Origin of the sequence: Rhodanobacter sp. Root480 (genome assembly GCF_001426645.1) — a bacterium.
In the GTDB taxonomy this organism is placed as follows: Bacteria; Pseudomonadota; Gammaproteobacteria; order Xanthomonadales; family Rhodanobacteraceae; genus Rhodanobacter; species Rhodanobacter ginsenosidimutans.
Genome location: NZ_LMEX01000001.1, coordinates 745,929 through 970,566, shown reverse-complemented (window position 1 = coordinate 970,566; position 224,638 = coordinate 745,929). Strand labels below are relative to the sequence as shown.

Sequence of the window (224,638 nt, the reverse complement as noted above, 5' to 3'; positions counted from 1 at the left end):
ATAGGCGTGGATGGTGCCCAGGATCTTGCCCAGGCCCAGGCCGTGGGCCATCGCCAGGGTGAACTCGGCCAGCAGTTCGCCGGCCTGCGCGCCGACGATGGTGGCGCCCAGGATGCGATCCTTGCCCGGCACGGTGAGCACCTTGACGAAGCCCCGCGTGCCGTCCTCGGCGATGGCGCGGTCGAGGTCGGCCAGGTCGTAGCGGGTGACCTCGTAATGGATGTCCTGCTCCGTGGCCTCGCGTTCGTTGAGCCCCACCCGCGCCACTTCCGGGTCCACGAAGGTGGTGGCGGGGATCGCCGAGTAATCCGCCTTGAACCGCCACAGTCCGCCCAGCAGCGCGTTGAGGGTGGCGTACCAGGCTTGATGCGCGCCCACGTGGGTGAGCTGGTAGGGACCGGCCACGTCACCGCAGGCGTAGATGTTGGGATACAGCGTTTGCAGGTATTGATCGGTGTCGATGGTGCGCGGCGTTGGAATGCCCAGCGCCTGCAATCCGTAACCTTCGACGCGCGGGCGACGGCCCACGGCCACCAGCAAGGCGTCGAAGGGCAGGGCGACGGTTTCGCCGTTGTGCTCGCAGCGCAGGGATTTTCTCTGCGCATCCGATTCCACCGCCACCGCCTTGTGCCCGGTGCGCACGTCGACGCCATCCTCGCGCAGGCGCGCTTCCACAAACGCCGAGACGTCGGTGTCCTCGCGGCTCAGCAGCCGTTCGCCCAGTTCGACTTGGGTCACGCGGGAACCCAATCGCGCAAACGCCTGCGCCAGCTCGCAACCCACCGGGCCGCCGCCCATCACCACCAGCCGTTGCGGCAGCTCGCGCAACGCCCACAAGGTGTTCGAGGTGAGAAAACCGGAGTCGGCCAGGCCCGGCAGGTCCGGCACCAGCGGCTCCGCCCCGGCGGCGATGACGATGGCGCGGGTGGTGAGGGTTTCGCCGTCGATGCGTACTTCCCACGGCGACACGATGGTGGCGTGGCCCTTGCGCACGTCCACGCCCAGCTCGCGGTAGCGCTCCACCGAATCGTGCGGCGCCACGTCGCCGATCACCCGCTGCACGCGCGCCATCACCGCGGCGAAATCGACGGTGATCTCGCCAGTTTGCACACCGGCTGCGACGGCATCGCGCGCCCGCGCGGCCAGCCGTGCGCTGTGGATCAGCGCCTTCGACGGCACACAGCCTTCATTGAGGCAGTCGCCGCCCATCGCGCCTTTTTCCACCAGCGTCACGCGGGATTTCACCGCGGCCGCGATGTATGCGCTGACCAGCCCCGCCGCCCCGGCACCGATCACCATCAGGTTGCGATCGAAGCGCCGTGGCTTCTTCCAGCGCGCATAAAGCTTGCGCCGCCGCACCAGCGCCACCAGCGCGCGCGCAATCCAGGGAAAGATACCCAGCAGCACGAACGAGCCGATCAGCAGCGGCGAAAAAATGCCCGATGCCGAATCCAGTTGCGCCAGCTGCGTGCCTGCATTCACGTACACGACGGTGCCGGCCAGCATGCCGACCTGGCTGACCCAGTAGAACGTGCGCGCCGGCAGCGCGGTCACGCCCATCAGCAGGTTGATCACGAAAAACGGCAGCGCCGGCACCAGCCGCAAGGTGAACAGGTAGAACGCGCCATCACGCTTCAGGCCTTCATCGATGGTGGCCAGGCGCTTGCCGAAACGGCGCTTCACCGCATCGCGAAACAGGAACCGGCTGGCCAGAAACGCCAGCGTCGCGCCGATCGACGAGGCGAATGAGGCCAGCAGCGTGCCCTCCACCAGCCCGAACACCGCGCCGGCGGCAATCGTGGCCAGCGCCGCGCCGGGCAGCGACGCGGCCGCCATCACGATGTAGCCCACCAGAAAACCCGCCGCCAGCAACACGGGGTGCTGGGCGCGCCATGCCTGCAGTGACTGCTGCTGCTCCTTGAGCGCGTGCAGGCTGAGGTAGTGCGACAGGTCGAACGCGAAAAAGCCGACGATCGCGGCGACGATCAGCAACGCGATCAAAAGCCGGGGGAGAAGACGACGCCAGTTCATGGCATCTCCGCCGTCATCGGTTGTGCGTGATCGCGTGGAAAAGTCACCGGGTGTCTCGACATCGGGCTCGTCCTTTGTGAGTTGAGCGTCGGGCAGGCCGGCATTGCCGGCCGGTGCGGGTCACGGGGTCTTTCGTTCCGGCAAAGGGGAAAGTTACCTGAACCACCGTGTCGCCGCCGCGACGATCCGTACCCATCGACTGACTCGCTTGTTTGCGCCGCTTCACCGGCTGCCACGATAATTGCCGGTCTGATCACCCAAAGGAACGACCATGCTGGACCCGACGCTGCTGCGAGCGCATCTCGCCGATACCGCCAAGCGGCTCGCGACGCGCGGCTTTGTGCTGGACACGGCGGCCGTGGAGCAGCTCGAAAGCCAGCGCAAGCAGCTTTCGATGGAGACGCAGGAACTGCAGAGCGTGCGCAACGCGCGTTCCAAGGCGATCGGCCAGGCCAAGGGCAAGGGCGAAGACGTTACCGACTTGATGGCCGAAGTCGCCGGCCTGGGCGACAAGCTCAAGAACAACGAGCAGGCGCTGGCCGACGTGCAGGCCAGGCTGTCCGAGATCGCGCTGGGCATCCCCAACCTGCCGCACGATTCCGTGCCGGAAGGGCGCGACGAAAAAGACAACGTCGAAGTCAGCCGCTGGGGCACGCCACGCAGCTTCGGTTTCGAGGTGAAGGATCACGTCGAGCTGGGTGAGCGCCACGGCTGGCTCGATGGCGACGCTGGCGCCAAACTGTCTGGCGCGCGCTTCACCGTCATGCGTGGCCAACTGGCGCACCTGCACCGCGCGCTGGGCCAGTTCATGCTCGACCTGCACACTGCCGAGCACGGCTACCTGGAATGCAACGTGCCGGTGATCGTCAACGCCGAAAGCATGCAGGGCACCGGCCAACTCCCGAAATTCGCGGACGATCTGTTCGCCACCGAGGTCAACGAAACCAGGCGTTACCTGATCCCCACCGCCGAAGTCCCGCTCACCAACCTGCTGCGCGACACCATCCAGGACGCCGACGCACTGCCGCTGCGCATGACCGCGCACACCCTGTGCTTCCGCGCCGAAGCGGGCAGCTACGGTCGCGATACCCGCGGCATGATCCGCCAGCACCAGTTCGAGAAAGTCGAGATGGTGCAGATCAGCCGCGCCAGCGACTCCTATGCCCAACTCGAAGAACTGGTCGGCCACGCCGAAACCGTGCTGCAGAAACTCGGCCTGCCGTATCGCAAGCTGCTGCTGTGCACCGGCGACATGGGCTTCGGCGCCACCAAGACCTACGACCTCGAAGTGTGGCTGCCCAGCCAGCAGACCTATCGCGAAATCTCCAGCTGCTCCAACTGCGAAGACTTCCAGGCCCGCCGCCTGCAGGCCCGCGTACGCAATCCCGAAACCGGCAAGCCCGAACTCGTGCACACCCTGAACGGCTCCGGCCTCGCCATCGGCCGCACCCTCATCGCCGTAATGGAAAACAACCAGAACGCCGACGGCTCGATCACCATCCCCGAAGCCCTGCGCCCGTACATGGCTGGGCTGGATCGCATCGCATGACCACGGCGCCGGCACGCGGAAGCTGGGGCAGGGTGGAGTTCTACACCAGCTTCTTCCTGCTGGCGGTATTGGCCACAGTGATCGGCATGCGCCTCAGCTTCGAGAGCGTGTGGCGCCTGCCCACCGTCGACCTCGACCTGTCCGTCATCGCGCTGCCGCTGGTACTGGCCAGCTTCTGGCTGGCCCGCCACAGCCGCCGCTGGCGCCTCGCCATCATCACCTTCGCCGCCGCCACCCAACTCGTCCCGATGGTCGTCCGCGAACCGATCCTGCTGCTGCCGCTGCTGGGTGCGCTGATTCCGGTGGCGATCCTGGCGGTCTGCCTGGTGGCGCTGTCGAGGAAGGATTCCAGCCGTCCCCCGCAAAGCCGTTCCTGATAGGATTGCACCCCGCGCAAGCACCCCTAACCGTTCTCCCTGAGCGTAGCGCAGCGAAGTCGAAGGGCAATCCGCCGGTCTGTTTGATGCGGCGGATAAAGAACCAGGTTTGGAGAGATGGCCGGGTGGTTTAAGGCAGCAGCCACTTAACGCGTAGGCAGGAAGCCGAAGCGGACAGCGGTGCAGCCGCTGGCCCCGAAGGGGGGAAGGGCAGGATGCCTGGAACAAAACTGCCGAGTGGCGCGCAACGCGCGCCTTGCGCAGGACAACGAGTTTATGGAGAGATGGCCGAGTGGTTTAAGGCAGCAGCCACTTAACGCGTAGGCAGGAAGCCGAAGCGGACAGCGGCGCAGCCGCTGGCCCCGAAGGGGTGAAGGGCAGGATGCCCGGAACAAAACTGCCGTAGTGGCGTGCAACGCGCGCCTTGCGCAGGACAACGAGTTTATGGAGAGATGGCCGAGTGGTTTAAGGCAGCAGTCTTGACGCGTAGGCAGGAAGCCGAAGCGGACAGCGGCACAGCCGCTGGCCCCGAAGGGGTGAAGGGCAGGATGCCCGGAACAAAACTGCCGTAGTGGCGCGCAACGCGCGCCTTGCGCGGGACAACGAGTTTATGGAGAGATGGCCGAGTGGTTTAAGGCAGCAGTCTTGAAAACTGCCGTAGTGGTAACACTACCGTGGGTTCGAATCCCACTCTCTCCGCCAGAAACACAAAGCGCCCCGTACGGGGCGCTTTGTGTTTCTGGCGGTGACGGCTGGGATGAGAACCCGCCCGAATTACTCAGTACATCCTGCGTCTGGCACTCTGGGCCGTCGGCGGCCACGCCCGAACCATCAACATCATCCGCTCTGCCACAAACCCCACCTCAATACACCGCATCATGATCCCCCACATTGATCGGCACGATCTGCTGGTCGCGGATGATCAATTCCAAGGTGATGCGGTAGGACAGGTTGATCGACACCGAATGCAGCCCCTCCAGCTTTCCACCCAGGGCATGCAACCGCAGGGACGGATGGTGGGGATTGGCCATCAGCAACAGCAGCGTCTTGCGGTACTGCTCGCGCACTTGCGGGTGGCGCTTGAGAAAGCGCGCCGCGCGACGGTTGTACTGGTCGGTGAAGACCAGCGTGAAGCTCATGGCAGTTTGGCCAGGCGCTTCATGTGCGCGTCGACCGACTCCGTGACAAAGCGGCCCGCAACCATATCCGCCTGACTCTCGGCCAGCGCCGCGGACAACTCACACTCGCGCAGGTAGTGGTAATGCTCGATGTTCATCACCACGAAACGGTCCTTGCCGCGCACCGACACCATCGCCTCGGGCGCGTCGGCCAGCGCTTCCGCAATCGCGGACACGCCCTGGGTTTTCAGATGGTTCGCACTGATCGAACTCATGGCAATTCCTCTTGGTACAACTCGATCTATCGTATCATCAATCGTACGATAAAAAGTGTGTATGGACGTACGCTTCCCGTCTGCAAGCAAGGCCTTGTGTCGGATTACCTCATCGGCCAGCAATCTCGCCCCGTGCGACACTTCCGCGTCATCGTCGGCGTAGTGAAGCCAACAGGGAATCCACCGTGACCACACTCTCCGACCGCGTCAGCCAGGCCGTCGACTACGCCCGTATCGCCCACGCCACGCAGGTCCGCAAGGGTTCGAACATTCCGTATCTCTATCACCTGCTCGGCGTGGCCAGCCTGGTGATCGAGTTCGGTGGCAACGAAGACCAGGTCATCGCCGGCCTGCTGCATGACACGGTCGAGGATTGCGGCGCGGGGCAGGAGGCCATGATCCGCGCGCAGTTCGGCGACACCGTTGCCAACATCGTCATGGATTGCACCGACGGCACCGCCGAAGGCAAGGCCCGCCATACCGATCCGGAAGCCAAACACCGCGACTGGGTTGAGCGCAAACTCGCCTACCTCGCGCACTTGAAACAAGCCCCAGACGCCACGCTGCTGGTCTCCGCCTGCGACAAACTCCACAACGCCCGCGCCATCGTGCAGGACCTGGAAGACCCTGAAATAGCCACCCTCGTATTCGACCGCTTCACCGGCGGCCGCGACGGCACGCTCGGCTATTACCAGGCGCTGACGGAGATCTTCTCCACCCGCAGCGTCAAGGTCGCCAAGGTGCTCGACAGCACGGTGGACTGGATGCACGAACTGGCCGGGGCAAGCGAGCGCAAGGCGCTTGAGAGCGTTGTGGGGTAGTCGCCAGCACGTTGCCGTAGCACTGGCCTGAAGGCTCTGCATGGCAGGGTCTTTTTTGCTTGCCCAAGCGTGTTGGCACGGTACAGACTAAGCGGTCATATGCACCGCTCACCTGCGGGTGGGCCGTTGCTGCCAGCTGCTGCCTGGATGTGACCCGACTTTGCTTTCACTGGATCAAGATGGCAATCAAGAAATCCGAGCTCTATTCCTCCCTTTGGGCCAGTTGCGACGCCTTGCGCGGCGGCATGGATGCCAGCCAGTACAAGGATTACGTGCTGGTGCTGCTGTTCATCAAGTACATCAGCGACAAGTACGCGGGCGTGCCGTTTGCGCCGATTACCGTGCCGCCGGGCGCCAGCTTCAAGGACATGGTGGCGCTCAAGGGCAAGAGCGACATCGGCGACCAGATCAACAAGAAGATCATCGCGCCGCTGAAGGAAGCCAACCGGCTGTCCGAGATGCCGGACTTCAACGACGCCAGCAAGCTCGGCAGCGGCAAGGAGATGGTCGACAAGCTCACCGACCTGATCGGCATCTTCCAGAACAAGGCACTGGATTTCTCCAAGAACCGTGCCGAAGGCGACGACATCCTCGGCGACGCCTACGAATACCTGATGCGCCACTTCGCCACCGAGAGCGGCAAGAGCAAGGGCCAGTTCTACACGCCGGCCGAAGTCAGCCGCATCATGGCGCAGGTGCTGGGCATCCGCGCGGCGAAAACCAGCAACGCCACCACCGTGTATGACCCGACATGTGGGTCGGGATCGCTGCTTTTGAAGGTGGCCGACGAGGCGCGCACCAAGCTGACCATCTACGGTCAGGAAAAGGACGCCACCACCGCCGGCCTGGCGCGCATGAACATGATCCTGCACGACAACGCCGAGGCGCATGTCGTGCAGGGCAATACGCTCACCGACCCGAAGTTCATGGACAAGGGCGTGCTGCGCACGTTCGATTACGTGGTCGCCAATCCGCCGTTCTCCGACAAACGCTGGAGCACCGGCCTCGATCCGGAGCACGACTCGCACGAGCGCTTCGCCGGCTTCGGCGTGCCGCCGGCCAAGCAGGGCGACTATGCCTACCTGCTGCACATCGTGCGTTCGCTCAAGAGTACCGGGCAGGGCGCGTGTATCCTGCCGCACGGCGTACTGTTCCGCGGCAATGCCGAGGCGGTGATCCGCCGCAACCTGGTGCGCAAGGGCTACATCAAGGGCATCATCGGCTTGCCGGCCAACCTGTTCTACGGCACCGGCATCCCGGCCTGCATCGTGTTGATCGACAAGCGCGACGCACATGCCCGCAAGGGCATCTTCATGATCGACGCCAGCGCCGGCTTCATGAAGGACGGCCCGAAGAACCGCCTGCGCTCGCGCGACGTGCACCACATCGTCGACGCGTTCAACCGCCGGCTGGAGATTCCCAAATACTCGCGCATGGTGCCGTTCGACGAGATCGAGAAGAACGACTACAACCTCAACCTGCCGCGCTACATCGACAGCCAGCAGGCCGAAGACCGGCAGGACATCGAGGGTCACCTCAAGGGCGGCATCCCGGTCGCCGACGTCGACGCCCTGCAGCGTTACTGGCAGGTCTGCCCGGATCTGCGCAAGGCGCTGTTCCAGCCAAACCGCGCCGGCTATGTCGACCTGGCGGTGGACAAGGCCGCGATCAAGTCCACCATCTACGAACACCCGCAGTTTGCCGCCTTCATCGAGGGCATGAACGCGTACTTCGCCAGCTGGCGCCAGCGCAGCGCCGCCACGCTCAAGGCGCTCGCTGCCGGGTGCCATCCCAAGGACGTAATCGCCGGCTTGTCCGAAAGCCTGCTGGCGCACTACACCGGCCAGCCGCTGGTCAACGCCTACGACGTCTACCAGCACCTGATGAACTACTGGGCCGAGACGATGCAGGACGACCTGTACCTGATCGCCGCCGATGGCTGGAAGGCCAACACCTATCGCGTGATCGAGCAGAAAAAGAACAAGGACGGCAAGGTCATCAAGGAGGTCATCAAGGGCTGGGCCTGCGACCTGCTGCCGAAGTCGCTGATTGTGGCGCGCTACTTCGCCGCCGAGCAGGCCGCCATCGAGCAGCTGGCTGCGGATGCCGAAGCCACCGAGGCGCAGCTGACCGAGCTGGAAGAGGAGCAGGGCGGCGAGGACGCGGCGTTCTCCGGCTTCGACAAGATCAACAAGGCGGCGGTGAAAGAGCGGCTGGACGAGATCGGTGACGACCGCGAGGCGAAAGACGAAATCGCCGTACTCAATCGCTGGCAGAAACTGGATCGCGAGAAGTCGGCGTTGAAGAAGCAGCTCAAGGAGGCCGAAGCGGCGCTGGATGCGGCGGCCTATGCAAAGTATCCAGAGCTTTCCGAGGCAGAGATCAAGACGCTGGCGGTGGACGACAAGTGGCTGGATGCGCTGGATGCGGCCGTACACGGTGAGATGGAGCGGATCAGCCAGGGGCTGACGCGGCGCGTGCGGGAGTTGGCTGAGCGGTACGAAACGGATTTGTCGCAGCTGGCGGATCGAGTTGCCGAACTGCAGTCCAGGGTGGATCGCCATCTGGAACGGATGGGCTTTGCATGGACGTGAGGGAAGCCAGTGCGAGTTATTCGGGATTGACTGAGCTGCCGGGCGGTGCGGTGTCGCTTGGATACAAACAGACGGAAGTGGGGCTGATTCCTGAGGATTGGCAGTTTGCTACTTTGCTTTCACTAGCTGGTTCTAGCAAAGATCGTTTCGATGACGGTGACTGGATTGAGGCAGAATTTCTCGCTCCCGCGGGTATTCGGTTGATCCAAACGGGAAACCTCGGAATCGGCCGGTTCGTCGATAAGGAGACGAAGAAGTACATTTCCGAAGCGTCGTTTGAGAAACTCCGGTGTAAGGATGTGCTCCAAGGCGATTTGCTTGTTTGCAGACTTGCTGAACCAGCAGGCAGGGCTTGTATCGTCCCGTCGCTAGATGACGCGCGTGCGATCACTGCCGTTGATGTGACAATTTTTCGGCCTGTTCCGGCTATTGCAGATAAGTACTTCCTGCTGCAGTACTTTTGTACAAGTCAATGGTTTTCGGCGGTCAGTGATCGATGTGGTGGTTCCACACGCTCACGTATTGCGCGCGGCACGTTAGGACAGATCGAGGTACCAATTCCGCCGACACTAGCCGAGCAACAAGCCATCGCCGAGGCCTTGAGCGATGCGGATGCGCTGATCGAATCGCTGGAACAGCTCATCGCCAAGAAGCGCCAGATCAAGCAAGGCACCATGCAGGCCTTGCTCACCGGCAAGCAGCGCCTGCCGGGATTTGCCAGTGACTGGGTGGCGAATTCGCTAGGTGACCTTTCGAGCATTCGTGGTGGCGGCACGCCCAGCACGACTCAATCCCAATTTTGGGATGGCGATATTCTGTGGTGCACGCCGACGGATATCACTGGCCTAAAGGGTAAAAAGTACCTGAGTGACACGAACCGAAAGATCACGGCGCAGGGCCTGCAATCCAGTTCAGCCGAGCTGATACCGGCGAACTCAATCGTGATGACGTCGCGCGCAACAATCGGCGAATGTGCGATCAACGTAACTACCGTCGCGACTAATCAAGGCTTCAAGAATTTCATTCCGTTCGATGAGGTTGATGTGGAGTTCTTGTACTACCTGTTGCTGATGCAGACAGAGGGCTTCATACGCCTATGTGCCGGCAGCACGTTTCTGGAGATTGGCAAGACACAGCTCGCTTCGTTCGAGGTGCTGGCTCCGCCAACGAAGGCAGAACAAACCGCCATCGCCACTGTGCTGTCAGACATGGACACCGAGCTCGCCGAACTCGAAACCCGCCTCGCCAAGACCCACCAGCTCAAGCAAGGCATGATGCAGGAGCTGCTGACCGGAAGGATTCGCCTGGTTCGGCCGGCATCGTCGGTCGTCCCACTGCCGAAGAAAAATGAATCCCAAGCTGCCACGACCAAAAAGCACAATCCGCAGATCAATGAAGCGGTAGTGATCGCTGCGCTGACCAGACATTTCGGCTCTGAAGACTGGCCGCTTGCTCGTGTGCGCCGCACGAAGCTGGCCTATCTGCTGCATCGCCATGCCGAAGGGCAGGCTGTCGGCTTTCTCAAGAAGGCTGCCGGTCCGTATGATCCCAGCATTCGCTACAAGGGGCCGGAGGGCATCGCGCTGAAGAAGGGCTATGTCCGGACACGCCACAACGGCAAATACGAAGGATTCGTGGTTTCGGAAAATATCGCCGAGGCCGAGGCCTATTTCGAGAAGTGGTATGGCGCCGATGTGATGGCCTGGCTTGAGCAGTTCCACATGCGGAAGACGGAAGAGCTGGAGTTGTTGACGACCGTGGACATGGCCGTGGAAGACCTGCGGCGCGAAGGCAAGTCGATCAGTGCGGGGGCGGTGAAGCAGTTGATCCACGACCATCCGGAGTGGAAACCGAAGCTTGATCGAGTGGCTTTTTCCGACGCCGGCATCGCCGGCGCCTTGGCGGAATGCCAAGCCCTGTTCGCGTCATAGGTGAGGGTGCCTCATCATGTTGACGATGGCTGGGCACTTCGCCAAGTGTTGGTCGGTGTGCCCTGAGTCCGTCTTTTGCACTTGGCGTCGCTGAGGATTCCACTTGACGAAATGTGCCGGTAAAGATAGTTCTTGGATTAAAGTTTCATAAACCCATGTTTTTATTGGCTACTGTGCGGTAAATTAAAGATCCTCTGAGCTGCACTTACGGATATCTCCGCGCATGGCTCGCTTTGTTCACCACGATCTCCGTTTGCTGAATCCCTCGTTCAGCTCGCCCTTGCTGGATGTGCTGACGGAGCTGGAGCATCTGCGCCGGCTGGAGTTGCGGGGCACCACGCCGGTGCCCGTGTTCATGCAACTGAAGGCGGTGTTCCACCTGCTGGAGAGCCTGGCGTCAGCGCGGATCGAGGGCAACCACACCACGCTGGCCGACTATGTCGAGCGCAAGGTGACGGGTGCCGGGAATGGCGATGACGAGGCCCACGAGATCGGCAACATCGAAGAGGCGATGCGCGAGGTGGAGCAGGCCATCGCGCCGGACGCCGTCATCAGCGAGCATTTCATTCGCCAGTTGCACAGCATGACCGTGGAAGGTCTGCTGCGCGAAGGTGACCGCACACCGGGTGCCTGGCGCACCGGCGGAGTGAAGATTGCTCAGGCGGATCATCATCCTCCCGAGGCCATCAACGTACCTGCCTACATGCAGGAGCTGGTGGACTTCATCAACCGCGATGATCCGCCGAAGTACGGTCTGATGAAGGTGGCACTGGCCCATCACCGATTTACCTGGGTCCATCCCTTCAGCAACGGCAACGGCCGGGTAGTGCGGCTGCTCACTTATGCGTTGCTGATCAAGTATGGTTTCCGGGTGCAGACCGGTGGCCGCGTGCTGAATCCAGCCGCAGTGTTCTGCACTGATCGCGAGCGCTATTACACAATGCTGGCGCGTGCCGACGAAGGCTCCGACGAGGGGCTGGAGGACTGGTGCACCTATGTGCTGTCCGGTGTGCTGGAGGAGTTGCGCAAGGTGGACAACCTTGCCGACTACGCCTATCTGACCCGCGAGATCCTGTTGCCTGCGCTGAACCTTGCACGCGAACGGCAGTGGATCACCGCCCAGGAAGAGGCGGTGCTCGCACTGACTGCCCGCAAGGGGGTGGTGAAAGCGGCCGATCTTTCCGAGGCGATGCCACGGCTCAACGCTGCCCAGCGCACCTACCAGATCCGAAAGATGGTCCAGGGCGGCATGCTGCAGCCGGTGCAGCCGGGTGCGCGGCAGTACGTATTGGGCTTCATGAACAACTACCTGTTGCGCGGAGTGATTCAGGCGCTGACAGCATCAGGTTTCGTTCCGGCCAGCGTCAGTGCGCCACCGGTGCCTGCGAAAAACGTTTGACAGGGGGCAGCATGGACGACATCAGCAAGCCGGAGCGGGCGACGCAGCGTCGCGTGATCGCGCTGTTCCGCGACGAGCTGGGTTACGACTATCTCGGTGACTGGGGCGACCGCGAGAACAACCGCCAAGTCGAGGATGGTTTGCTGACGGACTGGCTGACCCTCCGGGGCCACAACCCGGCGCAGATCAGCATTGCCCTGCACAAACTGCACACCGAAGCCGACAACCCTACGCGCACGCTGTACGAGAACAACCACGCGGTGTACCAGTTGCTGCGCTACGGCGTGCCGGTGCAGACCCAGGCTGGGCGCCCGCACGAGACTGTCCAGTTCATCGACTGGGGCGACGCCGCGGCCAACGACTTTGCCATCGCCGAGGAAGTCACGTTGCGCGGCGGTTTCGAACGGCGGCCCGATCTGGTGCTCTACGTCAACGGCATCGCCGTGGCGGTGATCGAGCTGAAGAACAGCCGGGTCAGCATCGGCGATGGCATCCGCCAGCTGCTGTCCAATCAGCAGCCGGCGTTCAACGCGTGGTTCTTCAGCACGGTGCAGTTGGTGTTTGCCGGCAGCGATTCAGAAGGCCTGCAATACGGCACCATCGCCACGCCGGAGAAGTTCTTCCTGAAATGGAAGGAAGACGATGCTGACGACAGCCGATACAAGCTGGACAAGTACCTGCTGAAGATGTGCATCAAGGGTCGGCTGATCGAGCTGATGCGTGATTTCGTGCTGTTCGATGGCGGCATCAAGAAGGTGCCGCGGGTGCACCAGTACTTCGGCATCAAGGCAGCGCAGCAGCATGCCCATGAGCTTAAGGGCGGCATCATCTGGCACACCCAGGGCAGCGGCAAGAGCATCGTGATGGTGCTGCTGGCCCGCTGGCTGCTGCAGGACAACCCGTACGCCCGGGTGGTGGTGATCACCGACCGCGACGAGCTGGACAAGCAGATCGAGCGGGTGTTCGGCGATGCCGGCGAGAAAATTTACCGCACCCACAGTGGCCGCGACCTGATGCGCCAGCTGGGTCAGACGTCGCCCCGGCTGCTGTGTTCGCTGGTGCACAAGTTCGGGCTGGGGGCGCGCGGCAAGAAGGACAAGGAGTTCGAGGCCTTTCTGCAAGAACTGCAGTCGCAGCCCAGCCCGACGGTGGGCGAGCTGTTCGTGTTTGTCGACGAGTGCCATCGCACGCAGAGCGGTCGGTTGCACAAGGTAATGAAGGCCCTGATGCCCAGCGCGGTGTTCATCGGCTTTACCGGCACGCCCTTGCTGAAGGAGGACAAGGCGACCAGCCTGGAAGTGTTCGGTGGCTACATCCACACCTACAAGTTCAGCGAGGCGGTGGCGGACGAGGTGGTGCTGGACCTGGTCTACGAGGCTCGCGACATCGACCAGCAGCTTGGTTCGCCCGAGCGCATCGACCAGTGGTTCGAGGCCAAGACGAAAGGCCTCAATGACTGGCAGAAGGACGAGCTGAAGAAGACCTGGGGCACGCTGCAACGCGTGCTGAGTTCGCGTTCGCGAATGGAGCGGGTGGTCGAGGACGTGGTGTTCGACTTCAGCGTGAAGCCGCGACTGTCCAGCGAGCGCGGCAACGCGATCCTGGTGGCGCGCAGCATTCTCGATGCCTGCCGTTACTTCAGTTTGTTCCAGAAGACTCCGCTCAAGGGCCGCTGCGCAGTGGTGACCTCCTACAACCCGCAAGCGCGGGACGTGACGCTGGAGGAGACCGGCGCCAATACGGATACCGACAAGCAGTTCATCTACAACACCTACATCGACTTGCTGGAACCTGTGCAGCCCCTGCCGGGCAAGAGCAAGACCGAAGCCTACGAGGACTGGGCCAAGAAGCTATTCGTCGAGGAGCCGGCGCACATGCGCTTGCTGATCGTGGTGGACAAGCTGCTGACCGGCTTCGATGCGCCGCCGTGCACCTATCTGTACATCGACAAGGCGATGCAGGATCACGGCCTGTTCCAGGCGATCTGCCGCACCAATCGGCTGGACGGCGACGACAAGGATTTTGGCTACATCGTCGACTACAAGGATCTGTTCAAGAAACTGGTGAACGAAAAGGGTACCGGCGCCCTGCAGGTGTATTCCTCCGAGCTGGATCACAGCGACGACGACGTCGATCCCGCGGTGATGATGCAGGACCGGCTGGAGAAGGGCCGCGAACGGCTGGACGATGCACTGGAGGCGCTGGTGCTGCTGTGCGAACCGGTCGAGCCGCCCAAGGCCGAGCGGGACTACATCCGCTATTTCTGCGGCAACACCGAGATTGCCAGCCACCTCAAGGAGCGTGAGCCGCGCCGCGTGGCACTGTACAAGGCCGCCGTGGCCTTGCTGCGCGCCTACGGCAACCTCGCCGATGACCTGGCGGGCGCAGGCTACAGCGGCATCGACGTTGCGCGAATCAAGGGTGATGTCAGGCGTTACACGGACCTGCGCGAAGTGATTCGCCGGGCCAGCGGCGAAACGCTGGACCTGAAACCGTACGAGGCGGACATGCGCCACCTTATCGACACCTACATCGAGGCGAAGGCACCGCGAAAAATTTCCCCGTTCGACGATATCGGCCTGCTGGAACTGATCGCCCGCAGCGGCATGGCTGATGCCATCAGTCAACTGCCCGACGGCATCAAGGGCAGCAAGGATGCGATTGCCGAGACGATCGAGAACAACGTGCGCAGCAAGATCATCCAGGAGCATCTGAACAACCCCGCCTACTACGCTCGTATGTCGGCGCTGCTGGACGAGGTGATCAAGTTCCGCAAGGAACAGGCGGACAAGTACGAGGAGTATCTGAAGAAGATCGCCGACCTCGTGGGCAGGGTGCAGGCTGGCCATGAAGACACCACACCCGAGCCGTTGAAGCGCAGCGCCGGGCTGCGGGCGATCTACGACAATCTGGTGGTGCCGCCGCCGCGGACCACGGTGAACCTGCAGGACGAGGCCGGCCCGTTGCCACTGCCGGATCCGAAGTTGAAGCTGGCGCTGGATATCGATGACGCCGTCAAGCGTGAGCGACACGCCAGCTGGCGCGGCAACGCCGCCCGCGAGAACCACATCAAGCGCGAGGCGTTGATGCCCTTGCTCAAGGACGTGGCCGAGGTGGAGCGCATCTTCGAGATCATCAAGCAACAGCCGGAATACTGATGGTCACGCGGCTTGATCTGGGCAGCATCAGCGTGGATGTGGTGCGCAAGGACATCAAGAACATCCATCTTGGTGTCTATCCGCCCACCGGCAAGGTACGCATTGCCGCGCCCGCATGGATGGAGCTGGACGCCATCCGCCTGTTCGCCATCAACAAACTGGCCTGGATCAGGCAGCAGCAGAAGAAGCTGCGTGAACAGATGCGTGAAACGCCGCGCGAATACCTGGAACGCGAAAGCCATTACGTATGGGGTCGGCGCTACCTGCTACGCATCGTCGAGCGTGACGCCGCGCCTTCGATCGAGCTGACCCATCGACACCTCAAACTGCAGGTTCGCCGCGGGGCCGATGTGGCGAAACGCGAAGCCGTGCTGGCCGACTGGTATCGCGCCCAGCTGAAGCAGGCCGTACCGGCACTGCTTGCCAAGTGGGAACCGATTATCGGCGTGCGTGTCGAGCGCCTCTACGTGCAACACATGAAAACGAAGTGGGGCAGCTGCAACACCACCGCACGCAATATCCGGCTGAATACCGAGCTGGCGAAGAAGCCTCCGGAATGCCTCGAATACATCGTGGTGCACGAACTGGTCCATCTGCGCGAACCGACCCACAACGCGCATTTCGTGGCGCTGATGGATCGTTGGATGCCGCACTGGCGTGATTGCCGCGACATGCTGAACCGGTTGCCGGTGCGTAACGAGCACTGGGATTACTGAAGCCGGTTCTCGAAAATTGGGGTAAGGGCACTTTCTCAAGATGAGGTTTAGAAGTCGTCGCTGACCTGATTTCTGAATTGTCGCTATGCCCTCATGACGGCCACCATCCATCAATCCAATCCCGCCCCCATGAATCGTCTTGCCGCTGTCTTGCCCTGGCTGCTGGTTTTCATCCTGCTCGATCTCTACGTCAACCTGGTGCCGCGGGTGGTGGGTTTCGCGTTGCCGGTCTGGCTGGTGTACGTGGCGGGCTTCTTCCTGTTGGCGTACGTGCTTTGTCGTTTCGGGCTGGGCATCGTCAGGATGCAGACGGTGGGGCTGGGTCGTTCACCCGGCTGGCTGTCCTCGCTGGGCTTGGGCTTCGCCATCGGCTTTGGCGTCTGGGCGCTGAAGAACCTGCTGTACTTCGGCATGGGCAAGTTCGAGGTGGTGGGTTGGCGCGACTGGAGTTTTGTCCTGCCGATGCTGGGGCAGGCGCTGGTCGGGATGTTGCTTGCCTCGGCGATCAACGACCTGATGATTCGCGGCTACGGGCTGGCCTTTTGCCGCCGCTTCAACCTGATGGCGTGGTACCTGCTGATCACCACCGCGGTGTATGCGCTGGACGACAGCTGGAACGAGGGGATCGACCCGTTCAACCTGCTGTTCTCCGCCGTTCTCGGCGTGTCCCTGGCTTACACCGTGCTCAAGACGGGCGCGATCTGGATGAGCATCGGCATCCATTGGGGCGGCAACATGTGCTTTCGCGTCATGGCCGGCTTCGACGGGCAGGGCGTGGTTCGCCTTGAGCATGTGGTCGAAGGCGCGCGTTTTGAATATGCGGGCCTGGCTGTTACCGCACTGATGTTTCCGCTGGTGGTGTTGGTGCTTCGACGGTTCGAGGTGCGAAGGGTTGGAGTTCCCGATTCTTCAACCTGTTGAAGCGGATTTCTTCATTCCGCCTCCGCAACCACCCGCTCCGAATGCCCGACCCAAAAGCGGATGCCCGCACCCCCGTGCCACCATCCGCCGTAAGCCCGGCCATCACTGCCATCCCGAACGGTGGCAGCCGCGCCCCGCCTTCCGGAGAAAAGCTGTCGAGGACAGTATCGCGAGCCACGCGAATCAGGCGTATCGTTCGTGGACGGCACCGACTCAGGGGTGAGGCGCCGCCCATGCACTGGAACGCTGCGCCGATGCGCGTGCCACGATGCAGCGCGATGGAATCATCGAAGCATCCCCGGCGAATTCCAAACCATGCGAGGGTTCCACACATGTCACGTTTCGATTTTCTCCGCGGCGCGTTCGGCGCGGGTCTGGGAGTGGCGGTTGCCTGCGTATCGCTGCCTGTATCCGCCGACACGCCGGTTGCCGTGACCTTTGCGCCAAACAGTGTGTGGGCTCAGGAAATCGGCAGTCTTGACCGTTCCAACAAGTCGGTCGATTACACGGTCGCCGGTGTGGCGGGCAAGACGTTCAAACTCAATCTCCTCACCCGCAGCCCGAACGTGCAGCTCAAGGTGAAGGACCAGAACCGCAGAAAACCGGTCCTGGATTCGCAGAAGACTGGCGAAACCACCTGGACAACGGTCAACCCGACGGACACGACGTATACGATCCAGGTTTATATCGACCCTGCCGCGGTGCCCACCGGTGAGACCGTGAAATACGCGCTGCAAATCGGGCAATACGGTGTCGAAGACTTTCAGGCGCCGACGACTGCCGTGACGTTCGAGCCCAACAAACCATGGGCGGTGCAAAGCTGGGTCCTGGGGGCCGACGCTACGTCGCACAACTTCAGCGTGGCCATCGCGGCTGACATGACCGTCAAGGTCAATCTCATCTCCAGCAACGCCCAGGTGCACTTCAAGGTGGATGACCAGACGCATGGCAAGCCGCTGGTCGACACGGCGACGTCCGGGGCCAAGACGTGGTCGCAGTCCGTTGGGGCTGCGACGACTTACAGGATTCAGGTGTACGTTGATCCTGCGGCGGTGGCATCAGGCCAAAAAGCACAGTTCACCCTGCAGGTCGGGCAGTACGCTTCCGGGGACACCCGCTCCGAGAAGCTCGCCAGCGCGAGCAGTGCCGCGTCGCCAGCGGGCTCGGTGGTTCCTGAAAGCGATCACTGAGAAGCGGGCGCGGCTCGCGTTTGGTAACGCATCAGGCATCGGGTTCGCGACCAGATTCATGTCAGCGGTGTAGCCGGCTTGGGTAGAACTACTCGCACAAGCAAACCATGCGGCTCGACCGGCAACAGGTGGATGTTGCCGCCATGGCCATGGATGACGTCGCGCGCGATCGCCAGGCCGAGGCCGGTGCCGCCGGTCGTACGGTTGCGCGATCCCTCCAGGCGCTGGAACGGGGCAAAGGCGCGCTCGATCTGTTCGGGCGCGATGCCCGGTCCATCGTCGATGACGGCGATGACGATGGAATCGGCTTTGTCATCCAGTTCGACCGTGACATGCCCGGCGTACTTGCAGCCGTTCTCGATGAGATTGGCCAGCGCCCGGCGCATGGCTACCGGTTGGCAGGGAAGCTGTGCGTGGTCAGGCCCAAGATAGTCGACCCATCCCCCGGCGTCGCATGCGTTGTCGCACAGGCTGATCAGCAATGCCGCCATATCCACCCGGCTGTGTGCCTCGGACTTGGCTTCGCCACCGGCGAATGCCAGGGTGCTGTTGATCATCGCGTCCATCTCGGCGATGTCGGAAAGAAGTTGCCGCTGCTGCGTCTGGTCGTCAACGTATTCGGCAAACAGGCGCAGCCGCGTGAGCGGCGTGCGCAGGTCGTGCGCGATGGCCGCCAGCATGTGGGTACGCTCGTCGACAAACTGCTTCAGGCGCAGCTGCATTTCGTTGAAAGTCCGTGCAATCGCGGCGTATTCGGGGATGGCTATCTCGGCGATAAAGGTGGGCTTGCGCTCCCTCCCCAGGCGTTCGGCGGCCTCGGTCAACCGCTTCAATGGCTGAACCAGCCGGCGTGCCAGCCAGAACGACAGACCGCCGATAAACAACAGCGTGACGATGATGATCGCGATGTTCCTGAAGCGGCGTGTGGCCTCTTTCTCATCCAGATGCTGCGAAACCACCAGCCAGCGCGAGTTGCCCATATCGATCGCGATGCGGAAGCTGCGCAACACCGCAATGTCCGATTGCATGCGATTGCGCGCAACGTCGACCAGGCGCGTCGGCAGGCTGGCAGCCAGCACGACCAGGGTGCCGGTCTCAAGGTCGATATCGGTGGATGTGGTTTCCGCGCTGGCCTGGATCCTGGCCGGATCGACATCGATTTTCTGCGCGATATCCCGGACAACCGACGTCAGCAGACTGGATGACTTTCCAGGCATCGGCGCGGGGACATGGTGGCGGGTCGGCGGGAGCACTCCGCCGGCAGGCCTGGGCGCGCTGGTGTCTGCTTTCGAATCGCCCGGCTCGATATGAAAACTCAACCACCCTGCAGAGGCGAGCGCATCGAGCTTTTCCTGCTGTTTTTCAGCCGGTGTGTCGCGCGCCACACGAATGGCCTCTGCCGTGCGCTCGGATAACCACTGCTGGTCGATGAGAATGAAGCTCGGTGGCGGCACCAGTCGCTTCAGCATGTTCTGGAACAATTCGATCGACACCTGCGACAGCAGGATCACGATCACGATGCGCGACGTCAGCCCGAATCGGTGATGCCAGCGAAATCTCATGCTGTCTGACGGCTATCTTCGGTGCAGACGTCGGCAGCGAAGAAATAGCCGCCGTTGCGCACTGTCTTGATCAGTGCCGGGTCAAGCGGGTGGGTTTCGACCTTGCGCCGCAGCCGGCTGATTTGCACATCGATGCTGCGGTCGAACGGATTGCTGTTGCGTCCTCGCGCCAGGTCCATCAGCCGATCGCGACTCAGTACTTGTTGCGGATGTTCCACGAAGGCCAGCAGGAGATCGAATTCACCGCTGGTCAGATCGGTAAGCATGCCGGTGGGCGAAGTCAGGCTGCGATGACTGACATTGAGTGTCCAGTCGGCGAATCGATAGACCGGCCGCTTGCTCTGTGCCTGATCCGGCTTGACGTAGGTCCGACGCAACACCGCGCGGATGCGGGCCATCAGTTCACTAGGATTGAAGGGCTTGACGATGTAGTCGTCGGCGCCCAGTTCCAGGCCGACCACGCGATCGGCCTCACCGTCCATGGCCGTCAGCAGGATGACCGGAACGGGCCGCTCCGCATCCTGCAATTGCCGGCAAAGGGACAAGCCGCTCTCGCCAGGCAGCATCACGTCCAGCACGATGAGGTCGGCAGGCTCGCGGCGCATGGCATCGAGCATCTGAACCCCGTCGCCTGCCGCTGTGACGTACATGCCGTGGTCAGTGAGGAAGCGGGCCAGCATGGCACGTATCCGCTGGTCGTCGTCGACGATCAGCACGTGTGGTTGATGAGGGGAGGAGGCACTGGATTTCATGGCCGGACGATAACGCAGTCCAGCGGCCTGCGGTTCGGCTGAAACAAATTGAAACGATCTGCAAGACCGGTGCAATCGCCCATGGCCGGCAGCCTCTTAGAGTTCACGGCTCCCCACCCCCAGGATGCCTGCCCGTGATGAAGCTGATGACCTTGTTCCTGCGCGCGACCCCCAAGACATGTGCAACGGGGGTGGCGATGCTGATGATGACCACCCCGGCCTTCGCCCAGTCCGCCTCACAGGCTACGCAGGAAAGCGACTGGAAAGTGGTGGCCGGCATCGGTGTCCTGCGCACGCCGATCTTCCCCGGCGCAGCCAAAAGCGAGCTTCGACCCGCGCCCTATCTTTCGATCAACTATCGCGACCGTTTTTTCGTGCGTGGCCCCGCCATCGGCGTGAACCTGTTTCATTTCGGCGAGGACGATCGCTTTCGGCTGGGCGTGGTGACACGCTTTACGCCGGAAGCCCAGTGGGATGAGTCGGACGATCGCGCATTGCACGGCCTGGGCAAGACCAGTGGCGGCATCGATGCGGGCGTGTTCGGCAGCTATCGGGGGAAGTCATGGTTCGCCGAACTTGCTGCCACCCGCGGTGCTGTCCTCAGAAAGGAGCAGGGTGAAAAGAACACGCGCAGCAGCGGTACCGCGGTCCAGTTCGGATTTGGCTATACCACGAGCTTTACGCCGAATCTTCGCTGGACGGCACAGGCAAGCACCCAGTGGGCGGACGCGACCCGTACGCGTACCTATTTCGGTGTCTCGGACGCGCAGTCGCTGGCCACGGGGTTGCAGGCCTATCAGCCCAAAGCCGGCATCACCAGCTATGGCGTAACGACGACGTTGAACTACGCTTTCGGCAAGCGCTGGACGATTATTGGCCTGGCCAAGTACGAGCGACTGGCCGGCGACGCCAAGAACAGTCCCATCGTCACCGGCTACGGCAGGACGAACCAGTTCTACACTGGTGTGTTTCTGGGGTATCGATTCTGATGCCGGGCCATAAGCGCGGAGATATCGGACGCCCCGGCTGGGTGCGGCGCCTGAAAGGGTTGTACGGAAGCCTCGGCAAACCATCTCGCACGCCGCTATCGCAAAGTCCCGTTGCTGGATGGAACGACCTGGCGTCTTTCATGCTGTTGGCAAGACTGACACTCGACAGTGGGGCTACGGAACCGGCCCGCAGGGTGTGCGAGGAACGCATCCTGCGCGATGCGCGACGGCTTGCGTCTGTAGGATTCTTCGATCTCTTTGCCGTACGTTCCGCGCCTCTGCGCGCCATGCTCGAAGGCGAGGGCGTGATCGAACGACGGTGAAGAGGCTGCTGGCGCACCCCGTATCCAGGGAGAACGACGACAGCCCACGCGTCAGTGACCTCGACGAGGAAACGCACCAAGCCGAGATAAAGATGTCGGGAAAAATTTCTACCGACAGGTCGCTTCGCTAGCGTGATTGATCGCTATGGACGGCCAAGCTGAAAAGCAGCGGAGCGCATGTCCGACCCGGCGTCGGCCGTCAGCCCCGCCATCACCGCCATCTGGAACGGCCGCAACCGCGCACCCACCCGCAATGCCAGCTTGCGCGCCACCCGCGCCGGCCGTCGGTCGTCGGTGTACAAACCGGCCAGCATCTGCGTGGCCAGATACAACGGGTGGGTGGCCAGGCGGTGTTTGCGTTCGTAGCGGCGCAGGAGTTCGCGGCTGTGGATCGGTTGCCCGGCGGCAACGGCGGCGCGCAGTTCGCGTGCCAGGGTGGCCTGGCCGAGCAGGCCGAAGTTGAAGCCGTGGGCGGTGACGGGGTGCATGCCGACGGCGGCGTCGCCGATCAGGGCGAAGCGTCCGGCCACGAAGCGTTTGGCGTACACGCCGACGAGTGGGTAGCTGCAACGCGGGCCGGCTATACGCATGGCGCCCAGGCGTTGCTGGAAGCGGGAGGCCATCGCCGTTTCCAGCGCTGTGTCGTCCAGTGCCAGCAGGGCCTGCATTTCCTGCGGCGGCAGGGTCAGCACCACCGAGGAGGTGTGGGGATCGTGCAGCGGCAGCAGGGCCAGGGTCTGGCCGACACCGAACCATTCCCACGCCACCTGGTCGTGCGCCACGTCGTGTTGCATGCGCAGCACCAGCATGGTTTTGCCGAAGTCGTGCATGCTTGCCGGGATACCCATGGCGCGGCGGGTTTCGGAGAAGCGGCTGTCCGCGGCGACCACGAGTTGGGTGTGCAGGATGTCGCCGGTATTCAACTCGACCTGGGCGCCGTCGCTGGCGGTGCGCACGGCGGTTACCTGCACGCCGGTGATGCGCTCGGACTCGGGCTGCTCCATCACTTCGGCATACGCCGCGCGGCGGATCGCGTGATTGGACAGCAGCCAACCCAACTGTGATTTGCCGGTCTCGTCGTGGCGGAACATCAAACCGTCGTGGTCGTCGCCATCGATCACCATGGCGTCGCGCAAGGTGCCGATCTCGTTGTCGTGCAGCCGTGCCCACAGGCCCAACTCGCGCATCAGGCGCTGCGAGTGATGGGTGATCGCGATTTCACGGCCGTCGTCGGCCGGTGCGACCAGTGCCGCCTCCGGCTGCCGCTCGACCAGCGCGATGCGCAAGCCACTGCCCGCCAGCGAGCGGGCGAAACACAGTCCGGCAGGGCCGGCGCCGATGATCACGATATCGAACGACATGGGCAGGGTGCTCCGATTGAGTCGCTGCAAGCTACCGTTTGCCACGCCCGCATGTGTTGACCCTGGTCAGGGGAGCGGCGAGGTGGCTTGTTTCAATTGCCGCAGTCTGCGCGGCTTGCCTCCATCGGCTCGGAGTACGTGTGGCTTCGCGATCATGCAACCTGTTCGCGGTGGTTGTTGGTGCGTGCGTCTGGCACGAACAAGCGCAACCGGCAGCAGGCATCACGCGCTTGGCTCATTGCGCATGCCTCGAATGGTCACATAAGAAATGCAAATTAGCTTGCATCTAATGTGGGTGAAATATAATTTAATTGGCATGTCAAAGCGTACGCCGCCAACTCATCCGCAAGCACGCCGGCAGGTTGTGGCGTTGGGTAAGCGCCTGCGCGCGGCGCGGCTGCGCCGCAGGATGACTCAGCCGATGCTTGCCGAACGGGTGGGTATCAGCGTGCCGACCCTGGGCAAGCTGGAGGCGGGCGACCCGAGCACCAGCCTGGCCACGATGTTGCGGGTACTCACGGTGCTGGGCATGGCGGCGGATATCGATTTGCTCGCCGCGCAGGACACCCTGGGCCGCGACCTGCAGGACAACGCATTGAAGCGCCCGTCGCCCAAGTCGCCACGCGTGGCGGCGCGCAGCGGGAAGCCGGAATGAACGAGGTCGAGGTGTGGCTCGACGATGACAGCCTGGGCCTGCCTGTCCGGGTGGGGCAGCTCACTCGTAGCGCCAGCAAAACCGGCGACACCGTACGTTTCGATTACGCGGACGCGTGGTTGAGCCAGACCACGCCGTACGCCAGCTTTGCGCTGGACCACGAACTGCCGCTTGCCGGTGGCGCGTTGTATGCGCATGCCGGCGCCGACCAGCTCTCCGGCTGTTTCCAGGATGCCTCGCCGGATCGCTGGGGCAAGCTGTTGGTGGAGCGGCGCGAAGCGATCGAGTCGCGCGAGCAAGGGCGCCCGTTGCGGCTGCTGCGCGGTTGGGATTTCCTGCTTGGGGTCAACGATGAATCGCGTATGGGAGCGTTGCGCCTGCGCGACCCGATCAGTGGCGAGCATGTCGACGCACGCGACCCGAGCGCGCCGCCGATCACGGCGCTGCGCAAGTTGGAAGCCGCCGCCGGGCGGGTCGAAAGCGGCGATGACGAGCAGGTCGACAAGTGGATCAGGCAACTCATCGCACCGGGCGCATCGCTGGGTGGCGCGCGGCCCAAGGCCAGCTTCCGCGATACCGATGGCAGCCTGTGGCTGGCCAAATTTCCGGCGATGGACGACCGCCGCGACGTGGGTCACTGGGAGTACCTCACCTGGCAGCTGGCGTGCGACGCCGGCATCGAGATGCCACCCGCACGCGCGCTGAAGTTGTCCGGCCGGGGTCACACCTTCGCCGTCCAGCGCTTTGACCGCACGCCCGGTTCGCGTCGCCTCTACAGCTCGGCGATGACGCGCCTGGCGCGCGGCGACAGCGATGGTGCGAGCTATCTGGACATCGTCGAGGTGATCGAACGCGAGGGCTCCAGCACTCGGATCGCCGACCAGCTTGCGCAGTTGTTTCGCCGGGTACTGTTCAACATCCTCATCGGCAACCGCGACGACCATCTGCGCAATCACGGCTTCTTGCGCGACGGAAACGGCTGGGTGCTTTCGCCCGCCTTCGACGTCAACCCCAACGCCGACCGGGGCGTGCACGTGCTGAGCATCGACGGTAGCGATGCGTCACCTGATGCGAGCTTGCTGCTGGCCAGTGCCGAGTTCTACCGTCTGCGACCCGGCGCGGCGGAAGCGATTGCGCGGCAAGTGCGTGACGTGGTGCGCGGTTGGGAAACGCGGGCCAAGGCCCTGGGTTTGCGCAAGGGCGAGATCGCGTTGATGCGTCAGGTTATCGATGCGGAGCGGTGAGGTGATAGCCGGTTGACGGCGGCTATCAGCGTTCTCTGTCCCCCAGTCCTGCGCAAACAGAAATCCAGTTCCTTGCGATCAGTGGCGTGGGGGATCCCGGCGTGACCGGCCCTTCGGCCGTTGAGAGCCGCCGGGATGAGGGGCACAGGCTGGCGTTCGTCAGCGACGTGGAGCAGCGCGGCGAGGCTTGCCTTTTCGGGTGGCGGCGCTCGCTGCGACGTGTTGCCAGTAATCGTCGAGCAGGCCTGCGCAGCGCGCTTGCAGGAAGGTTTTCAGTTGCGTGATCGCCGGCGTCAATCGCGAGCGGTCGGCGCAGATGAGGTTGAGCGGTGACGGTTCGCAGTGGGCTGGCGGGAAAATTTCGACCAGGCGGCCGGCGCGCAGATCCGGAATGAGGTCGATGCGGGATTTGTAGACCAGGCCCTCGCCGGCCACCGCCCAGCGGCGCACGGTGTCGGCGTCGTCGCTGATGCGATTGCCCGAGACGCTCACGGTCTTGTTGCCGCCGGGCAGGGTGAACAGCCAGCGTTCGTGGAGTTGCTCGCTCCACACGAAGCGCAGGCAGTTGTGGTGCCTGAGGTCGTCCACGTTAGCGGGCTTGCCTGCGCGCTCCAGGTAGGAAGGCGCGGCGCACAGCGCGCGCCGGTTGTTTTCGACGAGCGGAATGGCGACCAGCGACGAATCCGACAACGCGCCGTAGCGCACGGCTGCATCCAGCGGTTCGCGCGTCAGGGTGGCGGCGCGATCGCTCATCCGCAGGTGCAGGGACAGGGCCGGATGCTGGTGCTGGAATTCGTCGAGCCAGCCCAGCAGGAGGTTCCTTCCGAAATCCGAAGGCACCGAAAGGCGAAGGCTTCCGGACAAGCTGTCTTGCGCGCTGGCCAGTGCACGCTGGCCTTGCGACCGTGCATCGAGCATGGCGCGCGCATGCGGCAGATAGCGTTCGCCCTCCGCCGACAACTGCATGCTGCGGGTGGAGCGCACGAACAGCCGGGTATTCAGCGCCTTCTCCAGCCGTTGCACTGCGGCGCTGGCAAAGCCGGGAGCGATATTGAGCCGGCGGGCGGCCTCGGAAAAGCTCTCCGCCTCGACCGTCTGCACAAAGATCTGGATGTCGTCGAGTCGGATCATTTTCTTTAAAATGCGGTAAGTGTTACTGACATTAACCTATTTCTCGTAAAAACGAAGAACGACACAATGGCGCCTCCAGATCACCTAGAGCACGCCCATGAAAGCTGTCGGCTTTTTCCGGAACCTCCCGATCGACCACCCCGACGTCCTGCAGGACGTTGAACTGGCCATACCCGAGTTGCGCGATCACGACCTTCTGGTCGAAGTGAAGGCCGTCTCGGTGAATCCGGTGGACACCAAGATCCGCGCGCATGGCGACGTACCGCAAGGCGCGCCGCGCATTCCCGGCTGGGATGCGGCGGGCATCGTTCGGGCGACGGGGCCGCTGGCCACGCGCTTCAAGCCCGGCGATCGCGTCTGGTATGCGGGCGACATCACGCGGCTGGGCAGCAACAGCGAACTGCAGGCCGTCGACGAGCGCATCGTGGGGCCGATGCCCCGGTCGCTGGATTTCGCCGAAGCGGCTTCGCTGCCGCTGACGGCCATCACCGCGTGGGAGCTGCTGTTCGATCGCCTGCGCGTCCACGAAGCCGATCCCACCGAGAACAGCGTGTTGCTGGTGACGGGTGCGGCCGGCGGCGTGGGCTCCACCCTGACCCAGCTGGCGCGTCGGTTGACTGGCGTCACCGTCATCGGCACCGCCTCGCGGGACCAGACGCGCGAGTGGGTACTGGCGCACGGTGCCCACCACGTCATCAACCATCGCGAGCCGTGGGCGCCGCAGTTGCAGGCGCTGGGCATCAAGGAGGTCGATTTCGTGGTGGGCCTCAATGAAAGCGCGAGCTACGTGCCGCAGATTGCCGCGGTGATGCGTGCGGAGGGCAAGTTCGCGCTGATCGACGATCCGGTCGCGCTCGACATCGGCCCGTTCAAGACCAAGTCCATCTCGATCCATTGGGAGCTGATGTACACGCGCCCGATCTTCACCACGCGCACCATCGCCCGACAGCACGCCTTGCTGCGCCGCATGGCCGAACTGGTCGATCGCGGCGATGTAGTGCACACGCTCACCCGACGTATCGATGGCCTCGATGCCGCTGGCCTGATCCAGGCGCATGCGCTGGTCGAGGCCGGCAACATGATCGGCAAAGTTGTCGTTGCCGCCCGCTGACTCTTCATCCCCAGGAATCGCCATGAACGCAACTACCAATCCCATCCTCAGCCTGGAAGCCGCGCATGAATTGCTCGGCCATGCCCGTTCGGCATGTGCCCAGCGCGGCTTCGCGGCCACCATTGCCATCACCGATGCCGGCGGTCACCTGCGCGCCTTCGAACGTGCGGATGCGGCGCCGTTCCTGACCGCCGAGGTGGCCATGGACAAGGCATGGACCGCCGCATCGTTCGGCATGTCCACGCATCAATGGAACCACTACATGAGCGAGCCGATGGTGGCTCCGTTGGGCCAGCACCCGCGGCTGATGGCGGTGGGCGGCGGCGTGCCGATCTTGCTCGATGGCAAGCTCGCGGGTGGCATCGGCATCTCCGGCGGCACGTCGGTGCAAGACCATGAAGCGGCCGAGGATGCGCTGCGTGCGCTTGGACTGCTCGCCTGAGTCGTTCGCGGTTTCGGCGGGAGTTGCCGCGCCACCGGGACAGGCGGTGACGCGGAGGAATTCAGGCTGGAGTGGCGTCTGCGATCTTCCCCAACGCGATGCTAAAGCGTTGCAAATACGCATGCAGCGCATCGATCCCGTCACCCGCGATGAAAGCCCCGATGTACCCGTCCGGCCGCACCAGCACCCAGCTGTTCGACGCCACGCCATACGCGTCGCGGAAATGCCCCTGCGTGTCGACCACGTCGCCGCGATCACCGAACACGTGGATGCGCAGTTGCGGGTGCGGCGTCATGCAGTCGCGGTCGACGTCCTGGCCCAGCAGCGTCCAGTGTGGTCCCCGCAGCAGATCGAAGATGCGGGTGGGCAGGCCGGTGGCGTGATGGATGGGTGCGTCGGGTGCGCGCTCGCCCGGCTGCAGGCCATGCGATCTTTGCGGTGCCTCCAGGCTCAGTGACGAAGTGGGATAGCCGAGGTCGAGTTGGCGGACTTCGCGGCCGCGTCGGCTGTCGCCGCGCTTGGCGGCATCGAGCAGTCGCGTCGAGAGGCCGAGCACGCTTTCGGCGATGGGGCGGCGTTCTTCCTCGTAGCTGTCCAGCAGGGCGTCCGGCGCCCCGGCCAGTACGGCGTCCAGTTTCCAGCCGAGGTTGTACGCATCCTGCACACTGGTGTTCAGGCCCTGGCCGCCGGTGGGCGGATGCGTGTGGGCGGCGTCGCCGACCAGGAAAACACGGCCGACGCGATAGCGGTCGGCCAGCCGGGCGTTCATGTGGAAGGCGGAGGCCCACGACACCTCGCTGACGTGGATGTCGCTGCGCCCGGTGCGTTGCGCCAGCATGGTGTTGAGGCCGGCGACGGAAAGGTCGACGTCGCCTTCGAGTGGGATCGGTGCCTGGATCTGGAACATCCCGGTTCCGGCAAGCGGACATATCGCGATCTGTTGCGGCATGTTTGTGTCGTTGAAGCGATGCCAGGCATCCCGTTCCAGGCCGTGCAGGGTGACGTCGGCCACCATGGCGCGCACGCCCAGGGTCTTGCCGGGGAAACCGATACCCAGCGCCTGGCGCACGAAACTGCGGCCGCCATCGGCGCCGACGAGATAGCGGGCGCGCACGCTTTCCGTACCGTGCGGGCCGTCGAGCGTGACGATCACCCCCTGCGCATCCTGCTGCACCGCCACCAGTTCGCAGCCGAATGCCACCTGATGCCCGAGCTCCGCCAGGCGCTCGCGCATGATCCGTTCGGTCAGGAATTGCGGCAGCATCCACGGCAGGGCGTGCGGTTCGGCCGGGGCGGCCGCGATCTCCTGACCCAGCGCGATATCGTCATGGCTTCCGTCCGCGCGGTAGGTGCGCATCAGCGGATAGGGGCCGCCGCTGGCGTGGATGCGGTCGACGATGCCAAGATCCTCGAAGACTTCCAGTGTCCTTGGCTGGATGCCCTTGCCGCGTGAGCCGTGGAAAGGCGCATTATTTTTCTCGATCAGGCGAAAGCTGACACCACGCCGCGCAAGATCGATCGCCAGGGTCAGGCCGGAGGCACCGGCGCCGCAGATCAGTACATCGGTGTTCGACACGTTCATCGTGGTTCCATATATGTGCAAAATGCACATGAATAGAGGATCGTATGGCTTCCAGAAAAAATGTGCAAGATGCACATATATCCTCCCGCGTGCGTGCGTTGCACATGGCGTTGATCAGCGTGGTCAGCGTGCTGAACCGGCCGGAGGTCGATGAGCGACTGGTGCGTGATGCCGGCATCGCGCTGGACCGCGCACTGTTCCCCTTGCTGGTGGTGATCGAGCGGCTCGGCCCGATTGGCGTCGTCGATCTGGCCGGCCGGGCCGGGCGCGACTACACCACCGTGAGCCGACAAGTCACCAAATTGGAGACACTGTGTCTGGTGCAACGCCAGGCGAGCGAAACCGATGCACGCGTGCGTGCGGCCGCCGTTACCCCGAAGGGAAAGGCGATGACCGATGCGCTGGATGCGGCGCGCGAACGCATGGCGCGCAAGCTCTTCGCCGAATGGAGCGAAGCGGATGTCGACACGCTGGTGAATCTGCTGCAGCGGTTTGCCACCGATATCGAGGCACAGACGATGGGCAAGGGGCGGGCGTAGTCATATCGCGAGCCGGCGCGTGGGTTTTTACCGGGGTGACAAAGCGATGCTCCGGGTTTGACTCCCCCATCATATGTAACTACATTTGGTAGTTACATATGATGGGGCCCAAGGAATGGACTTCGAGTGGGATGATGCCAAAGCGGCTTTGAATCTGCGCAAGCACGGCATCGCGTTTGAAGAGGCTGCACGCGTGTTTCTCGATCCGGGCCGCATCGACATGCTCGATGATCGCGAGGAGTACGGAGAGGAGCGTTGGCTGAGCATCGGCTCGGTGGATCCCGTGCTGCTGGTGGTAGTGCACGCCGTGCGTGGTGTCCACGGCGAGGTCACACGCATCATTTCGGCCCGCAAGGCCAACGCTTACGAGCGAGCGATTTATCATGAAGTACAAAATTGATCCCAAACACCCTAAGCCGCTCGCCACCGCGCAACGCAAACGCATGCAAGCCGTCGCGGACATGCCGGATGAGGCCATCGACTACAGCGACATTCCGGCGCTGTCGCCTGCGTTCTGGGCGGCGCATCGTCCCGCGCGCGCCGAGCCAAAGGCGCAGGTGACCCTGCGCATCGACCGGGACGTGCTTGATTACTTCAAGGACGGGGGGGCGGGTTACCAGACGCGGATCAACGACGTGCTGCGCAGCTTCGTCGCCGCGCACACGTCGGACCGGCGTTGAACACCCGATGGCATTTCGTTGTTGCCGCTTGTGTCGAGACCGGCGTCAGCTTGTGCCTGGTCCCGCGTTTCAGGCCTTCAACCGATACCCCGTGCGGAATATCCACCACACCCCGGCCAGGCAGGCCGTCAGGAACAGCAGCGTCATGCCCATGCTGATTTCCACGCTGACGTCCGATACGCCGTAAAACGCCCAGCGGAAGCCGCTGATCAGGTAGACCACCGGATTGAACAGACTGATCTTCTGCCATAGCGGCGGCAGGATGTGGATCGAGTAGAAGCTGCCGCCCAGGAAGGTCAGCGGGGTGACGATCAGCAGCGGCACGAGCTGCAGTTTCTCGAAGCCGTCGGCCCAGATGCCGATGATGAAACCGAACAGGCTGAAGGTCACCGAGGTGAGGATCAGGAACGCCACCATCCAGACCGGATGGGCGACGTCGAAGTCCACGAACAGCCGTGCGGTGGCCAGGATGATCAAGCCCAGCAGCACCGACTTGCTGGCAGCCGCGCCCACGTAGCCGCCCAGGATCTCCAGGTACGACACCGGCGCGGAAAGGATCTCGTAGATGGTGCCGGTGAACTTGGGGAAGTAGATGCCGAACGAGGCGTTGGAGATGCTCTGCGTCAGCAGCGACAGCATGATCAGCCCGGGCACGATGTAGGCGCCGTAGCTGACGCCATCGATGCCGCCCATGTGCGAACCCATTGCCGCGCCGAACACCACGAAATACAGCGTGGTGGAGATCACCGGCGAGACGATGCTCTGCAGCAGCGTGCGGCGGGTGCGGGCCATCTCGAAGCGGTAGATCGCGCCCATGCCATGCCAGTTGAACTTCATGCGCGGTCCTCCACCAGGCTCACGAAAATATCCTCCAGCGAACTCTGGCGGGTCTGCAGGTCCTTGAAGTCGATGCCCGCTTCGCCGAGGCGGCGCAGCAGCGTGTCGATGCCGGTGTTCTCGCCTTGGGCATCGAAGGTGTAGACCAGTTGCTGGCCATCCTCGGACAGCGTCAGCGGGTAGTCGGACAGGGCGGCGGGAATCGCCGTCATCGGCGCCTGCAGTTGCAGGATTAGCTGCTTGCGGCCCAGCTTCTCCATCAGCTCGGCCTTGCCCTCGACCAGGATCAGCTCACCCTTGTTGATCACGCCGATGCGGTCGGCCATTTCCTCGGCCTCGTCGATGTAGTGCGTGGTGAGGATGATGGTGACGCCGGTGTCGCGCAGCGCGCGCACCATCGCCCACATGTCGCGGCGCAACTCCACGTCGACGCCGGCGGTGGGCTCGTCCAGAAACAGGATCGGCGGCTCGTGCGACAGCGCCTTGGCGATCATCACGCGCCGCTTCATGCCGCCGGACAGCGTCATCAGCTTGCTGTCTTTCTTGTTCCACAGCGAGAGGTCACGCAGCACTTTCTCGATGTGCGCCGGATTGGGCCGCTTGCCGAACAGCGCACGGCTGAAGCTGACCGTGTCCCACACGGTTTCGAAGGCGTCGGTGGTGAGCTCCTGCGGCACCAGGCCGATACGTTCGCGCGCGGCGCGGAAATCACGCACCACGTCGTGCCCGTCGGCCAGCACGTTGCCGCTGCTGGGGTTCACGATGCCGCAGATGATGCTGATGAGCGTGGTCTTGCCGGCGCCGTTGGGGCCGAGCAGGGCGAAGATCTCGCCGCGGCGGATCTGCAGGTCGATGCCCTTGAGCGCGCTGAAGCCCGAGGCGTAGGTTTTTGTCACCTGGCGCACGTCGATGATCGATTGCACGGTGCGTGTGTTCCTGTCGCATGCGAAGCGGCCGAGTATAAACACTGCGGCCGTTGGGGCTGTTCGCTTTTCGTTGTGCGGCGCTACGCGGCCGCAACGACCGCTCAATCCAGCGGACGCACCCAGATATTGCGGAAGCTGATGGGCAGCGAGGGATCGCCGTGCGCCTGCAGCTTGATCGGCGCGTCGGTATACGGCGTGTAGGCCGGCTTGCCGATGTAGACGGTTTCGCCGGTCAGCGCGGTGTGGTTTTGCACCAGCACGCCGTTGTGAAGCACGGTGACGTAGGCCGGCGCGGTGAGCGTGCCGTCGGCGGCGAACACCGGTGCTGTCCAGATGACGTCGTAGGTTTGCCATGCGCCCGGCGGACGCATGGCGTTCACCAGCGGCGGCGTCTGTTTGTAGACGCTGGCGGCCTGGCCATTGACGTAGGTGGGGTTTTTCCACGAATCCATGATTTGCAGTTCGTAGCCCGCGTCGCCCGGCCCGGTCGAGGCCAGGAACAGGCCGCTGTTGCCGCGCGCCTGGCCTTCGCCGGCGATATCCGCCGGCACCTGCCATTCCAGGTGCAGCTGATAGTTCTTGAACCGCTGCCGGGTCTGGATGTTGCCGGCGTTCTTGTTGACCGTCAGCACGCCATCGTGGACTTTCCAGCGGGCCGGCGAATGGTCGTCGACCGATTCCCATCGATCGAGGTTGCGGCCGTCGAACAGCACGATCGCATCCGAGGGCGGTGCGGCGTCGTGCTCGCCCGGTGTCACCAGCTTCGGCACCGGCTGCCATTGTTCGGTGGCCTTGGGATCGGTCGGCGGGTGATCCGCGGTAGTGGCGAAAGAGGGTGCGGCGGTAGCCAGCGCGGTGAAGATCAACACGGTTCGCCAAGTCATGGGCAGCTCCGAAACTGGGGAAGTCAGACCGTACACACCCTGACCGCCTCGGCGAAGGCGGCGAACGGGTCGGGCCCTGCCGGCACGAATTCGTGCGCGAGATAGCCGTCGAAGCCCAGATCCGCGATCGCCTTGGCGATGGCGTGGTAGTTGAGCTCCTGGGTGTCGTCGATCTCGTGGCGGCCCGGCACGCCGGCGGTGTGGAAATGGCCGATCCACGCGATGTTGTCGCGGATCGTGCGGATCACGTCGCCCTCCATGATCTGCATGTGGTAGATGTCGTAGAGCAGCTTCACGTGGGGTGAGTCGACGCCCTTCATCACGGCCACGCCGAAGCGCGTGCTGTCGCCCTGGTAGCCGGGGTGGTCGACCTTGCTGTTCAGTAGCTCCACGCAGATCGTGATGCCGTGCTCGGCCGCATACGGCGCGATCTTCGAAAGCCCGGCGACGCAGTTGTCGATGGCGTGGCCTTCATCGATGCCCGGCTGGCGGTTGCCGAACATCGTGATCAGGTTGGTCACGCCCGCGCGCTTGGCCAGCGGGATGGCGGCTTCCAGTTCCTTCAGCAGCACGGCGTGATGGGCCGGGTTGTTGAAACCCATGGTGAGGAAATTGTCGCGCTTGGCGGGGTAGCCCATGGTGACGGCCAGGCCGCTGTCGTTGACCACCGCCCATTCGTCCGCGTAGACCAGATCGACGCCGGCAAAACCGATTCCCTTGAGCCGCCGGCACAATTCCGGCAGCGGCGCCTGCGAGGTCCAGCGGCTCAGCGACTGCTTCAGGCGCCCTGGCGTCATCTTTTGCGACCGGGGCGGGCGCGACCCGCTGTCGGCCGATGCGGCCAGCCATGGCGCGGCGCCCAGCGCCGTGATGGTAGTGCCGAGCCAGGCCAGCGCATCGCGACGGGTGATGCCGCTGGCGGTCATGACGCGTCCATCCCCAGCACGCGGCGATTGAACGCCGCGTCGGCGCCGGTTGCGGCGAAGTCATCGAATGCGCGCCCGGTGACCTTGATGATGTGTTCGCGGATGAACGTCGCGCCTTCGGCCGCGCCTTGCTCGGCGTCCTTGATGCAGCACTCCCATTCCAGTACGGCCCAGCCCGGGTAGCCGTATTGCGCGAACTTGCTGAAGATCGAGCGGAAGTCGATCTGCCCGTCGCCCAACGAGCGGAAACGGCCGGGGCGGTCGATCCAGCTCTGGTAGCCGCCATAGACGCCCGAGCGGCCGTTGGGGCGGAACTCGGCGTCCTTCACGTGGAAGGCGCGGATGCGCTCGTGATAGAGGTCGATGAAGGCGAGATAGTCCAGCTGCTGCAGCACCATGTGGCTGGGGTCGTAGAGGATGTTGGCGCGCGGATGCTGGTCCACCGCATCGAGGAAGCGCTCGAACGTGGCGCCGTCGTGCAGGTCCTCGCCCGGATGCAGTTCGAAACAGACGTCCACACCAGCGTCGTCGAACGCGTCGAGGATTGGACGCCAGCGCTTGCCCAGTTCCGCAAACGCCTGCTCGATCAAGCCGGCCGGACGTTGCGGCCACGGATAGAACAGATGCCAGGCCAGCGCGCCGGAGAAGGTGGCGTGCGCGGTGAGGCCGAGGTGCTTGCTGGCTTTCGCCGCCAGCTTGAGCTGCTCAACCGCCCACGCCTGGCGCCCGACCACGTTGCCACGCAGCGCGGGCGGGGCGAAGCCGTCGAACAATGCGTCGTAGGCCGGGTGCGATGCCACGAGCTGCCCCTGCAGATGCGTGGACAGCTCGGTCACTGCCAGCCCGTGTTCGGCCAGCATGCCGGCGATATCGTCGCAATACGTCTTGCTGGCGGCGGCCTGCTCCAGGTCGAACAGGCGGGTGTCGTTGGAGGGGATCTGCACACCGACAAAACCCAGCGACGACGCCCAGCGGGCGATGTTGGGCAAGGTGTCGAACGGTGCGGAGTTGCCCGCGTATTGCGCCAGGAAGATGCCCGGGCCTTTGAGTGTTTTCATGGGTCAGAGCCTCAAGACGGTTTCGACAGCCCAGGCGCGGCCATTGCCCGCCTTGGACAAGGGCACATCGGCCTGGTAGCCGCCGGGGACGGCCACGTACTGCAGCACCTGCGTGCAGCCGGGTTCGGACATGAAGTAACCCAGCATCGCCAGCTTCTTGCTCATCAGCACGAAGGCCGCGGCGGAGTTGTGGTCGATGTGGCGGCCGCTGGCGAGCGCCTCGCCATGCAGCCGGGTGACCAGCGCCTTGCGCTGCGCGGCGTCGAGTTGCAGGAACGGCGTGCCGCCCGCGCGCTCAAATGCGGCCAGTGCGCCCAGGTAGCGCGCTTGTTCCGCCTTGGAATACACGTCCCGGAACATCTGCGCGATGAAACGCGGCACGCCCGCGTCCAGCGCGCCGGGGGTATCGGTGCGCGGGATGATGATGTCGACCACGGCGGCCACCACGTCCGCTTGCGGCGGGCTGAAAAAACGGGGGCCGATGGCGGGTTTTTGCGCGGCGGCATGCGCATCGAATACGGCCAGCAACGGCGCGCCTGCCGCGCTGAGCGCCAGCGCGGACATGCACTTCAACCATTCGCGACGATTCATGGCGTTTCTCCTCAGACGTTGCCGCGCTTCAGTTCTTCCACGGCATGGTTGGCCGCGCGTGCCGTCAGCGCCATGTAGGTCAGCGACGGGTTCTGGCAGGCGGACGAGGCCATGCAGGAGCCGTCGGTGACGAAGACGTTCTTGCAGGCGTGCATCTGGTTCCAGCCATTGAGCACCGAGGTCTTCGGGTCGCGGCCCATGCGCGCGGTGCCCATTTCGTGGATGCCGGCACCCACGTTCGCCTTGGTCTTGTAGGGCGTCACGTTGCGGTAGCCGGCGGCACTGAGCATCTCGGCGGCGTCGTTCATGATGTCCTTCTCCATGCGGACTTCGTTCTCGCCGTGGGCGGCGTCGAAGTTGAGCAGGGGAAGGCCGTATTTGTCCTTGCGGTTGCGATCCAGGGTGACGTGGTTGCTGTGCGACGGCAGCATCTCGCCGAAGCCGGTCATCCCGATGCGCCAGGGGCCCGGCGCCTCGGCCGCGCGTTTCAGCTCGTCGCCAAGCAACGGTTGGTCGACCAGTCGCGTCCAGTCCTGGCGGCTGGCGCCACCCTGGTAACCGAAGCCGCGCAGGTAGTCGCGCTTGTCGCTGCCGATGTTGCGGTAGCGGGGGATGTAGAAACCATTGGGGCGACGGCCGGTGTAGTAGCGGTCCTCGTGGCCATCCACCAGGGCGCCGGCACCGCTGCCGAACACATGGTCCATGATGTTGTGGCCCACCTCGCCGCTGTCGTTGCCGAAGCCGTTGGGGAAGCGGCTGGAGGTGGAGTTGAGCAGCAGGTGCGCGGTGCCGAAGGTGGAGGCGCAGACGAAGATGATGCGCGCGAAGTAGTCGGTCTGCTGGCCGGTTTCGGCATTCAATACGCGCACGCCGGTGGCCTTGCCCTTGGCGTTGTCGTAGATCAGCTCGTGCACGATGGCGTTGGCCACCATGGTCATGTTGCCGGTGCGCTGGGCCGAGGGCAGGGTGGACGAGTTGCTGCTGAAATAGGCGCCGTACGGGCAGCCGCGCATGCACAGGTTGCGGTATTGGCAGGGCGCGCGTTGCGGGCTCTTGTCGTGCTTCAGCGGCGCGGACAGGTTGGCGGTGCGGCCGATGATCAGCCTGCGCCCCAGCTTGCTGGCCAGCTTCTCGCGGAAGTCCTTCTCGACGGCGTTGAGCTCCATCGGCGGCAGGTACTGGCCATCGGGCAGTTGCGCCAGATGATCGGTGTCGCCGCTGACGCCGATGAACTCCTCGACGTAGTCGTACCAGGGCGCCAGGTCGTCATAGCGGATGGGCCAGTCCACGCCCACGCCATCCTTGCCGTTGGCCTCGAAATCCATCGGGCTGAAGCGGTAGCTCTGCCGGCCCCACATCAGCGAGCGGCCGCCGACCTGGTAGCCGCGGAACCAGTCGAACGGCCTGGTTTCCTCGTACGGGTTGTCGAGGTCGTCGACGAACCAGTGCTTGGTGGATTGCTTGATGCCGTAGAAGGAGGGGCGCGTGTGGACCGGATGTCGGCGGATATCTTCCTGCGTGGGCTCGTCGGCGTAGGGCAGCTCCCACGGTGCCTTCATCGCCGTGGGGTAGTCGCCGTGCTCGACCATGCGGCCGCGGTCCAGTACCAGGGTCTTGAGTCCTTTCTCGGTCAGTTCCTTGGCGGCCCAGCCGCCGCTGATGCCGGTGCCGATGACGATGGCGTCGTAGATGTGGTTGTTCATGGAGCCCCCGGGGAAAAGGCGATCAGACGGAAAGGTGGGCGCTCAGCGCCACGGACGCAGGTAGTCGTAGTCGATGCGCGCGGCGTCGAGCTGGCTGATGCGCGAGAACGGGCCTTCCTGCTCGACGAAGCAATGCTTCAACCCGGCGCTGTCCGCCGCGGCCATGATCGGCTGGTAGTCGAGCGTGCCGCGGCCCAGTTCGGAACCCGGGTAGTTCCCGTTGCCGGCGCCGGGCAGGAAATCCTTGGCGTGCATCAGCGGCATGCGGCCGGGGTTGGCCTTGAAGTAATCCGCGGGGTTCTTGCCGCCGACGTGGACCCAGCCGCAGTCCAGTTCGAACTTCACCAGGTCGTGCCGGGTTTCCTTCAGCAGCACGTCGTAGAACGTCTGGCCGCCGCCCACATCGGAAAATTCCAGGTGGTGGTTGTGATACGCATACTGCAGGCCCGCCTGCTTCGCTTTTTCGCCCAGGCGATTGGCGTATTCCGCGGTGCGTTTGGCGCCGTCGAGTGAATAGTCCTGCTCGCCATGCTTGCCCTTGGCGGCCAGCTCTTTCTGCATGATCGCCGGCAGCATGCTGCTGACGATGTACTGCGCGCCCAGCGTGTGCGCCGCCTCGATGCCCGGCTCGAAACCGATGCCGTCGAAGTGCAGGCTGGGGCAGCGCAGGCCGGTGGCGTCCAGCTGGCCGCGCAGGGTGGCGGCGGTGCTGGTGATGATGGCCTCGATCTCGGTGTAGCCGATTTCCTTGAGTGTTTTCAGCGCGCCGACCGGATCGTCCTGATAGGCCTTGAGGATCATGTAGAGCTGGATGCCCATCGGCTTGCCCTGCGCGGCGGCGGCGAATGCCCTGCCGGCGGTGCTGGTGGCCAGAAATGCAGCGGTGCCGCAAAGCGCCGAGCGGGACAGGAACTGCCTGCGGGTCATCGTCATGGGGTTTTCTCCCGGGTGGCCAGGTCGAGGTGGGAAAGGTCGGGGTCCGCGGCGCGTTCGCGGTCCTTGAACAGCAGCACGAACAGCACCAGCACGGCGGCGGCGAAGCCGGCGGCGGTCAGCCAGATCGGACGCCATTGATGCGCGACGGTGCCCTGGGCGTCCGTCGCGGCATAGGCATCGACGGCCAGCCCGGACAACCACGAACCCACGAACATGCCCAGGCCATAGGTGATGAAGGTGATCAGGCCCTGGGTGGCCGCGCGCAGGGCGGGCGGCGCCTCGCGGTCGATGTAGATCTGGCCGACCACGAAGAAAAAGTCGAAGCAGATGCCGTGCAGAATGATGCCCAGCCACAACATCCACATCAGCTCGTCCGGTGTGCCGAAGGCGAACATCACGTAGCGCACTACCCAGGCCAGCATGCCTACTGCCAGCATGTACTTCACGCCCAGGCGGCGGAAGAACCAGGGGATCAGCAGCATGCAGAGGATTTCCGACATCTGCCCGCCGGTCATCTTGCCGGCCGCGTTGACCACGCCCACTTCGTTGAGAAACAGGTTGGTGAACGCGTAATAGAACTGCAGCGGGATGCAGATCAGGAACGAGGCGAGGGCGAACACCGCCATCGAGCGCCCACGCAGCAGATGCAGGGCTTCCAGCGGCAGCGCCTGGCGCAGCTCGAAACGCTTGTTGCCGGCCAGCGGCGGGGTGGCGGGAAGGGTGAGGCAATAGCCCGCCATCGCCAGCGACAGCCCGGCCGCCAAATACAGCGGCGATGCGGTGGCCTCGATGCCGGCGGCGCCGACGACCAGGCCGACCACGATCCAGCCGATCGAGCCGAACACACGGATGGCGCCGAACTCCTCGCGCGGATCATCGATGTGCCGCATCGCCAGCGAGGTCGTCAGCGCCAGGGTCGGCATGTAGCAGAGGCTGTAGAGCAGCAGCGTGACGTAGAGCACGCCGAATGCCTGCTGTTGCGCCGCGAACACCAGCAGCGCGGCACCCAGCACCTGCAGGGCGACCAGCACGCGGCGGGTGTCGAACCAGCGGTCCGCCAACAGGCCGGCGAACAGCGGCGAGATCATCGCGCCGATCGCCGTGGTGCCGGCGATGGCGCCGATCTCCGTGCCGCTGAAATGCAGCGTCTGGCCCAGCCAGGTGCCCACGGTGACGTACCACGCACCCCAGATCGCGTATTGGAAAAGCATCATCAAGCGAAGGCGCCACTTCATTTCCGTACTCCCCTTTTGCGTGGTGGTTCGCGGTCGTCTTCCACGTTTTGCCATGCGCCGCCCGCGGCATGGCTCTTGAGCATGGCATCGATCACCAGCGCGTTGCGGTAGCCGTCGGCGAAGGTCGGCAACGCGGCCGGTTTCGTCTGCGGCGTGCCGCCCTTGCGGATCCAGGCGTAGGCATCGGCGATCAGGTTGCGGAAGGCGTCGCTCCACGCTTCCGGATGGCCGGCGGGCAGGTGTGCGTAGCCGCGTGCGGCCGAGTCGAGCAACGCCGGATCACGCGACAGCACGGCGTTGGCGCGGTCGTGGTGGCCGATCCACAGCTCGTTGGGGTTCTCCTGGCGCCATGCCAGCGAGGCGAGGCGGCCATTCACTTCCAGTCGGAGATCGTTCTTGTGGCCGGGCAGCACCTGGCCCACGGTGACGCAGCCGCGGGCGCCGTTGTCGAAACGCAGCAACACGCTGGCGGTGTCCTCGCTGGTGATCTTCACGTCGCGCCGCGGTGCCGCTTTTGCCTTGGCGAAAGCGCGCGTCGGTGCCGCCGCCACATGGCGCACCGGCACCGCCGTGTAAAGGTCGGCCAGCACCGCGGTGATGCGCGCGCCGGTGACGTGTTCGGCCAGGTCGCACCAGTGCGAGCCGATGTCGCCCAGCGCGGAACTGGCGCCGCCGCGCTTGGGATCGAGGCGCCACGAATAGGTCGTGTCGTCGGTCAGCCAGTCCTGCAGGTAGCAGCCATGCACGAATACAGGTGCCCCCAATTTGCCCTTGGCGATCATGGCGCGCGCCTGTTGCACCAGCGCATGGCTGCGGTAGTTGAACGTGACCACGTGCGCCACACCGGCGTCGCGCGCGGCCTCGTGCAGTTCGCGGCTTTCCTGCAGGTTGCTGGCCAGCGGCTTGTCGGAGATCACATGCTTGCCGGCGCGCAAGGCCGCCAGCGAGATCTCCCGGTGCAGGTGATTGGGCGTGGTGTTGTGGACGACCTGCACGGCCGGGTCGGCCAGCAACTCGTGGTAGTCCGTGTAGGCATGTCCAACGCCAAGCTCGCGTGCCCGCTTCTGCGCCGAGGCCAGACTGGAACCGGCAAGGCCCACGACCTCGACATTGCCCAGCCGGCGCACGGCATCGATGTGATGCGCGGCGATGAAGCCTGGCCCGACCAGGGCCATGCCGAGGGCCTTCATGCGGATGCCTCGCGGTCCGGCGCGTCGTTTGCGCCTGCCATTGCGTGGGTGCCGCTCGATACGGGCTGGCTTGCCATCTCCCCTCCGGCGGCATGGCTGCCGCATGCGATGTATTCGATTACATGATGGCGGGAAACGACGGATTTACCCGGCTTCCCTCAGTCGGCGTTGCAAGGCGAATATGCAAAAAACGTCGGAATACGTGGCAAGCTGTGTAACAGATGCGCAAATGCCCGCGCAACTGTTGGATGTAATCCATTACATTGCGTTGCACAAAAATTGCTGGGGACGGGTTGGGAAGCGCCCCGCATGGCGCGTTGGTTGGCCAGGCGGGTGCTATCGTGCGGCGCAGCGTCGACGAGGAGGTGGCAGACCGTGAGTTCGGAAGGATCCAGAGGCAAGCGATCCACCGCCAGCGCAACTCGCGCGGCCGCGACGCCCGCGCGGGTGAGGACGATCAAGGAGATCGCCGCCATCGCCAACGTTTCAGTGGCGACGGTGTCGCGGGCATTGCAGCGGCCCGAGGTGGTCAACGAGACCACGCGCCTGCGCATCCAGGAGGTGGTCAAACGCGTGGGCTACACGCCCAATGCGCTGGCACGCAACCTGCGCACGGCACGGACGCGACTGATCGTGGCGTTGCTGCCGGACATCGCCAATCCCTTTTTCTCCGAGGTGATCCGCGGCATCGAGCAGGTAGCGCACGAGAGCGGCTACTCGGTATTGCTGGGCGAAACCCAGAGCAGCCTGGTGCGCGAGCAGGCGTATGCCGACATGGTCGCCGCGCGCCAGGCCGACGGCATCATCACCATGTCGCACCGCGTGCCGAAGATTCCCATGCCGGGCCGGCTGCCGGTGGTCAACGCCTGCGAGTACGTGAAGGACAAGCAGATTTCCAGCGTCTACGTGGACAACGTCGCCGCCGCGGGCGCCGCCGTCGATTACCTGGTGATGCTGGGGCATCGCCAGATCGCCTTCGTCGCCGGCCCGCCGTCGAGCCCGATCTGCGTGGACCGCGAGAAGGGCTACCGGCTGGCGTTGCAGCGGGCGAAGCTCGCCGTCGATCCCGCGTTGATGGTCAGCGGCGATTTTTCGATCGAGGCCGGCGAGCGCGCCGTCGAGTTGCTGCTGTCGCAAGGGCAGTCGTTCAGCGCGGTGTTCTGCTCCAACGACGAAATGGCGATCGGCGCCATGCGCGCGTTGAGTTCGCACGGGTTGCGCGTGCCGGAGGACGTTTCGGTGGTGGGTTTCGACGACATCCGTTTCGCGCGTTACACCTCGCCCGCGCTGACCACCGTCGCGCAACCCAAGAATGCGTTGGGGCGCGAGGCCATGGCGATGCTGATCGAGTTGCTTGCCGATCCCGAGGTGCCGCCGCGCAAGCGGGTGCTGTCGGCGGATCTGGTGGTGCGCGGTTCGACGGCGCCACCGTCGCCGCGAAAGCGGAAGTGACGATCGGAGAGGGCTGGATTTTTAAGGCCCTTGGAGCAGCGAACTCCTCCTCCGATCACACTGAGCGTAGCCGCCCGCAGGGCGGCGAAGTCGAAGTGATGCGGGAAAGTTCACGAGGCGTGCCCTTCGACTCTGGCCGCTGCGCGGCCGACGCTCAGGGAGAACGGTGAGAGGGTGAGTTTCCACCGCGTTTTGAATGGCGTCTCAAGGCTGTGCGATGACGCAGCGCTCAAGCCTCGTCGCCGCGCACCTGCGCGTGGCTGATCAAGGCAAAGATGCAGCTGCCGCCCACGATGTTGCCCAGCAGGGTCGGCAGGCCGAAGTGGAAGACATAGTCGCCGAACCCGGCGCCGCCGCTGAACACCAGGTACAGCACCTCCACCGAGCCCACGATGATGTGGGTGAACCCGCCCAGCGCGATCAGGTAGGTGGTGAGCACGATGACGGTGATCCGCGCCTGCTCGGCAGCGGGCACCAGCCATACCATGGTGGCGATGAGCCAGCCGGCGAGGATGCCCTTGGAGAACATCTGCCCCGGCGAGTTGGCCATCACCTCGGCGCCGATGCCGACCAGGGCCTCGTGCGTGGCATGGTCGAACACGGGCATGTGCAGGATGCCGTAGGCAAACAGGGCGGTGCCGATGATGTTGCCCACGAAAACCACCGACCACAGCCGCAGCAGCGAAGCGAGCTTGGCCAGGTCCGGATGGGTCATCAGCGGCAGCACGGCCGTCATCGTGTTCTCGGTGAACAGTTGCTGCCGCGCCAGGATCACCACCAGAAAGCCGAGCGGATAGCCCAGGCTTTCGATCAGGAAGGCGCCGGGTGCGTCGCCGAGATGGCGATGCAGCAGGCCGCGCGCCAGCATGGAAAAGCCCATCGACAAACCCGCCGCCAACGCCGACCAGCCCAGCGCCGGGATGCTGCGGCCCAATTCCTCCTCGCCCTGCAGCCGGATCGTTTCGTGCAGCACGGCGGCGCGGGGCGGCTGCTTCTCCTCCACGTCATGCTTTTCTTCGGTGGAAAGGGAGAAGCCGTCCTTCTCGTCGGCAGTCTGGTGATCGTCCGGGGTGGCGTCGGTGGCGAGTCGATGCTTGTTGTCGTTCATGGCGCGCTCCGCGGCGGGACGGGCGCTCAATCGGCGCCGGTTCGAGCCGGTGTTACGCGCCACACCGTGTTGCCGACGTCATCGGCCACCAGCAGGGCGCCTTTCGCATCCTCCGCCACACCGACCGGCCGGCCGCGCGCGCGGCCTTCGCTGTCGAGAAATCCCGTCAACACGTCCTGCGCCGGGCCGGCGGGCTCACCGTTGGCGAACGGCACGAAAATGACCTTGTAACCGCTGCGCGGCCGGCGGTTCCACGAGCCGTGCTGGCCCACGAATGCGCCGTTGCGATAGTGCGCACCCAGCAACTGGCCGCGGTAGAACATCAGGCCCAGCGAGGCGGTGTGCGGACCCAGCGCGTAGTCGGGCACGAGCGCCGAAGCCACCACCGCGGGGTTCTGCGGCTTCACCCGCGTATCGACGTGCTGGCCGTAGTAGCTGAAGGGCCAGCCGTAGAAACCGCCGTCCTTCACCGAGGTCATGTAATCGGGTACCAGGTCGCTGCCCAGTTCATCGCGTTCGTTGACCGCCGTCCACAGCGCGCCGCTTTGCGGCTGCCAGCCCATGCCGTTGGGGTTGCGCAGGCCGGTGGCGAATGCGCGCGCCTTGCCGCTGGCGATGTCCACTTCGAGGATGCGCGCGCGATCCTTTTCCACGGCCAGGCCGTTCTCGCCCACGTTGCTGTTGGAGCCCACGGTGACGTAGAGCTTGCGGCCGTCCTGGCTGGCGATGACGTTCTTGGTCCAGTGGTGGTTGATGGTGCCGGCGGGGAGATCGATCACCCTGCGGCGCGGCGCGGCGATGCTTGTTTCACCGGCGCGGTACGGAAAGGCCAGCAACGCGTCGGTGTCGGCGACGTAGAAGGTATCGCCCACCAATGCCATGCCGAACGGGGAGTTGAGATGCTGCAGGAAGACGCTGCGCGTCTCGGCGACGCCATCGCCATCGGCGTCGCGCAGCAGGGTGATGCGGTTGGCGCTGGGGACGCCGGCGCCGGCGCCGGCCATGATCAGCCTGGCGACCCAGCCCTTGATGCCCTTGCTGTCGTCGGGTCTGGGGGGCGCGTTGGTTTCCGCCACCAGCACGTCGCCGTTGGGCAGTGTGTAGAGCCAGCGGGGATGATCCAGATCGCGGGCAAAGGCGTGGACCGTCAGGCCCGGCGCAGCGATGGGGTGTTCATGGGTGGACCAGCCAATCGCCTTGGCGGTGTTGGTGGTGGGAATCAGGGTTTTGTGCGGCGGCGGCAGTTGCGGGTTCGGGCCCATGCCTTGATGCACGGTCAACCGGGCTGACTCGCCGCAGCTGGCGAGGGCGAGTGGGGCGAGGGCGATGAAGGCTATGGCGAATGCGTGGCGCATGGCATCGCTCCGGGGCACGTAAAGCGCAGTGCATACCGTGGGTAGGCAAGCGGGTGTGAATAGCGGGTCGCCAAGAGCGCCCTCATCCGCCCTTCGGGCACCTTCTCCCGCAAGCGGGAGAAGGGAGTGTTTCGACTTTACCAATCGGTGGGGCGGTAGTCCTTCAGGAACTGGCCCCACACGTGCTCGCCGGTGTTGATGCCGTGGATGATCGGGTCGACGATGCGGGCGGCGCCGTCGACGATGTCCAGCGGCGGGTGGAAGCGTTCTTCCAGCACCTTCTTTGCGGCCAGCTCGGCCGGGTCCTCATCGGTCACCCAGCCGGTGTCGACGCTGTTCATGTGGATGCCGTCGTTGTGGTAATCGGTGGCTGAGGTGCGCGTCATCATGTTCAGCGCGGCCTTGGCCATGTTGGTGTGCGGGTGACGGGTGGTCTTGAAGCTGCGGTAGAACTGGCCTTCCATCGCGGACACGTTGACGATGTGCTTGTCGCGCTCGCCCGTGCGCAGCATCAGCGGTTTCAGGCGCGCGTTGATGATGAAGGGTGCGATGGCGTTCACCAGTTGCACTTCCAGCAATTCCACCGATGGCACCTCGGCCATCAGCAGCCGCCAGGAGTTGCGCTGGCGCAGGTCGATCTGCTGCAAATCCTGATCGAGCCGGCCTTCGGGAAACAGGTGGCTTTGTGCCAGCAGTTCCTCGGGCAGCAGCGGCAGTTGGGACAATTCGGCGGCGCGGGTCAGGCCGGGGACGGCGGTGTCGCGGCCCGTGCCTTGAGGCAGGATGTTCGAGCCACGCAGGCCTTCGTAATGGCCGACCAGCTTGCGCAGGTGCTCGGGCATGTCGTGCAGCGCGGCGGTTTCGCCTTCCATCATGTGCGCGTAGAAATCCGGCGGGCGGCGCACGGTCTGGCAGGCGTTGTTGATGATGAAATCCAGCCGCGGCCGGGTCGCCACCAGCTCCTGGCAGAACGCCTCCACGCTGGGCGTGTGGCGCAGGTCCAGGCCGTAGACCTGCAGGCGGTGGCCCCACTCGGCAAAGTCGGGCTCCGCCGCGTAGCGCGCCGCCGAATCGCGCGGGAAACGCGTGGTGACGATCAGTTCGGCACCGGCGCGCAGCAGCTTCAGGCCGGCCTGGTAGCCGATCTTGACGCGGCCGCCGGTGAGCAATGCCACGCGTCCATGCAGGTCGGCCAGCTCGGTGCGCTTGGCGTAGTTGAACGCGGCACAGGTCGGGCACAGCTGGTCGTAGAAGAAGTGCAGCGTCGTGTATTTCTGCTTGCACACGTAGCAATGCTTCGGTTCGACCGATTCGCGCGGCTGCGCCGCGTCGGCATCGGGGCCCACGTCGTGCGCGATGAATCCCTCGGGGGCGAACACGTTGGGCGTGGTGAACACCGGCTTGCGACGCAGGGTGCGGATGCCGGTCCGGTTCAGCACGCCGTCCTCGGCCTGCACCTTCGCCGCGTGGCGTGCCTTCTCGGCCGCCTTCAACTTCACGCGCCGCGCCACCGGGTCGGGATGGTAGACGCTGGCCACGGCCTGGTGCAGCCGCGCGCGCTCGTCCGCGGGCAAGCGGTCCAGCAACTGGCGGTCGGCGGCCAGCGCTTCCAGCAGCGCGGTGGTCTCGCGCAATTGCGCCAGCAATGCGGACTCGTCGTCATCCTGCGCAGGCAGGGTCGGGTGGGCATTCATCGAAAGGTCTACCGCTGTGAGGATGGATCGGCGCGACCTTGTAGGAGCGACTTCAGTCGCGACCCGCACCAGGCAGAAGCAACATCGCAAGCGCCGAAACCGCGTATTTTGCCTGCTTTCCCCCATCCCCGCCCGCCGTGCGCGTTTTCCCGCGCCGCGCCGACCACCGTGGACAGTAGAATGACGGGCTGATCCCGCTCAATTCCCACCACGCGCCCCGCACCCGCCATTCAACAAGAAGCTTTCGCATGACCCGCAACCTCGCCGAATGGCTGGCCTATCAGGAACACGTCAACGTACACAGCATCGAGCTGGGGCTCGATCGGGTGCGGCAGGTGTGGCAGCGGATGGGCGCGCCGGCGGTGGCGCGGCGTGTCATCACGGTGGGCGGCACCAATGGCAAGGGTTCCACCGTGGCCTTGCTGGAGGCGATGGCGCGGGCAGCCGGCCTGCGCACGGGCAGTTTCACGTCGCCGCACCTGCTGCGCTACAACGAGCGGGTGCGGATCGATGGCGCCGAGGTGGACGACGTCGTGCTGGTGGCCTCGTTCGAACGCATCGAGGCGGCGCGCACGGCCGGTTCCGATCCCGCCATTCCGCTGACCTATTTCGAATTCGGCACGCTGGCCGCGCTGGATCTGTTTGCGCGTGCGGGGCTGGATCTGGCCGTGCTGGAAGTCGGCCTGGGCGGGCGACTGGACGCGGTGAACATCATCGACGCCGACGTGGCGGTGATCACCACGGTGGATCTGGACCACATGGATTGGCTGGGCCCCGATCGCGACAGCATCGGCCGCGAGAAGGCCGGCATCGCGCGCCGCGGGCGGCCGGCGATCGTGGGTGAGCTGGATCCGCCGGCCGGATTGCTGCAGACGCTGGCGGCCTGCGGCGCCAGGGTCGAGCGGGCCGGTGTGGATTTCCACGCGCAGCGTCATGCCCACGGTGGCTGGCGTTGGCGGCACCGCGACGGCGCCGACATGGAGCTGCCCGATCCGTGGCTGTCGGCGCCGGTGCAATACGCCAATGCGGCGGCCGCGATTGCGGCCCTGCATGCGCTGTGGTCGGCGGAGCCGGCGCTGTCGACGCACGACTGGCCTACGGCGATCGGCACAGGATTGCGCGCCGCCTCGCCATCGGCACGCCTGCAACCGCTGGGCGGCGACCCGCCCGTGCTGGTGGACGTGGGCCACAACCCGCAGGCCGCGCGTGCGCTGGCGGACTGGCTGGACGCACAACCGCCCGCACGCGTGCACGCGGTGTACGGCGCGCTGGGCGACAAGGATGTGGCCGGCGTCATCGGTGCCTTGGGTACGCGCATCGATCACTGGCATCTGGCCGGGCTGGAGCAGGTGAGCCCGCGTGGCCTGGCCGTGGATGCGCTCGCTGGAATCCTGCGGCAGACCCAGCCCGGCGCAACGTTCGACACCCACGCCGACGTGCCGGCCGCGCTCGCTGCGGCGCGTCGGACGGCGCAGGCCGGGGATCGCATCCTGGCTTTCGGTTCCTTCTTCGTGGCCAGTGCCGTGCTGGCGCAGATGGCGCTGGAGCCCACACCATCTGCCGCCGCGTGCACCGTGCCGGTTGGGACGGTTCCATGAGCAGGGACGCTGGCGGTTATAATCGCGTTCTGCCTGCCGCGAGCCGCCTTGGAGCGAAACCTTGAATACACGCCTGCTGGGTGCTGCCGTCCTGATCGCCTTGGCGGTTCTGTTCATTCCCATGTGGTTTTCCGGCAAGCCGCCGGCGGAAAGTGGCGACGCGGCGGTGAGCCTGGCGATTCCGCCGGCGCCGGATCGCGACCTGCAGACGCGCACCATGGATCTGTCCACCAGCGGCACGGCACCGACCCAAGCGCAGGCGCCGGTCTCCGGCGATCAGCTGGCCACGGTGAACATCGGCTCCAACCGTCCGCTGGATGTAGAGACCGACCCCCGCGCCGGCAAGGCGCACGAGCCCACCACGGTTACCACGGGAACGGGCACGTCCACCGCCGAGCCGGTGATCCCGATGCAGGCCGCGACCCGCAATGAAACGCCGGCACCCGCTGCCGCCGAGCCCGTCGCGACCAAGCCGGCGGCTCCCGCCAAGCCCGAAGCCAAGCCCGAATCCGCCCCGGCGCCGGCCCCCAAGCCTGCGCCCAAACCCGCCGAGCCTGCTCCCCATGTGGCCGACGCCGGCGGGCAGGGCAGCTACATGATCAACCTCAGTGCCTACGCCAGCGCCTCGGGCGCGGCCGCCTTGCAGCAGAAGGTGCGCGCCCTGGGTTACCCGGTCAGCAGCCATGCGATCACCCAGGCGGGGCAGCGCCGGACCAAGGTCGTCGCCGGCCCGTTTGCCACGCGCACGGCCGCTGAGGCGGCGCGGCTGAAAATCACCCACAGCATCTCCGGCGTGCCGGCGACGCTGGAGCACAGCGACGCGCAAGCCAGCTCCGCCAGCCCGACCACATCCGCACATACCGCCAGCGCCAGCAGGGCCGGCGGCTGGGCGGTGCAACTGGCGGCGGTGAGCGGCCAGGCCGACGCCAACGCGCTGCGCGACAAGTTGCGGGCGGCAGGCTTCGACGGCTTTGTCGATTCGGTCAACGTGGGTGGCAAGCAATTGTGGCGGGTGCGCGCCGGCCCGCAGACGCAGCGCGCGGACGCGCAGCGCGTGCACGACCAGATCAAGGCCAAGCTGGGCATCGACGGCAACATCGTGTCGGTGCCTTGAGCTTGCATCGCCCACTGCGAGCCGGACGGATTCATCCATGAACTGGATCGACTACGCGATCATCGGCGTGCTCGGCTTGTCGGTATTGATCGGGCTGTGGCGTGGCCTGATTGCCGAAGTGCTGGCGCTGGTGGTGTGGGCGGCGGCGTTCTGGGTGGCCTGGGTTTTCGGGCCGGCGGTGGCGTCGCACTTCGGCTCCATCATCACGCTGCCCTCGGCGCGGATCATCGCCGGCTACGGCCTGTGTTTCGTGGCGGTGTTGATCCTGGGCGCGTTGCTGCGCTTCGTGGTGGCGCGGCTGGTGGCGAGTACCGGTTTGTCCGGCACCGACCGGCTGCTGGGCATGATCTTCGGGTTCGTGCGTGGTGTATTGCTGGTGACCCTGCTGGTGTTCCTGATCGGATTCACCGCGTTCACCCGCGATCCGTGGTGGCAGCAGTCGGTGTTGCTGCCGCATTTTCAGCATGTGGCCACCTGGCTGGAACAGCGCGTGCCGGCGGAGGTGCGCAACCTGCACGCGCCCGCCCAGCTGAGCCAGTTGCCACGCTTGCCGGCTTCGCTGCTGACCCCCATATCGGGCCGGACGCCCGCTCCGGCCAGTACCGCGCACCAGGCCTATCCCGCGGCTGCAGGCAGCGCTCCCGCCCCTCATTTTTGAACGACTTTCGAAGCAGGCAACAACATGTGCGGAATCATCGGCATTGTCGGTACCACCCAGGTGGCATCGGCGCTTTATGACGGCTTGACGGTGTTGCAACACCGCGGCCAGGACGCCGCCGGCATCGCCACCGTGGACGGTTCGCGGCTGCGCCTGCACAAGGGCAACGGGCTGGTGCGCGACGTGTTCACCGAGGCATCGATGAAGACGCTGCCCGGCCGCATCGGCATCGGCCATTGCCGCTATCCCACGGCCGGTTCCGAGGGCTCCTCGGAGGCGCAACCGTTCTACGTCAACTCCCCCTACGGCATCGCGTTCGCCCACAACGGCAACCTGGTCAACACCGACGAGTTGCGCCGCGAGATGTTCGAGGGCGACCGGCGCCACATCAACACCGACTCCGACTCCGAGGTGCTGCTGAACGTGCTGGCGCATGAGCTGCAGATCCAGGACCGCATGGCGTTGACGCCGGATCACATCTTCAAGGCCGTGGCTGGCATGCATGTGCGCGCCCGCGGCGGCTATGCTTGCGTGGCGTTGCTGCTGGGCTACGGCCTGTTGGCGTTTCGCGACCCGCACGGCATCCGCCCGCTGGTGCTGGGCGAACGCGTCACCGCCGAAGGCCGCGAATACGCGGTGGCGTCGGAATCGGTGGCGCTGGACGTGCTCGGCTTCAAGCGCATCCGCGACGTGGAGCCGGGCGAGGCGGTGATCATCACCGACGCAGGCGAGCTGTTCAGCCGCCGCTGCGCCGAGGGCGCGCTGCACACGCCATGCATCTTCGAGTACGTCTACCTTGCCCGGCCCGACTCGATGATCGAGGACGTATCGGTCTACAAGGCGCGCCTGCGCATGGGCGAAAAGCTGGGCGCGAAGATCCTGCGCCTGCGCCCCGATCACGGCATCGATGCGGTCATCCCCATTCCCGACACCGCGCGTACCGCCGCCAGCGCGCTGGCCGGTGTGCTGGGCGTGCCGTTCCGCGAGGGCTTCGTCAAGAACCGCTACATCGGTCGCACCTTCATCATGCCGGGGCAGGGTGAGCGGGTGAAATCGGTGCGGCGCAAGCTCAACGCGATCGACCTGGAATTCCGCAACAAGAACGTGCTGCTGGTCGACGACTCGATCGTGCGCGGCACCACCTCGAAGCAGATCATCCAGATGGCCCGCGACGCCGGCGCCAAGAATGTCTATTTCGCTTCCGCCGCGCCGCCGGTGCGCTATCCCAACGTCTACGGCATCGACATGCCCTCGGTGACCGAGCTGGTGGCCGCCGGCAAGACCGAGGCCGAGGTGGAGAAGATCCTGGGCGCCGACTGGCTGGTCTACCAGGACCTGAAGGATCTGATCTGGGCCGTGCAGGACGGCAACGAGGAGCTGCAGCAGTTCGACGCCTCGTGTTTCTCCGGCGAGTACGTCACCGGCCTGGACCAGCGTTACCTGGAGCAGATCCAGATGTTGCGTTCGGACGATGCCAAGGCCGCCAGGCGCAGCGTCTAACGCTGGGCGACCACCTCATGTAGGAGCGCACCTTGTGCGCGATAGCTCTTCGTCACGTAACGAAAAGCATCGCGCACAAGGTGCGCTCCTACAGGAAAAGCCATGACCGATCTTCACGCCGCGGCCAAACGCTGTCTGGATGCCACCGAACCGGCCGAGAAACTGCGGCTTACCCACGCCACGTGGGAAGCGTTTCTCGCCGGCGACCTGCAACCCGATACGTCGTCGCCTGCGCCTGATCCGATCACCGCGCCTGGCCGACCTGCGAAACCCGTGCTGGTGAACGCACGCCAGCTGCCGCAACGCGGCCTCGGCAGCGAGGAAGGTCGGGCGGCGCTGGTGCATGCCGTGGCGCACATTGAGTTCAACGCGATCAACCTGGCGTGGGACGCGGTCTACCGCTTCCGCGGCAAGCCCGCCGCGTACTACCGCGACTGGGCCAGTTGCGCCCATGACGAGGCGCGCCATTTCGCGATGCTGGCCGAGCGGTTGCAGGAGCTTGGCCATGCCTACGGCGATTTCGACGCCCACGACGGCCTGTGGCAGATGGCCGAGAAAACCGCTCACGACGACACCGCCCGCATGGCGCTGGTGCCGCGCGTGCTCGAAGCACGCGGGCTGGATGTCACCCCGGCCATGATCGAACGCCTGCGCCGGTTGGGCGACACCCGAACCGTTGCCATCCTCGAAGTGATCCTGCGCGAGGAAGTTGCCCACGTCGCCGCCGGCACCCGCTGGTACCAGCACTGCTGCCAGCGCGACGGCATCGAACCCATCGCTCATTTCTTCGCCCTGATACGCGACTACATGGGCGTCAACCTGCGCGGCCCGTTCAACCGACCCGCGCGACTGGAGGCAGGCTTTGTGGAAGCGGAACTCGATCGCCTGGCGGCGCTTGCTGCGCAAGGACAGGCGTGATGCGGCCTCTTTGATTCGAGCCTCGATGCCGGGCTTGAACCGTGCGCAATAAAAAACCGGCCAGAAGGCCGGTTTTTTATTTGTCTTGGTGGGCGGTAGTGGGATCGAACCACTGACCACTGCCGTGTGAAGGCAGTGCTCTACCGCTGAGCTAACCGCCCAATGTGAGCGCTGCATTTTAGGGGCAGTTGCGGCGTGGGTCAACGTTATTTGATGACGCGCGAGGAGAAACGTCTCGGGAGCACGGGGTGAATTGGTAGACTTGCGGACCTCACAAATCGAAGTGCGTCGCCATGGATTTTTTCATTGCCAATTTCCCGTCGATCGTCCATGCGCTGCAGCACTTTCAGCTGACCCCATGGAAGCTGGTGGGTTACACCGGCACGCTGATGTTCACCAGCCGATGGTTCGTGCAGCTCTATTACACGCGCAAGTACAAGCGCGTGGTGATGCCGCTGGCGTTCTGGTGGCTGTCGGTGCTGGGCAGCGTGCTGCTGCTGGCGTATTTCATCGTGGGCAAGAACGATTCGGTGGGCATCCTCTCGAATTTCTTCCCGGTATTCGTTTCCACGTACAACCTGTACGTGCATCTGCGCAATCGCAAGAACAGCATTACCGGAGACGCGACCGCGTAAAGACAATGCAGGAGCGCACCTTGGGTGCGCTCCTGCAGAACCACGCTTATTCGGGCTCGTAGTCGAGGTTGGAGGCCAGCCAGCGCTCGGCTTCGGCCAGAGTCCAGCCTTTGCGGTATGCGTAGTCCTCGATCTGCTCCTTGCTCAGGCGGCCGACCACGAAATACTGGCTGTCGGGGTGCGAGTAGTACCAGCCCGAGACCGCGGCGGCGGGGTACATCGAGAAACCTTCGGTGAGTTCGATGCCGGCGTTTTTGGTGGCGTCCAGCAGCGCGAACAGGGTTTTCTTCTCGGTGTGCTCGGGGCAGGCGGGATAGCCGGGGGCCGGGCGGATGCCACGGTATTTCTCGGCGATCAGCGCGTCGTTGTCGAGCGCCTCGTCCGGCACGAAGCCCCAGAATTCCTTGCGCATGCGTTCGTGCATGTGCTCGGCGAATGCTTCGGCCAGGCGGTCGGCCAGCGCCTTCAGGATGATCGAGGAATAGTCGTCGTAGTCGGCCAGGAAGCGGTTGAGGTGTTCCTCGATACCCAGGCCCGCGGTGACCGCGAAGCCGCCGATCCAGTCGGGCTTGTTGAACTCCTTCGGTGCGATGTAATCGGCGAGGCACAGGTTGGGGCGTTCGGGTGGCTTGTCGGCTTGCTGGCGCAGGCTGTGCAGGGTGGCGAGCACCGTGGTGCGGCTGGCGTCGGTGTAGATCTCCACGTCATCCATGATGTTGGCGGCCGGCCACAGGCCGACCACGGCGCGGGCGGTGAGCCATTTTTCGCCGATGATCTTGTCCATCATCGCCTGGGCGTCGCGGAACAGCTCGGTGGCCTGGGCACCGACGACCTCGTCGGTGAGGATGGCGGGGTAGTGGCCGGCCAGCTCCCATGCCTGGAAGAACGGTGTCCAGTCGATGTAGCGGCGGATGACTGACAGGTCGTAGTCGTCGAATACGGTGATGCCGGGTTTTTTGGGCTGCGGCGGCTCGTAGGCGGCCCAGTCGCAGCTGAAGCGCTGCGCGCGTGCCTTCTCCAGCGACACCAGTTTCTTGCCGGGGCCGCGGTTGCGATGGCGTTCGCGCACGTCGGCGTATTCCACGCGCACCTTGGCCAGGAAATCACCGACCAGGTCCTTGCTCACCAGCGACTGTGCCACGCCGACCGCGCGCGAGGCGTCCTTCACCCACACCGTGCCGGCCTTGTAGTGCGGCTCGATCTTCAGCGCCGTATGTGCGCGCGAGGTGGTGGCGCCGCCGATCAGCAGCGGCACGTGGAAGTTCTGCCGCTGCATTTCCTTGGCCACGTTGGCCATCTCTTCCAGTGACGGCGTGATCAGGCCGGACAGGCCGATCATGTCGGCCTTCTCGGCGATCGCGGTCTCCAGGATCTTCTGCGCGGGCACCATCACGCCCAGGTCGATCACCTCGAAGTTGTTGCAGCGGAGCACCACGGCCACGATGTTCTTGCCGATGTCGTGCACGTCGCCCTTGACCGTCGCCATCACGATCTTGCCGTTGTTCTTGCCGGTGTCGCCGGTGCGCAGCTTTTCCGCCTCGATGTAGGGCAGCAGATAGGCCACGGCCTTTTTCATCACGCGGGCGGATTTCACCACCTGCGGCAGGAACATCTTGCCCGCGCCGAACAGGTCGCCGACCACGTTCATGCCGTCCATCAGCGGGCCTTCGATCACGTCCAGCGGGCGCGTCGACATCTGCCGCGCTTCCTCGGTGTCCTCGGTGACGTACTGGTCGATGCCGTGCACCAGCGCGTGGCTGAGCCGGGCGCGCACGTCCTTCTCGCGCCACTCCAGCGTCTCGACCTCGGCGGCGCCGCGCTTGCCCTTGTAGTTGTCGGCGATCTCCAGCAGGCGCTCGGTGGCGTCCTCGCGGCGGTTCAGCACCACGTCCTCGACGCGCTCGCGCAGCGGCGGGTCGATGTCGTCCATGATCGTCAGCGCGCCGGCGTTGACGATGCCCATGTCCATGCCGGCGCGGATCGCGTGGTACAGGAACACCGAGTGGATCGCCTCGCGCACGATGTTGTTGCCGCGGAACGAGAACGACACGTTGGAGACGCCGCCGGAGATGTGGCAATCCGGGAAGCGCTTTTTCAGCTCGCGGGTGGCTTCGATGAAGTCCACCGCGTAGTTGTTGTGCTCCTCGATGCCGGTGGCTATGGCGAAAATGTTGGGGTCAAAGATGATGTCTTCGGGCAGGAAGTCGAGTTCCTTCGTCAGCAGTTCGTAGGCGCGCGAGCAGATCTCCACCTTGCGTTGGATGGTGTCGGCCTGGCCTTGTTCGTCGAACGCCATCACCACCGCAGCGGCGCCGTATTGCTGCACCTTGCGCGCCTGCTCCAGGAACGGGGCTTCGCCTTCCTTCATCGAGATGGAATTGACGATGCCCTTGCCCTGCAGGCAGCGCAGGCCGGCCTCGATCACCGTCCACTTGGACGAGTCGATCATGAACGGCACGCGGGCGATGTCGGGCTCGGACGAGATCAGGTTGACGAAGCGGGTCATCGCCGCCTCGGAGTCGATCAGGCCCTCGTCCATGTTGATGTCGATCACCTGCGCGCCGTTGGCGACCTGCTGGCGGGCGACTTCGACGGCCTCGTCGTAGCGCTCTTCCTTGATCAGTTTCTTGAACTGCGCCGAGCCGGTGACATTGGTGCGCTCGCCCACGTTGATGAACAACAGGTCGGGCGTGATCACCAGCGGTTCGAGGCCGGAGAGGCGGGTGTGGCGTGTCATGTTATGCGGCCTCCGTGGCCAGTGAGAGCGGCGCCCTGGGTGCGCAATCGCGCACCACTTCGGCAATCGCCTTGATGTGCGCCGGCGTGGTGCCGCAGCAGCCGCCGACCAGGTTCAGCAAGCCTTCGCGGGCGAAGCTGCCGATCACGCGGGCCATCTCCTCCGGCGTTTCGTCGTACTCGCCGAAGGCGTTCGGCAGGCCGGCGTTGGGATGTGTGCTGACGTAGCTTTCGGCGACGCTTGCCAGCGTCTGCAGGTGCGGGCGCAGGTCCTCGGCGCCCAGCGCGCAATTGAAACCCACCGACAGCGGCCGCGCGTGGCGCACCGAGTAGTAGAACGCTTCGGCGGTCTGGCCCGAGAGCGTACGGCCGGAGCGGTCGGTGATGGTGCCGGAGATCATCACCGGCATGCGTGCGCCGCGCTGGTGGAACAGTTCGCTGAGCGCGAACAGCGCGGCCTTGGCATTCAGGGTGTCGAAGATGGTTTCCACCATCAGCACGTCGGCGCCGCCTTCGATCAGGCCGTTCGCCGATTCGGTGTAGTTCTCCACCAGTTCCTGGAACGTGACGTTGCGGAAACCCGGATCGTTGACATCCGGCGACAGCGAGGCGGTGCGGCTGGTGGGGCCGAGCACACCGATGACGAAGCGCGGCTTGTCCGGCGTTTTCGCGGTCATCGCGTCGCAGGCGGCGCGGGCCAGCCTGGCGCCTTCGCGGTTCAGTTCCTGCGCCAGGTGCTGCAGTTTGTAGTCGGCCTGGCTGATGCGGGTGGAGTTGAAGGTGTTGGTTTCGATCAGGTCGGCACCGGCCTCGAGGTAGGCGTCGTGCACGCCGCGGATGATCTCGGGCTTGGTCAACGAGAGCAGGTCGTTGTTGCCTTTCAGATCGCAGCTTCCGGCATGGTCGTGCGCGTGGCCGTCGTGGCCGTGCTCGAAGCGCTCACCGCGGAAGCTGGTTTCATCCAGTTGATGCGCCTGCAGCATCGTGCCCATGCCGCCGTCGAGGATGAGGATGCGCGTGGCCAGTGCCGCCTCCAGCAGGGCGACGCGTTCGGGGTGGATCCAGGGGAGGGCGCTCATGGGGCAATGCTCGTTTGATCAGGGTGGCGAAAAGGAAAGTCGGGGGTCATGACGGTTTGCGTGCCAGCAGGCTGATGACCTCGAAATGCGGGGCCTTGCGTTCGCGGCTGAGGCGGGAGCAATTCAGTACCTCCAACCCCGCGGCGCGCGCGAAACCTTCCAGCTGGTCGCTGCTGAATCCCAGGTTGCGATGGTCGAAGGGCTCCACGGCGGCCCGATGGTCGTGCCGGCCCAACGTCGCCGCCAGCAGACGACCACCGGGGCGCAGCATGCGGGCCGCTTCGGCAATAGCGCCGGCGGGGTCCTCGGCGTAGGTCAGGGCGTGCAGCATCAACACCAGGTCGAAGCGCTGGTCACCCAGCTCCAGTGCGTGCATGTCACCCTGCAGCACCTGCACGTTGGTGAACGGCTTGAGTCGCTTGGCGGCGGCTTCGACCACGCGCTCGCTGGAATCCACGCAGACGATGGAATGCGCATGCGGGGCCAGCAGTTCGGCGGTCACGCCGTCGCCGGAGGCGATGTCCAGCACGTCGCCGGTGGCCAGCAATTGCAGCAGCGAGCGGGCCACGGTTTCCCAGGTCCGACCGGGCGAATAGTGGCGCTCCATGTCGCCGGCCACGGTGTCGGCCCAGCCCTGTTCGCGGGCGCGCTGGGCCAGTACGCCGGGCAGGCGCGCGGCGTCCTCGCGCAGCAACGCGTCGTCGATGCTTTCGCGCAGCGAGCGCAGCAGCGCATGCTGGTGTTCGTCGCCCTCGTTGTTGGCGCGATAATAGGCGGACACGCCGGCGCGGCGATCGCGCACCAGCTCGGCTTCCTTGAGCTTGGCCAGGTGGGTCGATACGCGCGGCTGCGCCAGATGCAGCACGGCGGCCAGTTCGGCGACGGTCAGCTCCTCGTTTTCGAGCAGGGCCAGCAGGCGCACCCGGGTGGGATCGGCGAGTAGCCGCAGCACGCCGGAGGCGGTAGCGAGATCCATCGTCATCCCTTTATCGCGATAGAAAGATGACAAGGCTAGGCCGGGTGGTGCGATGCGTCAAGCAGAGGCCATGCCGCAACCCGCTGTCGGGCCATGTTGCGTTCGCACAGAGGCTTTCACTTCTTACGTTCTAAAATGGTTGCTGACGTAACTTTGGAGGCGCCCGTGGATTTCCGGTTTACCGAAGAGCAATTGTCGATCCAGTCGATCGCCCGTGATTTCGCGCAAAAGCGCATTGCGCCGGTGGCGGCCGAGTTCGACGCCCGCGCCGAGTTTCCGCTGGAGAACATCCGCGAAATGGGCCAGTTGGGCTTGATGGGCGTGGAAGTGCCCGAAGCCTACGGCGGCGCCGGCATGGACCCGATCGCCTATGTGCTGGCGATGATCGAGATCGCCGCGGCCGACGCGGCCACCGCCACCGTGATGAGCGTGAACAACTCGCTGTTCTGCCACGGCATCCTCAAGCACGGCAATGAGGAACAGAAGCAGAAATACGTGCGCGCCATCGCCACCGGCGAGGCGATCGGCGCATATGCGTTGACCGAACCGCAATCGGGTTCCGACGCCTCGGCCATGCACACGCGCGCCACGAAGAACGCCAGCGGTGACTGGGTGATCAATGGCAAGAAAAGCTGGATCACCTCCGGCCCCGTGGCGCGCTACATCGTGCTGTTTGCCATCTCCACGCCGGGCATCGGCGCGAAGGGCGTGTCGGCCTTCATCATCGACACGCAACTACCCGGCTTCCATGCGGGCAAGACCGAACCGAAACTGGGCATCCGCGCCTCGGCCACCTGCGAGATCGAGTTCACCGATTACGTGCTGCCGAAGGAGAACCTGCTGGGTGAGGAGGGCAAGGGCTTCTCGATCGCGATGGGCGTGCTTGACGCGGGGCGCATCGGCATCGCGTCGCAGGCAGTCGGCATCGCCCGCGCCGCCTACGAAGCCACACTGCAATGGTCGCGCGACCGCAAGGCCTTCGGTCAGCCGATCGGCAGCTTCCAGATGACCCAGTCCAAGATCGCCGACATGAAGTGCAAGCTCGACGCCGCCACGCTGCTGACCCTGCGCGCGGCGTGGGCCAAGGGCGAAGCCGAGCAACGCGGTGGCCGCTTCGGTACTGAGGCGGCCGTGGCCAAGCTCACCGCCTCGGAAGCGGCGATGTGGATCGCGCACCAGGCGGTGCAGATCCACGGCGGCATGGGCTATTCGAAAGAAATGCCGCTGGAACGTTACTTCCGCGATGCGAAAATCACCGAGATCTACGAAGGCACCAGCGAGATCCAGCGGATGGTGATTGCGCGGGCGGAAACAGGGTTGCGCTGATTGGCACGCGGGAGCAGGCACCCGCCAAGGTTGACTCACCCCCCCAACCGTTCGCGCTGAGCGTAGCCCGCGCAGCGGGCGGAGTCGAAGCGCCGCCAAACGTGGCTGCGCACTGGCATGTCCTTCGACTTCGGCCTTCGGCCTACGCTCAGGATGAACGGGATTTGGCGGCGGCCCTGCACTGCGATGACACAAAAAAGCCCGGCAGTTTCCTGCCGGGCTTTTCGTTGTTGCCGGGGATCAGGCGCCGCGTCTCGGATCGGAGTCGAACGTGCTCGGCCCATCCAGCGCGGGCTTGGCCGGCGTATCGCCATCCAGCTTGTCGCCCAGCAGGCGTCGCACCACGATGTAGAACACCGGGATCAGCAGCACGCCCAGGAAGGTGGCGAACAGCATGCCGCCGATCACGCCGGTACCGATGGCGTGGCGGGCGTTGGCGCCGGCGCCGGTGGAGAAGAACAGCGGCGACACGCCCAGGATGAAGGCCAGCGAGGTCATCAGGATCGGCCGCAGGCGCAGTCGGGCCGCGTCGACGGTGGCTTCGCGCAGGGTGCGCCCGGCCTGCTGTTCGGCCACCGCGAACTCCACGATCAGGATCGCGTTCTTCGCGGCCAGGCCGATCACCGTGATCATGCCGATCTTGAAGTAGATGTCGTCGGGCAGGCCACGCAACAGGGTGAACACCACCGCGCCCAGAATGCCCAGCGGCACCACCAGCAACACGGCGATCGGGATCGACCAGCTTTCGTACAGCGCCGCCAATGCCAGGAAGACGATCACGATCGACAGCACCATCAGCAAGGTGGCGGCGTTGCCGGAGAGGATCTCCTGGTAGGACTGGCCGGTCCAGTCGTAGCCGAAGCCCTTGGGCAGGTCGTCGTTGACGATCTTCTGCATCTCGGCCATCGCCTCGCCCGAGGAATGCCCTGGCGTGGGCGAGCCGACGATTTCCACCGCGGAATAGCCGTTGTAGCGGGTCAGCGAAGGCGACGACACGATCCAGTCGGTGTGCACCACGTTCGACAGCGGGATCATCGCCGGCGTGCCGTTGGCGGTGAGCTGCGAGCTGGGGGTGAAGAAGTGCTCCAGCGCATCCGGGCCCATGCGATACGGTGCGTCGGCCTGCATGATCACGCGCTTGACGCGCCCGCCGTAGGCAAAGTCGTTGACGTAGACCGGCGCCAGCATCAGGCCGACCGCGTTGTAGATATCGCCCACCGACAGGCCCATTGATTGCGCCTGGATGCGGTCGACATCCAGGTGCAACTGCGGCGCATCCTCCAGCGAATTGGGACGCACGCCCACCAGCACGGGACTCTGGCTGGCTTTGCCCAGCAAGGTGTTGCGCGCCTGGGTGAGCGCGTCGCGACCGGCACCGCTGCGGTCCTGCAGATACATGTCGAAGCCGCCGAACTGCCCCAGGCCCTGCACTGTCGGCAGGTTGACCACGAACACCTGCGCGTCGCGGATCTGCTGCAAGGCGCCGTTGGCGCGGCCGATGAACTCCGTGGCGGAGGCATCGCGGTCGGCCCAGTCTTTCAGCTTGATGAAGTTCATGCCGACGTTTTCGCCGGCGCCGACGAAGCTGAAGCCGGTGACCTGCAGCACGCCAGCGACCGCGTCGTCCTTGTCCAGGATCTCGCGCATCTGCTTCATCACCTTGGTGGTGCGCTGCAGGGTGGCGCCGGGGGGCAACTGCACGATGGCCAGCGCGTAGCCCTGGTCCTCCTCGGGCAGGAAGCTGCCGGGCAGGCGGGAGTAAAGGAAACCACCCAGCACGGCCACCGCCACGAACACGATCATCCAGCGCGGCGCATGACTCACCGCACCGTGGACGTGACCGGTATAGGTCTTCGTGATCCAGGTGAACATGTCGTTGAACTTGCGGAAAACGATGTTCTTTTTCTTGTGGTGTTCCGGCTGCAGGAAGCTGGCGCACAGCGCCGGCGTGAACGACAGGGCCAGGAACGCGGAGAAGCCCATCGACACCGCGATGGTCAGCGCGAACTGCTTGTAGATCACGCCGGTGGCGCCTGGCTGCAGCGACGAGGGCACGAACACCGCCGCCAGCACCACCGTGATCGCCACCACGGCGCCGGTGATCTGGCCCATTGCCTTGACTGTGGCGTCGCGCGGCGAGAGGCCTTCCTCGGTCATGATGCGTTCGACGTTCTCGATCACCACGATCGCGTCGTCCACCACGATGCCGATGGCCAGCACCATGCCGAACAAGGTCAACTGGTTGATGGTGAAGCCCAGCACCAGCATGCCCAGGAACGTGCCCAGCAGGGCTACCGGGATCACCAGCGTGGGGATTATCGTGGCGCGGAAGTTCTGCAGGAACAGCAGCATCACCAGGAACACCAGGATGATCGCCTCGATCAGCGTGTGGATCACCTCGTTGATCGAGATCCGCACGAAACTGGTGCTGTCATACGGGCTGAACCAGGTCACGCCCTGCGGGAAGCTGGGTGCCAGCTCGTCCATCTTGGCGCGTACCGCGGTGGCCACGTCCAGCGCGTTGGCGCCGGGCAGCAACTGGATCGCGAACGCGCCGATCGGCTTGCCCTCGTAACTGGTGTCGAAGCCGTAGCTGCCGGGGCCGAAGCTGATCCGCGAGACGTCGCCCAGCTTGACCGTGGTGCCGTCGCTGTTGGCACGCAGCACGATGTCGGCGAACTGCTCGGCCGTGGTGAAGCGCCCTTCGGTCGATACCGTGACGCTGAGGCCCTGGCCTTCCGGCGCGGGGTCGGAGCCCAGCGAACCGGCGGCGAACTGCACGTTCTGCGCGCGGATCGCGGCGAGCACCTGGGTGGCGGACAGGTTGTAGCCTTGCAGCTTGTCCGGGTTCAGCCAGATCCGCATGGCGTATTCGGAACCGAACTGCTGCGTGCTGCCCACGCCGGGTACGCGCGCGATCTGGTCCAGCACGCTGGAACCCACGATGTCGTTGAGGCGGTTGCGGTCGATCTCCGGATTGTCCGTCGTCAGCGCCACCACCATCAGGAAGCCGGCGTTCGCCTTGGCCACCACGACGCCTTGCTGGGTTACTTCCGAGGGCAGGCGCGGGGTGGCCAGCGCCACCTTGTTCTGCACCTGCACCTGGGCGATGTCCGGGTCGGTGCCGCTTTCGAACGTCAGGGTGATGCTGGCGCGGCCGCTGGCGCTGGACGACGAGCTGAAATACAGCAGGTGGTCGATGCCGGTCAGTTGCTGCTCGATCACCTGGGTGACGGTTTTCTCGGTGGTGGCCGCGCTGGCACCGGGGTAGGTGGCGCTGACGGTGACCGACGGCGGGGCGATCGACGGGTACGATTCCACACCCATGTTGAGGATCGCCAGCACGCCGCCCAGCGAAATCAGGATGGCCACCACCCACGCGAAAATGGGGCGATCAATAAAGAAACTCGGCATGATCGCGCTCCGTTACTTGCCGCTCGGGGCTTTGGCGGCCGACTTGGCGCCGGCGGGTGGCGCAGGCTGCCACGGCGTGGCCTTGGCCGGTGCGCCGGCCTTGACCTTCTGCAGGCCGGAGACCACCACCGCATCACCCGCGGCGAGGCCGTCGTTGACCACCCACTGGCCGTCACGCATGTCGCTGGTGGTGAGGTCCTTGCGCACGACCTTGCCATCGGCGCCAACCACCATCGCGTAGGCGCCGACCGTGTCACGCTGCACCGCTGCCTGCGGCAGCAGGAACACCTTGTGCTGCTGGCCGAGGTTGGCGGTCAGGGTGACGTACATGCCGGGCAACAGCGTGCGTTGCGGGTTGGGGATGGTGGCGCGCAGGTTCACCGCGCCGGTGGCCGGGTTGACCGAGGTGTCGGAAAAATCCAGCACGCCAGGTTCCGCATAGGTGCTGCCATCGGGCAGGGTGATCCGCACGCTGGTCTTGTTTGCGCCGGCGAGGGTGACGTCGCCGCTGCGCTGCGCGCTGCGCATCTTCTCCAGCGAGGCCACGCTCATGGTGAAGTTCACGTACAGCGGATCGATCTGGTCCACCGTGGTGAGCAGGGTGGCTTCGCCATTGCCTACCAGCGCGCCTTCAGTCACCTGCTGCTGGCCGGCGCGACCATCGATGGGCGAGGTCACGTTGGCGTAGCCCAGGCTGATGCGGGCCGTTTCCACGTTGGCGCGTGCAGCCTGCACGGCGGCGGCGGAATTGCGTTCGGCGGCCAGCGCGTTGTCGAGATCGGCTTTCGACACGTAGCCCTTCGGGGCCAGCTCACGCACCCGCTGCGCGGTGACCTTGTCGTTGGTTGCCTTGGCCTGCGCCTGCGCCAGCGATGCCTGCGCGGCATTGAGGGATGCCTTCAACGGCGCCGGGTCGATCTGGAAAAGCAGCTGGCCTTTCTTGACGTCGGTGCCTTCCTCGTACGTGCGCTTCAGCAGTACGCCGGCAACGCGGGCGCGTACATCGGCGCTGCGATAGGGCGACAGGCGCCCCACCAGGTCGCGCGTCAGGGGTGCGTTTTGCGGCTGCACCTTCAGCACGCCCACTTCCGGTGGGGGCATTTGCGGCGGGCCTTGTTCCTTGCCTTTGCCGCCGCATGCCGCGAGGGCAAGCAGGCAGAGGCACAACGGTGCGCGCAGTAGGGAGGACTTCATGGCGGCTCCAGAACGATGCTCGAATCGGGGAAGAGTGGGGATGCACCGGTGCGCGGCTGCCGATCCAGGGGATCGATACAGCGCCGTGCCTCGGCTGCCTCATGTCTTTGGGTCTTGCCGACGGTAGGGGCGCCCGACGGATGCTTCGCGAATCCTCGCGGAGCATCGGGCCTTGGCCGGCAAGACTATACCGGACAGTTTACATTTTAAATCAGGTGTGAATCCACCCGTTGACATCGGGTGTGGTGGTATGGACAAGCGCCGGCAGGCAGCCGATGCCGCACGCGTTTGCGCGCCACGTAACTGGATCACTGTCCGCGCGAAATATGCAAGTGGCGGAGGTCGGTGGTGGTGCTTCGCGACGCGGCAGTATTCTGGGGCGACGTTGCATGACGCCATTTTGTTTTCACTACCCAGTAGAAGCCATGAATGCGATCCAAGCGACCACCGCAACATCCCCCCGCAATGCCGTACTCGACGCCCTGAAAGCACAGGGGCTCGAACCCTCCCAGTTGGCGGGGGCGAACATCTTCACCGACGTCTTTTTTGCCCGCATGGCGCCGGGCGACGTGGCCGCACACACGCCGCAGCAGTGGGCCGGATTGATCGCGGGCTTGCTGCAATTCATGCAACGCCGACCCCGTGGGCAGGCGCTGGTGCGGGTGCTGGATGCGGTGCCTGGTCATCCCGGCCGCAGCCTGTTGCAGGTGGTCACCGACGACATGCCGTTCCTGGTGGACACCGTCAGCATGATCGTGGCGGAGAACCGGCAATCGATTCAGGCGGTGATCCACCCGGTGTTGAACGCCGTGCGCGACGCCGAGGGGCAGCTCCTGCGGCTCGGTGACGAGTCCGGCGTGCCCGAGTCGATCATGCATTTCGAGATCGACCGCATCGTTGACGAGGCGCTGTGCTCGCGCCTGCAGACACAGGTTGCCGACGCGCTGAATGATGTACGCCAGGCCGTGGGCGACTGGTCGGCCATGCGCGACAAGGCGTTGGCGATCGCCGCCGACTTGCCGCACCGCAAGCTTTCGCTGGACGAGGATTCCGTGCGCGAGGCGGCGGATTTCCTGCGCTGGATGGCCGACGACAACTTCACCTTCTTCGGTTACCGCCAGTACGAGGTGGTGGCGGCCGATGGCGAGCAGGTGCTGCGCGCGGTGGACTCCACCGGGCTGGGCATCCTGCGTGACAGCGATCATTCGCTGGCGCCGCGGTCGGTGCGCTCGCTGGCGGCCAGCGAACTGCCGCACTCGGGTGCGACCGACGCCATCATCCTCACCAAGACCAATGCCCGCTCGCACGTGCATCGCAGCGGCTACATGGATTACGTGGGCGTGCTGAAATTCGATGCCGATGGCAAGGCAGTGGCGGAGGAACGCTTCATCGGCATGTTCTCCTCCAGTGCCTACATGACCCGGCCGCAGGATGTGCCGCTGGTGCGGCACAAGGTCGAATCGGTGCTGGTGCGTTCGGAGCTCAAGCGCGATTCCCACTCCGGCAAATCGCTGCGCCACATCCTGGAAGTGCTGCCGCGCGACGAGCTGTTCCAGAGCAACGAGGACGAGCTGTTTGCCACCGCCAGCGGCATCCTGGAGCTGCGCCAGCGCGCGCGCGCCCGGCTGTTCGTCCGCCGCGACCGCTATGACCGTTTCTTCGCCTGCCTGGTATTCGTGCCGCGCGAACGCTTCAACACCTCGGTGCGCGAGCGCATCGAGGCGCTGCTGGGCGAGGCGTTGCATGCCGAGCAGGTGGATTCGTCGGTGCAGATGGGCGAGGCCGCGTTGACCCGGTTGTACGTGGTGGTGCGGCCGCGCATCGGCGATCACCCCGATTACGACCTGGGCACGCTGGAGCAGGGTGTCGAGGCGATCGTGCGCAACTGGCACGACGATGTGCGCGATGCGCTGGTGCGTTCGCAGGGCGAGCACGAGGGCATGCTGCTCGCCAACAGTTTCGGCAAGGCGATGCCGCCGGGTTACGTCGATGACGTGAGCCCCGCCGTGGCCGCCGAGGACATCCGCGCACTGTCGCTGCTGTCGGGCGAAAACGCGCTGCGGATGTCGTTCTACCATCCGCTGAAGGCGCCGGAGACGCTGCGTTTCAAGGTTTACCGCAGTGGCGGCGACATCGCCCTGTCCGAGGTATTGCCGCAGTTGGAGAACCTGGGCCTGCGCGTGCTCACCGAGCACGTCTACGACATCCCGCGCGATGGCGCGTCGCTGTCGATCCAGGATTTCGAGGTGCAACCGGCCGGCAAGCTCACCTTCAGCGTGGAGCAGGTCGGTACCTTGTTCGAGGAAGCCTTCGAGCAGATCTGGCGCGGCAACGCGGAGAACGACGGTTTCAACCGGCTGGTGCTGGGCGCCAAGCTCAGCTGGCGCCAGATCGCCATGTTGCGCGGCTATTGCAAATACCTGCTGCAGACGGGCGCGGCGTTCTCACAGGCGTATATGGAAGACACGCTCAACCGCTATCCGGCGATCGCCGGCTTGCTGGTGGAGCTGTTCCTGGCGCGGTTCGATCCGCGCCGCGAGGATATGTCGGCCGAGGCCTTGAAGGCCGCTGGCGCCACGCTGGCGGCCGAGATGGAAGCGTTGATCCCGGCCAACGTGCAGAGCGCGCAGCCGTCGTTGATCGCCGATCTCGGCGCCGCCCTGTCGCGGCCGCGCGCGGAGCAGATCCAGGCCGTGGAAAGCGCCATCGGCGTGCTGCTGGAGAACGTCGCCAGCCTGGACGAGGACCGCATCCTGCGCAGCTTCGTCAGCGTCATCGGCGCCACGCTGCGCACCAGCTTCTTCCAGCATCACGAGGGCGCGCCGCGCGACTACATCAGCTACAAGCTCGATCCGCATCAGGTTCCCGGGCTGCCCAAGCCGATTCCCTACCGCGAGATATGGGTCTGCGCGCCGCGCGTCGAAGGCATCCACCTGCGCTTCGGCGCGGTGGCGCGCGGTGGCCTGCGCTGGTCCGACCGGCGCGAGGATTTCCGCACCGAGGTGCTGGGCCTGGTCAAGGCGCAGATGGTGAAGAACACCGTCATCGTGCCAGTCGGGTCCAAGGGCGGGTTCTTCGTGAAGCGGCCGCCGGTCGATGGCGACCGCGACGCACAGCTGGCCGAAGGCATCGCCTGCTACCGCATCTTCATCAACGGCCTGCTCGACATCACCGACAACCTGGTCGAGGGCGACGTGGTGCACCCGCAGGATGTGGTGCGCCACGACGGCGACGATCCGTACCTGGTGGTGGCCGCCGACAAGGGCACGGCATCGTTCTCCGACATCGCCAACGCCATTTCGATCGAGCACGACTATTGGCTGGGCGACGCATTCGCCTCCGGTGGTTCGCATGGCTACGACCACAAGGGCATGGGCATCACGGCGCGTGGCGCATGGGAGTCGGTGAAGCGCCATTTCCGCTCGCTGGGCGTGGATACGCAGTCGCAGGATTTCACCTGCGTCGGTATCGGCGACATGTCTGGCGACGTGTTCGGCAACGGCATGCTGTTGTCCGGGCACATCAAGCTGGTGGCGGCGTTCGATCATCGCCACGTCTTCCTCGACCCAACGCCCGACGCCGCGCGCTCCTTTGCCGAGCGCCAGCGCCTGTTCGACAAGCCGCGTTCCAGCTGGGACGACTACGACCGTTCGCTGATCTCCGCTGGTGGCGGCGTGTATCCGCGCAGCGCCAAGTCGATCCCGATCTCGGCCGAGGTGCGTACCGCGCTGGGGTTGAAGGCCGATGTCGAGCACCTGCCGCCCAACGAACTGCTCAGCGCGATCCTCCGGGCGCCGGTGGACCTGCTGTGGAACGGCGGCATTGGCACCTACGTCAAGGCCGCCAGCGAGAGCCATGCCGACGTGCGCGACCGCGCCAACAACGCGCTGCGCGTGGATGGCGGGGAGCTGCGCTGCAAGGTGGTGGGTGAGGGCGGCAACCTGGGCTTCACCCAGAAGGGCCGCATCGAGGCTGCGCAGAACGGCGTGCTGCTCAACACCGACTTCATCGACAACTCCGCCGGCGTGGACACCTCCGACCACGAGGTCAACATCAAGATCCTGCTGAACGATGCGGTGAAGCGCAACGAGCTCAGCGTCGACGCCCGCAACGAGCAACTGGCGTCGATGACGGAGGAGGTCGGCAAGCTGGTGCTGTGGGACAACTACCGGCAGAACCAGGCGATCACGCTGATGGAGCACCAGTCGGTGCGCCGGCTCGGTTCCATGGCGCATTTCATCCGCACGCTGGAGGCTGAGGGCACGCTGGACCGCCAGGTGGAGAACCTGCCGTCGGATGCCGAGCTGGCCGAGCGCAAGAGCCGGGAGCAGGGCCTGAGTCGGCCGGAGCTGGCGGTGTTGCTGTCGTACGACAAGATGCGGCTGTTCCAGCAACTGCTCGATTCCGACGTACCGGAAGATCCTTACCTCTCGCGCGAGCTGGTGCGCTATTTCCCCGAGCCGCTGCACGAGAAGTACGCCGAGCACATGCAGCGCCACCGCCTGAAGCGCGAGATCATCGCCACCGCGGTCACCAACTCCACCATCAACCGCATGGGCGCCACCTTCATGATGCGCATGCAGGAGGACACCGGCCAGCGGCCCGCCGCCATCGCCAAGGCGTACACCGCAGCGCGCGAGATTCTCGATGCCCGCGAGCTGTGGGCCGAGCTTGAGGCGCTGGACAGCAAGGTGGCCGAAGGCACCCAGACCGACGCGATCCTGAAAATATGGGCGTTGCTGCGGCACATGACGCGCTGGCTGTTGAACCGACCCGGCGGCACGCTGGATATCGCCGCCAACGTCGAGCGCTACCAGGGCGTGGTGTCGGATCTGCGCAAGGCCTTGCCGCACGTGCTGGGCAAGGCGGGCCAGGGCGACTTCACCTGCGACCGCGAGAAATGGGAAGGCCTGGGCATGCCATCGGCACTGGCCCTGCGGCTGGCCCGCATGCCAGACCTGCGCGCGGCGCTGGACATGGCCGAGATTGCCCGCCAAAGCGACGAGCCGATCGAGAAAGTGGCGCGTATCTTCTATGAACTGGGCGAAGCGCTGGATCTGGGCTGGTTGCGCGACCAGATCGAGGCGTTGCCGGTGGAAGGCCACTGGCATGCGCAGGCGCGCGGCTCGCTGCTGGACGAGTTGAACCAGCAGCACCGGGCGCTGGCACAGCAGGTGTTGAGCATGGGCGTCGACGACAGCGGCGATGTCTCCGCGGTGCAGGCATGGTTGCAACGCGACGACGCCACGCTGCAACACACGCGCAGCATGCTGGCCGAGATCCTCACCCAGAATGCCGATTACCCGATTGCATCGGTGGCCGTCAGGCGACTGGCGCAACTGGCGCAGTTGCCGGTTTGAGGCTTCGGTTGGAGTTCCCCGCGGGTTGACCCACCCCGTCCCTCCCCTGCGAGCAGGGGAGGGTATTACGGCAAGCTCGGACCTGTGGCGGGTCGTTCGGTTTCTGCTCCTCCCCCTGCTTGCAGGGGGAGGCCGGGAGGGGGTTAAGGCTTGCGGGAAAGCTCGGGACTTTAGGGCGCAGCACCCCCTCTGTCGTATCCTTCAGCCTTCTCCCGCCAGTCAGGGCTTCCGATGCGTTTTGCTTTTGTCGCCAGCGACACCGTCGTCGCACAACAGGCGCGCGACGCATTGGTGCAACGGTATGGCGATGTGCCGCCGGGCCGGGCCGAACTGATCGTGGCGTTGGGTGGCGATGGTTTCATGCTGCGCACCCTGCATGCCTATCGCGACCTGGACGTGCCGGTGTACGGCATGAAACTGGGTCAGGTCGGTTTCCTGATGAACATGCACCAGCTCGACCACCTGCCCGAACGCATCGAGCGGGCGCACGTGGCGTCGCTGTTTCCGCTGGAAATGCGGGTGACCGACGTGGCCGGCCGCGCGCATGTCGCCAAGGCGTTCAACGAGGTGTCGCTCCTGCGCCAGAGCAACCAGGCCGCCCATCTGGAAGTGCAGTTGAACGGCACGGTGAAGCTGACCTCACTGGTGTGCGACGGCATCATGGTCTCGACCCCCGCTGGCTCCACCGCCTACAACCTGTCCGCGCACGGCCCGATCCTGCCGCTGGATGCCAACGTGCTGGCGCTGACCCCGATCAGCCCGTTCCGCCCCCGCCGCTGGCGCGGCGCCATTCTTCCGCATCGCACGGAAGTGGCGTTTCGCGTCATCGATCCGGGCAAGCGACCGGTCAGCGCCACCGCGGATTTCCATGAAGTGCGCGATGTGCTGACGGTAACGATCCGGCAATCGGGCGATCAAGGTGTACGGCTGCTGTTCGACCCTGAGCACAATCTTGAGCAGCGGATACTGGATGAGCAGTTTGCGGCGGAGTGAAGAGCTGCCCCACCCACCCATACCCCCACCTTTGCTAGATTCAAAACCATCCCTCCCATCAGGCACAGGACGCATGACCACTCCTCCCGTCGACGCGCACGATCCGGTAGCTGCCGGCGACAACCGACTGGTCGTGGCCATTTCCTCGCGCGCGTTGTTCGACCTCGGTGACAGCCACTCGCTGTTCGAGCGCGACGGGCTGGATGCATACCGCAACTTCCAGATCGAGCACGAGAACGAGATCCTGCAGCCTGGCGTGGCGTTTCCGCTGGTGCAGAAACTGTTGGGGCTCAACAAGCTGGCCGGTGACGTGCCGCCGGTCGAGGTGATCCTGCTGTCACGCAATTCGGGCGACACCGGCCTGCGCATCTTCAACGCGATCCAGCACTACAAGCTGGAGATCAGCCGCGCCGCCTTCACCAGCGGCGCGCCGACGTCCGATTACATCGCGCCGTTCAAGGCGGATCTGTTTCTTTCCGCCAATGCGGAGGACGTCGGCCGCGCGCTCGCCGCCGGTGTCGCCGCCGCCACCATCCTGCCTAGCACCGCGCCGCCGCGCGCCAGCGAGCAGTTGCGCATCGCATTCGATGGCGATGCCGTGCTGTTTGGTGACGAGGGTGAACGGGTGTCGCGCGAGGAAGGTCTGGAAGCGTTCCATCGCAGCGAGGCCGAGCATGCCGCCGAACCGCTTTCGGTGGGCCCGTTCCGCGGTTTTCTTACCGCGCTGCACCGCCTGCAGGCGGCGTTTCCCGCCGAAGACTCGCCGATCCGTACGGCCCTGGTCACGGCCCGTTCCGCGCCCGCGCACAAGCGCGTCATCCTCACCTTGCGCCGCTGGGGCGTGCGCATCGACGAGGCGCTGTTCCTGGGGGGCCGCGACAAGGGCCCTTTCCTGGATGCCTTCGGTGCCGACATCTTTTTCGACGACTCACCGGCCAACGTGGAATCCGCACGCAAGCACGTGGCAACGGGGCATGTCCCGCATGGCGTCAGCAACCGCTGAGCCGCTGCGGTATCGCGCCATCGATCGTCACACCACGCGAGTGCGCTTCCACCAGCGCGTGACCTTGTCCTCGCGTACGAAGGTGAACAGGCCGGCGCCGAGGATGATGGCAATGCCGACTGCCATGGGCCAATCCAGCTGGTCGTCGAACAGCACATAGCCCAGCAGCACGGCCCACAGCATCTGGCTGTACTGGGTGGGTGCCACATGATTCGCCGGCGCCCTGCGCGTGGCCAGCATCAGCAGCACCGCGCCGAGTGCGGCGAGCAAACCGTAGCCGAGCAGCAACAGCCATTGACTCAAATGCGGCCAGCGGAAGTTGGTCAGCATCAGCATACCGGCGAGCGTCGTCGAGCCGATCACGCCGGCGCCGTACAGCGTGATGCGTTTTTCGTGTGGCCCGGACAGGCGCAGGGCAATCATCGAGATGGCACCGGCAAGGCCGCAGACAAGCGCGGCAAGGTGGCCGGCGCCGAGTTCACGGAAGCCCGGCCGCAACACCACCAGCACGCCGAGGAAACCCGCCACCACCGCCGACCAGCGGCGCCAGCCGACATGCTCCTTCAATACCAGCACCGACAGGATGGTGACGAAGATCGGCATCAGGAAGATCAGCGCGAAAGCCTCGGCCATCGGCAGGGCGGTGAACGCGATCACGGCGGCGGTCGTACCGATGGCGCTGGCGACGGCGCGCACGACCCACAAACCCTGGCGTTGCGCGAGCAGCACCTCGCGCCAGCGGTCGCCCTCGCCCTTGATGAAGGGCAGTGCGCTCAGGCCCAGCAAGGCGCCGAAAAACACTGCCTCATAGGCAGGCAGCGAGCCGTGCAACAGCTTCACGAACGCGTCGCTGAGCGCGAAGGCGGCAAAGGCCAGGAAACCGAGAAGGATGCCTTTGAACATGGGTATCCGAAGAGGGCGGGGGAAACTTCGATCGCCGCAGGCGTGCAGCGCGATGAGGCGGGCGCGACGATTGTCCCACGGCCCTGCCGCTGCGCCTATCGCCGATGCTGCAGCTTGCCATGACCGCTCCGGATGGCCGGACTAGAATGCGAAGCTTGCCTTGACCTACGGACTCCATTGCATGGCTACCCGTCTCGACCCGCTCGATCTCTATGATGTCCGCTCGCTGCTCACCGACGAGGAGCGCATGGTGCAGGACTCCGTCGGCCGTTTCGTCGATGAGCGCGTGTTGCCGATCATCGGCGATTGCTTCGACCAGGGCCGCTTCCCGAAGGAGCTGATCCCGGAGATCGCCGGCCTGGGCCTGCTCGGCGCCACGATTCCCGAGGCATACGGTGGCGCCGGCATGAACGGCGTCAGCTATGGCCTGATCTGCCAGGAGCTGGAGCGCGGCGATTCCGGCCTGCGCAGCTTCGCCTCAGTGCAGAGTTCGCTGTGCATGTACCCGATCTTCGCCTACGGCAGCGAGGAGCAGAAAAAACATTACCTGCCGCCGATGGCCGCGGGTGACGTGATCGGCTGCTTCGGCCTCACCGAACCGCACGGCGGCTCCGATCCGGCCAACATGAAGACCCATGCGAAGAAGGATGGCGACGACTGGGTCATCAACGGCGCCAAGATGTGGATCACCAACGGCAACCTGGCGCACATCGCGATCGTGTGGGCGCAGACGGACGACGGCATCCAGGGCTTCGTGGTGCCGACCGACACGGCCGGCTTCAAGGCGCAGGAAATCCACAAGAAGATGAGCCTGCGCGCCTCGGTCACCAGCGCGCTGTTCTTCGACAACGTGCGCGTGCCGGACAGCGCGCGCTTGCCGAACGTGAAGGGCTTGAAGGGTCCGCTGGGCTGCCTCACCCAGGCGCGCTACGGCATCACCTGGGGCCCGATCGGCGCGGCGCAGGCCTGCCTGAAGGAAGTGCTCGACTACACCGCCGAGCGCATCCTGTTCGGCAAGCCGCTGGCCTCCAACCAGGCGGTGCAGCTGAAACTGGCCGACATGGCCCGCCGCATCACCACCGCGCAACTGCTGTCACTGCAGCTCGGTCGTCTGAAGGACGCCGGCACCATGCAGCCGACCCAGGTCTCGTTGGCGAAATGGAACAACTGCCGCATGGCCATCGATATCGCGCGCCAGTGCCGCGACATCCTCGGCGGCGCTGGCATCACCACCGAGCACGGCGCGATCCGCCATGCGCTGAACCTGGAATCGGTGATCACCTATGAGGGCACCGAAACCGTGCACGAACTGGTGGTGGGCCGCGAGCTGACCGGCATCAACGCGTTCTGATTTCGTGGCGCTTCTTCCGTTGGCGGGAGAAGGCCGGGCAAGGGTGGCGAAGGCATGACACATTTGGGTCCGACTCTGGAAACCGACCGCTTGATCCTGCGCCCGCCGCGTGCCGGGGATTTCGACGGCTTCGCGGAATTGCAGGGCGATGCCGATGCGAGCCGGTTCATCGGCGGGCCGGTGACGCGGGCGGAGGCATGGCGGCGCTTCCTGTGGCAACCGGGCGCCTGGTTCGTGCAAGGTTTCGGCATGTTCGGTGTGATCGAGAAAAAGAGCGGCCTGTGGATGGGTCAGATAGGCCCGTGGAAACCGGAGTGCTGGCCGGGCAACGAGATCGGTTACGCCTTTCATCCGCGCGCCTGGGGCAAGGGCTATGCCACCGAAGCCGGGACCGCCGCCATCGACTGGGCATTCGACACGCTTGGCTGGGACGACATCATCCATTGCATCGACCCTGGCAATGTCGCCTCGCAAAACGTGGCCAGGCGCCTGGGTTCGACGATGAAAGGCCAGGGCAAACTGCCTCCTCCACATCAGGATGCGGTGATCGATATCTGGGGCCAGAGCCGCGAACAATGGCGTCGACGCCGCGCATGAGCCACCTCACGCCCGCGCTCTACGCCACTCTCGCCGAGATCGTGCCCGACCTGCACGTGCACTGCGTCGATCCGTGGTGCCTGATCGGCAGCACCGCGGCTTTGTTGCTCGGCGCGCAGGCAAGCGCGGCGGATGTGGATGTGCTGACCTCGCATGCCGATGCCGAGACGTTGATGGCGGTTTGGGCAGCGCAGCGCGAAACCGCGTTCACGCCGCCGGATGTCGGCCGCTTCCGTTCGCATTTCGCCCGTTTCCGTTTTCCCGGCGCGGCGGTGGAGATCATGGGCGCGCTTGAAGTTCATGCCGATGAACGCTGGCAGGCGGTATCGCCCGGCCGCCTGGTGCTGGTGGGCGTGAACGGGTTGGCGGTACCGGTGCCTTCCCTCGACGACCAGATTCGCCTCTTCAAAAGTTTCGGACGGGAAAAGGACATGCGGCACGCCGAAGCGTTGCGGGCACTCACGCCTGCTGCTTTCACCATTCCGGTCCTGTCTTCCCGTTGACCACCGCCCGATCAGAACGACCACACCATGACAGCCATTCCCTTCGCCCTCGGTGCTCGCCACAAGGGCTTCAATCGCGCCGAAGTCGTCGACCAGAATTTTCTGGAGTTCGTGCAGCTGTGGCAGCGCGAAACCCGTGCCGCGCCACGCGACGACGAGGCCGTGTTGCCGGGCAGTGCGCTGGATGCGCGCGGCTTCCGCGAGTTGCTGGAATCGCAACTGATCTCGCGCCACCTCGACCTGATGGCGCGCGTGCTGCGCGTGCAGAACAAGGTGTTCTACACGATCGGTTCGTCCGGCCACGAAGGCAACGCGATGGTGGCGCGGTTGGCCCGCCACACCGATCCGGCGTTCCTGCATTACCGTTCCGGCGCCTTCATGGCCGAACGTTTCCGCAAGATCCCGGGCATGGACCCGGTGATGGACTCAGCGCTGTCCTTCGCCGCCAGCAAGGACGATCCGGCCTCCGGTGGCCGTCACAAGGTGTGGGGTTCCAAGCCGCTGTGGGTGTTGCCGCAGACCTCCACGATCGCCTCGCACCTGCCCAAGGCGCTGGGCACTGCGGTGGCGATCGAGCAGGCACGGCGCATCGGCCATCAGCTGCCGATTCCCGACGACAGCATCACCATCTGCTCGTTCGGCGATGCCTCCAGCAACCATGCCAGTGCGCAGACCGCGTTCAATACAGCGGCCTGGACGGCGTACCAGAAACTGCCCGCACCGGTGCTGTTCGTGTGCGAGGACAACGGCATCGGCATCTCGGTGAAGACACCGAGTGGCTGGGTAGCCAGCAATTACCAGCATCGCGCCAATCTCGACTATTTCTTCGCCGACGGTCTGGATCTTGCCGAAGGCTATGCCCAAGTGCAGCGCGCGGTGGAGCATTGCCGAACGACGCGCCGGCCGACCTTCCTGCACCTGAAGACCACCCGCGTGATGGGCCACGCCGGCACCGATTTCGAGATCGAATGGCGCAGCATCGAGGAGCTGTTCGCGGTCGAATGCTCCGACCCGTTGCTGCGTTCGGCCGGTATCGCGCTGGAGTCGGGTCTGTACTCGAAGGACGAGCTGCTGAATCTTTACGAGGCCACGCGCAAGCGCTGCTTCGCCGCCGCCGAGGATGCGGATTCGCGTCATCGCCTGACCTCGCTGGACGACGTGATGGCCCCGCTGGCGCCATACACGCCGGCCGCGGTGAAGGCCGAAGCCGAGCGCGCCGACTACGCCGACAGGCGGCTCGCCGTGTTCGGCGGCGAGGGGAAGCTGCCCGAGAAACTGCCGCCGCGGCATCTGGCCATCCAGATCGGCCAGGCCCTGCACGACCTGCTGGCGAAGTATCCCGAGGCGCTGCTGTTTGGCGAGGACGTGGCGCAGAAGGGCGGCGTGTACACCGTCACCAAGGGGCTGAACAAGACCTTCAAGGGCAGCCGCGTGTTCAACACGCTGCTCGATGAAACGATGATCCTGGGCCTGGCCCAGGGTTACGCCAACATGGGCATGCTGCCTATGCCCGAGATCCAGTACCTGGCGTATTTCCACAACGCCTGCGACCAGATTCGCGGCGAGGCGGCCTCGCTGCAGTTCTTCTCCAACGGCCAGTACCGCAATCCGATGGTGATGCGCGTGGCCTCGCTGGGTTACCAGAAGGGTTTCGGCGGCCACTTCCACAACGACAACTCGATCACCGCGCTGCGCGACATCCCCGGCCTGGTGGTCGGTTGCCCCAGCCGCGGCGACGACGCGGCGATGATGCTGCGCACGCTGATGGCGCTGGCGAAGGTCGATGGCCGCGTCTGCGCCTTCCTCGAACCGATCGCGCTGTACATGACCAAGGATCTGTACGAGGCCGGCGACGGCCAGTGGCAGTTCGACTATCCCGCGCCCGACCGGGCGATGACGCTGGGCGAGGGCCGTGTCTACAACGAAAGGGCGAACGACCTGGTGGTGTTCACCTTCGGCAACGGCGTGCCGATGGCGTTGCGCGCCGCGCGCACGATCGAAGCAGAGCTCAAGTGGCAGGTGCGCGTGGTCGACCTGCGCTGGCTGGCGCCGCTCAACGATGCCTTCATCGCGGCACAGGCGAAGAGCGCCAAGCGCATCCTGGTGCTGGATGAAGGCCGCAAGAGCGCTGGCGTGGGCGAGGGCGTGATCACCGCGATCGTCGAAGGCGGCTGCGGTGCCACGCCGTTGCGCCGGGTCGTGGGCGCCGACACCTTCACGCCGCTGGCGAGTGCCGCCTTGCTGGTTTTACCGGGTGTAGACGATGTGGTGGCGGCTGCCCGCGAGTTGAGGTGACCGAACCAGAGGCTTCAAGCAGGCGCCAGTGTGGGCGTCGGCGGCGAAAGCCTGTTACCGGCCGTTTCCATCGATGATATGCAACCGTGGTCGTGCCGAGTGTGGCGTGGCGACACGATGCAGAAAGGTGCGGTTGCGCCCGCCGAGCTTGGCTTTGTACATGGCCTGGTCGGCGCGATCCACCAGTGACGCAACGGTGTCGCCCTCGATACGCATGGCGATGCCGATACTGATCGTGAGCCGCTGCTCTCCCTCGTCCACCGGAATCTCCAGCCGGTGCACGCGGCGGCACAGCCGGGTGGCCACCTGCATCGCTTGCGCCACTGTGGCACCGGTCAGCAAAACCACGAATTCCTCGCCGCCATAGCGGCCGAACAAGTCGGCGGGCCGCAGCTCCGTTTCAAGCGCTGCCGCCACCGACGTCAGTGCGTGATCGCCCGCGCTGTGGCCGTGGTGGTCGTTGAGCTGCTTGAAGTGATCCAGGTCCAGGAACAGGGCGGCCAGTGATTGCGGGGGATCGCCGGCCAGCGCTTTCTCGGCGCGCTCGATCCATGCGCGGCGGTTGAAGGCATTGGTCAGCATGTCGCGTTCGGCCAGTACGCGCACGGTGTCGCGGTCGCGGCGCAGCACCAGCGCACGGTCGGCCAGACCCAGCGACAACACGATAGCCTCGAACGCACCTACGCCAAGCGCCGCCTGGTTGATCCAGCCCAGGCTGGGCAGCGCACCGTTCATCTGTGCGCTGCTGATTGCCGTAAGCGCCAGCAGCGGTACCCAACCGACCAGGAAAAACCACGCATGCCTCGAACCGCGTGCGGCGGCGATGACGGCGGCGATGGACAGCAAGGTGGCACCCAGCAACAGCAGCGGATTGAGCAGCAATGACATCCTCTGCTGGAGCAGGTCGATGCGGCTACCTTGCATGATGACCAGCGCCGCCATGCAGACGGCCAGCCCGCCGATGAGAACACGCAGCAGCGGTGCGTAGCGCTGCAATTCGCAGAACCGCACCATGAACAGCGACGCGAATGCCACCGAGGCGGCGGTGGCTATGGCTTCGAGCGCGGGCGCTATCCCGTCCAGCCAATGCCACTCCAGCGGATGAAACAGGAAGCCACTCTGCGCGGCCTGTATCAGCGCATAACAGAGGATGTAGCCCGCGTACCAGGTGTAGGTGACGTCGCGCAGCATCAGCGAAAAACACAGTGCCATCAGCACCATCGCCAGCATCACGGCGAAGCACGCGGTGGCGAAGACCAGCCAGCTGGCGTCCTTCTGCAGGTATTCGCCCCACGGCTGCAGGTCGAACCGCACGGGTGCGGCGACGGCGGTCGTGGGTTCGAACTTCAGCACAATCGGTGCGGAGGGCGGTTGTGTTGTCGGCACGTACCACGCCAGCCGGCCGTGGCCATGGGCCGGTGCCGAAATATCCCTGCGCGACAAGGGGGCGACGACGTCGGTTGCCGCGGGATAGATGGTGATGATGCCGGCCGGGGGCGGGTAAATCGCCAGCACCCTTTCTTCATCGACCCAGGGGGGTTGCGGCGCAAGCACGACCCAGCTGCCAAGGTTGCTGCGCGGGAACTGCTGCAGCATGGCGGGATCGAAGCGGGTCAGCGTGCCGTTGTGAAAATCCTGCAGCACCTGTTGCGGCGTATCGCCCGCATGCACCGTGCGCCAGGCGCCATCCAGTGGTGTGGCGGCGCGGACAATGCCAATCGACAGCAGGCTCAGCATCAGACAGCCGAGCCACGGGAGGTGGCAAAAAGCGCTGATTGTTTTCGACCTGGCCATCGACCGTTCCTTGAACGTTGACTTCCCCTCACCGGACTATGCGTATTCCCTGCAACAAGTCCGTCATGCCCTGGGCATGAGCACTGGCGTCCCTCCATTGTTGCACGGGGTGGGGCGGCAAGAAAACCTGAAAAATCAGTGTGATCCGTGAGATCGACAAAGCAATCGGCGTGCCACTGGGTCGTTTCGGGCCAAACCGGGCGTCATCACGGTGCCTAACGCGGAGGAACCTATACTGGTCGGCGCATCAAAATGGACCTCAACCTGTCGGAGCCAAACACATGGGTAAGATCAAGGTAGCGGTATTCGTCGGCAGCCTGCGCAAGGCATCCATCAATCGCCGATTGGCGCTGGCCGTGGAGCGGCTGGCGCCCGAAGGGGTGGAGTTCGAGCACATCCGGATCGACAACTTGCCGCTCTACAACCAGGATTTCGACGGCGATTACCCGGCCGAGTGCAAGCGGCTGAAACACCAGGTGGAGGCCGCCAACGCGCTGCTGTTCGTTACCCCCGAATACAACCGCTCGGTGCCCGGCGTGCTGAAGAACGCGCTTGATATCGGGTCCCGGCCCTGGGGCACCAACTCGTTCGCGGGCAAGCCGGGGGCGGTGATCGGCGCCTCGATCGGCGCGGTGGGCAGCGCCATGGCACAGCAGCATCTGCGCAACACGCTGGCCTATCTGGACGTGTCGACGCTGGCGCAGCCGGAGGTTTTCGTGCATTTCAAGGACGATACCTTGATCGATGAGAAGGGCCACATCAGCAACGACGGCACCGAAAAATTCCTGCAGGACTTCGTCGACCGTTACGTGGCATGGGTGCGCCGGCACCTGGCCTGAACGTCGCAACGACCGCTGCCGCCTGGCCATGGCGCCAGGCGGCGAGTGTTTACAACACCGGATAATTCTGTAATGAAGGGAGTCAGGCGGCGTTCGCCTGAGTCCCCATCTCGGCCAGTGCGTCCGACCGCAGTTTCGCCTTGATGTTTTCGGCCAGGCGCAGGCTCAAGGCGACGATCGTGAGTGTCGGAAACGCCCAGCCGCCGGTCGGGAACACGGAACTGCCGGCTATGTGCAGGTTGGCTACGCCATGCACCTTGCCGTGGCGATCGACCACGCCTTTCTTCGGGTCGTCCGCCATCCGCGTCGTGCCCAGGTGATGGGCGGTGGTGTACATCGGCGGTACTTGGCTGCCGTCGCGCAACCAGGCCTCCGGCTCGAATCGACCCCCGCATGCGCGAGCCACGTTCTGGCCGAACATTTCCGCTGCCACGCGGTAGGTGTGGAGGTCGAGCTCGGTAAGCCGCCAATCCACGCAGATCTTCCGCAGGCCCAGGGCATCCCGGTCATCGCCAAGCATCACCCGGCTCTGGGGATTCGGCGCCTGCTCGAAAAAGCCGACGAGATCGACATGATCGCTTTCCACGCTGGGGCGGTCGTTCAACTTGTTCACGAACGCCCGCAGGATATCGACGGCGCCGATGCCGGTGCGCAGCGCCAGCATCGCGGGCGAGGCATCGGATGGCTGCACCATTCTCGGGCGGTGGTTCAAGGCGGTGCAGAGTCGCTCCTCCACCGTCGGCTCGCTCCCGGTGCGACGCCAGCTGGCGCGCAGTTGCCGCAAGGCCTGCAAGCCACGGGGCACTGTCCTTTCCACCGGAAACGCGTGAACGCGTGCGTTCAACAGCTTGCGGGCACGCTGCACCTCATCGGAGAGCGTGATCTCCGGATAGGAGGGAACATCTCCCTTGCCCAGGTCACGGTCGTACGGCCGTATAACCTGATCGCCACCCTCGCCGAAAATCGCGCCTAGCCTGCTGCTGGGGTGGTCCATGAAATAGCGGCCGACGACATCATGGTCGTTGCCGAGTCCGTTGGGTGCCACGGCATTGGAAAGCAGCAGCGCTCGCGCGTTCTCCAGGCCGCCGCAGGCCAATACATAGTGGCGCGCGTGAACCATGCTGCGGCGCCCGGCGACCGAGCCGATAACCGCGCCTTGCACGACGCTGCCATCGGGTGAGGTCCGCAATTCCAGCAGGTTCGCGTGCAGCAGCACCCGGATATTCGGTGCGCGCTCCAGTTCGCCGCGATAGGCGTCGCTGAAGATCATGGGGGTGCTGACGAACGTTCGATTGACCAGCCCGCTGGTTTCGTCGAAGGCGATTGGCGGGCGTGGCAATGATTGCAGAAACGAACCCGATTCGAAGGCCTTCTCGCCGATACCGCAGAACTTCTGCGCTTGGCGGTAATGCGGTTCGAGTTCGGCGTAGGAAATGGGCCAGCCGCTGTGCGGTACCCAATCACGCTCGGTCAGGTCGAGCTCGGCCAGTGGAATGCACCCGCCGCCCCAGAGATTGCAGCTTCCGCCGAACGCCCGCATGCGTGATGTCGACGCATCGAACGGCAACGGCCCAATGGACGAACCTTCATACAGCGCTTGCATTTCATGCTCACCAGCAAGGCCGCCACCTTCGATGAGACAGACATTCACCGACGTCCCTACGAACGATTGTGCAATGGCGATGCCTGCGGGTCCTGCGCCGATGACGCAAAGATCCGCTTCGATATCTGTGGTAGACAAACCATCCTGGTAGTCGACTATCACTCGCGAATCTCCCTGACGCACGGTTATATGCCGCCGCCCCTGCTGCCCCCAGCGGCGGAAGTATATGCAAGTTTTCCGGCGGTGTTGAATACATCGTCAGTCCGATGGCTCGAACATTCCGTCGTCGTTCGCCCCGATCCGCAAGTGGTGGCACCGGTACGGTGAATTGATTCGCGCGTATATGCGCTTTCCCGCGCATTGCCGTTGGCTGGTTTTTGCCGATACCACCGCGTGTCGGTTCGCAACGTCGCGCCCTTGATCAACACCTGATCTTCTACCCGCACAGCTGTGGCCTCGGCTGTCGGCACGGCGCGGGGAACCGATCCTCACCGGGGGTTCGACGGAAGACGCTGGTGCACTGCGCTGGCGGCCAGCGCGGCATGGCCCACCGCCACGCTGATCTGGTTGAGCCCGCTGACCACATCGCCAATCGCATACAAACCCTCCACGCTGGTGTGCATCCGTTCGTCCACATGCAGCGCCCCAACGGCATCGAGCCGCGCGCCGAGTGCGCGAACCAGCGCGCATTGCGCTTCGGCGCCAAGCACGGGGTAGAGCGTATCCATGCGCAGCGTGGTGCCGTCGCTGAAATCCGCCTGGCAACCGCCGGCGCGCAGCGACAGCCGGGTGGGCGCGGGGTACAACGTGATACCGGCACGGTCCGCGCGCCGCCGCCATGCGTCATCAAGCATGCCGGGTTCATCTATGACCAACGCGGCGACCTTGCGTGAAAACGTGCGCAGGAATTCGGCATGGTCGAGCGCCTCGGCGGCCGGGGCGAGTACGCCGATCGCTTCGTCGCGGGCTTCGTAGCCATCGCAAACCGCGCACAAGCGCACCACGCCGCTGTGGATGGCGTCATCCACGTCCGCCATCTCGGGCAGCCGGTCGACCACGCCGGTGGCCAGGATCACATGACGTGCCCGCCATTCGCACGTTCCATCACCGGCGACAAAGGCAGGGCCCTCTCTGGCCAGGGTCTGTACCTGCGTTTCCACGATCGGTACACCGTATTCCCGTGCGTGGGTGCGATAACGTGCCAGCAATTCGTTGCCAGCTACGCCGAAGGGAAAGCCGGGGCAGTTGTGGCTGGCCGGAATCCAGCGGGCGCGGCTCTGGCCGCCGTCCAGCACCACGATGTCGCGCCGGAACCGCGCCAGGTAGGTCGCCGCCGTGAGTCCCGCGGGACCGGCGCCGATGATCAGACAGTCGTAGGTGTGGGCCATGCGGAGCGTCCGGACGAGGTGGTCACACAGCTTGCCGGCCCGGACCGTGAATGCAACGTGCGCATCGGCACCCGCAAACATCGTGCAAACAGGCCGGTCACGGCCTGTCGACCGCCCTCGTCGTACAAACGAAACGCCTGCACGCCGCAGGCTTGCGGAGAGTTGGCATGGATCACAATCGCGTCGAGGGTACGAAGCACGAGGTCAAGGGTGCCGTGAAGGAAGTGGCCGGCAAGGTCACGGGCGACAAATGGCAGGAAGCAAAGGGCGCCGTGGAGAAAAACGTCGGCAAGGTCCAGAAAAAGGTTGGCAAGGCTAACGACGACGCCAAGCGGGAAGCCGACCGTCGCCATTGACGGCGCTTGATGGCCCGGCCAGGGATTGGCCAGGGTCGGTTGTCACCGGCCGCTTGCCGAGAAACCGATGGCGGGCTGCAGCCATCGCGCCCGCTCGTGGCCTGGTCAAGGCTCGGCCGGCCGCGGGCGGGCGGTCTTGCGCGGCGCGGCGGATTTGCGCCGGGCCGCCATGTCCAGCGTGATCCAGGTCGGTGCGTGATCGCTGGGATGGGGCAGGTCGCGTACCCAGCGATCGACGTTGGCATCTTTCAGCCGCGGCGCCAGATCGGCGCTCAGCAGCAGATGGTCGATGCGAAGGCCCGAATTGCGCGGCCAGTGCTGGCGGAAATAATCCCAGAACGTGTAGATGCGATCATCCGGGTGACGGGCACGCAAGGCGTCGGTCCAGCCTTGCGCCAGTAGTCGCTGGTAGCACGCGCGGCTTTCAGGTTGCAGCAGGGCATCCTTCAGCCATGAGCGCGGGTTGTAGATGTCCTCGTCGGTGGGGACCACGTTGAAATCACCCGCCAGCACCACCGGGTGACCGCTCTTGTAGAGGCGCGCGGCGTGCTTGATCAGCCGCTCGAACCACGCCAGTTTGTAGTCGAATTTCGGCCCCGGTTGCGGGTTGCCGTTGGGCAGGTAGAGGCAACCGACCATGACGCCATGCGCCGCCGCCTCCAGGTAGCGGCTCTGTTTGTCGGCCGGATCGCCGGGCAGGCCGCGCCGGCTTTCCACCGGGTCGCCACCGCGGGCGAGAATCGCCACGCCGTTCCAGGAGGTTTGTCCCTGCCACAGCGCACCGTAGCCGGCGGCGCGGATCTCGGCGATCGGAAACGCATCATCGGGCGCCTTCAGTTCCTGCAGGCAGACGATGTCGGGCGTCTCGCGCTCCAGCCATGCCAGCAGGATCGGCAGTCGCGAGCGGATGCCATTGATATTGAAAGTGGCGAGCTTGAGCGGGGACACGCGACGGCTCCATCGGGATGGACTGCCGGATGCTAGCGGGCGCGATGGTGCACGCGCAGTGAGCATGCAGGCGCTGGCTTTCACTTTATCGGTACCGCCGGTGTAGTTCGCTGGCCCTACGCCGTACTTCGGCCAGCCGGGAAAGCATGCGTGACCGATCCCTCCCCATCCGTCGCCAACAGCGCCCTCGACCCGGCGAAGGCCCAAGATGAACAAGTACAGCGCGCCATGCGGCAGCGCTCGCGCGACTGCGGCGATGAAAAGCCGCCAGCGGTACCGCGCCGGCACAAGTTCTGGCTGGGGACCTATGCGTTGGCGTTGATTGTGCTGGCGGTGGTGTTTTACCTGTTGCGGCTGCATTACTTCGATTTCGCCGCGCGCTACGTTCCGCTGCTGCGGCGAGCCAGCGTGGGCGCGATGGCAATCGTGTTGACTCTGGCGGCAGCCAGGCTGGCGCGCGTTTACGCCATCGAGCGGGCGGAGACGGCGGTCACCCGCTACAACCTGCGCCGCATCCTGCGCCTGGTGGTGTACGTGGTGCTGGCGTCCATCGTGGTTTCGGTGTTGTTCGCCAACTGGTACGCAGCCGCCGCTTCGCTGGGACTTATCTCGCTGGTGCTGGGTTTTGCGTTGCAGACGCCGATCACCAGCTTCATCGGCTGGATCTACATCCTTGCGCGCGAGCCCTATCGCGTGGGCGACCGCATAAGCATCGGCGAGGCCACCGGCGATGTCATCGACGTGACCTACCTGGATACGACGCTGTGGGAGGTTGGCGGGCCCTATGTCTCCACCGATCATCCCAGCGGGCGCCTGGTGAAGTTTCCCAATGCCAACGTGCTGACCAGCGCCATCTACAACTATTCATGGCCGGTTTTTCCGTATATCTGGAACGAGATTTCCTTCCAGGTGGGCTACGACAGCGACTTTGAGTTCGTGGGCCGGGTGATGCGCGAGGCGGCGGAGGCGGAACTGGGCGAGGCGATGATCGAACGCGTGCAGGTTTTCCGCGACATCCTGGCGTCCACCCCGGTGGACCAGGTGCAGGTGCACGAGCGGCCGTCGGTGCTGTTTCGGGTCAACGCCAATACCTGGATCGACGCGATCGTGCGCTACGTGGTGGATCCCAAACAGGCCGGCAGCGTCAAATCCCGCCTGATCGCCGCAATGCTGCAGCGGCTCAACGCCGAGCCGGAGCGGGTGCGCTTTCCCAAAGGCGACAGCCGTTAGGAAACATCGCCAGTCTTGCCCGCTTCGCGCACCCTAAAGGCCAGGCTGATGCGCGGCCCGATGGGAGCGCGTTGTTTGAGAATGGCGTGATCGTAGTGGAGCTGGGTTTCCCAACTCATCAACAGCGCACTGCCGGCGTCCAGATCCACCCGCAATACATGGCGCGGTGGCTGCTTGCCGCGGATCGTCATGGTGCGGGTGGCGCCGAGCGACAGCAACACGATCGGCTGGCCTCTGATGATATCCGCGAGCTTGTCGTTGTGTGGCGCCACGCTGTCGTGCTGGTCGCGGTAGAGATTCAGGCCAATACTGTCGAACGGTGCGCCGAAGGCGGCGCGAACACGGCCAAGGGCCTGTTGCAACACGTCGGGAAGCGCCGGGTCGTCGGTGCGGAAATGCGCACGCAATCGCGGTACGTCCACTTCACGTTCGTACATCACCCGACGGCCGCTCTTCCACACGATGCCGTCGTGCAACGCCCGGAACCACTGGGCTGCGGTTTGCGCATCGATGAGGTCCGGCGTCAGCGTGATCTTGCCGCTGACATCGTCGAGCAGTATCCGCGTGCCGCCCGCATCGAAAAGACCGGCCTGCTTCATGATCAGGCCCGTGGAGCGCGTTCGCCGGCGAAGCGGATGGGGGAGGCGGGCATGACGGCAGCGCGGTGTGCAGGGGGTGCTATGGTGCGAAAACACATGGACACGCGAGGTGAAAGCACGGCCGGCTAACGAAAGATCAACGCATGCGCAGGCCACTTCGGACATGCTGGTGTCTTCGGCGTGACGCGGGGCCGTGAACGATCCGGACCGCTTTCAGTCGAACCGCTTGTGCAATGGCAACGACGGAGTACGCGTGAAAAAGAAAACATCGGTGGCAAGTTGGGTGCTGGCTGTGGTCGTGGTGCTGGTGGTTGCGGTGGTGGCTCTTTATGTGTCGCACAAGATGAAGCAGCAACCGCCCGCGGCCGGTGAAACGGCGCCATCGGCCACAACGCAGGTCGCACCAGCGATGGCGACGTCACCCCGCCATCCGATCACGCAGGCGGCGGTGCCAGCTACTGCGTCCACTGCCTCACTGCCGCCGCTCGGTGAAAGCGACGACGACGTGATCGCCGCGCTCATGGCGCTGACAGGTGGAGACCAGGGGCGTGATTTGCTGGTATCGACGCGGGTGGTGGCGCGCATCGTCGCCACCATCGATGCCTTGCCGCGGCGTGCAATGGGTACGTTGATGCTGCCCGCACACCCGCCCAAGGGTGCGTTTGCGACGGTCGAAACCGATGGCCATATCACCGTGGCCGCGCAGAACAGTGACCGCTACACGCCTTATATCGAGGTGATGCAGCATGTCGATCCGGCGCAGTTGGTCGCCTGGTATGCGCGTGCATACCCCATGTTCCAGCAGGCTTATCAGGAGCTTGGCTACCCCCATGGCTATTTCAACGACCGGTTGATTGTGGTGATCGACGACCTGCTGGCGGCGCCGGAGCTGGCACAGCCGGCACTCCTGTTGCGATCGAAGAGCCATTACGTGTTCGCGGATCCCGCGCTGGAATCCCTTTCGGCGGGCCAGAGGCTTCTGTTGCGTACGGGGCCGGCCAACGAGGCGTTGATCAAGGCAAAGCTGCGTGCCATCCGCGCGATCCTTGTCGGCACCGATTTGCCGGCCGCCGGACGTAGCGCGTCTGGCGCTTCTTCCGGCCCAGGCTAAAGATCACGGCGCATCCGCCGATCAGGTATGTACAGGTACACGGTGCTGGTTGCGGTTGCAATTGCAAGGCCTGCCGCAATGGAGGGTCGGTTGGTTGAGACCATCGACCCGGGAGCACACCGCTTCGACCGCTCGGTACCTGAAAGCGGGGCGAATGTGCAAAAGCGTCTGATCGATCCATCGGATCTCAAGATTGGCGAACCGTTGCCATGCGATGCCTATGATGTGAAGGGCACGCTTCTCCTGCGCCGCGGTCACGTGATAACCAGCGCAAGCCAGATCGAGAAACTGGAACGTCATGCGTTGTGGGCAGGGGCGACGCCCACCCACGAGCCCGCGGCGCCGGAACCCGACCGAAACCCGTCGCCGCTGTCGCTCATTCTCGGTGCACGACGCCAGTTGCAGTTGTTGTCCGCCGCGCCGGTCGGAGACGAGGTCTCCACGCCGCTGTTGCAAGTGGCCGCCACGGTGCAGCGTGCCTGCCGGGCCAACGCGGATGTCGCGCTGGCTTCGATCCTGATGCATCGCGAGGGTTCCTACGCCATTCGCCATTCGGTGAACGCGGCCATCGCATGCCAGATCGCCGGTGTAGCCATGTCGTTCTCCGCGGCCGACCTCGCCACCGTGGTGGCGGGGGCCTTGACCATGAACTTCGGCATGCTCGATCTGCAGCAACGCCTGCAGGAAGTGGGCGAGTTGAACGACGAACAGCGTCGTGACGTGACCGGTCATTGCGAACGCGGCGTGGACTGGCTGCAGCAGCGCGGCGTTGGCGACGAACGCTGGCTGGAAATCGTGCGCGACCATCACGAGCGCCCGGATGGCAGCGGCTACCCCGCAAAGAAATCCGGCGACGCCATTCACCCGTTGACCCAGTTGGTATCGCTGGCCGACATCTATTGCGCGCGGGTTTCCAGCCGCGCCTGCCGCAGTGCCATGCTGCCCAACGTGGCCTTGCGGCGGCTCTTTCTCAACGAGGGGGCGGCGGTGAACGAGCATCATGCGGCGCTGTTCATCAAAACCCTGGGTATTTACCCGCCGGGCACCGGCGTGCGTCTGCACAACGGCAGCATTGCGGTGGTCACGCGCCGGGGCGCCACCGACCGCAATCCGCGGGTGTCCTCGATCACCACCCAGGACGGTTTGCGCATCGGTGCGCCGATTCGTCGCCATGGCGACCCCACGGCTCACGCCGTGACCGAGGTGGTGGATCTCGACGAGCTGGGCATGAACGTAAGCATGGAAGCGCTGTGGGGTTCGGACGCCGCGCTCTGAGATTGCCCGCCGGGCTGCCGCACTAGTACGGTGAACCGTCCTTGTGGGTATAGGCAGCGTCACCGGCGGGCGCATGCAGGTCGACATCCGGATAGGTGCACGCGTCGTCCGGATGGCGCGAGCCGATTTCCAGATACACCGCGTTGACCTTGCCGCGATTCAGCAGCTGATGGCCGTCCGCCACGTTTTTCGGAAATGCGGCGCAGTCGTGCGCGTGCAGGGTTTGCTCGCCCGCGTCGGTCACCAGCACCACGTCGCCTGACAGCACGTACACGAATTCGTCCTCGTGGCTGTGCCAGTGCCGCTGGCTGGATGAGGCGCCTGGCGGCAGCGTGGTGAGGTTGACGCCGAAGTCCTGCAAGTTGCCGGCATTGCCCAGGGCCAGCTTGATGCGTTTGCCGGCCTGTTCGGCGAAAGGGGCGGGGTAGTTCGAGCCGGTGCGTTCGGGGACACTGGCAATATCTATTTTCGGCATCATGTACTCCGGTAGGGTTTGAACTTGCCCGATCACTAACATGATCCGCGCTACAGTGCCGTCATGGATGCAGGAGGTTCGTGATGACGCGTTGGCTTTTGTTGCTGGCGATCTTGCTTGCGCTCACTGCGACGGCGGCACCTGCGCCGACGCCAGCGAACTCGCCGATGGTCGCCCGCGTGTCGCTCAACGGACCGATCGGCCCCGCCGCCGCGGAATATTTCGACGATGCCTCGGAACGCGCCGTTGCCGATGGCGCGGTAGCGATCGTGCTGCAGTTGAACACGCCCGGCGGTCTTTCCGATTCCATGCGCCAGATCATCGCCGGCATGCTGGCGAGCAAGGTGCCGGTGCTGGCCTACGTGGCACCGGGCGGAGCGCGGGCCGCCTCGGCCGGAACCTATATTCTCTATGCGGCCCAGATCGCCGCGATGGCGCCGGCCACCCATGTTGGCGCGGCAACGCCGGTAAAACTGGGCGGCAGCACGCCGATGCCGCTGCAGAAGCCGGATGCCGGGCCGGCGGCGGCATCCAGTTCGGGCAAGGCCGCGGCGTCCGAGGACGCCGAATCGAACAAGGTCCTCAACGATTCGATCGCCTATATCCGCTCGCTGGCACAACTGCGTGGGCGCGACGCGGCCTGGGCCGAGCAGGCAGTGCGCGGCGCCGCCACCCTGACCGCCAGCGAGGCGGCGCAGAAGCACGTCATCGATTTCGTGGCGAACGACGCCACCGACCTGCTGGCCAAGGCCAGCGGGCGCCGCGTGCAGGTCGACGGCGAGACGGTCACCCTGCAGTTGGCTGATGCCACCGTGCGTGATTACGCGCCGGGTTCGCGCAGCCGCTTTCTCGGCATCATCACCAATCCCACCATTGCCTATCTGTTGCTGTTGGCCGGCATCTTCGGGCTCGGGCTGGAAGCCCTGCATCCCGGCGCCATGCTGCCGGGCATCGTGGGCGGCATCGCGTTGCTGGTCGGTTTGTATGCGTTGCAGTTGCTGCCGGTGAATTACGCCGGCCTGGCGCTGATGGCGCTGGGCATCGGCCTGCTGGTGGCCGAGGCGGTGACGCCCACCGTCGGTGTGTTTGGCGTGGGTGGACTGGTTTCTTTCGTGTTGGGGTCGATGATGCTGATGAATACCGGCGTGCCGGGTTATGCGGTGAACCTGGGGGTCATTGGCGGTATCGCGGTATGCGCCGCGGGTCTGCTGGTACTGGTCGTATGGCTGGTGTTCCGCTCGCGCCGCTCGCTCCAGGTGACCGGCGACGACGCCATGCGCAGCGATGTCGCCGAGCTGCTCGAACCGGTGGGGGACAACAACGAAACATGGGTCCTGGTGCGCGGCGAGCGCTGGCGCGCCCGCTGCGCAACCGCCCTGCCCAGCGGCGCGCGGGTGCGTGTCGTCGGGCGGGAGGGTTTGCTGTTGCGGGTCGAGCCCCTCTGAAGCGCTCGGAAAGCGGCGCCGCGGGCCATTCCGCGGTGCCGTTCCAAAAACTGTTGATGGGAGAGAGTCATGTTTGGATTTGTCGGTGTCCTGGTCATCATCGCGATATTGCTGCTGTTCTCCGCGGTGAAGATCCTGCCGGAGTACCAGCGCGGCGTGATCCTGACGCTGGGCCGCTATACAGGCACGCGCGGGCCAGGCCTGGTGCTGCTGTTGCCGGTGGTGCAACAGATGATCCGGGTGGATCTGCGCATCACCGTGATGGATGTGCCGCCGCAGGATGTGATCTCGCGTGACAACGTGTCGGTGCGCGTCAACGCGGTGGTGTATTTCCGCGTGGTCGAGCCGGACAAGTCCGTGCTGCAGGTGGAGAACTTCCTGCAGGCCACCAGCCAGCTGGCGCAGACGCGGTTGCGTTCGGTGCTGGGTCAGCACGAGCTGGACGAGATCCTGTCGCAGCGCGATTCGATCAACCAGACCTTGCAGGCCATTCTCGATGAATCCACCGACCCGTGGGGCATCAAGGTCGCCAACGTCGAGATCAAGGATGTGGACCTCAACGAGACCATGGTGCGTGCCATCGCCCGCCAGGCCGAGGCCGAGCGCGAGCGCCGAGCCAAGGTGATCCATGCCGAGGGCGAGATGCAGGCAGCCGAAAAGCTGCGCGATGCCGCGGCGATGCTGTCGCAGCAGCCGCAGGCGTTGCAGTTGCGCTACCTGCAGACGATGGCCGACATGTCGCACACCGGCAAGTCGTCCACCATCGTGTTCCCGTTGCCGCTGGATCTGATCCGGCCGCTGATGGAGGCGTTCCCCGCCGCCATGCGCGCCAAGGATGACGACAAGCCGATCACCTGGTAACCGGGAAGGGCGCCGGCTGGGAGCGTGGGCGGTGGAAACCAAGGGAGCGAGGCGAAGCGCTTTTGAGTCGGGTTTTTCGATCGTTTGAGGAAGATAGCCGTAGCTATCTGACGAAAAGGAGCGGAAAACCCGGCCAAAAGCGCAAAGCTGCAGCCCCTTGCGTTTCTGCCGTCCACACTCCTGGGCTGGCGCCCTTCGTGACTATCGATCACGCGGCGCATCAGGCGCACAATCGGCGCTCCCCCCTTCGATGCAGGAGTACGTCATGCGTCTGACTGTTCTCGCGGCGTTGCTTGTTCTCGCCTTGCCCTCGGTGACCCTGGCTGAAACATCGGCCCCCACGGTTTCCGATGCCGTCGCCAAGGCCGTTGCCGATCCCGCGCGGCAAGCCGACCAGTCCGATGATGCCCGGCGCAAGGTGGCGCAGGTCATGGCCTTCACCGAGGTGAAGCCGGGCCAGAACGTGCTGGAGCTGATGCCCGGCAGCGGCTATTTCACCCGCGTATTCAGCGCCGTCGTGGGTACGCAGGGGCACGTGTATGCGGTGGTGCCGAATGAATACGCCAAGGTCGACGATGAAGGTGTCGCGACGATCAAGGCATTGGCGGCGAACCCGCATTACGCGAATGTGAGCGTGCTGACCCAGCCGGCGGCGATGCTGCGCGCACCGGAATCCGTCGACCTGGTGTTCACCTCGCAGAACTACCACGACTATCCCGACCCGTTCATGGGCAAGGTCGATCCGGTGACGCTGGATCGGCAGGCGTTTGCGGCGTTGAAGCCGGGTGGCGTGTTCGTGGTGATCGACCACGTGGCGCCGGCAGGTTCGGGCATGCGTGATACCAACACGCTGCACCGCATCGATCCGGCGATCGTGAAGACGCAGGTGGAATCGGCCGGCTTCGTGTTCGATGGCGAGAGCGATGCGCTGCGCAACCCGGCCGATCCGCACGACATCAAGGTGTTCGACAAGTCGATACGCGGCCACACCGACCAGTTCATGTACCGGTTCCGCAAGCCCGCGAAGTGATGCGTGGATGGTGTCGCGGCGGGATGTGATACGTCCCGCCGCAACATTGTCCACGATGCTTCAGCCGCCGATGACGCCCAGCTTGCGACCCACCCGGGTGAATGCCGCAATCGCCCGGTCGAGTTGCTCGCGCGTATGCGCCGCGCTCATCTGCGTGCGGATGCGTGCCTGGCCCTTGGCCACCACGGGGAAGAAGAAGCCGGTGACGTAGATGCCTTCGTCCAGCAGGGCGTTGGCCATGGCTTGCGCCTTGGGTGCGTCGTAGACCATCACCGGCACGATCGGATGCACGCCCGGTTTGATGTCGAAACCCGCGGCGGTCATCTGCTCGCGGAAATGGCGAGTGTTCTCCTGCAGCTTCGTGCGCAGTTCGGCGGCGCTGTCCAGCATGTCGAACACCTTGATGCCGGCGGCGACCACGTGCGGCGGCAGCGAGTTGGAAAAGAGATACGGCCGCGAGCGCTGGCGCAACAGTTCGATCACTTCCTTGCGGCCGGTGGTGAAGCCGCCCACCGCACCGCCGAGCGCCTTGCCAAGGGTGCCGGTGAAGATGTCGATCTTGTCCATCACGCCATGCACTTCCGCCGCGCCGCGGCCGGTGTCGCCGAGGAAGCCGGTGCAATGGCATTCGTCGATATGCACCATCGCGTTGTACTTCGCCGCCAGCGCGGTGATCTCAGCCAGCGGCGCGATCACGCCATCCATCGAGAACGTGCCGTCGGTGGTGATCAGCTTGGTTCGCGCGCCGGCCGCATCGGCAGCCTGGAGCTGGGCTTCCAGGTCGGCCATGTCGCTGTTGGCGTAACGGTAGCGCTGCGCCTTGCACAGGCGGATGCCGTCGATGATCGAAGCATGGTTCAACGCATCGGAAATGACCGCATCCTGCTCGCCCAGCAGCGGCTCGAACAGGCCGCCGTTGGCATCGAAGCAGGCGGCATAGAGGATGGTGTCCTCGGTGCCGAAGAAGGCGGCGATCTTCGCCTCCAGTTGCTTGTGCAGGTCCTGCGTGCCGCAGATGAAGCGCACGCTGGCCATGCCGAAGCCGTGCGTGTCCAGCGCATCCTTGGCGGCCTGGATCACCTCGGCGTTGTCGGCCAGGCCGAGGTAATTGTTGGCGCAGAAGTTCAGCACCTTGCGACCGTCTTCCAGCTCGATCTCGGCGGACTGCGGCGAGGTGATGATGCGTTCGGCCTTGAACAGGCCCTGTTCGCGGATGGTTTGGAGTTCGCTGGCGTAACGTGCCTTGGCTGAGTAGCTCATGGGGATTCCGGCCGATGGGAAAGCTCGATTTTGACCGCTTGGCGCGGTGCAGGGAAGGAAGCCCGGCACGGTGTGCGGGGCGCTATTGCTTCAGGCTGAAATCCGCGCGCGTGCTCTTGCCCTTGTCGTCGATGCCATTGGCGTCGAGCTGCGGTTGCTGCAGTGATACGCGTGCATCGTCCAGCTTGCCCTTCAGCCACGTTTGCACGGCTGCGGCGCGGCGCTCGGCCAGCGCGCGCATGGCCTTGGCGTCCACTGACACATCGGTTTCCATCAGGCTGCGCATTTCGTCGGGTTCGAGCGACTTTTTCAGGCCGAGGAAGTTGCGCGGCTTGTCCTGCAGATCGTCATGGCGATAGGCGCGACGCAGGTATTTTCCGTACTCGTCGGGGGTGACGTTGACCGCTGCCAATGCGGCGTCGGACGTGTCGGCGTCCTTGCCTTCGGTGTTCAGCAACTTTTCGCGGCGCACCAGGTTTTCCACCGTGACCTTGCGCAAGCCGTCCTGGTCCTTGCTTGGGTCGACCCGGCCGATGATGCCGAGCTTGAGCGAGGGTTTCTGTTGCAGCAGGGTCACGATCTTGCCCAGGCGCGCCTGTGCCGCCGTGTCGAGTACGGCCGAGCCCGGCGCGAACTCGACATAACCGAGGTCTTCGTCGCTGCCGCCAAAGGCGCCGGCCAGCAGGCGGAACGGGGCAGTGGCGGCCTTGGCGATCAGGTTGCCGATGGCGCGCCAGATCAGCCCGCCCATGCTGAATTGCGGGTCGTCCAGTGAGCCGGACACCGGCACGTTCACGTCGATGTTGCCCTGGGTGTCCTTGAGCAACGCCACCGCCAGCTTCACCGGCATGTGCTTGATGCCAGGGCTTTCGTCGCGCGCGCCGAAGGTGAGCTGGGTGATGAAGATGTGGTTGTCAGCCTTGAGCTTGCGGTTGTCCAGCATGTAGTGGACGTCCACGTTGAGCTTGCCGGCGGTGATCGGATAGCCGGTGTAGCGGGTGGAGTAGGCGGCGAGACGGGTCAGTTCGACCTCGTTGGCCTTGCCCTTGATGTCCAGGAAGGCCACTGGTTGCAGCGGGTTGATACTGCCGTCGATGTCCACCGGCGAATTGTCGTCCAGCGCCGCCTGTACCGACAGCGCGGCCGGCGGGTCGCCCGGGGTGGTGCCGAACGCGCCGATCCTGCCGGTGAGCTTGGTGAGGTTGGCGGTGTAGTTGGGTTTGATGAAGTTGTCGGTGTAGTTGAGTTGGCCGTTGACCAGGGTGATGTCGCCGATATGGATGTCGGGCGGAGGCGTGGCTGGCGCGGAGGTGGCGACTGTCGCGGTCGACGTGGCGGCGGGAGCTTGCGGCAGTGGTGTCGGCGTGGCCGGCGTGGCCGGCGTGGTGCCGGCGGCGCGGGTCACCGACACCGGTGCGGCTTCGGGTGAGGCAACCACGTCGGCCAGGTTCAACTTGCCGTCCGCGTTGACGATCATGCGGGCGTAGAACGAGGTGAGGGCGAGGGCGCCGATGTGTATGCGTGGAGCGTCCTCGCCGACCCTGGCGTCGAGGTTCACGGCGCTGAGCGTGCGCCAGCGCAGGAAGTCGTCATCGGTGAGCTTGTCCTGCACGCGCACGCGTTCCAGCGCAGCGTTGCCTTGGTAGCGCAGCTTTGGAGTATCGCCGCGGCCGTCGTAACGCAGCTTGCCGTTGCTGGTGAGCCGGGCGGCGGCCACGGTCACGTTCAGCGGCACGCTGATGTACGGCTCGAAGCGGGCGATGTCCAGCCGCCTGGTTTGCAGTTGCAGATCGGCGCCCAAGGGCGAGGGCCGCAGCTTGCCGGAGGCGGCGAACGTGCCGCGATCGATAGTGCCCTGCAGCTTGAACGGACGTGCGTCGCCCAGCTTGTCGTTCAGGTTGTCGATGCTGCCCTTGAGCGACTTCATCTGCAGGCTGACCGGCTTGGCGCCAGCGGCGAAGTCGGTGAAGGCGAGCGCGCCATCATCGAGACCGAGGTGGGCGATGCTCCAGTGCCAGGGCTGGTCGTGTTCTGCCGCGACAGCGGCCTTTCGCTGGCCGGCCGGTGCTGCCAGCAGTTCCAGCAAGCTGAGGTCGCCGTTGTGCTGCCGCTGCAGTTTCAGGTCGAGCTTGCTGACGGTGACCGTGCCCAATTGCGCCTGGCGGCTGGCCAGGTCGAGCAGGCGCAGTTCCGCCTGCAGTTTGCCCCAGGCCAGCGGCGTGCCGTGTTCCTTCGACGGTGCTTCAAGCGCGAAGCCACTTACCGTGGCGTGCGCGTCGGCCAGGTGCACGTTGAACGCCTTGCCCCAGTCGAGCTGCAACTGACCGTCGGCGTCGAGCTTGCCCTTGGTGACCTGAGCGGCCATGGGCGGCGCCATGGCTTGCAACGGGGCCACATCCACCTGCTTGAGGCCGAGTCGGGCGGCCAGCCGGCTGGCGGCCAGATCCAGCGTGCCCTTGGTCGACAGCGTGCCGCCGCCCAGCCGGGCGGCCAGATCGATGCGGCCGGCGGGAGCAGGTTGCAGGCTCAGGCCCTGCAGCGTGCCATGCAGGTCATCCAGATCGAGCTTGTGCCTGGTGGCGTCGGTGTAGCGGATGGTGCTGCCAGCCAGCGCCAGCGAGGCGATGCGCAGATCGGTCGGCGTCGCGTCGGGCGCGGCTGGTGCTGAGCTGGTGGTCAGGCTGTCGAAGTTGCCGTGGCCGTTGGCGCCTTGGGTGTAGTGCAACTGCGCACGGTCCAGTTGCAGCGCACCCAGGTGGTAGCGCGAAAGCAGCGGTTGCACGTCGGCCAGCTCGACGCGGCCGTGGCCGAGTTCGAGGATCGGCTCGCCGCGATTGCTGGCGAGCGCGAAGTCGTCCAGTTGCAGGTGTCCGGTCAGTTGGAGTTGGGGCGTTGGCCTGGTTTGCGCGAAATGCAGCTCCAGGTCGCCGCTGAGCCGCCCTTTGGGCACGGCCACCGGCAGTGGCACGGGAACGTAGGTCAGGTAGCGCGGCAGGTCCAGCTGGTCGAGCTGGAAGTGCATCACTGCTTCGCGGGTATCCGTGAAGGGCTTGGTGTAGCCGTCGATGCGCAACGGGCTGCCGTCTACCCGCAGTGACAACAGCGGCTGCACAAACACGTCGGTGTCGCTGGGCAGGTTGGCGATGAAGGGAATGCCCAGCTCCAGTTGCTCGACGTGGTGGCTGGCCTTGGTCAGCTGGTCATCGAACTGGATGTCACCCGCGTGCACGCCGATGTTGGAGAGCGAGAAGCGCGCCGGTGGCGCCTTCGGGTCCGCGGGCTCGGAAGCGTAGCGTTCCAGCAGGTCGGTGAAGTTGAAGCGCCCGTCGGCAGTGCGCACGATGTGGATCCGCGGGTGCTGCAGGCGCAGCTCGTCCAGCACCGGCGCGCGGCGGAACAGCGAGGTCCACGAGACGTTGATCACGGCTTCGTCGACGTCCACGAAGGGCGCGCGGCCGTCGTGGTCGGCGATGTGCAGCTGGTCCAGCTGCAGACGCAAGGTGAACGGGTTGAAGTGCACCGCGCTCAGCGTCACCGGCCGTGACAGGGCAGTGCTGGCACGCTTCTCGATCTGGCCGCGGATAATCGGCGGCGCGGCGAGGAAACCCAGCAGGCCGAACACCACCAGCACGATGGCGACGATCAGCGCGATCTTGCGCGCGCGATGCGACTGGTACAGCTGCCGTGCCTTGTCGCGGGTTGTCGCCAGGTGGGCACCTGCCATGGAGCGAAGGGCATTCATGCGAACTTTCCGGTGGCGTCATGGGCCGGCAACAGCCTGCCGGGCCTTCCTTGCAGCCGGTGGCGGCCGGCTACGGGAAGTTTACGCAGATACCGTAATGCGGGTGCCGGTGATGCGTCGCAATCGTTCAGCTCCAGGAGCAGACGATCTTGCCGCACTGGCCCGCATCCATCAGGTCGAAGCCGCGCTGGAAATCGTCGATGGCGATCTGATGGGTCAGCACTTTCTGCAGCGGAAAGCCGGTCAGCACCATTTGCGTCATCTTGTACCAGGTCTCGTACATCCTGCGGCCGTAGATGCCTTGCAGGGTGAGGCCCTTGAAGATCACCTTGTCCCAGTCGATGCCGGCGCCGCGCGGCATGATGCCGAGCATGGCGATCTTGCCGCCGTGGTACATGCAGTCGAGCATGTCGTTGAACGCGCGCGGGTTGCCGCTCATTTCCAGGCCCACGTCGAAACCTTCGATGTGCAGGTCCTTCACCACGTCGCCCAGCGACTGGTTGGCCACGTTGACTACCCGCGTGGCGCCCATGTCGGCGGCGAGTTTCAGCCGGTAGTCGTTGACGTCGGAGACCACCACGTTGCGCGCGCCCACGTGTTTGCAGATACCGGCGGCGATGATGCCGATGGGACCGGCGCCGGTGATCAGCACGTCCTCACCGATCAGGTCGAACTCCAGCGCGCAATGCGCGGCGTTGCCGTAGGGGTCGAAGAACGCGGCCAGCTCGGACGAAATCTGGTCGGGGATAGGCCACAGATTGGAGGCGGGCATGCTCATGTATTCGGCGAACGCGCCGTTGCGGTTCACGCCGATACCGACGGTGTGGGGGCACAGATGCTGGCGACCGGCGCGGCAGTTGCGGCAGTGGCCGCAAACGATGTGGCCTTCGGCCGAGACCCGGTCGCCGATCTTGTAGCCGGTGACGCCGGGGCCGATCTCCACGATGCGTCCCACGAATTCATGGCCGATGGTGAGGCCGGGCTTGATCGTGCGTTGGCTCCACTCGTCCCACTTGTAGATGTGCAGGTCGGTGCCGCAGATCGCGGTTTTCTCGATCTTGATCAGCACTTCGTTCGGGCCGACCTCCGGCACCGGGACTTCTTCCATCCAGATGCCCTGTTCGGGCTTGCGCTTGACCAGCGCCTTCATCATCTTGGGCATCACGGTTCCATGATCGGCGCGCGCTCTCGCGCATGCTTCGATTATAGAACCGCGCTGAAAAGGGCCGCCTGCCGAAAGTCACGCGCCTTGCGCGATGGCGCGTTGCGTTCAGTCTTTGTCGTCGCGCCACAGCGCCTGCCAGCCCGCGTGGCCCAGCCGCTCCAGGGTGGCGATGTTGTTGCGGTAGATGGCATCGGTGTCACTCATCGATTCCATCGCCCGCTCCACGCTCGCCTCGCGCAGCAGGTGCAGCGTGGGCCAGGGCGAGCGGTTGCTGAAATTGGTGATGTCGTCGGGGCTGCTGTCGGCAAACTGGTAGTCCGGATGGAAGCTGGCGACCTGCCATATGCCTTCCAGCCCCAGCGTCTGCAACGCTGCGTCCGCCACGTCGAGGAAGTCGTTGTAATCCAGGAAATCGGTGAGCACGTAAGGATGGATCAGCAGGCCGGTTTCGCACTCTTCGGGCGTCAGCGCGTTCAGCGATTGCAGTTCGCCGCAGAGATCATCGAGCAGCGCGTCGGTGTCGCGTGCATGGCTGACGCGCATGCGCAGCTTGCCCTGCACGTGTGGGGCACGGGCGAATGGGCAGAGGTTCAAGCCGATCACGGCGCGCTCCACCCAGCGCGTGGTGTCGGCGATATAGGGCGCGTCCTCGGGCAGGGCGTCGGCGTTGAGGCTGGGTGTATCGGGCATGGGCGTTTCCGCGGATGTTGGGTGTGGCGGACTATAGCCGCATGGGCGTTACGGCTCGCGGCATGTGACGACGCCTTGCAAGGCATCGTCGCCGACCGGATATAGGATGGGTCTCTCCTGCCGATCGGCCTCCGCATGCTCAAGCTGCGTTTCGACAATGCGTTTGTCCGCGAATTGCCCGCCGACCCCGAGCGGGGTGCGGGCTTGCGCCAGGTTGAAGGCGCGCTGTATTCGCTGGTCGAGCCCACGCCGGTGGCCGCGCCGCGGTTGCTGGCGTATTCGGCAGAAACCGCGGCCCTGCTGGGTATCCGCGCGACGGACATCACCACGCTGGCTTTCGCGCGGGTATTCGGCGGCAACGCGCTTTTGCCGGGCATGCAGCCGTTCGCGGCCAATTACGGCGGCCACCAGTTCGGCAACTGGGCCGGCCAGTTGGGGGATGGGCGCGCGATCTCGCTGGGCGAGGTGATCAATGCAGCCGGCGAGCGCTGGGAAGTGCAGTTGAAAGGTGCCGGACGCACGCCGTATTCGCGCGGTGCGGACGGGCGCGCCGTGTTGCGTTCGTCGATCCGCGAATTCCTGTGCAGCGAGGCCATGCATCACCTGGGCGTGCCGACCACGCGCGCGCTCAGCCTGATCGACACCGGTGAGGCGGTGCTGCGCGACATGTTCTACGACGGCCATGCTGCGCCGGAACCGGGTGCCATCGTGTGCCGTGTGGCACCCTCGTTCATCCGTTTCGGCAACTTCGAATTGCCGACGTCGCGAGGCGATGACGCGTTGCTGCGGCAACTGGTCGACTTCACCATCCGCCGTGATTTTCCCGAGCTTGGCGGGGAGGGCGAGGCGCTGTACGGCGAATGGTTCGGGCAGGTGTGCGAACGCACCGCGCGCATGGTGGCGCACTGGATGCGGGTGGGTTTCGTGCACGGCGTGATGAACACCGACAATATGTCCATCCTGGGTCTCACCATCGATTACGGCCCCTACGGCTGGATCGACAACTTCGATCCGGACTGGACGCCCAACACCACCGACGCGCAGCGTCGCCGTTACCGCTTCGGCCAGCAACCGGACGTGGCGTGGTGGAACCTGAGCCGGCTGGCCGGCGCGCTGGCGCCGCTGTTTTCGGGTGTCGAACCCTTGCAGGCCGGGCTGGATCGCTACGCCGCCGCGTATGCCGCGGCCGACCGCGCCAACATCGCGGCCAAGCTGGGCCTGGTCGAATGCCGTGACGAGGACGTGGCGTTGATGCAGTCGCTGCACACGCTGATGGCGCGGGCGGAAGTGGACATGACGCTGTGGTTTCGCGGATTGAGCGACATCGACCCTGACGCGCCCACGCTGGCGCCCATGGACGACGCGTTCTACGACGCCTCGAAGCGGCGTGACGCGGAGCCGGCGCTGGACGAGTGGCTGAAGCGCTATGTCGAGCGCCTGGCCACCGATCCGCAAACCGTCGCCCAGCGCCGCGAGCGCATGCGCACGGCCAATCCCCGCTACGTCTTGCGCAATTACCTGGTGCAGAACGTGATCGACCGGGCGCAAGCCGGTGATGCCAGCGGCATCCAAGAACTGCTCGACGTAATGCGGCGGCCTTACGACGACCAGCCGGGGCGCGAGGCGTTCGCGCAGAAGCGCCCTGACTGGGCGCGGCACAAGGCGGGATGCTCGATGCTTTCGTGCAGCTCCTGAGACGGGCGGCGTGCTGCCGCCCGCGCAGGTTCGTCCGGCTTATTCCACCGTCACCGATTTGGCCAGGTTGCGCGGCTGGTCCACGTCGGTGCCACGCAGCACGGCCACGTGGTAGGCCAGCAACTGCAGCGGCACGGTGAACACGATCGGCGCGATGAAGCTGCCACCGGAAGCCACGCGCAAGGTGGCGCCGTTTTCGGTCATGTCGTCCATGCCGGCCGCGCCGTCGGCGAACACGATCAACCGGCCGCCGCGGGCACGCACTTCCTGCAGGTTGGATTTCAGTTTGTCCAGCAGCGGGCCGTTCGGCGCCACCGCCACCACCGGCATCTTCTCGTCGACCAGCGCCAGCGGGCCGTGCTTGAGCTCGCCGGCCGGGTACGCCTCGGCGTGGATGTAGGAGATTTCCTTGAGCTTCAGCGAGCCCTCCAGCGCCACCGGGTAATGCGCGCCTCGGCCCAGGAACAGGGCGTGCTGGCGATGGATGAATTCGGCCGCCAGTTCGACGATGGCCGGCTCCAGTTTCAGGGCGTCCTCGATGGCGCGCGGCAGGTGTTGCAGCTCGGTGCACAGTTGCGCATGACGCGCCGGGTCCATGCCGTTGCGTTGCGCCAGTTCCAGTGCGAACAGCGCCAGCGCGGCGAGCTGGGTGGTGAAGGCCTTGGTCGAGGCGACGCCGATTTCCGGGCCGGCGCGGGTCATCAATTTCAGATCCGCCTCGCGCACCAATGACGACTCGGGCACGTTGCAGATCACCAGCGTGCCGAGATAGCCGCGGCGGGTCGACTCGCGCAGCGCCGCCAGCGTGTCGGCGGTTTCGCCCGATTGCGAAATGGCGACCAGCAAGGTGTCCGGCGGCACCACCGCGTCGCGGTAGCGGTATTCGCTGGCCACTTCCACGCTCACCGGCAGGTGGGCGAATTCCTCGATCCAGTATTTGGCGACGAGGCCGGCGTGGTAGCTGGTGCCGCAGGCGATGATGTGCACGCCGCGCGTGCGGCGCAGCAGCTCATCGCTCTCGATGCCGAAGATGTTGGGCAGCACGCCGTGCGGCCCCAGCCGCGCCTCCAGCGTGTCGGCCACGGCGCGCGGCTGTTCGAAGATTTCCTTCTGCATGTAGTGGCGGTACTCGCCACGCTCGACCGCATCGGCGGACAGCTCGCTTTCGTGCATGGCGCGCTCGACCGGCTGGCCGTCTAGGCCGCAGATCTGCACGCTGTCGCGGGTGATCTCGACCACGTCGCCTTCGTCGAGGTAGATGATCTTGTTGGTCACCTGGATCAACGCCTGCGCGTCCGAGCCCAGGAAATTCTCGCCAATGCCCAGGCCCACCAGCAGCGGTGCGCCGCGGCGGGCGCCGACCACGCGGTCGGGCTCGTTGCTGCTGACCACGGCGATGGCGTAGGCGCCTTCCAGTTCGCGCACGGTAGCCAGCACGGCATCACGCAGTTTCAGTCCGCTGCTCAGTTGACGGTCGATCAGCGCGGCCATCACCTCGGTATCGGTTTCCGAGGTGAACACGTGGCCGGCCTGCTGCAACTCGGCGCGCAGGCTGGCGTAGTTCTCGATGATGCCGTTGTGCACGATTGCCACGTGGCCGGCGATGTGCGGATGGGCGTTGGCCTGGCTGGGCACGCCATGGGTGGCCCAGCGCGTGTGCGCGATGCCGGTGCCGCCGGGCAGGGGGGCAGCCAGGTAAAGCGCTTCCATCTCGCGCACCTTGCCCTTGGCGCGCACGCGCTGGATATCGCCACCGGCCAGCACGGCCAGGCCGGACGAGTCATACCCGCGATATTCCAGTGCCTTCAGGCCAACGATCAGCAATGGCGCCACATCGCGCTGGGCAACGGCAGCAACAATTCCACACATCGGAGAAATCCTTTTGGATTGGTTGGCGGCGGGTCGCGGTGACGCGCCGGAAGTGGTCAGTTGACCTTGCGGCGCAGGTAATTCAACAGATCGATGCGCGTGATCAGGCCCAGGAAATCGTCGCCGTCGACCACGATGGCCACGTGCCCACGCTCGAATACCGGCAACAGCGCGGTAATCGGTTCGCGCATGTCCAGCATGTGCAGGTCGCTGATCATCGCCACGGAGACAGGATCGCGGAAGCGGGTCTCGTCGGTGTGGACGTGCATCAGCACATCCGACTCGTCGACGATGCCCACCAGCTTGTCGCCATCCATCACCGGCAACTGCGACACGTCGTAGAGTTTCATGCGGGTGTAGGCGGTGACCAGCAGTTCGTTGGGGCCGATCACCACCGTGTCGCGCTCGGCGTAGGGGCGCAGCAGCAGGTCGCGCAGGTCGCCGTGCTGCTTGCGCTCCAGGAAGCCGTTGTCGAGCATCCAGTAGTCGTTGTACATCTTGGACAGGTATTTGTTGCCGGTGTCGCAGACCAGCGTCACCACGCGCTTCGGCTCGGTCTGCTCGCGGCAGTATTTCAGCGCGGCGGCGACCAGCGTGCCGGTGGATGAACCACCCAGCACGCCTTCCTTCGCCAGCAATTCGCGCGCTGTGAGGAAGCTTTCCTTGTCGGCAATCGCGTAGGCCTTGCGCACGCGGGAGAAATCGCTGATCAGCGGCAGGAAATCCTCGCCGATGCCCTCGACCATCCAGCTGGCGGATTTGGTCGAGAGCGTGCCTTCATTGATGTACTGGCAGAGGATCGAGCCGACCGGATCGGCCAGGATGATCTCGGTGGCCGGCGAGTGCTCGGCGAAATACTGCGACAGGCCGGTCAGTGTGCCGGAGGAGCCGCAGCCAACCACGATGGCGTCCACCTTGCCATCCATCTGGGCGAGGATCTCCGGGCCGGTCGACTGGATGTGCGCGGCGGGGTTGTCCGGGTTGCCGAACTGGTTGATGAAGTACGCACCGGGCGTTTCGTTGGCGATCCGCTCGGCCATGTCCTGGTAATACTCGGGATGGCCCTTGGCCACGTCCGAGCGGGTCAGCACCACTTCGGCGCCCATCGCCTTGAGGTTGAAAATCTTCTCGCGGCTCATCTTGTCGGGCACCACCAGCACCAGCCGGTAGCCCTTTTGCTGCGCCACCAGCGCAAGGCCGAGGCCGGTATTGCCGGCGGTGCCTTCCACCAGGGTGTCGCCGGGCTTGATCTTGCCCGCGCGTTCGGCGCCTTCGATCATCGAAAGGCCGATGCGGTCCTTCACCGAGCCGCCGGGGTTCGCGTTCTCCAGCTTCAGGAACAGCTCGCAGCCCCCCGTGTCGAGGTGCTGCGTGCGCACCATCGGGGTGTTTCCGATCAGTTCCAGGACGCTTTGGTGAATCGTCATGGTTGCTCCGTTGCAAGAAGGGGTCGGGCGCCATGCGCCGCGTGACAGACGTCAATGATAGCCGAGCAGATGGGCAATTCCGGTGCGCGCGTGGTGCCAGAACGGCGGCGGCCCCGGCATCCGTCTTTCGAAGGAGGCCGGGGCCGCGTGTCATGTCAAACCGGGCAGGTTAATGCGTGAGGGTTCTGCGACTTTCCCACATCCGTTCGAGCCGAGCCTTGGCCTGCAACTTTTCCTTCTTCATGCTGTTGAGGGTGAGGTTGTCGATGGGGAGTACGCCGATGTCGGCATCGTGGACTTTGCTGTCGAGTTGCTTGTGCCGTTGATAGAGCCGGCGGAATTCGGCATCCGCCTTCATCAAAGCCTCGACATCGTCACGCTGCTGGTTTTCAAACATGATCCGACCTCCTCGCGAGTGGGCTGGCGGGCGCCTGGTTGCGGTCGCCCGCAGACGTATGAATGCATGCGCGCACCAACGACCCGCGCCGGGACTCCGGAATCGCGGGTGGGGATGTGAACGCTGATGGGCATGAATTCAGGTCAGTGACCCATGGGTCAGGGTGCCCATGGGACTTTGACCCTACACCGGCACGAGGGGGTTAGCAAGCCGGTTTCATGCTTGTTTGAACGCGGTCAAATTAAAAGAAAAAACCTGTCGAAACAGGCTTTTGCGTTCAGGTTGGAGGCGGCCCCGGAAGTGGATGACGGGGCTTGGTGTGGCGCGGTCTTCGGGCTGTCGGGTGCCCGTATTTTTGGGCATTTTCGCAAGCACCGGCCCCTCTCCTGTGTCCTCTCCCCAAGGGGGAGAGGAGGTCAGGGTCGCTTCGGACTTTGCGGTGCGTTGGCGCTACGGACCTACTTCGAGGACACCGGATAGCCCCCTCTCCCTGCGAGGAGAGGGGGTGCTCGCGGGAAACCGACGTCGCGATTTACGGCTTCTTCGGTTTCGGTGCCGGGGTGGCCGCGGGTGCTTCGTCGCCGCTTTGCATCTGTGAACGCATCGCCTTGGCCACCTTGGTCGCCAGCTCGGCTTCACGCCGTGCGGCCCTGGCGACCTTGCTCTGGGCGGCGGCGAGCCGCTTGGCTTTTGCGGCTTCGTTGCGGGCCTGCTCGGCAGCCTGCGAATACGCTTCGCCCTGCTGTTGCAGACGGGCGGTTTCTTCCTGCGCCATCTGGTACTGCATGCGCTGACGCTCCAGCTCGCGGCGTGCCCGGTCGGCTTCGCGGCGGCTGTTGTCGAGCAGGATCTGGTCGTGCTCGCGATCGAGCTGGGTCAGCTTGAGCTGGGCATCCTGCAACTGCGCCGCGGCCTTGGCCAGGTCCACCCGGCGCTCGGCCAGATACAACTCGTGCGCGCGATCGCGCGAACGCGCCTGGGCCAGCCGGTTGATCGCATCGTGGGCGCGTCCCTGTTCGGCCTGGGCGTAATTGCCCAACGTGGGATCGTTGGCCAGTTGATCGAGGCTGTTGTTGAGGCGGTTGACGTCGATGTCGTCCTGCGCCGCATGCACGGCTTGTGCGCCAGCCAGTGCCAGCAGTGCGCCGGCGAAAAGGGTCGGGAAACGTTTCATGGCTGGCTCCCCTGTGCAGTGGGATCGGGAGTCTGGTCGGGTTGGGCCGGGGTGCTGGGTACGGTCTGAAAACCTTCGCCCGGCGCCGGTGCGGTGAGTGCCGAAGCCGCCGGTGCCGGCATGTCGTCGAGTTGCGGGGCGGCGTTCCCGGTGGGTGCGTAGTCGTTCTCCGCCGGGGCAGGGGATGACGCATCCTGCTCACCCTGTTGGCGCAGTCGGGCGTTCTCCTGCACCTTGGCCTGGATCTGCGCGCGCGCCGCGCCCAGTCGTGCCTTGGCCCTGGCCAGTTCGGCGTCGGCCCGCGATTCATCGGCCAGATTGGCGGCGTCGGCATATTTGCGCTGCGCCATCGCGTTCTGTGCCTGCTGGAACTTGTCCTGCGCAAACCCCAGGTCGACCGGCGCGTAATCGGCCGCATCGGCGTCGCGTGCGGCCTGCAACTGGTTCTGCGCCAGGTTCATCGCATTGTCCGGTGGCGGCACGCTGGCGCAACCGCCAATAATCAGCGCCACGCCCAGGGCGGTCGCCATCGCAAAAAGTCGGCGGGAGGCCCGCGCCGGCTGGAAAAAGATGTGCACCATCACATTCCTAATCGAGTTTTGAAGCGTATTGTGTGCAGGCATAATCCTTCATTGCAACGCACACTGTTACAGGGGTCATACGTGGACATCGGTTACTTCCTGAAGCTCATGGTAGACAAGGGCGCGTCCGACATGTTCCTGTCGACAGGCGCCCCCGTGAACATCAAGGTGGAGGGCAAGCTTTACCCCTTGGGCAATACCGGCCTGCCCAACGGCATGGTCAAGAAAATCGCCTATTCGCTGATGGACGAAGGCCAGGTGCCGCAGTTCGAGCGCGACCTGGAACTGAACATGGCGCTGGCGGTGAAGGACGCCGGCCGTTTCCGCATCAACGTGTTCAAGCAGCGCGGCGAAGTGGGCATGGTGATTCGCGCGATCAAGAGCGAGATCCCCAGCATCGACCAGCTGCAGCTGCCGTCGATTTTCCGCGACCTGATCATGGAGCCGCGCGGCCTGATCCTGGTGGTGGGCGCCACCGGCTCGGGCAAGTCAACCACGCTGGCGGCGATGCTCGACCAGCGCAACAGCAACTCGTCCGGCCACATCCTCACCATCGAGGATCCGATCGAGTACCTGCACCGGCACAAGAAATCCATCGTCAACCAGCGCGAGGTGGGGCTGGATACGCACAGCTACCACGAGGCGCTGAAGAACGCGATGCGCGAGGCGCCGGACGTGATCATGATCGGCGAGATCCGCGACACCGACACCATGGAAGCGGCGATCGCGTTCTCCGAAACCGGCCACCTGTGCCTGGCCACGCTGCACTCCAACAACGCCGACCAGACACTGGAACGCATCCTCAACTTCTTCCCCGAATCGGCGCACAAGAACGTGCTGATGAACTTGGCGCTGAACCTGCGCGCGGTGATCAGCCAGCGCCTGGTGATCGGCAAGGACGGCCGGCGCATTCCCGCCGCCGAGGTGCTGCTGAATACCCCGCTGATCCGCGACATGATCCGCCGTGGCCAGACCCACGAGATCAAGGAAGCGATGGATCGCAGCCTGCAGGAAGGCATGCAGACCTTCGACCAGTCGCTCTACCGGCTGTACAAGGAAGGCCGCGTGGAGTTGGAAGAAGCGCTCAACAAGTCCGATTCACGCGATGGCCTGGCCCTGAAGATCCGCCTGGCCGAAGGCGGCAGCAACGCGGAATTGGCGGGCAACGACCCTTACGGCATGGGTTTCTGAGCCACCGGGCGCCGGTCCAAACGGGCGCCCACAAGGACAAACATCCACGCCTCATTCCAGAGTGGTGCGTCGGGGCGGCTCCTGTGCTTCCTCCACCCGATTGCGGTACAGCGCCGCGCGCACCAGCAGCATCAGCGTGATCGGCGTGGTCAGGGTGAGGAACACGCCGATCAGGATCTCGTAGAAGATCGGCCGCCCGTGCGCCACCGAGAAGCAGATGATCGAGCCGGCCAGCATGAAGAACGCGCCGAAGGTGGTACCCAGCGTGGGTGCATGCACGCGCTTGTAGAAATCCTTCAGGCGCAGCAGGCCCAGCGAGCCGACGAAGGCAAAGCCCGAGCCCAGCAATACCAGCACCCCCACCATCACGGCGGCCCACGGTGGCAGCGCGTCGAGATGGTTCATTCGATCACCTCGCCACGCAGCAGGAACTTGGAAAACGCCAGCGTGCCGGCAAAGCCAAGCAGGGCGATGATCAGGCCCGCCTCCACATACAGCTCGCTGCCGGTGCGAATGCCGATGCTGAGCAGCAACAGCATCGCGTTCACGTACAGCGCGTCCAGCGCCAGCACGCGGTCCTGCGCGCGCGGCCCGCGCACCATGCGGATGATCGAGAAGGCCATCGCCAGCAACAGCAGGTATTGCGCCGCCACGATGGCGAACGCGAGGAAGCCGTGGCTCATGGGCATGAGCCTCTCATCGGTATGGGGCTCATTGGAAGATCTCCAGCAGGGGCCGCTCGTAGCGTTGCTTGATGGTGTCGATCCAGCTTGCCTCGTCGACCAGATCCAGCACGTGGATCAGCAGCACGTTGCGGGCCGAGTCGTGATCGACCCAGATCGTGCCCGGCGTCGAGGTGATGATGCAGGCCAGCGCGGCCAGCCCGTAATGATCGGTGAGCTCCAGCGGGATCGCCACGAAGCCCGAGGTGAACCGCCCACGACGGCGCAGCACGATCCACGCCACCGCCAAGTTGGAACGCACGATGTCGCGTAACACCCGCAGCAGCAGCTTGCCCAGCAGCGAGTAATGACGCACCCGCGCCCGTGGCGGGCGCAGCTTGCCGAACGCCCACGCCAGCCCCAGCGCGATCACCACACCGCTGGCCACCGTGGCTGGCGCAAGGCTCTGCCGCAGCAGCAGCCAGGCCAGCAGCAGGAAGCCGGCCATCAGCGGATGCGGCAGCCAGCGCCTCACGGGAACACCGCGCGGATGTAATGGGCCGGTGCGTGCAATTGCTCGGCGGTGGCCGCCAGGTAGCGCAGCGGGGCGTCGGCCCACACGCTCAAGGCCAGACACGATCCCAGCAGGATCAGCACCGATACGGCCTCGCCCAGGCGGATGGGGGGGAAGGTCCAATCCTCATCGGCCCAGAAAATCTGGATGCCGGTGCGGCACATCGCGATCACCGTGCAGAAGCCCGCCACCACCACCAGCGTGAACAACGCTATTGCGCCGCGGCCCGCCCCGGTTTCCAGCATCGGTGCCAGCAGGGCGAATTTGGCCAGGAAGCCGGACAACGGCGGCAGCCCGGCCAGCACCAGCGCGCAGACCAGGAAACACATGCCCAGCAGCGCCACCGGCGCCGGCAGCGTGGCGCGGTTCTCGTCTTCGTCCGCGTACAGCGCCTCACCGGCCGGATCGTACGGTTCCAGCAGTGGCGTCGCCTCGGCCTCGTCGTCGGGCGCCAGCATGCCGGCCAGCAGGAAAAACGCGGCGATTGCCAGGGTGGAGATCACCAGGTAAGCCAGCGCGCCCGCCGTGACCGCCGGATGCTGCAGGCCGATCGCGCCGAGCAGGGTGCCCGAGGAGATGAGCACGTTGTAGCCGGCCAGCTTGCCCAGGTCGCGCGCGCCCAGCATGCCGACCACCCCGACCACCACCGTCGCCATGCCGCCCCACAACAGCCAGCTGTCGCCGAAATGGGCCGAGGCCGGGCCCGCGCCATTGCCGAACAGCAACAGGCTCAACCGCAGCAGCACGTAGACGCCTACCTTGGTCATGATCGCGAACATTGCCGCCACCGGCGACGTCGCCGCCGCGTAGGTGCGCGGCAACCAGAACCCCAGCGGCCACATCGCCGCCTTCACCAGGAATGCCACGCCCAGGATCGCGGCGCCCGCATGCAGCAAGGCGCGCGTGTTGTCCGGCACCGTGGGAATCAGTTGGGCCAGCGCCGCCATGTTGAGCGTGCCGGTGACGCCGAAAATCAGGCTGACACCCACCAGGAACAGCATCGAGGCGAGCAGGTTGACCGCGATGTAATGCAAACCGGCGCTGACCCGGCGCGCGCCCGGCCGATGCAGCGCCAGGCCATAAGTAGCCGCCAGCAGCACCTCGAAGAACACGAACAGGTTGAACAGGTCGCCGGTGAGGAAGGTGCCGTTCAAACCCATCAACAGGAACTGGAACATCGGCTGCACCGGGCCGCCGGGCTGTTGCCAGCGACCCAGCGCGCACGGCAACAGGGCCAGCGCCAGCACCGCGGTAAGCAGCAGCATCAGCACCGACAGCCGGTCGGCCACCAGCACGATGCCGAACCGGGCCGGCCAGTCGCCAATGCGGTAGACCGTCGTCAGGCCGTCGCCGGCCGCTGCGCCGGTCACGCCCACCAGCAGGGCGGCGGCCAGCAATACCAGCGCCACACAGGACGCCACGCTCAACGCGGCCACCAGCCGTCGCCGCCGCTCGCCCAGCAGCAATTGCAACGCCGCCACCAGCAGCGGCAGCACGATCGGCAATACCAGCAGATGCGCGCTCATGGCGTGCCGTCCTTGCCGTCGACGTGGTCATTGCCGGTGAGCCCGCGCGAGGCCAGCAGCACCACCAGGAACAACGCCGTGGTGGCGAAGCTGATCACGATCGCGGTCAGCACCAGCGCCTGCGGCAGCGGGTCGGCGTACTGCGTGATGTCGGCGCCGCTGCGCAGCACCGGGTCCGCGCCCGTGCGCAAGCCGCCGATGCAGAAGATGAAAAGGTTCACCGCGTAGGAAATCAGGGTGAGGCCGATGATTACCTGGAACGTGCGCGGGCGCAGCAGCAGCCACACGCCCGATGCCGCCAGCACGCCGATCGCCAATGCCAATACCGCCTCCATCAGCGATCTCCCTCGGCATCGACCACCGGCTCGCCCAATACCCGCGGGCGGCGCAGCGACTGGTGCGCCAGCGCCACCAGCATCAATGACGTGGCGCCCACCACCACGAAGAACACGCCCAGGTCGAACAGCATCGCCGTGGCCAGCGGCAGCTCGCCCAGCAACGGTATGTAGGCGTGGCGCGAGTGCGAAGTGAGGAACGGGTAGCCGAACGCGAGCGAGCCCAGGCCGGTGCTCACCGCCAGCAACAGGCCGGCGCCGATCCAGCGCAACGGCGCCACCCGCAGGCGCACCTCCACCCAGCGCGCGCCGCGCGCCATGTACAGCAGCACCAGCGCCACCGACACGGTGATGCCGGCGGCAAACCCGCCACCAGGCAGGTCGTGCCCGCGCAGGAACAGATGCAGGCCGAACAGCACGATCACCGGCGCCATCAACTGCACGATCAGGCCCGGGATGCGCAGGTAATCGGCCACCACCGAAGCGGTGCCGTTGTCGCTGGCCTCGAAGGCTGCCTGCAACCGTTGCTGTGCGGGCGCGTCCACGCTCTCGATCGCCGGACGGAAGCGGCGCAGCAGCGCGAATACCGTCAGCGCCACGATCGCCAGCACGCTGATTTCGCCCAGGGTGTCGAAGCCGCGGAAGTCGACCAGGATCACGTTGACGACGTTGTGGCCGCCGCCCTCGGTGTACGCGCGCTCCAGGAAAAAGTGCGAGATCGAATCGGCTACCGGATGCAGCATGGCTGCATAGGCCAACGTCGCCAGCCCCAACCCCACGCCGGCGGCGATCACCATGTCGCGACGGCGGCGCAGGCGGGCACGGCGGCTGTCCGGTGCCATGCCGCTGATGCGCTTGGGCAGCCAGCGCAGGCCGAGCAGGATAACGATGGCGGTGACCACCTCGACCAGCAACTGGGTCGCCGCCAGATCCGGCGCCGACAACCACACGAAACTGATGCACGACACCAGGCCGGCGCCGCCGGTGAGCAGCAGCGCGGCGAGTCGATGGAACTTCGCCTGCGTCGCGGCGCCTATCGCGCAGGCGCCGCCGAGCAACCACAGCAGTGCGAACGCGGGATCGACACCCGAGCCATGCAGCGACAGCGGCAGCGACGAACCCCACATCGCCATGCCCGCCGCCAGTGATGCGGCCAGCACAATCAACAGCAACTGCGGTTGCAGCCGGCGACTGGGGAACAAGCCTTCCAGCGCGGCCGGCAAGGTGGCGGTGAGCAGCGTCAGCATCCATTCGAAGATCCGCCTGCCGCTGAACCGGCCGAGCAGCGGCAGCGTTTCGCACCCCGCGAAATAACCGCGCAGCACCACGTAGACCACACACCCGGCCACCAGCGCGATCGCGCTCATCAACAGCGGCGGGGTCAACCCGTGCCACACCGCCAGGCTGAACGCGGGCGTGGCCTCGCCGAGCACCGAATAGGCCGCCGCGCGCAACGGTGGCCCGATCACCCGCGCCGGCAACATGCCCACCAGCACGCAGGCCAGCGCCAGCAGGCCGATCGGCAGGCGCATCCAGCGCGGCGGTTCGTGCGGTTGGCGCGGGTAATCGTCGCGCGCGGGGCCGAAGAACACGCCCAGCGCGAAACGCAGTGAATAGACCACGCTGAACGCACTGGCCAGCACCGCGATCGCCGCAGCGGCCATGTCCACCGCGGGGCCGCGATGGGTGGTCAGCGCCACCGCGAAGAACATCTCCTTGGACAGGAAACCGTTGAGCAAGGGCACGCCGGCCATCGCGGCGCTGGCGATCACCGCCAGCGTGGCGGTGATCGGCATGACGTGGCGCAGGCCGCCCAGCCGCCGCAGATCGCGCGTACCGGTTTCGTGATCCACCGCACCGGCGGCCATGAACAGCGATGCCTTGAAAGTAGCGTGGTTGACGATGTGGAAGATCGCCGCCACCGCACCGAGCGTGCTGCCCAGGCCAATCAGCATGGTGATCAAACCCAGATGGCTGATCGTCGAATACGCCAGCACCGCCTTCAGATCCTGCTGGAACACGGCTGCGGTTGCGCCCAGCAGCAGGGTCAGCAGGCCGGCGCCGCCTACCAGCCAGAACCAGGCATCGGTACCCGACAACACCGGCCAGAAACGCAGCAGCAGAAACACGCCGGCCTTGACCATGGTGGCCGAATGCAGGAATGCCGAGACCGGCGTCGGCGCCGACATCGCCTGCGGCAGCCAGAAGTGGAACGGGAACTGCGCGCTCTTGGTCAGCGCGCCCAGCAGCACCAGCACCAGCATCGGTGTGTACAACGCGTCGGCGCGCACCTGTTCACCGGCGGCCAGGATCACATCCAGGTCGTAGCTGCCTGCGATGTGACCCAGCAACATCATCCCCGCGAACAGGCACAAGCCGCCGCCGGCGGTGACGATCAACGCCATGCGCGCGCCCTCGCGCGCCGACGCGCCCTGGTTCCAGTAGCCGATCAGCAGGAACGAGAAAATGCTGGTCAGCTCCCAGAAAAACACCAGCTGGATCACGTTGCCGGACATCACGATGCCCAGCATCGAGCCCATGAACGCCAGCAGCAGCGCGCAGAAACGATTGAGCGGATCGTCCGGCGGCATGTAGTAGCGGGCATACACACCCACCAGCAGGCCGATGCCGCAGATCAGCATCAGGAACAGCCAGCTGAAGCCGTCCACGCGCAGCACCAGATCCAGCCCCAGCGACGGCACCCAATGGACGACGTGGCGCAACGCGTGGCCGCCATCCATCGCCGGATAGATGCCCACCGCCAGCAACAGGCACGCCGCCGCGGTGGCGATCATCAGCCATGTCGCCCATTGCCGCCCACGCACCATCAACACGACCACGCTGGCCAGGAAGGGCAGGCAGAGCATGGCGAGTGCAGCGAGGTCGTAAGGCATCGGGCCACCGTTCGGGGAATACGCCGGCAGCACCGGTCGCGCAGCGCACGCATCGCCATGCGCTTCCGCGGACGGAAGGCATGAGTCGCGAAAACGAGCGCCATTTCCGAGTCTACAGGCCGCGTCGATCTACCCGCAAAGCTCTATAGTCGTGGTCGCGCTGTCGGGTTCAAACGGCCGGCCGCGCCTTCATGTCAACCTGCAGGGACCACGGAGAGCGCGCATGACTGCGATCGCTTCAAGCCTCGCGCCACCGCAAAAAATACTGCTGGCGACCGATCTGCGCAGCCACGGCGACCGCGCCCTGGATCGCGCCGCGCAACTGGCGCAACAGTGGCAGGTGCCGCTGCATGTCGTGCACGTGCAGTCGTGTCCCGCCGAGGACGAGTTGTCGCCGATCAACCAGCCGTCGTGGCGACAGGGCTACTCCAGCCCGGTCCTGGTGGAGCGACAGATCCGCCGTGATCTGCGCCAGGAGATCGCCGACCTCACCATCCACGTGGCCGATGGCAACCCGGCCGACGCCATTCTCGAAACCGCCGTGCAACAGGGCTGCGACCTGATCGTGCTGGGCGCGTCCGAACCGTCGTCACCGAGTGCGCTGGGGCGCGTTACCGAGCAACTGCTGCGCAAGTCGCCGGCTTCGTTGCTGGTGGTCAAGAGCCGGCCGCACGATGCCTACGCCAACGTGGTGGTCGGTACCGATTTCACCGCCGAATCCCGCTTTGGCCTGACCACCGCCGCCAAGTGGTTTCCCGCGGCCCGGCTGGCGTTGATGCACGTGCTGGATATCCCGTACACCTCGTTGTGGCTGGATGCGGAACACAGCAGCGACCTGGCCCGCATGGAAATGGCCACGATGCGATCGTTCCTGGACGACACGCCGCTTGCCGCCGACGTGAAGGAGCGCGTCGTACCCCTGATCGAACATGGCCACCCGGAAATCGTGCTGCGCGACCATGTGGTGCGGGAAGAGGCGGATCTGGTGGTGATCAGCGCCTTCCGCCGCGGCCTGGCCTTTCATCTGCTCGTGGGCGGCACCTCGCGGCGCATTGTGCCGGCGGTGCCCAGTGATGTGTTGTTGGTGCGAGCGCAACAATGATGTCGCTCCCCGGTTGAGTTGAGCTCTCCCTCGATGCCGCGTGAGCGTACAAGGTCGATATTCTGCACGCTGGTGGCTCTTTTCACGGCGCAGAGCAAGAGCGCCCTCATCCGCCCTGTCGGGCACCTTCTCCCGCGAGCGGGAGAAGGGATCGTCAGACGGCGTCCGGCTGCCTTTCCGGCGCGGCCTGCTGGAACGCCTCCAGCTCGTTGCAGGCGGCGTGGATGCGTTGCAGCGTGGGGTAGTTTTCCAGCGGCAGCTTCCAGCGCAAGGCGTTGTAGAACTGGGGCACCAGGCAGGCGTCGGCCAGGCCCGGCGTGTCGCCGTGGCAGAAGCGACCGGTGGCGGGGTTGTCGGCCAACATGGCTTCCAGCGCATCGAACCCTGTCGCGATCCAGTGCCGCGACCATTCCGCGCGTTGCACGTCGTCGGCACCGAACTGCGCTTCCAGGCGCTGCAGCACGCGCAGGTTGCCCAGCGGGTGGATGTCGCAGGCCACTGCCATCGCCAGCTCGCGCACCCGCGCGCGGCCGCGGCTGTCGGCAGGCAGCAGGGCTGGTTCGGGGAAGGTCTCGTCCAGGTATTCCATGATCGCCAGCGACTGGGTGATCGCGCGGTCGCCGTCGAGCAGGCAGGGGATCAGTTGCTGCGGGTTCAAGGCGCGGTAATCGGCGCCGTGCTGCTCGCCGCCGTCGCGCAGCAGGTGCAGCGGCTGGTAGTGGTAATCCAGCGCCTTGAGGTTCAGCGCGATGCGTACGCGGTAGACGGCGCTGGAGCGCCAATAACCGTACAGGGTCAGGGTAGGGCTCAAGGCTCGGCTCCTGCGGGTGGTCCGGAAGGGTGTCCCGGTTTGCGTCAGCGCGGGCCGCGCCGGACAATAGGCGGTTCCTGCCCGGCCGCCCCTGGTCCGGGCGGTCGTCCAAACATATCACTGGAGTCCTGCCGTGTCCGTCACCCGCATGAGCGATCTTGATCTGCGCGACAAGCGCGTATTGATCCGCGAAGACCTGAACGTGCCGATCGACAACGGCCACATCACTTCCACCCAGCGCCTCGACGCCGCCCTGCCCACGATCCGTGCCGCTCGCGATGCCGGCGCCAAGGTGCTGGTGCTGTCGCACCTGGGCCGCCCGAAGGAAGGTCAGTTCGATGCCGAGTCCTCGCTGGCGCCGGTGGCCACCTGGCTGGGCGAGCAGCTCGGTACGCCGGTACGGCTGGTAGCCGATTACCTCGACGGCGTCGAGGTCGCCAGCGGCGAGGTGGTGGTGCTGGAAAACTGCCGCATGAACGTGGGCGAGGGCAAGGACGACGACGCGCTGGCGCAGAAATATGCCGCGCTGTGCGACATCTTCGTGATGGACGCGTTCGGCACCGCGCACCGCGCGCAGGCCTCCACCCATGGCGTGATCAAGTTTGCCCCGGTTGCCGCCGCCGGCCCGTTGCTGTCGGCCGAACTGGACGCGCTGGGCAAGGCGCTGGAGCAACCCGCGCGGCCGCTGCTGGCGATCGTGGCCGGCTCCAAGGTATCGACCAAGCTGACCTTGCTCGACAACCTCATCGGCAAGGTCGACCAGCTCATCGTGGGCGGCGGCATCGCCAACACCTTCATCGCGGCGATGGGTTTGCCGATCGGCAATTCGCTGTACGAAGCCGATCTGATCGACGCCGCCAAGAAAGTGCTGGCCGACGCCAAGGCGCGCGGTGCCGAAGTGCCGATGCCGGTCGACGTGGTGGTGGCGCCCACGTTCTCGGCGCAGGCACCGGCCACGGTGAAGGCGGTCGACGAGGTGCACGATGACGAGATGATCCTGGACATCGGCCCGCGCACCGCGCAGATGTATGCCGAGCTGATCGCCAAGGCGGGCACGGTGGTGTGGAACGGTCCGGTCGGCGTGTTCGAGTTCGACGCGTTCGGCAAGGGCACCGAAACCCTGGCGCGCGCCATCGCCGCCTCGCCGGCGTTCTCGATCGCCGGTGGCGGCGACACGCTGGCCGCGGTGGACAAGTACGGCATCGCCGATGAGGTCTCCTACATCTCCACCGGCGGCGGCGCGTTCCTGGAATTCCTGGAGGGCAAGGAGCTGCCGGCGGTCACCGCACTGAAGGCGCGGGCGTCGAAGTAATGCTTTGCCTGTTCGACCTCGATGGCACCCTGATCGATTCGGAGCTGGGCATCTTCAGCTGCATCCGCCATGCGCTGGTGCAGATGCAGGTGCCCGCACCCACGCCCGAGGCCTTGCGCGACTGGATCGGTCCGCCGCTGCACCAGGGCTTCGCCGCGCTGATGGACAACGATGCGGCGAAAGTCACTGCCGCCATCGGCCATTACCACGATCGGTTCACCGCCATCGGCTGGCGCGAGCACGCCGTGTATCCGGGGCTGGCGCCGTTGATCGAGGGACTGCAGGCGGCCGGCCATCAACTGGCGGTGGTCACCAGCAAACCGCGGCTGCACGCGTTGCCGATCGTGGAAAGCCTGCCGTTCGGCGCGGCTTTCCAGCATGTGTATGGCCCGGAGCCGGGCAATCCGCATTGCGAGAAGGCATCGATGATCGCTGCCGCGCTGGCCGATTTCCGATCTGCGCCAGAACATGCGGTGATGATCGGCGACCGCCGTTTCGACATCGAGGGCGCGGTGGCGAACCGGGTGCGCGGGTTTGGCGTGCTGTGGGGTTTTGGCAGCCGCGAGGAGTTGACGTTGGCCGGGGCGACTGCCATCGCCAATGATCCGGGTGAGCTGGCCGGGTTTATCAATGAAGCCGCGGCAGCTCTGGCGGCTGATGCTTAGGGTGCGCTGATCGAGGCTCGCGCGTTGTCCTGGCGAAACAGGCCATTGCCGTCATCCCAGCGAAAGCTGGGATCCAGCGACTCCCGGTCACTGCATGAAGGCACTGGATTCCAGCTTTCGCTGGAATGACGGCTTGTTTGGACCACGCTTCAACCCGGCCGCCGCGCGCCCAACGTCACCAGCAATTCCTGTGCCGCCCGCACGCGCTCCGTCGCGCCCGGCAGATCCATGATGATCTTCAGCTTGTCCTGGCCATCCAGCTTGTAGATGCGCGGCTGGCGCTGGATCAGGTTGATGATGGTCATCGGATTGATCTCGGGCTTCTCGCGGAACACGATGCGTCCGCCGCTGGCGCCCAGATCCAGCTTGCGGATGCCCAGCGGCGTGGCCATCAGTTTCAGCGTGGCCACCGCGAACAGCTGCTTGGCCGGCGGCGGCAACAATCCGAAACGGTCGATCATTTCCACCTGAAGGTCGCGCAGGTCGGCTTCGTTGCGGGCGCTGGCGATGCGCTTGTACAGCGTCAGGCGGGTGTGCACGTCCGGCAGGTAATCGTCGGGGATCAGCACCGGCAGGTGCAGTTCCACTTCGGTCTCGTGTTCGCTGCTCAAGTCGAAGTCGGGCACCTTGCCGGATTTCAGTGCGCGCACCGCGCGGTCCAGCAGCTCGGTGTAGAGGCCGAAGCCGATTTCCTGGATCTGGCCGGATTGTTCATCGCCCAGCAGTTCGCCGGCACCGCGGATCTCGAGGTCGTGCGTGGCCAGGGTGAAGCCCGCGCCCAGTTCCTCCAGCGAGGCCAGCGCCTCGAGCCGCTTCTGCGCGTCGGCGGTGATCGAGCGGTGGTCCGGCACGATCAGGTACGCGTAGGCGCGGTGGTGCGAGCGGCCCACGCGACCGCGCAGCTGATGCAGCTGCGCCAGGCCGAAACGGTCGGCGCGGTCGATGATGATGGTGTTGGCGGTGGGGATGTCGATGCCGGTTTCGATGATCGTGGTGCAGGCCAGCACGTTGAAGCGCTGGCGGTGGAAGTCGGCCATCACGCTTTCCAGCTCGCGCTCCGGCATCTGGCCGTGGGCGATGCGGATGCGCGCCTCGGGCACCAGCTCCTCCAGCTCGCGCACGGTGCGCTCGATGCTCTGCACCTCGTTGTGCAGGAAATACACCTGGCCGCCACGCGACAGCTCGCGCTGCAGTGCCTCGCGGATGGTGGCCGGGTCCCACGCCGCAATGAACGTGCGCACGGCGGTGCGGTGGGCGGGCGGGGTGGCGATCAACGACAGGTCGCGCAGGCCGGCCATGGCCATGTTGAGCGTGCGCGGGATCGGCGTGGCGGTCATCGTCAGCAGGTCGACTTCGGCGCGCAGCTTTTTCAGCTGCTCCTTCTGGCGCACGCCGAAACGCTGCTCCTCGTCCACGATCACCAGGCCGAGATTCTTGAACTTCACGTCGGGCATCAGCAACTTGTGCGTGCCCACGATCACGTCGATCTGGCCGTCAGCCAGGCGCTTCAGCGCCTCGTTCACTTCCTTGCTGGACTTGAAGCGCGACAGCACATCCACGCGCACCGGCCAGTCGGCGAAGCGGTCGGCGAAATTGCGGTAATGCTGCTGCGCCAGCAGCGTGGTGGGCACCAGCACGGCCACCTGCCGACCGGCGGTGGCGGCGGCGAACGCGGCGCGCAGGGCAACTTCCGTCTTGCCGAAGCCCACGTCGCCGCAGATCACCCGGTCCATCGCGCGCGGTGCGGCCAGGTCGTTCAGCACGGCTTCGATCGCGCTTTCCTGATCGGGCGTTTCCTCGAACGGAAAACCGCGACCGAACTCTTCCACCATCTGCCGATCGATCGGCATCGACTCGCCGCCGCGCGCCTCGCGCTGGGCGTAGATCGCCAGCAGCTCGGCCGCCACGTCGCGTACTTTCTCGGCGGCCTTCTTGCGTGCGCGTTCCCACGCATCGCCACCCAGCGAATGCAGAGGGGCCAGCTCCGGCGCGGTGCCGGAGTAGCGGCTGACCAGGCCCAGTTGCGCCACCGGCACGTACAGCTTGTCGCCCTTGGCGTATTCGATGGTGAGGAACTCGCCATCCATGCCGCCCACATCCATCGACACCAGGCCCTGGTAGCGGCCCACGCCGTGATCGACGTGCACGATCGGCGCGCCGATGGTGAGTTCGGTGAGATCGCGGATGATGCTGTCCGGATCACGCGCGGTGCCGCGGCGGCGCTTGCGGTCGCGCTCGCTGCGCACCCGTTCGCCATAAAGCTCGCGCTCGGTGAGCACGGTGATCGGTGGCTTGGTGAGCGCAAAGCCCTGCTCAAGCCCGGCAATGGTGATGGCGAACTTTGCTCCCTCCCCTGCAAGCAGGGGAGGGTTGGGGAGGGGTGCTTTTGATGTTGCTTCTGCGCCGGCCGGAGCAACCCCCTCCCGACCTCCCCCTGCTTGCAGGGGGAGGAGAAAGGATTGCCAGCTCTCGACGGCTTCGGGCTTCAACCCCGTCGCCGCCAATGTCTCGATCAACGCCTCGCGCCTACCTGCCGAATCCGCGGCGATCAGCACGCGCCCCGGATAGCTGGCCAGAAAATGCCGCAGCGAGGTACCGGGTTCTTCACCCTTGCGATTGAGCGGCAGCTCCGGCGCAGGCTGGGTGCCCACGGCCACGGCATGCTCGTGGCCGGGTTCGACCACTTCCACCCGCAGCCGCTTGTTGAGCTGGGCGCGCCATTGCTCCGGCGGCAGATACAGCTCGGCCGGCGGCAGCACCGGGCGCTCGATGTCATGGGCGCGCTGGTCGTAGCGTTCGGCGGTCTGCGCCCAGAACTGGTCGGCCGCTTCGCCCGCGCCTTCGCCCAGCACGAACAACGCATCGTCGGCGAGATAGTCGAACAGCGTGGCGGTTTGCTCGAAGAACAATGGCAGGTAGTACTCGATGCCGCCGGGCGTGACGCCTTCCTTGATGTCCTGGTACAGCGGGCAGCGGCGCACGTCGATGGGGAAGCGCTCGCGCAGGTTGCTGCGGAATGACTTGGCCGATTCCTCGGTGAGCGGGAATTCGCGCGCGGGCAGCAGCTCGATCTTTTCCACCTGCTGTTGCGAGCGCTGGCTTTCGGGATCGAAGCTGCGGATCGACTCCACTTCGTCATCGAACAACTCGATGCGGTAGGGCATGTCGCTGCCCATCGGGTAGATGTCGATCAGCGCGCCACGCACCGCGAAATCACCCGGCTCGGCGACCTGCGGCACGTGCCGGTAGCCGGAGGCTTCCAGCCGCCGCTGCTCGTGCGCCAGGTCCAGTTTCTGGCCCTTGTCCAATACCAGGCCCGCGCCGGTGATGTGACTGCGCGGGGCGATCCGCTGCATCAGCGTGGCCACCGGCACCACCAGCACGCCGCGCTGGATACTCGGCAACCGGTACAGCGTGGCGATGCGCTGCGACACGATCTCCGGATGCGGGCTGAACGCGTCGTAGGGCAGGGTTTCCCAGTCGGGGAAATGCAGCACGGGCAAGCCGCTGCTGAACACGCGCAGCTCGTCTTCCAGCGCGCGGGCGCGTTGGGTGTCGCGCGTCACCGCGACCACCAGCCCCGGATGCGCACGGGCGGTTTCCGCGATCAGCAGCGCGCGCGCCGAGCCATCCGGTGGCGACCAGTAGCGGCGCTGTTTCGGGGTGGTGGGCAGGGGCGGGTGCGGCAGGGATTTCGACATAGGGCAATCTTGCCGTTGCGGCAGCGTGCCCCGCGCCATGGCGTCGGTGGGCACGGTCGCCGGCGGCGATGACGTGGAGACAAGCGGGCAAGTGTAACTTGCGGGAAGGTGGGTGGCGGCCGTTCCCCAGGTATCAGCGTGACGCCGGACGCAGCATGTCCTCCACCGCCGTGTAATCACCATCGTTTGGCAGCGCGGGGATGCCCAGCAGGCGTGCCATCAGCGGATAGACATCCACGTTCGCGAACGGGGCCACGGTGAGGCCCGCGCGAAAATCCGGCCCGTGCGCCACGAACAACGCCTGCATGGCGGGCGCCGCATTGTCGTAGCCATGCTCGCCCACGCTGACGCGGCCCTTGTGGCTGGTCATGTACGCCGTGGTGGTGATGCGCCAACCCACGTGCGCCGAACACAGCAGTTGCGGCACACGGGCGTTGTGGCCGTAGGCGAGGCGCGCCGGTACGCGGGTCTTGTCCCAGCAATCCATGTTCGGCTGCGGTTGCTTCAGTTTCTTCTCGATGCGGGTGAACGCGGCCTGCGCGGCGGGCGAATCGGACAAGGGATTGAAGCCGGCCAGCACGCCCAGGCTCACCGTCTGTACCTGATCCAGCGGGATCAGCTTGTCGATCAGCACGCTGTTCTGCAGCGGCACGCTGGCCATGCCGTGGTCGGACAGCACGATCAGGTTGATGCGGTCGAACAGGCCGCGCTGCCGCAAACCCTTCACCAGCCGCGCCAGCGCGGCGTCGGTTTGGCGCAGCGCGTCGTCCACCTGCGGTGAATCCGGGCCGTGATGATGGCCGGCGTGGTCGACGCCATCGAAATACAGGGTGAGAAAACCCGGCCGCTGGTCTGCGGGCAGATCCAGCCAGGCCAGCACCTGATCCACGCGCTGGTCGGGTGTGACGGCGCCGTCGTACGGCTTCCAGTAATCCGGATGGTGGCCGTGGATATCCGCTTCCGAACCGGGCCAGAACATGGTGGCGGTGCGCAGGCCGTGGCGGTCGGCGGTCTCCCAGATCGGCGTGCCCTGATCCCACCAGCGGCCGTCGCTCACCGCCCGCCGATTGCCCAGCGAAAACTTGCCCAATTCGGGATCGAACATGGTGTTGTTGACCACGCCGTGGTGATCCGGGCGCAGGCCGGTGACCAGCGTGTAGTGGTTCGGAAACGTCAGCGACGGAAACGAGGGCTGCATCGATTGCGCCCGCACGCCGTCGCGCGCCAGCATCGCCAGGGTGGGGCTCAAGCCTCGCGTGAGGTAGTCGGGACGGTAGCCGTCGATCGAGATCAGCAGGAGCGGATGTGTACCGGCGGTTTTGCCCGCGCTGGGCGGCTGCGTGGCGCAGCCGGCGCCGAGCGCCAGCAGCAGCGCGCACAGCAGGCGAAACAGGATGTTCATGTGCGATGCCTGAAAATGGAGCGGAATGATTCCTCCATGATCGCGCAGATGCATGACCATGACATGGCTACGCACACGTTTTGACGCACGCATCCGCTGGCTCGCCGGCCTCAGCCTGGCGTTGCCGCTTGGCATTGCGTTGGCCGCGCCGCAACAATCCGTGCAGCGCAAACCCGCCACGCCGCCGGTGCCGAAAACCGCGCCGTCGCTGCGGGTGGCACCCATCCCGCCGCGGCCCAATTTGCAATTCCAGCAGCAGGTGCAGCAACAGCAACTGCGCAAGGAATTCCAGCAAAGCCAGCTGCGCGGACAACTGCAGCAAGGTGTGTCGGACGTGGCCCGGCAGCCCTATGCGAACAATCCGTCTGCCGGCCGGCAGTTCGACCGTGCGGACGATGCACGGCGCGACCGTGACCGCGCCCAGCAGCAAAGCCTGATCGATAGCTACTGGGGCGTGCCGGTGCCGCCGCCGGCACCGGCGCCGGCAAACAGCGGCGGGTGAAAGCCAGGCACTTTTTGTAGGAGCGGCTTCAGCCGCGACGCTTTTCGCACCTGCTGACACCAGGGCAAGAGCATCGCGGCTGAAGCCGCTCCTACAGGGATTGCGCAGACAAACAGAAACTACGCGAACAAGTCGCCAGCCGGCGCCGCGTGTTCGTGATCCAGTAGCAGGCGCTTGATTTCCAGGCCGCCGCTGAAGCCGGTGAGGCTGCCGTCGCGGCCGATGACGCGGTGACACGGCACGATGATCGGCAACGGGTTGCGGCCGTTCGCGGCGCCTACCGCCCGCATCGCGCGGGGCCGGCCGATGCGATGGGCCAGGTCCGCGTAGCTGATGGTGACGCCGTAGGGGATGCGTGCCAGTTCCTCCCACACCTCAAGCTGAAACGGCGTGCCTATCGGGTGCAGCGGCAGGTCGAACTGGCGGCGTTTACCGGCGAAGTATTCCGTCAGCTGGGCGCGGGCGATAGCGATCGGCGCCGAGGCATGCGCCGCGGTCACCCGAATCCAGTGCGGCGGGATGACCAGCGGATCACGCTCGTGCTCGAACCAGATGCCGCGCAGGCCATCGGCGTCCGCCACCAGTTGCAGGCGGCCGACCGGGCTCGCCATTTCGTCGTGGTGAATCGTGTCGGTCGGGGTTTTCATGGGGTCTTCTCCGGTTTCTTCGAACGCGGCGCGGGCGGTGCATCCGCCGTGCCACGCCACAGGTGGATCACGGTGTACGCGCGCCAGGGCCGCCACGCTTCGGCGCGCTGGCTGAGCGCTTTCGTGCTCAGCGGGGTCGGGTCGGTGGTGGCGACGCGGCGCAGGATCAGGTCGGCAGCGGGGAACGCGTCCGGTTCGCTCAATGCGCGCATGGCCATGTAGTGCGCCGTCCATTCGCCGATGCCGGGCAGGGCGACCCAGCGGGCGACGAATTCATCCAGCGACTGATCCGCGCGAAAGTCCACGCGTCCGTCCAGCAAGGCCTGCGCCATGCCACGCACGGTGGCGGCGCGCGCGGTGGTGAGGCCGACTTCGCGCAGTTCCGCCTGCGCCAGCACTTCCGCTGTGGGGAACAATCGCTCCAGCCCCGGCATCGGCGCCTCGGCCAGGGGCTGGCCCCAGCGCTGCACGATGCGTGTGGCCAGCGTGCGCGCCGCCGCCACGCTGATCTGCTGGCCCAGGATCGCGCGCACCGCTATCTCGAAACCGTCCCAGCCGCCGGGCAGGCGCAGGCCCGGCCGGCGTGTCAGCAGCGGACCGAGGATGGCGTCGTCGCGGAACGTATCGGCGATGGCCTGCGGATTCGCGTCCAGGTCGAACATCCGTCGCAGCGTGGTCACCACGCCGAGCAACTGGCTCGATTGCGGGCAATGCAATTGCAGCCGCAGCGCATGCTCGCCGGGCCATGCACTGAGCCGTAGCCAGCCCGGCGCGTCGGCGGGGCCGAACACGCGCGCATAGCTGACGTCATCCACGCGCTCCACGCCGGGCATGGCGCGCGTGCGCAGGAATGCCAGCAGCTCACCGAAATCGTAGGGCGGCCGGTAGCCCAGCCGCAGCACCAGCGCATCGTCGGCGGCCGCGCGCGGGTGGCGGCGCAGTTCGCGTGGCGCGATGCGGTTCGCCTGGGCGAACGCCGCGTTGAAACGGCGCAGGCTGCGGAATCCCGACGCCAGCGCCACCTCGGTCACCGGCAACGCGGTTTCCGTCAGCAATTGTTTCGCGAACAACAGTCGTCGCGTGGTGTGCACGCTGATCGGCGGCGCACCAACGCGCTCCACGAACAGCCGCCGCAACTGGCGCGCCCCGACGCCGACGTGGGTGGCCAGTTGCGGCAGCGAGCTTTCCTCCAGCGCACCGCTTTCGATCAGCTTCAGCGCACGCGCCACCACGTGGTCGCCGCGCTGCCATTGATCGTTGCCCGGCGAAAGCTCCGGCCGGCAGCGCAGGCAGGGGCGGAACCCGGCCGCTTCGGCGGCGGCTGCATTCGCGTAGTAACGCACGTTCGCCCGCTTCGGCACGGGTGCCGGGCATACGGGCCGGCAATAGATGCCGGTGCTGCTGACCGCGGTGAAAAACAGCCCGTCGAAACGCGCGTCGCGGCTGAGCCGGGCCTGTTCGCAGATATGCGGGTCGGGCAGGGATGAAGTGATGTCCATGTGCGCAGGCTAGCACCGCGCTGCGGCGCGAACTCGCCGTTTTCGGACATCAATGCATCACGATTCAGCCCTGTGAATCGCCCGAGGATTCGCGCACGGATTGGGCGCCGCAGGCGACGTCGATCGCGCGTCGCAGTTCGCGCGTCGTATACGGCTTGGAGATCGCCGGCATCGACATGTAACGGGGTGGGATGTCCTGGCGCGATTGACAGCTGGCGATGATGCAGGGGATGCCGCGTTGCGCCAGGCAGTCCAGCAGCGGGTAGGCCATCACGCCTTGCAGTTGCAGGTCGACCACCGCGAAATCGCAGTTTTCCGTGCGCGCCGCTTCCATGGCCTGATCAAGTGCAGCAATGCAGCGGACGACCGTGCAGCCCAATCGGCCGAGTACGTCCGCTAGCGTCCCGGCGAGGAGAAAATCATCCTCGAACACCATCACTCGCAATCCTGCGATGTCCATAAGTGCACTCCTGCCGTGCCGGTTTCATCGGTGTCCCCGATGACCAGCATACGCAGCCGGGGAGCGCTCTGCCAGCGCAATCATGTTGCAGCGTGTGGGCCGTTGTCGGAACCGATCTGGCTCAGGGTCGCCATCAACGTCTTGATGCGGAAGGGCTTTTCCAGCACCGTCAACCCGGCGTACGCGGCCGGAAGCTGACCGGCGCCGTAGCCGGTCAGCACGCAAACCGGTATGTGCCGCGATTTCAGCGAGGGCAACAGCGTTTCGGTGGTGGTTGTTGCCAGCCGGTAATCGATCAGCGCCACGTCCGGCTGTGACGTCCGCAGCAGGCCGATCGCCGCTGGTACGGTCGCGACCGGCCCCAGCACGTGATAGCCGCCATCTTCCAGTGCGGCTTCGAGAGTGGCGGCAACCAGCAGTTCATCCTCCACCACCATGACGACCTGGCCATCGGGATGTGCCGCGTTCATGCTCATGCTCCTGGGGCGCCTGCTGTGGGGGCAGGTGCAGCGTGGCCCGCAATCCTCCATGGGCATAGGTGACAGTGCTGTGACCCTGCAGCTCGTACGCCAGCTGGCGCTCCACCATCAGCATGCCGAAGCCCCGATGTTGCGGCTCGACCACGGGCGGGCCGCCGGATTCCGCCCAGCGGATGTCGATGGCATCGGCCCGGTCGGCGGGGTTTTCCCAACACACCTCCACATGCCCGTTCGCGGTGGACAGCGCACCGTGTTTCAGCGCGTTCGCTGCCAGCTCGTGGATGACCATGCCCAGCGCCAACGCCTCGCGCGGGGCGAGGTTCAACGGTGGCCCGTCCAGCGAGAACCGCGATGGATCGACGTTTGCGGCCAGCGTTTCGCGCACCAGCTCCTGGAACGGCAGATGCGACCAGCCCGCTTCCGTCAGCAGCTTGTAGATGCGCGCCATGGCCTGCAGCCGGTCCTGGAACGCGTCCAGCACGTTCTCATCGACCGCTTTCGCCAGGGTCTGGTTTGCCACGGCGCTGACCACCGCCAGCATGTTGCGCACGCGGTGGTTGAGTTCGCCGATCATGGTCTTGTGTCGCGCGTCGGCGTCGGCCAGTTTCCTGTTCGCCGTCGCCAACGCTTCGTTCGCGATGCGCAGTTCGTCCGCCAATTGCGTCACCGTGGGCATGTCCGGGTTCTCCAATGAGGCGCCCGAGTGTACATAGCACCAGGTGACCGTCGATTCACGTCCGCGCACGCTCGCGGCGGCGGCTCGTGCTTCAGCGCGTGACCTATACTCCATCGTCTTCGTACGGAGGCCCATCGATGAGCGCACCCACCCGCATCGACACCACCCGCGTCATCCGCGCGCCGCGTGGCAGCGAGCTCAGCTGCAAGAGCTGGCTCACCGAAGCGCCGTTCCGCATGATCCAGAACAACCTCGACCCGGAGGTGGCGGAGAACCCGGCCGAGCTGGTGGTGTACGGCGGCATCGGCCGCGCCGCGCGCAACTGGGAGTGCTTCGACGCGATCCTGAAATCGCTGCGCGAACTGAACGACGACGAGACCCTGCTGGTGCAGTCCGGCAAGCCGGTCGGCGTGTTCCGCACGCACAAGGACGCGCCGCGCGTGCTGATCGCCAACTCCAACCTGGTGCCGCACTGGGCGACGTGGGAGCACTTCAACGAGCTCGATAAGAAAGGCCTGATGATGTACGGCCAGATGACCGCCGGCTCGTGGATCTACATCGGCTCGCAAGGCATCATCCAGGGCACCTACGAAACCTTCGTCGAGATGGGCCGCCAGCACTACGGCGGCAACCTCAAAGGGAAATGGCTGCTCACCGCCGGCCTCGGCGGTATGGGCGCGGCGCAGCCGCTGGCCGCGTCACTCGCCGGCATGTGCAGCCTCAACATCGAATGCCAGCAGAGCCGCATCGACTTCCGCCTGAAGACCCGCTACGTCGACGAGCAGGCCAGCGACCTCGACGACGCGCTGGCGCGCATCGCGAAATACACCGAAGCGGGCGAGGCGAAATCCATCGCGCTGCTCGGCAACGCCGCCGACATCCTGCCCGAGCTGGTCAGGCGCGGCATCAAACCCGACGCCGTCACCGACCAGACCAGCGCGCACGATCCGGTCAACGGCTACCTGCCGCAGGGCTGGACCGTGGAGCAGTGGTTCGAGCGCCGCAAGGCCGACCCCGTCGGCACCGCCCGCGCCGCCAAGTTGTCGATGAAAACCCACGTCGACGCGATGCTGGCCTTCCACGCGCAAGACATCCCCACCTTCGACTACGGCAACAACATCCGCCAGATGGCCCAGGACGTCGGCTGCCAAAACGCGTTCGCGTTCCCCGGCTTCGTCCCCGCCTACATACGCCCGCTGTTCTGCCGCGGCATCGGCCCGTTTCGCTGGGTTGCGCTGTCCGGCGACCCGGAAGACATCTACAAGACCGACGCCAAGGTCAAGGAACTCATCCCCGACGACAAACACCTGCACCGCTGGCTGGACATGGCGAAAGAGCGCATCAGCTTCCAGGGCCTGCCGGCGCGTATCTGCTGGGTGGGACTGGGGTTGCGCGACAAGCTCGGCCTCGCGTTCAACGAAATGGTGCGCAATGGAGAGCTGAAGGCGCCGGTGGTGATCGGGCGCGATCATCTGGATTCGGGGTCGGTGGCGTCACCGAATCGCGAGACCGAGGCGATGAAGGATGGTAGCGATGCCGTATCCGACTGGCCGTTGCTCAACGCCATGCTCAACGTCGCCAGCGGCGCCACCTGGGTCTCACTACATCACGGCGGCGGGGTAGGGATGGGCTACTCGCAGCATTCCGGGCTGGTGATCGTGTGCGATGGCACCAAGGAAGCGGATGAGCGGATCGCGCGGGTGCTGTGGAATGATCCGGGTACCGGGGTGATGCGGCATGCGGATGCGGGGTATAAGGTGGCTGCTGAATGCGCCGAGAAGATGGGGTTGAAGGTGCCGATGGTTTGAGTGGCAAACGTGATCCAGAGAATGAGTCCGCGCCTTTCTAACTCATGGCGTTGCCTGAAGATGGAGTTGAATTAGGGGAGGGACCACATGCGTAGAACACTAGATGCGTTGACAAAGCTGGAGACCCAATGGTCGGCTTTGAAAAGTCAGAGGTCCGGCGACTTCGCGACTGGTATCGCTGGATTTGAAGGGCTTAGCTACCAGTCTTTTGAAGAAGTATTCAACGATTGGAGGGCTAGATTAGAAAAGCTTGATAAAAGCAAGTGGATGGAAACCGTCCAAGCAGAATTGGCAGATGCTGTGCTGTCCAAGCAGGTAATTGAAGCGCATGGGTTCGCGGCGCAAGCTCCAAGTAATGGGGTCAACTGGCTTCTAAATTCAACTGAATTTGTTCGACGAGTGGTCGACGTCGGTCAGATGATGGCGGTGATCTCCGATCGTCGAGCTGGAGCCGCTCGAACATTAGGTAAAGAACTTGAGCTTCGAGGCGTCGAAGAGTTGGCTGCTGTGCTTAAGGCAGGAGATCGTGCGAAGGAGATAGAGCGACAGTCTGAGGTTGCCGCAAACACTTCAGAAAAGCTTGCTCAATCGACGAAACAAGCGAATGACACGCTGACGGAAATTTCGGCTGCGTCCGAGAAGTTAAACACTCTCAGGACGGAGATTAATGAATCCCACAAGGCGATAAGCGAGCGACGCGCTGAAGTTGAAACGTTGCACACCGATGTTGTTGGATTTCGGTCCCGCGCAGAAACAAAAGCCGGTGAATTTGATCAAAGAATCGACGAGTTAACTGAAGAGGTGGCGGCAGCAAAGCTTGAAACCACAGAAGCGATGCAGAGTCTGAGGAAGACGCTTGTTGACGTACGCCGGCAAGGACTTGCAAAAGCATTTAGTGAGCGAGCCACAGGAATTTTTCGAGAACGAATTATCTGGCTGATAGTATTCGCGGCTGCTGTAAGCGGGCTGGCGCTCACTGCGATATGGTTTGCCCTGACGTTGGAGGCGTTAACCTATGAAGCGCTGCTGGTTGCTCTTTTGAGGCGAGTAGCACTGGCTGCTCCGATGATTTGGTTGGGCTGGTACGCCGCGAAGCAGCTTGGCCGTCTAAGCAGGATTCAAGAGGACTATGAGTATAAGGCTGCCACTGCGCTCGCCTTTGAAAGCTATCGGAATGAAGTGAAAGATTCCAACGATGACGCTCTTATGTCAGATCTTCTCAAGACAACAATTACTAACTTCGGAGACAACCCCGTTAGATTGTATGAGCATGCTGCAAAAGATTCGGCTTCTCCGACGGATGATCTCTTGTCCCAATTAGAATCGAATGGAATAATAAAGACGTGGGTAAAGCTTCAGTCCATATTTGGACTTGGCAAAGCATAGAAGAAAGCAGCGGAAAGTGGGTCTGGGAAACCGAGCGGAAACCCGGACGGAGGAAGTTAAATGACTCCATGTGCGACGTTTGCGTTTTAGCACCCTCCTTGCCGTTCTCCAGAAGTGTTGCCCGACGACAATCGCGTATCGTTACGTGTGATCCGGGAGCAGAAGATGGAATCGTTGAACCTACTTGTCGAGGCCGCCTGGCGGGCGCCAAACGACTAATTTCGTATCAGAATTTTTGGTGTATGGCATGATTATGCGTTCTACTTTTCGCCTGATAGTTATTGCGATTTTTGCTCAAGCGGGATTCGCTTTCGGCAGTGATTGCGTGACCGGAATAACTTTAATGAGCAATAAGCGTGGAGTGGCGGACATGGCGGCATCGAACGTAACTTCTGTGGATCTATTCGAAAACGTCGCTCAGTGTAATCGCCGCATGAGATCGCTTGCTGATGGCTTGACGGGAAATCCTAAAATTCACTCACTTCCCGCTGATAGCCTGACTTTCGAATGCGTTGTGCCTGAAGATTGCTACCCGGATGACCGCACTGATAATTCGCCATTGTCAGTCGTACTTCCTATTGGAAAATATCGACGTAGCGCGGTCATCGAAAAATGATGAGGGAATATTTTGTTTAAGACTGCTTTCGTGCCTCGTCAGTCGTTTTGAGGGGCAGTGGAAAGATGATCCGCATCGTCGGCATCGGTTTCCTCGTCATGCGTCGGTGCGGGTGAAACCGGGATGGAGGAAGTTAAACGATAGGTCGCGATAAGGGCTCAGGCTCACTTTTGATGCAAAACAGGGGTCAGAGTGCACTTTCTTGGAGCTTGCTCGAGGAAAGTCGACTCTGACCCCTGTTTTTGTTGTTTTTGTGGCAAAGCTTCATGCCAGGCAAGCAGCATCAAGCTAAATAGGTACTTGACTTGGTTGCGTGAAGACCAGCCGGGTTAGATCCGCTCATTAGCTCGATTAAAAAAAACATGGGTCAGAGTGCATTTTTTTGGAGTTTGCTCGAGAGAAAGTCGACTCTGACCCCTGTTTTTGGTGCATTGACGATGCGCGGGGTGACCAGGCCGCTGACCCTCACCATCGACAGGTTCAAATGTGTCCCTGATTTCATGCTGAAGCCACGGCTGCGTTGCGGTGCCGATGCGCTGGGCACGTTCGAGCGAGACGAATTCGGACTTGATGGCGGCAAGTCGTTCGGGATGGATATGAAAGTTGCCCTCCGCATTCAGGTCGAAGCAGTTCAGGACAAATGACACCTTCCCGATTTGGAAGGGAAGGCGGGGAAAACTGGCGTCAGAGTGAAGTGGCCCAGCTAGCCCCAGCCTTCTTTTCCTCAGTCGTCTTGCGGGGCGGCGGAAAGACGACCAGCGTTGTCGGCATCGACTTCCTCGCCATCACCATCCACCCGCGGTGACGCCGCGGGTAACATCGACGCGAATACGCCGTCGCGGCGGATCAGTCCGTGGTAAAGCGCCGCTCCCATGTGCGCCAGGAAGGTGAGGAACAGCAGCATCGCGAACGCAGTGTGCAGGTGGCGCAGCACGGCGAAGGCGACCGGGCTGGTGGGGAAGATCGGTGGCAGTCGCAGCGAGTCGCCCAGCATCACCGGATAGCCGCCGGCCGAGAGCATCGCCCAGCCGATCAGCGGCATCGCCAGCATCAGAAAGTACAGCAGCCAGTGCGAGGCCAGCGCCGCGAGTTTCTGCAGCGCGGGCAGGTCGGCCGGTAGCGGCGGTGGCGGATGGCGCAGGCGCACCGCCAGCCGGATCACCGCCAACAGCAGGATCGCGATGCCGAGCGGTTTGTGGATGGCGAGCAGCCATTCGTGCCGCGCGGAGACGGTGGCGACCATGCCGACGCCGATGAACAGCATCGCCACGATCATCACCGCCATCAGCCAGTGCAAGGTACGCGCGGCAAGCGTGAACCGGTCGGGGGTGGCGTTCATCGGCTCGTCTCCGGCTTGGGCGCGGTGGTGCCGGGCAGGTGGGCTTCCTCACTGGTACGGCGCAGGTACGAGTCCGCGTACGCGGCGGAGCGGGCGGGCAACAGCGGATCGTCGGAAGCCTCGATGCCGGCCGGCAGCACCAGCGGGTCGTAGTTGATGTCGCGGCACGGGCCGCTGGCCTGCGGCGCGCTGCGTTCCAGCACCAGCGTGCCGGCATCGATCGTGCGGCGATCGTCCGGCCAGGTCTTTGTCGCGTCGTTGGTCGGGTCGCCCGGATTGGCCAGGGTCACCTGCAACTGCCAGCGTTGCGGGCCGCGAGCGAGGCGTTCGGTGAGGTCGGCGGCAAGGTAATCCGCGCCGCCCGGCGTCCTCGCGACGCCGGCATCACTCGCCTCGGGCACCATGCGCCAGCGCACCGGCTGGCGTCGGCCGGCTGCGTCGACGAACACGAAAGCGTTGAGGCTCCAGTAGCTCTCCGTAGCGAAGCTTGCCGATGGCCTGGCCGTTTTCGCCCAGGCGCGGAACGCGGCGGTTTCTGGGTGCGCCGCAAAAAACGCGGCGATCTTCGCCGGGTCGGGTTTGCCGGTGACCGGGTCCGGTTGCTTCGCCTGCAGTTGCGCGTAGAACGCCTGGGGCGTGGCGACCGGGAACACCGGCATGCTGTTCATTCCGGTACGCCACTGCTGCCCGTTCGCCAGCGCGAAACGCAGCGCCATGCTGCGGATCGGCACGCTGGAATCCGGCGCATACGGATTGCCGCTGGGTATCGCGAAACGCCCGACCACCGGCGTGCGTTGCCCCGGCGCGAACACCTGCGCGACGGAATACGTCTGCGCCTGACCGCTGCTGTCGAAGTGGCCGACCACGCACACGCCTTTCGCATGGTTGCGGCGATAACCGGCGAACGTACCGGCGTCGTGCTGCAACTGGTTCACCAGCTTTTTCGGCGTGAGCCGATGCGGTGCAAGCCAGCCGCCGACGTAGCCGAACGCTATGGCGACAATGACGACGATGCCGATGATCAGGCTCCACGCGCCGATTCGGCGGGGCGGCGTATTGGGTGGTGTGGGATCGTGCATGTTCGACTCCAGGGGCATGTCTGCGAACGTCATTTACTGGCGTTGTCGTGTCGCAAGGCCGCGCGAAGGGCGCTGGCTGCGGCGCGGCTGGTGAGGGGTATTCGCTCAGCCCATGCGATTCGTTACATGCACCTTGGTGCGGGCCATCCGCAGGGAGAGTGTTGTCGCGCTGCAAGGTGTATCGTCACGCGCTTACAGGGGGAAAACATGAAGAAGATGATTTTTCTGGCGGCGCTTGTCGCCGTTGGCGGCTGCACGTCCGTCAAGGTGAAGCCGGCCCGTTCGGTCTCGCCGGGCACCCAAGTGTGCATCGTCAACAATCCCAAGGTGATTGTTGAGGGCTTTGTGGACGTCGTGCGGGAAGGCTTCAGCCGGCACGGCTTGCCAACCAGGCTGGTGAACGAAAACGAAGCCGCTTCGTGCACGGTGACGTTGACCTACACGGCGCTCCGTTCCTGGGATTTCTCGCCTTATCTGTCACATGCCGAACTCCACTTGTGGAAAGACGGCCTGCAAATCGGATCAGCGGAATATCACCTCAGGGGCAAGGGTGGCCTCTCCCTGGCCAAGTGGCAGGGCGTGAAATCAAAGATGGCCCCTGTCGTCGATCAGTTGCTTGCTGGCGTGCGTTAGACCTGACACCTGATCTGGAGCTAGCGACAGTTCTACCCCGTTCTCGCCGAGCGTAGCCCGCGAAGCGGGCGGAGTCGAAGCGCCGCCAAGTGAGATCTGTCCGTGTCGCCGGCATGTCCTTCGACTTCAGCCTTCGGCCTACGCTCAGGACGAACGGCGCTTAAGTAAGCGCCATTCGTGTAAGGGATAATTTCCGCTGCCAGGCTGCGTGTTCGAAGCGCCAGCCTTACGCCAAATCACCTCGGCGTAAGACGATACAAGCCACCCGGTTTGGCATCCTCCACCATCCACAGCGAGCCATCCGGCGCTTCTTCGATGTCGCGGACGCGTTTGCCGACGTCCCAACGGTTGGTGGCGGTGGCGCCGCCCTTGGCGTCGAAGGTGACGCGGATGATGGCTTCGCTGGCCATGCCGCTGATCAGGGCGCTGCCATTCCATTGCGGGAACATGCTGCCCTTGTAGAACATGATGTTGCCAGGGGCGATCACCGGCACCCAGTAGATCAAGGGTTTGACCAGGTCGGGGCGGGTGTCGGGGTGAGGGATGGGCACGCCGTCGTAGTTCTTGCCGTAGGAGACCAGCGGCCAGCCGTAGTTCTTGCCGCGCTTGACCAGGTTCAGCTCGTCGCCGCCGCGCGGGCCGTGCTCGAGTTCCCACAGCCGGCCATCGGGCCCGAAGGCGAGGCCGTACGGCGTGCGGAAACCGGTGGCCCAGGTTTCAGACGGCGTGAGGTTGGGGCCAGGGAAGGTATAGGTACTGACCACGGGCGCTTTCTTGGCCGCCTCGGTATCGGCGGGCGGATCGATCAGCGGAATGGTGCGGGCGCCGACCTTGCCGGCCCACGGGTTGCCGGGCGCGGGTTTGCCGTCCAGCGTGAGGCGCAGGATCTTGCCGACCGGCTGGTCGGGGTCTTGCGCGGGAGTGAAGCGCTGGCGGTCGCCCACGGTGAGGAAGAGGTATTTGCCATCTGGCGAGAACGCCACCGCGGCGCCGGCCTGGCCGCCCTTGCCGGTGGGCATCTGGTGCCACAGCACCTGGAAGTTGTCGAGCCGTGGTTGCTTGTCGTCCAGCACCAGCTGGCCACGGCCCAGCGCCAGGCCGCCGCCGTACTCGCCCGGTGCGACATAGGTGAGGTACACGTTGTGGTCTTTGGCGTAATGGGGCGAGAGGTAGACGCCCAGCATGCCGTTCTGGCCCTGGAACCAGCTGGCCGGGACGCCCTTGAGTTCGGTCTTGGCGCCCTGTGGTGTGACCAGTTGCACGCGCCCGACTTTCTCGGTCACCAGCATGCGGCCATCGGGAAGGAAGGCGATCCGCCAGGGCAGGTCGAAGCTTGCCACCTTGGTGATGGTGAAGGGGAGGTTGGGATCGGCGGGTTGCTCGCCTGCGTTGGTCTGCGCGTGGGCGGTGCCTGTGAGCAGAGCCGCAAGAAAGACCGCGTTCGCCAGCTTCATCATTGTATGTGTCCTTGCGTCCGGATGATCGAACATCTTAATGGGACGGCGCTGTCCGGTGCGATGCCTCGACCCGGCGAAAGCGCGGGGCAGTGAGCGCTTTCCGGCACCGGGTCGAAGCTGCCCGTTATCGGCAGGCCATCAGCAGGCGTTTGCGCGGCCGATCACGTAGCGCAAGCCACGCAGCAGGTGTGCGCGGAAGACGGCATCGGCGTATTGCGCGTCGGTGTGCCCGAGGCCGGTGTACCAGGCACGTCCGCCCAGGCGGTTCGAGCACCAGGCGATCGGGTGGTCGGCGCCCATGGTGCCGCCCTGATAGCGGCTTTCGTCCACGGTGGCGATCACGTTGACGCCGGGGCGCGGGTTGCTGCGGTAGTTGTACAGCTCGTCGGTGGTTTGCCACTCGCTTGCCAACGCAGCTTCATCGCCCTCGAACCGCACCACGGTGGTCTGCAGCCCCTTGGGGTGGCTATGGAACCAGGCGCCGACGAGGCGGCCGTACCAGGGCCAGTCGTACTCGGTATCGGCAGCGGCGTGCACGCCCATGTAACCGCCGCCCTTGCCGATGTAGCGCTCGAACGCCGCCTGCTGGGCGTCATCAAGCACGTCACCGGTGGTGCTGAGAAACACCACCGCATCGAAGCGGGCCAAACTGGCGTCGTTGAACAGGGACGGGTCATCGCTTTGCGTCACGTCGATGCCCTCCGCTTGCCCAAGCTCGCGCAGCGTCTGCACGCCGGTGGGGATCGACTCATGGTGGTAACCGGCAGTGCGGGTGAACACCAGGATATTCGGGGTTTCCGCAGGCGTCGCGCTTGCGCTTGTCTTGCTGAGCGCGTCGGTGGCGGGCGATGTGCAGCCGGGCAACAGGGCCGTGGCCAGCAGCAGGGTGATGAGCAGCGCAGGGATGGTTTTCATGCGCCGAGTGTGACTTGCTTTGGCGCCGGATGCACTTCACCGTCATGGGCCGGAAGAGAGGACGCCGGGTATCGGCGTCGATTACGGTACCGGGGCAGGGAATACCGCAGACGAAGCCATGACCGCACGAAAAATTGAAAACCCGCCATCCACCGATGCCGCAGCCCTGGCCGAGGAGCTGCGACGTGCCATCAGTACATTTGTGCGGGTGATTCGCAGCAGGACGGCTACCGAAAAATCCGCGCAATCCGACGTGCTCGGCCTGCTTGAGCGCGAGGGGGCGATGAACGTGGCGGCCTTGGCGCAACGGCGCAATGTGACGCATCAGTCGATGCGTGTCGTGGCGGCGCAACTGGTGGCAGATGGATTGATCGAGCGCCGGCCGGACCCGGATGATCGTCGCAGCTGGTTGTTGTCGCTGTCCGGCAAGGGCCGTGCCCGGGTACGGCGTGATCGTGACGCCCGCGCCGCGCGGATCGGCGAGCTTGTCGAAACCACCCTCTCGGCGGCGGAGAACATTGGAACGCCACCGGGCGGGTTGCGTCATTCAACGGACGTCGCGTTGGCGCAATGTGTCGCGAATACAGTTTTCCGCCGCATCGCGGATTGCTGCCCAATTGCGCGAGCCATTCGGATGGACGATCCGCCCCGGATCGACATGGGTCAACAGCAGTTGTGCATCGGTCGGCACGCGGGCGTCGAGCGGCAGGAAGAGAGTGGCGATGTCGCCGTTGTAAGGCGTCGTCCGGTCGACGCGTCCATCGGGCGTGAAGCCCGAATACAGCGCCTTGGAGGCGTAATGCCCCTGCGCACGGTCGTCCATGCGCAGGACGCGGAAGTCGCGCCGGGTCAGCGGGTAGCGGAAGTAATACGAGACGTTCCGGAGCCGCCTCAATGCATCGAGATCGATGTCGTCCCAGGCCATGTTCGGCCATTTTCCACGTCGCGTGCGAACGCGGTGTAATGGCTTGCCTTTTGTCGTGGCCTTCATCCGCGCTTGCCCAAGCTGCGTTTTCTTTTCTTGAGGCCAACATATGGATCGCCAACCACCGCCCACCGTGTCCTCGCTGGATCTGGATCGCTACCTCGGCACCTGGTACGAAATGGCGCGCCTGCCGATGCGCCATGAGCCACCCGAATACAGCGACATCAGCGCCAGCTACAGTCGCCAGCCCGACGGCACGCTGCGCGTGGACAACCGCGCCCACAATGGCGAGGGTGAACTGGAGGAGTCGGTGGGCGTGGCCACAGTGGCCGATCCGGCCGAACCGGGGCGTTTGCAGGTGAGCTTCCTGCCGGAAGGGTTGCGCTGGATTCCGTTCACCAAGGGCGACTACTGGATCCTGCGCGTGGATGAAGGCTACCGCACGGCGTTGGTCGGCTCGCCGGACTATGCGTATTTGTGGCTGCTGCATCGTGAGCCGGAACTGGACACGGCCACGCGCGACGCGTTCCTCGAGTACGCGCGTTCGCTTGGCTATCCGGTGGAGAAGTTGATTTACACGCGCCATACGGGGCGGCGTACCGCGTGAGGCGCCCTTGTTTTCGTTGCGATTCGGGCGCGCCGTCAATGACGAACGCTCAACCCGGTGGCTTGCGTCGGGCGCGCTTTTTCTTCGAGCCGGCTGACCCCGCGCCTGAGCTTGCGTTGTCCATCTGCTCCAGCCAGGCGAGGTCATCGACGTAGGCCAGGAATGCGCGCAGGTAGGCGGGTGACAGTTCGCGCATCAGTGCGATGGCGCGGTTGGCCAGGGCGGTGGAGTTGAGCGGGCCGGCGTCGGTGGTGGCATGAGCGACGGATTGCTGGAGCTGGCTGTCGGCACGGAGGGTGGACCAGAGCTGGCGGAAGTCGGCGAGGGCGGGGATATCGGGATACGCGGCGGTCTGCGGCGAGGCTTCGCGGGTGAGATTTGCAATGAGCTCGCGCAAGCCGGAGTGCGGCGGGCGGGCGGGTATTTTGTCGGGCGCCGCGTCTGGTGGGCGCAGTTCGGCCAGCCGAGTTTCCAGGGCACGGCGTGCTTCGCCATCGAGACTTGCGGTGCGCTGCTCCATGGCTGCGATCAGCCGCGAACGGATGGCCGTGGTGGTGTCAGCGCGCATGGCCAGGGTTGGCGTCTTTCGGCGCGGCGTTGGCGGCTGAGGAGCGGGGGATCGGGGCGATTTCCACGCGGCGGTTCTTCGCGCGACCGGCTTCGTCGGTGTTGGCGCTGACCGGCTGCTGCGCACCGAAGGCGGCGGCGAACACGGCGTTGGCGGGCACGCCGGCGGCGATCAGCGCGCGGGCGACGGTGAGGGCGCGCTGGGCGGAAAGCTCCCAGTTGTCCGCGAACTGGCGGTTGTCGCCATGCACCGGCTGGTCGTCGGTGAAGCCGCTGACCATCAGCATTTCGTCGCGCGACTGCAGGTATTGCGTCAGCGGTGCGGCGAGGCTCTGGATGAGCTGGCGGCCGTCGGGCTGCAACTGGTCGGAGTTGAGCGCGAACAGCAGGTTGCCGCGGATGCCGATGCGTCCGTTGACCAGGGTCACGCGGCCTTGCGCCAGCGGCGTGGCCAGCGCCTGTTCCAGCGTGGTGCGGCGTTGCAGTTCGGCCTGTCGCTGTTGCTCGGCCACTTCAAGTTTGTGCGAAAGCTGCAGCTGCACGCCGATCACGCCGACCAGGATCAGCACGAACACGCCCAGCAACACCGACATCAGGTCGCCGAACGCCCAGATGGGCGCGGTGGATTCGGCGTCGGCTTCGACTTCGTGGCTCATGGTGTGCAATGTCGGACTGGATTGGGTTCTTTTGCGGGAAGCGCGAATGGCGTCATGCCCTGGCCGCCTTGCCGCGACCAGCAAGCTGCTGCATGTCGGCGATGATCTGCTGTTGCGAGAGCACGCTGAGTTCGACCACTTCCTTCGCCTGCGCCACGTAGTACGCGAGTTGCTCGTCGCTGCGCGTGAGCGAACTGTCGAGGGCGCCGGCGATCTGCTGCAGCCGTTCCATCAGCGCATCGTTGGCCTGGCCGAACTGCGCCACGCCGGCACCGAAGGCTTCGCCCAGGCTGGCGACTTCAACGGCGCTGGCGGTGACTTGCGCGGCGGCGGTGTCGAGCTTGCCGGTTTCGGTTTCGATCTGCGCGGCGAAGCGCGTACCGACGCGGTCAAGCAGCTCGGCCGAGGTGCTGACCAGGGCGTCGACGGCGCTGCGTTGTTCGGTGGAGGCATGGTTGACGGCGTCGAGCAGGGTTTCCAGCGTGGCCAGCAGGCGGCTGCGCTCCTCCAGCATGGCGGTGTCGCGGACCATGCTGTCGGAGAGTTTCTGGCGCAGCTCGCCGACGACTTCGGCGGCCACGCGTGGCGCCTCGGAGGCGGCTTCGACCAGGCGGGCGATCTCCGCGAGAGTCTTGCTGGCGGCGGCTTCGGTCTGCGTGGCGATGGTGTTGGCGGTTTGTTCCAGCGTGTTGCAGATGGCCTGCTGGTGGCTGGCGGTGGCGTCGCCTGCGGCTTTCCACTGCGTGCCCAGTTCGGTGCTGATGGCGTCGAGCTTTTGCGCCCAAGCAGCCAGGCGTTCGTCGTCGCGGGTTTGCAGCGCCGACTGCAATGCTGCGTGCGACCGGTCGACCGACTGCACCAGCGCGGCCGCGTGTGACTCGAAGGTTTCGCTGGCGGCGGCCAGCGCCTGGCGGTTGCGTTCGGCCAGTTCGGCGTGGATGGCGTCCTGTTTCGACAGGGCGGTTTGCCAGGCGCTGGCCGCGCGGTCGGCGCTGGCATCCAGGCGGGTGGCCACGCCATCCAGCAAGGCGGACGAGTGCTGCTCGAAGGTGTCGGCGAAGCGGGCGAGGGCGTCGCCCAGATCCCTGGCATGGGCTTCGTTGGTCTGCCGGTGCTGGGCGAGCGCGTCGTTCCAGATGCCGGTGACGGTGCGGGCAGTGGTGTCGAAACCGGCGGCGAGGCCATCGAGCTGGCGCTGTACGGCGTCGCCTACGCTGGCCTGGATGGCGGTGCTCTCGCGGGCCAGGCTGGCCAAGGTGGATTCGACCACTGGCTGCAACACGCCGGCGGCGGTGCGCGCGCTGTCGGTGACGCTGGCCTGCAGCGACTGCTCGACCGAACGGGCCAGCTGCGTATACGTCTCTTCGGTATGGCGATGGAAGGCTTCGCGATCGGCGTGCTGGCGCTCGTGGGCGGCGGCGCCTTGCTGTTCCAGCGTCGCGGCCATCGCCTGCAGGCGCTCGACCAGGGCGGGCATGGCGGCAGCCTGCTGTTGCAGCAGGCGGAAGGATTCCTCGCGCTGGTGGGCCTGCGAATGGATGCGCAGGGTGGTGGCGATGCTGGCGTCCAGCGCATGTACCGTTTCCAGCCGCTCGCGGCGGACCAGCGCCGAGAGCAGGCCGAGCATGGCCGAGCTGGCGACGCCGGCGATGGAGGTGCCGAAGGCGAAGGCCAGGCCGTTGACCGGCGCGGCCAGCGAGCCGCGGATGGCCTGCAGATCACTGGCGCTGCCCAGCGCCGTGCCGGTGCCGCGCAGCGTGGCCATCATGCCCAGCAGGGTGCCGAGCATGCCCAGCAACACCAGCAGGCCGACCAGGTACGGCGTCATCGCGGGCGCCGGCAGCGCGGTGCGCTCGCCTTCGACACGCAGCCGCACGGCGTGACGCAGCCCCGGATGCAGGCGCTCCAGCCAGCGGCCAAGTTCGGCGGGCGGCTCGGTCAGTTCCTCCACCGCTCGGCGCAGCGTGGCGGTGGCCTGTCCGTAGCGGAACAGCTCGAACGCACCGGCGAGGTAGCAGGCGCCGATCAGCAGGGCGATGGCCGTGCCCAGCAGGTTGTTGCCGATGTAGCCGGCCACGATCCAGCCGATAGCGGCGAGACCCAGGGCAAATACGGAAAGAAGCAAGGGACGTTTGAACATGGTGTACCGGGTCAGGAGGTGCGCAGCGCTGCAAGCAGCGCGTCCACCGGTTGGAAACGAAGATCCAGCTCGGCCAGCAACACGCTGCGCATGTCGCGGCGGAAGCTGTCGAGCCAGGTGGTTGAGGCGTCCCCGGCGGTGCGCAGGCGCTCGAAGCGCTGGCCCAGCAGGTCGGGCATCTTGGCCAGCAGGGTGTGCTCGCGCGGGGTGATGGCCACTTCCATCGCGGCGTCCACCTCGGCCAGCTGGCCCATGTCGGGTGACGCCGCGAGCGCGTCGCGCAGCTTGCCGCGCAGGCGACCCACGGCGGCCTGCGTGGCGCGCTGGCGGTTGAGGCAGAGCTGGCGGAACGCGGCGTAGTCCGGTTCGGCAGGTGTCGCCGGCGCAAGCAGCGGGGCGTCGTTGATCGCGGCCGCCAGCACCTCGCGCGCCCGCGCGCACTCGGCGTGCAGGTCGTCCGGCGCCCCCGCATCGCCCGCCGCCTCGGCTGGCCGGGCGTCGAGCGCTGCCGCCAGCGCCAGCGCGTGCTTCCAATCCAGCCATTGGCCCAGCCGGTCGGGCAGCGATGGGCCGGAAGGCGCCAGCTCCGCTTCGGTCAGGCCCGCCAGCAGGCGGATGAAGGTGGGCCCGCGAACCGGCGGGCGGTGTGCTGCTTGGGCCATGTATTCCGGAGCAAATCGGGCAGTTTAACCCGGCCGGGGCCGCTGGCGGTCGGCGTCGTGTTTCTCGGGGCGGGTGCGGCCTGCACGGCGACGCCACCGGGAATTCCGGATACTTGCGGCTTACCGGCATAAAGAGGAGTACACCATGACGACATTCACCGGCGGCTGTCTGTGCGGCGATGTGCGCCTGCGCGCCACGGGCCAGCCTTATCGGGTGGGGTTGTGCCACTGCCTCGACTGCCGCAAGCATCACGGGGCGCTTTTCTATGCGGGGGCGATCTTTCCGCAGGACGCGGTGGTCATCGAAGGCGAAACGCGCGATTACGCCGGGCGGCACTTTTGCCCCCGCTGCGGCTCGTCGGTTTTCGCCCGCGTCGAGGACGAGGTCGAAGTGCACCTGGGGACGCTGGATGCGCCCGATCAACTGGTGCCGACCTACGAGAACTGGACCGTCCGCCGCGAAAGCTGGCTGCCGCCGTTCGCGCTGGCGCATCACTACGCACGCGATCGCGAGCACACGGGCCGACGCGAGGATTAGCGTTGCGTCGCACCACGTCGGCGGCGCCGATCTGCAACCGCCATCCCGGTTGGTCCCGCGGGGCTGGGTACAATCATCCGTTGTTCCGGGTTGGATGAAACGACCCCAACGTCCGCCGCGAATCCATCAGGGAAAAAGACGACCCATGCTCAAGGCCACGCTTCTCGCTTTCACCTTGCTTGCCGCTACAGCGCTGTCTGCGACGGCTGCCCAACCCGCCGCCGATCCGCTCGCTCCCGCGGGCCACTGGACGGGCGCCACGGCAGGACGCGCCGCCACGCCGCCGATGGGCTGGAATTCGTGGAACGCGTTCCGCACCGACGTCGACGAGGCCAAGGTGATGGGTACGGCGAAAGTGCTGGTCGACAGCGGACTGCGCGATCTGGGCTACATCTACGTGAACATCGACGACGGCTGGTGGCTGAAACGGCGCACCAGCGACGGGCGCATGCAGGTGCGCACCGCGATCTTCCCGTCGGCGAAAGTGGGCGGCAGCGAGACATCCAGCTTCCGCCCCTTCACCGACAAGCTGCACAGCATGGGCCTGAAGGCCGGCATTTATACCGACATCGGCGGCAACGCCTGTTCGCAGGCCTATGACCTGCATTCGCCGAACCTGCCCGAGGGCACCATCGCCGAACGGCAGATCGGCCTGCACGGCCACGTGCAGCAGGACATCAAATTGTATTTCGCCGACTGGGGCTTCGACTACATCAAGGTCGACGCCTGCGGCATCAACGTGTACGGGGCGGACCGCCCCTTCGTGAAGCAACACAAGTACAACGCGTATCCGCCGCTGATCGACCAGGCCAGCATCAACCGCACGAATATCCCGGCCGTGCGCGCGCTGTACCAGCAAGTGGCCGACGCCCTGGCCGCCAGCAATCCCGATGGCGACTACGTGTATTCCATCTGTGCCTGGGGCGCCGCCAACGTGCGCGCGTGGGGCAAGGACGTGGGCAACCTGTGGCGCACCAGCGGCGATATCACGCCGCAGTGGTCGCGCATGTTGCACACCTTCGACAGCGCCTCGACGCGTGCGCTCTACGCCGGCCCCGGCCACTGGAACGACCCGGACATGCTGTTCGTCGGCCACGGCGATTTCGACGTGCACCACCTCACCGAAGCGCGCACGCATTTCTCGCTGTGGGCGATGATCGACGCGCCGCTGATCATCGGCTACGACCTGCGCAACGCGCCGCAAGCGTTGATGGACATCTGGTCGAACAAGGACATCGTGCGGCTCAACCAGGACAGTGGCGGCCACCAGGCGGTCATGGCCTACGACTCGGACGACGTGCAGATCTTCGTCAAGACGCTCAGCGACTCCGGCACCAAGGCCGTGCTGCTGCTCAACCGCGGTTCGGGGCCTGCCGAGATCACCCTGACGCCCGCGCAGCTGAAGATGGTGGGCGATGTGGCACTCACCGACCTGTGGTCGAAGAAAACCATGATGCTGACGGGCGGCGAACGGACCTTCACCTTGCAGCCGCGCGAATCGCGCGTGTTCGAGGCCAAGGGTAAACGGCAGCTTGCCGATGGCATGTACCTGTCGGAAATACCCGGCGCCATCAACATTGCCCGTGATGGCGTGATCGTGCCCGTGCCCGATCCGATCGTCCATCGCATGAGCAACCCGTGGGGAGCCACCACCAATAGCGGCGAGCGCCCGAGCTACGGCGGCTGGGGCGGCGCGCGCGCCGATGCTACGCCGTACGACCAGGCGTTGACCGTGGATGGAAAAGTCTTCGCCTCCGGCATCGGCATCCTGGCCAACTCGCGTATGGAAGTGAAAGCCGCCGGCTTCAGGCACTTCGAGGCGAAAGTGGGCGTGGACGATTCCACCCGCAACCTGAAAGACAAAGTGGTGTTCCAGGTCTTCGGTGACGGCCACCTGCTTGCCCAGACCACGGCGGCTTATGGCCAGGCCGCGCAAACGCTGAGCGCCGATCTTGCCAATGTGAAAACCGTCGAACTCGTCGCGCGCAGCGAAGCACCGACCAGCGACCTGCCTTTGGTGGTGACCTGGGGCGATGCCGCGTTGCGGGAGTGAGGAGCGGGCGCTAGCCGGCCGCCTGTGCCGGCGGGGCCGGGTAGCGTTCGACGTACGACTCCCCGCAACACCCTTCATAGGTCACGTGGCGCTCGGTGAAATCGACTTCATAGCGGATGACACCTGCCTGCCAGGCGGCCAGCAGGAACTGCGGGAAGGTGCTTTCGCCGGCCTGATCCGTGCGGATCGCGGCCACCAGCGCCTGTTCGTCGAAGGGCGGCACATCGACGGTTCCCGACACCAGCGGCGTGCCTTGCTGGATCACGCTGCCCAGCCGCGTCTGGTACAGGCTCGCGCAGGCGGGCAGGTGCCACACGTTGCGCGTTACACCGGCGCACCGGAGAGTTTCGGCCAGGTAGGGGAACCCACCCACGCGCGGGCGTCCGGCCATCGCCTTTTCCTGTGCGGCTTGCAGGTTGGAAATCGCCTCGCTCATTGTGTGTCTCCCGGGTAATTTTCAGGGGATCGGACCGTGGCGCCGAAAGGCGCTGGTCAGTCGACTGGAACGGTGCTTATGGCGTGAGCTTCCGCCAGCTTTTGCAGCAGGCGCCGCAACTCGGCTCTTTCGGCGGCGTCGAGTCGGCTGAAGAAGTGTTCGTCGTTGTGGTCGGCTATCGCCCGCAAGCGGGGCAGGGTGCGCTTGCCGGACGGGGTGAGCGAGAGCAGTTGCGCGCGATTGTCGCGTGGGCTCGACGCCCGCACGGCGCACTGCTTCCTCACCAGCTTGTCGACGATTTTCGAGACGGCGCCGCGTGTCAGGTTCATCGCGTCAGCGAGCTGGGCCGCCGTGATGTCGGCGCGCCCTTCGATATGGTTCAGCGCCACCCACTCCGCGACCGAGAGCTGCCTGGCCTGCAGGGCGCTGGCAAAGCTTCCGGAGACATGGTTGGAAACGAGTCGAAGCCAGTAACCCAGGTGGATTTCAAGCGGCTTGTCCGGCGCCGCGTGGCCTGCCTGATGTTTCATCGTCGGTCCCGCCATGGTTTCCGTGGAACTCATTATTGTTTCCATGGAAACATGCTGTCAAGCAATCCTGCGAAGGGGAGTGGCCAACATCTGTCCGGACCGTCCCCCCGCGTTGTATCGTCTGCGTTTCGGTCAGCCCATGCCTTCCCGCCCGGTAGTTCAGGCGGAGGCAGAGTCGAGCTGACGTGCGTGATCGCTGAAGGAAGACCCGTGGATATTGGTGATCGCTATCGGCTTCTGGTCGAATCGCTGGAAGACGTTGCTGTTTACATGGTGGACGCCCAAGGGCACATCGAGACCTGGAACCGGGGTGCCGAGCAGTTGACCGGCTATTCGCCGCAGGAGGCGATCGGCATGCCGGTGGCCGTGCTGTACCCGGATGAGCAGCAGACGGCGACACTGTCCATTGCCCGGACTGCCTGCCGGAACGATGGCGACGGCCAGAAGATCGAGGGCGTGCTTCGGCGCAAGGACGGTTCGGTATTTGCCACGTCCATCACGGTGCAGCCGGTGTGCGACGCCGCGGGGGCGCTGATTGGATGGTGGGAGGTCGCGCGCGACGTTTCCCAGCAGCAGGCCGAAGCCGACGCGCACGAATTCACCGGCGAGCAGTTTCGTCGCCTGGTGCAGAGCGTCATCGATTACGCCATCTACATGCTTGACCTGGAAGGCCACGTGCATTCGTGGAATGCGGGTGCGGAGCGCATCAAGGGTTATACGGAGCAGGAGATCCTGGGGCGGCACTTCTCGACGTTCTACACCGAATCCGACCGCGCGGCGGGCGAACCCGAGCGAGGGCTGGCGCACGCCCTGGAGCACGGTCGCTTCGAGAACAAGGCCTGGCGCGTGCGCAAGGATGGCTCCCTGTTCTGGGCGCACGTGGTGATCGACCGGGTCGACGACAACGAGGGCAACCCGATCGGCTTTGCGAAAATCACCCGCGACGCGACCGAAAGCCTGCGCGCCGAGGAGGCAATGGACGAAATGCGGCGGGCGCTGCATCAGGCTCAGAAGATGGAAGCCATCGGCCAGCTCACCGGCGGCGTGGCGCACGACTTCAACAACCTGCTGCAGGTCATCAGCGGCAACCTGCAACTGCTGGGCGATGACGTTGCGGACAACGATCGGGCAAGACGCCGGATCGACAATGCCATGGCCAGCGTGGCGCGCGGGTCGAAACTGGCCTCGCAGTTGCTGGCATTTGGCCGCCGCCAACCGTTGGCGCCCATGGTCATGAACCCCGGCAAGCTCGTCCGTGACATGGACGACCTGTTGCGACATACGCTGGGGGAAGGTATCGAGATCGAGACCGTCATCAGTGGCGGGCTCTGGAACACGTCCGTTGACCGGACGAATCTGGAAAACGCCATCCTGAACCTCGCGATCAACGCGCGCGATGCGATGGACGGCCGCGGCCGGCTGACCATCGAGGCGGGCAATGCCTATCTCGACGATCAATACGTCCGTCGCCAGCATGAAGTGAAGGCCGGGCAATACGTGCTCATCGCGGTGACGGATACCGGCTGCGGCGTGCCGGCGGATCTGCTGGAGAAGGTGTTCGAGCCGTTCTTTTCCACCAAGCCGGAAGGCAGCGGCACGGGGCTTGGCCTGTCGATGGTCTACGGGTTCGTCAAGCAGTCGGGCGGGCATGTGCAGATCTACAGCGAAACGGGCTATGGCACCACCGTGAAGATCTATCTCCCGCGCAGCATGCAGGCGGAGGAGGCGCAGGCCATCGGCGCGCCGGATCGGATGCGCGGGGGCACCGAGTCGATCCTGGTGGTGGAGGATGACGAGGCGGTGAGGGAAACGGCTGTCTCGCTGCTGCGCAACCTCGGGTACCGCGTGCTGCAGGCGCCCGATGCCCGCAGCGCGCTGTCCATCATCGAAAGCGGCGTCGCGCTGGATCTGCTGTTCACCGACGTGGTGATGCCCGGCACGATGCGCAGCCCCGAGCTGGCCATCAAGGCGCGCGAACGCATGCCTGACATCGCGGTGCTGTTCACCTCGGGCTATACCGAAAACGCCATTGTTCACGCCGGCCGACTCGACCAGGGCGTGGAGTTGCTGAGCAAGCCTTACACGCAGGAAGCGTTGGCGCTCAAGCTGCGCGAGGTGCTTTCCGCACGGACGACGCGACCGCCCGCCGACACCGCACTTTTCGCGCGGCCCCGGCCATCGCGCACCACCCACGCGGGACGGTCGAGGATCCTGCTGTGCGAAGACGACGTGTCCATTCGCTCCACGGTCAAGGACATGCTGGAATCGAGGGGGTATGTCGTCGTGGAAGCGGGCTCGGCGGAAACCGCGATCGAGAAGCATCGGCGCGAGCGGATCGATCTGCTGGTCGCGGACTTGAGGCTTCCGGGTTCGTCCGGTATCGATCTGGTGAAAACCCTGCGGCAAACCACCGCGGAGTTGCCGGTGGTCTTCACCACCGGTCGCTTCGACGCGGATACCGATCTGCTGGATTCGCGCACCAAGGTGCTGCTCAAGCCGTATAGCGGGGATGCGCTGGTGCAGACGATCTCGCAGTTGCTGGCATAGGGCGTCGCGGCGGCTAACCGGGCAGGCTGACCACCGGCACGAAGCCGCCGAAGATCATGCGCTGGCCGTCGAACGGCATGTCGCTGGCGCCTTCCAGCCGGGGATCTTTCATGAACTTTGCCATGCCGGCGTCGCGGGTGGCCTTGTCGGGCCATTCGATCCACGAGAACACCACCGACTCATCCGCGGTGGCCTGCACGGCGCGCCGGAAGTCGGTGAGCTTGCCGTCGGGCACGTCGTCACCCCAGCACTCCATGACGCGCGTGGCGCCAAATTCCAGCAGGATGGTGTCGAACGTGGTGGCGTGCGTGGTGAACGCTTCGCGCCTGGCGTTGGGCACGGCGAGGACGAAACCGTCGATGTAGGGCATGGCTGTCTCCTGAGGTCATGGCGTCCGTTGTGGCCGCCTTCGTGTAGCGACGAACGAGTGCGCTGGATCGGCATGGAGAAAGCAGGTTTCGATCTGCGCTGGTTCCGGACGAAAGCCCGGCATCTGGCCGGGCTTTCGTCGGTGGAACGATCGGGCGGGTGCCCTCGGTTATTGCTTGTTGGCTACCAGGGTGAGGCCACGGTTGGTGGGCTTGAAGATGGCCACGGTGGTCATCTGCTTGCCATCCGGCGACACCGTCATCTTCGATATCGAAGTGAGCTTGCCGTCCCGGTAGTTGGTCTCCTGCAGGGCATCCCCCACCATTTTCACCGCGACGGTGTCATGGTCCGGGTCACCCGCTACAGCGACCGGCTTGCCGCCGAGTTTGGCCGTGTAGGACTCACCGAGCTTGTTGGACATGGTCACCGTGTCGCCATCGACCTTGTAGGTGGAGGTCAACCTGTTTTCCGACGCGCTCTGGTAGCTCGCAATCTGCCAGGAGCCGGCCAGGGCGTTCGAACCCGGTGCACCGGGACCAACGCGCTTCAGGGTTCCGTGGAAGTTGGCGTGCTTGCCGCGATCGGACGTGGTGTCGAAGGTGGCGGTCTTGCCATCCGGGGCCACGGTATAAGTGCGGCTGTAGATGAGCTTGCCGTCCTTCTTGGCGGTCTGCTCGACGACGTGGTCGCTGACGACCTTCACGGCCATGTGGTCCATGTCCGGCCGCCCGCTGACGGGTTGGTCGGTGCCGTCGGCCTTGATGTGGATGGGCGGCGCGCAGTTGCAGGTGTACAGGCCGTCCTTGAGCGTCATCACCTCCGCTGTTCCGGAGCCGTGGATCTTGCTGACATCGATCTTCCATGTGCCATCGAACGCACTCGCTGCCATCAGCGGAAACGGCAGCAGCAAGGCTGTCAGCACCAACGTTTTGTTCATCAATCTTTTCATCGCAAGCCCTCGCATTGATTGATACCACGGCCGGGATCCACCCGAAGCGCTGAAGCCCCCATGCATGCCGGGGATGCTTCCTTTTCGAGCCCCAGGGGCGAGGACGGTACTCCGAGTTATGGCGGTGTGCGCGTGCCATGGGGCGGGATTGGAGGGAGTTTGCGGTGTAGTGGGGAAGGGGGAGGGGGAGCAAAGGATCAGGAGCAAGAGCGCCCCTTCCGCCTTCGGCACCTTCCCCCGCGGGGCGGGGGAAGGAAGTCATGGCCAACGTCACGAACAGCGATCTCGAACACCTTCCCTCGCGGGCGAGGAAGGAAGCTGATGGTGGCGTGGCCGTAATCAGCCGCGTCGTGCGGCTTCGATCGCGGCGATGTCGATCTTCGTCATCGTCATCATGGCCTCGAACGCACGCTTGGCGACGGCAGGGTCGGGGTCGGTGACTGCGGCGGTCAGGGCGCGTGGGGTGATCTGCCAGGACAGGCCCCACTGATCCTTGCACCAGCCGCACTCGCTGGCCTGGCCGCCGTTGTCGATGATGGCGTTCCACAGGCGGTCGGTTTCAGCCTGATCGTCGGTGGCCACCTGGAATGAAAACGCCTCGTTGTGCCGGAATGCCGGGCCGCCGTTCAAACCCAGGCACGGGATGCCCATGACCGTGAACTCGACTGTCAGGACATTGCCCTGCTTGCCGGCCGGATAGTCGCCAGGCGCGTGATGCACGGCGCCCACGGCGCTGTCCGGAAATGTTCTGGCGTAGAAGGTGGCGGCGTCCAGGGCGGTACCGTCATACCAAAGGCAAATGGTGTTCTTGCTGGTCATGCGGGTTCTCCGGGTTGAAAGCGCGGAAAGCACTTCTTACTCCCCTACGACGGACGGCGCGCGGCCGAATCGACACGAAGCCTTGCACTTGCGTGCACCGCGCCATGGTCGCGGCAAGCGTCTGCCCAACGTGGCCATTTCCGAACGCGGCCGGGCGATTTTCTGATCCAGATCATGGGTGCGTGTTCCGCGTGGGTATACGGTCACAAATCCCGACGCCCGTGTGGACGCCGTACCACGTGCGATGGGATGGACGATGCAGGCAACTGTCACGGCACAGCATTCGGCGGTGAGCGCGGACGATGATCGCGCATTGGCCGCCGTGTTCTCGGCATACACCGTTTCGGCCACCTGCTGGCTGCTCTTTGCCACGGCGGTGGGGTTGCTGCTGGCATTCAAGTTTGGTGCGCCGGATTTCTGGGCGGCGAAGTACCTGACCTTCGGCCGGTTGCGGCCGATCCACACCAACGACACCTTCTACGGCTGGGCCAGCATCGGCCTGGTCGGGCTGGCGTATTACGTGGCCGCGCGCAGTTGCGGCACGAAGCTTTACAGCATCAAGCTGGCCTGGATCGGACTGGCGCTGTTCAACCTTGCCGCCATCGCCGGCACCATCGCGCTGGAGCTGGGCTACAACTGGGGTGATCTGGAATACCGCGAATGGCCGTGGCCGATCCGGCTGGTATTCCTCGCCGCGTTGCTGGTGACCGGCTGGAATCTGATCGGCACGGTGGCGCGACGCACCACCGAGGACATCTATCTTTCCAACTGGTACACGGTGTGCGGCGTGCTGTGGACCTGCGTGATCGCGATCGTCGCGACGCTGCCGTGGTATCAGCATGGCCTGGGGCAGGTCGCTATTTCCGGCTTCTACATGCACAACGCGGTGGGCATGTGGTTTACGCCGCTGGCGTTGGGCGTCTTCTATTACGCGATCCCGAAGATCCTCAGCCGCCCGATCTATTCCTATGCGCTGGGCGTGTTCGCGTTCTGGACCAACCTGCTGTTCTATCCGCTGCTTGGCGGGCACCACTTCCTGTTCAGCCCGCTGCCGTGGTGGTTGCAGACCACCGCGATCGTGTTCAGCGTGGCCATGCTGGTGCCGGTGTGGGGTGGCAGCGCGAATTACCTGCTGACGATGCGCGGGCGCTATCGCGACATGACGCACTCGTATCCGCTGATGTTCATTTTGGTGGCGGTGATCGGCTACCTGTTTGGCTCGACCCAGGGCACGGTTGAGGCGTTCCGCTCGATGCAGGCGATCTGGCATCTCACCAACTTCACTGTCGGGCATTCGCACCTGACCATGTATGGCTTTGTCACGTTTGCGGTGTGGGGCGGCATCTATGCGTTGCTACCGCTGGCCACCCACAAAAGCCCCGGACGGCTGGGCATTGCCCTGCATTTCTGGATGGCGCTGGTGGGCAGTTTTATCTATGTCATCGCGCTGTCGATCGGCGGCACCATCCAGGGGCTGGACTGGCTGCACCAGCGGCCCTTCATCCAGTCGGTGACGGACATGGCGCCGTATTGGGTCTGGCGTGGTGCCGGCGGCTTGCTGATGTTCCTGTCCCACATCGTGTTTGCATGGAACGTATGGCGGATGACGTCGGGGCAAACCGGCAATGCCGGCTCACCCATCCTGGCTCGCACCGAGGGGGCCGCCGCATGAAAAAGTTGCTGCAGATTGCCGGCGGTGCGCTGCTTGTCTACATCGTCATCGTGATGGGGATTGCGGTGATCCCGGCCATCGACCTGTCGAAAACCCCGCCGGGCCCGGGCGTGAAGCCACTGACGGCCTTGCAGGCGGAAGGCAGCGTCGTGTATGCCGCGAACGGTTGCGCGTATTGCCATACCCAGCAGGTGCGGCCACTGGCCGAGGACAAGGTGTTTGGACGTCCATCCGCACCGGGCGATTTCAGCTACCAGACGCCGGAGCTGCTCGGTTCCGAGCGCACCGGGCCGGATCTCTCCAATATCGGCAACAGCAAACCCAGCGACGTGTGGCAGTACATCCATCTGTTCGACCCGCGCGCGGTAGTGCCCGAATCGGTGATGCCGAACTTCAAGTTCCTGTTCCATGTGGTGGCCACCGTGCCGCCCGGCGAGACGGCAGTCCCGGTGCCGGCCGCGTTTGCGCCGAAGCAGGGCAAGGTGATCCCGACCCAGCAGGCCAAGGCGCTGGTGGCTTACCTGTTGTCGTTGAAGCAGACGCCGATTCCGGGCTACACGATGAACGGTGGCATGGGCGGCATGACCTCGGCGGCGCCCGCAACGGTACCGGCGCCAACCGCGGCTGCCGGTGGTGGCTACAGCTACGACGCCGGCAAGGGCCAGAGCCTGTTCATGGCGAATTGTTCGGCCTGTCACCAGGCTACCGGCGAAGGCATTCCCGGTGCGTTTCCGCCGCTCAAGGGCAACGCCGCGGTGGATGCCGACGACCCGACCTTACACATCCACACCGTGCTGCACGGTGCGCACGGCGTCACCATCGGCGGCGTGGCCTACAGCAGCGTGATGCCGCCGTTCGCCGATCAGTTGAGCGACGCGGACATCGCCAACATCGTCAACTACGAGCGCAGCTCGTGGGGCAACCACGCCAAGCCGGCGACCGCGGCCGCCGTGGCCGCTGTACGCGCCAAGGGCCCGTGAACAGGAGATCGCCATGCATCATGCTTTTCTCGGGCCGTTCTGGGGCAACGTCGCCATCATCGCGATCGCCGGCGCGATCACCATCGGCTGTTTCGTCGCGATGTTCTGGATGATCTTCCGGCCCGGCGAGAAAGACCCGCACCACGCCAAGTACGAGATCCTGCGCAAGGACCGTTGAGGAAACCCGCCATGTCCAAGCCCCACGTACGCGTCTACCTCGACGACGATCTGCAACCGGTGGCGGATCACGAACTGCCGACCGCACTGACCCTCGATACCCGCAAGCTGGCCGACGGCCCGCACCGGCTGATCATCCGCGCCGAGGATCACAGCGGCGCCGAAGGCGTGGAGGAGATTCCGTTCCACGTGCAGAACGGCCCCGGCATCATCGTGTCGGGCTTGCGCTCGGGTTCGACCCGGCGCGGCGAGTTGCGCCTGACCGTGGACGCCTTCAGCACCGACGACCCGTTCGACCCGCGGCGCGCCGAAGCGCGTTCGTCGATCCCGGTGTGGGTGTGGGTGATGTGCCTGTTCGTGGTGGCCTGGGCGGTCTTCTACGCCGGGCGCATGTGGGATGTGCCGGCGCAATACCGCGACACGCCCACCTACGGCCCGCCGCCGGCACAGGTTGCACCGGCGACGACGCCACGCTGATCCGCCAGCGGGGAACAAGGGATGCCGTGGTGGCCATCGAGCCACCACGACACCGGCGAATCAGGCGGCGGTTGTCGCCGCGCGATCCGCGTTGTGCGGATACATCGCGTCGAGGTATTCCTGGTCCATCTCGGTCTTGAACGTGTGTGCATCCTTCAGCGCTTCGGCGCGCTGGGCGGCCGGGCGTGCATTGATGCGGTCGAGGAAGCGTTTGACGTGGGGAAAGTCGACCCAGCCCTGTTCGCCAAACATGAAGGGCAGGGCGCGCGCCCAACCCCACAAGGCCATGTCGACGATGGTGTATTCCTCGTTGACCATGAACGTGCGGGTGGCCAGGTGCTCATCGAGGATCCGCCAGTGGCGCCGTGCCTCGAAGTCGTAGCGATTGAGCGCGTAAGCCTTGGGCTCGGGGGCGAAGTGCTTGAAATGCACCGCCTGGCCGGAGAACGGACCGATGCCGGTGGCGATGAACATCAGCCACGAATACATCCGGCTGCGAACTTCCGGCGTGTTCCCGGGCAGGAATTTGCCGTGCTTCACCGCGAGATAAAGCAGGATCGCCGTGCTGTCGAAAACCACGGCATCGCCATCGACCAGGGCCGGAGTTTTGCCATTGGGGTTGATGGCGCGGTAGGCGGCACCGTGCTGCTCGCCCCTGGCCGTGTCGACCGGCACCATCTGGTAATCAAGCCCCGACTCTTCGAGAAACAAGGCGACCTTGGCGGGGTTGGGGGACGGGTGGTAGTAGAACTTCATGATGTTGGCCTTGATGGGTGGGGTGGTGGAGCGGCGCCGGGTTTGCCGGGTGGCGCCGCGCAAACAGAGTGTCTGCCTTTGCACATGCCGCAACCACACCATTCATCGCAAAGTTCAATTGCGCTTTCAGCAAGCTTGTCCACGACTGCTGGAACGCCGCCGATGGCATTGCCGTCAGGGCTTCCGACGGTTGTCGACGCGTGTTGCCGTGTCCCCATGCGATGACGGAACGCACCGCCACGCTTCCACCCCTGCGCCAAGTACGCGAGACTTTGCTGCTGTACACGGCAATCCAGCGGGAGATTCAATGAGTTTGGCGCGACAGGGAGTCAGCTTCTTGATGGTCGGGCTCGGTCTGCTGACCGCCGACTGGGCGGTGTTCGTGGTGTTGACGGCGCTCGGCACGCCGGCGCCGGTGGCCAATGTTCTTGGGCGCATAACCGGTGCGCTGCTGGGCTTCTGGGCGAATGGCCGCTTCACGTTCGGCACACCCGACGCCACCCGGCTCGGCCCTCACCGGTTTTTGCGCTTCCTGGCCATGTGGCTGCCGCTGACCGTGCTCAGCACACTTCTGGTCACGCTGGTGGAAGCGAAACTCGGCTTGCAGATGGCGTGGCTGGCAAAGCCAGCGGTCGAGGCGTGTCTTGCCGTCATCAGCTTCGTCGTTTCACGCCATTGGGTGTATCGGTAAACGAGGCGCCCCTATTCAATGCGCCCGCCGATTGATGCGTCGACGCCATCGTCGCCAGGCAGCGGGCAAGCTGCATGCACCAAAGCAACGGAACCCGTGCCAATGACAGAACAACGCGATCCGACCGATCTGGACTATCTCACCTGGGTGGCCGAGGGCAGGGCGGCGATGGTGCCCGCCGACGTCAGCGCCCGCTTGCTGGCGGCTGGGCTCCTGGTGCAGACCGATCGCGACAAGGTGGATCGTCAACGGTTCGAACTGAGCCCGGCCGGGCTGGACCATATCCGTTCGAGCGATCAATAGCGGATCGCGCCAATTTGCTTGCGACGTTTGGCAATGCGATGACCACTCGCCCGCCCCCAACCGTTCGCACTGAGCGCAGCCCGCGCAGCGGGCGGAGTCGAAGCGCCATTCACACCATCATGAGAAGGGAATCGTGGCCAGGTTGTGCTGCCCCGGCAATGCCATGGTTTGCGCCGCGAATGGACGGTCATGCCAGCCACCATTGGTGACCCCATAACCGCTGCATCTCCTCTTTGAAAGGCCATCCCATGCATCGTCGCGATTTGTTGAAAGGCACCTTGATGGGCGCATTTGCGCTGGCACTCCGCCCCGGATTCGCGTGGGCGGCGTCTGTTGACGACGCCACGGCACAGTTCACCGAACTGGAGCGCAAGCATGGCGGGCGGCTGGGTGTTTCCATTCTCGACACGCAGAGCGGCCGCCGCATCCAGCATCGCGCGGGCGAGCGCTTCCTGATGTGCAGCACGTTCAAGTGGCTTGCCGCTGCCGCCGTGCTGGCGCGGGTGGATAGCGGCAGGGAGCGACTCGATCGCCGCGTGGTCTACGGCAAAGACGTGTTGCTGGACTACGCTCCGGTCACCAGCAAGCACGTAGGCGCGCCGGGCCTGAGCGTGGCCGAGCTCTGCGCTGCTGCCGTGACCTTGAGCGACAACACGGCCGCCAATCTCCTGCTCGCCAGCATGGGCGGCCCGACCGCGATCACCGCATTTGCGCGCAGCCTGGGCGACGAAACCACGCGGCTCGACCGCATCGAACCCGAGCTCAACCTGGGCAGCCCCGGCGACATTCGCGACACCACCACGCCAGACGCCATGTTGGCGGACCTGCATCGCGTGCTGCTGGGTAACCGGCTTTCCGCTGGATCGCGGGACCTGCTGCTTCAATGGCTGCGCGGGTGCATCACCGGCCTCGACGCCATCCGCGCCGGCCTTCCCGCAAACTGGACGGCCAGCGACAAAACCGGCAGCGGCAGCCAGGGCGAAACCAACGACGTGGCCATCATCTGGCCACCGCGGCGCAAGCCGTTGCTGGTGAGCGCGTACTACGCCGGCTCCCACGCCGAGCCGGCAGAACGCAAGGCGGTGCTGGCGGCGGTGGGGCGTATTGCGGCGTCGATGTAGTCGTCACCACGTTTTCCAGAAGCGAAGCGGTGATCGCCGTTGATGCACGCTTGGCCGGATCCGTCCGCTCACGGTCCGGCACGGTGCTCGTTGGCGGTCGACGGCCTGCCTAGAGTGACGGCTCCCTCAATGATGGAGTCGTCCCATGTTCGATAACCCCGCCTTGCTGGTCATCGATGTGCAGCAATCGTTTCTGCATGCGCCGTACTGGCGCGAGGACGATGTGCCGGCGTTCCGCGAGAATCTGTTGAAGCTGATCGATGCAGCGGTCGCGCGCGGCTGGCCGGTGGTGCGCATCCTGCACGAGGATGGCGATGCACACTTTTCCGAGGCGTCGGGCCTGGTGAAACCGATGACGTGGGTGCCAGAGGCGCACGATGTGGTGTTCCGCAAGCAGGTGCACAACGCGTTCACCGGGACGCAACTGGAAGCCTGGCTGCGCGAACGTGGCATTGGGCGACTGATCGTCAGTGGCATCCGCACCGAGCAGTGTTGCGAAACCACCACGCGGGTCGCTTCCGATCTCGGCTTCGCCGTCGACTACGTCACCGAAGCCACGCTGACCTTCCCGATGGTCCACGCCGGCAGCGGCACTCGCTACGATGCGCAGGACATCAAGCAACGCACGGAACTGGTTCTGGATGGCCGCTTTGCCCGCATCTGCACCGTCGATGACGTCCTCGCCGATCACTGAGGTGTGCTTCGTGCTGCCGCCGGACCTGATCCTGCTGGATCTGGCCGGCGCCGCAGATGCGTTTCGTATCGCCGCCTCGATGGGCCTACCTCTGCGCTTGCGCATGCTGGCGCCGATCGAGGGTGGGGACACCGCCATGACGGCGTTGGGTGTCGGGCTCGTCGGTATCGAACCGCTGCCGGCGCAGTTGGATACGCACGCGATGATCGTGGTGTGCGGCGCCAGCGGCAGTGGCGAGCAGGTTTTGTCACTGCCCGCCAACAAGGCGCTAATCGAATGGTTGCGACGACACGGCAGCCATGGCCGGCGTCTGGCCTGTGTGTGTTCGGGTGCGTTGCTGGCCGCTGCCGCCGGGTTGCTGGACGGCCGGCGCTGCACCACACACCACAGCTTGCTCGATGCGCTGCGCCGACTCACGCCGACGGCCGAGGTGCTGGACAGCCGTGTGTTTGTCGAGGATGGCGAGGTGTATACCAGCGCGGGCATCACCGCGGGCATCGACCTGGCACTGCATTTGATCGCCGGGCTGGGCTCGTCGCGCTTGGCCGCCGCGGTGGCGCGCGAAATGGCCGTCTACATGCGGCGGGCGTCGGGCGATCCCGCGCTGTCGCCGTGGCTGGAAGGGCGCAACCACATGAATACGGCGATCCACCACGTACAGGATACGCTGGCCAAAGCGCCCGAACAGGACTGGCCGCTGGCGCGTCTGGCCGACATCGGCCACCTGAGCGTACGCAGCCTCACGAGGCATTTCCGCGAGGCCAGCGGCATGTCGATCAATGCTTATCATGCCCGTCTGCGTCTGGCACTCGCCCGCCAGGCACTGGCCAGCGGTGACAGCGTAGAGCGCGCTGCCGAACGCGCCGGCCTGGGCTCGGCACGCCAACTGCGGCGACTGTGGTCGCTCCATGCCAGCGATAGCCCGGTATCGGCGCGACGACGTTGAGGAGGCCGGCCCACTGCCTGTTCGTGCTGGGCGTGGCCCTCGCAGCCGACGGAGTCGACGCGCTTGTCATGCCGCCGACTCAACGCGCCAGTTTGTCCAGTGCGACCTTCATGGCGCCGGCACCCGTGTCCATCGCGAGTTCGATCGCGCCGCTGATGTCGTCGGGCAGAAAGTCGGCGAGCCAGATGACGCGGGTGATCCCCGGTTCGGCAACCACCTGCGCGGAGGCGTTGTAATGCGTGGCGCCAACACCTTCGGCCGACCACACCAGGCGATGCGCCTGTTCGTCCAGCGTGATGATTGGCTCGCGGATGCAGTGGCCATTGGCGAAGGTAACCCACCGCGCACCGGGTTCGAGTCGGGTGTCGATGACGAAGCCCGGCACCAGGCGGGTGTGCAGCGCCCCGATGTCGCGGATCGCATCCCACACGTCGTCGGAATGTGCCGTGGTGACTATGTCCTTGCGTACGGTAGCCAAAGGATTCTCCTGGTCAGATGTGAGCGGCAGCTTTCCGCTGTGGTCAGCGAGCACTGCTGCAATACGCTTCGATGCGGTAGCCGTCCGGATCGGCTACGTATGCGGCGTAATAGCTTGTGCCGTAATCCGGCCGCAATGCGGGTCCGCCATTGTCGCGGCCATCATGCGCGAGGGCAGCGGCATGGAAGGCGTCGACGCTGGCACGGCTGGGCGCCGCAAAACAGATGTGCAAGCCGGAGGCGTCATTGGCGGCAACCGGCACCTCGCTGCGCAACACCCATAACGCCACGGAAGTTGCGCCGTAGCCGAGTGAGGTCGCGTCCTCACTGAGGCAGCGGTAACCGAGCGGCTCCAGCGCGGCGTCGTAAAAGGCTTTGGCGTGCGTGATGTCGCGAACGCCGATGGAAAGATGGTCGATCATGGGTGACTCCATGGATGGTCGGTGGCAGGATCATCGGCGTTGCCGCGCTGGGTGGCTTGGGAAAAATTGCGGTCCACGCAAGAGCCGTTATTCGATGACGATGGATGCCACAACATGGGCTGCCGGCAACGGCTGGAGCGTGCAGGAAGTAACCTGCAACGCCGGGCCGCGCGACCGCGCGTTCGAGGAGCGCCACGAGACGGTGTCGATAGCGGCGGTGCTCGCCGGCACGTTCCAGTACCGTAGCGAACAGGGCGCCGCGTTGCTGGCTCCCGGCGCTTTGCTGCTCGGCAATCATGGCCAATGCTTCGAGTGCAGGCACGAACATGGCATCGGTGATCGCTGCCTTTCGTTCCACTTCACACCGACTTACTGGGAGAGCCTGGTGGCCGCCATGCCCAGCATGCGCCGGGCGACGTTCGCCCACTCGCATGTGCCACCCGCCGCCTCGCTGACCGGCATGCTGGCCCGGCTGGCATCCTTCAGGCAGGGAGATACCGCTGCGTTGGAGGAAGTCGCCATCGATCTGGCAGGCGCCGTGCTGCATGCGGACGCCGGGCTTCGTTCCCGCCCAGGTCCATTGCGAAACCACGATGCTCAGCGCGTATCAGATGCCGTGCGCCGCATTGAAGCGCACGCGCATGAGGTGGGCGAAACCCTGTCGCTGGCTGAACTTGCCCACGACGCGGATCTCAGCCCCTGGCATTTCCTGCGCGTCTTCCGCCGCGTAGTGGGCATGACGCCGCATCAATATGTGCTGCGCACACGTATGCAGCGCGCCGCCGAGCAATTGCGCGACTCGGCCGCCTCCATTTCAAGCATCGCCTTCGCGGCCGGATTCAACGACCTGTCCACCTTCAATCAACGGTTCCGTGCCGTGATGGGGATGAGCCCGGGGTCATATCGGATTCGGCGTAACCGGGACGGAGGAAGTTAATCCGATCACCGGTGGTGTGCATCACCAGATCTGCTACGCCGCCTCGGCACTCAACTTCACTCCCAGCGCCTGCACGACCTTCATGATCGTGGCGAACTCTGGGTTGCCTTCGGCGGACAACGCCTTGTACAGGCTTTCGCGGCGCAGGCCGGTGTCGCGTGCGAGTTGGGACATGCCGCGGGCGCGTGCAACCACACCGAGGCTGTCGGCGATGAAGGCGGGGTCGCCGGTTTCCAGGGCGGCGGAGATGTATTCAGCCTGGGCTTCGGGGGTACCCAGATGTTCGGCGGGGTCAAAGGGGTGGGTCTTGGTGCGCATGTTTCACCTCACAGGCTGGCAGCGAGTTTCCGGGCTGCATTGATGTCCTTGCGCTGTGTGCTCTTGTCGCCACCGCAAAGCAGGATGACCAGCAGCTTGCCGTGCTGCACGTAGTAGACGCGATAACCGGGACCGTAGTCGACGCGCAGTTCCTGCACTCCATGGCCGCCGGCTGCCTTGTGATCGCCGAAGTTCCCGAACGCCATCATGCGGATGCGCGACGCGATGCGAGCCCTGGCACGCTCGTCGCGCAGGGCATCCAGCCATGACGTGAAAGCTTCGGTCCTTCGAACTTCGATCATTTGCAGACTGTATCCTTTGGGTAACATGTCGTCAACCATGGGATACGCCACTACCTAGACCAGAGAACGTGCGGCAAGCGGACCGGAACCACCCAAATGCAAACGACGCCGTATCGCTACGGCGTCGTTCCAGTTTCAGATTCAGGCTTCGCCGGAATGACGAGCTTCAGAGTGCCTCGAAGATTCCCGCCGCACCCATGCCGGTGCCGATGCACATGGTCACCATGCCGTACTTCTGCTTGCGACGGCGCATGCCGTGCACCAGCGTGGCGATGCGCACCGCGCCGGTAGCGCCGAGCGGATGGCCGAGTGCGATGGCGCCGCCGAGCGGGTTCACCTTGGTCGGGTCGAGCTTGAGATCACCCATCACGGCCAGCGCCTGGGCGGCGAAGGCTTCGTTGAGTTCGATCCAGTCGAGCTGATCCTGGCTGATGCCGGTTTGCGCAAGCGCCTTCGGAATGGCTTCCTTCGGGCCGATGCCCATGACTTCGGGAGGGACGCCGGCGACGGAGAAACCGACGAAGCGGGCCAGCGGCTGCAGGTTGTATTGCTTGATCGCTTTTTCGCTGGCCAGCAGCACGGCGCCGGCGCCGTCGGACATCTGGCTGGAGTTGCCGGCGGTGACGGTGCCGCCGAACTGGCCGTTGCGGAATACGGTGCGCAGTTTGGCCAGCACTTCCGGGGTGGTGCCGGCGCGCGGGCCTTCGTCCTGGTCGATGACGCGGCTGTCGGTGGTGATGTCGCGGCTGGCGAGATCCGGGTAGTGGTCGTCGAGCTGGAACGGGGTGATCTCGTCCTTGAATTCGCCGGCGGCCTGGGCGGCCAGGGCGCGGCGGTGGCTTTCGACCGCGAACGCGTCCTGCTGCTCGCGGCTGACCTTCCACTGCTTGGCGACGTTTTCGGCGGTGATGCCCATGCCGTAGGCGATGCCGAGGTTCTCGTCCTGGAAGATCGCCGGGTTCATGGCGACCTTGTGGCCCATCATCGGGACCATGCTCATGCTTTCGGTGCCGCCGGCGAGCATCAGGTCGTCCAGGCCCAGGCGGATGCGGTCGGCGGCCATCGCCACCGATTGCAGGCCGGAGGAGCAGAAGCGGTTGACGGTGACGCCGGGCACGGTGTGCGGCAGGCCGGCCAGCAGCAGGCCGATGCGCGCCACGTTCATGCCTTGCTCGGCCTCGGGCATGGCGCAGCCGATGATGACGTCGCCGATCTGGTGCGGGTCGATGTCGGGGTATTGCGCCATCACGCTGCGGATCACGTGGGCGAGCATGTCGTCCGGGCGGGTGTTGCGGAACACGCCGCGCGGCGCCTTGCCGACCGGGGTGCGGGTGGCGGCGACGATGTAGGCGTCTTGCACTTGCTTGGTCATGGGATTTGCTCCGTGGCGTCGCGCAGGGATGCGGCGACGCGTCTTGGTTTTTGTTCGTCATTCCAGCGAAAGCTGGAACCCAGTGCCTTTGGTGGTGCCTTGAGTCGCTGGATCCCGGCTTTCGCCGGGATGACGGTGTGGAGGGTCGTGATCAGTTCCTGAGCGGCTTGCCGGTGGTCATGGTGTGGGCGATGCGGGCCTGGGTTTTCTCCGTTTTCGCCAGCTCCACGAAGTGCTTGCGCTCCAGTGCCAGCAGCCATTCCTCGTCGACGGTCGAGCCGCGCTCGATCACGCCGCCACACAGGGTGTCGGCGATGCGCGAAGCGATGTCGACGTCGTGTTCGGAGGCGAAGTAGCCGGCTTGCAGGTTGGCCAGCGAGGCCTTGAACGTGGCGGTGCCGACGTCGCCGGCGACAGTGACATGGGCGGGCAGCGGTGGGCGGTAGCCGGCCTCGGCCAGTGACAGCGCCACCTTCCTGGCGACGTACAGCAGTTCGTAGGCGTTGAACACGACCACGTCGCTGTCGCGCAGCAGGCCCAGGTTCTTCGCCTCGAATGCGCTGGCGGAAACCTTGGCCATCGCCACGGTTTCGAACACCTTCTTCAACTCCTCGAACGGGTCGGCCGGATTCGCCTTGGACGCGCGCACGGCCAGCTCATGCAGGCCGCCGCCAGCGGGCAGCAGGCCGACGCCGGCCTCGACCAGGCCGATGTAGCTTTCGAGTGCGGCAACCGTCCGGGCGGAATGCATCTGGAATTCGCAGCCGCCACCGAAGGCCATGCCGCGCACGGCGGACACGACCGGCACCAGGGCGTGCTTGATCGCCATGCTGGTGCGCTGGAAGTTGGCGACCATGTGCTCGAAGTCGTCGAACTTGCCGTCCTTCAGCAGGCCCAGCGCGCCCTTCAGGTCCGCGCCGGCGGAGAACGGTTCGCCGGTCTGCCAGATCACCACGGCCTTGAGCTTTTCCTCGGCCAGCTTGATCGCGTGCTGGATGCCGTCAAGCACGTGGTCGTTGACGGTGTTCATCTTGGTCTTGAACGAGATGATGCCGACGCCGTCGTCGCCCAGCGTCCACAGGCGCACGCCGTCGTTCTCCCACACGGTGCTGCCGGTATCGAACTTCTCGCCCAGGATCGGATCGGGGAACAGCTGACGCTGGTACACCGGATGCTGCGAACGCGGCTTGTCGGCGTTGGCGCTGGCTGAATACGAACCATCCTTGCCGTGGACGCCTTTACGGCCATCCGAGACCCAAGCGGGCAGGGGTGCGTCACTCATCGCTTTGCCGGCCTTGATGTCCTCGTTAATCCATTCGGCAATCTGCTGCCAGCCGGCAGCCTGCCAAGTCTCGAACGGGCCGAGCTTCCAACCGTAGCCCCAGCGAATCGCGAAATCCACGTCGCGCGCGGTGTCGGCGATGTCAGCCAGGTGGTAGGCGGTGTAGTGGAACAGGTCGCGGAAGGTGGCCCACAGGAACTGCGCCTGCGGGTCGCTGGAGGCGCGCAGCTTGCCGAACTTCTCGGCCGGGTCCTTTACGCCCAGGATCGCGGCGACTTCATCGGACGGCTTCTGTTCGGACGGACGGAAGTCCTGCTTGGCCACATCCAACACCTGGATGTCCTTGCCTACCTTCTTGTAGAAGCCGCCGCCGGTCTTCTGGCCCAGCGCTCCCTTGTCGATCAGGCCCTGCAGCCACACCGGCGCCTTGAAATACTGATGCCACGGATCGTCGGGCAGGGTGTCAGCCATGGTCTTGATGACGTGGGCCATGGTGTCCAGGCCGACCACGTCAGCGGTGCGGTAGGTGGCACTCTTCGGGCGGCCCACGGCCGGGCCAGTCAGCGCGTCGACGGTGTCGAAGCCGAGCTTGAATTGCTCGGTGTGATGCATGGTGGCCAGCATCGAGAACACGCCGATGCGGTTGCCGATGAAGTTCGGCGTGTCCTTGGCGATTACCACGCCCTTGCCGACGGTGGTGACCAGGAAGGCTTCGAGGCCGTCCAGTACGTTCTTGTCGGTGAGTTTGGTCGGGATCAGTTCGACCAGATGCATGTAGCGCGGCGGGTTGAAGAAGTGCACGCCGCTGAAGCGGTGGCGCATTTCCTCGGGCAGCGCTTCGGCCAGCTTGTTGATCGAGAGGCCGGAGGTGTTGGAGGCGATGATCGCGGTCTTCGACAGGTGACCGGCGATCTTCTTGTACAGGTCGAGCTTCCAGTCCATCCGTTCGGCGATCGCCTCGATCACCAGGTCGACGTCCTTCAGGTGGTCGAGATCGTCGTCGTAGTTGGCCGGGATGATCGAGGCTGCCAGCGCCTTGTCGGCCAGCGGGGCGGGCGACAGCTTGGCCAGGTTGGCGATGGCCTTCAGCGCGATGCCACTCTTGGGGCCTTCTTTCGCGGGCAGGTCGAACAGCACGGTTTCGACGCCGGCATTGGTCAGGTGCGCGGCGATCTGCGCGCCCATGACACCGGCGCCCAGCACGGCGGCCTTGCGGATGCGCAGCGCGGAAGGCGTCGAGGGGGATTGGCGGGGGGATGTAGTCATTGGCTTCTCCGAAAGTACCGACATGAAGTGCCGAGCGAGGTCCTGACTGACGCACCCGGATCTAGGGATGGGTGAGCCCGGCGACGGCGAAACGAATAAGGTGCTGGATGGTTTGTTCGAGATGTACGCCTTCGCTGACATCCTGCTTGCGCTGGATCATGCCGAAGCCGGACATGGCGTGAGTCAGCGCGCCGGTGACCAGGTCGATGCGCCAGTACAGCTCTTCCTTGCTGAGATGCGGCAGCAGGCGGGCGAACTCGGCGGTGAACTGGCGCATCACGTGGCCGTAGTTCTCGGACAGGAACTGGCGCAGCGAGTCGTCGTGTTCGGCAAAGGCCCGCGCCAGTACGCGCATGAACAGCGAGCCGCTATCCTCGTGGGACAGCTTCAGCGCAGGGCGGATAAACGCGTCCAGCACGTCCTCGAGGCGGTCGTTGCCGCTTTCCCTGGCATTGCCCAGTGCAGCGAGTCGTTGTGCGTTGAGCGTGTCCAGCCGGCGCCGGAAGACCTGCTCGACAAGCTTGTCCTTGGAGCCGAAGTGGTAGTTCACCGCGGCCAGGTTCACACCGGCAGCGGCGGTCAGCTGGCGTAATGACGCGCCTTCGAAACCGCGTTGGGCAAACAGGACTTCGGCGGCGCCGAGTATGCGGTCCTTGGTCGAGCTTGAGCGATTCACGATAGCTTCCATCCGTCAGCGGTGAACAGGCGTTCAAACGATCGTTTGAGCATACGCGGCCCACTTCACGAACGTCAAACCGCCTCGCTACTTGCAAACTGCATATGACTTGCGTATGAGCTAGAATCTGTCAGACTTTCCGGGGCTAAACCCTCAATCCTTGTAAGGTTTACGTCACCGCCGGCCGTTCTGGCCGACCCTCTTTATCTTTTTTATCCGTCACCGGAGCAGATTCGTATGGCGCTGGAGCGCACCCTTTCCATCATCAAACCCGATGCCGTCGCCAAGAACGTCATCGGCCAGATCTACGCCCGTTTCGAAAAGGCCGGCCTGAAGATCGTCGCTGCCAAGATGAAACAGCTGTCGCGCCAGGAGGCCGAAGGCTTCTACGCGGTCCATCGCGAGCGCCCGTTCTTCAAGGCTCTGGTTGATTTCATGATTTCCGGCCCGGTGGTGATCACCGCGCTGGAAGGCGAGAACGCCGTGCTGGCTCATCGCGACCTGATGGGTGCCACCAATCCGAAGGAAGCGGCGCCGGGCACGATCCGCGCGGATTTTGCTGATTCCATCGACGCCAACGCGGTGCATGGCTCCGACGCCGTGGAAACCGCCAAGGTGGAAATCGCGTATTTCTTCGCCGCGACGGACGTCCTGTCCAGATAGTTTGTGCGTTCATCCATGAACGCGAAGATCAAAAAGCGGCCATCCGTGGCCGCACTTTTCACAAGAGCTTTTCCTTGAACCAAGTTGCTGCCAGCTCAAAGAAGGTCAATCTGCTCGACTTCGATCGCCGGGGTCTGCGTGATTTCTTCACGCAAATCGGCGAGAAGCCGTATCGGGCCGAGCAGGTGATGAAGTGGATCTACCATGACCTGGAAGACAACTTCGAAAACATGACCGACGTGGGCAAGGCGCTGCGCGCCAAGCTCACCGAGGTCTGCTACATCGGCGCGCCGAAGACGCTGCTGAACAAGGTAGCTACCGACGGCACACACAAGTGGCTGCTGGGCATGGACTCCGGCAACGCGATCGAGACGGTGTACATCCCCGAGCCGACGCGCGGCACCTTGTGTGTGTCCTCGCAGATCGGCTGCGCGCTCAACTGCAGCTTCTGCTCCACCGGCGCACAGGGTTTCAACCGCAACCTGTCCACCGCCGAGATCATCGGCCAGGTCTGGGTGGCGGCAAAACAGCTGGGCAACGTCACCCACCAGAACCGCCGCATCACCAACGTGGTGATGATGGGCATGGGCGAGCCGCTGGCCAATTTCGAGAACGTGGTCAGGGCGATGCACCTGATGCGCGACGACCTGGGCTTCGGCCTGGCGGCCAAGCGCGTGACGCTTTCCACGGCGGGCATGGTGCCGCTGATCGACCAGCTTTCGGCGCAGATCGACGTCTCGCTGGCGGTATCGCTGCATGCGGCCAATGACGAGTTGCGCACGGAATTGATGCCGATCAACAAGCGCTATCCGATCGCCGAGCTGCTGGCGGCGTGCCAGCGCTGGATCGCGCGCAAGCCGCGCACCTCGATCACCTTTGAATACACCTTGATGAAGGGCATCAACGACCAGCCTGAGCATGCTCGCCAGCTGATCAAGCTGATGCGCAAGTTGCCCACCTGCAAGGTCAATCTCATTCCGTTCAACCCGTTCCCGGGCACCCAATACCAGCGCTCGGACGCCAACGACATCCACGATTTCCAGACGCGGCTGCTCAACGCCGGCGTACTTACCATGCTGCGCCGCACCCGCGGTGACGACATCGATGCCGCGTGCGGGCAGTTGGCGGGGCAGGTGACCGACCGCACCCGGCGCAGTGCCGATATTCGCAAGCGGCAGGACGAGGGGGCATTGCATGCGAGCTGAGCGGGTCCTGGTTGTTGCCTTGGCGTTGACCCTGGCGGGCTGTGTCACGACGCACACCAACAGCAGTGCGTTGGGGGCGCACATGCCCAAGACGTCCAAGGCCCAACAGGCCGTCGATGCGGCGCGGGTACATACCGAACTGGGCCAGCGCTACATGGCCAACGGCGACCTGCAGGAAGCGCTTGGCAAACTGACCAAGGCGCTGCAGTTCGATCCCGATTACGTGCCCGCGCACACCGTCATCGCGGTGCTGTATGAGCGGATCAACAAGCTTCCCGAAGCCGAGCAGCATTACCGCAAGGCGGTTGCGCTGGATCCGACCAAGGGTGCGCCGAACAACAACCTCGGCGCCTTCCTTTGCCATACCGGCAGGGGCGGCGAAGCGATCGGTTATTTCCGCAAGGCTGTTACCGATCCCTTCTATCAAACCCCGGATGTGGCACTGACCAATGCCGGGGTGTGCCAGATGCAGATGAGCGACTCGAAGGGTGCGGAACAGAGCTTTCGTGACGCGCTCGTGCGTAACCCCAAGAACGCCGAGGCACTATATCAACTGGCAAACTTGCTTTTTTTGAGCAATGATGCCTTTCACGCCCGCGCGTTTCTGCAACGCCGGGAGGGGCTGGGCGCGGCTGACGCCGCGACCTTGAAACTCGGTCACGATATCGAATCTCGTCTGGGCGACCTGGAAGGCGCTCGCACTTACAATCAGCGTCTGCAAAGCCGTTTCCCGGACTCGGAACAGGCGCGTGCTCTGGACAACAACGTCAGCCAATGACCATGCAACCCAATTTCCCTGGCCAGGATGCCAGCGAGTCGATCGTCTTTGATGCTCCCCAAAATGCGGAGCCGGCTTCAGCAGCAACCCTGGGAAGCCCCAGTTTCGGCGCCCTTTTGTGTGAGGCGCGTGAAGCGCGGGGACTGGAAATCGAAGCCTGCGCCCACGCACTCAGATTGCCGGTCCGTATGTTGCGGCGGCTGGAGCGCGACGATTATCAGGACATCGATTCCAAGGTCTATCTGGCCGGTTACATCGGTAAATACGGCCATTATCTCGGCATGGATCCGGCGCTGATCCAGACCGAGCTCGACCGCATCAAGCAGACCGAGCCCACCCTGGTGGCCACCGGCGGCATTTCGCATTCACGTTTTCTGCTCGACCGTTACGCGACGGCCGCCACGTATGTGGTGCTGACCGCCGTCATCGTGGTACCGATGGTGTGGATGGGTGTGCGCGGCACGCTCAATCGCGACCTCAGCCATCTAGCTCCCCTGGATGCGACGCCGGTTGCGCAGGTTGATGCCCCGGAATCCGCCGTGAATGACGCAGCCCGGCTGCCCAGTCACGTGGCGCTGCCGCCTCCGGTGCAGGAACAACCCCTGCTTGCCTCGATGGCCGCTTTTCCGAACCTCGACAGCAGCGCGGCATCGAAGAAGCCGTCTGTCCTGGCCCCGCCCGCGGCGGTCGAGACAGGTGTGGGCGGCCACAACCTCGAGCTCAGCCTCACCTCCGCCAGTTGGGTCGAAGTGACCGATGCGGCCGGCGTACGGCTGGAATACGGTCTGCTGCCCGCGGGCAGCCACAAGATCTATCAGAGTGACAAGCCGCTCGACGTGCGCATCGGGAACGTTTCCGGCGCCAGCGCCACCATCGATGGGCAGCCGGTTGGCCTCGACGATTTCCGGCACGCCAACGTCGCGCACTTCAGCGTTGAAATCCGCGACGGCAAGGCCACCCCGACCGCCCTCTGATCCACGCGCCCGGCTCCGTCCGGGTGCCACATTTCGGTTATGCTTGCCCATTGCCCGCCCGGTACCGAGCGGTATCGGTGGGCTTTTTGCTTTTATCTTCCACGCCGGCTTCCGAACACGCCGGCGGGGCGCGGACTTCCGAAGGATTTTTGCATGGCATTTGACGCATACGACGACTACGAACAGAGCGAGCTGGTACTGAAGTGGCTGCGCGAAAACGGCGCCTCCATCATCGTGGGCATCGTGATCGGACTGGTCGGTATCTTCGGCTGGCAGCAATGGCGCAGCCATCAGGCGCGCAGCCAGGGCGAGGCGGCGGAAATCTACCAGCAGCTGCAAACCGCGCTGGCTTCCGGCAAAACCAGTGCCGCGGATCAGCTTGTCGACAAGATGATGAAGGATTTCGAGAAATCGTCTTTCACCGTGTTTGCGGTGAGCGATCGCGCGCGCCAGCAACTGGAGGCCAACCAGCTGGACAAGGCCGAAGCCTCGCTGCAGTGGGCTGCCAGCCATGCCAGTGATGAGGCGCTCAAGTCGCTGACCGAATTGCGCATCGCGCGGGTCGAGTTGGCGCGTGACAATGGCGCGGCCACGCTGACGGCGCTCGACCGCATTCCTGCCGGGCAGTATCAGGGCCTGAGCCAGGAACTCCGCGGCGATGCACTGGTCAAGCTTGGGCGTATCGACGAGGCACGCAAGGCCTACCAGGCTGCGTTGTCGATACTGACCGAGGCAGCACCGCAGCGCGCCGCCTTACAGATGAAACTCGATGATCTGGCCGCGGCCGGAAAGCAGGGCGCATGAAATCCGGATCCATGAAACGACATTCGCTGGGCCTGCTCGCCATTGTGGCGACGTTTGCCATCGCCGGCTGCCATTCCTTCAAGAAGGAAAACATCCAGCCACCGACACCGCTGCCGGATGATTTCAAGCCGACGGTGCAGGTGGAAAAGTTGTGGAGCAACAGCGTCGGTGAAGGCGCCGGCGACAGTGGCGCGCGGCTGCGCCCGACCGTGGTCGACGGCGTGCTCTACGCCGACAGCACCGATGGCAAGCTGGTGGCGATGGATGCGGTCAGCGGCAAGAAGCTCTGGTCGAAAAGCTCGAAGACCCACGGCTGGTTCGGTTGGGGCGACAAGAAGCGCCCGGACGCGTTTTATGCGGGCGGCCCGGCGGTCAGTGGCGATCTGCTCGCCGTAGGCACGCTGGATGGCCACGTCTACGGCATCAACGCCAAGGACGGCAGCCCGCGCTGGGATGCGGCGCTCAACTCCGAAGTGCTGGCCTCGCCGTTGATCAATGGCGGGCTGGTGCTGGTGCGCACCCAGGATGGCCGGATTTATGGTCTGGATGCCGGCACCGGCGAACGTCGCTGGGTGTACGACCAGGGTAGCGTGCCGCTGCTCAGTTTGCGTGGAAATGGCGCCTTGCTGGCTGCCAACGGCGTGGTGTTTTTCGGCACCGACGACGGCAAGCTGGTGGCGCTGCGCGAGGACAACGGCGAAAAGCTGTGGGAGCAGAAGCTCTCCACCGGCGAAGGCCGCACCGACATCGAGCGCCTGAATGACGCCGACAATGGCATCCTGCTCGACGGCACCACCCTGTATGGCAGCGCCTACCACGGCAACCTGGTAGCCATCGACGGCCCCAGCGGTCGGCCGCTGTGGGCCCACCAGTTTTCGACGACGGATGGGCTCGCGGTCAATGGCAACGCCATTTTTGCCGTGAACGACGAGTCGCAGGTCTGGGCGTTCGACAAGAACAGCGGCTCCGATATCTGGAAGAACGACGCGCTGAAGTACCGCTGGGTCACCGGCCCTGCCGTGCAGGGCAATTACGTGGTGGTGGGTGATCTGGAAGGCTACGTGCACTGGCTGCAAACCGGCGACGGTGCGCTCGCGGCCACCAAGCGGCTCTCCAGGAAAGCCATCCGTGCCCAGCCGCTGGTGGTGGGTGACATCGTTTACGTGGAAGACGTGGAAGGCCGCATCGGCGCCTACCGTCTGTCCGCGCGCTGATCCGGGAACCGACCTTCCATCATGTTGCCTGTCGTCGCTCTGGTTGGTCGTCCCAACGTCGGTAAATCAACCCTTTTCAATGTACTGACGCGCAGTCGCGACGCGTTGGTGGCCGATATGCCGGGGGTTACCCGGGATCGCCATTACGGCATTTGCCGCAGTGGCGATCGGCCGTTCGTGGTGGTCGACACCGGTGGCCTGTCGGGCGTCGAGGACGCCATGGACGTGCTCACCGCAAAGCAGGTGCGCCTGGCGATCGAGGAAGCCAACATCCTGGTCTTCGTGGTCGATGCCCGCGACGGGCTGCTGCCGCAGGATTACGTGATCCTTGGCGAGCTGCGCCGCAGCGGCAAGCCGATCATCGCCGTGGCCAACAAGACCGACGGGCTCGACGAGCAGGCCGTGCTGGCCGAGTTTTCCGCTTTCGGCGTCGCCACCACCTTGCCATTGTCGGCGGCGCACAATCGCGGCACCGATGACTTGATCCGCGTCGTGCTGCCGTTGCTGCCGGCCGACGAGGAAGACGCCACCGATGCCAACGGCGAGGATGGCACCATCCGCGTTGCCATCGTCGGCCGCCCCAACGCGGGCAAATCCACCTTGATCAATCGCCTGCTGGGCGAGGACCGGCTGATCGTGTCGGACGTGGCCGGCACCACGCGCGACCCGATCCGCGTGCCGCTGGAGCGCGACGGCAAGCGCTACACCTTGATCGATACCGCCGGCGTGCGGCGCAAGGCGCGGGTCGAGGAGGCGGTGGAGAAATTCAGCGTCATCAAGACACTGCAGTCGATCGCCGCGGCGCAGGTCGTGGTGGTGATGATCGACGCCCGCGAAAACCTGGCCGACCAGGACCTCACCCTCATCGGCTATGCGATGGACGAGGGCAGGGCGCTGGTGATTGCGATCAACAAGTGGGACGACATGGATCAATACCAGCGCGACGAATGCCGCCGCGCGCTGGATCGCCGGCTGGTGTTCGTCGACTGGGCCAAGCAGGTGCAGATTTCCGCGCTGCACGGTTCGGGCCTGCGCGAGTTGATGCGCGCCGTGGTGCGTGCGCATGCGTCAGCGACCAAGGTGCTGGCGTCCTCCGACCTCACCAAGACGCTGGAAAAGGCGTACGAAAGCTATCAGCCGCCATTGGTGCACGGGCATTCGCCCAAGCTGCGTTTCGCGCATCCGGGCGGCAACAACCCGCCGACCATCGTGATCCACGGCACGCGCACCAAACACATCGCACCGGCCTACCAGCGTTACCTGGAAAACTTCTTCCGCAAGCGCTACAAGCTGGAAGGCACGCCGATCCGCATTGCCTTCCGCGAAGGCGAGAATCCGTACGCCGGCCGCAAGAAAGTACTGACCAAGGAACAGGAAAAGAAGGCGCGACGCCGGGTCAGCGACCTGATCAAGCGCACCCGCTGAGGTTGCGCCGCTCCACGGCGCCCTCGCAGCGCCAACCCGTCGAATGAGCCGCGACGCTTACGTCATGTCCGCGCGAATGAGTGCGTGCACGACGCCGTCCATCGGTTGCCCGCGCACCCACAACCGATGGCGGGCCAGGGTTTCGAACTTCGCACCGATGTTTTCCGCAGTGCGCTGGCTGGCGCCATTGTCGGGCAGGGTGACGATCTCGATCCGGATCAATCCCAACTGCTCGAACCCGAAACGGGCAACCAGCGATGCGGCACGCGCCGCGATGCCTTCACCCTGCCGCGATTGGCGCACCCAGTAACCCAGGTTGGCGCTGCGATGCATCGGGTTGCGTTGATTGAGCCCGACGCCGCCGAGCAATTCGCCGTTGCGATCGTCAAACACCGCGAAGGCAAAATCCTCCGCATTCGCCCAGCCTTGTTCGCAATAAGCGACCCACGCGCGCGCATCATCCAGCGAATAACTGGCGTGGCACCAGGGCAGCCAGCCAGCGGCCCACCGTGGACAGCGAGCTCTGCGCGGCGTCACACAGCGCCCGGGCATCGCGCGATTGCCAGGGGCGCAGGTGCAAACCCTTGCCGTCGAGTTCGATGGGCGGCACGGTCTCGGCAGGCATCCAGGCTCCCTTTTGTTTGTGTGCGTGTCGGCTAGCATCGATAATGCATGCCTTTATCGACAGGCACGATCATGAGCGCACGCATTCTCGACGGCAAACGTATTGCGCAGGAATTGCTGGGGCGCATCGGCCGTCGCGTTGCGGCGCGCAAGGCGCTCGGCTTGCCGCCTCCGGGCCTGGCGGTGATCCTGGTGGGGACGGATGCCGGCTCGCTGGTGTATGTGCGCAAGAAGCGCGAGGCCTGCGATCAGGTCGGGTTCCGCTCGTTCGCACACGACCTGCCGGCCGACACCACCCAGGAGGCCTTGTTCGCGCTGATCGACCGGCTCAATGCCGATCCGGAGGTGCACGGCATCCTGGTGCAGTCGCCGCTGCCGCCGCACATCGACGAAGACGCGATGGTCGACCGGATCGATCCGGCCAAGGATGTCGACGGCTTCCAGGCCATCAACGTGGGCCGCCTGGCATTGCGCCGTTTCGGCCTGCGCCCGTGCACACCCAAGGGCGTGATGACCTTGCTGGGGCACACCGATCGCCCCGTGCGCGGACAGCATGCCGTGGTGGTTGGCGTGTCCAATCACGTGGGGCGCCCGTTGGTGCTGGAGTTGATGATCGCCGGTTGCACCACGACCTGTTGCCATCGTTTCACGCAAGACCTGGAAAGCTTCGTGCGCCAGGCTGACATCCTGGTGGTGGCGGTGGGCAAGCCGGGGCTGGTGAAAGGCGACTGGATCAAGCCCGGCGCCGTGGTGATCGACGTGGGCATCAATCGCCTGGACGATGGTCGGCTGGTGGGCGATGTGGATTTCAAGGCGGCCGCGGAGCGCGCGAGCTGGATCACGCCGGTGCCTGGTGGCGTGGGTCCGATGACGGTGGCCACGCTGCTGGAAAACACACTGGAAGCGGCGGAAGCGGGCGCTGTTTCCACGCGATCCGCCTGAAAAAGGCGCGATGGTTGGCGAGCCATCTGGCGAGCGGCATGGTGGGGCGCGTATAATTCCCTCTTTGCCAGCGGGACTTTTCGCATGCGCATCCTCGCCGAGGCCTTGACCTACGACGACGTTTTCCTGGTTCCGGGCCACTCCCTCGTGCTGCCGCGCGACGTCGACACCTCCACCCGGTTTACCCGCGACCTTCGTCTGAACATTCCCATCGTGTCGGCCGCGATGGACACCGTGACCGAAGCCCGTCTCGCCATCACCATGGCGCAGAACGGCGGCATCGGCATCATCCACAAGAACATGACGGCCGAGCAGCAGGCGGCCGAAGTTCGGTTGGTGAAGAAATTCGAGGCCGGCGTGATCCGTAGCCCGATCACCGTGAACCCCGAGACGTCCATTCGCGAAGTGTTGCGGCTGACCCATGCGCACAACATCTCCGGCGTGCCGGTGGTCGAGGGCAGCAAGCTGGTCGGCATCGTCACCAGTCGCGACCTGCGCTTCGAGCGCAAGCACGACGACCCGGTGCGCAACATTATGACCCGCGAGGACAAACTGGTAACCGTGCGCGAAGGCGCCAGCCAGGACGAAGTGTTGTTGCTGCTGCACAAGCATCGCATCGAGAAAGTGCTGGTGGTCAACGACGCGTTCCAGTTGCGCGGGCTGATCACGGTGAAGGACATCCAGAAAGCCCGCGACAATCCCAACGCGGCGAAGGATCACCACGAGGCGTTGCTGGTCGGCGCCGCCGTTGGCGTATCCGGCGACACCGAGCAGCGCGTGGCGGCACTGGTGGATGCCGGTGTGGACGTGCTGGTGGTGGACACCGCGCATGGCCATTCGCAAGGCGTGATCGATCGCGTGGGCTGGGTAAAAAAGAACTACCCGAACGTGCAGGTCATCGCCGGCAACATCGTCACCGGCGAGGCGGCGCGAGCGCTGCTCGACGTGGGCGTGGATGCCGTCAAGGTCGGCGTTGGCCCGGGCTCGATCTGCACCACGCGCGTGGTTGCCGGCGTCGGCGTGCCGCAGATCACCGCCATCGACATGGTTGCCACCGCGTTGAAGGACGAGATCCCGTTGATCGCCGATGGCGGTATCCGCTATTCCGGCGACATTCCCAAGGCACTCGCCGCCGGCGCTTCCAGCGTGATGCTCGGCTCGATGTTTGCCGGTACCGAAGAATCACCCGGTGAGGTCGAGCTGTTCCAGGGCCGTTCGTACAAGAGCTACCGCGGCATGGGCTCGATCGGCGCGATGGCGCTGGGTTCGAAGGACCGTTATTTCCAGGAAGAGGCCGACGCGGACAAGCTGGTGCCCGAGGGCATCGAAGGTCGCGTGCCGTATCGTGGCCCGTTGCGCAACATCATCCATCAGCTGATCGGCGGCCTGCGTGCCTCGATGGGCTATCTGGGCGCGGCCACGATCGAAGACGTGCGCAACAAGGCGCAGTTCGTGAAAGTGACCTCCGCCGGCGTCACCGAGGCGCATCCGCACGACATCCAGATCACCAAGGAAGCGCCGAACTATCGGCTGAATTCCTGAGTGTGCCGGGAATGGGGAATAGGGAATGGGGAATCGGTAGAACGGTTCCCTGCGCGTCATGGCCAGCGCTCGGGCTTGACGCTTTTCCCATTCCCGAATCCCGAATCCCGATTCCCTGCTGAAACGCCGTCATGACCGAATCCCGAATCCCGAATCCCCAATCCCGGCTCCACGACGACAAGATCCTCATCCTCGATTTCGGTGCGCAGTACACGCAGCTGATCGCGCGGCGCATCCGCGAGATCGGGGTGTATTGCGAGATCTGGGCATGGGACCACGACCCGGCGCAGATCGCCGCGTTCGGTGCCAAGGGCATCATCCTGTCCGGCGGGCCGGAATCCACCACGCTGGCCGATGCACCGAAGGCACCGCAGCAGGTGTTCGATGCGGGCGTGCCGATCCTCGGCATCTGCTATGGCATGCAGACAATGGCCGCGCAACTGGGTGGCGCCACCGAAGCGGCCGAGGCGCGCGAGTTTGGCCACGCCAGCGTGGACATCATCGCGCCCAGCCGCCTGTTCAACGGCCTCAACGACCATCCGGGTGACCACAAGCTCGATGTGTGGATGAGTCACGGCGACCATGTCGCCACCGCGCCGCCCGGTTTCGTGGTCACCGGCCGCACCGCGCGCATCCCCGTCGCGGTGATGGAGAACGACGACAAGCGCTGGTACGGCGTGCAGTTCCACCCGGAAGTCACCCATACCAAGCAGGGCGAGCCCCTGCTGAAGCGCTTCGTCAGCGAGATCTGCGGCTGCGCCACGCTGTGGACGGCAGCCAACATCATCGATGACCAGATCGCCCGCGTGCGCGAGCAGGTCGGTGACGATCACGTCCTGCTGGGCCTGTCCGGCGGCGTCGATTCCTCGGTGGTGGCCGCGCTGCTGCACAAGGCCATCGGCGATCGGCTGACCTGCGTGTTCGTCGATACCGGCCTGCTGCGCTGGAAAGAGGGCGACCAGGTGATGGCCACGATGGCCGAGCACATGGGCGTCAAGGTCATCCGTGTCAACGCGGCCGATCGCTATTTCACGGCGCTCGAAGGCGTGGCCGATCCCGAAGCCAAGCGCAAGATCATCGGCGGGCTTTTCATCGAGATCTTCGACGAGGAGTCGGCAAAAATCACCGCCGACGGCAGCAAGGTGAAGTGGCTGGCGCAGGGCACGATCTACCCCGACGTGATCGAGTCGGCCGGCAGCAAGACCGGCAAGGCCCACGTCATCAAGAGCCACCACAACGTCGGCGGCCTGCCGGCGCACATGAAGCTGAAGCTGGTCGAGCCGCTGCGCGAGCTGTTCAAGGACGAAGTACGCCGCATCGGCGTGGCACTGGGCTTGCCGCGCGCGATGGTCTATCGCCATCCGTTCCCCGGCCCGGGCCTGGGCGTGCGCATCCTGGGCGAAGTGAAACGCGAATACGCCGAACTGCTGGCGCAGGCCGATGCCATCTTCATCGACGAGCTGCGCAAGGCCGACCTGTACGACACCACCAGCCAGGCGTTCGCCGTGTTCCTGCCGGTGAAATCGGTGGGTGTGGTGGGCGATGCACGCGCCTACGAATGGGTGATCGCGCTGCGCGCGGTGGAAACCATCGACTTCATGACGGCGCACTGGGCGCACCTGCCTTACGCATTTCTTGGCACGGTTTCAAACAGAATTATCAATGAGTTGCGTGGTGTTTCTCGCGTCGTTTATGACATCAGTGGCAAGCCGCCTGCCACGATCGAGTGGGAATAGGAAAATCAGTCACTTGCACGCATCCAAGGAGGCCGGCAACTTGCCGGCTTTCTCATGTATGAACCACAATGCATTGAAATGACTGACGAAAGCCCTGAAATACCAAGCGCATTTTCGGCGGCTGACGTCCGGCATATGCGTCATGCCCTGCAACTGGCCGGGCATGCCCGCGACGCCGAGGGCGAGGTGCCGGTGGGTGCGGTGCTGGTGCAGGGGGACGAGGTCGTCGGCCTTGGCTGGAACCGCAACATCACCCTGCATGATCCGACCGCCCATGCCGAAGTGATGGCCATGCGCGCGGCCGGCGAGAAACTGGCCAATCACCGCCTGACCGGCGCCACGCTGTACGTCACGCTGGAGCCGTGCGCGATGTGCGCGATGGCGATGATCCACGCCCGGCTCGGCCGCGTCGTCTACGCGGCGATCGATCCCAAGACCGGCGCTGCCGGCAGCATGTTCGACACCTTGGTGGACGCCCGCCACAACCATCGCATCGAGGTGGCCGGTGGCCTGCTGGCCGAGGAATCGGCCAGCATGTTGCGCGAGTTCTTTCGCGCCCGCCGCTGAGAGGCTGGATTTGTTCAACCTGTCGGACCGGCCATGCATGGCCGGACGCGCGATAGAGGAAAACCACAGGAAGTGGTTTTCCTCACAGACTCTGAGCGATCAATCCGCCGCGACGGTGGCCAGGGTTCCGTCCACCGGGTTGTAGGCATGGCTGTCGAGCAACTGCAGCGGCATGCCCCACGGCGACTTGAAATCGAGCACCATCCGACCCGCCAGTGGGCCAGAGGTCAGTCGGTGCGGCGAACCATTCACCGTGGCGCCCGCACGCCGCAGCCACTCGCTCCCATGCCGCACGTCGTCGGAGACGAACCGCAAGGGCTGGCCCGGCGTGGCGGAGGCGTCGCCGTTGTCGAACAGTTCCACGATGGAACCCGTGTCGCAGGACAGCAAGCGGGAGGTGGCCGGCTTCTTCGTGAAGCTCGGACCGATCACGCGGCAATCCAGCACGTCCTGGAAGAACGTGACCGCCTGTGCCAGATCCGGCACGCCAACCCGCGCGTAGCCGGTGCCGTACAGCGTGGCCGCGCGGACACCCGGCGACGCGATCGCCGCGAAGGCGAGGACGAACAACAACAGCGTGGGCAATAGCCTTGAAGATAGTGATTTGCGCATGGCGCGGCACTCGAATGTGCGTGAGTGCCGATAGATGGGCACCGGCGAGGCCGGGCAAAACCCCGCAAATCGCGCCCAAAGTGTTTCGCTATGCGAACAATCGTTCCCTGCCGGTGTGGCGCTTCGATCACCGGGCGGAGCAGGGGGCTGGTTGATGCCGGCGCCGATTTGTTCGCGACGGGAAACGCTTTGATCGCGTGGCGAATCGTTGATTCCAGCGGTTTCGCGCCGATATCTCGACACACAGCGAACACGTCATGCGCCGTTGTCACAGCGGCTCTTACCGGGAAGAACTTCGATGAAACGTCATCTATCCAATCTGTTGCAGGGCAAGCGCTCCGAATTCGATGGAGCGGCTCCCGCCGCTGCACCGGCGTCCCGCCGCGCGGCGACCACCATGCCGGCCGAATTGAACGGCTACGACTGGTTGCGCCGGATCAAGCATGCGCGCGTGGTTCGCGCCGCCAACGCCTAGAACGTTGGCGGTGCGGGCCGCCATCAATCCGACCAACTGGCGCCGCACCACTGGCTTTCGCACGGTTCACCGTCGCCATCGCCATCCATCTGCGTGCCAGGGCATTGCTTCAGGAAATAGGTCGCCTCGGCACATGAGGTCATCTGCGAGCAGCGGGTGCGGCCATCACAGTTGAAACTTGGCGCGGACGCGGGCAGGGCACGTGTCGCGGGCAACATGGGCTCCGCAGGCGCCATCTGTTTCGATGCAAACGACGCATAGCCATACCAGCCGATGGCGATCAGCGTCAGCAAACCCAGGATCGTGGTTAACGCGCCGGAGCGACTCGTCGCCGACGGTACATCGCGTGTCGCCCGACGCACGGTGTTGTTGTTTTTGCCGGGACGCATGATGCGGACGGCGCGTTTTTTCCCGTCCTCTCGAAGGTCGATCTCGAACGATACGAATTCGCCGATACGTGGTCGGATGCCGTCGCGCGGGAATGCGGAAACGTGGACGAAAACTTCTTCCGTACCTGTTGCCGGTTCGATGAAACCGAAGCCACGATCGTCATTCCATTTCACCAGCGTTCCGTGCGTTCGCATGTGTGTGGCTTTCTTGTTTTCGTGATCGCGGCAAGCGCCAACAGATCGTCCGGCGAGTCGTGGATATCGTCAAGCAACGCCTTCGTCCTCCCCCATACGTCATGTACTGTTCGTGACCTCTGACCCTTCGTGGAAGGTGTTTGCGCGACATACGCTGCGCGCGTCGATCTGGTTCCGGTGACAGTGATTCCATCGGCAGCAGATTGACACTTCAACTCCGCATGAGCTGGTTGCCAACCCCATGGCGGCTCATCCCCACGCATGGAAAACAAGAAGGAAAATCCCATGAACCATTTCAGCTCTCCCTCTCCCCGTCGTTCCCATCAGCGCGTCTCCTTCCGTGGCCTGGCGGTTGCGGCTGTCATCGGCATCTGCGGCATGGTGGGATCTGTCGCTGTCCAGGCGCAGGCCACCGCGGGCCACATCTTCGGAAAGGCACCGGCGGGCGACACCGTGCGGGCAAAAAGCACGACCAACGGCATGCAGCGTCACGTCGAGGTGGACGAAAAAGGCCGCTATATGCTCAGCTCGCTGCCGGTGGGTGTTTATACGGTAACGCTGGAGGAAAACGGCAAGCCCGTGGTCAAGCACCTCAATGTCGGCGTCATCGTGGGTCGTGGCATCAAGGTCGATTTCGATTGCAAGCAAGGCGATTGCGGCCAGCTTGCCAACACCCAGTGATGTGGGTGGCGTGGCCGGCGAAGGTCATGCCGGACCGTAACCGGTCACGCTGAGTCGTATCGTCACGAAGTGCCCGGCACCGGAAGGCGCCGGGCACTCGCGGCTCTATCGCGGGATTTGTCGATATTCCCGCTGTCAGGCGACACCAGAAAATCCTGCAGCGCGACGTTGAATTCCTGCGCCGATTCGATGTTCACGATATGGCGACCGGGCAGGGACAGATGGCTTCCGTTGACCACGCCGCCGGCTATGGCCTGCAGGTCGGTCGGGGTGCACACCGGATCGTCATTGCCGGAGATCGCCAGCAGCGGTGTTTCTATCCGCCCCAGTTCCGTTCGCAGGTCGGTGCCCGCCAGCGCAGCACAGCAACCGCGATAGCCGTCGACCGTCGTTCCGGCAAAGCGCTGCAGGATGTCGCGGACCACCGCGGGGTGGGAGGCGTTGAAGGAAGGGGTGAACCAGCGTTCGGCGGTGGTTTCCATCAGCGGCGCCAGGCCGTGCTCGCGAACTTGTTCGCTGCGAGCCTGCCAGCTTTCGGGAGTGCCGATGCGGGCTCCGGTCGCGCAGACCACCAGGCGATCCACGCGGTCGCCGGCATGGATGCCCAGCCACTGGCCGACCATGCCACCGATCGACAGGCCACAGAAATGCGTGCGTCCGATCGCCAGTGAATCAAGCAGCGCAAGTACATCGCCGCCGAGATCGGCGATCGAATAGGGACCGGGCGGTGCGCCCGACGCGCCGTGGCCGCGGCGGTCGTAACGCAATATGCGGAATGTATTGGATAGCACGCCGACCTGCGCATCCCACATGTTCAGGTCCGTGCCAAGCGAGTTGCAGAACGTCAGCCACGGGCCGCGCTCGCCGTCGATGCGGTAGCGCAGGCGGTGGGTGGGGAGGTTGAGGAAGGCCATCGCGTGCCTCAGACCCGCTCGACAGCCAGCGCCAGGCCCATGCCGACGCCGACGCACAGTGTGGCCAGGCCGCGCTTGCCGCCGGTCCTTTCCAGTTGGTGCACGAGGGTCAGCGCCAACCGCGCGCCGCTCATGCCCAGCGGATGACCCAGCGCGATCGCACCACCGTTGGGGTTCACGTGTTTCGCATCGTCGGGCAGGCCGAGTGCACGCATGACGGCCAGCGACTGGCTGGCGAAGGCTTCGTTGAGTTCGATCGCATCGAAGTCGCCGATCTGCAGGCCCAGCTGAGCCATCAGTTTCTGCGTGGCCGCGACCGGGCCGATGCCCATGACCCGCGGCTCCACGCCCGCGGCAGCCATGCCGAGGATGCGCGCGTGCGGGCGCAGGCCAAAGCGCTGGATCGCTTCTTCGCCGGCAATCACCAGCGCGGCGGCGCCGTCGTTGATGCCCGAGGCGTTGCCGGCGGTGACGGTGCCGCCCGGGAACAGCGGCTTCAGTTTGGCCAATGCGTCGACGGTGGTGTCGGCGCGCGGGTGCTCGTCGGTGTCGACCAGCTCGGTCTGTCCGCGTCGGGCGCCGGGCACGCTGACCGGGATGATTTCCTCGGCGAAGAAGCCCGATGCCTGCGCCGCCGCGGCGCGCTGTTGGCTGCGCAGCGCGAACGCATCCTGGTCGGCACGGTTGACGTCGTGATCCGCGGCTACGTTGTCGCCGGTCTGCGGCATGCTTTCGGTGCCGTAGCGTGTGTCCAAGGCCGGGTTGACGAAGCGCCAGCCCATGGTGGTGTCCTCGAGCTGCTGGCCGCGCCCGTACGCCCGGTCAGCCTTGCCGATGACGAACGGCGCGCGGGTCATCGACTCCACGCCGCCGGCGATCGCCAGTTCCATTTCCCCGGTATGTATCGCGCGCGCCGCCTGGCCGACGGCCTCCAGTCCGGAGGCGCACAGCCGGTTCAGCGTCACGCCCGGCACCGAAGCCGGCAACCCAGCGAGCAGCAGGCTCATGCGGGCGACGTTGCGGTTGTCTTCGCCGGCCTGGTTGGCGCAGCCGTAGAACACTTCCTCGATCGCCGCCGGGTCCAGGCCCGGATTGCGTTCCAGCAGGGCCTTGAGCGGCAGTGCGCCAAGATCATCGGCGCGCACCGCGGAGAGGATGCCGCCGTAGCGGCCGATCGGCGTGCGCACGGCATCGCAGATGTAAGCGTGGTTCATTCGATCATCTCCAGCGGCAGGCCGGTCAGTTGACGTACCTCGTCGAGGTTCACGCCGTCGACGAGCTCGATCACGCGCGCACCTTCGGGTCCAAGCGCGAACACGCCGACATCGGTGTAGATGCGCGACACGCAGCGCAGGCCGGTCAGCGGGTAGCTGCATTCGGCGACCAGCTTGCTCTCGCCCTTGCGCGTCTGCAGTTCCATCAGCACGAACACCTGCTTGGCGCCGATCGCCAGATCCATCGCACCGCCCACGGCGGGGATGGCGCCGGGCGCGCCGGTGCTCCAGTTGGCCAGGTCGCCGTGCTGCGAGACCTGGAACGCGCCAAGCACGCAGATGTCCAGATGCCCGCCGCGCATCATCGAGAACGAGTCGGCGTGGTGGAAATAGCAGCCGCCGGTGAGCAGCGTCACCGGCTGCTTGCCGGCGTTGATCAGGTCCGGGTCTTCCTCGCCGGGCGCGGGGGCAGGGCCCATGCCGAGCAGGCCGTTCTCGCTCTGCAGGAAGATTTCCTTGTCGGCCGGCAGGTAATTGGCGACCTGGGTCGGCAGGCCGATGCCCAGGTTCACGTAGGTGCCCTCGGGGATGTCGCGCGCCACGCGCGCGGCCATCTGTTCACGGTTCAAGCGGCTCATGACTTGCCTCCTGCAGCGACCACGCGGTGCACGAAGATGCCGGGCGTCACCACGGCTTCGGGATCGAGTTCGCCCAGCGCCACCACTTCTGAAACCTGGGCGATGGTGCATTTCGCCGCCATCGCCATCAGCGGGCCGAAGTTGCGCGCGGTCTTGCGGTAGACGAGGTTGCCCCAGCGGTCGCCGCGGTCGGCCTTGATCAGGGCGAAGTCGGCGTGCAACGGGTACTCCAGCACGTAATGCCGGCCGTCGATCTCGCGGGTTTCCTTGCCGGCGGCCAGCTCGGTGCCGTAGCCGGTGGGGGTGAAGATCGCGCCGAGTCCGCTGCCCGCGGCGTGGATGCGCGCGGCCAGGTTTCCCTGCGGCACCAGCTCAAGCTCGATCTCGCCGGCCTTGTAGGCGGCATCGAAATGCCACGAGTCGGTCTGCCGCGGAAACGAGCAGACCACCTTGCGCACCCGCTTGCTGGCGATCAGCGCGGCCAGCCCGGTATCACCGTTGCCGGCGTTGTTGTTGATGATGGTCAGCTCGCGCGCGCCATGCGCGATCAGCGCGTCGATCAGCTCGTCGGGCATGCCGGCGGTACCGAAGCCGCCGACCATCACGCTGGCGCCATCGGGGATGTCGGTCACCGCGGACTGCAGGGTCCAGGTCGTCTTGTCGATCATGGCTGCCTCTTCTCTCCTGTCGATGCGGAGTGGAGCGATGCCGGGGTGTTCATCCCAGATCTCCGCCCGCCACCGGCAATACGCTGCCGGTGATGTAGGACGCCTCGTCGGAGGCCAGGAACAGGATCGGCGCGACCTGCTCGGCGATGCTTCCATAGCGTTTGAGGAAACTGGAGCCCACGACCTGCGCCACGGTCTCGGCCATCCATGCCTGTTCGGCCGGGCTCTCGTCGATGGCGTTGCGCGGTATCCGGCGCGGCGGCGCATCCGTCCCGCCCGGTGCGGTCGCCACCACGCGGATGTTGCGATGCGCGAGCTCCATCGCCAGCGATTGCGTGATCGCATTGATCCCGCCCTTCGCCGCCGAGTACGGCACGCGGTGGATGCCGCGGGTCGCGTTCGACGACACGTTGACGATGGTGCCGCCGCCGCGCGCGAACAGGTGTGGCAGCGCCGTGTGGCAGCAGTACAGCGTGGGCATCAGCGAACGGCGGATCTCCGCATCAATCTGCTCCGGTTCGAACTCGGCATACGGGCGCATGCGGATCGCACCGCCGACGTTGTTGATCACGATGTCGATGCCGCCGAAGGTCGCCGCGGCGAACGCCATCGTCGCCTCGGCGCCGGCGTGGGTTTCCAGATCGGCGTTGAAAGCGGCACTCTCACCCTGCGCCTGGGCGGCCACTTCGCCGACGAAGTCGGCGCGGTCCACGAACACGACCTTGCCGCCCTCGGCCGCCGCGCGCAGGGCAACTTCGCGTCCGATGCCCTGCGCGGCACCCGTCACGACCATGACCTTGCCGGCGAAGCGCGGTGCGTTCATGCCGCCTTGTCCCGCGCTGGTGCGTTCGGCGTGAACTTCTCGTAGTGGAAGCTGGCCGGCGTGACGCCGCAGTCATCGAAGTGCTTGCGCACTGCATCGACCATCGGCGGCGGCCCGCACAGGTACACGTCGAGGTTGCCCTCGTGCAGCACCTCGGCCGGCATGTGCTGGGTGACCCAGCCCTTGCGCGGATGCGCGCTCGCGCCCTCGGCGACCACGGTGATGAAGTTGAAGTTCGGCAGCTTCGCCGCGTAGGCCTCGATCTGTTCGACCAGAACCAGGTCGGCGTCGCGGGTTACGCCGTAGATCATGTGCACCGGTTGGTCCGCGCCGGTGCGCACCAGCATTTCCAGCATCGACAGGAACGGCGCCAGACCGGTGCCGCCGGCCAGGAACAGCAGTGGCCGGTCGACCTTGCGCAGGTAGAAACTGCCGAGTGGTCCGGTCAATTCCAGCGCCTGCCCCGGCTGGGCCTTGCCCACCCAGTCGCTCATCAATCCGTCGGGGATGCGTTTGATCAGGAAGCTGATGCGCCGCTCGCCCGGTGCCGAACTGAAGCTGTAGGAGCGGTGCTGGCCGCTGTCCGGCACGTCGATATTGACGTACTGGCCCGGCAGGAACGCCGGCGCGTCATCCGCCACGTCGAGCTCCAGCACGATCGCGGCGTCATTGTGCTGCTCGACCCTGGCGACCGTGGCGCTGAATGTCGCGTTGCCGGTTTTGCAGACGGTGGAGGCCACCGGCACCGCGATCACGCAGTCCGACGAGGGCACCATCTGGCAGGTCAGTACCAGGCCAGCGTCCTTTTCGTCGTCGCCCAGGGCGTCGTCGATGTAGTCGTCGCCCAGGTCGTAGTTGCCGCTCTCGGCGCGGCACTTGCAGGTGCCGCACACGCCATCCGAGCAGTCCATCGGCAGGTTGATCCTGCTGCGGTACGCGGCGTCGAGCACCGTCTCGCCTTCCCGGCACTGGATGAAGCGGGTGACCCCGTCCTCGAAATTCAAAGCGATGCTGTGATTCATGTGGCCTCCTCGCAGGCAACGACACCTGTCAGACGTGGTAGATGTCGATGACCTGGCGGATGTAGTCGTTCTTCAGCACGATCTTCTTGCGGCTGATCAGGAATCCGTCGCCTGCCTTGCGCAGGGTGGCGAACACGGTGCCGAAGTACTGGTCGGTGACCTTGTAGCGGTGGCTGAGGGTGTGGAAGTTGTAGCGCAGGTCGACCTCGTCGCCGTGTTCTGCCAACAGTTCCACGTTGTGCACGCCGTGGCCGGTGCGCGGCTCGGGCATGGACGCGCTGGAGCACTCGGTCTTGATCCGGAACACGCGATCCTCCAAGCCCGAGCGGTCGGGGTAATAGATCAGCGAGATCTGCGACTGCGGGTCCTCGGTCAGCTGGTCGTCGTCGTCCCATGCCGGCATCCAGTAAGTCACGTCCTCGGCGTACGTCAGCAGCCATTCGTCCCACTGGCGCTCGTCGAGCAGGCGCGCTTCGCGGTAGAGGAAGGCGCATATCCGCTGGTAGTCGAAGCTCATGCCGACACATCTTCGCGCTGCCGTTCCAGCGCGTCGCGCATGACTTTCGCCCAGTACGCGTGCTGGCGCACGAACAAGCCTTCGTCCTCGCTGCGCTCGCCGGACAGCGAGGGGTTGAGGCCCATGCGCCTGGCGTTCTCGTCGGGGCCGTCTATCCACAGCGGCGCGCCGCGGCTCATGTCGTTCCACGCTGCCGAGGTGGCGGCGTAGCCGGCCTGGCAGGCGCGGAACTCCTCCATGTCGTCGGCGGTGCCCATGCCCGAGACGTTGAAGAAGTCCTCGTACTGGCGGATGCGCATGGCGCGGTCCTCGGCGCTCTCGCCCCGGGGCGCGAAGCAGAAGATGCTGACCTCGGTCTGGTCGACGCTGATCGGGCGGATCACCCGGATCTGGGTCGAGAACTGGTCCATCAGGAACACGTTCGGATACAGGCACAGGTTGCGGGTCTGGTTGACGATGAAATCCGCCCGGTCCGCGCCCACGCGCGCCGCGATCTCGTCGCGACGTCCATATACCGGCCGCACCTCCGGGTTCATCGTGCGCGTCCACAGCAGCATGTGGCCATGTTCGAAACCGTAGACGCCAGCCGTGCTCTTGCTCCAGCTGTTGGCGTCGACGGCCTTGGTGCCTTCCGCGTTGCGCCGGTTCATGGTCGCCGCATAGTTCCAGTGCACGCTGCTGACGTGATAGCCGTCGCAGCCGTTCTCCATCTGCAGCTTCCAGTTGCCCTCGTAGACGTAGGACGAGCTGCCGCGCAGCACCTCCAGTCCATCCGGCGACTGGTCGACGATCTGGTCGATGATCACCCGGGTCTCGCCCAGGTAATCCTCCAGCGACTGCACGTCCGGATCGAGGCTGCCAAACAGGAAGCCACGGTAGTTCTGGAAGCGGGCGACGCGCCGCAGGTCGTGCGAGCCTTGCTGGTCGAACTGCGGCGGGTACTGCGTCGTCTTCGCGTCCTTGACCTTGAGCAGCTTGCCGTTGTTGGAGAAGGTCCAGCCGTGGAAGGGGCAGGTGAAGCTGCCCTTGTTGCCGCGCTTGCGCCGGCACACCATCGCGCCCTTGTGCGCGCAGGCGTTGATCACCGCATGCAATTCGCCGGCCTTGTCACGGGTGATGATGATCGGCTGGCGGCCGATATACGTGGTGTAGTAATCGTTGTTTTCGGGGATCTGGCTTTCATGCGCCAGGTACACCCAGTTGCTCTCGTAGATGGCTTCCATCTCGAGATCGAACAGGTCGGGGTTGGTGAAAATGTCACGGCGGCAGCGGAACACGCCCGCGTCCTTGTCGTCCTGCACGGCGGTGGCGAGCAGTTGGTCGAGATCCCGGGCTTTGTCGATTACGGCGGACATGACGCTCTCCTGGAGTATTCCGATGACGCCCCTTGGGGCGCGTGCAGATGACGTGGATGACGTGGCGGGTGCGCGGCGGCGTGCGAGCCGCCGCCATGTTCTGGTCAGCCCGCTGCGCGGACGCGATGCTCGTTGATCTGGTTGTCGATGCCATCGACCAGCCGGGTCAGGGTGAAGTCGAACTCGATTTCGGCGAACGGGCCGTCCATCTGGTTGGCCTTGATGCTGGCCGCGTCGGAGTGCTCGGTGACCTTCGGCACCAGGCCTTCGCGGGTGGCGTAGGCGAAGTCGTCGTTGATCAGCGGATCGCCTTCGATGTTGATCTGCGTGGTCAGCTTGCGGTGGTCGGCGGCGCTGATGAAGAAGTGGATGTGCGCCGGACGCTGGCCGTGACGGCCGAGTGCGCTCAGCAACTTTTCCGTCGGGCTGCCCGGGGGCACGCCGTAGCCGCTGGGCAGGATGCTGCGGAAGCGATACTGGCCCTGGTCGTCGGCGATGATCGTGCGGCGCATGTTGAACGGCGCCTGCTTGCCGGTGGGGTCGAAATGCGAATAGAAGCCGCGGGTGTCGCAGTGCCACACCTCCACCTTGGCGCCCGGTGCCGGCTTGCCGCTGGCGTCGTATACGGTGCCGTGCATGACCAGCGGCTGGCCGTCGGTGTCGCTGCCGTCGTCCAGCCGCGCATAACCCTGCTCGACCGGTGCGCCGGCCACGTACAGCGGCCCCTCGATGGTGCGCGGGGTGGGGTTCTCCACACCGATCGCGGCGTCCTTGGCGTCCAGGCGCAGGTCAAGGAAGTGATCCAGTCCCAGCCCGGGGGAGATCAGGCCAGCCTGTCCGGCGGTGCCCAGCGCGTTGAACCAGGCGGCCGCGGTCCAGTACTCGTCGGGGGTGATGTCCAGGTCGTCAATGGCCTTGTACAGGTCCGACATCAGCCGGTGGATGATCTGCTTGGTGCGCGGATCGCCATCCTGCTTGTCCAGCCCGGCGACGGTTTTCAGGAAATCCTGCACTTCGGTGGTTTCGAAGATCTTGACGCTCATGGTTCCACTCCTCTCGAGTTTGCGTTGGCGGCCCCGGGCTCCTCGCGGAAGCCCCGGTCGCTGCTATTCCTGGCGGTCATCCTCGCGGACCGACGACGGGTGCCGGCACAGCGGGGTCACCGCGATCCGCATGTAGGGGAACAGCGGCAGCCCGGTCAGGAGCTCGTGCAGTTCCTCGTTGCTGTCGACATCGAAAATGCTGTAGTTCGCGTACTCGCCGACGACGCGCCAGATGTGGCGCCACTTGCCGCTGCGCTGCAGCTCCTGCGAGTACGCCTTCTCGCGCGCCTTGATGTCGTTGGCCACGTCGGCCGGCAGGTCGGCGGGAATCTGGACGTCCATTCGTACCTGGAAAAGCATGGCTTAACCTCCCTTGGTGGTGTTGGCGAGGCTCACCGCGCGCGTGGCACGGTCACGGCGGAAGAACTGCACGCGGTCCTCGTCCAGGCTGATGCCCAGGCCAGGGCCGGCGGGTACGGTGAGCTGGAAGTCGCTGTAGTCCAGCGGCTCGGTGAGGATTTCCTCGGTCAACAACAGCGGGCCGAAAAGTTCGGTGCCCCACTGCAGGTTGGCGAAGGTGGCGAACACATGGGCCGAGATGACGGTGCCGACCGCGCCCTCGAGCATGGTGCCGCCGTACAGTTCGATGCCCGCGGCGTCGGCGATCGCGGCAACGTGCTGCGCGGCGTACGCGCCGCCGGATTGCTCCAGCTTCACCGCGAACACGTCCGCGCCGGCGACCTTGGCCAGCTCGAACGCCGAGCGCGGCCCGTGCAGGGATTCGTCGGCCATCAGCGCAACCGGGAAACGCCGCGCCAGCCGCGCCAATGCGCCGGCGGTGGCCACCGGTTGCTCGACCAGTTCGCAGCCGGCATCGGCCAGGGCGGCGATGCCGCGCACGGCCTGCAGTTCGCTCCAGGCCATGTTGACGTCGACCCGCACCGCGGCGCGGTCGCCCAGCGCGCGCTTGATCGCGGCGACGTGGGCGACATCCTCGGCCACGGTGCGCGCGCCGATCTTCAGCTTGAACACGTTGTGACGGCGCAGGTCGAGCATCCGCTCGGCTTCTTCGATATCGCGCGCGGTATCGCCGGAAGCCAGCGTCCACGCCACCGGCAGGCGCTCGCGGCGACGGCCGCCCAGCAACTCCGACACCGGCAGGCCGGTGCGCTTGCCGTGGGCGTCGAGCAGGGCGGTTTCGACCGCGCTGCGGGCAAAGCGGTTGTCCTTGATCGACCGGTCCAACTGCGCCATCAACGCCGGCACGCGGGTGGCGTCGGCGCCCTTGAGCAACGGCGCGAAATAGGTGTCGACCGCGAGCTTCATGCCCTCGGGGCTCTCGCCGCCGTAGGCCAGCCCGCCGATGGTGGTGCCTTCGCCGACGCCGACCGCGCCGTCCGAGCAGTGGATGCGCACCAGCATCAGGGTCTGGCCGTTCATCGTGGCCACCGACAGTCGGTGTGGGCGGATGGTCGGCAGGTCGAGCAGCACGGTCTCGATGCGCTCGATCGTGGCGGAAGGATGCATGGCGGGGGCAGGGGAGAGTTTCATCACGATTCGGTTATCGGCTGTCCGCACCCTTGCCGTCCAACACTGAATAACTCTTCATGAATACCTTGAAGGTATAGTCATACCGAAACTGGCGCCACGTTGGCCTTCGATCCTCGCCTGAGTTCATTCAGGGTATGAAAACTTAACGGTAGATCAGCCATGGACCTGCGTCAGCTGCGCTATTTCATCGCCGTCGCCCGCGAGCGCAACTTCACCCGCGCCGCCGAAAAGCTGCATATCGCCCAGCCGCCGCTGAGCCGCCAGATCCAGCTGCTGGAGGAGGAACTGGGCGTAACCCTGATCTCCCGCGCCAGCCGTCCGTTGCGGCTTACCGATGCGGGCAAGTTGTTCCTCGAACAGGCCCTGCAGATCCTCGGCCGCGTAGAGCAGATGAAGGTCGCGACCCAACGCGTGGGGCATCAGCAGCGGCGCGTCTTCTCGATTGGCTTCGTCGCCTCCACCCTGTACGGCGGCGTCCCCGCGCTGGTGCGCGAGCTGCGCAAGCACGCCCCGGAGCTGGACATCCAGTTGGTGGAGATGATGTCGGTGCAGCAGATCGAGGCGCTCAAGACTGGCCGTATCGACGTCGGCTTCGGCCGCATCCGCCGCAACGACGCGGCGGTCGAACGCACCGTGCTGCGCGAGGAGCGGCTGGTGCTCGCCGTGGCGCCGGGCAGCCGGCTGGCCGACAGTGATGCGCCAGTGGCGATCGCCGAGCTGGCGGACGAGGACCTGATCGTCTACCCGAAAGGCCAGCACCCCTCATTCGCCGACCAGGTGCTGGCCCTGCTAGAGGACCACGGGGTGCGGCCTGGAAACGTGCACGAGGTCAGCGAGATGCAGATCGCGCTGGGCCTGGCCGCGGCTGCCACCGGTATCTGCGTGGTTCCGTACACCGCCAGCCTGCACCGCAAGGATCTGCATTACCGCGTGATCGCCGACGAACACGCGACCTCGCCGATCATCCTCAGCCACCGTCGCGATGACGACTCGCCTTACATCGTGTTGATCAAGCAACTGGTACAGGAGTTGTATGCGGCGTCACCGCCCTGGCTCGGCCCGGCAGGTGGCAACCTGCACACACGATGAGGAGACCATCATGGGATTACTGGTAGACGGCAAGTGGCACGACCAGTGGTACGACACCGGCAGCACGGGCGGGCGTTTCGAACGCTCGGCAAGCCGGTTCCGCAACTGGGTCACCGCCGACGGCAGCGCCGGGCCATCCGGGCAGGACGGTTTCAAGGCGGAAAGCGGTCGCTACCATTTGTACGTGTCCTACGCCTGCCCGTGGGCGCATCGCGCACTGGTGATGCGGACGTGGAAAGGCCTGGAAAAACACATCGACGTATCCGTGGTGCATCCGTTGATGCTGGAAAACGGGTGGGAACTGCGCACCGACTTCGAGGGTGCCACCGGCGACCGGCTCTACGGCTTCGACAAGCTGTACGAGCTTTACCTGAAAGCCGACCCGCACTACAGCGGCCGGGTGACCGTACCGACGCTGTGGGACAAGCAGCGCGAAACCATCGTCAACAACGAGTCATCGGAAATCATCCGCATGCTTGGGACAGCCTTCGATGGCATCGGCGCGCGGGCGGGCGATTACTATCCCGACGACCTGCGCGCCGCCATCGACGCCATCAACGCGACCGTGTACGACAACGTCAACAACGGCGTCTACAAGGCCGGTTTCGCCACCAGCCAGGAAGCCTACGACGAGGCGGTCGCCGCGCTTTTTGCCACGCTGGAATCACTCGAGCAGCGCCTGGGGCAACACCGCTACCTGGTCGGCAATACGCTGACCGAAGCGGACCTGCGCCTGTGGACCACACTGGTGCGCTTCGATGCGGTGTACGCGACGCACTTCAAATGCGACCGCAAGCGAATCCGCGATTACCCCAACCTCGAGGGTTTGCTGCGCGACATCCATCAGCTGCCTGGCGTGGCCGATACCGTGTGGATGGATCACATCCGCCACCACTACTTCCGCAGTCACAAGACGCTCAACCCGTACGGCATCGTGTCGATCGGCCCGGTCCCCGCGTTCGACGTTCCGCATGACCGCAATCGGCTGGGCGAACGGGAGGTCCGGGGCGCCTGAAACGCTCGGCCACTGCAGATACCCGGCCGGATCGGTTGCGACCCAGCGCCCGGGGCATGGCGTCGTACGACGAGCGCGGCGTTACTGTTGCCTGGCCTCGATGCCGTCGAACAACCTGTTGATCGCGCCGTAATCCAGCGCCTTGCCGGGTACCGGGTTGCCCTCGCCGTGGTGCAGGAAACTGCTCGTGAGCCCGGCCACGCAATCCAGGGTCGCTATCGAAATCGACGCTCCTGCACTCAGCCGCCGCACACCCAGGGCGGCCAGTTCCGGAACGCCGGGCAGGCCGGGCCGGCTCATCACATTCAACGGCAACCCCGCGTTCTCGACGATGCGGCGGATGTCGTCGGCATCGACCACGCCGGGCACGAACAGGTTGTCGGCGCCGGCCGCGCGATACCGCGCTGCGCGGGCGAGAGTTTCCTCGACGCGCCGCTCGTCGCTGGCGAGGCCACGCAAATAGACGTCCGTACGGGCGTTGACGAACAGGTCCACGCCGCGCTGGGCCGCCATGCGCTTGATCCGTTCAATCTTGCTGGCGAGCAGGTCGGGACTGTCGGCGCCATCCTCGATATTGATGCCGACCGCGCCGGCGTCGATCACGCGGGCGACGTTGTCGGCGACGGTCGCGGGATCGCTGGCGTAGCCGTCCTCGAAATCGACACTGAGCGGCACGCGGATGACGCGGACGATATTGGCGATCGTGGCGATCGATTGCTGCATGGGTAAGTGGCTGCCATCGGCGTAACCGTTGGCCCAGGCCACGCCGGCACTGGTGGTGGCGATGGCCTTGGCGCCGAGACTTTCAATCAGCCGGGCGCTACCGGCGTCCCACGCGTTGGCGAGCAGGAGCAAGCCGTGCTGATGCAATTGGCGGAAGGTGGCTGCGTGATTGATCGCTGTCATGGGGATGGCTCCGGAGTGAGTTGGGGGAGGGCCGCATCGAGTTTGCCGTGAGGCGCGCGGGACACCAGCGTATTCATTGATGCGGCAGCCGCGCCATGTAAAGCAATACACCCGCCAGGCTCTTCAGGTCCTGGTTGTTGTGTGCCAGCACCCGCCGCAGGTTTCGTGCGGAGCCGCCGCGCAGGTAGGTGAGCCACGCGGCGGGGGCTTCCGAGCCCGGCAGGTCATCTTCGCGCACCACGCCGAGCAGTTCGCGTTCGGCGGTGGCCAGGCGGCAGTTTTCCCATTGGCCTTTCCAGTGCCGGCGCACGGGGTGGAGCAGGTCCAGATGGCCCAGCCCGGTCAGCGGATCGGGCAGGCGCGCCAGGCGGTAGCGCGTTTTCAGCAGGGGCGAGTCGTAGCATTTGCCGTTGTAGCTGACGAGTACGGTGTCGTCGGCCAACCAGCTGGCGAAGGTGCGCAGCATGGCGGTTTCCGCGGCCATGCTGGTGATGGTGAGCTGGCGGATGCGGAAGCGTCCGTCGTGCCAGTCGGCGGCGCCGATCATGAAGGCGCGGGTGCCGGTGCCGCCGGCCAGGCCGGTGGTCTCGGTGTCGAAATGCAGCAGGCGGCGATGGTGTACCGACTCCATCCGGGCGAAGGCGGCGTCGACGATGTCGGGCGGGGCGAGCCAGTCGACGTTGGCTTCGGTGTAGCGCAGGCCGGGGGACAGTTCGATGCCGGGGACGTCGCGGTCATTGGATGCCAGGTACGCCGGGCCACGCTTGAGCTGGGCGTGGCGTTGCAGCAGGCGGCGGAGGTCGGGGGAGAGGGTTTTGTGCGTGCTCGGCGACGTGCCCTTCGACTTCGCTGCGCTACGCTCAGGAAGAACGGTAATAGGGGAGCGAGCGGAAGCAATGGAAGACGTTTGCCCCGCATCCGCCCGCAATTGCCGCAGCTTGGTGGCCAGGGCACTCACAGCGCCACCAGCAGCGCCAGCACGCGCAATGCCAGCGCTTTGGGTGTCTGGACGTCCATTTCGCCATGGTGCTCGTCGGCCGCGAGTATGGGCCCCACGCAGCCGGGACAGCCCGCGCGACAATCGCAACGTTCGATCAGGGTGATCGACTGGGCCACCAGATCCTCGCGGCGCTGGAATAGCGGCTCGCTCTGGCCGATGCCGCCGGGGAAGGCGTCATACAGATAGACGGTGGGCGTGAACGGTGCGTCGGGTGCCAGTGCGGTGGGTTGCCCGTCGCTGCCGCGCAACTGGCCGCGACCGCTGAGGTCGGCGCTGACAAACCATGCGCCGTCGCCGCTGCCCACCGATTTCTGCAGGTCGCGCGCTTCGGCCATCACCGCCACGGTGGCCACGATGTGCAGCGCGTACGCGGCACCCAGGAAACCATCCAGCGCCTGCTGCCGATCCTCGAACGCCGAAGCCAGCACCGCCTGCGACAACTGCCACCACACGGCGGTGGTGTGCAGTTCCTGGTCGGGCAGGTTGACCGGGCCGTAGCCGATGTTTTCGTGCGTGTAGAAGCGGATTTTCTTGTAGCCGGGCACGCGGCGCACCACGTGCACTTCGCCGTGATGCGCCTGGCCGCGGCCGGCGCCGGCGCTGTCGAAGCAATCGAGCACTTTCAGCTTGGTGTAGTCGATGGCGTCGGTGTAGTAGTCGACTGCGGTGCGCGTGACGTAGGCCTTGCGGCCGTCCCAGTCCAGCCGTTCCACCTGATAGGGCACCGACTGGATCATGTGGATGGCGCCTTCGTACAAGGTCACCGGCGCGGCGCTGTAATCGACTTCGGCGATGATGGTCTGGCGGCCGTTGGTGCGGTCCACCACCACGAAATTGCCGTCCGCCACCGCGCGCAGTGACACCGCGATGGCGGGGTAGCTGTCGGCGATCCATTCCCAGCGGTCACCCTCGCGATGCAGCACGCCTTCCTCGCCCAGCACATCCAGCCACGGCGTGGCGACCTCGTTGCCGAACATCTCCTCGCCTGCGAACGGCAACTCGAACGCGGCGCAGCGGATGTGGTCGAGCAGGATCAGCGGTTGATCGGGCTGGATGCGCGCGTGCTCGGGCGTGGCGCCCTGGAAGAATTCCGGATGCCGCACCAGGTACTGATCCAGCGGATCGGAACTGGCCACCAGCACGCCCAGCGCGGATTGCTGCCGCCGCCCGGCGCGGCCGAAGCGCTGCCACGTGGCGGCGACGGAACCGGGGTAGCCGTTCAACACCACCACGTCCAGCGAGCCGATATCCACGCCCAGCTCCAGTGCCGAGGTGCTGACGATGCCGTCGACGCTGCCCGCGCGCATGTCGCGTTCGGCGGCGCGGCGCTCCTTCGGCAGGTAGCCGCCGCGGTAGGCGCGGATGCGCGGCGGCTTGCGCGGGTCGTGGTCGAACACGTCCTTGAGGTATTTGGTGAGTACCTCGACCATGCTGCGCGACTGGGCGAACACCAGCGTCTTCAGACCCGACTTGATCGCCAGCCGCGCGATACGGTTGGTCTGCGAACGTGCCGAGGCGCGCAGGCCCAGGTCGGGATTCACCACCGGCGGATTCCACAGCAGCACGTGTTTCTCGCCGGCCGGTGCGCCGCTTTCAACGATGGCGGTGACGGCGTCCTCGATCAGCGCCTCGGCGTGTTGCTGCGGGTTGCCGATGGTGGCCGAGCACAGGATGAATTGCGGGGTGACACCGTAGAACGCGCACACGCGTTTCAGCCGGCGGATCACGTTGGCCACATGCGAGCCGAACACGCCGCGGTACGTGTGCACCTCATCGATCACCACGTAGCGCAGGTTCTCGAAGAACTGCGCCCACTTGGTGTGATGCGGCAGGATCGCCTGGTGCAGCATGTCCGGGTTGCTGACCACGATGTCGCCGTGCAGCCGGATCGCCTGGCGCGCGTCGCCGGGCGTGTCGCCGTCGAACGTGAAGGCCTTCACGCCCAGCTCGCCGGCGTTGTTCAACTCCAGCAGCTCGGCCACCTGGTCCTGCGCCAGTGCCTTGGTGGGAAACAGGTACAACGCCTTGGCGTGCTGCTGCATCGCCGCGCTGATCACCGGCAGCGTGTAGCACAGCGACTTGCCCGACGCGGTGGGCGTGGCCACGGCCACGTGCGCGCCGGTTTGGGTGGCGGTCCAGGCCTCGGCCTGGTGGCTGTAGAGCTGGTTTACGCCGCGACTGCGCAGCGCCTGCGCCAGGGCCGGGGGAAGGTCGGGCGGCAGTGGCGCGTAGCGGCCTTCCTGCGCGGGCAATACGAATGCGCCAGTGATGCGCGCGCCGTAGCGTTTGTTGAGCCGCTGCGCCAGCGAACGGCCATCGCCGGGGCTGCGCAGCACCAGTTCGTCGGCGGCGTGGTAACGGTCGGGCAGGGCATTCATCGGCGGATCTCGGCAGGCAGGGCGGCATGACAACAAGGGGCGGTCTCATCCGCTGAGATCACGCGGAGCAAGACTGGAGCCGCACCGCGACGTTCATCTTTCCCTTCTTCATTTTCACCACAAAAGGTGAAAAGATACCAGCCATGACCCTGCAGCTCACCGCCCGCCAATCCAACATCCTGGATTTCATCCGCGACCGCCTCGACCACACCGGTCAGGCGCCTACGCTGGAGGAGATCGGCCAGGCCATGGGCCTGGCCAACGTCAGCGCGGTGCTGAAACACGTGCGCTCGCTGGAGGCCAAGGGACGGCTGCAGATCGAGCCGAACCGCTCGCGCGGCATCCGCCTGGTGACCTCGGCCGACCCGCTGGACGCGGACACCATGGAACTGCCGTTGGTGGGCCGTATCGCCGCCGGCGAGCCGCTGTTTTCCGATGCACGGGTGGAGCGCACGCTGCGCGTATCCAGCTGGCTGTTCCGGCTGAAGCCCGATTACCTGGTGCGCGTGGTGGGCGACTCGATGCGTGACGAAGGCATCCTCGACCAGGACATCGTGGGCGTGCACGCCACGCCGGTGGCGCGTCACGGCCAGGTGGTGGCGGCGCGGGTGGGCGGCGACCGCTTCACCATCAAGCGGCTGTACTGGCAGGGCGACGTGATCCGGCTGCTGCCGAACAGCCCGGGTTACCAGCCGATCGACCCCGATCCCACCGAGGATTTCGCCATCGAAGGTCTGTTCGCGGGCCTGCTGAGGGGCAGCTGATGGGCGCCGTGGTGGCCTTGTCCACGCTGCTGGATGCGCAGCAGGTCTGGCGCGGGCGAGCGGCGCCGCTGCCGGCGGGCGAGCAGCCCACCGGTTGGGCCGCGCTCGATGATGTGCTGCCGGCTGGCGGCTGGCCGCCGGCCGCGCTGTCGGAAATCCTGTTGCCCGCCGATGGCGTGGGCGAGCTGCGGCTGGTGCTGCCCAGCCTGGCGCGCCTCACCCAGGGCGGGCGGACGGTGGTGATCGTGGCGCCGCCCTACCTGCCGTGCGTGGCCGGCTGGCAGCAGCAGGGCGTGGACATGCGCCGGGTCGACATCGTCGCCGCTGGCGACAGCGACGTGGCCTGGGCGATGGAGCAATGCCTGCGCTCGGGCAGTTGCGCGGCGGTGCTGGCGTGGCCGCGCCAGGCTGACGACCGCACGCTGCGGCGACTGCAGGTGGCGGCGGATCACGGCCAGGCGCTGGCGTTCGCCTTCCGCGATCGCAAGCACCTGCCGCACGCGTCGCCGGCGGCACTGCGGCTGGAGCTGGAAGCCGCGCCCCGCGCCCAGGTGTGGGTGCGCAAATGCCGTGGCGGATCGGTGCCGGCGCAGCCGGTGCCGCTCGGCCGCGCCCTGCATTGATGGTCGGCGGATATGTTGTGGGCCTGCATCGTGCTGCCGCACCTGGCGCTGGACGGCGTCCTTCGTCGTAACCCCCAGACCGGGCCGCTGGTGCTGGTGAGTGGCCCGGTCAACGCGCGCAGCATCGTGTCCGCCAATCGCGAGGCGCGCGAGGCCGGCCTGCACGTGGGTCAGCGGTTGAGTGCCGCGCAGGCCCTGCTGACCCGTTTCGATGCCGTGCCGTACGACCGCGATGCGGTGGATCGCTGGCACCGTTTCCTGGCCGCCGTGGCGTATCGCTACAGCTCCGAGGTCAGCCTGCTGCCGCATGCGATCGTGCTTGAGGTAAGCCGCAGCATGGGCCTGTTCGGTCCCTGGCCGCGGCTGGAGGCGATGCTGCGCGCGGATCTTGCCGCGCTGGGTTTTCGCCACCGCATCACCGCTGCGCCCACGCCGCACGCCGCGTATGTGCTGGCCGGCGTCAGCGACGGCCAGGCGGTGCTGACGCCCGAGGCCATGCGCCGCGCGCTGCAAGGCGTGCCGATCGCCAAAAGCCGCCTGCCGGCGCTGGCGGCCGAAGCCTTGCCCGGCATGGGCATCCGCAGCCTGGGGCAATTGCTGGCGCTGCCGCGCGATGGCCTGCGCCGACGCTTCGGCGCCGAACTGCTGGACGTGCTCGACCGGCTCACCGGCGATCTGCCCGCGGGGCTCGATGCCTATCGTCCGCCCGACGTTTTCGACCTGCGCATCGAGTTGATGCACGAGGTGGAAAACATCGCCTCGCTGGTATTCCCCCTGCGTCGCATGACCGGCGATCTGGCCGCCTATCTGGCGGGGCGCGATGGTGGCGTGCAACGGTTCACGCTGCGGCTGGAACATCGTGACGGCAGGGTTACCGAGGTGCCGGTGGGCCTGCTCACGCCGGAGCGCGAACCTGGCATGCTGTTTGAACTGGCGCGCGGGCGGCTGGATCAGGTGCAACTGCCCGAGCCGGTGCTGGCGATGCGGCTCATCGCGCGCGAGTTGCCGCCGTTCGTACCGGCCGGCCGCGACCTGTTCGACGACCGACCCGCCAACGCGCTGCCGATCGATCAGTTGCGCGAACGCCTGCGCGCACGGTTGGGCGATCGCGCCGTGCATCAACTGGACAGCACCACCGATCCGCGGCCCGAGCGGGCGCAGTCGATTGCGGGAAATCCCTGTAGGAGCGGCTTCAGCCGCGATGCTTCTCAATCTGCCTCGGCCTCAAAAGCGTCGCGGCTGAAGCCGCTCCTACAGAGCATTGGACCACGCCCCACCTGGCTGCTTGATCGCCCCATTCCCTTGCGTGGCACCGAGCCACGCATCCTGGCCGGCCCCGAACGACTGGAAACCGGCTGGTGGGATGGCGGCGAGGTGTGCCGCGATTACTACGTGGTGGAGACGTCGCTGGGCCAGTACGCGTGGGCGTTCTGCGCGCCGGGCGAGCAGGCGGGCTGGATGCTGCAGGGCTGGTTCGCATGACGGATTACGCCGAGCTGCATTGCCTGTCCGATTTCTCCTTCGGCCGCGGCGCCTCGAAGGCCGGCGAGTTGTTCGAGCGCGCCAAGGCCTGTGGTTACCACGCGCTGGCGATCACCGACGAATGCTCGCTGGCCGGCATCGTGCGCGCCTACCAGGCCTCGACCGAGCTCGACCTGAAACTGATCGTGGGCGCCGAATTCCAGCTCGAGGATGGTCCGAAGCTGGTGCTGCTGTGCGAGAACAAGCAGGGCTATGTCGAACTCTGCCGACTGATCACGCGCGGCCGCCGCGCTTCGGAAAAGGGCACGTATCGGCTCACCCGGGCAGACATGGAAAGCGGCATGCCGGGCACGCTGGCGTTGTGGATGCCCGGGCTGCAACCAGATGTCGCGCACGGCCGCTGGATGCGCGACATCTTCGGCGATCGCGCCTGGCTGGCGGTGGAACTGCATCGCGGCCCCGACGATGCCGCCCGCCTGCGCGAACTGCAGGCGCTTGGCCACACGCTCGGAATGCCGCTGGTAGCCAGCGGCGACGTGCACATGCACGTGCGCCGGCGGTTGGCCTTGCAGCACACGCTCACGGCGATCCGCCATCGCGTGCCGATCGCCGAGGCGGGCGCGCTGATCTTCCGTAATGGCGAACGACACCTGCGCCGATGCGATGTGTTGGCCGAGCTCTATCCCGATGCCCTGCTGCAGGAAAGCGTGCGCATCGCCGAGCGTTGCACCTTCCACATGAGCGAGCTGCACTACGACTATCCGGCTGAGCTGGTACCTGAAGGCCACTCGCCAAGCAGTTGGCTGCGCCATCTGGCCGAAGAAGGCATCCAGTGGCGTTGGCCGAACGGCATCAGCGACAAGGTGCGCAAGCTGATCGACGACGAACTGGCATTGATCGCGTCGAAGCAATACGAAGCCTTTTTCCTCACCGTCCACGACATCGTCCGCTTCGCGCGCAGCAAAGAAATTCTCTGCCAGGGCCGCGGTTCGGCCGCCAACTCCGCCGTGTGTTTCGCGCTGGGCGTGACCGAGGTGGACCCGGAGGTCAACGAACTGCTGGTGGCGCGTTTCATCAGCGAAGACCGCGACGAGCCGCCCGACATCGACGTCGATTTCGAGCACGAGCGGCGCGAGGAAGTGATCCAGTACATCTACAAAAAATACGGTCGCGAGCGCGCCGCGCTGGCCGCCACCGTGATCTGCTACCGCGGCCGCAGCGCGGTGCGCGACGTGGCCAAGGCGCTGGGCCTGCCGCTGGATCAGGTCGACCAGCTCAGCGATATCTTTGCGCGCGGCTGGGGCGACAGCTCGGCGGAGGAGCGGCTGCGCGAACAGGGTTTCGATCCGGACAGCCCGATCATCCGCCGCGTGCTGAAACTCACCCACGAACTGATCGGCATGCCGCGGCATTTGTCACAGCACGTGGGCGGCTTCGTGATTTCCAACACCTCGCTGAGCGAGATGGTGCCCGTGGAAAACGCGGCGATGGTTGATCGCACCGTGATCCAGTGGGAGAAGGACGATCTCGATTACATGCGCATGCTGAAGGTCGACTGCCTGGCGCTGGGCATGCTGACCTGCCTGCGCAAATGCTTCGGCTTGCTGGAAAGCGAGCATGGCGTCGTCAAGACCATCGCCACCATCGAGCCGAATGACGCGGCAACCTACGCCATGATCCAGCGCGCCGATACCGTCGGCGTGTTCCAGATCGAAAGCCGGGCGCAGATGGCAATGCTGCCGCGGCATCGGCCGGCGACTTTCTACGACCTGGTGATCCAGGTGGCGATCGTGCGGCCCGGCCCGATCCAGGGCGACATGGTGCATCCGTACCTGCGGCGGCGGAATGGCGAGGAAACCGTCGACTATCCATCGCCGCAATTCAGGAAGGTGTTGCAACGCACGCTCGGCGTGCCGCTGTTCCAGGAGCAGGTGATGCAACTGGCCATCGTGGCGGCCGACTTCACCGATGGCGAGGCCGACAAGCTGCGCCGCTCGATGGCCGCATGGAAACGTCACGGCGGGCTGGAGCCGCATCGCGACAAGCTGATGCGGGGCATGCTGAAGAACGGTTACACGGCGGAATTCGCCGCGCGCATCTTCGAGCAGATCAAGGGCTTCGGCTCCTACGGATTCCCCGAATCGCACGCAGCCAGTTTCGCCAACCTGGTCTATGCCTCGTGCTGGCTGAAATGCCATTACCCGGCGGCGTTTGCCTGCGCCTTGCTCAATTCGCTGCCGATGGGTTTCTACGCGCCCAGCCAGATCGTGCAGGACGTGCGGCGCCACCGCATCGCAGTACATCCGGTGGATGTGCGTTTCAGCGACTGGGATTGCACGCTGGAGCCCGATCCACATGGCAACACCAGCACCCGCGCCGTCCGCCTGGGCCTGCGCATGGTGCGTGGATGCTCCGAAAAGGCCGCGCTGCGGTTGATGGCCGCGCGTGCTCAGCGGCCTTTTACCGACATCACCGACCTGTGTTCGCGGGCCGGTCTCGATCGTCGTCACCAGGAACTGCTGGCCGATGCGGCGGCCCTGCGAGGGCTGGCCGGCCATCGCCATCGAGCGCGCTGGGCCGTGGCCGGGGTCGAACCGCAACTGCCGTTGTTCGGCAACGCAAGTCCGACCGAGCAAGCGGTGATCCTGCCATTGCCCACGCAGGCCGAAGACACGCTGGCGGACTACGCACGCACCGGCCTGAGTCTGGGCGTGCATCCGCTGCGGCAGATCCGCAGCCGGTTGAATGCCGCACGCTGCATCGATGGAAAGGCACTACGCAGGCAACCCCACAACAGCCGTGTGCGCGTGGCCGGCCTGGTGACATCACGCCAGCAACCGCAAACCGCCAGCGGCATCATCTTCGTGACGCTGGAGGACGAGCATGGGCTGATCAACGTAGTGATATGGCGTCATGTGGCTGAAGCCCAGCGACTGCCGCTGCTGCAGGCGCGCCTGCTCGCCGTGGAAGGGCAGTGGGAGCAGGTGGATGGCGTCAGCCACCTGATCGCGCACCGGCTCAAGGATCTCACCCCGCTGCTCGGTGCACTGGATACGCGCTCACGGGATTTCCATTAGGCGCAGGGTGCCCAGTTTGTTGCAGGAGCGCACCCTGTGCGCGAATGCTTTTGGTGACGTGACGAAGAGCGATCGCGCACAGGGTGCGCTCCTACAAGGGTTTGGACGATTCAGTCGGCGAGCTGCTGTCCTCGGGATGGGTATCCTGGCCGGTGACGCTGCGATAGAAGCCGATCGCCAGGATCGTGACCAGGGCGGCCATCAGCACGATAAGCCCTATCCATCGGCGGCGCTTTTTCATGACAGCCTCCTGCTGCGCTTGTGGATCAGGTCGAACATCACGCCATGTCCGCCAGCACGGCGACCACGTCACGCAGGTCGGCCACCAGTTCCGCGTAAGCCTGATGGCGCTGGTCGGGTTTGGGCATGCGCAGCACCGCGGAAGGGTGCCAGGTCGCCATGCCGCGTACATCTTCGCCCAGTTCGCGCCATTGCCCGCGCTCGCGGGTGATGCGAAAAGCATCGCCGAACAGTGTCTGGGCCGCCATCGCGCCCAACCCGATCACCACCCGCGGCTGCACCCGCAGCAGTTCGGCTGCCAGCCACATGCGGCACGCGGCCTGTTCGGAGGCGTTGGCGCGCTTGTGCAATTTGGTGTTGCCACGCATTTCGTATTTGAAATGCTTGACGGTATTGGTGAGGTAAAGCGTGTCGCGATCCAGCCCGGCTTCGCCCAGGGCGCGATCGAGCAAATGTCCGGCCGGCCCCACGAACGGTTTGCCCGATTGATCCTCCTGCAGGCCTGGCTGTTCGCCAATCAACATCGCCTTGGCGGCGGCAGGCCCTTCGCCGAATACGGTTTGCGTGGCATTGCGCCACAGCGGGCAGGCCCGACAGGTTTTCGCCTTGCGGCGCAACGTCACCAGCTTGCCCGTGGGGATTTCCGCCACGGGCTTGGCCAAGGGAAGGTGCCGGGCGTTTCCTGCAGTGCCTGCGGCACGCCCGGACACCAGGGTGGCGGCCTTCATTGGCGCATCCGCCGGTCAGAAAACGCCAAGCAGCAACAACACGATGACAATGATCACGATGATCCCCAACCCGCCCATCGGGCGATAACCCCACGAGCGGCTGTACGGCCAGGTGGGCAACGCGGCAATCAGCAGAATGATCAGCACGATGATCAGCAGAAGTGACATCGACATGGCAGCGTCCTTGAGTGATGAGCGAATGATGCGGGTGCAGGCGTGGCGCCTGTCACGGCATGCACCATGGCAAGCCCCTCGTGCATGCCCCGTCAAAGAAACTTGACGCGACGTCCATGCGAAAAGGCCGAAGCTGCGCGTTCTCCCCACCCCGGAAAAACGCCATGACCGAATCCGAAAAACTCAGCGGCCGCCGTGTTGCCATACTCGCCACCGATGGCTTCGAGCAATCCGAACTGACCGAACCCAAACGCCTGCTGGAAGTGGCCGGCGCCCATGTCGACGTGATCGCGCCAGGCGGCGCCACGCAGATCAAGGGCTGGGACAAGAAGAACTGGGGCGACCCGGTGAACGTGGATGTGGCGCTGAAGGACGCACGGCCGGAAAACTACGACGCGCTGGTATTGCCCGGCGGCGTGATGAATCCGGACAAGCTGCGGCTGGAACCCGATGCGATTGCCTTCATCGTCCGGTTTGGTGAATCAGGCAAACCGATCGCCGCGATCTGCCATGGGCCATGGACGCTGATCGACGCGGGCCTGGTGAAGGGGCGCAAGCTCACCTCGTGGCCGTCGCTGCGCAAGGACCTGGAAAATGCGGGCGCGCAATGGGAAAACAGCGAAGTGGTGCGCGACGGCCAGCTGATCACCAGCCGCAAACCGCAGGACATTCCCGCGTTTTCCGGTGCGGTCATGGCGGCGCTGGAAGAGGTGGGTGGCGCGTAGATCGTTCCTGGCGGTGGATTGCCCTTCGACTTCGCTTCGCTACGCTCAGGGTGATCGGTGGAGTGTGAGGCGCTGATGCTTCACCACCGATCACCCTGAGCGTAGGCCCGCAGGGCCGAAGTCGAAGGGCGCCCTCGAACCTCCCGTCAAGCACACTTACTTGGGCTGATCGGGTTTGCTCTCCGGAACATTCTGCGACTCGTGCGGCGTATCTGCGTCGGGCATTTGCGCGGGATCGTGCTTCGGTCTTGGCTGCGGCTCGGGATAGCCCGAGGTACCTGGTGGTTGTTTTGGTCGATCCGTATCCGGCATGAGCTGCTCCGTTCAGTGGCGGGGGTTTGAATGGACGTCCATATCGGTAGATCAGGCGAGGCGTTTCATCACGTTGTCCAGGTTCTGTTGCACATCGTCGATGCCTTTCCACGGGTCCGAGCGCAGTCGCGCCAGCCGTTTGGGCGTGGAATGGATATCGAAATCGTGGCCGCTTTTCAGCTTGCCCAGTTCGCTCCAGCGCAGCGGCACGGCCACCGGGGCACCGGCACGGGCGCGTAGCGAATACGAGGCCACGCTGGTGGCGCCGCGGCTGTTTCGCAGGTAGTCCACGTAGATCTTGCCGTTGCGCTGCGACTTGGTGGCGGTGGCCACGAAATCCAGCGGATGCGCCTGCGCCAGGGTGGAGGCGAATGCCTGCGCAAAGCCTTTCACCATCGGCCAGGGGCAGCCGGGGTTGAGCGGCACCACTACGTGCAGGCCCTTGCCGCCGGTGGTGCGCAGGAACGATTCCAGCCCCAGTTGGGTGAGCAGCTTGCGCACCAGTCGGGCGGCAGCCACGACGCGCTCCCACGCCACGTTGTCGCCGGGGTCCAGGTCGAACACCACGCGGTTGGCCTTGTCGGGATTCTCCACGGTCGAGCCCCAGGGATGGAATTCCAGCACGCCGAACTGCACCAGCTCGATGATCGAGCTGGCATCCAGCGGATAGATGTAGACGGCTTGCGCGCCAGACTCCTCTTTCAGCTTGGCGCTGCCCACATGCTTCAGGCCCTGCATCAGGTGCTTCTGGAAAAAGCAGGCCTTGCCCGCGCCCTCGGGGCAGCGGATCACCGACGTGGGGCGATCGATCACGCCGGGCAGGAACCACTTCATCACCGCCGTGTAGTAATCGACCACGTCCTGTTTGGTGATGCTGCCTTCGGCAAACACCACGCGGTCGGGGTGGCTGATGGTGATGTCGGCGGATCGGGTGACATCGCCGCGCGGCTTGGCCTTGGCCGCCTTCTTCGTCGCCTTGCTGCGGGTCTTGCCGGTGGCGCGGTCGGAATCGAGCAGGTCGGCGGGGCTTTTGTCGGTACGCATGGTTTTCAGGCTCGGTTGACGCAACAGGTTCTGGTTGCCGATGCCGCGGTAGTACACCTCGGCCACGGCCACCGGCTTGATCCAGCGCGCGTTGCGCAGCAGCGGGTCCACGCCGGCGAGCGCCACCGTGGGCTTCGTGCTGCCTTTCTCGTCCATGGTCTTGCTCAGCGCGCGCAGCTGCTCGTCGGAAAAGCCGCTGCCCACGCGGCCGGCATAGATCCAGCCCGAGGGCGTGTCGGGATCGGGCCGGGCCAGCAGCAGCGAGCCGAAACCGCTGCGGCTGCCCTTGGGTGGCGTGTATCCCACCACGGCGAACTCGTCGCTTTCCAGCCGCTTCACCTTGATCCAGTCGTCGCCCCGGCCCGGGTGATACGTGGACTGCACGCGCTTGCAGATGATGCCTTCCAGTTGCTGCTCGCTGGCCATCTGGAACGCCTGCTCGCCGTTGCCGATGGCATGCGTGCTGAAGGCGAGGTGGCGTGGCGCGTGCGCCGTCAGTTGCTGCAGCAGATCCTTGCGATCGAGCAGGGCGACGCGTGACAGGTCGAAACCCTCGAAGTAGGGCATGTCGAACAGCATGTAGACCAGCGGCGATTGCATCTCGCCGGAGAGGGTTCTCTGCAGCGCGTTGAAATCGCTGCGCCCCTGCGCATCCAGCGCCACCAGCTCGCCATCGAGCTGGGCCGATTGCAGTCCCAGCAACTCCAGCGCCTGCACGATGTCGGGCAGCTTGTCGTTCCAGGGCAGGGCATTGCGCGACCACAGCTTCACCTCGCCATCGGCAATCGCCGTGAGGATGCGGTAGCCGTCCCATTTCACTTCGTGCAGCCAGTCGTCACCGGCCGGCGCCGTGTCGCGCAGGCGCGCCAGTTCGGGTTTGAAGAAATCGTTGCTGGCCTTGGCCTTGCGCGCACCATCCAGCCCGGCGGCGATTTTCGCCAGGCGGGCACGCGGTATCTTTTTCGTGCCCTTGGGAATGGCCTTCTTGCGCGCCGTGGATTTCCTGGCGGCGGCCTTGGTGGCGGGGGTTTTCGCGGCGGCTTTGGTGCTGGCGATCATCTTCTTGTCCAGTAGATCGTCCGCCTCCACGTCGCCCGCGAAGGCATCCTTGGCCTTGATCAGGAACCACGCCGGTTGGCGCTCCTTGCGGCCGCTGCGCACCAGGTGCCAGCCACCCTTGAGCCGCTTGCCGAACAGCTCGAAACGCAGGTGGCCTTTTTGTATCTGCGCTTCGGCGTCGCCTTCGGTGGTCCACACACCCAGGTCGAACTGGTCGACATGGCCTTTGCCATAACCGTGCTCGATATCGCCCTCGAACGTGGCATAGGCCACCGGATGATCTTCCACCTCCACCGCCAGGCGCTTCACTTCCGGGTCGTAACTGGGGCCCTTGGGTACCGCCCAGCTTTTCAGCACGTCGCCCACCTGCAGCCGGAAATCGAAATGGCGGCGGCTGGCGTGATGCAGCTGCACCACGAACAGCGAGCGCCGCTCCGACGCCACCGCAGCGTCCGGCGCGGGTTCGCGGGTCTTGCTGAAGTCGCGCTTGCGGCGGTATTCCTGCAGTTCGGTCATCGTGCCTGTCCGGCGAGTGGTCGCGTATAACGGCAACGGTGTGGTGGTCAGCCGGTGGGCCCGCCCATCACCGGAATCACCGCGCCGGAGATGTAGCTGGCGCACGAGGGCGCGGCCAGGAACACGTAGGCGGGCGCCAGTTCCTCCGGCTGGGCGGGGCGCCCCATCGGGTTGTGCTTGCCGAAATCCTTCACCTTCTCCGCGGGTTTGTCAGCGGGATTCAACGGCGTCCACACCGGGCCCGGCGCCACCGCGTTCACGCGGATACCGCGCGACACCAGGTTGGACGCCAGTGCCTTGGTGAATGCATGGATGCCGCCCTTGGTCATCGAGTAATCCAGCAACTTGCTGCTGCCGAACAGGCCGGTTTCCGATCCGGTGTTGATGATCGAATCGCCGCTGCCCAGGTGCGGGGACGCGGCGCGCGCCATGTAGAAATAGCCGTACAGGTTGGTGCGCAGGGTCTGGTCCAGATGCTCGTCGGTGACGTCCTCGATGGATTCGGCGTGCTGCTGGAACGCGGCGTTGTTGACCAGGATCGACAGCTTGCCGAACGCCTTCACCGTTTTCTCCACCGCGCTCTTGCAGAACTTCGCGTCCCTCACGTCGCCACGGATCAGCAGGCAGCGCTGGCCTTCCGCCTCCACGTAATCGCGGGTTTCGGCGGCATCCTCGTCCTCGCACAGATACACCACGGCCACGTCGGCACCCTCGCGGGCAAACAGCACGGCCACGGCGCGACCGATACCCGAGTCGCCCCCGGTGACGATGGCGGTCATGCCGGTCAGCTTGCCGCTGCCGGCATAGGTGGGGGCGGTGAATTGGGGCCGCGGGTCCAGATCCTTTTCGCTGCCGGGCTTGCTTTGATGCTGCTTCGGCAACGGGTTTTCCGGCTTCTTGCGCTCGGCGGTTTGTGGTGCACTTTTTTTGGCGGCTTTTGCCGATTTGGCAGGCTTGTCCTGGTCCCTGCGTTCCACGCCGCGCTGGATATCCCGCGCTTTCTCCGCGGTCTTGCGGGTACGGGCTTTATGCGGGGTGTTCTTGCTGGTGGCCATGGTGAAACCCGTGCGGTGGCAGGACGTTCGACGCTATCCAGCGCCACGTTGATCCGGGGTGAAAACTTGACAGCCTCTCCACGGGTCAATGGCCATAGTCGGTGGGCGAATCCCTCGCCGGAGCACACACCATGGCGCGTCCCATCTGGACCGGAACCCTCTCCTTCGGATTGCTCAACGTGCCCGTCTCGCTGATGTCGGGCGAGCGCAGCGTGGATCTGCATTTCCGCATGCTGGACAACCGCAGCAACACACCGGTGCGCTACGAGCGCGTCAACGCGGAAACCGGCGAGGAGGTGCCGTGGAAGGAAATCGTCAAGGCGTTCGAGTACGAGAAGGGAAGCTATGTCGTGCTGGAGCCCGATGACATCAAGTCGGCATCCTCCGAAGGGCGCGAGGCGGTGGAGGTGAAGACCTTCGTGGATGCGGGCTCGATCGGGCCGGAGTATTTCGAGAAGCCGTACATCCTGGTGCCCGGCAAGAAGGCCGAGAAGGGCTACGTACTGCTGCGCGAGACGCTCAAGCGCACCGGCAAGATCGGCATTGCGCGGGTGGTGATCCGCACCCGCGAATATCTTTCAGCCGTTATGCCGCGCGACAACGGCCTGCTGCTGATGCTGCTGCGCTACCCGCAGGAGCTGGTCGACGCCAGCGACTACAAGATCCCCGAGGGCGACGTGTCGGACTACCGCATCACGTCCAAGGAAATGGAAATGGCCGAGCAGCTGATCGATTCGATGAGCGACGAGTGGACGCCCGGCGATTACCGCGACGAATTCCGTGAGCGCCTGCGCGCGGTGATCGAGAAGCGCATGAAATCCAAGGGCGTGGTCACACCGCCGACCGAGGATGAAGGTGAGGCACCCGAGAACGCCAGCACCAACGTGGTCGACTTCATGGCTTTGCTGCAGAAAAGCCTGGAAACGAAGCACCGCACGCCGGCCAGCAAGGCAGCGGGAAAGAAGACGGCTGAAAAGAAGGCGCCGCGCAAGGCGGCGGCCAAGAAGTCGGCCAGCAAGAAGAAGCCAGCGGTAAAGACGGCCAAAAAAACCACGCGTCGCAAATCGGCCTGAGGTCTGACGTTTATGGCGTCAGTCGCCGGCTGCCAGCGCGCAGGGGGCGCTCGGGCAGGTCAGGGTTGTGCGGTTCGACGGGTGGCAGCTCGGGTTCCGGCGGCGTCTGTGCCGGTTCACCCGGTCGGGTGGGATCGGGTGGCGTGGGCGGGGGTGGACCGGGCGGCACGTACTTCATGTCGCTGCTCGCGAAGCGGGTCATCAGGGAGGGGCCATTGAAGATAGTCATCGATTACCTCGCAGGTTGGTGCAGCGCTGAAAGCAGGGGGCGTCGGCGTTTGTCGCACCGACCACCACACGATGGGCGGCGCAAACGACACAGTGTCGCCATCCAGGTTTGTGCTGCGTGATGAATGAGCCGCGCAGCCGTTCATTGTCGAGGCCGCTCATCAACAACGCGTACACGACGCGCTGACTAGATTGCGAACTCCCCATCCCCGGAGTCCGAAACAAGATGAATCGAGGTTTCTCCACTTGCGCGCATCGTCGCGCTCGCAGCCTGCTGTTGTTTCCGCTGGCCATGATGAGTACCGCAGCATTGGCCCAACACTCGCCCGCACTCGATCGCGCCAGTTTGTGGGTGGGTGGCTATTACACGCACATGGACACGGTGATTGGCGCCAGCGACAAGAGCGGTAACCACTACGGTTCGGTGGATCTGGAGAACGACCTCGGCTTCGACTCCCACAAGACCACACCACGCGCCAGGCTGGATTTCCTGATCGGCGACCATCAGGGCTTTTCGTTCGACTATTACGACGCCCGACGCACCCGCACCAAATCGATGACGCGCGATTTCTCCTACGGCGGCACCAACTACATCGCCTCGGCATCGGCCCGCGGCAAGCTCAATTTCAATTTCGGCAGTGCTGCCTATCGCTGGTGGATGGGTAGTGGCAACGACGTCTTCGGCATCGGCTTGGGTGCGGCCTACTACGGCGTGCATGCGAGCATCAGCGGCGAAGCGCGGCTCAACGACGAAGTGGTGCAGGCATCGAGCAGTTCCAGCGAAAACGCCTGGGCGCCGATGCTGCAGCTGGGCTGGCGGCATGCCTTTGCCAACACCATGCGCATGTACGTCGACCTCTCCGGCGTCAAGCGCAACAGCAGCCGCCTGGGCGGCCATATCTACAACGCATCGGTAGGGTTTGAATGGTTTCCCTGGGAGCACGTGGGCCTGGGCGCCGAGTACGGATACAGCAGGATTTCCCTGCACCAGCATCGCGAGCACTTCAATGACGGCCTGGACATGAAGTTCTCGGGTCCGTCGCTGTTTGCGCGCTTCAGGTTCTGAAGGCCGCCCCCATCCGCCCTGCCGGGCACCTTCCCCCGTTGCACGGGGGAAGGAAGCAGTCATACCCTCGAAACAGCAAGCGTCCTTCCCCCGCTTGCGGGGGAAGGTGCCCGATAGGGCGGAAGGGGGCGCTCCACGCTACCTGCGCAATTCACGCTCCACGTCATCGGCCATCACGCCAACCTTGTCGACGGCGGCGCGCAATTGCTGCGGCGTCACGTTCCACTTGTTAGTCCAGTACCGCACTTCGTAATCCTCGCCCACGTTCACGCGCTGGGCGTCGGCGGGCGTGCGCAGGGTCTTGTCGTCGCTCATCGTGTCATCCTCGGGGAAGGGGATGGCAGATGTTGCATACCGCCAGTGAAAGCATGGTCGATGGGCTTGCAGACTCAGCCTGGCGGATGGGTGTCGTCTGTCTTGTCGGCCTGGGGTTGGGGCCTCACCGGTTCGCCGCGGGCCAGGGACAGGCCGTGGGTAAGTTCGGCACCCACCAGCACGATGATGGCGGCGTAATAGACCCATGTAAGCAGCACCACCAGCGCGCCGGCCGGGCCGTAGGCGCCGCCCACGCTGGCGTGCTGGATATAGAGGTCGATCACGTATTTGCCCGCGATGAACAGTACTGTCGTCAGCAGCGCGCCACGCCACGCGTCCGCCCAGGCGATGTGGGCATCAGGCAATACGCGGTACATCGCACCGAACGCGGCAATGAACACCAGCAGCGAGATGACCCGCTCGGCAATGATCCAGGCCAGCGAGTCGGCGGGCACGAAAATGTGGATCAGGGTGCTCACCACGAATGACACGATCAGCAGGAAGGCGATACCCACCAGCAGGCTGATGGCGCGCGCCCGGGCCCACAGCCACGCCGTGATCGCCTTGCCCGGTTTCGCCTCGATATCCCAGATCGCGTTCAACGACTCCTGAAATTGCGCGAACACCACGGAGGCACTGAACAGGGTGATGCCCAGACCGACGATGCCCGCGATATTGCCCAGCGTGGGTTGCGATTCCGCGTTCTGCAGCACCAGGGTGATGGCGCCCGCGGCCTTCTCGCCCAGCATGGAAGCGAGGCCATCGGTGAGCTGCCCCTGCCACTCCGGACGAAGCGCGGCCAGCACCCACAGCAGCAACACGATCAATGGCGCGAACGACAGGGCGGAGTAGAACGCGATGGCCGCCGCGCGGGTCAACAGCGCATCTTCACCGACACCGCTGATGGCCTTGCGTACGGCGACGACGAATTGCGATACACGCATGAGGGTCCCTCATCAGGCAGTAGGCATGAAATCGCACACGGACAGTGAACGCGGCGTTTGCCAGCGGGAGCGTTGGGTGGGCGGGTGACGCCGGGGGGGATTCGCCATGCCCGGAGCGGTCGCTCGACGGGTTTGTGCGATGGCCTGGTTGAAACCGGCCTCGCGGAAAGCGTTTGGGCCCTGGGGGAAGGACGGCCAGGGGCCGTCCCTCCCGCGAGATCGATCAGGCCGCGTGCAGCATCTTCTTCAGGTCGCGCATCTGGTCGTGACCATTGCGCACGGAAACGTAGACGTCACTGATGGCGGACATCGCCGGTGGCGACAATTCGTTGTCGTTCATGGCGTCCTCGAACTTGTGCTTGATGTGGTCCTCGCCGCGTTCCACTTCGTCGACAACGGCGGTGTTGTCCGCTGAAGTGACGCTGGTACGCAGGTTCACAAACATGCGGTGGGCCGATGCGAGCACCGTGCCATCGTCCTTGGGCTTGCCACCCAGCGATCGCACGCATTGCTGCAGGGTCGAGGCGGCCAGGCGGCGTTCGCCGGCGCGCCCCTGGAACAGCGAGACGAGCTGCGTGCTCTTGGCGTCCTTCGCCGCTTCGGCATAGCCTTCGGCGCTGTCCAGGGTGGTTTCGACAAGGCTGTTCAACACCTTGATGTCGTGATCATTGTTCATGTGTTGCTCTCCTTTGTGCCAGGCGTCGGGCGCCTGCCGGGTTGGGGCGAGGGGGAGTCGCCGTGCCGGATCAGTAGACAAGCGCACGCGTGACGACGATGGCTAGGCAATGTTCAACACCTGTCATGTCGTTGGGCGCGGTTGATTACGGTTCATGACACGTACTTTTGACGGGCCATTGATGCTGGATGGGCAAGGCTGGCGATCCTCCCAATGCATCCACCTCGACATGGATGTCGGCGAGCTTCGCCGACAGCTCCCCGGGACCTTCCAGTACGGCCGGTGATCGGTCGGGTCCCTTCGTCGACATGGCCAGCGCCTGCCGGCAGCACGTGACCGGTCACTCATGGATGAACAGGCAACGATGTAATTCGAGGCCCACCTGCCACAGGAGAGCTCCATGTTCGCCCACAACAAGCGTTTGCAATATTCCGTTCGCGTTTCCGAGTGCAACCCCGGCCTCGCGAACCTGATGCTGGAACAATTCGGTGGCCCGCAAGGCGAACTCGCCGCTGCGATGCGCTACTTCACCCAGGCTCTTGCCGAGGACGATGCAGGGCGCAAGGACATGCTGCTGGACATTGCCACCGAGGAACTGAGCCACCTGGAGATCATCGGCACGATCGTGGCCATGCTCAACAAGGGCGCCAAGGGCAAGCTGGCCGAAGCCGTCGAGGAGGAAGCCGAACTGTTCCGCTCGCTGCAAGGAGCCGGCAACGATTCGCATGTCACCCAGGTGCTGTACGGCGGCGGACCGGCGCTCACCAATTCAGGCGGCCAGCTGTGGACCGCCGGTTACATCGACAGCATCGGTGAACCCACGGCCGACCTTCGCTCCAACATCGCCGCCGAGGCGCGCGCCAAGATCGTCTACGAGCGCCTGATCAATGTCACCGCCGACCCGGGAGTGAAGGAGGCACTGGGGTTTCTGATGACGCGGGAAATGTCGCATCAGAAATCGTTCGAGAAGGCGCTGTACTCGATCGAGCCGAACTTCCCGCCGGGCAAGCTGCCGGGGATGCCTGAATTCGCCAGTGTCTACGTGAACACCTCCCAGGGCGAAGGCGACATGCGCGGCTCCTGGAACAGTGACGACAACTTCGACTACCTCAGCGATCGCGAGCGGTTCCTGGCGATGGATGGCGGCAGCGGCCTGCCCGAAGTCACGCTTGCCGCGGATGAGCAGAAGGCGCTCAACCGGATGGCCAAGCGCACCACGTCCGATCCCAAGGCCGACCCACGTACCGGTGTCGATCTGGGATCCGCCAAAAAGACCAAACGCAAGTAAATCGACCACCTGCCCGGGCCGCGAACCGGCCCGGGCGCGGCAGCATCAACCGAAGGCCGTATCCAGCATCATCATCATCACGAAACCGACCATCAGGCCGCCAGTGGCGAAATTCTCGTGACCCTGGCGGTGTGACTCGGGGATGATTTCGTGGCTCACCACGAACAGCATCGCACCGGCGGCGAAGCCCAGCCCGACCGGCAGCAGCAGCGGGAAATCGACCACCACGCCGGCGCCTATCACCGCACCCACCGGTTCGATCAGGCCCGAGGCCATGCCCACCATCACCGAATAGCCGCGCGCATAGCCGGCGGCCATCAGCGCCACCGCCACCACCAGCCCTTCGGGTATGTCCTGGATCGCGATACCGGTGGCCAGCGCCAGGCCGTGTGCCGTATCGGTGCCGGCAAAGCCCACGCCGATGGCCAGGCCCTCGGGCAGGTTGTGCAGGCAGATGGCGAACACGAACAGCCACGCGCGCTTGATCCGCTGCGAGGAAAGCCCCTCCGGGCCCTTGATGAAATGCTCGTGCGGCACGACGCGGTCCAGCAACAGCAGCAACGACGCGCCGACCAGGATCGACGCCGCCACGATTCCGCCCGCATGCCACGGCCCGGCGCCATGGCTTTGCGCCGCGTGGATGCCGGGCAGGGCCAGCGAGAATGCGCTGGCCGCCAGCATCACGCCGGCGCCGAAACCGAACATGGTGTCCTGCGTGCGTTGCGCGATGGTGCGCGCGAACAGCGCCGGCAAGGTGCCTGCCGCCGTGGCCGCCGCCGCCACGCAGCCGCTCAGAAATGCCGCAAGTACCGGGGAGAGGGAGGGAATCACGCCTGGCCAGTTTGCGCCGGAGGCGCCGGCGGGGGCAATGGGTTGTGCATGCGGGTTCCCCTTCGGAGCGTTGGAGCGCGCGCAAGCATGGCGCCGGGGGAATCTCCGGGGCGTGAATGTGTACGGCGACACCTCGGCCAATCATCAGGAACCGGAGGCAACCATGGGAGAGCAGTCACACCTCTCCGGCAGGCTGGAGATTTGTTCTCCCGTTCGCAGCCCGCTTCGGCGCGGTTGTGATTGACGCGGCTTTGATCCGGCGTAAGGGAACCTCATGGCTCCCACCACCTCACCAGGACACGTTATGGATGCCATCAAACTGCTCACCCAGGATCATCAGGCCGTTCGCACCCTGCTGAGCGAACTGGCCGAGACGACGACGCGCGCGGTGAAGAAGCGCGGCGAACTTCTATCGCAGATCGCCACGCAGCTGAAGGCGCACACCACCATCGAGGAAGAGATTTTCTACCCCGCATTCAAGGCGGCGGGCGAAAAGTCCGACGATGCCAAGATGTACTTCGAGGCGATGGAGGAACACCGCGCCGCCGGCGATCTGGTGTTGCCCGACCTGCAAGGTACGGCTCCGGACAGCGAGAAATTCTCCGGTCGTGCCAAGGTGCTCAAGGAACTGGTCGAACACCACGCCGACGAGGAAGAGAAGGAGATGTTCAAGCGCGCGAAGAAACTGATGAGCGCAGCGGAACTGAAGACCCTGGGTGAGCAGATGGAAACGCGCAAGGCCGAGCTGCTGAAGCAGTTCAAGAGCGAAGCGAAAGCGGCGGCATAGACGGCCGAAACGGGGGGGCGCCCCCGGCGGGCGGCCCTGAATACCGGGCTGAGCTAGACGGAGCAAGTCATGAATGCACAACGCGTCCCATCAAGCCACATGCAAGGTGCACGATCGTGACGCCGCTGGATCGACCGCTGAAGCGTTCGCTTGCCGTGGGTGACGCGGCGTATACGCTCACCATCGACCCGCAGGGGCTGAAGCTGGTGGAGAAGGGCCGCCGCAAAGGACTGGAGCTGTACTGGTCCGACCTGGTGAATGGCGATGCGGCGCTGGCGGCTGCGCTCAACGCCGCCGCAGCCGCAACGCCTTCGCCCTGATCCCGGGCGAGGCCGACGCGGCGCCGGTTATCATCCAGCCATCGTGATTCCGGAGACCAGTCGTGACGGGGAAACAGGCATCAACGCAGGGCTGCACCGGCCCGCAACCGCCGTCACGTTGTGAACTGGGCCATTCGTTGCTGGAGGCGATGCCGGGCGCCGCCTTCGCCTGCGACCTTGCCGGCACCGTCATCGATTGCAATGCGCATGCACGCGCATTGTGGGGCGACGCCATGTGCGAGGGCGCCGCGGGGGAGGGTTTCTTTCCATCGCAGCCTGATGCGCCATCCGCCGAGAGCCCGATGGCGTGCGTGCGACGCCAGCAACAGCCGCTGCGTGACGTCGAGGTCTTGATTCAACCCGCGGATGGCCCGCCGCGCCGCACCATCGCGAGCGTGGTTCCACTGGTCAATGACGATGGCGCGCTGTGGGGCGTGGTCAACAGTTTCCAGATGGTGGACGTCGAGGACGGTGAGGCCTCGGTCGGGATCGGCATCATTCCCCACGCCGATCAGGCGGGTGGCCGCAGCCATGATTTCAGCGCCGCCGCGCGCCAACGCGACCAGCTGTGGCGCAGCGTGCTGCGGGCGTTGCCCGTGGCCATCTACATGACCGATGCCGAAGGCCGGGTCACATTCTTCAACGATGCCGCCGTCCACTTCGTGGGGCGCGCGCCGAAGCTGGGTGAGCCGTGGTCGATCAGTTGGAAACTGTTCCATCTCGATGGTCGGCCGATGCCGCACAGCGAAGGCCCGATGGCCACCGCGCTGCGTGAGGCGCGGCCGCTGCACGGCGAGGAGGCGATCACCGAACAGCCCGGCGGCCTGCGCCTGGCGTTCAAGGCTTACCCCACGCCGTTGTTCGACGAGGCCGGCCAGCTGGTCGGCGCCGTCAACCTGATGGTGGATATCACCGAGCACCGCAAGATCGAGCAGGCACTGCAGGATTTGAACAACACGTTGGAGAAACGCGTGGTCCACCGCACCAACACGGTGGAGAAGATGTTCATGAAACTGCACCGCAGCGAAAGCCATTTCGAGCTGCTGGTGAAAAACGCCACCGACTACGCCGTCTATCTGCTCGACCCCGACGGCAACATCATCAGCTGGAACGAAGGCGCCGAACGCGTCAAGGGTTACACCGCGGCAGAGATCATGGGCCGGCATTTCTCGACCTTCTACACGCCGGAGGATCGCGACGAAGGCCTGCCCTGGGCCGCACTTGCGGCGGCACGACGCAACGGCACTTTCGGCGCCGAGGGCTGGCGCGTGCGCAAGGACGGCAGCCGCTTCTGGGCCAGCGTGGTGATCCACACCACCATCGACGAAGGCAAGCTGGTCGGCTTCGTGAAGATCACCCGTGACATCACCGAACGGCGCGAGCACGAACTGGCCCTGATCGAAAGCGAGCAACAGGCGCGCGGGGTGATCGACACCGCACTGGACGGCTTTGCGCAACTGGACGAGTCCGGTCGTATCACCGAATGGAACCCGCGCGCCGAAAGCCTTTTCGGCTGGGATCGGCTGGAGGTACTGGGCCGTGACTTCGTCGAGCTGGCCATCGCGACCAAGGATCGCGAACGCTTCCTGCAAACCCTTCCCACGGTGACCGGCGCCACGCTGCAGCACGGTGCCGACGACCAGTTCGAGGCCGTGCACCGTGGCGGCAGGACCTTCACCGTGGAGTTCCGGATCAGCGCGCTGCGGCTCAGCAGCGGTGACTGGTTCAACATCTTCATCCGCGACCTCAGCGAGAAGATCCTGGTCGAGTCGCAACTGCGGCAGGCGCAGAAGATGGACGCCATCGGCCAGCTCACCAGCGGTATCGCGCACGACTTCAACAACCTGTTGCAAGGCATCATCGGTGCGTTGGAGTTGGTCGAGATGCGCGTGCGCGACAACGACGACGAGCGCCTCGGCCGCTTCATCAACGGCGCGCTGACCTCGGCCAACCGGGCCGCCGCGCTGACCCACCGCATGCTGGCCTTCTCGCGGCGGCAGCCGCTCGACCCGCGGCGCGTGCAGGCCAACCCGCTGATCGCCTCGATGGAGGAGTTCCTGCGCCGCACGATGGGTGAACACATCCGAATCGAACTGGACCTGGCCGCCGACCTGTGGGCCACGCTGTGCGACCCCAACCAGCTGGAGAACGCGCTGCTCAACCTCGCCATCAACGCGCGCGACGCCATGCCCGATGGCGGCTTGCTGACGGTGCGCACGCGCAACGTCGAAGTCGATCAACTGCGTGCCCGCACCTGGCAGGTCGGCGACCGCGGCCAGTACGTGGGCATCGAGGTTTCCGACACCGGTACCGGCATGCCGGCGGATGTGGCCGGACGCGCGTTCGACCCGTTCTTCACCACCAAACCGAGCGGCAAGGGCACCGGGCTGGGCTTGTCGATGGTCTACGGTTTCGCGCGCCAGTCCAACGGCCACTGCGAGCTGGACAGCCATATCGACCAGGGCACGCGCATCACGCTCTACCTGCCGCGCACGACCGATGACGAGACCACCATGTCAGCGCCGGCAGCGGACGCGACGCATCCGGAAGGCAGTGGCGAGGTGGTGCTGGTGGTGGAGGACGAGGAGATGGTTCGCCTGCTGGTAGTCGAAGTACTGCACCAGCTCGGCTACCAGGCGCTCGAAGCTGTCGATGCCGAAGCGGCCATGCGGATCATCGATTCCAGCCAGCCGATCGACCTGCTGGTGTCGGATATCGGCCTGCCGGGCATGAATGGCCGCGCGATGGCGGGGATGGCGCGCCAGCAGCGGCCCGGCCTCAAGGTCCTGTTGATGACAGGTTACGCCTCGGAAGCAGCAGTGCCCGACGGCTTCCTGGAGCCGGGCATGCAACTGATCACCAAGCCGTTCACCGTCGAACTGCTGGCACGGCGCATCGGCGACATGATCGGCGACGTACGGACCGGTTCGGTGGAAAAGGTTTGAGAGCACGGCATCGGAAACGTCGTGCCCGCAGTCGTTCGCCATCGCCCGGAAGTGAGTGCGGCGCACCTCACCGCGACCGGCGCTTTCGAGCGTGCCGTTCCGGGTTGCTTCGAGTGGGAGAAGAAAACCTGTCGACGCAATCCGCGTGGATAACCGGTGCGAAGTCTGGCGTTGCCGGGTGACGTAGCGCTGAAGGATGGCGAGCCGAAGCGGCGGCACTTGGTCAGACAGATGGCAAGTCTCTGGACGGCCATTTGCCGGAAGACCATGTGCACACCACGCTCGAGGTGGTGGTGACGGAGACGCCGGCGTATCCGTGTGTCGCCACTTCGATCCCGGCGCGGGCTTGGCCATGATCAAGAGGGATACGCCTTGAGCGGTGCATTCGCAGGCGCAAGCCGGCCACCCATCACGCACTGGTCACCGCGGCGCAACCAAGATCGACAGCATCCGTCGACTGCGCAGGAGGTGATATGAAGACACGCCACGTATTCACCACGCCCGACGTGCGTGCCGCCGAAGTCGCGGTCAATGCGCTGCGCCGCGCGGGCATTCCGACGGAAGATATTTCGCTGATCGCCAGCGACGAGATCGAACAACAGGCCATCCCCGACGACCTCCAGGAAACCAGCGGCGATTTCGCGGGAGGTGGCGTCAAGGGCCTGGTGGGCGGGGGTGCCAGCGGCCTGCTGGCCGGCATCGTCGCAGTCACCATCGCACCGCTGGGTCTGACCTTGGCCGGCGTGGCGGCGATGACGCTGGTGGGCGCAGCCGTTGGCGGCTGGATGGGCATGCTCACCGGTACCGAGGAGCCCGACACCGTGCGTCGCACGTTCGAGGACGAGATTGCCGCCGGTCACGTGCTGCTGGTGGTCGATGGCAAGGGCGACATGCTGGCACGCGCCCATGCCGCCCTGGTGGCTACCGCCGCCACGCCGCTGCCTTTCAACAAGCCCACCGCGACGACGTGAGCGCGCACGTCGCCGCGCAGGTGGTTTCCGCACCGGCTGCGTGGTGCCGCCCTTGGTGGCGTTCAACATCTTGAACGCGTTGGCTATTTCGATAATCGAACCGCTGCTGCCCACCGCCGCGGCGGTGGGCTTTTCCTGGCTGGCTGTACCGATCGGCATGACCGTGGCTGATGTGCTTACCCGAGTGGTGCTACCTTCGCCGTGGTGAAACGCCCGATGTCCTGACCCTCGCCCCGACTCGACCAAGGAAATGGAATGAATCAGCCGCTTGCCATCGCCCCCATTGCTGACGCCTGGAACCATTTCCACGCGATCTCGCACGTCGGCCACATCGCGGATGAACAGGACTATGAGGCGTCCATCCAGCTGACCGATGCGCTGATCAGTGAAGGCGCGATGGAGGAGACGCATCCACAGCATTCGCTGTTCATGACGCTCAACGATCTCGTCTACGCCTACGACCAGCGGCACAACGCGATGTCGGCGCCGCAGAGTGCCCAGGTGCTGCGTTTCCTGATGGAGCAGCACGGCCTGAAGCTGGCTCAGCTGCCGGAAATCGGCCGCCAGAGCGAGGTCTCCGAGATCCTCGCGGGGCAGCGAAGCCTTACGGCGCACCACATCCGCAACCTGTCCGCCCGCTTCGGGATCAATCCCAACGCATTCTTTTGATGCGCATGTGCGGCTGCGGCTAACGGCCGTTGGGGGCTCATGAACGGCCGTCCAGCCGTCCGCGCAACTTGATGGCGTCGAACGGCGCCTTCACCTTGATGTCGTTGTCGAAATAGCAGTACACGTCGCGCGATTGGCGCGCGGGCGGCGGTTTGCCGCTGGCGCGACGGGCGCCGCGCGGTTGCGCGCCGCGCTGCCACGCGCGGATGCGGCGAGCCCAGTCGTCCAGCGCGGCATCGCTGTATCCGCTGGCGTAGAGCTTCTTGTCGCCGTGCAGGCGCAGGTACATGAAGCCGGCGGTCACGTCTTCCAGCAACGGCCACTTGCCGGCCGTATCCGCAACCACCAGCGCCACGCCGCGCTGGCGGAGCAGGGCAATGAAATCGGGGTCGACGAAACTCTCGTGGCGAATCTCCACCGCATGGCGCAGGCGGTGCGATGCCTCCGGGAAACTTTCGGCAGGATGTTTCAGGTGGCTGTCGTGCCTGGTCGCCAGTTGGTTTGCCTGATGGGTGTTACGCGGCAGCAACGCCAGGAATTCGCCGAACTGCTTTCTGTCGTAGCGGAAATTGGGCGGGAATTGCCACAACATGGGTCCAAGTTTCGCCCCCAGGTTCAGCACGCCGGACGCGAAGAAATTCGCCAGCGGCCGTTCGATGTCGCGTAACCGCAGCACATGGGTGATGAAGCGCGGCCCCTTCACCGCGAACACGAAACCGCGCGGGGTCTGGTCGTGCCATTGCGTGTAGCTCTCAGGCCGCTGCAACGAATAGAACGAGCCGTTGATCTCGATGGTGGCGACCTGCCGCGATGCGTACTGCAACTCGTCGCGCTGCACCAGCGACTTCGGGTAGAACTTCCCGCGCCACGGCGCATAGCGCCAACCGGAAATGCCGATACGCGATTTGCCCATCACCGTTCCGCTCGCCAATGCCTCCCGGCATGCAACAGGAGCCCCGGTGAGCCGCTGGTGAAAACCCCGCGTTCATGATCCCGACCGGCGGCGGTATCTAGACGGAAAACGCATGCGCTTTTAACAGCACGCGCTGCACGCTGAAGCCTCCCGCCAGAGGAGTCACCATGTCCACACACGACCGCAAAGACGTCGGATGCCCTGACGAACTGCCCAAGCACACCGAGACCGAAGCGGAGCGCGCCGCGCGCAAGAAGGAGGAAAGCGACAACCAGGACCAGGCGCTGGAGGAGACCTTTCCGGCGAGCGATCCCGTTTCACCGTTCATTCCGGCCAAGGCTCCCAGCGACGATTGAATGTTTCGCCATCCGCAGCCCTGGGCCAGCTGCGGATGGAACCGCTGCCGCCAAGCCATGACGGTGCGGGGGAATGCGGTACGCCCAAACAAGTGCTGCCGGCCTGACTTCCGTGAATGACGACGTTGCCTTTCCCCGTTTCACCAGCCGTGGGCGGACCTATGTCTACGTGCTGCCATGCCGCGATGAGGACATCCTGAAAGTCGGCTTCTCGCGCGATCCCGTGGACCGCTTCCGTACTTTGCATCCGCGCTTTTTTGAATTCTTCGACCTGGACCGCGGGTTGCTGATCCACACCGACCGCCTGCGCGATGCGCGTCGGATCGAACGGTTGTTCATTACCACCTTCGCCGATTTCCGCGCACCGGCGCCACTGGTGGTGCCGCGATCGGCTGCCGGTCACACCGAGTGGTACCGCGGCGCCTATTTACCCGTCAGCGTGCTGGCGCACAAGCTCTGCGTGCAGGAAGGGTTGACCCTGCACGCGCCGCTTCGCGATTGGGTCCGTGCCCGGTTCGATGAGTGGAGCGATCTGCTGTTCGGCTGGTCGTCGCGCATGCTGGAGATGATCGAGTACCAGCACTTCAACGTCCCGCTGGACCAGCGCAACGGCCGGGCCGAAAAAGTGTTGCGCGACGTCCTCGACGCTTACGTCGCGCTGGGAAACGACTTGCAGGCCCTGGTGCCCGAGCCCGTGCTGGACTGGTATTACCGCTGCGGCTTTCCGGAGGTGTCGCGTTGGGATGACTGAGCGGATGCGCCCAGTCGGCATCGCTACGCGGCCAGTTCGGCATTGGCCGTATCGACCGCCTCGCCAAACCAGCCCAGCTCGTCGGCCATCATCGCCACCTGGCCGATGATCAACAAGGCGGGTGCCTCGATGTGGTTCATCGATGCCAGCGCGGGCAGGGCATGCAGTTCACCGCGGAGCACGCGCTGCTGCGGTAGGGTGCCGTTCTCGATCAGCGCAAAAGGCGTACTCGGCGCGCGACCATGGGCCAGCAAGCGCTCGGTCAGGTGGCTGAGCTGAGCGAGGCCCATGTACACCGCCAGGGTCTGCCGCTCGCCCGCCAGCGCGGCCCAGTCCAGCGTGTCCATCGAATCCTTGCAGTGCGCGGTGAGCAGCCGCACCGACTGGGCGTGTTCGCGGTGGGTGAGGGAGATGCCCGCGTAGGCGGCACAGGCCACGGCCGCGGTCACGCCGGGCACGATCGTGCAGGCCACGCCATGGCGCCGCAGGTACTGCATCTCCTCGCCGCCACGACCGAACACGAACGGGTCGCCACCTTTCAGTCGCACCACGTAACGCCCGGCGCGGGCATGCTGCAGCAACAACGCGTTGATCTCCGATTGCGGTGTGTGCCGGCCGCCGCCGCGCTTGCCGACATCGATGCGCTCGGCATCGCGCCGCGTCATCGCCAGGACCCCGGGGCTGACCAGTTGATCGTGCAGGATCACGTCGGCCCGGTTGAGCGCGCGCAACCCGGCTAGCGTCAACAAGCCCGGATCGCCGGGGCCGGCGCCGACCAGCACGACCGAACCGGGTACGGGTGGGGCACCGTGATCCAGCGCATCGAGCAACGCCGCCTCGGCTTCGGCGTGTCGTGCGTGACGCAGCAGCTGGAGCACCGGGCCGTCATACAACGCATCGTAAAACCGGCGTCGCGCGGCGAGATCGGGGAACGCGTCGACGATGGCCTTGCGATGCCGTTGCGCCAATGCCACCAGCGGGCCGATCGCCGGGTCCAGGTGCGACTCCAGCGTTTCACGCACGCGGCGGGCGAACATGGGCGCGGCGCCGGCGGTGGAAATGCCGATGGTCAGCGGTGTCCGATCCACCACGGCGGGCACCTGGAAACGCGACAGCGCCGGGTCGTCCACCACGTTGCTCAGGATGCGCCTTTCGGTGGCGCGGGCGGCGACCTCGGCATTGAGCTCGCGGTTGTCGGTGGCGGCGATCACCAGCCAGATATCGTCCAGCCACGACGGCTCGAAGTCGCCGCCGATGTGCGCGATGCGTCCATCGGCCACCTGTTCAGCCAGGGCCGGGAGCAAGTGCGGTGCACCAACACGGACCACGGCACCGGCCTCGAGCAGGGCGGCAACCTTGCGTTCGGCCACGTTTCCGCCGCCCACCACCAGCACCGGCAAGCCGTTCAAGTCCGCAAACAGGGGATACAGGCGCATGTCGTGTCTCCGGGGCGGGGCAATCCCCAATTCGGGGATTGCGTTGGTGTATTCGGGTGCATTTCAGAAAAATCATTTGGCCATCCATACGTCCGTATACGGATGCCCGGCAAGTGTGCAAAATGACACACGCGCCGTGCTTTTCTTATAACAGATCAATCAATGAATGTGGCAACGCAGCAAAATAGATCGAACCGGATTTGGACCATGGTCGTGCCGACTTTGACGAATGGCGTCTCGTCGGCTGATGCGTGTGCTGCAGAGCAATAAAACCGCCGGATGTTTCAACGCGTCATCACGGCTTGATGGAAATCGCACCCACCGATGTCCCTGAAAATCCTTCTCATCGACACTGACGCCGGCCGTGCGCGTGCGCTCGAGGAGATCCTGTGCGAGTCCGGTTTTGCCCAGGTGGTGCGGGTGCCGGAAGGGGCAGGGCGGATCGCTGCGGTGGAGGACATCAAGCCGGATCTGATCATCGTCGACATGGCGTTGCCCGATCGCGACGCGCTGGAAGACTTGCGTCTGGTGTCGTCCGGCCACCCCATCGTGATGTTTGCCGGCAGCGACGATCCGGCGTTTGCCGAGGAGGCGATCGACGCGGGTGTGTGCTCGTACAACCTCTCCGGCGTACCGTTGCAGGACATCAAGCCGATCATGGCCTCAGCCATCGCGCTGTTCCGCCGCCTGCGCAAGGTCGAGGGCGAGCTGGCCGAAGCGCAGGCCAGGCTGGAGGAACGGCACCTGATGGAGCGCGCCAAGGCGCTGCTGATGCAGGGTCGCAGAATGACCGAACCGGAAGCGTATCGCTGGCTGCAGAAAACGGCGATGAACCAGAACCGGAAACTTGCCGAGGTGGTCGCGGCGTTCGTGACCCGGCACGACGCGGGCACGGATTCGCACAAGGGAAAGGGGAGACAGCCATGAATGCGCCGACACCATCGAGCAGCGGCACGGCGCCGAAGCTGCGCATCGGCATGTTGCGCCTCACCGACAGCGCGCCGGTAGTCACCGCGCACGAGTTCGGCTTCTTTGCCGACGAAGGCGTGGAGGTTGAGCTGGCGGTCGAGCCCTCGTGGGCCAACATCGCCGACAAGCTGGCCTTTGGCGCGCTGGACGCGGCGGTGATCGTGCCGCCGCTGGCGTTCGCGGTGCAGTTGGGCCTGCGCGGCGTGGCGCAGCCCATGCTGATTCCCTACACGCTCAGCGTGGGCGGCGTGGCCATCACGCTGGAGCGCGAGCTGGCGACACGGGTACGCGCGCTGGGCGAAAGCGACGATCTGGACCCGTTGCCCGCGTTGGCCGCCTGCCTGCGCCAGCAGCCACTCACGCTGGGCGTGGTGCATGCGTTTTCCACCCATAACCTGCTGTGCCGCTACTGGCTTGCCAGCGTCGGCATCGAGGTGGACCGCGACGTGAAGCTGGCAGTGGTGCCACCGTCGCGTGCCGTGGAAGCGCTGCGCGAAAAGCAGATCTCCGGTTTCTGTGCAGGCGCACCGTGGGGCGAGGTGGCACGGCGCAACAGCGTGGGCCATTCGATCGCCGGCTCGCAGCAGATCTGGAGCAACGCGCCGGAGAAGGCGTTCGCCGTGAGCGCGCGCTGGGCGAACCAGCATCCCGAAGCGTTGTCGGGCGTGCTGCGCGCGCTGCATCGTTCATCCCGCTTCTGCGACGACGCCGAAAACACCGCCTACATCGCCTCGCTGCTGTCGCGGCGGCGCTATCTGAACCTCGGTTCGCACGCCATCCTGGCGAGCCTGCCTGGCGGCGCCGAGACGTCGAACGGCTGCGTGTTCCATCGTGGCGCGGCGACCTTCCCCTGGCGCTCGCAGGGGTTGTGGTTTCTCAGCCAGATGCGGCGCTGGCAGTTGATCGACGACAGCATCGACCTGCGCACCCTGGCCGAGCGCGTGTATCGGCCGGACCTGTATCGCGCCGCGCTGTCGCCTTCAGGCGAATCGGTACCGCGGGCGGACTGGAAAGTGGAGGGCGCACACGCGGCGGCGTGGTCGCTCGATGCCACGCCGCAGCCGATCCCGATGCCGCCCGACAGGTTCTGCGACGGCACCGTTTTCGACCCCAACGCGCTGCCGCCGCTGGGCGAGAGTGCGATGCCCATCCGCGCACGCAACAACGAGAACGACGCCACGCGTTGAGCGTGGAGGTAAATGACAATCCACGTAAAAAACGCTTGCCTTTGACGATTTGTTGCACTACAACATAAACCGTGACCCGCGGTTCCCACACCGCCGGCACGATCGAGGAAGACAGCCTAATGGCGGGCTGATCTGGCTACTGACAACGCAATTCCTCGCGAGCTAATGGCGGTTCGCAACCGGTAGATCCGGCAGCGCTGCAAGCGCTGAAACCGCGAGCCATTGCCATGAGCAAAGCCTTCTTCAAGGCCGGTCATTTCCCCACGCTGGCCGTTTGCTTCCTGTATTTCGATCTCAGCTTCGCCGTCTGGGTGCTGCTTGCGCCGCTGGCGGTGCTGATCGCCAACGACCTGCATCTGCAGCC

208 protein-coding genes and 2 tRNA genes (2 of these 210 only partly in view) are annotated in these 224,638 nt (G+C 65.1%); 102 read left to right on the top strand and 108 right to left on the bottom strand.

The window, feature by feature from the left end; genetic code table 11:
- Window positions 1-2,031, bottom strand: the 5' portion of a protein-coding gene (locus ASD22_RS04595; protein WP_056079493.1) for a bifunctional TVP38/TMEM64 family protein/FAD-dependent oxidoreductase. 111 nt of this gene lie to the left of the window's left edge; 2,031 of the gene's 2,142 nt are visible here — the first part of the coding sequence; it begins with the start codon at window positions 2,029-2,031; its stop codon lies beyond the left edge, outside the window.
- Window positions 2,032-2,302: 271 nt separating this feature from the next.
- Between ASD22_RS04595 and serS the strand changes: the two genes are divergently transcribed.
- The 3 genes from serS to ASD22_RS04580 all read left to right on the top strand — a co-directional run bounded on the left by serS (window position 2,303) and on the right by ASD22_RS04580 (window position 4,659).
- Complete coding sequence (gene serS / locus ASD22_RS04590; RefSeq protein ID WP_056079490.1) at window positions 2,303-3,580, top strand: serine--tRNA ligase; 1,278 nt, start codon at window positions 2,303-2,305, stop codon at window positions 3,578-3,580.
- Window positions 3,577-3,957 carry a hypothetical protein gene (locus tag ASD22_RS04585; protein ID WP_056079487.1) on the top strand — a complete coding sequence of 127 codons (381 nt, stop codon included), beginning with the start codon at window positions 3,577-3,579 and terminating at the stop codon, window positions 3,955-3,957. Before serS ends, ASD22_RS04585 begins: the two co-directional genes overlap by 4 nt.
- Before the next feature lie 612 nt (window positions 3,958-4,569).
- A tRNA-Ser gene (locus tag ASD22_RS04580) sits at window positions 4,570-4,659 on the top strand.
- A 161-nt stretch (window positions 4,660-4,820) separates the two neighbouring features.
- Here the strand turns inward: ASD22_RS04580 and ASD22_RS04575 are convergent.
- Together ASD22_RS04575 and ASD22_RS04570 are read right to left on the bottom strand one after the other, a co-directional pair.
- The gene (locus ASD22_RS04575; RefSeq protein ID WP_056079484.1) at window positions 4,821-5,096 is read right to left on the bottom strand and encodes a plasmid stabilization protein; all 276 of its coding nucleotides are present in this window, start codon (window positions 5,094-5,096) and stop codon (window positions 4,821-4,823) included.
- The gene (locus tag ASD22_RS04570) at window positions 5,093-5,350 is read right to left on the bottom strand and encodes a hypothetical protein (protein WP_056079480.1); all 258 of its coding nucleotides are present in this window, start codon (window positions 5,348-5,350) and stop codon (window positions 5,093-5,095) included. The genes ASD22_RS04575 and ASD22_RS04570 overlap by 4 nt, the downstream gene beginning before the upstream one ends.
- 185 nt (window positions 5,351-5,535) lie before the next feature.
- Between ASD22_RS04570 and ASD22_RS04565 the strand changes: the two genes are divergently transcribed.
- The 8 genes from ASD22_RS04565 (at window position 5,536) to ASD22_RS04530 (ending at window position 18,080) form a co-directional block, all read left to right on the top strand.
- The gene (locus tag ASD22_RS04565; RefSeq protein WP_056079477.1) at window positions 5,536-6,171 is read left to right on the top strand and encodes an HD domain-containing protein; all 636 of its coding nucleotides are present in this window, start codon (window positions 5,536-5,538) and stop codon (window positions 6,169-6,171) included.
- A gap of 179 nt (window positions 6,172-6,350) precedes the next feature.
- Window positions 6,351-8,765 (top strand): type I restriction-modification system subunit M, encoded by a 2,415-nt coding sequence (locus ASD22_RS04560; protein WP_056079474.1) that lies wholly within the window; start codon window positions 6,351-6,353, stop codon window positions 8,763-8,765.
- Window positions 8,756-10,696 carry a restriction endonuclease subunit S gene (locus tag ASD22_RS04555; protein WP_082520118.1) on the top strand — a complete coding sequence of 647 codons (1,941 nt, stop codon included), beginning with the start codon at window positions 8,756-8,758 and terminating at the stop codon, window positions 10,694-10,696. The genes ASD22_RS04560 and ASD22_RS04555 overlap by 10 nt, the downstream gene beginning before the upstream one ends.
- Before the next feature lie 223 nt (window positions 10,697-10,919).
- Entirely contained in the window at window positions 10,920-12,095 is a 1,176-nt protein-coding gene (locus tag ASD22_RS04550) for a Fic family protein (RefSeq protein ID WP_056079468.1), read from the top strand.
- An 11-nt stretch (window positions 12,096-12,106) separates the two neighbouring features.
- The gene (locus ASD22_RS04545; RefSeq protein ID WP_056079465.1) at window positions 12,107-15,253 is read left to right on the top strand and encodes an HsdR family type I site-specific deoxyribonuclease; all 3,147 of its coding nucleotides are present in this window, start codon (window positions 12,107-12,109) and stop codon (window positions 15,251-15,253) included.
- Window positions 15,253-15,969: a SprT family zinc-dependent metalloprotease gene (locus ASD22_RS04540; RefSeq protein WP_056079463.1), complete on the top strand. Its 717-nt coding sequence runs from the start codon at window positions 15,253-15,255 to the stop codon at window positions 15,967-15,969. Before ASD22_RS04545 ends, ASD22_RS04540 begins: the two co-directional genes overlap by 1 nt.
- A 129-nt stretch (window positions 15,970-16,098) precedes the next feature.
- Window positions 16,099-16,890: a CPBP family intramembrane glutamic endopeptidase gene (locus ASD22_RS04535; protein ID WP_056080961.1), complete on the top strand. Its 792-nt coding sequence runs from the start codon at window positions 16,099-16,101 to the stop codon at window positions 16,888-16,890.
- A 332-nt stretch (window positions 16,891-17,222) separates the two neighbouring features.
- Window positions 17,223-18,080 (top strand): hypothetical protein, encoded by an 858-nt coding sequence (locus tag ASD22_RS04530; RefSeq protein ID WP_056079460.1) that lies wholly within the window; start codon window positions 17,223-17,225, stop codon window positions 18,078-18,080.
- Window positions 18,081-18,136: 56 nt separating this feature from the next.
- On the opposite strand, the gene ASD22_RS04525 is transcribed toward ASD22_RS04530, so the two are convergent.
- The gene (locus ASD22_RS04525) at window positions 18,137-19,642 is read right to left on the bottom strand and encodes an ATP-binding protein (protein ID WP_082520117.1); all 1,506 of its coding nucleotides are present in this window, start codon (window positions 19,640-19,642) and stop codon (window positions 18,137-18,139) included.
- Window positions 19,639-20,394, bottom strand: a complete 756-nt coding sequence (locus tag ASD22_RS04520; RefSeq protein WP_056079454.1) for a response regulator — start codon at window positions 20,392-20,394, stop codon at window positions 19,639-19,641. The genes ASD22_RS04525 and ASD22_RS04520 overlap by 4 nt, the downstream gene beginning before the upstream one ends.
- Window positions 20,395-20,531: 137 nt before the next feature.
- Here ASD22_RS04520 and ASD22_RS04515 point away from each other — a divergent pair, with 137 nt between their 5' ends.
- Window positions 20,532-21,383 carry a MipA/OmpV family protein gene (locus tag ASD22_RS04515; protein ID WP_056079452.1) on the top strand — a complete coding sequence of 284 codons (852 nt, stop codon included), beginning with the start codon at window positions 20,532-20,534 and terminating at the stop codon, window positions 21,381-21,383.
- 466 nt (window positions 21,384-21,849) lie between these two features.
- On the opposite strand, the gene ubiM is transcribed toward ASD22_RS04515, so the two are convergent.
- Window positions 21,850-23,067 carry a 5-demethoxyubiquinol-8 5-hydroxylase UbiM gene (ubiM, locus tag ASD22_RS04510; RefSeq protein WP_056079449.1) on the bottom strand — a complete coding sequence of 406 codons (1,218 nt, stop codon included), beginning with the start codon at window positions 23,065-23,067 and terminating at the stop codon, window positions 21,850-21,852.
- Window positions 23,068-23,335: 268 nt separating this feature from the next.
- Here ubiM and ASD22_RS04505 point away from each other — a divergent pair, with 268 nt between their 5' ends.
- Window positions 23,336-23,722, top strand: coding sequence for a helix-turn-helix transcriptional regulator (locus tag ASD22_RS04505; protein WP_343123420.1), 387 nt, complete (start codon window positions 23,336-23,338; stop codon window positions 23,720-23,722).
- Window positions 23,719-24,966 (top strand): HipA domain-containing protein, encoded by a 1,248-nt coding sequence (locus tag ASD22_RS04500; protein WP_056079444.1) that lies wholly within the window; start codon window positions 23,719-23,721, stop codon window positions 24,964-24,966. The genes ASD22_RS04505 and ASD22_RS04500 overlap by 4 nt, the downstream gene beginning before the upstream one ends.
- A gap of 159 nt (window positions 24,967-25,125) precedes the next feature.
- On the opposite strand, the gene ASD22_RS04495 is transcribed toward ASD22_RS04500, so the two are convergent.
- Entirely contained in the window at window positions 25,126-26,097 is a 972-nt protein-coding gene (locus tag ASD22_RS04495; RefSeq protein ID WP_056079441.1) for a LysR family transcriptional regulator, read from the bottom strand.
- A gap of 97 nt (window positions 26,098-26,194) precedes the next feature.
- Here ASD22_RS04495 and ASD22_RS04490 point away from each other — a divergent pair, with 97 nt between their 5' ends.
- Entirely contained in the window at window positions 26,195-27,208 is a 1,014-nt protein-coding gene (locus ASD22_RS04490) for a zinc-binding alcohol dehydrogenase family protein (protein WP_056079438.1), read from the top strand.
- A gap of 22 nt (window positions 27,209-27,230) precedes the next feature.
- On the top strand, window positions 27,231-27,650 hold the full coding sequence (locus ASD22_RS04485) for a heme-binding protein (protein ID WP_056079434.1): 420 nt from the start codon (window positions 27,231-27,233) through the stop codon (window positions 27,648-27,650).
- A 61-nt stretch (window positions 27,651-27,711) separates the two neighbouring features.
- Here the strand turns inward: ASD22_RS04485 and ASD22_RS04480 are convergent, their stop codons facing one another.
- The gene (locus ASD22_RS04480; protein WP_156458940.1) at window positions 27,712-29,232 is read right to left on the bottom strand and encodes an FAD-dependent oxidoreductase; all 1,521 of its coding nucleotides are present in this window, start codon (window positions 29,230-29,232) and stop codon (window positions 27,712-27,714) included.
- Between the two features lie 104 nt (window positions 29,233-29,336).
- Here ASD22_RS04480 and ASD22_RS04475 point away from each other — a divergent pair, with 104 nt between their 5' ends.
- The 3 genes from ASD22_RS04475 (at window position 29,337) to ASD22_RS04465 (ending at window position 30,451) form a co-directional block, all read left to right on the top strand.
- A complete protein-coding gene (locus ASD22_RS04475) occupies window positions 29,337-29,771 on the top strand; it encodes a MarR family winged helix-turn-helix transcriptional regulator (protein ID WP_235577519.1) in 435 nt (144 codons plus the stop codon).
- Between the two features lie 115 nt (window positions 29,772-29,886).
- Entirely contained in the window at window positions 29,887-30,171 is a 285-nt protein-coding gene (locus ASD22_RS04470; RefSeq protein ID WP_056079426.1) for a BrnT family toxin, read from the top strand.
- A complete protein-coding gene (locus ASD22_RS04465) occupies window positions 30,155-30,451 on the top strand; it encodes a BrnA antitoxin family protein (RefSeq protein ID WP_082520116.1) in 297 nt (98 codons plus the stop codon). Before ASD22_RS04470 ends, ASD22_RS04465 begins: the two co-directional genes overlap by 17 nt.
- Before the next feature lie 69 nt (window positions 30,452-30,520).
- Here ASD22_RS04465 and ASD22_RS04460 read toward each other — a convergent pair whose 3' ends face one another.
- The 10 genes from ASD22_RS04460 to ASD22_RS04415 all read right to left on the bottom strand — a co-directional run bounded on the left by ASD22_RS04460 (window position 30,521) and on the right by ASD22_RS04415 (window position 40,737).
- Window positions 30,521-31,288, bottom strand: a complete 768-nt coding sequence (locus tag ASD22_RS04460) for an ABC transporter permease (RefSeq protein ID WP_056079421.1) — start codon at window positions 31,286-31,288, stop codon at window positions 30,521-30,523.
- Window positions 31,285-32,211, bottom strand: coding sequence for an ABC transporter ATP-binding protein (locus ASD22_RS04455; protein ID WP_056079418.1), 927 nt, complete (start codon window positions 32,209-32,211; stop codon window positions 31,285-31,287). Before ASD22_RS04455 ends, ASD22_RS04460 begins: the two co-directional genes overlap by 4 nt.
- 104 nt (window positions 32,212-32,315) lie before the next feature.
- Complete coding sequence (locus ASD22_RS04450; protein ID WP_056079415.1) at window positions 32,316-33,098, bottom strand: DUF1080 domain-containing protein; 783 nt, start codon at window positions 33,096-33,098, stop codon at window positions 32,316-32,318.
- Between the two features lie 23 nt (window positions 33,099-33,121).
- Window positions 33,122-34,024, bottom strand: coding sequence for a TIM barrel protein (locus tag ASD22_RS04445; RefSeq protein ID WP_056079412.1), 903 nt, complete (start codon window positions 34,022-34,024; stop codon window positions 33,122-33,124).
- Complete coding sequence (locus tag ASD22_RS04440; RefSeq protein WP_056079409.1) at window positions 34,021-35,082, bottom strand: sugar phosphate isomerase/epimerase; 1,062 nt, start codon at window positions 35,080-35,082, stop codon at window positions 34,021-34,023. Before ASD22_RS04440 ends, ASD22_RS04445 begins: the two co-directional genes overlap by 4 nt.
- Window positions 35,083-35,085: 3 nt before the next feature.
- On the bottom strand, window positions 35,086-35,673 hold the full coding sequence (locus ASD22_RS04435) for a gluconate 2-dehydrogenase subunit 3 family protein (protein WP_056079406.1): 588 nt from the start codon (window positions 35,671-35,673) through the stop codon (window positions 35,086-35,088).
- Between the two features lie 11 nt (window positions 35,674-35,684).
- Window positions 35,685-37,376, bottom strand: a complete 1,692-nt coding sequence (locus ASD22_RS04430) for a GMC family oxidoreductase (RefSeq protein WP_056079404.1) — start codon at window positions 37,374-37,376, stop codon at window positions 35,685-35,687.
- A 42-nt stretch (window positions 37,377-37,418) separates the two neighbouring features.
- A complete protein-coding gene (locus tag ASD22_RS04425; protein WP_056079401.1) occupies window positions 37,419-38,309 on the bottom strand; it encodes a sugar phosphate isomerase/epimerase in 891 nt (296 codons plus the stop codon).
- Window positions 38,306-39,547, bottom strand: coding sequence for a nucleoside permease (locus tag ASD22_RS04420; RefSeq protein ID WP_082520115.1), 1,242 nt, complete (start codon window positions 39,545-39,547; stop codon window positions 38,306-38,308). The genes ASD22_RS04425 and ASD22_RS04420 overlap by 4 nt, the downstream gene beginning before the upstream one ends.
- Complete coding sequence (locus ASD22_RS04415) at window positions 39,544-40,737, bottom strand: Gfo/Idh/MocA family oxidoreductase (RefSeq protein WP_056079392.1); 1,194 nt, start codon at window positions 40,735-40,737, stop codon at window positions 39,544-39,546. Before ASD22_RS04415 ends, ASD22_RS04420 begins: the two co-directional genes overlap by 4 nt.
- A 375-nt stretch (window positions 40,738-41,112) precedes the next feature.
- On the opposite strand from ASD22_RS04415, the gene ASD22_RS04410 reads away from it, so the two are divergent.
- Entirely contained in the window at window positions 41,113-42,189 is a 1,077-nt protein-coding gene (locus ASD22_RS04410) for a LacI family DNA-binding transcriptional regulator (protein ID WP_235577518.1), read from the top strand.
- Between the two features lie 229 nt (window positions 42,190-42,418).
- Here ASD22_RS04410 and ASD22_RS04405 read toward each other — a convergent pair whose 3' ends face one another.
- The 3 genes from ASD22_RS04405 to ASD22_RS04395 all read right to left on the bottom strand — a co-directional run bounded on the left by ASD22_RS04405 (window position 42,419) and on the right by ASD22_RS04395 (window position 46,346).
- Entirely contained in the window at window positions 42,419-43,297 is an 879-nt protein-coding gene (locus tag ASD22_RS04405) for a formate/nitrite transporter family protein (RefSeq protein WP_082520114.1), read from the bottom strand.
- Between the two features lie 26 nt (window positions 43,298-43,323).
- Complete coding sequence (locus tag ASD22_RS04400) at window positions 43,324-44,652, bottom strand: sorbosone dehydrogenase family protein (RefSeq protein ID WP_056079386.1); 1,329 nt, start codon at window positions 44,650-44,652, stop codon at window positions 43,324-43,326.
- Between the two features lie 137 nt (window positions 44,653-44,789).
- On the bottom strand, window positions 44,790-46,346 hold the full coding sequence (locus ASD22_RS04395; protein ID WP_056079383.1) for an SDR family oxidoreductase: 1,557 nt from the start codon (window positions 46,344-46,346) through the stop codon (window positions 44,790-44,792).
- A gap of 248 nt (window positions 46,347-46,594) precedes the next feature.
- Here ASD22_RS04395 and folC point away from each other — a divergent pair, with 248 nt between their 5' ends.
- The 5 genes from folC (at window position 46,595) to ASD22_RS04370 (ending at window position 52,134) form a co-directional block, all read left to right on the top strand.
- A complete protein-coding gene (gene folC, locus ASD22_RS04390) occupies window positions 46,595-47,944 on the top strand; it encodes a bifunctional tetrahydrofolate synthase/dihydrofolate synthase (protein WP_056079381.1) in 1,350 nt (449 codons plus the stop codon).
- Between the two features lie 61 nt (window positions 47,945-48,005).
- On the top strand, window positions 48,006-49,058 hold the full coding sequence (locus tag ASD22_RS04385) for an SPOR domain-containing protein (protein ID WP_056079378.1): 1,053 nt from the start codon (window positions 48,006-48,008) through the stop codon (window positions 49,056-49,058).
- A 37-nt stretch (window positions 49,059-49,095) separates the two neighbouring features.
- Complete coding sequence (locus ASD22_RS04380) at window positions 49,096-49,716, top strand: CvpA family protein (RefSeq protein WP_056079375.1); 621 nt, start codon at window positions 49,096-49,098, stop codon at window positions 49,714-49,716.
- Between the two features lie 24 nt (window positions 49,717-49,740).
- Window positions 49,741-51,216, top strand: coding sequence for an amidophosphoribosyltransferase (gene purF / locus ASD22_RS04375; RefSeq protein WP_056079372.1), 1,476 nt, complete (start codon window positions 49,741-49,743; stop codon window positions 51,214-51,216).
- A 102-nt stretch (window positions 51,217-51,318) separates the two neighbouring features.
- A complete protein-coding gene (locus ASD22_RS04370; protein ID WP_056079370.1) occupies window positions 51,319-52,134 on the top strand; it encodes a ferritin-like domain-containing protein in 816 nt (271 codons plus the stop codon).
- 86 nt (window positions 52,135-52,220) lie between these two features.
- On the opposite strand, the gene ASD22_RS04365 is transcribed toward ASD22_RS04370, so the two are convergent.
- Window positions 52,221-52,295, bottom strand: a tRNA-Val gene (locus ASD22_RS04365).
- A gap of 132 nt (window positions 52,296-52,427) precedes the next feature.
- Here ASD22_RS04365 and ASD22_RS04360 point away from each other — a divergent pair.
- Complete coding sequence (locus ASD22_RS04360) at window positions 52,428-52,769, top strand: lipid-A-disaccharide synthase N-terminal domain-containing protein (RefSeq protein ID WP_056079367.1); 342 nt, start codon at window positions 52,428-52,430, stop codon at window positions 52,767-52,769.
- A 46-nt stretch (window positions 52,770-52,815) separates the two neighbouring features.
- On the opposite strand, the gene metH is transcribed toward ASD22_RS04360, so the two are convergent.
- The 3 genes from metH to ASD22_RS04345 are packed head-to-tail and all read right to left on the bottom strand — an operon-like array spanning window position 52,816 to window position 57,560.
- The gene (metH, locus tag ASD22_RS04355; protein WP_056079366.1) at window positions 52,816-55,506 is read right to left on the bottom strand and encodes a methionine synthase; all 2,691 of its coding nucleotides are present in this window, start codon (window positions 55,504-55,506) and stop codon (window positions 52,816-52,818) included.
- A 1-nt stretch (window position 55,507) separates the two neighbouring features.
- Complete coding sequence (locus ASD22_RS04350) at window positions 55,508-56,584, bottom strand: homocysteine S-methyltransferase family protein (protein WP_056079363.1); 1,077 nt, start codon at window positions 56,582-56,584, stop codon at window positions 55,508-55,510.
- A 46-nt stretch (window positions 56,585-56,630) separates the two neighbouring features.
- Window positions 56,631-57,560, bottom strand: a complete 930-nt coding sequence (locus ASD22_RS04345; RefSeq protein ID WP_056080957.1) for a metalloregulator ArsR/SmtB family transcription factor — start codon at window positions 57,558-57,560, stop codon at window positions 56,631-56,633.
- A 135-nt stretch (window positions 57,561-57,695) separates the two neighbouring features.
- Here ASD22_RS04345 and ASD22_RS04340 point away from each other — a divergent pair, with 135 nt between their 5' ends.
- Window positions 57,696-58,886 (top strand): acyl-CoA dehydrogenase family protein, encoded by a 1,191-nt coding sequence (locus tag ASD22_RS04340; RefSeq protein ID WP_343123419.1) that lies wholly within the window; start codon window positions 57,696-57,698, stop codon window positions 58,884-58,886.
- A gap of 240 nt (window positions 58,887-59,126) precedes the next feature.
- Here ASD22_RS04340 and ASD22_RS04335 read toward each other — a convergent pair whose 3' ends face one another.
- Together ASD22_RS04335 and ASD22_RS04330 are read right to left on the bottom strand one after the other, a co-directional pair.
- Window positions 59,127-62,300 (bottom strand): multidrug efflux RND transporter permease subunit, encoded by a 3,174-nt coding sequence (locus ASD22_RS04335; protein WP_056079360.1) that lies wholly within the window; start codon window positions 62,298-62,300, stop codon window positions 59,127-59,129.
- A 12-nt stretch (window positions 62,301-62,312) separates the two neighbouring features.
- Complete coding sequence (locus ASD22_RS04330; RefSeq protein WP_056079357.1) at window positions 62,313-63,494, bottom strand: efflux RND transporter periplasmic adaptor subunit; 1,182 nt, start codon at window positions 63,492-63,494, stop codon at window positions 62,313-62,315.
- 425 nt (window positions 63,495-63,919) lie between these two features.
- Here ASD22_RS04330 and ASD22_RS04325 point away from each other — a divergent pair, with 425 nt between their 5' ends.
- The 3 genes from ASD22_RS04325 to ASD22_RS04315 all read left to right on the top strand — a co-directional run bounded on the left by ASD22_RS04325 (window position 63,920) and on the right by ASD22_RS04315 (window position 70,850).
- A complete protein-coding gene (locus tag ASD22_RS04325) occupies window positions 63,920-68,854 on the top strand; it encodes an NAD-glutamate dehydrogenase domain-containing protein (protein ID WP_056079355.1) in 4,935 nt (1,644 codons plus the stop codon).
- A gap of 231 nt (window positions 68,855-69,085) precedes the next feature.
- A complete protein-coding gene (locus ASD22_RS04320) occupies window positions 69,086-69,847 on the top strand; it encodes an NAD kinase (RefSeq protein WP_056079353.1) in 762 nt (253 codons plus the stop codon).
- A 73-nt stretch (window positions 69,848-69,920) separates the two neighbouring features.
- The gene (locus ASD22_RS04315) at window positions 69,921-70,850 is read left to right on the top strand and encodes a 5'-nucleotidase (protein ID WP_056079349.1); all 930 of its coding nucleotides are present in this window, start codon (window positions 69,921-69,923) and stop codon (window positions 70,848-70,850) included.
- 27 nt (window positions 70,851-70,877) lie between these two features.
- On the opposite strand, the gene ASD22_RS04310 is transcribed toward ASD22_RS04315, so the two are convergent.
- Window positions 70,878-71,753 carry a DMT family transporter gene (locus tag ASD22_RS04310; RefSeq protein ID WP_056079346.1) on the bottom strand — a complete coding sequence of 292 codons (876 nt, stop codon included), beginning with the start codon at window positions 71,751-71,753 and terminating at the stop codon, window positions 70,878-70,880.
- Window positions 71,754-71,934: 181 nt separating this feature from the next.
- On the opposite strand from ASD22_RS04310, the gene ASD22_RS04305 reads away from it, so the two are divergent.
- From ASD22_RS04305 to ASD22_RS04290, 4 genes are read left to right on the top strand one after another with little or no spacing between them, the layout of a single operon-like run.
- A complete protein-coding gene (locus ASD22_RS04305) occupies window positions 71,935-73,104 on the top strand; it encodes an acyl-CoA dehydrogenase family protein (protein ID WP_056079343.1) in 1,170 nt (389 codons plus the stop codon).
- A 54-nt stretch (window positions 73,105-73,158) separates the two neighbouring features.
- Window positions 73,159-73,701, top strand: coding sequence for a GNAT family N-acetyltransferase (locus ASD22_RS04300; protein ID WP_056079342.1), 543 nt, complete (start codon window positions 73,159-73,161; stop codon window positions 73,699-73,701).
- Window positions 73,698-74,204 carry a hypothetical protein gene (locus tag ASD22_RS04295; RefSeq protein WP_235577517.1) on the top strand — a complete coding sequence of 169 codons (507 nt, stop codon included), beginning with the start codon at window positions 73,698-73,700 and terminating at the stop codon, window positions 74,202-74,204. Before ASD22_RS04300 ends, ASD22_RS04295 begins: the two co-directional genes overlap by 4 nt.
- 27 nt (window positions 74,205-74,231) lie before the next feature.
- Entirely contained in the window at window positions 74,232-76,499 is a 2,268-nt protein-coding gene (locus tag ASD22_RS04290; RefSeq protein ID WP_056079340.1) for a thiamine pyrophosphate-dependent enzyme, read from the top strand.
- A gap of 54 nt (window positions 76,500-76,553) precedes the next feature.
- Here ASD22_RS04290 and ASD22_RS04285 read toward each other — a convergent pair whose 3' ends face one another.
- Window positions 76,554-78,236, bottom strand: a complete 1,683-nt coding sequence (locus ASD22_RS04285; protein ID WP_056079339.1) for a diguanylate cyclase — start codon at window positions 78,234-78,236, stop codon at window positions 76,554-76,556.
- A 338-nt stretch (window positions 78,237-78,574) separates the two neighbouring features.
- Between ASD22_RS04285 and ASD22_RS04280 the strand changes: the two genes are divergently transcribed.
- Entirely contained in the window at window positions 78,575-79,132 is a 558-nt protein-coding gene (locus tag ASD22_RS04280) for an NAD(P)H-dependent oxidoreductase (RefSeq protein ID WP_056079337.1), read from the top strand.
- Window positions 79,133-79,214: 82 nt separating this feature from the next.
- Here ASD22_RS04280 and ASD22_RS04275 read toward each other — a convergent pair whose 3' ends face one another.
- Both ASD22_RS04275 and ASD22_RS04270 read right to left on the bottom strand, forming a co-directional pair.
- Complete coding sequence (locus tag ASD22_RS04275) at window positions 79,215-80,897, bottom strand: GMC family oxidoreductase (RefSeq protein ID WP_235577516.1); 1,683 nt, start codon at window positions 80,895-80,897, stop codon at window positions 79,215-79,217.
- Between the two features lie 326 nt (window positions 80,898-81,223).
- Window positions 81,224-82,123: an NAD(P)/FAD-dependent oxidoreductase gene (locus tag ASD22_RS04270; protein ID WP_056080948.1), complete on the bottom strand. Its 900-nt coding sequence runs from the start codon at window positions 82,121-82,123 to the stop codon at window positions 81,224-81,226.
- 167 nt (window positions 82,124-82,290) lie between these two features.
- Between ASD22_RS04270 and ASD22_RS04265 the strand changes: the two genes are divergently transcribed.
- A complete protein-coding gene (locus tag ASD22_RS04265) occupies window positions 82,291-82,479 on the top strand; it encodes a CsbD family protein (RefSeq protein ID WP_056079336.1) in 189 nt (62 codons plus the stop codon).
- Between the two features lie 105 nt (window positions 82,480-82,584).
- Here ASD22_RS04265 and xth read toward each other — a convergent pair whose 3' ends face one another.
- Window positions 82,585-83,427, bottom strand: a complete 843-nt coding sequence (gene xth / locus ASD22_RS04260) for an exodeoxyribonuclease III (RefSeq protein WP_056079333.1) — start codon at window positions 83,425-83,427, stop codon at window positions 82,585-82,587.
- 150 nt (window positions 83,428-83,577) lie between these two features.
- Here xth and ASD22_RS04255 point away from each other — a divergent pair, with 150 nt between their 5' ends.
- Window positions 83,578-84,657 (top strand): mechanosensitive ion channel family protein, encoded by a 1,080-nt coding sequence (locus ASD22_RS04255; protein WP_056079329.1) that lies wholly within the window; start codon window positions 83,578-83,580, stop codon window positions 84,655-84,657.
- Here the strand turns inward: ASD22_RS04255 and ASD22_RS04250 are convergent.
- Window positions 84,654-85,421, bottom strand: coding sequence for an alpha-ketoglutarate-dependent dioxygenase AlkB (locus ASD22_RS04250; protein ID WP_235577515.1), 768 nt, complete (start codon window positions 85,419-85,421; stop codon window positions 84,654-84,656). The genes ASD22_RS04255 and ASD22_RS04250 overlap by 4 nt on opposite strands.
- Window positions 85,422-85,449: 28 nt before the next feature.
- Between ASD22_RS04250 and ASD22_RS04245 the strand changes: the two genes are divergently transcribed.
- Together ASD22_RS04245 and ASD22_RS04240 are read left to right on the top strand one after the other, a co-directional pair.
- Window positions 85,450-86,367, top strand: coding sequence for a DUF3014 domain-containing protein (locus ASD22_RS04245; protein ID WP_235577514.1), 918 nt, complete (start codon window positions 85,450-85,452; stop codon window positions 86,365-86,367).
- Window positions 86,368-86,625: 258 nt separating this feature from the next.
- A complete protein-coding gene (locus tag ASD22_RS04240; protein WP_235577513.1) occupies window positions 86,626-87,642 on the top strand; it encodes an HD domain-containing phosphohydrolase in 1,017 nt (338 codons plus the stop codon).
- Window positions 87,643-87,664: 22 nt separating this feature from the next.
- Here ASD22_RS04240 and ASD22_RS04235 read toward each other — a convergent pair whose 3' ends face one another.
- The gene (locus ASD22_RS04235) at window positions 87,665-88,117 is read right to left on the bottom strand and encodes a cupin domain-containing protein (RefSeq protein ID WP_056080939.1); all 453 of its coding nucleotides are present in this window, start codon (window positions 88,115-88,117) and stop codon (window positions 87,665-87,667) included.
- Between the two features lie 83 nt (window positions 88,118-88,200).
- Here ASD22_RS04235 and ASD22_RS04230 point away from each other — a divergent pair, with 83 nt between their 5' ends.
- From ASD22_RS04230 to ASD22_RS04220, 3 genes are all read left to right on the top strand, one after another.
- A complete protein-coding gene (locus ASD22_RS04230) occupies window positions 88,201-89,562 on the top strand; it encodes a nodulation protein NfeD (protein ID WP_056079322.1) in 1,362 nt (453 codons plus the stop codon).
- Window positions 89,563-89,631: 69 nt separating this feature from the next.
- Complete coding sequence (locus tag ASD22_RS04225; protein WP_056079319.1) at window positions 89,632-90,423, top strand: slipin family protein; 792 nt, start codon at window positions 89,632-89,634, stop codon at window positions 90,421-90,423.
- Between the two features lie 265 nt (window positions 90,424-90,688).
- Window positions 90,689-91,453, top strand: coding sequence for a class I SAM-dependent methyltransferase (locus ASD22_RS04220; RefSeq protein WP_056080936.1), 765 nt, complete (start codon window positions 90,689-90,691; stop codon window positions 91,451-91,453).
- A gap of 60 nt (window positions 91,454-91,513) precedes the next feature.
- On the opposite strand, the gene kbl is transcribed toward ASD22_RS04220, so the two are convergent.
- The 4 genes from kbl to ASD22_RS04200 all read right to left on the bottom strand — a co-directional run bounded on the left by kbl (window position 91,514) and on the right by ASD22_RS04200 (window position 98,310).
- Window positions 91,514-92,713 carry a glycine C-acetyltransferase gene (gene kbl / locus ASD22_RS04215; protein WP_056079316.1) on the bottom strand — a complete coding sequence of 400 codons (1,200 nt, stop codon included), beginning with the start codon at window positions 92,711-92,713 and terminating at the stop codon, window positions 91,514-91,516.
- An 82-nt stretch (window positions 92,714-92,795) separates the two neighbouring features.
- On the bottom strand, window positions 92,796-96,455 hold the full coding sequence (locus ASD22_RS04210; protein ID WP_056079313.1) for a DUF748 domain-containing protein: 3,660 nt from the start codon (window positions 96,453-96,455) through the stop codon (window positions 92,796-92,798).
- A gap of 127 nt (window positions 96,456-96,582) precedes the next feature.
- Window positions 96,583-97,605 (bottom strand): L-threonine 3-dehydrogenase, encoded by a 1,023-nt coding sequence (tdh, locus tag ASD22_RS04205; RefSeq protein ID WP_056080933.1) that lies wholly within the window; start codon window positions 97,603-97,605, stop codon window positions 96,583-96,585.
- Window positions 97,606-97,725: 120 nt separating this feature from the next.
- Window positions 97,726-98,310, bottom strand: a complete 585-nt coding sequence (locus tag ASD22_RS04200; RefSeq protein ID WP_056079310.1) for a DUF1415 domain-containing protein — start codon at window positions 98,308-98,310, stop codon at window positions 97,726-97,728.
- 135 nt (window positions 98,311-98,445) lie between these two features.
- On the opposite strand from ASD22_RS04200, the gene ASD22_RS04195 reads away from it, so the two are divergent.
- Window positions 98,446-100,005 carry a YdiU family protein gene (locus tag ASD22_RS04195; RefSeq protein WP_056079307.1) on the top strand — a complete coding sequence of 520 codons (1,560 nt, stop codon included), beginning with the start codon at window positions 98,446-98,448 and terminating at the stop codon, window positions 100,003-100,005.
- 39 nt (window positions 100,006-100,044) lie between these two features.
- On the opposite strand, the gene glmS is transcribed toward ASD22_RS04195, so the two are convergent.
- The 5 genes from glmS to ASD22_RS04170 all read right to left on the bottom strand — a co-directional run bounded on the left by glmS (window position 100,045) and on the right by ASD22_RS04170 (window position 105,402).
- The gene (gene glmS, locus ASD22_RS04190; protein ID WP_056079304.1) at window positions 100,045-101,874 is read right to left on the bottom strand and encodes a glutamine--fructose-6-phosphate transaminase (isomerizing); all 1,830 of its coding nucleotides are present in this window, start codon (window positions 101,872-101,874) and stop codon (window positions 100,045-100,047) included.
- 56 nt (window positions 101,875-101,930) lie between these two features.
- A complete protein-coding gene (locus ASD22_RS04185; protein ID WP_056079301.1) occupies window positions 101,931-103,301 on the bottom strand; it encodes a pyridoxal-phosphate dependent enzyme in 1,371 nt (456 codons plus the stop codon).
- A gap of 169 nt (window positions 103,302-103,470) precedes the next feature.
- Window positions 103,471-103,698: a YdcH family protein gene (locus ASD22_RS04180; protein WP_007081045.1), complete on the bottom strand. Its 228-nt coding sequence runs from the start codon at window positions 103,696-103,698 to the stop codon at window positions 103,471-103,473.
- Window positions 103,699-104,230: 532 nt separating this feature from the next.
- On the bottom strand, window positions 104,231-104,872 hold the full coding sequence (locus ASD22_RS04175; protein WP_056079299.1) for a hypothetical protein: 642 nt from the start codon (window positions 104,870-104,872) through the stop codon (window positions 104,231-104,233).
- Entirely contained in the window at window positions 104,869-105,402 is a 534-nt protein-coding gene (locus ASD22_RS04170) for a DUF4398 domain-containing protein (protein WP_235577512.1), read from the bottom strand. Before ASD22_RS04170 ends, ASD22_RS04175 begins: the two co-directional genes overlap by 4 nt.
- Window positions 105,403-105,534: 132 nt before the next feature.
- Between ASD22_RS04170 and ASD22_RS04165 the strand changes: the two genes are divergently transcribed.
- Entirely contained in the window at window positions 105,535-106,644 is a 1,110-nt protein-coding gene (locus tag ASD22_RS04165; RefSeq protein WP_056079296.1) for a PilT/PilU family type 4a pilus ATPase, read from the top strand.
- Between the two features lie 51 nt (window positions 106,645-106,695).
- Here the strand turns inward: ASD22_RS04165 and mnhG are convergent, their stop codons facing one another.
- The 6 genes from mnhG to ASD22_RS04135 are packed head-to-tail and all read right to left on the bottom strand — an operon-like array spanning window position 106,696 to window position 112,635.
- Entirely contained in the window at window positions 106,696-107,049 is a 354-nt protein-coding gene (gene mnhG / locus ASD22_RS04160; protein ID WP_056079293.1) for a monovalent cation/H(+) antiporter subunit G, read from the bottom strand.
- Window positions 107,046-107,333: a K+/H+ antiporter subunit F gene (locus ASD22_RS04155; RefSeq protein WP_235577511.1), complete on the bottom strand. Its 288-nt coding sequence runs from the start codon at window positions 107,331-107,333 to the stop codon at window positions 107,046-107,048. The genes mnhG and ASD22_RS04155 overlap by 4 nt, the downstream gene beginning before the upstream one ends.
- Before the next feature lie 22 nt (window positions 107,334-107,355).
- The gene (locus ASD22_RS04150) at window positions 107,356-107,841 is read right to left on the bottom strand and encodes a Na+/H+ antiporter subunit E (protein WP_056079286.1); all 486 of its coding nucleotides are present in this window, start codon (window positions 107,839-107,841) and stop codon (window positions 107,356-107,358) included.
- Complete coding sequence (locus ASD22_RS04145) at window positions 107,838-109,406, bottom strand: monovalent cation/H+ antiporter subunit D (protein ID WP_056079284.1); 1,569 nt, start codon at window positions 109,404-109,406, stop codon at window positions 107,838-107,840. The genes ASD22_RS04150 and ASD22_RS04145 overlap by 4 nt, the downstream gene beginning before the upstream one ends.
- Complete coding sequence (locus ASD22_RS04140) at window positions 109,403-109,741, bottom strand: Na+/H+ antiporter subunit C (protein WP_056079278.1); 339 nt, start codon at window positions 109,739-109,741, stop codon at window positions 109,403-109,405. Before ASD22_RS04140 ends, ASD22_RS04145 begins: the two co-directional genes overlap by 4 nt.
- On the bottom strand, window positions 109,741-112,635 hold the full coding sequence (locus ASD22_RS04135) for a monovalent cation/H+ antiporter subunit A (RefSeq protein ID WP_056079274.1): 2,895 nt from the start codon (window positions 112,633-112,635) through the stop codon (window positions 109,741-109,743). Before ASD22_RS04135 ends, ASD22_RS04140 begins: the two co-directional genes overlap by 1 nt.
- Window positions 112,636-112,858: 223 nt before the next feature.
- Between ASD22_RS04135 and ASD22_RS04130 the strand changes: the two genes are divergently transcribed.
- Entirely contained in the window at window positions 112,859-113,737 is an 879-nt protein-coding gene (locus tag ASD22_RS04130; protein ID WP_056079272.1) for a universal stress protein, read from the top strand.
- Window positions 113,738-113,891: 154 nt separating this feature from the next.
- On the opposite strand, the gene maiA is transcribed toward ASD22_RS04130, so the two are convergent.
- Window positions 113,892-114,548: a maleylacetoacetate isomerase gene (gene maiA, locus ASD22_RS04125; protein WP_056079269.1), complete on the bottom strand. Its 657-nt coding sequence runs from the start codon at window positions 114,546-114,548 to the stop codon at window positions 113,892-113,894.
- 133 nt (window positions 114,549-114,681) lie between these two features.
- Between maiA and ASD22_RS04120 the strand changes: the two genes are divergently transcribed.
- Both ASD22_RS04120 and ASD22_RS04115 read left to right on the top strand, forming a co-directional pair.
- Entirely contained in the window at window positions 114,682-115,860 is a 1,179-nt protein-coding gene (locus tag ASD22_RS04120; RefSeq protein ID WP_056079267.1) for a phosphoglycerate kinase, read from the top strand.
- Window positions 115,860-116,525: an HAD hydrolase-like protein gene (locus ASD22_RS04115; RefSeq protein ID WP_056079265.1), complete on the top strand. Its 666-nt coding sequence runs from the start codon at window positions 115,860-115,862 to the stop codon at window positions 116,523-116,525. The genes ASD22_RS04120 and ASD22_RS04115 overlap by 1 nt, the downstream gene beginning before the upstream one ends.
- Window positions 116,526-116,674: 149 nt before the next feature.
- Here the strand turns inward: ASD22_RS04115 and mfd are convergent, their stop codons facing one another.
- Together mfd and ASD22_RS04105 are read right to left on the bottom strand one after the other, a co-directional pair.
- A complete protein-coding gene (gene mfd, locus ASD22_RS04110; protein ID WP_056079261.1) occupies window positions 116,675-120,226 on the bottom strand; it encodes a transcription-repair coupling factor in 3,552 nt (1,183 codons plus the stop codon).
- Between the two features lie 133 nt (window positions 120,227-120,359).
- Entirely contained in the window at window positions 120,360-121,628 is a 1,269-nt protein-coding gene (locus ASD22_RS04105) for an ectonucleotide pyrophosphatase/phosphodiesterase (RefSeq protein WP_056079258.1), read from the bottom strand.
- A gap of 52 nt (window positions 121,629-121,680) precedes the next feature.
- Here ASD22_RS04105 and ASD22_RS04100 point away from each other — a divergent pair, with 52 nt between their 5' ends.
- The gene (locus ASD22_RS04100; protein ID WP_056079256.1) at window positions 121,681-122,130 is read left to right on the top strand and encodes a hypothetical protein; all 450 of its coding nucleotides are present in this window, start codon (window positions 121,681-121,683) and stop codon (window positions 122,128-122,130) included.
- A gap of 119 nt (window positions 122,131-122,249) precedes the next feature.
- On the opposite strand, the gene ASD22_RS04095 is transcribed toward ASD22_RS04100, so the two are convergent.
- From ASD22_RS04095 to ASD22_RS04075, 5 genes are all read right to left on the bottom strand, one after another.
- Window positions 122,250-122,777, bottom strand: coding sequence for a methylated-DNA--[protein]-cysteine S-methyltransferase (locus tag ASD22_RS04095; RefSeq protein ID WP_056079253.1), 528 nt, complete (start codon window positions 122,775-122,777; stop codon window positions 122,250-122,252).
- Window positions 122,774-124,276, bottom strand: a complete 1,503-nt coding sequence (locus tag ASD22_RS04090) for an AlkA N-terminal domain-containing protein (RefSeq protein ID WP_056079252.1) — start codon at window positions 124,274-124,276, stop codon at window positions 122,774-122,776. Before ASD22_RS04090 ends, ASD22_RS04095 begins: the two co-directional genes overlap by 4 nt.
- A gap of 64 nt (window positions 124,277-124,340) precedes the next feature.
- A complete protein-coding gene (locus ASD22_RS04085) occupies window positions 124,341-124,736 on the bottom strand; it encodes a response regulator (protein ID WP_082520111.1) in 396 nt (131 codons plus the stop codon).
- Window positions 124,737-124,816: 80 nt separating this feature from the next.
- A complete protein-coding gene (locus ASD22_RS04080; protein ID WP_162245059.1) occupies window positions 124,817-125,206 on the bottom strand; it encodes a response regulator in 390 nt (129 codons plus the stop codon).
- A complete protein-coding gene (locus tag ASD22_RS04075; RefSeq protein WP_056079242.1) occupies window positions 125,157-125,891 on the bottom strand; it encodes a sensor histidine kinase in 735 nt (244 codons plus the stop codon). The genes ASD22_RS04080 and ASD22_RS04075 overlap by 50 nt, the downstream gene beginning before the upstream one ends.
- A gap of 137 nt (window positions 125,892-126,028) precedes the next feature.
- On the opposite strand from ASD22_RS04075, the gene hutU reads away from it, so the two are divergent.
- The 4 genes from hutU to ASD22_RS04065 all read left to right on the top strand — a co-directional run bounded on the left by hutU (window position 126,029) and on the right by ASD22_RS04065 (window position 130,345).
- Window positions 126,029-127,699: a urocanate hydratase gene (gene hutU, locus ASD22_RS04070; RefSeq protein ID WP_056079239.1), complete on the top strand. Its 1,671-nt coding sequence runs from the start codon at window positions 126,029-126,031 to the stop codon at window positions 127,697-127,699.
- Between the two features lie 87 nt (window positions 127,700-127,786).
- Entirely contained in the window at window positions 127,787-129,085 is a 1,299-nt protein-coding gene (locus ASD22_RS16630; protein ID WP_156458939.1) for a hypothetical protein, read from the top strand.
- A gap of 247 nt (window positions 129,086-129,332) precedes the next feature.
- Complete coding sequence (locus tag ASD22_RS16625; protein ID WP_156458938.1) at window positions 129,333-129,701, top strand: hypothetical protein; 369 nt, start codon at window positions 129,333-129,335, stop codon at window positions 129,699-129,701.
- A 362-nt stretch (window positions 129,702-130,063) separates the two neighbouring features.
- The gene (locus ASD22_RS04065) at window positions 130,064-130,345 is read left to right on the top strand and encodes a YceI family protein (RefSeq protein ID WP_056079236.1); all 282 of its coding nucleotides are present in this window, start codon (window positions 130,064-130,066) and stop codon (window positions 130,343-130,345) included.
- Window positions 130,346-130,425: 80 nt separating this feature from the next.
- On the opposite strand, the gene ASD22_RS04060 is transcribed toward ASD22_RS04065, so the two are convergent.
- Window positions 130,426-131,040 (bottom strand): cytochrome b, encoded by a 615-nt coding sequence (locus ASD22_RS04060; protein ID WP_056079233.1) that lies wholly within the window; start codon window positions 131,038-131,040, stop codon window positions 130,426-130,428.
- Entirely contained in the window at window positions 131,037-132,119 is a 1,083-nt protein-coding gene (locus tag ASD22_RS04055) for a catalase family peroxidase (protein ID WP_056080927.1), read from the bottom strand. Before ASD22_RS04055 ends, ASD22_RS04060 begins: the two co-directional genes overlap by 4 nt.
- Window positions 132,120-132,326: 207 nt before the next feature.
- Here ASD22_RS04055 and ASD22_RS04050 point away from each other — a divergent pair, with 207 nt between their 5' ends.
- A complete protein-coding gene (locus tag ASD22_RS04050) occupies window positions 132,327-132,752 on the top strand; it encodes an Sbal_3080 family lipoprotein (protein ID WP_056079230.1) in 426 nt (141 codons plus the stop codon).
- Window positions 132,753-132,988: 236 nt separating this feature from the next.
- Here the strand turns inward: ASD22_RS04050 and ASD22_RS04045 are convergent, their stop codons facing one another.
- Together ASD22_RS04045 and ASD22_RS04040 are read right to left on the bottom strand one after the other, a co-directional pair.
- On the bottom strand, window positions 132,989-134,209 hold the full coding sequence (locus ASD22_RS04045) for a PQQ-dependent sugar dehydrogenase (RefSeq protein WP_056079228.1): 1,221 nt from the start codon (window positions 134,207-134,209) through the stop codon (window positions 132,989-132,991).
- A 138-nt stretch (window positions 134,210-134,347) separates the two neighbouring features.
- Entirely contained in the window at window positions 134,348-135,124 is a 777-nt protein-coding gene (locus ASD22_RS04040) for a ThuA domain-containing protein (protein ID WP_082520109.1), read from the bottom strand.
- Window positions 135,125-135,242: 118 nt separating this feature from the next.
- On the opposite strand from ASD22_RS04040, the gene ASD22_RS17015 reads away from it, so the two are divergent.
- Together ASD22_RS17015 and ASD22_RS04030 are read left to right on the top strand one after the other, a co-directional pair.
- Window positions 135,243-136,088 (top strand): MarR family transcriptional regulator, encoded by an 846-nt coding sequence (locus ASD22_RS17015; protein WP_235577510.1) that lies wholly within the window; start codon window positions 135,243-135,245, stop codon window positions 136,086-136,088.
- A gap of 70 nt (window positions 136,089-136,158) precedes the next feature.
- Window positions 136,159-136,656, top strand: a complete 498-nt coding sequence (locus tag ASD22_RS04030) for a lipocalin family protein (RefSeq protein ID WP_056079222.1) — start codon at window positions 136,159-136,161, stop codon at window positions 136,654-136,656.
- A gap of 49 nt (window positions 136,657-136,705) precedes the next feature.
- On the opposite strand, the gene ASD22_RS04025 is transcribed toward ASD22_RS04030, so the two are convergent.
- Genes ASD22_RS04025 through ASD22_RS04010 form a run of 4 tightly spaced genes read right to left on the bottom strand, consistent with a single transcriptional unit; the run spans window position 136,706 to window position 140,681 of the window.
- Window positions 136,706-137,224, bottom strand: a complete 519-nt coding sequence (locus ASD22_RS04025; RefSeq protein WP_056079218.1) for a DUF2894 domain-containing protein — start codon at window positions 137,222-137,224, stop codon at window positions 136,706-136,708.
- Window positions 137,214-137,879 carry an OmpA family protein gene (locus tag ASD22_RS04020; protein ID WP_056079215.1) on the bottom strand — a complete coding sequence of 222 codons (666 nt, stop codon included), beginning with the start codon at window positions 137,877-137,879 and terminating at the stop codon, window positions 137,214-137,216. The genes ASD22_RS04025 and ASD22_RS04020 overlap by 11 nt, the downstream gene beginning before the upstream one ends.
- Window positions 137,880-137,931: 52 nt before the next feature.
- Window positions 137,932-140,019: a DUF802 domain-containing protein gene (locus ASD22_RS04015; protein WP_056079209.1), complete on the bottom strand. Its 2,088-nt coding sequence runs from the start codon at window positions 140,017-140,019 to the stop codon at window positions 137,932-137,934.
- Between the two features lie 11 nt (window positions 140,020-140,030).
- Entirely contained in the window at window positions 140,031-140,681 is a 651-nt protein-coding gene (locus tag ASD22_RS04010; protein ID WP_056079206.1) for a DUF3348 family protein, read from the bottom strand.
- A 145-nt stretch (window positions 140,682-140,826) separates the two neighbouring features.
- Here ASD22_RS04010 and ASD22_RS04005 point away from each other — a divergent pair, with 145 nt between their 5' ends.
- Together ASD22_RS04005 and ASD22_RS04000 are read left to right on the top strand one after the other, a co-directional pair.
- Window positions 140,827-141,219: a GFA family protein gene (locus tag ASD22_RS04005; RefSeq protein ID WP_056079203.1), complete on the top strand. Its 393-nt coding sequence runs from the start codon at window positions 140,827-140,829 to the stop codon at window positions 141,217-141,219.
- Between the two features lie 145 nt (window positions 141,220-141,364).
- Window positions 141,365-143,272 (top strand): NPCBM/NEW2 domain-containing protein, encoded by a 1,908-nt coding sequence (locus ASD22_RS04000; protein WP_056079199.1) that lies wholly within the window; start codon window positions 141,365-141,367, stop codon window positions 143,270-143,272.
- A 10-nt stretch (window positions 143,273-143,282) separates the two neighbouring features.
- On the opposite strand, the gene ASD22_RS03995 is transcribed toward ASD22_RS04000, so the two are convergent.
- Together ASD22_RS03995 and ASD22_RS03990 are read right to left on the bottom strand one after the other, a co-directional pair.
- Window positions 143,283-143,708 carry a DUF1398 family protein gene (locus ASD22_RS03995; protein ID WP_056079197.1) on the bottom strand — a complete coding sequence of 142 codons (426 nt, stop codon included), beginning with the start codon at window positions 143,706-143,708 and terminating at the stop codon, window positions 143,283-143,285.
- 56 nt (window positions 143,709-143,764) lie between these two features.
- Complete coding sequence (locus tag ASD22_RS03990) at window positions 143,765-144,238, bottom strand: MarR family transcriptional regulator (protein ID WP_056080921.1); 474 nt, start codon at window positions 144,236-144,238, stop codon at window positions 143,765-143,767.
- On the opposite strand from ASD22_RS03990, the gene ASD22_RS03985 reads away from it, so the two are divergent.
- Window positions 144,155-146,785 (top strand): PAS domain S-box protein, encoded by a 2,631-nt coding sequence (locus ASD22_RS03985; protein WP_343123422.1) that lies wholly within the window; start codon window positions 144,155-144,157, stop codon window positions 146,783-146,785. The two genes, ASD22_RS03990 and ASD22_RS03985, sit on opposite strands and share 84 nt — an antisense overlap.
- Window positions 146,786-146,798: 13 nt before the next feature.
- On the opposite strand, the gene ASD22_RS03980 is transcribed toward ASD22_RS03985, so the two are convergent.
- From ASD22_RS03980 to ASD22_RS03970, 3 genes are all read right to left on the bottom strand, one after another.
- Window positions 146,799-147,155, bottom strand: a complete 357-nt coding sequence (locus ASD22_RS03980) for a DUF1428 domain-containing protein (RefSeq protein WP_056079194.1) — start codon at window positions 147,153-147,155, stop codon at window positions 146,799-146,801.
- A gap of 168 nt (window positions 147,156-147,323) precedes the next feature.
- Window positions 147,324-148,091, bottom strand: coding sequence for a hypothetical protein (locus tag ASD22_RS03975; protein ID WP_056079192.1), 768 nt, complete (start codon window positions 148,089-148,091; stop codon window positions 147,324-147,326).
- Window positions 148,092-148,442: 351 nt separating this feature from the next.
- Window positions 148,443-148,922 (bottom strand): VOC family protein, encoded by a 480-nt coding sequence (locus ASD22_RS03970; protein WP_056079189.1) that lies wholly within the window; start codon window positions 148,920-148,922, stop codon window positions 148,443-148,445.
- 256 nt (window positions 148,923-149,178) lie between these two features.
- Here ASD22_RS03970 and ASD22_RS03965 point away from each other — a divergent pair, with 256 nt between their 5' ends.
- From ASD22_RS03965 to ASD22_RS03955, 4 genes are read left to right on the top strand one after another with little or no spacing between them, the layout of a single operon-like run.
- A complete protein-coding gene (locus tag ASD22_RS03965; RefSeq protein ID WP_056079186.1) occupies window positions 149,179-150,594 on the top strand; it encodes a cbb3-type cytochrome c oxidase subunit I in 1,416 nt (471 codons plus the stop codon).
- Window positions 150,591-151,574, top strand: coding sequence for a cbb3-type cytochrome c oxidase subunit II (locus ASD22_RS03960; protein WP_056079182.1), 984 nt, complete (start codon window positions 150,591-150,593; stop codon window positions 151,572-151,574). Before ASD22_RS03965 ends, ASD22_RS03960 begins: the two co-directional genes overlap by 4 nt.
- Before the next feature lie 13 nt (window positions 151,575-151,587).
- Entirely contained in the window at window positions 151,588-151,752 is a 165-nt protein-coding gene (locus ASD22_RS16620) for a hypothetical protein (RefSeq protein WP_156458329.1), read from the top strand.
- Between the two features lie 11 nt (window positions 151,753-151,763).
- Window positions 151,764-152,228: a hypothetical protein gene (locus ASD22_RS03955; RefSeq protein WP_056079179.1), complete on the top strand. Its 465-nt coding sequence runs from the start codon at window positions 151,764-151,766 to the stop codon at window positions 152,226-152,228.
- Between the two features lie 60 nt (window positions 152,229-152,288).
- Here the strand turns inward: ASD22_RS03955 and ASD22_RS03950 are convergent, their stop codons facing one another.
- A complete protein-coding gene (locus ASD22_RS03950) occupies window positions 152,289-153,068 on the bottom strand; it encodes a glutathione S-transferase family protein (RefSeq protein ID WP_235577509.1) in 780 nt (259 codons plus the stop codon).
- A 223-nt stretch (window positions 153,069-153,291) separates the two neighbouring features.
- Here ASD22_RS03950 and ASD22_RS03945 point away from each other — a divergent pair, with 223 nt between their 5' ends.
- From ASD22_RS03945 to ASD22_RS03925, 5 genes are all read left to right on the top strand, one after another.
- Window positions 153,292-153,675, top strand: a complete 384-nt coding sequence (locus ASD22_RS03945; protein WP_056079176.1) for a GtrA family protein — start codon at window positions 153,292-153,294, stop codon at window positions 153,673-153,675.
- Between the two features lie 102 nt (window positions 153,676-153,777).
- Entirely contained in the window at window positions 153,778-153,978 is a 201-nt protein-coding gene (locus ASD22_RS03940; RefSeq protein ID WP_056079173.1) for a hypothetical protein, read from the top strand.
- Between the two features lie 248 nt (window positions 153,979-154,226).
- Entirely contained in the window at window positions 154,227-155,099 is an 873-nt protein-coding gene (bla, locus tag ASD22_RS03935; protein WP_056079170.1) for a class A beta-lactamase, read from the top strand.
- A 145-nt stretch (window positions 155,100-155,244) separates the two neighbouring features.
- Window positions 155,245-155,793: an isochorismatase family protein gene (locus tag ASD22_RS03930; protein WP_056079167.1), complete on the top strand. Its 549-nt coding sequence runs from the start codon at window positions 155,245-155,247 to the stop codon at window positions 155,791-155,793.
- On the top strand, window positions 155,741-156,739 hold the full coding sequence (locus tag ASD22_RS03925) for a DJ-1/PfpI family protein (protein ID WP_235577508.1): 999 nt from the start codon (window positions 155,741-155,743) through the stop codon (window positions 156,737-156,739). Before ASD22_RS03930 ends, ASD22_RS03925 begins: the two co-directional genes overlap by 53 nt.
- Window positions 156,740-156,818: 79 nt before the next feature.
- Here ASD22_RS03925 and ASD22_RS03920 read toward each other — a convergent pair whose 3' ends face one another.
- Window positions 156,819-157,217 carry an SRPBCC family protein gene (locus ASD22_RS03920; protein ID WP_056079165.1) on the bottom strand — a complete coding sequence of 133 codons (399 nt, stop codon included), beginning with the start codon at window positions 157,215-157,217 and terminating at the stop codon, window positions 156,819-156,821.
- A gap of 43 nt (window positions 157,218-157,260) precedes the next feature.
- A complete protein-coding gene (locus tag ASD22_RS03915; RefSeq protein ID WP_056079161.1) occupies window positions 157,261-157,638 on the bottom strand; it encodes a VOC family protein in 378 nt (125 codons plus the stop codon).
- A 94-nt stretch (window positions 157,639-157,732) separates the two neighbouring features.
- Here ASD22_RS03915 and ASD22_RS03910 point away from each other — a divergent pair, with 94 nt between their 5' ends.
- Window positions 157,733-158,575, top strand: coding sequence for a helix-turn-helix transcriptional regulator (locus ASD22_RS03910; RefSeq protein WP_056079157.1), 843 nt, complete (start codon window positions 157,733-157,735; stop codon window positions 158,573-158,575).
- Between the two features lie 33 nt (window positions 158,576-158,608).
- Here the strand turns inward: ASD22_RS03910 and ASD22_RS03905 are convergent, their stop codons facing one another.
- From ASD22_RS03905 to ASD22_RS03885, 5 genes are all read right to left on the bottom strand, one after another.
- Window positions 158,609-158,893, bottom strand: coding sequence for an addiction module antidote protein (locus tag ASD22_RS03905; protein WP_056079154.1), 285 nt, complete (start codon window positions 158,891-158,893; stop codon window positions 158,609-158,611).
- A gap of 8 nt (window positions 158,894-158,901) precedes the next feature.
- Window positions 158,902-159,234 carry a type II toxin-antitoxin system RelE/ParE family toxin gene (locus ASD22_RS03900; protein WP_235577507.1) on the bottom strand — a complete coding sequence of 111 codons (333 nt, stop codon included), beginning with the start codon at window positions 159,232-159,234 and terminating at the stop codon, window positions 158,902-158,904.
- Between the two features lie 127 nt (window positions 159,235-159,361).
- Window positions 159,362-160,567 (bottom strand): acetyl-CoA C-acyltransferase, encoded by a 1,206-nt coding sequence (locus tag ASD22_RS03895; protein WP_056079148.1) that lies wholly within the window; start codon window positions 160,565-160,567, stop codon window positions 159,362-159,364.
- 151 nt (window positions 160,568-160,718) lie between these two features.
- Window positions 160,719-163,115 carry a 3-hydroxyacyl-CoA dehydrogenase/enoyl-CoA hydratase family protein gene (locus ASD22_RS03890; RefSeq protein ID WP_056079147.1) on the bottom strand — a complete coding sequence of 799 codons (2,397 nt, stop codon included), beginning with the start codon at window positions 163,113-163,115 and terminating at the stop codon, window positions 160,719-160,721.
- A gap of 61 nt (window positions 163,116-163,176) precedes the next feature.
- Complete coding sequence (locus tag ASD22_RS03885) at window positions 163,177-163,803, bottom strand: TetR/AcrR family transcriptional regulator (RefSeq protein WP_056079143.1); 627 nt, start codon at window positions 163,801-163,803, stop codon at window positions 163,177-163,179.
- 225 nt (window positions 163,804-164,028) lie between these two features.
- Here ASD22_RS03885 and ndk point away from each other — a divergent pair, with 225 nt between their 5' ends.
- From ndk to der, 7 genes are all read left to right on the top strand, one after another.
- Window positions 164,029-164,454: a nucleoside-diphosphate kinase gene (ndk, locus tag ASD22_RS03880; RefSeq protein WP_056079141.1), complete on the top strand. Its 426-nt coding sequence runs from the start codon at window positions 164,029-164,031 to the stop codon at window positions 164,452-164,454.
- A gap of 74 nt (window positions 164,455-164,528) precedes the next feature.
- Complete coding sequence (rlmN, locus tag ASD22_RS03875; RefSeq protein WP_056079138.1) at window positions 164,529-165,659, top strand: 23S rRNA (adenine(2503)-C(2))-methyltransferase RlmN; 1,131 nt, start codon at window positions 164,529-164,531, stop codon at window positions 165,657-165,659.
- A 19-nt stretch (window positions 165,660-165,678) separates the two neighbouring features.
- A complete protein-coding gene (gene pilW, locus ASD22_RS03870; RefSeq protein ID WP_235577506.1) occupies window positions 165,679-166,437 on the top strand; it encodes a type IV pilus biogenesis/stability protein PilW in 759 nt (252 codons plus the stop codon).
- Complete coding sequence (locus tag ASD22_RS03865; protein ID WP_235577505.1) at window positions 166,434-167,411, top strand: helix-turn-helix domain-containing protein; 978 nt, start codon at window positions 166,434-166,436, stop codon at window positions 167,409-167,411. Before pilW ends, ASD22_RS03865 begins: the two co-directional genes overlap by 4 nt.
- 153 nt (window positions 167,412-167,564) lie before the next feature.
- Entirely contained in the window at window positions 167,565-168,215 is a 651-nt protein-coding gene (locus tag ASD22_RS03860; RefSeq protein ID WP_056079130.1) for a tetratricopeptide repeat protein, read from the top strand.
- 11 nt (window positions 168,216-168,226) lie between these two features.
- The gene (bamB, locus tag ASD22_RS03855; protein WP_056079127.1) at window positions 168,227-169,429 is read left to right on the top strand and encodes an outer membrane protein assembly factor BamB; all 1,203 of its coding nucleotides are present in this window, start codon (window positions 168,227-168,229) and stop codon (window positions 169,427-169,429) included.
- Between the two features lie 21 nt (window positions 169,430-169,450).
- Entirely contained in the window at window positions 169,451-170,854 is a 1,404-nt protein-coding gene (gene der, locus ASD22_RS03850) for a ribosome biogenesis GTPase Der (RefSeq protein WP_056079124.1), read from the top strand.
- A gap of 57 nt (window positions 170,855-170,911) precedes the next feature.
- Here the strand turns inward: der and ASD22_RS03845 are convergent, their stop codons facing one another.
- A complete protein-coding gene (locus tag ASD22_RS03845; protein WP_235577504.1) occupies window positions 170,912-171,391 on the bottom strand; it encodes a GNAT family protein in 480 nt (159 codons plus the stop codon).
- Window positions 171,312-171,479 carry a hypothetical protein gene (locus tag ASD22_RS17010; protein WP_235577503.1) on the bottom strand — a complete coding sequence of 56 codons (168 nt, stop codon included), beginning with the start codon at window positions 171,477-171,479 and terminating at the stop codon, window positions 171,312-171,314. The genes ASD22_RS03845 and ASD22_RS17010 overlap by 80 nt, the downstream gene beginning before the upstream one ends.
- A 71-nt stretch (window positions 171,480-171,550) precedes the next feature.
- Here ASD22_RS17010 and folD point away from each other — a divergent pair, with 71 nt between their 5' ends.
- The 4 genes from folD to tadA all read left to right on the top strand — a co-directional run bounded on the left by folD (window position 171,551) and on the right by tadA (window position 176,265).
- On the top strand, window positions 171,551-172,420 hold the full coding sequence (gene folD, locus ASD22_RS03840; RefSeq protein WP_007080973.1) for a bifunctional methylenetetrahydrofolate dehydrogenase/methenyltetrahydrofolate cyclohydrolase FolD: 870 nt from the start codon (window positions 171,551-171,553) through the stop codon (window positions 172,418-172,420).
- A gap of 84 nt (window positions 172,421-172,504) precedes the next feature.
- Window positions 172,505-173,962, top strand: a complete 1,458-nt coding sequence (gene guaB / locus ASD22_RS03835; protein WP_056079120.1) for an IMP dehydrogenase — start codon at window positions 172,505-172,507, stop codon at window positions 173,960-173,962.
- A 131-nt stretch (window positions 173,963-174,093) separates the two neighbouring features.
- Window positions 174,094-175,698 carry a glutamine-hydrolyzing GMP synthase gene (guaA, locus tag ASD22_RS03830; protein WP_056079117.1) on the top strand — a complete coding sequence of 535 codons (1,605 nt, stop codon included), beginning with the start codon at window positions 174,094-174,096 and terminating at the stop codon, window positions 175,696-175,698.
- Between the two features lie 135 nt (window positions 175,699-175,833).
- On the top strand, window positions 175,834-176,265 hold the full coding sequence (gene tadA / locus ASD22_RS03825) for a tRNA adenosine(34) deaminase TadA (RefSeq protein ID WP_235577502.1): 432 nt from the start codon (window positions 175,834-175,836) through the stop codon (window positions 176,263-176,265).
- 99 nt (window positions 176,266-176,364) lie between these two features.
- Here tadA and ASD22_RS03820 read toward each other — a convergent pair whose 3' ends face one another.
- Window positions 176,365-176,877, bottom strand: coding sequence for a VOC family protein (locus tag ASD22_RS03820; RefSeq protein WP_056079110.1), 513 nt, complete (start codon window positions 176,875-176,877; stop codon window positions 176,365-176,367).
- Window positions 176,878-177,175: 298 nt separating this feature from the next.
- On the opposite strand from ASD22_RS03820, the gene ASD22_RS16615 reads away from it, so the two are divergent.
- On the top strand, window positions 177,176-177,352 hold the full coding sequence (locus ASD22_RS16615; protein WP_156458936.1) for a hypothetical protein: 177 nt from the start codon (window positions 177,176-177,178) through the stop codon (window positions 177,350-177,352).
- A gap of 23 nt (window positions 177,353-177,375) precedes the next feature.
- On the opposite strand, the gene ASD22_RS17105 is transcribed toward ASD22_RS16615, so the two are convergent.
- The gene (locus ASD22_RS17105; RefSeq protein WP_304437628.1) at window positions 177,376-177,915 is read right to left on the bottom strand and encodes a cold shock domain-containing protein; all 540 of its coding nucleotides are present in this window, start codon (window positions 177,913-177,915) and stop codon (window positions 177,376-177,378) included.
- A 282-nt stretch (window positions 177,916-178,197) separates the two neighbouring features.
- Between ASD22_RS17105 and ASD22_RS03810 the strand changes: the two genes are divergently transcribed.
- Window positions 178,198-178,617 (top strand): carboxypeptidase-like regulatory domain-containing protein, encoded by a 420-nt coding sequence (locus ASD22_RS03810; RefSeq protein WP_235577501.1) that lies wholly within the window; start codon window positions 178,198-178,200, stop codon window positions 178,615-178,617.
- A 62-nt stretch (window positions 178,618-178,679) separates the two neighbouring features.
- On the opposite strand, the gene pcaD is transcribed toward ASD22_RS03810, so the two are convergent.
- The 11 genes from pcaD to ASD22_RS03755 all read right to left on the bottom strand — a co-directional run bounded on the left by pcaD (window position 178,680) and on the right by ASD22_RS03755 (window position 188,362).
- Window positions 178,680-179,531: a 3-oxoadipate enol-lactonase gene (gene pcaD / locus ASD22_RS03805; RefSeq protein WP_056079106.1), complete on the bottom strand. Its 852-nt coding sequence runs from the start codon at window positions 179,529-179,531 to the stop codon at window positions 178,680-178,682.
- Window positions 179,532-179,539: 8 nt separating this feature from the next.
- On the bottom strand, window positions 179,540-180,745 hold the full coding sequence (pcaF, locus tag ASD22_RS03800) for a 3-oxoadipyl-CoA thiolase (protein WP_056079103.1): 1,206 nt from the start codon (window positions 180,743-180,745) through the stop codon (window positions 179,540-179,542).
- Window positions 180,742-181,383: a 3-oxoacid CoA-transferase subunit B gene (locus ASD22_RS03795; RefSeq protein ID WP_056079101.1), complete on the bottom strand. Its 642-nt coding sequence runs from the start codon at window positions 181,381-181,383 to the stop codon at window positions 180,742-180,744. Before ASD22_RS03795 ends, pcaF begins: the two co-directional genes overlap by 4 nt.
- Window positions 181,380-182,051, bottom strand: coding sequence for a 3-oxoacid CoA-transferase subunit A (locus ASD22_RS03790; RefSeq protein ID WP_056079098.1), 672 nt, complete (start codon window positions 182,049-182,051; stop codon window positions 181,380-181,382). Before ASD22_RS03790 ends, ASD22_RS03795 begins: the two co-directional genes overlap by 4 nt.
- A 49-nt stretch (window positions 182,052-182,100) precedes the next feature.
- Complete coding sequence (benD, locus tag ASD22_RS03785) at window positions 182,101-182,874, bottom strand: benzoate diol dehydrogenase BenD (RefSeq protein WP_056079095.1); 774 nt, start codon at window positions 182,872-182,874, stop codon at window positions 182,101-182,103.
- Window positions 182,871-183,896, bottom strand: coding sequence for a benzoate 1,2-dioxygenase electron transfer component BenC (gene benC / locus ASD22_RS03780; protein WP_056079093.1), 1,026 nt, complete (start codon window positions 183,894-183,896; stop codon window positions 182,871-182,873). Before benC ends, benD begins: the two co-directional genes overlap by 4 nt.
- Before the next feature lie 28 nt (window positions 183,897-183,924).
- Entirely contained in the window at window positions 183,925-184,413 is a 489-nt protein-coding gene (gene benB, locus ASD22_RS03775) for a benzoate 1,2-dioxygenase small subunit (RefSeq protein ID WP_056079090.1), read from the bottom strand.
- Window positions 184,410-185,768, bottom strand: coding sequence for a Rieske 2Fe-2S domain-containing protein (locus ASD22_RS03770; protein ID WP_056079088.1), 1,359 nt, complete (start codon window positions 185,766-185,768; stop codon window positions 184,410-184,412). Before ASD22_RS03770 ends, benB begins: the two co-directional genes overlap by 4 nt.
- A gap of 104 nt (window positions 185,769-185,872) precedes the next feature.
- Entirely contained in the window at window positions 185,873-186,811 is a 939-nt protein-coding gene (catA, locus tag ASD22_RS03765) for a catechol 1,2-dioxygenase (protein ID WP_056079085.1), read from the bottom strand.
- A gap of 63 nt (window positions 186,812-186,874) precedes the next feature.
- Window positions 186,875-187,171, bottom strand: a complete 297-nt coding sequence (catC, locus tag ASD22_RS03760; RefSeq protein WP_056079082.1) for a muconolactone Delta-isomerase — start codon at window positions 187,169-187,171, stop codon at window positions 186,875-186,877.
- A 3-nt stretch (window positions 187,172-187,174) separates the two neighbouring features.
- A complete protein-coding gene (locus ASD22_RS03755; protein WP_156458935.1) occupies window positions 187,175-188,362 on the bottom strand; it encodes a muconate/chloromuconate family cycloisomerase in 1,188 nt (395 codons plus the stop codon).
- A gap of 159 nt (window positions 188,363-188,521) precedes the next feature.
- Between ASD22_RS03755 and ASD22_RS03750 the strand changes: the two genes are divergently transcribed.
- Together ASD22_RS03750 and ASD22_RS03745 are read left to right on the top strand one after the other, a co-directional pair.
- A complete protein-coding gene (locus ASD22_RS03750) occupies window positions 188,522-189,451 on the top strand; it encodes a LysR family transcriptional regulator (RefSeq protein WP_056079077.1) in 930 nt (309 codons plus the stop codon).
- A gap of 10 nt (window positions 189,452-189,461) precedes the next feature.
- Window positions 189,462-190,466 (top strand): glutathione S-transferase family protein, encoded by a 1,005-nt coding sequence (locus ASD22_RS03745; protein ID WP_056079074.1) that lies wholly within the window; start codon window positions 189,462-189,464, stop codon window positions 190,464-190,466.
- Window positions 190,467-190,547: 81 nt separating this feature from the next.
- On the opposite strand, the gene ASD22_RS03740 is transcribed toward ASD22_RS03745, so the two are convergent.
- The 3 genes from ASD22_RS03740 to ASD22_RS03730 all read right to left on the bottom strand — a co-directional run bounded on the left by ASD22_RS03740 (window position 190,548) and on the right by ASD22_RS03730 (window position 194,750).
- Complete coding sequence (locus tag ASD22_RS03740; protein ID WP_056079071.1) at window positions 190,548-191,372, bottom strand: isocitrate lyase/phosphoenolpyruvate mutase family protein; 825 nt, start codon at window positions 191,370-191,372, stop codon at window positions 190,548-190,550.
- 73 nt (window positions 191,373-191,445) lie between these two features.
- A complete protein-coding gene (locus ASD22_RS03735) occupies window positions 191,446-192,330 on the bottom strand; it encodes a ribonuclease H-like domain-containing protein (protein ID WP_056079069.1) in 885 nt (294 codons plus the stop codon).
- Complete coding sequence (locus tag ASD22_RS03730; RefSeq protein WP_056079066.1) at window positions 192,327-194,750, bottom strand: DEAD/DEAH box helicase; 2,424 nt, start codon at window positions 194,748-194,750, stop codon at window positions 192,327-192,329. Before ASD22_RS03730 ends, ASD22_RS03735 begins: the two co-directional genes overlap by 4 nt.
- A gap of 143 nt (window positions 194,751-194,893) precedes the next feature.
- On the opposite strand from ASD22_RS03730, the gene lexA reads away from it, so the two are divergent.
- From lexA to ASD22_RS03710, 4 genes are read left to right on the top strand one after another with little or no spacing between them, the layout of a single operon-like run.
- Entirely contained in the window at window positions 194,894-195,514 is a 621-nt protein-coding gene (gene lexA / locus ASD22_RS03725; protein ID WP_056079064.1) for a transcriptional repressor LexA, read from the top strand.
- Window positions 195,514-196,137 (top strand): translesion DNA synthesis-associated protein ImuA, encoded by a 624-nt coding sequence (gene imuA, locus ASD22_RS03720; RefSeq protein WP_056079060.1) that lies wholly within the window; start codon window positions 195,514-195,516, stop codon window positions 196,135-196,137. Before lexA ends, imuA begins: the two co-directional genes overlap by 1 nt.
- Window positions 196,138-196,149: 12 nt before the next feature.
- Window positions 196,150-197,619, top strand: a complete 1,470-nt coding sequence (locus ASD22_RS03715) for a DNA polymerase Y family protein (RefSeq protein WP_056079058.1) — start codon at window positions 196,150-196,152, stop codon at window positions 197,617-197,619.
- A complete protein-coding gene (locus tag ASD22_RS03710; RefSeq protein WP_056079055.1) occupies window positions 197,616-200,696 on the top strand; it encodes an error-prone DNA polymerase in 3,081 nt (1,026 codons plus the stop codon). The genes ASD22_RS03715 and ASD22_RS03710 overlap by 4 nt, the downstream gene beginning before the upstream one ends.
- A 91-nt stretch (window positions 200,697-200,787) precedes the next feature.
- Here the strand turns inward: ASD22_RS03710 and ASD22_RS16610 are convergent, their stop codons facing one another.
- From ASD22_RS16610 to ASD22_RS16300, 3 genes are read right to left on the bottom strand one after another with little or no spacing between them, the layout of a single operon-like run.
- Window positions 200,788-200,937, bottom strand: coding sequence for a hypothetical protein (locus ASD22_RS16610; RefSeq protein WP_156458326.1), 150 nt, complete (start codon window positions 200,935-200,937; stop codon window positions 200,788-200,790).
- A gap of 37 nt (window positions 200,938-200,974) precedes the next feature.
- On the bottom strand, window positions 200,975-201,664 hold the full coding sequence (locus ASD22_RS03705; RefSeq protein WP_056079052.1) for a UdgX family uracil-DNA binding protein: 690 nt from the start codon (window positions 201,662-201,664) through the stop codon (window positions 200,975-200,977).
- A 15-nt stretch (window positions 201,665-201,679) separates the two neighbouring features.
- Window positions 201,680-201,832, bottom strand: a complete 153-nt coding sequence (locus ASD22_RS16300; RefSeq protein ID WP_200945348.1) for a DUF3309 family protein — start codon at window positions 201,830-201,832, stop codon at window positions 201,680-201,682.
- Window positions 201,833-202,002: 170 nt separating this feature from the next.
- Between ASD22_RS16300 and ASD22_RS03700 the strand changes: the two genes are divergently transcribed.
- Window positions 202,003-202,563, top strand: coding sequence for a type 1 glutamine amidotransferase domain-containing protein (locus ASD22_RS03700; RefSeq protein WP_056079049.1), 561 nt, complete (start codon window positions 202,003-202,005; stop codon window positions 202,561-202,563).
- A gap of 363 nt (window positions 202,564-202,926) precedes the next feature.
- On the opposite strand, the gene ligD is transcribed toward ASD22_RS03700, so the two are convergent.
- Both ligD and ASD22_RS03690 read right to left on the bottom strand, forming a co-directional pair.
- Window positions 202,927-205,494, bottom strand: a complete 2,568-nt coding sequence (gene ligD, locus ASD22_RS03695) for a DNA ligase D (RefSeq protein ID WP_056079046.1) — start codon at window positions 205,492-205,494, stop codon at window positions 202,927-202,929.
- A 47-nt stretch (window positions 205,495-205,541) separates the two neighbouring features.
- Window positions 205,542-206,549 carry an SDR family oxidoreductase gene (locus ASD22_RS03690; RefSeq protein ID WP_056079043.1) on the bottom strand — a complete coding sequence of 336 codons (1,008 nt, stop codon included), beginning with the start codon at window positions 206,547-206,549 and terminating at the stop codon, window positions 205,542-205,544.
- A 131-nt stretch (window positions 206,550-206,680) separates the two neighbouring features.
- Here ASD22_RS03690 and ASD22_RS03685 point away from each other — a divergent pair, with 131 nt between their 5' ends.
- Window positions 206,681-207,622 (top strand): Ku protein, encoded by a 942-nt coding sequence (locus ASD22_RS03685; protein ID WP_056079040.1) that lies wholly within the window; start codon window positions 206,681-206,683, stop codon window positions 207,620-207,622.
- A gap of 10 nt (window positions 207,623-207,632) precedes the next feature.
- Here ASD22_RS03685 and ASD22_RS16605 read toward each other — a convergent pair whose 3' ends face one another.
- On the bottom strand, window positions 207,633-207,851 hold the full coding sequence (locus ASD22_RS16605) for a hypothetical protein (protein WP_156458934.1): 219 nt from the start codon (window positions 207,849-207,851) through the stop codon (window positions 207,633-207,635).
- Between the two features lie 225 nt (window positions 207,852-208,076).
- Between ASD22_RS16605 and ASD22_RS03680 the strand changes: the two genes are divergently transcribed.
- Window positions 208,077-208,916, top strand: a complete 840-nt coding sequence (locus ASD22_RS03680) for an autotransporter outer membrane beta-barrel domain-containing protein (RefSeq protein WP_235577500.1) — start codon at window positions 208,077-208,079, stop codon at window positions 208,914-208,916.
- Window positions 208,917-209,054: 138 nt separating this feature from the next.
- Here ASD22_RS03680 and ASD22_RS16295 read toward each other — a convergent pair whose 3' ends face one another.
- The 3 genes from ASD22_RS16295 to ASD22_RS03670 all read right to left on the bottom strand — a co-directional run bounded on the left by ASD22_RS16295 (window position 209,055) and on the right by ASD22_RS03670 (window position 210,851).
- Entirely contained in the window at window positions 209,055-209,231 is a 177-nt protein-coding gene (locus ASD22_RS16295) for a DUF3606 domain-containing protein (protein ID WP_082520106.1), read from the bottom strand.
- A gap of 74 nt (window positions 209,232-209,305) precedes the next feature.
- Window positions 209,306-210,175, bottom strand: a complete 870-nt coding sequence (locus tag ASD22_RS03675; protein WP_056079037.1) for a YihY/virulence factor BrkB family protein — start codon at window positions 210,173-210,175, stop codon at window positions 209,306-209,308.
- A gap of 223 nt (window positions 210,176-210,398) precedes the next feature.
- Window positions 210,399-210,851, bottom strand: a complete 453-nt coding sequence (locus tag ASD22_RS03670; RefSeq protein WP_056079035.1) for a PA2169 family four-helix-bundle protein — start codon at window positions 210,849-210,851, stop codon at window positions 210,399-210,401.
- Between the two features lie 400 nt (window positions 210,852-211,251).
- On the opposite strand from ASD22_RS03670, the gene ASD22_RS03665 reads away from it, so the two are divergent.
- The gene (locus tag ASD22_RS03665; protein WP_056079032.1) at window positions 211,252-212,139 is read left to right on the top strand and encodes a manganese catalase family protein; all 888 of its coding nucleotides are present in this window, start codon (window positions 211,252-211,254) and stop codon (window positions 212,137-212,139) included.
- A gap of 45 nt (window positions 212,140-212,184) precedes the next feature.
- On the opposite strand, the gene ASD22_RS03660 is transcribed toward ASD22_RS03665, so the two are convergent.
- Window positions 212,185-212,970: a ZIP family metal transporter gene (locus tag ASD22_RS03660; protein WP_056079027.1), complete on the bottom strand. Its 786-nt coding sequence runs from the start codon at window positions 212,968-212,970 to the stop codon at window positions 212,185-212,187.
- A gap of 304 nt (window positions 212,971-213,274) precedes the next feature.
- Between ASD22_RS03660 and ASD22_RS03655 the strand changes: the two genes are divergently transcribed.
- The 6 genes from ASD22_RS03655 (at window position 213,275) to ASD22_RS03635 (ending at window position 218,662) form a co-directional block, all read left to right on the top strand.
- Window positions 213,275-213,757: a hemerythrin domain-containing protein gene (locus tag ASD22_RS03655; protein WP_056079024.1), complete on the top strand. Its 483-nt coding sequence runs from the start codon at window positions 213,275-213,277 to the stop codon at window positions 213,755-213,757.
- 116 nt (window positions 213,758-213,873) lie between these two features.
- Window positions 213,874-214,077, top strand: coding sequence for a hypothetical protein (locus tag ASD22_RS03650; protein ID WP_056079021.1), 204 nt, complete (start codon window positions 213,874-213,876; stop codon window positions 214,075-214,077).
- 62 nt (window positions 214,078-214,139) lie between these two features.
- Entirely contained in the window at window positions 214,140-217,022 is a 2,883-nt protein-coding gene (locus tag ASD22_RS03645; protein ID WP_235577499.1) for a PAS domain S-box protein, read from the top strand.
- A 473-nt stretch (window positions 217,023-217,495) separates the two neighbouring features.
- A complete protein-coding gene (locus tag ASD22_RS03640; protein ID WP_056079018.1) occupies window positions 217,496-217,993 on the top strand; it encodes a hypothetical protein in 498 nt (165 codons plus the stop codon).
- 52 nt (window positions 217,994-218,045) lie between these two features.
- On the top strand, window positions 218,046-218,201 hold the full coding sequence (locus tag ASD22_RS16600) for a hypothetical protein (RefSeq protein WP_156458933.1): 156 nt from the start codon (window positions 218,046-218,048) through the stop codon (window positions 218,199-218,201).
- A gap of 47 nt (window positions 218,202-218,248) precedes the next feature.
- Window positions 218,249-218,662, top strand: coding sequence for a transcriptional regulator (locus ASD22_RS03635; RefSeq protein WP_056079015.1), 414 nt, complete (start codon window positions 218,249-218,251; stop codon window positions 218,660-218,662).
- A gap of 37 nt (window positions 218,663-218,699) precedes the next feature.
- Here ASD22_RS03635 and ASD22_RS03630 read toward each other — a convergent pair whose 3' ends face one another.
- Window positions 218,700-219,575, bottom strand: a complete 876-nt coding sequence (locus ASD22_RS03630) for a DUF72 domain-containing protein (RefSeq protein ID WP_056079012.1) — start codon at window positions 219,573-219,575, stop codon at window positions 218,700-218,702.
- A 167-nt stretch (window positions 219,576-219,742) separates the two neighbouring features.
- Here ASD22_RS03630 and ASD22_RS03625 point away from each other — a divergent pair, with 167 nt between their 5' ends.
- Together ASD22_RS03625 and ASD22_RS03620 are read left to right on the top strand one after the other, a co-directional pair.
- Window positions 219,743-219,931: a hypothetical protein gene (locus tag ASD22_RS03625; RefSeq protein ID WP_056079009.1), complete on the top strand. Its 189-nt coding sequence runs from the start codon at window positions 219,743-219,745 to the stop codon at window positions 219,929-219,931.
- A gap of 112 nt (window positions 219,932-220,043) precedes the next feature.
- Complete coding sequence (locus tag ASD22_RS03620; protein ID WP_162245058.1) at window positions 220,044-220,682, top strand: GIY-YIG nuclease family protein; 639 nt, start codon at window positions 220,044-220,046, stop codon at window positions 220,680-220,682.
- Between the two features lie 23 nt (window positions 220,683-220,705).
- On the opposite strand, the gene cysG is transcribed toward ASD22_RS03620, so the two are convergent.
- Window positions 220,706-222,118: a siroheme synthase CysG gene (gene cysG / locus ASD22_RS03615; protein ID WP_056079003.1), complete on the bottom strand. Its 1,413-nt coding sequence runs from the start codon at window positions 222,116-222,118 to the stop codon at window positions 220,706-220,708.
- 324 nt (window positions 222,119-222,442) lie between these two features.
- Here cysG and ASD22_RS03610 point away from each other — a divergent pair, with 324 nt between their 5' ends.
- From ASD22_RS03610 to ASD22_RS03600, 3 genes are all read left to right on the top strand, one after another.
- Window positions 222,443-223,045, top strand: coding sequence for an ANTAR domain-containing protein (locus ASD22_RS03610; RefSeq protein WP_056079001.1), 603 nt, complete (start codon window positions 222,443-222,445; stop codon window positions 223,043-223,045).
- On the top strand, window positions 223,042-224,274 hold the full coding sequence (locus tag ASD22_RS03605; protein ID WP_056078998.1) for a CmpA/NrtA family ABC transporter substrate-binding protein: 1,233 nt from the start codon (window positions 223,042-223,044) through the stop codon (window positions 224,272-224,274). The genes ASD22_RS03610 and ASD22_RS03605 overlap by 4 nt, the downstream gene beginning before the upstream one ends.
- A gap of 227 nt (window positions 224,275-224,501) precedes the next feature.
- On the top strand, window positions 224,502-224,638 hold the 5' end (the start) of the coding sequence (locus ASD22_RS03600) for an MFS transporter (RefSeq protein WP_056078995.1). It continues 1,066 nt past the right edge of the window; the window shows 137 of its 1,203 coding nt (coding positions 1-137); its start codon is at window positions 224,502-224,504; the stop codon falls past the right edge of the window.

Bases quoted from the DNA above. Each gene is read 5' to 3' on its own strand.
- serS (WP_056079490.1), top strand. From the start codon at position 2,303: ATGCTGGACCCGACGCTGCTGCGAGCGCATCTCGCCGATACCGCCAAG.
- ASD22_RS04585 (WP_056079487.1), top strand. From the start codon at position 3,577: ATGACCACGGCGCCGGCACGCGGAAGCTGGGGCAGGGTGGAGTTCTAC.
- ASD22_RS04575 (WP_056079484.1), bottom strand. From the start codon at position 5,096: ATGAGCTTCACGCTGGTCTTCACCGACCAGTACAACCGTCGCGCGGCG.
- ASD22_RS04570 (WP_056079480.1), bottom strand. From the start codon at position 5,350: ATGAGTTCGATCAGTGCGAACCATCTGAAAACCCAGGGCGTGTCCGCG.
- ASD22_RS04560 (WP_056079474.1), top strand. From the start codon at position 6,351: ATGGCAATCAAGAAATCCGAGCTCTATTCCTCCCTTTGGGCCAGTTGC.
- ASD22_RS04555 (WP_082520118.1), top strand. From the start codon at position 8,756: ATGGACGTGAGGGAAGCCAGTGCGAGTTATTCGGGATTGACTGAGCTG.
- ASD22_RS04550 (WP_056079468.1), top strand. From the start codon at position 10,920: ATGGCTCGCTTTGTTCACCACGATCTCCGTTTGCTGAATCCCTCGTTC.
- ASD22_RS04545 (WP_056079465.1), top strand. From the start codon at position 12,107: ATGGACGACATCAGCAAGCCGGAGCGGGCGACGCAGCGTCGCGTGATC.
- ASD22_RS04540 (WP_056079463.1), top strand. From the start codon at position 15,253: ATGGTCACGCGGCTTGATCTGGGCAGCATCAGCGTGGATGTGGTGCGC.
- ASD22_RS04535 (WP_056080961.1), top strand. From the start codon at position 16,099: ATGAATCGTCTTGCCGCTGTCTTGCCCTGGCTGCTGGTTTTCATCCTG.
- ASD22_RS04530 (WP_056079460.1), top strand. From the start codon at position 17,223: ATGTCACGTTTCGATTTTCTCCGCGGCGCGTTCGGCGCGGGTCTGGGA.
- ASD22_RS04525 (WP_082520117.1), bottom strand. From the start codon at position 19,642: ATGAGATTTCGCTGGCATCACCGATTCGGGCTGACGTCGCGCATCGTG.
- ASD22_RS04520 (WP_056079454.1), bottom strand. From the start codon at position 20,394: ATGAAATCCAGTGCCTCCTCCCCTCATCAACCACACGTGCTGATCGTC.
- ASD22_RS04515 (WP_056079452.1), top strand. From the start codon at position 20,532: ATGAAGCTGATGACCTTGTTCCTGCGCGCGACCCCCAAGACATGTGCA.
- ubiM (WP_056079449.1), bottom strand. From the start codon at position 23,067: ATGTCGTTCGATATCGTGATCATCGGCGCCGGCCCTGCCGGACTGTGT.
- ASD22_RS04505 (WP_343123420.1), top strand. From the start codon at position 23,336: ATGCAAATTAGCTTGCATCTAATGTGGGTGAAATATAATTTAATTGGC.
- ASD22_RS04500 (WP_056079444.1), top strand. From the start codon at position 23,719: ATGAACGAGGTCGAGGTGTGGCTCGACGATGACAGCCTGGGCCTGCCT.
- ASD22_RS04495 (WP_056079441.1), bottom strand. From the start codon at position 26,097: ATGATCCGACTCGACGACATCCAGATCTTTGTGCAGACGGTCGAGGCG.
- ASD22_RS04490 (WP_056079438.1), top strand. From the start codon at position 26,195: ATGAAAGCTGTCGGCTTTTTCCGGAACCTCCCGATCGACCACCCCGAC.
- ASD22_RS04485 (WP_056079434.1), top strand. From the start codon at position 27,231: ATGAACGCAACTACCAATCCCATCCTCAGCCTGGAAGCCGCGCATGAA.
- ASD22_RS04480 (WP_156458940.1), bottom strand. From the start codon at position 29,232: ATGAACGTGTCGAACACCGATGTACTGATCTGCGGCGCCGGTGCCTCC.
- ASD22_RS04475 (WP_235577519.1), top strand. From the start codon at position 29,337: ATGGCGTTGATCAGCGTGGTCAGCGTGCTGAACCGGCCGGAGGTCGAT.
- ASD22_RS04470 (WP_056079426.1), top strand. From the start codon at position 29,887: ATGGACTTCGAGTGGGATGATGCCAAAGCGGCTTTGAATCTGCGCAAG.
- ASD22_RS04465 (WP_082520116.1), top strand. From the start codon at position 30,155: ATGAAGTACAAAATTGATCCCAAACACCCTAAGCCGCTCGCCACCGCG.
- ASD22_RS04460 (WP_056079421.1), bottom strand. From the start codon at position 31,288: ATGAAGTTCAACTGGCATGGCATGGGCGCGATCTACCGCTTCGAGATG.
- ASD22_RS04450 (WP_056079415.1), bottom strand. From the start codon at position 33,098: ATGACTTGGCGAACCGTGTTGATCTTCACCGCGCTGGCTACCGCCGCA.
- ASD22_RS04445 (WP_056079412.1), bottom strand. From the start codon at position 34,024: ATGACCGCCAGCGGCATCACCCGTCGCGATGCGCTGGCCTGGCTCGGC.
- ASD22_RS04440 (WP_056079409.1), bottom strand. From the start codon at position 35,082: ATGAAAACACTCAAAGGCCCGGGCATCTTCCTGGCGCAATACGCGGGC.
- ASD22_RS04435 (WP_056079406.1), bottom strand. From the start codon at position 35,673: ATGAATCGTCGCGAATGGTTGAAGTGCATGTCCGCGCTGGCGCTCAGC.
- ASD22_RS04430 (WP_056079404.1), bottom strand. From the start codon at position 37,376: ATGAACAACCACATCTACGACGCCATCGTCATCGGCACCGGCATCAGC.
- ASD22_RS04425 (WP_056079401.1), bottom strand. From the start codon at position 38,309: ATGACGATGACCCGCAGGCAGTTCCTGTCCCGCTCGGCGCTTTGCGGC.
- ASD22_RS04420 (WP_082520115.1), bottom strand. From the start codon at position 39,547: ATGAAGTGGCGCCTTCGCTTGATGATGCTTTTCCAATACGCGATCTGG.
- ASD22_RS04415 (WP_056079392.1), bottom strand. From the start codon at position 40,737: ATGAAGGCCCTCGGCATGGCCCTGGTCGGGCCAGGCTTCATCGCCGCG.
- ASD22_RS04405 (WP_082520114.1), bottom strand. From the start codon at position 43,297: ATGAACGACAACAAGCATCGACTCGCCACCGACGCCACCCCGGACGAT.
- ASD22_RS04400 (WP_056079386.1), bottom strand. From the start codon at position 44,652: ATGCGCCACGCATTCGCCATAGCCTTCATCGCCCTCGCCCCACTCGCC.
- ASD22_RS04395 (WP_056079383.1), bottom strand. From the start codon at position 46,346: ATGAATGCCCACCCGACCCTGCCTGCGCAGGATGACGACGAGTCCGCA.
- folC (WP_056079381.1), top strand. From the start codon at position 46,595: ATGACCCGCAACCTCGCCGAATGGCTGGCCTATCAGGAACACGTCAAC.
- ASD22_RS04380 (WP_056079375.1), top strand. From the start codon at position 49,096: ATGAACTGGATCGACTACGCGATCATCGGCGTGCTCGGCTTGTCGGTA.
- purF (WP_056079372.1), top strand. From the start codon at position 49,741: ATGTGCGGAATCATCGGCATTGTCGGTACCACCCAGGTGGCATCGGCG.
- ASD22_RS04370 (WP_056079370.1), top strand. From the start codon at position 51,319: ATGACCGATCTTCACGCCGCGGCCAAACGCTGTCTGGATGCCACCGAA.
- ASD22_RS04360 (WP_056079367.1), top strand. From the start codon at position 52,428: ATGGATTTTTTCATTGCCAATTTCCCGTCGATCGTCCATGCGCTGCAG.
- metH (WP_056079366.1), bottom strand. From the start codon at position 55,506: ATGACACGCCACACCCGCCTCTCCGGCCTCGAACCGCTGGTGATCACG.
- ASD22_RS04350 (WP_056079363.1), bottom strand. From the start codon at position 56,584: ATGAGCGCCCTCCCCTGGATCCACCCCGAACGCGTCGCCCTGCTGGAG.
- ASD22_RS04345 (WP_056080957.1), bottom strand. From the start codon at position 57,560: ATGGATCTCGCTACCGCCTCCGGCGTGCTGCGGCTACTCGCCGATCCC.
- ASD22_RS04340 (WP_343123419.1), top strand. From the start codon at position 57,696: ATGGTTGCTGACGTAACTTTGGAGGCGCCCGTGGATTTCCGGTTTACC.
- ASD22_RS04335 (WP_056079360.1), bottom strand. From the start codon at position 62,300: ATGCCGAGTTTCTTTATTGATCGCCCCATTTTCGCGTGGGTGGTGGCC.
- ASD22_RS04330 (WP_056079357.1), bottom strand. From the start codon at position 63,494: ATGAAGTCCTCCCTACTGCGCGCACCGTTGTGCCTCTGCCTGCTTGCC.
- ASD22_RS04325 (WP_056079355.1), top strand. From the start codon at position 63,920: ATGAATGCGATCCAAGCGACCACCGCAACATCCCCCCGCAATGCCGTA.
- ASD22_RS04320 (WP_056079353.1), top strand. From the start codon at position 69,086: ATGCGTTTTGCTTTTGTCGCCAGCGACACCGTCGTCGCACAACAGGCG.
- ASD22_RS04315 (WP_056079349.1), top strand. From the start codon at position 69,921: ATGACCACTCCTCCCGTCGACGCGCACGATCCGGTAGCTGCCGGCGAC.
- ASD22_RS04310 (WP_056079346.1), bottom strand. From the start codon at position 71,753: ATGTTCAAAGGCATCCTTCTCGGTTTCCTGGCCTTTGCCGCCTTCGCG.
- ASD22_RS04305 (WP_056079343.1), top strand. From the start codon at position 71,935: ATGGCTACCCGTCTCGACCCGCTCGATCTCTATGATGTCCGCTCGCTG.
- ASD22_RS04300 (WP_056079342.1), top strand. From the start codon at position 73,159: ATGACACATTTGGGTCCGACTCTGGAAACCGACCGCTTGATCCTGCGC.
- ASD22_RS04295 (WP_235577517.1), top strand. From the start codon at position 73,698: ATGAGCCACCTCACGCCCGCGCTCTACGCCACTCTCGCCGAGATCGTG.
- ASD22_RS04290 (WP_056079340.1), top strand. From the start codon at position 74,232: ATGACAGCCATTCCCTTCGCCCTCGGTGCTCGCCACAAGGGCTTCAAT.
- ASD22_RS04285 (WP_056079339.1), bottom strand. From the start codon at position 78,236: ATGCTGAGCCTGCTGTCGATTGGCATTGTCCGCGCCGCCACACCACTG.
- ASD22_RS04280 (WP_056079337.1), top strand. From the start codon at position 78,575: ATGGGTAAGATCAAGGTAGCGGTATTCGTCGGCAGCCTGCGCAAGGCA.
- ASD22_RS04270 (WP_056080948.1), bottom strand. From the start codon at position 82,123: ATGGCCCACACCTACGACTGTCTGATCATCGGCGCCGGTCCCGCGGGA.
- ASD22_RS04265 (WP_056079336.1), top strand. From the start codon at position 82,291: ATGGATCACAATCGCGTCGAGGGTACGAAGCACGAGGTCAAGGGTGCC.
- ASD22_RS04250 (WP_235577515.1), bottom strand. From the start codon at position 85,421: ATGTCCGAAGTGGCCTGCGCATGCGTTGATCTTTCGTTAGCCGGCCGT.
- ASD22_RS04235 (WP_056080939.1), bottom strand. From the start codon at position 88,117: ATGCCGAAAATAGATATTGCCAGTGTCCCCGAACGCACCGGCTCGAAC.
- ASD22_RS04230 (WP_056079322.1), top strand. From the start codon at position 88,201: ATGACGCGTTGGCTTTTGTTGCTGGCGATCTTGCTTGCGCTCACTGCG.
- ASD22_RS04225 (WP_056079319.1), top strand. From the start codon at position 89,632: ATGTTTGGATTTGTCGGTGTCCTGGTCATCATCGCGATATTGCTGCTG.
- ASD22_RS04220 (WP_056080936.1), top strand. From the start codon at position 90,689: ATGCGTCTGACTGTTCTCGCGGCGTTGCTTGTTCTCGCCTTGCCCTCG.
- kbl (WP_056079316.1), bottom strand. From the start codon at position 92,713: ATGAGCTACTCAGCCAAGGCACGTTACGCCAGCGAACTCCAAACCATC.
- ASD22_RS04210 (WP_056079313.1), bottom strand. From the start codon at position 96,455: ATGAATGCCCTTCGCTCCATGGCAGGTGCCCACCTGGCGACAACCCGC.
- tdh (WP_056080933.1), bottom strand. From the start codon at position 97,605: ATGAAGGCGCTGGTCAAGCGCAAGCCCGAACAGGGCATCTGGATGGAA.
- ASD22_RS04200 (WP_056079310.1), bottom strand. From the start codon at position 98,310: ATGCCCGATACACCCAGCCTCAACGCCGACGCCCTGCCCGAGGACGCG.
- ASD22_RS04195 (WP_056079307.1), top strand. From the start codon at position 98,446: ATGCTCAAGCTGCGTTTCGACAATGCGTTTGTCCGCGAATTGCCCGCC.
- glmS (WP_056079304.1), bottom strand. From the start codon at position 101,874: ATGTGTGGAATTGTTGCTGCCGTTGCCCAGCGCGATGTGGCGCCATTG.
- ASD22_RS04185 (WP_056079301.1), bottom strand. From the start codon at position 103,301: ATGACGATTCACCAAAGCGTCCTGGAACTGATCGGAAACACCCCGATG.
- ASD22_RS04180 (WP_007081045.1), bottom strand. From the start codon at position 103,698: ATGTTTGAAAACCAGCAGCGTGACGATGTCGAGGCTTTGATGAAGGCG.
- ASD22_RS04175 (WP_056079299.1), bottom strand. From the start codon at position 104,872: ATGAAACGTTTCCCGACCCTTTTCGCCGGCGCACTGCTGGCACTGGCT.
- ASD22_RS04170 (WP_235577512.1), bottom strand. From the start codon at position 105,402: ATGGCGACCGCCCTGGGCGTGGCGCTGATTATTGGCGGTTGCGCCAGC.
- mnhG (WP_056079293.1), bottom strand. From the start codon at position 107,049: ATGAACCATCTCGACGCGCTGCCACCGTGGGCCGCCGTGATGGTGGGG.
- ASD22_RS04155 (WP_235577511.1), bottom strand. From the start codon at position 107,333: ATGCCCATGAGCCACGGCTTCCTCGCGTTCGCCATCGTGGCGGCGCAA.
- ASD22_RS04145 (WP_056079284.1), bottom strand. From the start codon at position 109,406: ATGAGCGCGCATCTGCTGGTATTGCCGATCGTGCTGCCGCTGCTGGTG.
- ASD22_RS04140 (WP_056079278.1), bottom strand. From the start codon at position 109,741: ATGGAGGCGGTATTGGCATTGGCGATCGGCGTGCTGGCGGCATCGGGC.
- ASD22_RS04135 (WP_056079274.1), bottom strand. From the start codon at position 112,635: ATGCCTTACGACCTCGCTGCACTCGCCATGCTCTGCCTGCCCTTCCTG.
- ASD22_RS04130 (WP_056079272.1), top strand. From the start codon at position 112,859: ATGACTGCGATCGCTTCAAGCCTCGCGCCACCGCAAAAAATACTGCTG.
- ASD22_RS04115 (WP_056079265.1), top strand. From the start codon at position 115,860: ATGCTTTGCCTGTTCGACCTCGATGGCACCCTGATCGATTCGGAGCTG.
- mfd (WP_056079261.1), bottom strand. From the start codon at position 120,226: ATGTCGAAATCCCTGCCGCACCCGCCCCTGCCCACCACCCCGAAACAG.
- ASD22_RS04105 (WP_056079258.1), bottom strand. From the start codon at position 121,628: ATGAACATCCTGTTTCGCCTGCTGTGCGCGCTGCTGCTGGCGCTCGGC.
- ASD22_RS04100 (WP_056079256.1), top strand. From the start codon at position 121,681: ATGACCATGACATGGCTACGCACACGTTTTGACGCACGCATCCGCTGG.
- ASD22_RS04095 (WP_056079253.1), bottom strand. From the start codon at position 122,777: ATGAAAACCCCGACCGACACGATTCACCACGACGAAATGGCGAGCCCG.
- ASD22_RS04090 (WP_056079252.1), bottom strand. From the start codon at position 124,276: ATGGACATCACTTCATCCCTGCCCGACCCGCATATCTGCGAACAGGCC.
- ASD22_RS04085 (WP_082520111.1), bottom strand. From the start codon at position 124,736: ATGGACATCGCAGGATTGCGAGTGATGGTGTTCGAGGATGATTTTCTC.
- ASD22_RS04080 (WP_162245059.1), bottom strand. From the start codon at position 125,206: ATGAACGCGGCACATCCCGATGGCCAGGTCGTCATGGTGGTGGAGGAT.
- ASD22_RS04075 (WP_056079242.1), bottom strand. From the start codon at position 125,891: ATGCCCACGGTGACGCAATTGGCGGACGAACTGCGCATCGCGAACGAA.
- hutU (WP_056079239.1), top strand. From the start codon at position 126,029: ATGAGCGCACCCACCCGCATCGACACCACCCGCGTCATCCGCGCGCCG.
- ASD22_RS16630 (WP_156458939.1), top strand. From the start codon at position 127,787: ATGCGTAGAACACTAGATGCGTTGACAAAGCTGGAGACCCAATGGTCG.
- ASD22_RS16625 (WP_156458938.1), top strand. From the start codon at position 129,333: ATGATTATGCGTTCTACTTTTCGCCTGATAGTTATTGCGATTTTTGCT.
- ASD22_RS04065 (WP_056079236.1), top strand. From the start codon at position 130,064: ATGGGTCAGAGTGCATTTTTTTGGAGTTTGCTCGAGAGAAAGTCGACT.
- ASD22_RS04060 (WP_056079233.1), bottom strand. From the start codon at position 131,040: ATGAACGCCACCCCCGACCGGTTCACGCTTGCCGCGCGTACCTTGCAC.
- ASD22_RS04055 (WP_056080927.1), bottom strand. From the start codon at position 132,119: ATGCACGATCCCACACCACCCAATACGCCGCCCCGCCGAATCGGCGCG.
- ASD22_RS04050 (WP_056079230.1), top strand. From the start codon at position 132,327: ATGAAGAAGATGATTTTTCTGGCGGCGCTTGTCGCCGTTGGCGGCTGC.
- ASD22_RS04045 (WP_056079228.1), bottom strand. From the start codon at position 134,209: ATGATGAAGCTGGCGAACGCGGTCTTTCTTGCGGCTCTGCTCACAGGC.
- ASD22_RS04040 (WP_082520109.1), bottom strand. From the start codon at position 135,124: ATGAAAACCATCCCTGCGCTGCTCATCACCCTGCTGCTGGCCACGGCC.
- ASD22_RS17015 (WP_235577510.1), top strand. From the start codon at position 135,243: ATGACCGCACGAAAAATTGAAAACCCGCCATCCACCGATGCCGCAGCC.
- ASD22_RS04030 (WP_056079222.1), top strand. From the start codon at position 136,159: ATGGATCGCCAACCACCGCCCACCGTGTCCTCGCTGGATCTGGATCGC.
- ASD22_RS04025 (WP_056079218.1), bottom strand. From the start codon at position 137,224: ATGCGCGCTGACACCACCACGGCCATCCGTTCGCGGCTGATCGCAGCC.
- ASD22_RS04020 (WP_056079215.1), bottom strand. From the start codon at position 137,879: ATGAGCCACGAAGTCGAAGCCGACGCCGAATCCACCGCGCCCATCTGG.
- ASD22_RS04015 (WP_056079209.1), bottom strand. From the start codon at position 140,019: ATGTTCAAACGTCCCTTGCTTCTTTCCGTATTTGCCCTGGGTCTCGCC.
- ASD22_RS04010 (WP_056079206.1), bottom strand. From the start codon at position 140,681: ATGGCCCAAGCAGCACACCGCCCGCCGGTTCGCGGGCCCACCTTCATC.
- ASD22_RS04005 (WP_056079203.1), top strand. From the start codon at position 140,827: ATGACGACATTCACCGGCGGCTGTCTGTGCGGCGATGTGCGCCTGCGC.
- ASD22_RS04000 (WP_056079199.1), top strand. From the start codon at position 141,365: ATGCTCAAGGCCACGCTTCTCGCTTTCACCTTGCTTGCCGCTACAGCG.
- ASD22_RS03995 (WP_056079197.1), bottom strand. From the start codon at position 143,708: ATGAGCGAGGCGATTTCCAACCTGCAAGCCGCACAGGAAAAGGCGATG.
- ASD22_RS03985 (WP_343123422.1), top strand. From the start codon at position 144,155: ATGGTTGGAAACGAGTCGAAGCCAGTAACCCAGGTGGATTTCAAGCGG.
- ASD22_RS03990 (WP_056080921.1), bottom strand. From the start codon at position 144,238: ATGAAACATCAGGCAGGCCACGCGGCGCCGGACAAGCCGCTTGAAATC.
- ASD22_RS03980 (WP_056079194.1), bottom strand. From the start codon at position 147,155: ATGCCCTACATCGACGGTTTCGTCCTCGCCGTGCCCAACGCCAGGCGC.
- ASD22_RS03975 (WP_056079192.1), bottom strand. From the start codon at position 148,091: ATGAACAAAACGTTGGTGCTGACAGCCTTGCTGCTGCCGTTTCCGCTG.
- ASD22_RS03970 (WP_056079189.1), bottom strand. From the start codon at position 148,922: ATGACCAGCAAGAACACCATTTGCCTTTGGTATGACGGTACCGCCCTG.
- ASD22_RS03965 (WP_056079186.1), top strand. From the start codon at position 149,179: ATGCAGGCAACTGTCACGGCACAGCATTCGGCGGTGAGCGCGGACGAT.
- ASD22_RS03960 (WP_056079182.1), top strand. From the start codon at position 150,591: ATGAAAAAGTTGCTGCAGATTGCCGGCGGTGCGCTGCTTGTCTACATC.
- ASD22_RS16620 (WP_156458329.1), top strand. From the start codon at position 151,588: ATGCATCATGCTTTTCTCGGGCCGTTCTGGGGCAACGTCGCCATCATC.
- ASD22_RS03955 (WP_056079179.1), top strand. From the start codon at position 151,764: ATGTCCAAGCCCCACGTACGCGTCTACCTCGACGACGATCTGCAACCG.
- ASD22_RS03945 (WP_056079176.1), top strand. From the start codon at position 153,292: ATGAGTTTGGCGCGACAGGGAGTCAGCTTCTTGATGGTCGGGCTCGGT.
- ASD22_RS03940 (WP_056079173.1), top strand. From the start codon at position 153,778: ATGACAGAACAACGCGATCCGACCGATCTGGACTATCTCACCTGGGTG.
- bla (WP_056079170.1), top strand. From the start codon at position 154,227: ATGCATCGTCGCGATTTGTTGAAAGGCACCTTGATGGGCGCATTTGCG.
- ASD22_RS03930 (WP_056079167.1), top strand. From the start codon at position 155,245: ATGTTCGATAACCCCGCCTTGCTGGTCATCGATGTGCAGCAATCGTTT.
- ASD22_RS03925 (WP_235577508.1), top strand. From the start codon at position 155,741: ATGGCCGCTTTGCCCGCATCTGCACCGTCGATGACGTCCTCGCCGATC.
- ASD22_RS03915 (WP_056079161.1), bottom strand. From the start codon at position 157,638: ATGATCGACCATCTTTCCATCGGCGTTCGCGACATCACGCACGCCAAA.
- ASD22_RS03910 (WP_056079157.1), top strand. From the start codon at position 157,733: ATGACGATGGATGCCACAACATGGGCTGCCGGCAACGGCTGGAGCGTG.
- ASD22_RS03905 (WP_056079154.1), bottom strand. From the start codon at position 158,893: ATGCGCACCAAGACCCACCCCTTTGACCCCGCCGAACATCTGGGTACC.
- ASD22_RS03900 (WP_235577507.1), bottom strand. From the start codon at position 159,234: ATGGTTGACGACATGTTACCCAAAGGATACAGTCTGCAAATGATCGAA.
- ASD22_RS03895 (WP_056079148.1), bottom strand. From the start codon at position 160,567: ATGACCAAGCAAGTGCAAGACGCCTACATCGTCGCCGCCACCCGCACC.
- ASD22_RS03890 (WP_056079147.1), bottom strand. From the start codon at position 163,115: ATGACTACATCCCCCCGCCAATCCCCCTCGACGCCTTCCGCGCTGCGC.
- ASD22_RS03885 (WP_056079143.1), bottom strand. From the start codon at position 163,803: ATGGAAGCTATCGTGAATCGCTCAAGCTCGACCAAGGACCGCATACTC.
- ndk (WP_056079141.1), top strand. From the start codon at position 164,029: ATGGCGCTGGAGCGCACCCTTTCCATCATCAAACCCGATGCCGTCGCC.
- ASD22_RS03865 (WP_235577505.1), top strand. From the start codon at position 166,434: ATGACCATGCAACCCAATTTCCCTGGCCAGGATGCCAGCGAGTCGATC.
- ASD22_RS03860 (WP_056079130.1), top strand. From the start codon at position 167,565: ATGGCATTTGACGCATACGACGACTACGAACAGAGCGAGCTGGTACTG.
- bamB (WP_056079127.1), top strand. From the start codon at position 168,227: ATGAAACGACATTCGCTGGGCCTGCTCGCCATTGTGGCGACGTTTGCC.
- der (WP_056079124.1), top strand. From the start codon at position 169,451: ATGTTGCCTGTCGTCGCTCTGGTTGGTCGTCCCAACGTCGGTAAATCA.
- ASD22_RS17010 (WP_235577503.1), bottom strand. From the start codon at position 171,479: ATGCCTGCCGAGACCGTGCCGCCCATCGAACTCGACGGCAAGGGTTTG.
- folD (WP_007080973.1), top strand. From the start codon at position 171,551: ATGAGCGCACGCATTCTCGACGGCAAACGTATTGCGCAGGAATTGCTG.
- guaB (WP_056079120.1), top strand. From the start codon at position 172,505: ATGCGCATCCTCGCCGAGGCCTTGACCTACGACGACGTTTTCCTGGTT.
- guaA (WP_056079117.1), top strand. From the start codon at position 174,094: ATGACCGAATCCCGAATCCCGAATCCCCAATCCCGGCTCCACGACGAC.
- tadA (WP_235577502.1), top strand. From the start codon at position 175,834: ATGCGTCATGCCCTGCAACTGGCCGGGCATGCCCGCGACGCCGAGGGC.
- ASD22_RS03820 (WP_056079110.1), bottom strand. From the start codon at position 176,877: ATGCGCAAATCACTATCTTCAAGGCTATTGCCCACGCTGTTGTTGTTC.
- ASD22_RS16615 (WP_156458936.1), top strand. From the start codon at position 177,176: ATGAAACGTCATCTATCCAATCTGTTGCAGGGCAAGCGCTCCGAATTC.
- ASD22_RS03810 (WP_235577501.1), top strand. From the start codon at position 178,198: ATGGAAAACAAGAAGGAAAATCCCATGAACCATTTCAGCTCTCCCTCT.
- pcaD (WP_056079106.1), bottom strand. From the start codon at position 179,531: ATGGCCTTCCTCAACCTCCCCACCCACCGCCTGCGCTACCGCATCGAC.
- pcaF (WP_056079103.1), bottom strand. From the start codon at position 180,745: ATGAACCACGCTTACATCTGCGATGCCGTGCGCACGCCGATCGGCCGC.
- ASD22_RS03795 (WP_056079101.1), bottom strand. From the start codon at position 181,383: ATGAGCCGCTTGAACCGTGAACAGATGGCCGCGCGCGTGGCGCGCGAC.
- ASD22_RS03790 (WP_056079098.1), bottom strand. From the start codon at position 182,051: ATGATCGACAAGACGACCTGGACCCTGCAGTCCGCGGTGACCGACATC.
- benD (WP_056079095.1), bottom strand. From the start codon at position 182,874: ATGAACGCACCGCGCTTCGCCGGCAAGGTCATGGTCGTGACGGGTGCC.
- benC (WP_056079093.1), bottom strand. From the start codon at position 183,896: ATGAATCACAGCATCGCTTTGAATTTCGAGGACGGGGTCACCCGCTTC.
- benB (WP_056079090.1), bottom strand. From the start codon at position 184,413: ATGAGCTTCGACTACCAGCGGATATGCGCCTTCCTCTACCGCGAAGCG.
- ASD22_RS03770 (WP_056079088.1), bottom strand. From the start codon at position 185,768: ATGTCCGCCGTAATCGACAAAGCCCGGGATCTCGACCAACTGCTCGCC.
- catA (WP_056079085.1), bottom strand. From the start codon at position 186,811: ATGAGCGTCAAGATCTTCGAAACCACCGAAGTGCAGGATTTCCTGAAA.
- catC (WP_056079082.1), bottom strand. From the start codon at position 187,171: ATGCTTTTCCAGGTACGAATGGACGTCCAGATTCCCGCCGACCTGCCG.
- ASD22_RS03755 (WP_156458935.1), bottom strand. From the start codon at position 188,362: ATGAAACTCTCCCCTGCCCCCGCCATGCATCCTTCCGCCACGATCGAG.
- ASD22_RS03750 (WP_056079077.1), top strand. From the start codon at position 188,522: ATGGACCTGCGTCAGCTGCGCTATTTCATCGCCGTCGCCCGCGAGCGC.
- ASD22_RS03745 (WP_056079074.1), top strand. From the start codon at position 189,462: ATGGGATTACTGGTAGACGGCAAGTGGCACGACCAGTGGTACGACACC.
- ASD22_RS03740 (WP_056079071.1), bottom strand. From the start codon at position 191,372: ATGACAGCGATCAATCACGCAGCCACCTTCCGCCAATTGCATCAGCAC.
- ASD22_RS03730 (WP_056079066.1), bottom strand. From the start codon at position 194,750: ATGAATGCCCTGCCCGACCGTTACCACGCCGCCGACGAACTGGTGCTG.
- lexA (WP_056079064.1), top strand. From the start codon at position 194,894: ATGACCCTGCAGCTCACCGCCCGCCAATCCAACATCCTGGATTTCATC.
- imuA (WP_056079060.1), top strand. From the start codon at position 195,514: ATGGGCGCCGTGGTGGCCTTGTCCACGCTGCTGGATGCGCAGCAGGTC.
- ASD22_RS03715 (WP_056079058.1), top strand. From the start codon at position 196,150: ATGTTGTGGGCCTGCATCGTGCTGCCGCACCTGGCGCTGGACGGCGTC.
- ASD22_RS03710 (WP_056079055.1), top strand. From the start codon at position 197,616: ATGACGGATTACGCCGAGCTGCATTGCCTGTCCGATTTCTCCTTCGGC.
- ASD22_RS16610 (WP_156458326.1), bottom strand. From the start codon at position 200,937: ATGAAAAAGCGCCGCCGATGGATAGGGCTTATCGTGCTGATGGCCGCC.
- ASD22_RS03705 (WP_056079052.1), bottom strand. From the start codon at position 201,664: ATGAAGGCCGCCACCCTGGTGTCCGGGCGTGCCGCAGGCACTGCAGGA.
- ASD22_RS16300 (WP_200945348.1), bottom strand. From the start codon at position 201,832: ATGTCACTTCTGCTGATCATCGTGCTGATCATTCTGCTGATTGCCGCG.
- ASD22_RS03700 (WP_056079049.1), top strand. From the start codon at position 202,003: ATGACCGAATCCGAAAAACTCAGCGGCCGCCGTGTTGCCATACTCGCC.
- ligD (WP_056079046.1), bottom strand. From the start codon at position 205,494: ATGACCGAACTGCAGGAATACCGCCGCAAGCGCGACTTCAGCAAGACC.
- ASD22_RS03690 (WP_056079043.1), bottom strand. From the start codon at position 206,549: ATGGCCACCAGCAAGAACACCCCGCATAAAGCCCGTACCCGCAAGACC.
- ASD22_RS03685 (WP_056079040.1), top strand. From the start codon at position 206,681: ATGGCGCGTCCCATCTGGACCGGAACCCTCTCCTTCGGATTGCTCAAC.
- ASD22_RS16605 (WP_156458934.1), bottom strand. From the start codon at position 207,851: ATGACTATCTTCAATGGCCCCTCCCTGATGACCCGCTTCGCGAGCAGC.
- ASD22_RS03680 (WP_235577500.1), top strand. From the start codon at position 208,077: ATGAATCGAGGTTTCTCCACTTGCGCGCATCGTCGCGCTCGCAGCCTG.
- ASD22_RS16295 (WP_082520106.1), bottom strand. From the start codon at position 209,231: ATGAGCGACGACAAGACCCTGCGCACGCCCGCCGACGCCCAGCGCGTG.
- ASD22_RS03675 (WP_056079037.1), bottom strand. From the start codon at position 210,175: ATGCGTGTATCGCAATTCGTCGTCGCCGTACGCAAGGCCATCAGCGGT.
- ASD22_RS03670 (WP_056079035.1), bottom strand. From the start codon at position 210,851: ATGAACAATGATCACGACATCAAGGTGTTGAACAGCCTTGTCGAAACC.
- ASD22_RS03665 (WP_056079032.1), top strand. From the start codon at position 211,252: ATGTTCGCCCACAACAAGCGTTTGCAATATTCCGTTCGCGTTTCCGAG.
- ASD22_RS03655 (WP_056079024.1), top strand. From the start codon at position 213,275: ATGGATGCCATCAAACTGCTCACCCAGGATCATCAGGCCGTTCGCACC.
- ASD22_RS03640 (WP_056079018.1), top strand. From the start codon at position 217,496: ATGAAGACACGCCACGTATTCACCACGCCCGACGTGCGTGCCGCCGAA.
- ASD22_RS03635 (WP_056079015.1), top strand. From the start codon at position 218,249: ATGAATCAGCCGCTTGCCATCGCCCCCATTGCTGACGCCTGGAACCAT.
- ASD22_RS03630 (WP_056079012.1), bottom strand. From the start codon at position 219,575: ATGGGCAAATCGCGTATCGGCATTTCCGGTTGGCGCTATGCGCCGTGG.
- ASD22_RS03625 (WP_056079009.1), top strand. From the start codon at position 219,743: ATGTCCACACACGACCGCAAAGACGTCGGATGCCCTGACGAACTGCCC.
- cysG (WP_056079003.1), bottom strand. From the start codon at position 222,118: ATGCGCCTGTATCCCCTGTTTGCGGACTTGAACGGCTTGCCGGTGCTG.
- ASD22_RS03610 (WP_056079001.1), top strand. From the start codon at position 222,443: ATGTCCCTGAAAATCCTTCTCATCGACACTGACGCCGGCCGTGCGCGT.
- ASD22_RS03605 (WP_056078998.1), top strand. From the start codon at position 223,042: ATGAATGCGCCGACACCATCGAGCAGCGGCACGGCGCCGAAGCTGCGC.